The following is a 230,686-nucleotide window of genomic DNA, read 5'->3' on the forward strand; positions in this document are numbered from 1 at the left end:
GCTTGCATCCCGGGCCGAAGGCAGCGCAAGAAACCTGTGAAGTACGACAAGCGTCGTTACAAAAGACGGAACCGGATCGAGATCATGTTCGGCAGATTGAAGGACTGGCGACGTGTGGCAACCCGCTACGATAGATGCCCGAAAGTCTTCCTGTCAGCCATCGCACTCGCCGCACTCGTCATCTATTGGCTATGAGTCCTGAGCCTAGCAGCTGTTGCTTGGCTGTGACCCGCGATCTTCGCCGCCACGTATGGATGTACGTTTGCTCTGACGAGCCGACTAACAAAAATGCTTCGTAGATTCCGGATCGTGAGGTTGGTTAAATCGGCTTTGCGGCAGATTGATTTCCAGGCCACATGGATATCCACCAATTTTCGGCCCGTGGGTGACGGAAACACGTATCCGTCCCGGCGACCGCTTACCATCTGCCAATCCCTGAGTGCCGGCAAAAGCTCGTTTGAGATTGGCACTTCTCTTTCTGTGGAAGTCTTATTGTTCTCGCCACGGATAGTCAGCATCCGGTTCTCAAAGTCTAAATCCCGCCACTCAAGACTGGCGCATTCGCCCAAACGGAGGCCGCAGTAATAAAGGGTAAGGACCAAGGGTCGGGTGTATAAAGTGGCATCGTAGTTGTTCACCACGTCCAAAAAGCGGCTACGCTCGGCATCCGACAAGATACGCTGCTTGCCACCTTTAATGGTGGGAAGTGGTTTAAAACCGCGTAACGGATGGCGCTCAATCAAGTCAAGTTCCAGCGCGCGGGTCAAAACCGACGAAATGGAATTCACCGTTCGATTCACGGATACCGGCGTGACGCCTCGGCCAAGCATCTTCTGTCGAACGGCGTCTATGTCAGAGCGACTGATTTCGTCCAACGGCTTGTTCTTAAGGTGACCGAAGTTGGTTTTTATCCGGTTCACCTGGGACTTTGGGCATTTTAGATTGTTTTCACACCAACTCGCATAGGTGGTTGCCACAAATTCTCTCAACGTCGGAATCTGTTTTTTGACCGGCACCACACCTTCCAACTGATACCGGCTGAGCGCTGCTCTGGCCGTTGCCCTGGCCTCGGACATCGATACTACCGGCCAGCTACCAAGCTTGACCCGCTTTCCGCGCTTGAACTGACAATAGTGGGAGATGCTTCCGCTTGGCTGGACCCGGACCACATATCCGGTCACATCGGAATCACGGAGGTCTTTGATCTTCTCTGGAGGGTTCGCGGCATGGCGCTTTAACAGGGCATTACTGATATTCACCGGCATTTCGGCACTTCCTCACTATTCATTACTGTGGTGCTTTCGTATTGCCGAAAAAACACTACGAAAATCAGCGACACAATATACCCAGCAACAGGGAGGCGGCAACAAAGCTTTTAAAAACAACGCACTAGACGTTGTTCTAGATATACATCGGTAGATTTCTGTTGAATGAAGTGGTGCGGGTGGAGGGACTTGAACCCCCACGCCTTGCGGCGCCAGAACCTAAATCTGGTGCGTCTACCAATTTCGCCACACCCGCAACCATGCGCCTCGGCGCCGGAATGATGCGCTCATAACAAAGCTTCTGTCCGAGTGCGAGAGGTAAATTGAGCATTTGAGGAAGTTTTGTTGCTCAGATTTTGAGTGTAGGAATCTTTGAATTTGAGCCGCCAAAAGGCACTGATACTATGAGAAATCCTGCAGTGGGTCGTGGTTTTCGCATATGGTTGCAATGGTGGTCCCTGACCCTGTTCTTGCACGACTATGGGAATCCGATCGATTGACATGTTTTCTTCTTTTTTGCTGAGAACGGGCCCTGTGCGAAAATCGACAGGGATAGTTCGAAAGACGCGTTTACGTTGAGTGATGGCCTCTTATTTAGTCAAAAATGAATATTGGCGAAGCGATTGGGCGATAAAAATGAGACCTTTGACTTAAGGTCCAGTACCTGACTTTGCCGCTCGCGGTTCGTCACTAATTTTCCCTATAACAATATGCATTTTATAGCTTTTCCCGGCCATACGGGCCGCTCCCAAGGAAATAGCACTGAACGGCTGCTGTGAACTTTCTGTGCCCACAAGCTGTGATGTTTCCAGCGACGGTACTCGTATGGGTTGAGACATTCTTATGGGTGGGCCGCCATGAAGCCGCCACATTTCAACCGCCAAAAAATCTTATTCGCGTCAAAATAAGACCGCCTTGAAGGGTCTTCTTGTTTGATAGGAGTTAATGAGTCTTTTTCGCCACTTTGGCACCGGTACGAGTTTTCTGCTCAACTCCAGTACAAGGTTTTCTGCTGTGACCGATATGAACCCTACCGTTGCCGCCGAGCAAGAAGCTGTCTTCTTTGCTCGCGAGAGCTTTCTTGGCGAGCTCAAGACCCTGAACCGAGATCATCCGAATACCGGCTTTGGTATTTCTCTGCACACGCATTCCGGAGAACACTATCTGCTGGCCAATGCACGTATGCCTTTACCTGCCGTAAAATCCGAAGGTTTCCCGACCGGGCGCCGTGTTGCGCGACTTGAAAACGGCGACCGCTTCAGCTCGATTGAAGTGCTGGCGGATTCCAAAGCCTACGAAACCATTTCTCCGTGTGCCGAGGCCGAGATCCTCGGTAACGCACTGGATCTGATCGCACGTATCGACACTCTGACAAGCATCCCGTCTGGGCGCGTGTCACACGAACCCCAGATTGCTGCTACAGGAACCGGAGGTTAAGCATGGCGCGCAACGATCACCTTTTGTCTGTCGGCAACGAAGCATTGGCCCCGATGACCTCTGCCATGTCTTCACTGACGACGCAGATCGATCACTTGACTGAGGTGGCTGATGCGCGCTCCTCGGCACGGCTGGCCACCCTCAAGACGCGGATGGAAAACTTCACCGCCAGCATCACGATGGTGGGTCAGGTCAAGGCAGGCAAATCATCGATTGTGAACATACTGGCCGGGCGCCCTGCCCTGCTGCCGTCGGATGTCAACCCATGGACGTCTGTGGTCACGACCCTGAACATCAACACACGCCCGCCAGGCGATACTAAAGCCAAGTTCACATTCTTTGAGCAGGAAGAATGGGACAATCTGATGGTCGGCGGCGGTCGTCTGGGGGAACTGGCGAACCGGGCTGGCGCAGATGATGAAATGGACGACATCCGCCGTCAGATCGGTGAGATGAAAGCCAAATCCGAAGAACGCCTTGGCAAGCATTTTGACCTGATCCTCGGCCAAAGCCATCAATACGATCACTTCGATGAAGAACTGATCAAACGATATGTGTGCCTGGGCGACGAAGACGATCCGGATATCGACCCGAAAACCGGTCGCTTTGCTGATGTCACCAAGTCGGCTGAGCTGTATATGGATATCCCGCAATATCCGATCGCTCTCAAGCTTTGCGATACACCCGGCGTTAACGATACATTCATGGTGCGTGAACAGATCACGCTGCGCAGTTTGCGCGGTTCTGAGGTCTGTGTCGTGGTTCTGGCGGCAAGTCAGGCGCTGACCACGATGGATATGGCCCTGATGCGTATAATCGCGCAGTTCGAGAACCGTCAGATTGTCCTGTTCGTCAACCGCATCGACGAACTCTCGGATCCGGTCAATCAGGTGCCGGAAATCCGCGACCGCATTCAGGACACGCTGAAACAGAACAATATCGATACCAACACCAGCGTCGTCTTTGGCAGTGCTATCTGGGCCGAAGCAGCCCTGACCGGCAATCCGGATATTCTGACCGAAGAGTCGCGTGAAGCCCTGAATACCTTCTACCTGGCGGCCGGGTTTGGGGATCAGGCGGCTTCACTGGACAAAATCTGGGCACTGTCCGGCCTGCCCGATCTGCTTTTGGCTATCAACGAACGTATTGCCGAAGGGGCCGGGTCTCGACTGATGGACCGTGTGCGCCACCGGGCCCGAAACATCGCCAGCCAAATCCGCGCGACAGCGGTCGCCAAGAACCTGTCCGACGGCGAAGGCGTCGCTCGGGACCTAGACGGCGTGTCGCCCGAAGAGGCCATCAACACGATGTCGGCGGAATACGATAAGAAAGCTGCCGAGTTGACAAATGCGTTGCGCGACAAGGTGTTGGAGCGTCTGAACTCGGCCGAGGCCAGCTTTGTCAAACGCGCAACGGACTCTTTGATCGCGCATCTTGAGAAGAATGGCGAACAAGGCACCTGGCAGTATGACCCGGCGGGTCTGCGTACCCTGCAAAAGGCCGCCTATTTCAGCTTTGCCCGCGCTATGCGGAAAGACGCCGGGGCTCTTTATAACACAGCTGCTGCTGATGTTGAGGCGCTATATCATAAGATACTCGGCAACCACCTGGGTGAATTCAGCATAGAAGCGCCCATCGTGCCTCGCGTGCCTCCACCACTTGGCATTGGCCGGACGATTGCTCTGGACTTGCAAAGCACCTGGTGGCGGCGATGGTGGCAAAAGCGCAAGGGCTTTGAAGCATACGCTGCGGATTACACGCGCTTGATAGCGTCTGAGGCAAATTCGATCACCAAGGACATCGAAGAAAACCAAGTCGCAGCAGTGTTGGAAAATGTCCGCGCGATCCTGATGGATTTCATGCGCGAGCAGAAAGAAACCTTGCTGAGCATCTCGTCGACGGCTGATAAGAACGCAGGTCAGACTGCGGCGGCGATGGCGGATTTACAGCCCCAGAAATCCAAGGACGAGATTCTGGGTGACATCCTAAAAGATCTAAGCAACGAAGCGGCATAAGTAGAAAAATGGCAAAAGATACACAATCACGCTTTGTTTCACCGAAGGCATGGGAACGTATCGAGCAGTGGTCCCGCCGTAAACCGGTTTTCGCTCTGATGGGCGAATTCAGTGCCGGTAAGTCTACGTTGATGAATTTTCTGTTGCGAACGCAGACCTTGCCGACGCAGGTCACTGCAACACAACTGCCTCCGGTCTGGTTCAGCTGGGGTGATCGTGCACCCTATATCAAGCGTCATGATGGCTCTGTCGAAACTATAGAATTGGACGATCTAGAATCTGTTGGTGTCAATGACGCGCAGTTTATCCGCGTATTCCTTGAGGCCGATATCCTTGAGGCGGTGGATCTCATCGACACGCCCGGAATCTCGGATCCTAAAATCTCGACGGATGTCTGGCAGCGGGCCGTGGGTCAGGCGAATGGCGTTTTGTGGTGTACCCACGCGACCCAAGCCTGGCGCGAGACAGAGCGTGCAACATGGGTATCCCTGCCTGAACGTTTGCAGCACAATTCGCTGCTATTGGTCACCCGCGCGGATGCTCTGAATCTCAAGGACCGTCAAAAGGTTCTGCGCCGCGTGAACCGCGAGGCCGGGCATCTGTTCAATCGGTCTATTCTGTTTTCCGCTCGGGATGCAATTGTCGCGCGTGACAAGACCGGCGACGCAGAGATGTGGTCGCGCAGCGGTGGTGGCAAGATGATCGACAGTTTCCTGGAGATCACAGAGCAGATCATGGACAATCGTGCCGATCAACTGGCCCGGTATCAGATTGACAAAAGTCAGTCAGACGCCCCGAAAGTGCAGCCCATGCGCCCTGCACGCTCATCGGACAGTGACGCGCAGGTCGAAGCCGCGCCCTTGCGGTTGGTTAACCCGTTGGAAACAGACGCTCAGCCCGCGCAGAACGACACCGCGGTTGTCACCAGCTTTCCTGTTCGGCCTGCGCGCGTGGAGCGGCGCTCGGATGAGGCCGAACGCGTGCGGATCGACGCTGAAGAAGCTGAACGTATGCGGACCGAAATGGTCTCGGAGCCGGATCCCCTGCCCGAAGAGCCGGATACAAGCGATGATTTGCGCGCCTTCTTCAGGGACACGTCGAATGATCCTTTGGAGCTGACCAATGTGGCCGGCCTTGAGGATGCAATCGACGAATTCGAACTGTCAGACGAAGCGGATCTTGATGACGAGATTGATGATCTGTCGGAAGAGGTGGCTGACGTAGAGGTGATCGAGGCGCAAGCTGACGAGATTGACAATACCGATGATGTTCTGACTTCGCTTCACAGCACTTTGCGAGACGCCCCGGTCGACACAGATGTCTCGGGCGAAAAGGCCGAAGAGATCGACGAGCGCGAAGATCGCGGCATCGAGGTTTCGGTATCCTCTATCGCAGCTTTGATGGCGGCTCAGCCCAACATCACTGCTGAAGACTATGAACCGGAGCCCGAGAACAGTGGTTTGATCGAAGCGGCTCTGTCAGATCGGGTGGATGCAGTCGATTCAAATGTCGCGGCGCTGGGAGATCTGCCGGAAGTTGCCGTTGGATCCCCTTTGAGTGCAGCCGCAATGTGGCGGGAAGTAGCAAGTAGTGAAGACTTGCCTGAAGATGCAGATGGCTTAAAAAACGTGTTCAAGGCATTTTTGGCTGAGTTTGATCAGATCGCAATCGAACACAGCGCGAAGCAGACGAAGGAAGTACTGCAATCCATTCCAAAAGCAAAAGAAAGTAGTGCGGCGGAATGGCATGTGTTGTAGAGATCGTCGAATTAGGAAAATGGTCAAACCTATAGGGATAACAAATAGTTAGATGTCAATTCAGGAGGCATTGAGCACGGCAATCGAAAAGATACCCGACTGCGTTGCAGCCGGGTATGTCGATATGGAAACAGGGATGCTTCTGGGGAGTTGCGTCTCGGATCCGGAATGCGCGGAGTCTTTGGACATATTGGCAATCGCTGTGGCCAATCTTTTTCAAGGGCGCGGGGTTGCCGCGTTTGAAGCGCTAATGCGTCAGACTGGACGCGACGATGCGGAGAATACAGGGTTTGGTGAGATCGCTGTGTTCTCGAAAGATCGCCTAAACATTTTTTTGCGGACCAAGGAATATCCTGATCATGTGGTCTGCTATATCTGCCGCAACAGCGCAAATGTGGGATTGGCGCTGACAAAATCACATCTCAGCCTGGGGCCGGTTGCGGCCGCAGTCTGAACGGGACCAGAGGGGGTCACGGTATGATGGATACTGACATTCTGGGCATGCTTGAAGATATCGGGCGGTCTTCGGTGGCACGGTTGTCGCCAGCTGTGATGATTACGGGGGACTCCGCTGTGTCCCGGCGCTCGGCAATCCTGCGCGCCATTCGCGGTACGGTCCTGCCACGTCGGTTAGAGTTTACAGCCGCCAATGGGGCGTGTCTGGCACTTGAAGTGAACAGCTCGCGGGTCACGGACGTCTTTCAAGTGCCCGATGGGCCGACGCCGGATTTCGAAACCGAAACGCGTGACGCACTGGTTGAAAAGTTGGCGCAGCTGGTGTCAGACATCGCAAACGCCCCTGCCCCGCTTCAGCTGATGTCGGGTAAGCCGGATTCAGCTCTTGAGGCCGACGACGTGGGTTTGACGTTCAGCGAAATCGAAAACGCGTGCGCTGCCATAGATATATCCGCTGAACCGATTGTTTCGGTCGTGCCAGACATCGACGCTTCGGAAGAGGATGAACCGTCCACGGTTGAAGATAGCCCTGCCAACTTGGCCCAGAAGTTCTTTGATCATGCGGGCCGTTTCGCCACAGGCCGTATGTTGCTCGACGGGACAAGCAACGCCGCTTTGGCTTGCGAGGGTTCCTGTCAACCTTCCCAAGACTTGCATCCCGATCAGGAGGTTTTGGCACGTTTCGTGGCTGATCTTGCAGGTTGGGAGAATGATAGTCAGGAGGAGTTTGACAGCCCCCATCTCATTGTCATGCGGCCATCGGGCGGAAAGGGCGCGGGAATGGCGGTGCTGAGCGACAGCGATCAAATAGCGGTTGCTGTCCACGATGCGCGCAAGTTGGGGGCGGTCGTCAATCTGTGGACCTCTTTACAGGGGGTAGCTGAATGATTGCCTCCATAGCATTCAAATTTTCGATTAATTCAATCCGTTTTAGTGTGACCAAGGTAGTGAGTAATGAGTGATACACATCGCCGCGAGCTTATACGCATCGCAGAAGACATGAATGAAACCAGCAATGACGAAACGCGGCATTTCATTTCGCGCATCATCGGAGATCTGGGAAGTCTGAAGCCGTCAATCGCATTTGTAGGGCAGATCAAGGCAGGAAAATCACGTTTGATCAACGGGTTCACCGGGCAGGCTGAATACCTGCCGTCAGACGTTAACCCGTGGACCACCGTGATCACCGACATGCATTTCGGGCATCCCTCTGGTCGGACCGATGGGGCTGAATTTCATTTCTTCGACAATCACCAGTGGCAATCCCTGATCGCCGAAGGTGAAGAACTGCGCAACATGTTCCCCGATGACGAGGACAGCTATAAGCGCGAGATGATCGAAGAACAGGTCGAGGCCATGAAGACCCGGGCACGCCTGCGTCTGGGCGACAGCTATGAACAGCTGTTGGGACAACACCACGATCTTGATCAACTCAACTCGGACGATCTGGCGCGCTATGTATGCGCCGGAGATGATCCTGCCGAAGATGGCGGTGTCGATCCGGGCAGTGATCGTGGGCTTTACAGCGACATCACCCGCAAGGCTGAAGTCTATTTCGACATCGGACATTTCCCGTTCCCATTAACCGTCACGGACACGCCGGGGGTCAACGATCCGCTGTTGATCCGCGAAGAGATTTCGCGCCAATACCTCAAGGAATCCGATTTCTTCGTGGTGGTTCTGTCCGCGCATCAGGCGTTGTCACGCGCGGATCTCAAACTGTTCCGCCTGATGCAGGCGCTTGAGCTTGGTCAGATCGTTGTTTTCATCAACCGTGTCGATGAACTGGGTGGCGGGCCCGAAGACGCGACCAAAGTGCGTCTGGATGTTTTGGACGGTCTGGAGAAGGCGCTCGGTAATTCGGACATCGACGTTCTGATGGGCAGCGCTCAATGGGCTCATTATGCGCTGACCGGCGACGAAACCGGCGTGAACCATGACCATGTCCTGGCGTGGCTGCGAGCGCACCCGGAACAGATGCAGCAATACCTGAACGGCGTTGCCGAGATCAAACAAGGCCCCGGGCCGATCAGCCGTGAGGCCGTGTTGCGCTTTGCTGCAATGATCGCTTCGGGACTACCGGATTTGCGCCGTCATGTTACCAAAGCTCTGACGGACGGGCCTATTGACGAACACCTTCGGATGGCGTGGCAGCATCTTGACAGTTTCGCGCGAGGCGAGCTTGAGCGGTCCCAGGTTCATCTGCGGGCGCTGCAAGATGAAAACAATTCCGACGCACGTAGCGCAGATGACAGTGACAAGACCCTTGGTGAGTTGCGCAAACTGATTGCCGATAAGACACAAGACATTACCCGGGACATGGATGATGTCCTGTCCAATCTGCGCGGGGTAATGGATGATACAGTCGCTGAATCCGTCTCGGCCGTAGTACGTGGACCGAATGGTCAATCGCCTCTTCTGGCCAAAGGGGGTGCGACCGAACTGAACTTTACCCCCCTGCGGGAACACATGCGGGAACTAATGCAAGGCGCGTCGCAAGTGGTGCGCCAGCGTATGCTGAGCGAGCTCTATACCATCGATATGCAATGCAATGCGGCTTTGCGTGCATTGCCGGGTTGGCAAGAACCGGTCGATAGTCGCATGAACACCAGCGCTGTTCGTTGGTTCCGACCCGATACCACTGCGCTCACCCGTGGAATTACGGTCGAGTTGCGTGTAAACTGGCTATCGCGCCTGATCTCGCGCAACAGCGTTGTGACGCAGGCAGAACGGATGATCGTGCAAGAGTTCGAGCTGATCGGCGACGACCTGATCGACACGACACGCGACAACTTACTGGAACGGCTGAATACAGTTTTGGATCACTACGTGGCCCTGTTGGCGGGCCATTTCGAACATCGCTCTGGCGCGGGTGAATTGAATGCTCAGGCCGAAGCACAAACTGCATTCGACCGGGCGCGCCGCATTGCTATGGATCTTGAAAGTGTCTTTGGAACAGGCAGTGTGGACGAACGACTAGCAGAGGCTGCGGAATGATTGAATTTCCCGGAACCGAACAGGAAGTGCGCCAGCTGGAGCGTTTTCTGACCGCGACTGAAAAACTGTCATCGGATGCAAAGTTGGAGGACATGCGCGCACGGGCGCTGGCCCATGCCGAGCGGCTGTCCAACGCGGTCAATATCGGGTTTGCCGGGGAATTTGGCGCGGGCAAGTCGAGCCTGGCAAATATGCTGGCCGGTGCAGATATTCTGCCCACAGGCCCACAGCATCTGAAACTGCCGCTTGTGATCGTGGCTTATGCCGATGTGCCTGAGACGACCGTGGGCTGGTGGAACAAGGAACCCAAGACCTATTCCGGGATCGCGCTTGAAAAAGCGGCGGCGGATGATCCGGATTTCATCTCGGTGGGGATCAACACGCCTGCCCTTAAGGAAATCTCGCTGTTTGATCTTCCTGGGTCGGGTGCCTTGGACGATACGTATAAAAAAACTCTGGATCTGCTGAAGTTTGTCGACTGCGCCATCTGGTGCACAAACGGTACAAATGCATGGCGCGAGACTGAGCGCCACTTGTGGTCGAAGGTGCCGCCTGAACTTCGCGCGAACAGTCTGTTGGCTGTTACTCATGCCGACCTGCCGCCGGTACAAGGGTCACTGGACCGTGTTCTGGCACGTCTCAACAAGGAAAAAGATGGGATGTTCCGTGAGATTGTGCCGATTGGTACCCCGGTAGCGGTCAAAGCGATGGCTCAGGAGCCGGAACCTGACTTTGCTCTGTGGGAGACATGCGGCGGACAGAACCTTGCCGAACAAGTTCTGGATGCAGCGTCCAATCGGAGGCGCAGTGATCTGGATGCCGCTCGAAAGGATTTGCAGCAGGAGTTTCTGCCGTACCTCGAAGAGCTTGAGGGTCCCGAACCTGAACCGGCCGTTTCTGATACACCTGCGATGCACGCGACTCTGGGCTCGGCCCTGCCGCCATTGAACAATCCCATCCTCGAAGATTGGCTGGCCGCAATTGCCAGCATTTATGAAGACCTTCGCGAGTCGTCCAACATCGAACCCGCAGCATTCTTGCATAGCTGCCAGGAGATCGTGGAAGACTTCGCTGAACGGCTGGAACAAGGGGGTGAGATCGACCCCGACGCAGATTGGATTCCGGCGGAATTCGAGAAGGCAACGGACCTGTTGTTGCTGCTGCAATTTGAAAGTGGTGATGCGCCTTTGAATGACGCGATCAGCATTCTTGCGCAGCTGGGTGACAACCTTGCCTGGGCCGGCAGCACAGTTGCCGCAGCGCAATCCAAAACCGGCACTTAATAATTTCTCGTTAAGATTGAGCGCGACTCAGCGATTCGAAGGGCCGAGGAATCGGCCCTTTATTGTTTCGAATTCGTAGACCAACCACTGGATTTTGGGGTGTACGTTTTCACTGATACCGTCTTGTCGATCAATATATAGTATCATCACAACCGAAAAGCACAATATAAGCCAAAATCGAAAAAACGGTCCATAGTGAAGCCACGAGGCGGCCCCAATAAAGTCAAATTTGAACCGTCTAACCGTTCTCAAGTGTCCTGCGGTTGTTTTGGTTGTGAGTTCGTGGGCTGTCGGCCCTGTTTATTTAAGCCGCAAAAAACGAGTAAAACGGGCGGATTGAAATGAGCCACAACCAGGCTGTCGGTGCGACGCACGACGAACCAAAAATTGAAGGATTGCAACCTGGCGCGAAATTGTTGCGCGGGCAGTATGAAATCCTTCGCTTCCTAAGCAACGGTGGATTCGGAATTACCTACCTGGCGCGCGACAGCCTGGAGCGCGACGTAGTGATCAAGGAGTGTTTCCCCGGTGCCTTGTGTCGCCGAAACGGTGATTTGGTCGAGCCCAATGACCCGTCCTACAAGGAAGATCTGCGGGCTATCATTGATCTGTTCATTCAGGAAGCCCGCAATCACGCACGCCTTGTGCACCCCAACATCGTCGACGTGCATCAGGTGTTTGAAGACAACGACACCGCCTATATCGCGATGGATCTGATCCGTGGTTGCGATCTGCTCGATTACGTTGAAAACCCTGAAAACGACACGGGTCCGGACTTTATCGTGCAGGTCACGGAAAAGATGTTGTCGGCGGTTTCGTTCATTCACCAAAGCGGCATGTTGCACCGGGACATTTCACCGGACAATATTCTGATCGATGAGAACGGTGATCCGGTCCTGATCGACTTTGGCGCAGCGCGTGAACAGGCGGCCAACAAATCTGCGGCTCTGCTAACCCTGCGTGTCATCAAAGATGGTTACTCTCCGCACGAGTTTTATGTCCGGGGTGCGGAACAAGGACCGAGCAGCGATCTCTATGTTCTGGCAGCAACTCTTTACCACGCCATCAGTGGCGAACGCCCCGTAGACGGGCAGAGCCGTTTGAACGCCTTCAATAACGGGCAGGACGATCCCTATGCCCCGCTGACGGGACGTTTCGAGGGATACCCCGAAGGTTTCCTTGAAGCGATTGACAAGGCGATGGAGGTTCACGCCACAGACCGTTTGCAGACAGCGCTGGACTGGTTGCGCATGTTCCGTGGCCCGGGTGTGATGTTCGACACCTTCGCCTATCGTCCGGTTTCGGTGATCGTCGGTATGGACCGCAAGGACAAGGAACAAGAAAAAGCACGCGTCAAAGCTGAAAGCGAAAATGCCGAAGCGGTTGTGACGGCCCTTCTGGCTGGCAATGCAGATATCGTTGTTGGAAACGACGAACAGAAGAAGAAAGAAGAACTCGCCAAGATTGCGGCAAAGGAAGAAGCTCCTCTGGCTGTCGATACCGTTGTTCAAAGCGGCTCTGGTGGAAGCGGTAAATTGATCGCCGGAGCGGCCGTGGTCGCAGTTGCCTTAGCGGCAGGTGGGTTTTTCGTCATGTCAGGGGACAAGCCAGAAGAAAAGGCCGAGACCCCGGTTGAGCAATCCGCAGTGGATGTTCAAACAGCCGAAACGGAAGCACCCGTTGCGGAGGAGGCTTCCGCCACTGAAGCGCCTGAGGCCGTAGTGGTCTCGGATCCTGCCCCAGCGCAGGCAGAGCCTGTCGAGCAGGCACAAGAAGACGTTGTAGAGCCCGTTGCCGTGGAAACAACACCCACAACAGAAGAAACGTCGGCGGTTGTGACGCAGACGGCAGAAGCACCAGAAACCGAAGCGGAACCCACGGTGGTCGCAGACTCCGCAGTTCCTGCGGCCCAACAGGTGTCCTTTGCCCACTGGGATGTGGAAATTCCCTTCCAGACGTCTCAACGTCGCGGCTCGACGGGGCCGACAATTGCAATCACCGGGATAAACTCCAATCAGGATATGAGTGTGGTTGGCGAATGGGTACAGCGTGGAGCTGTAATCTTTACCCTCAACGGCAAACCTGTGCGCCAAGATGTATCCTTCGCTGCGCAAGTTCTTGACACTCTGAGCATTGATCCCGACGGCTATACCCGAGTGGCGGCCCGCTATCGTCCGCTTGGACAGACCCGGGCTCAGAATGGTCTGCTTGCCCTTCCGGTGATGCGGTCCGTGGGGTTGGAGAACGGCTATGCCTTCTCAGTGAGCAGTTCGGGTAACGAAAGTTGGCAGACAGAAGTCACGTCCGTTCCGGGAGATTACGCGGGCAGCTTGCAACAAGGCGATATCCTACTGAGTGAAAGCCAGACGGGAGCAAATCTGGACGGTTCAGACAGTCTTGACGCAATGCTGGTCGAGCTTGTCTCAGAAGGCCGTGCGGTCGCCCAGCTGACCGTCCTGCGAAATGGGGTCGAAACGAACGGAACCATGCCGCTTGCACAGGAGTAATCTGACCGGTTCGTTGTGATCTGCCAGTGTGTGTTTGCTGAGGGTGGCACCCAATTCTGCCACCCCGGCGGGAACCGGCCCGCCGCAGAATGTACCAGTTTCCTTGAGTATTCATCGAGTGTCTCTGTGCCGTGAGCGCGGGGATAAGTAGCAGCCCCTCGGCACAAGTTGTTCGTGCCGCCAAATTGAAGGTGTCGACACCATGTTTAAATACAAAAGCCCTCTGAGCCGGCTTCTCGAAGGTGCCGGCAAGACCAAAGAAGAAGATACGTCTGAAAAGGCGGAGGCGACAGAAATCGCCGCGTCTGAAGAACAAAAGCAAGAGCCGATAGCGGACTTCAACGCGCTGCGCGCTGCATTGGCCGGAGGGAACACGACATCCGAACCTTATGAAGAAACGGATGAGCTGATCCCGGAAGAGAAAATGCCAGAGTTCGATGAGGCTGAGGTCACTGAGGTGGAAGAGCCCGTTGAAGAGTCCATCTTTGCCGAAGCGCCCACCGACGAAGACGACGCGCCGACGCTGGACTCGGCAGTTGAAAACACGGCTGATCCGATTGAGGACGAACAGGTTATCACCCTGCACGTGGCTGACGAACCTGTCTCGGCCCCGGTAGAAGAAGCCACGGAACAGGTCGAACCTGAAGTTGCCGAGATGCAAGACACGGCAGCCGAGCCAGCGGTAGAAGCCGAGGTGGAAGACCTGCAGGTTCAAGAACCCGAACTGGTTGAAGAGATCGTTGAGCCTGTTGCTGAGACTGCCCAACCTGCCCCTGCTCCGGCAGAAGATCGCCGCTCACGCGTTAAGACAACCTTCCTGGGTTTCGAGCGGGCCGATACACATGTGCAAGACCTGATCGAAACCGCAGCCCCCGTGGCAAAAACGGAAACCGCGCAAAAGACTTTCCCCGTTGGCTGGCTGGTTGTCACTGCTGGTCCCGGACGGGGTGCTAGCGTCACACTGACCGAAGGTCTAATGCAGATCGGTCGCAACGATGACCAAGCTATTCAGCTGGATTTCGGCGACACCGGCATTTCACGTTCGAACCATGCTGTCATTGCCTACGACCCTGAAGATCGCAAATGTTATCTGGGTCATGGCGGCAAGGCCAACCTTGTGCGCCTCAATGGCAAACCCGTGCTCAGCACTGTTGCCCTGTCAAACGGTGACCTGATCCGTATCAGCGAATCCTCTCTTCGGTTCATGGCCTTCTGCGACGAAGGTTTTGATTGGCGGGATTCTTAATAGATGCTGGCGACCCCGGCATATGATGTTGCGCTGATCCTGAACCAGGGTCAGCGAGAGACGCAGGAAGACGCCATTGCTGCACGCATGTTTGATGCGTCCGCTGCGGGTTACGTCGTTATCGCGGACGGAATGGGTGGTCATGACGCAGGTGAGGTCGCGTCAGAAATGGTGGTCGCAGCCTGGCGTGACGCGCTTGAGGTCGAGCTTGAGGCCGAGACCCTGAATGAGAGATCCGCGATCGATGCGCTACCCCTGGCCGCGATGCAAGCCAATGCCGCGATCGCCGCTCATAACGAGGAACAGGGCGAGAGCTTCAATATGGGCGCGACCCTTTTGGGCATCCTGCTGCTGGGGCATCGCGTTTACTGGATATCGATCGGAGACAGCCCCCTTTACCTGTTCCGCGATGGGACGTTGTCTCAGGTAAACGAAGATCACTCGATGGCGCCCGTGATCGACGAAAAGCTGGCTGCCGGAGAGATCACGGAAGCTGAAGCCAAGCATATGGACCGAAACCAGCTGACCTCGGTCATCATTGGTGGTGGCATCCCCAAGGTGGATTGCCCGGAAGAGCCGTTGCTGGTGTCGCCGTCTGACATCCTGATCCTTGCCAGTGACGGATTGCAGTATCTTAGCGACAACGAAATTCAGTCAGTTCTGAAGGAACACGGGCAGGCTCTTGCTCAGGACATAGCCGAAGCTTTGCTTGCGGCGGCCCTGGCCAAAGGCGATCCGGATCAGGACAACCTATCCATCGCCGTCGCGAAACTCACAAGAAATTAAACAGGCTAAGCAACAGGACCCATGAGAAAAAATCTTATCATATCCAGCCTTGCCCTCGCAGCGGCCACCGGAGCTGCTTCGGCGCAAGAGGCGTGTTCAAGCTATGAAATTCAACGCGGCGATAGCCTGCGGGAGTTGGCAATCGAGGTTTATGCGACCGAAGATTTTCGCATTATTTTCGATGCGAACCGCGATGTCATCGGCTCTAACCCCAACATCATTCGTGTCGGCGATGTTCTGGAACTGCCCTGTCTCGAAGATGTCGGACGTGCTCCGGTGCTAGCCGATACCGAAGCAGAACGGCTGGCGGCTGAAATGGCGGCAGAGCTGGTGAAGGCCGCCGAGGAACGTGCCGAAAAGGCCGTTGCCGAAGCTGAAGCCCGCGTTGCGGCTGCGGAGGCCGAAGCAAAGAAGGCGAGTGAAGAGGCCGTTGTTGCAGCACGGGTTGCAGCGAAGGAAGAGATTGAGGCTGCCCGGTCGGAAGCCGCAGCTTTGATCCGGAACGCCGGAACGGGAGAACGCCCCGAAATTCGTGATCGTCAGTTGCTGCTGATCACTGGCAGTAACTACGCTCCGTTTACCGATGAATCGCTGCCGAACCGGGGTCTGTATACGCATCTGGTTGAGACAGCCATGTTTCGCGCCGCACCAGAGCAAGCCTACAAGATTCAGTTCGTGAACGACTGGTCATCGCATTTGGACTTGTTGATGCCGACACTGGCCTTTGACGGCACCTTCCCGTGGTCGCGCCCCAATTGTGAGGAAGCCGCGGCACTGTCGGAAAGCGACCGTAACCGGTGCGAAACCTACAACTTCTCAAACCCATTCTATGAGGTCGTGGACACGTTCTTTGCCCGTGAGGGATCAGGATACGAGCAGACGTTGACCTATGCCGACTTTGCCGGAACGACGATCTGCCGCCCGGAAGGCTGGTCACTGTCTCATATGGACGTGGTGAACCTATACGAGCCGGTTATCAAACTGCTACGCCCGACTTCGCCGGATGATTGCTTCCACGCCCTGATGGAGGGCACTGTCGATATCGTGGCAATCGAAGCGCATCTGGCGGTCGAAGCCATCGATCGGCTCGGATATCAACACCGGATTATCGAAAACCCCAACCTGGCGGCCATCAAGTCGCTTAACGTCATGACCCACAAAGATAATCCTGACGGGGAAGCAATCCTTGAGACGCTGAACCAGGGTCTGGCAATCATGCAGCAATCGGGCGAATGGCGAGACATCGTTTCAACCGCCCTGCGTCATCAAATGGAAAATGGATAAGGCCCCGATCTGGCCTGACAAACTAAAGTCTGGAGGAAGTGGACATGTTTAACGAGAAGATGAAGAAGGTAGCGCTTTCAGCAACCGCTATTACCGCTCTGAGCGCGGGTGCCGCTGCAGCACAGGAAGCTTGTACCAACTATACCGTACAAGACGGTGACACCATGGCGACAATTGCCATCGCGGCTTATGGAACGTCGAACTATCAGCCGATCTTCAACGCGAACCGGAACGAAATTACGAACCCCAACTCTCTCGAGCCGGGATTGGTTCTGGCCCTGCCTTGTGAAGACGGAAGCCTGCCGAATGGTCAGACCGCACAGGAAATCATCGCGGCTGAAGAACAACGCGCGGCCAGCGTCAAGCGTTCGAGCGTTTACCAGCCGCCAATCAAGCTGGTAACCGGCAACGGCTGGGCCCCTTTCGCGGACGAATCGCTGAACGGTGGCGGTGCGATTACACGCTTGGGCACCACAGCTCTGCAGCGTGGCGGAAACGCGCGGGATTATTCGGTCAGCTTTGTGGATGACTGGAATTCGCACCTGGAAACCCTTTTGCCGCTGGGCGCCTTTGACGTCTCCATGGCGTGGAACATGCCGGACTGCACCAATCGCACTTATGAATGGTCGTGGGAAACCGAAGTGCGCTGCACTCAGTTCGACTCGTCCGTACCAGTCTATGACATCGTGGTCGGCTTCTACACCATCCCCGAAAGCGACTTTGCTGGCGCAACAACCTTTGAAGAGCTGAAAGGCGCCACGATCTGCCGTATGGACGGTTGGTTTATCCACGATCTGGAGCAGGAAGGTCTGCACAACGGTGAAACCATGACGCTGATGCAGCCGATCACTGCGCGCGAGTGCCTTGATGCTGTCCTGACCGGCACTGCAGATGTTGCAACCTTTGAAGTTCAGTTGTTCTCGGACACAATGGTTGAAATGGGTCTGAATCAGAACGACCTGGTCGAGAACCCGTTCGTGACTTCGCTGTCTTCGCTGCGCTTTATCAGCCACCGCAGCAATCCGTTTGGCAAGCAATACCTGGCGATGCTGAACAAAGGCCTGAACGAAATGCGCGAATCCGGTGAATGGTATGCGGTCGTTTCCGACACGCTGCGCGAGCATAACGAGAAACTGATGGCAGCTTCGAACTGATCCCTCGGTTCAGCTGAAACTCTGGGGCCGGTGCTTGAACCGGCCCTTTTTTTGTTTGCTGAAGCAACAGTTCTCTCAGAATGACAAAATTTTGCCGTTTATCTGCTTCATAATGGTTGAATACGCGCTTCACTCTGAATCCGAAGCGCAATCATCTTTCCCTTGGTGGGACTTAGACAGCATGAGCCACGCATGATAGAAGGTGCATTGGATCTCAGGAAAAGGTCGACAACTCCGGTCAATAGGCCGGATTTGGACATCGCTGTTATTTTGCCCTGTTATAACGAGGCGGTTGCCATCGGCGAAACCGTCAAGCAATTCCGAGCGGCCCTGCCGGACGCGGTCATTTACGTCTTCGACAACAATTCCACGGATGAGTCTGTCAGAATAGCTGAAGAAGCGGGCGCCTTGGTCTTTTCCGAACCCTATCAAGGCAAAGGCAATGTGGTGCGAAGGATGTTTGCCGATGTGGATGCCGACGTCTACGTTATGGCCGACGGGGATGCGACCTATGACAGTTCAGCAGCACCAGAGTTGATCAACCTTCTCGTGTCACGGAATCTGGATATGGTTAACGGTGCGCGTGTGAATGACGAGATCGAAGCGTATCGGAGAGGCCACAAATTCGGAAACGCATTGTTCAGCGGCCTAGTGAAGTTTTTCTTTAAAAGCAAAATCGACGATCTGCTCTCGGGCTATCGCGTTTTCAGCAAACGTTTTGTCAAAAGTTTCCCTGCGGTTTCGAACGGATTTGAGATTGAAACCGAGCTCACGGTCCACGCAATGCAGATGCGTATGCCGATTGGTGAGGTCAAGACCCGGTACTTTTCACGATTGCCGGAGTCAAACTCCAAATTGGCCACATTCTCTGATGGATGGCGTATTCTCAAGATGATCGGCCTGCTGATCAAAGACGAAAAACCCGTTCCGTTTTTCTTGTCTTTGGCTTTGTTGGTCTTCCTGCCTTCCCTCTTCGTCTTTGTGTCCGTTTTCCGCGAGTTCCTGGAAACTGGGCTTGTTGAACGAATCCCGTCTTTGGTCGTCGCTGTGTCTGGATTCGTTGCCACGATGTTGTCGATTGTATGCGCACTCATCTTGCAATCTCTTGCCCTAGCGCGAAGAGAAGCGCGCCGCCTGTCTTACTTGCGATATGAAGGTGTGGCGGCTTCTGGTGTTGGCCGGACTATGTCATCCGCCGTGAAGGCCGAAAGACGCCGGTTCGGCTGAAAGACTGAGATTTTCAATCCCCGCGGATGAAAGCTGGCAATGTTCCGTCGCCGTCGAGTTAGGCGTGCGTTGTGCGCCATAACATGGGGCTACCATCAGAATTGGCGATCTCAAAAAAGCAAATGACCAGCACCCCAAATGCTGGTCATTTTCTGAGTGAGTGATATAGCCCGAGGGCCTCACCAGTGAAATTCCGTGTTACCACAGGATTACCTTGGCTTGCATTTAACCGCTATTGGGGGAATCCCGTAGGTTTGAGAAATTTCTCTTTAAGCTCAGAAAAAATGGAAAAATGTTGAGACAGGTTTCTTAGTTTGCTTGAATGAATTTGCAATTAGCCGCAACGATCCCTTTTGGAACCAACGCGCCGTCAACCAACACATACGCGACAAAAAAAGGGACCGCGCAATGCGTCGGTCCCTTCCAGATTTCCAGCGGGTGCAAAGTGACCCGATGTCCCGTTGACGATTATCCGATGATCGCGTTCAACGTTGCACTTGGGCGCATTACAGCAGCCGTTTTTGCGGGATCGGTGTGGTAGTACCCACCCAGATCCGCAGCAGCACCCTGAGCCGCAGCAAGCTCTGACAGGATTTGTTCTTCCTTGTCGGCCAGCTCTTTAGCCAGCGGAGCAAACTCAGCTGCCAGATCAGCATCATCAGATTGTGCCGCAAGCGCTTCGGCCCAGTAGCGTGCGAACCAGTAATGGCTGTCGCGGTTGTCGGGCTGACCCACTTTGCGGCTGGGTGAACGGTTGTTATCCAGAATGCCCTGAGTTGCTGCTTCGGCCGCAGCGCCAAGAACGCCGGCTTTCGCGTTGCCTTTGCCGTCAGCCAGGAAGTTCAGAGATTCCCCAAGTGCGCAGAACTCACCCATCGAGTCCCAACGCAGGTGGTTTTCCTCAACCAACTGCTGCACATGTTTCGGGGCCGAACCCCCTGCCCCGGTTTCAAACAGACCGCCGCCATTCATCAGTTTGACAATCGACAGCATCTTGGCCGAAGTGCCCAGTTCGAGGATCGGGAACAGGTCGGTCAGATAATCCCGCAGCACGTTGCCGGTGATCGCAATCGAGTCATTGCCTGCAGTGATGGTCTCCAGCGACTGACGGGTTGCTTCGCGCGGAGCCATGATCAGGAACTTGTCGGCAACGCCTGCGGCCTCAAGTGCCGGTTTGACGTATTTGATCAGTTCCACATCATGGGCGCGGTTTGCATCCAGCCAGAAGATCGCCTCGGACCCGGTCAGGCGCTGGCGGTCCATGGCCAGTTGGATCCAGTTCTCGATAGGTGCTTTCTTGACGGTGCAAGACCGCCAGATATCACCGGCCTCGACGTCGTGGCTGTGCAGTGTTTCCCCATTCGCAAGAACGATACGGATCGTACCATCAGCAGGGGCTTGGAAGGTGGTAGGGTGCGAACCGTATTCTTCGGCCTTCTGCGCCATCAGGCCCACGTTAGCGACAGCGCCAGCGGTGGCTGGGTCAAGCGCGCCGTTGGCTTTGAAGAATTTGATGGTTTCGTCATATACCGGGGCATAGCAGCGGTCAGGGATCACACAATTGGTGTCACCCTTGGCGCCTGTCTCATCCCAACCCTTGCCACCTGCGCGGATCACGGCGGGCATCGAAGCGTCGATGATCACGTCTGAGGGGACGTGCAGGTTGGTAATGCCACGATCCGAGTCGACCATGTACATCGAAGGACGATCACCTTTGATCGCATCGATGGCAGCCATGATATCCGCGTTGTCTTTCACACGGTCCAACAGGTCGCCCAGTCCCGAGTTCGGGTTCACACCCAGTGCGTCCAGTTCGGAACCGAACTTCTCGAATACTGGGGCCAGCCATGCTTTGACGGCATAGCCGAAGATGATCGGGTCGCTGACCTTCATCATCGTTGCCTTCATGTGCAACGAGAACATGGTGCCGTCTTTCTTGGTGTCCTCAATGGCGTCGGCCAGGAAAGAAGATAAAGCTTTGACCGACATGAAGGTCGCATCAGCCACGGTGCCTTCTTCCAGTGGCCAAGCGTCCTTCAAGACGGTTACGCTCCCGTCTTTACCGACAAACTCGATCTTTGCGTTACCTGCCTGAGCAGCGGTAATGGTCGCGGACTTCTCGTTGGCATAAAAGTCGTTGCTGGCCATGGACGACACTTTGGTTTTGCCGTCCGAAGCCCATTCACCCATCGAATGGGGGTTCTTCTGAGCATAGTTCTTTACGGCTCGGGCCGCGCGGCGATCGCTGTTGCCCTCGCGCAGAACCGGGTTCACAGCCGAACCCTTGAGCGCGTCATACCGCACCCGGACTGCTTGTTCTTCGTCTGTGGCGGGTTCTTCCGGGTAGGCAGGAATATCATAGCCCTGCGCCTGAAGCTCTTCGATCGCCGCAACCAGCTGCGGGACCGAAGCTGAGATATTGGGCAGCTTGATAACATTGGCGTCCGGAGTTTTCACCAGCTCACCCAATGCGGCCAGATCATCGGTGATGCGCTGCGCATCTGTCAGCTTCTCGGGGAAGGTTGCCAAAATTCGCCCGGCCAATGAAATATCCTTGGTGCCAACGTTGACGCCCGCGGCAGATGCGAACTTGCGGATGATGGGCAGGAACGAGGCGCTGGCCAGCTCGGGCGCTTCGTCTACAATGGTATACAATATGTCGAAGTTCGATTTATCTACCATATTCTTTTACCTTTTTTAAGCCTTTCGGGGCGTGCGTTCCAAGAGTTAAGGCCACATTTGCGCGGCGCAGCAGGGGCGTGATTACGATACCGCCCCTGGGTGACTCTGTTTTGACAGGGCTTCCCTTAAATCACGTTGGGCTGGGAATCAATCGTATCTAGACGCGCGTTTTGCCACGGGCAGGAGGTTTTGCTTCCATGTGGGAGGGATTAACCGGATTGTGGACCAAGGTTTGAAAAGCCCACTTTCTGTTCCAAGTGGTGGATATAGTCATCAATCGCTTTGTTGATATGTAGCGTCGATCCCGCACGGGCTTGCGGGTCAACGGGCACGCCGGCTCCCTCTATAATATCAAGAAGGAGTTTTGGGGAGTAGGGGCCACCTTTTTCCAGGAAAGTGAGGTATTCCGCACGGGCGAGATCTGCCGCACCCAAAGCTGCGAAGGTATGGCTTCGCCTTATCCACTCAGTACCTTGCCCATGGATTACGTATCCAAGTAAAAGATCAATCGTTTTTCTGACAGAACCTTTGTCTCTCCACTGAATTTTGTTCTCTGCTTTCGCATAGGCCTCGGCGTACTCAACCCCCTTTTTCTCATCGCCGATTTTCATGTGGATCAAGGCAAAAAGCAACAAGTCTGCTGATGGATTGGGCGCAATCGATATTCTTTTCTCGATCGCGTTCAAGGCTTTTTCCAGATCATAACCGTAGCGCAGTTCATATGTGACGCGCGCATCGTGTGCCCATGGTTGATTCGGCCATTTCGCTTCAGCTTGTGCCAGATGACGTTCAAACGCCTCGGGTGGCATCGTGTCATAAAGCAACGTCAAGTACCGGGTGCCGGCATCTTCAAAACTCGGATCAAGTTCCAGGACTTTTTCATAGCCTTCCAACGCAAGGGGAACTTCACCCCATGTTCGCATCTTCTTTGCCACGTTGAACAAAACATATGTGCTGTTGGGGCTGATCTTTTGTGCCCGTTCCAAATCGGCCCGGGCACCGTCCTTGTCCTCCAGCGCTTTCTTGGAATAGCCGCGCCAGACAAGTGTAACTGCATCTTCAGGGTTCAAGGACAGCGCGCGATCTGCGTCCTCGATGGCTTGCTGGTAATGCCTGTGACTATGCAAAGCCTGCGCCCGTTTGGCGTAGTAGTCCCGACGTGCCTCCAACGGCTCGTCATTCAGATCAAGCAGCGCAGTGCAAGCCGGGATAGCCATTTCCGATCCACAGCCCATTCCACAGGCCGCGCGCAGCTTGACGTATTCCCTTTCAGCTTTCGAAGGCGTGTTAAACGACAGTAAAAGTGCCGTGCAAACGACGATCAACGCGGCGAGGCGAGTGCCCATAGTACCCTAAAAACAAATGTGTTTCTACTATAGGTAGTTATTCTAGGGGGCAAAACAAGCGCCAATAATCTGTCAGACGCTGAACCGTTACCGAAATCTCTGCCCTGTTTCAGGGTCGAACACCATAGCGCGGTCGGGTTGGATCGAGATGCCAATCCTTTCGCCTGTTTTGCTGCGTTGTTCATCCCGTTCTTCAACAATTAGCTTGTCGCCATTTGGGGTGAGCAGATAGGAATAGGAAACACCCCCTAGCGCCTCGGTCAGGTCCACGGTGCAAGTATCCGCCGAGCGATCGATCTGGATATGCTCCGGGCGCATCCCCAAAGTCACCTTGCCCTGTCCGGCAGGAACCTCTTCAGAGACCGGCAGAGGTTGCGCCAGCACAGGATGAGTGATTTGGCCGTCGGCATAGTCGCAATCCAAAAAGTTCATTGCGGGTGAACCAATGAAACCTGCAACAAAACGGTTGTCGGGGTCGCGGTACAGATCCATCGGAGCCCCAACTTGTTCAATTCGGCCATCGCGAAGCACGACAATCTTGTCGGCCATAGTCATCGCTTCGACCTGATCATGGGTCACATAGATCATCGTCGCGCCGATTTCCTGATGTAGACGCGCGATCTCGACCCTCATTTCGACGCGCAATTCGGCGTCCAGGTTCGACAAAGGTTCGTCGAACAGAAAAACCTCGGGCCCGCGGACGATAGCACGGCCAATTGCAACCCGTTGCCGTTGCCCGCCCGACAGGGCCTTGGGTTTGCGTTTGAGGTAGGGATCAAGCTTCAGGATGTTCGATGCTTCCTGAACTTTCTGATCAATATCGGCTTTTGCAACACCGTTCATGCGCAGACCGAATCCCATGTTCTCGGCCACCGTCATGTGTGGGTAAAGCGCATAGGTCTGGAACACCATCGCAACACCACGCTTTGCCGGGTCCACATGCGTAACTTCCCGCGCGCCAATGTGGATCTCGCCTTCCGAGGTCTCTTCAAGCCCTGCAATCATGCGCAGCAAAGTGGATTTGCCACATCCAGAGGGGCCAACAAAGACGCAGAATTCGCCATCCTCGATCTGCAGATCGATCCCGTGAATGACCTGCGTCTGACCGTACCGCTTGATTGCCTGGTTCAGAGTTACTCCTGTCATGTCACTTGCATCCTGTCATCGCTAAGGTTTGGGCCTGTTTCGGGAAAGCGCCATGCCTGCGCCTCGGCCCCGATCTGTTCGGCCACGCGGCGGACACGCGGCACCCAGGCTTCGAGTTGTTTGAAGTTCATCCGTTCCGTCGAACCTGTCACGGAAATCGCACCCAGCATTCGACTGTTCGACGTCAGGACCGGGCAGGCGATACAGATGATTCCGGGCTCGTGCTCTTCATCATCGATAGCGAATCCCCGGCCGCGTATCCGATCAAGATCTTCGCGCAGCGCCTGTTCCGAGGTCAGGGTCCTTTCGGTGAAGCGGTGATAGCTTTGCTGAGAAATGACTCTATTCAGCGTCTCTTCCTCTAAATACGCCATCATCGCCTTGCCGACCCCGGTGCAGTAAGCGGGGCCAACCTTGCCAGCTTGTGAATACATCTCAATGGGCTGCGCAGCGTTGCGTTTTTCGACATACAGCACCTGACCTGAGTCGAGCTGTGCCAAATGCACGGTTTCACCCGTTTCCCGACTCAGCGCGTCCAGAAACGGGCGCGCGATTGGGGCCAGAGAGCTTTGTGTCCACGCGGCATGGGCAAGTCGGACAAGGCGCATCCCGGGGGCATAGGTCTGCCGGTCCGGGTCGTACGACAGCATTCCTTGATTCGTCAGGGATTGAAGGAATCGGTAGAGCGTTGCCTTTGGAAAGGCACTGCTGTCCAGCAGCTCCGAAAACCGCACAGGGCGCTGAAACGCCGCTACATGATCCAGCACATCACATGCTTTGCCTATGGTTCCATCACCTGACACGGGTGCGTGTTCTCCTCCAATTGCCGACCGCCATCCTTTCGATGGGTCTTGACAAGACTAACCGAGTCGATGTGTAGTTTTCAATATATAAAACTAGGTTTCAATATTTGGAACCGCACATGGGTGAAATAGGGAGGAGACCATGTATTCCACTTTCAAGCGCACAACAGCTGCGCTGGCGCTTGGTGTCGCGATGGCGGCACCTGCAGCTGCGGAACTGACCGGAGAGCTGCGCATTTTCCTGGACACATCAAACCCGGCGCCGCGTGCGACGATGGAAGCGATGATCGAGCGGTTTGCTGAACAGCATCCAGGGTTGGAAATCGAAACCACCGTGATCGACCGCGAAGCCTACAAAACGCAGATCCGCAATTTCCTGACGGCCGATACCCCGGACGTCGCCACATGGTACGCGGCCAACCGCATGAAGCCTTATGTTGAGGCTGGCCTGTTTGAGGATGTGTCGGACCTTTGGGCCGAACCGGAAATTGCCGACAATTTGGCCTCGACCAAAGGCGCGATGACCATCGACGGCAAGCAGTGGGGCGTGCCCTATACCTACTACCAGTGGGGCGTTTACTATCGCAAAGACATCTTTGATGAGCTTGGCCTGACTGAACCGACCACGTGGGAAGAAGAGCTGGCCAACTGCCAGAAGATCGTCGATTCAGGCCGCGCCTGCTATACCATCGGCACCAAGTTCCTGTGGACCGCCGGTGGCTGGTTCGACTACCTGAACATGCGCACCAACGGTTACGACTTCCACAATCAGCTCGCTAACGGCGAGATCAGCTGGGAAGATGACCGGGTCAAGCAGACCTTCGCCAACTGGAAACAGCTGATCGACATGGGCGCGTTCATCGACAACCACCAGACCTATAGCTGGCAAGAGGCCCTGCCCTTTATGGTCAACGGTGAAGCCGCCGCTTACCTTATGGGTAACTTCGCCGTTGCGCCGTTGCGTGATGCCGGGCTGACAGATGATCAACTGGACTTCTACCAGTTCGTTTCGATCAATCCCGATGTCGAACTGGCCGAAGACGCGCCAACAGATACGTTCCACATCCCGGCCAATGCGTCCAATAAAGAAGCAGCGCGTGAGTTCTTGCGCTTTGCGGTTTCGGCAGACGAGCAAACCGAGATCAACAATGGTGCAAACCTTGGTCAGCTGCCGGTGAACGCGCAGTCCGCGGTGGATGACGACAAGTTTCTGCAACAAGGGTTCCAGATGCTTTCATCCAACAGCCCGGGCGGTGTCGCCCAGTTCTGGGACCGCGACGCTCCGGCTGAAATGGCCAAAGCGTCGATGGAAGGCTTTCAGGAGTTCATGGTCAAGCCGGACAATGCCGACCGCATTCTGGCCAAGCTGGAACGAGCACGCCAGCGCATCTACGACAACTGATTTGGAATGGGCCGGGCTGGTGCCCGGCCTACGCCTTGCACAAACGTAGGCGGGCGGAAGCCCGCCTTCACCCCAACAGACCCGAGAGTCCCCATGACAGTTGCAGTAGACGTCCCCGAACAGGAAAGCTGGTTCCACCGCAACCAACAACGCATCGCGCCGTGGCTGTTTCTGGCCCCTGGGCTGCTATTCTTCATGGTCTACGTGATCATTCCGGTTTTCCAGTCTTTCAACCTGTCACTCTACGAATGGGATGGGCTGGGCGCGGCGGAATACGTCGGGTTCCGAAACTACGAGGACCTCTATTGGGAATGGGTTGATCGGGATGCTTTCTATATCTCGATGAAAAACAATCTGATCTGGCTGGTCATGTATTTGCTCGCGATTCCAGCGGGTCTGTTCATCGCGTTATTCCTGAACCAAACTGTTTGGGGCATTCGACTCTATAAATCATTGTTTTTCTTCCCGTTCGTGATCTCTCAGGTGGTCGTCGGTCTTGTGTTCACGTGGTTTTATGATCCGACTTTCGGCCTGCTGAACGAATTCCTCGACCTCTTTGGACTTGGCCCTCTCAATGTACTGGGGGATGAACGTTTCGTGACCTACGGTATCATCTTCGCCGGGCTCTGGCCGCAAACAGCCTATTGCATGATCCTGTATCTGACTGGCCTCAACGCCGTGGATCCGGAACAGATTGAGGCCGGGCGTCTGGATGGCGCAAAAAGCTGGAGAATGCTGTGGCATATAATCTTGCCGCAATTGCGTCCGGCCACCTTCATCGCCTTCGTTGTAACAATCATCGGCGCGTTGCGCAGCTTCGACCTGATCTCGATCATGACCCAGGGCGGACCTTTCGGATCATCTCGCGTGCTGGCCTATTACATGTTTGAAGTCGCCCTGTCCGAGTACGGATTCCGCATGGGCTACGGCGCTGCCATTGCGGTGATTCTGTTCCTGATCATGCTCTGCTTCATCGCCTACTTCCTGTGGTCGATGTACCGCGAAGAAAAGGGGCACTGAGATGTTTCCCAAACCTATCGAAAAACAACCGCGAGCAGCGCAGATTACCTATCAGGCGATGCTGCCACTGGCACTGTTGCTTTGGCTAGGTCCCTTGTTGGCGGTTGCCCTTTTCTCGGTCAAACCCGCCGCAGATTTCACCAACGCCAACTACTGGGGATTGCCGTCCAGCTTTGAGGGTGCGTTCAACTATGGACAGGTCTTCTTCAACTCGGACATGCCGCGCTATCTGTTGAATTCGTTCATGATCACCATCCCAACAGTGATCGGAGCTGTCGCGCTGAGCTGCATGACCGGCTTTGCTCTGGGAATCTACAAGTTCAAATCGAACCTCTGGATCTTCTTCATGTTTGTCGCGGGCAACTTCGTGCCCTTCCAGATCCTGATGGTGCCGGTACGCGATCTCACGCTTGAACTCGGTCTCTACAACACCAAAACCGGCCTTGTACTTTTCCACATTGCCTTCCAGACTGGGTTTTGCACCCTCTTCATGCGCAACTTCATCCGCGCCCTGCCGTTTGAACTGATCGAAGCCGCTCGGGTCGAGGGTATCAGCGAAATCCGTATCTTCTGGTATGTAGTCTTACCTTTGATGAAGCCGGCAATTGCCGCGCTTAGCGTACTGATCTTCACCTTTATCTGGAACGACTATTTCTGGGCCGTCGTGCTGACTCAGGGCGCGGAAAGCCAACCTGTCACCGCTGGTATCACCAGCTTTAACGCTCAGTTCAGGGCCGCCTATCAGCTCATGAGTGCGGGTTCCATCGTCGCGGCCTTACCGCCCGTTGCCATGTTCTTTCTGATGCAGAAACACTTTATCGCGGGCCTGACCCTCGGTGCTGTAAAGTAACGTCAAACCAAGAGTTTGTAAGATGACAAAGATCACCTTTATCGGGGCCGGTTCCACGATCTTCATGCAGAACATCGTGGGTGATGCCCTGCTGACCCCAGCATTGGCGAACAGTCAGTTTGCCCTGATGGATATTGATTCCGAGCGCCTTGCCGAAAGCGAAGCTGTGGCGCGCGCCATGATCCGATCGATCGGCACGGGTGCAACGGTTACAACCCATACCGACCGCCGTGCTGCGTTGGATGGCGCAGATTTTGTCATCACTGCCTTTCAGGTCGGGGGGTATGAACCTTGCACTGTCACGGATTTCGAAATTCCCAAGCAATATGGCTTGCGCCAGACCGTTGCCGATACGCTGGGCGTCGGTGGCATCATGCGCGGCTTGCGTACGGTTCCGGTGTTATGGGATGTAGCGCACGATATGATGCAGCTCTGCCCGAACGCGACGCTGCTTCAATATGTAAATCCGATGGCGATCAACACCTGGGCTCTGGCCGAGCGATTCCCCGGCCTAAAGCATGTTGGTTTGTGCCATTCGGTGCAAAACACGGTCGAAGAGCTGGCCCACGATCTGGACCTGCGCAAAGAGGACATCCGCTACAAGGTCGCGGGCGTCAATCACGTGGCCTTCTTCCTGAAGCTTGAACATCAGAACCGCGATCTCTACCCCGCTTTGCGGAGAGGCTATGCCAGTGGTCAAATCCCAAAACCGCCCCTGCTGATGCCGCGCTGCCCCAACAAAGTGCGTTACGAAGTCATGGACCATCTGGGCTATTTCTGTACCGAAAGCTCGGAACACCTGGCCGAATACGTCCCCTGGTTCATCAAGGACGGGCGTCAGGATCTGATCGAGCAGTTCTCCATCCCACTGGACGAGTACACGACACGCTGTGTCGAACAGATTGCCAACTGGAAAAAGCAAGCCAAAACGCTGACCGACGGTCGCGACATTGAAGTCGTCCGCAGCCACGAATTTGCCGCCGATCTGATGAACGCCATCGTCACGGATACCCCATATACAGCCTATGGTAACTTGCCGAACACAGGCCAAATTCCGCAACTTCCCTTGGGTGCAGCGGTCGAAACGCCTTGTCTGGTGGATAGCAATGGTGTGCAGCCTTCGGTTGTCGCCGACATACCGCCTCAACTGATTGCCCTGATGCGCACGCAGATCAACGTGCAGGAACTTACCGTTCGCGCTTTGGTCGATCAGAACCCGGAATATATATATCACGCAGCCATGATGGATCCGCACACTGCGGCCGAACTCGACCTGCGCCAGATCCGCAATCTGGTGAGCGACTTGCTAACGGCCCATGCCGACTGGCTGCCCGATTGGTGCCGCCCTGCTCGGGCCGCCTGATCTTCATCTTTTCAACAATACTCAATTCCAACCGCAGCCAAGAAAAGCCCCGCAAAAATGACAAAACGCCGCTCACAGCATTGGTACGGAAAACTCGACAAGGACGGGTTCATCCACCGGTCCTGGATGAAGAACCAGGGTTTCCCTGATCACGCTTTTGATGGGCGGCCGATCATTGGCATCTGCAATACGTGGTCGGAACTGACCCCTTGCAACTCGGGCCTGCGCGATCTGGCCGAAGGCGTCAAACGTGGTGTGTGGGAGGCAGGCGGCTTTCCGGTCGAATTCCCCGTCATGTCTTTGGGCGAGACGCAGATGAAGCCCACAGCGATGTTGTTCCGCAATTTGCTGGCGATGGATGTCGAGGAGTCAATCCGTGCCTATGGCATTGACGGCGTGGTCCTGCTGGGCGGTTGCGACAAGACCACGCCGGGGCAATTGATGGGCGCGGCCTCGGTCGACCTGCCTTCGATCGTTGTCAGTTCCGGCCCGATGCTGAACGGCAAATATCGTGGGCAGGATATCGGCTCGGGCACGGATGTGTGGAAATTCTCCGAGGCCGTCCGCGCCGGAGAGATGACGCTGCAGGATTTCATGAACGCTGAATCCGGTATGTCGCGCAGCGCCGGTGTTTGTATGACAATGGGCACCGCAAGCACAATGGCCTCACTTGTCGAGGCGATGGGTATGTCCTTGCCCACCAACGCCGCCTTACCTGCCGTTGACGCCCGCCGAATGGCACTGGCGCATCTGACCGGCAAACGGATTGTCGAGATGGTGGACGAGGACCTCAAACCCTCGGACATTCTGACCAAAGAGGCATTTGAGAATGCCATCCTGGCCAATGCTGCGGTGGGTGGCTCGACCAATGCCGTTGTTCACCTGTTGGCTTTGGCGGGCCGGGTGGGAGTTGATCTGACACTCAAGGATTTTGAGATCGGGTCGGAGATCCCCCTGCTGGTAAACTGTATGCCCTCGGGCAAATATCTGATGGAGGATTTCTGTTACGCGGGCGGTGTGCCGGTCGTGCTGAACGAGCTTAAACCCTTCCTTCGCCCGGCAATAACGGTGTTGAACAAAGACATATCGGCCCATTACGAAGGAGCCGAATGCTTCAATTCGGACGTTATCCGCCCCTTCAACGACCCAGTGAAATCCGCTGCTGGTTTGCGTGTGTTGCGCGGCAACTTAGCACCGGACGGAGCCATCGTTAAGCCTTCGGCGGCGACGGACGAACTGCTGGAAACCGAAGCCGAAGCATACGTTTTTGAGAATATCGAAGACCTGAAAGCCAATATCGACCGAGATGACTTGCCTGTCACACCCGATACCATTCTGGTTCTGAAAGGCTGTGGCCCCAAGGGTTATCCGGGAATGCCAGAAGTTGGCAACATGCCGATCCCGGCCAAGCTGGTGAAAGAGGGCGTGCGCGACATGATCCGTATCTCGGACGCGCGCATGTCGGGGACGGCTTATGGGACCGTCATCCTGCATGTCAGCCCCGAGGCGCAGGCAGGCGGCACGTTGGCTTTGGTCAAAACTGGTGACCGTATCCGCGTCTCTGCCAAAAAGGGCGAACTGGAACTTCTGGTGGATGAAAAAGAACTGGAAGCCCGTCGTGCTGCGTGGCAACCGGACGATCCTCACTACACCCGCGGATACGCGAAGCTTTACATTGACCATGTGCTGCAAGCCCATCGAGGCGCTGACCTTGATTTCCTAGTGGGCAAAGACACCCGCCTTGTAACCAGAGAGAGCCACTGATGGATCAAACAGCAACATTCCCTGACCTGAACGGGGCGTCTGTCTATATCACTGGTGGCGGCTCGGGCGTCGGCGCAGCACTAACCGATGGATTTATGGCTCAGGGGGGCAACGTGGCTTTCATCGGTCGCTCAGACGCCAGCGGGTTCGTCGAGGAGATGCGGGACAAGCATGGCCGCGCGCCGCTTTTCATGCAGGGTGACATGACCGACACCGAGTTGCTGCACGCCACCATGCGCCAAGCCGCCGAGGCGCATGGTCCCTTGCACGTATTGGTAAATAATGCGGCCAATGACCAACGACACGCATTGGACGAAACCACTCAAGAGTTCTGGGACTGGATGATAGAGGTCAACCTGAAAGCCTACTATTTCGCTTGTCAGGAAGCGGCCCGGCAAATGAAAGACGGGGGTGCGATCATCAATTTCAGTTCGATCAGCTACATGATGGGCAACGCGGGGTATCCGATCTACACAACGTCAAATGCTGGAATTACAGGCATGACGCGTTCATTAGCACGTGAGCTTGGTCCGCAGAACATCCGGGTGAACGCTCTGGCTCCCGGCTGGGTTCTGACGCAGAAACAACTGGACATGTGGGCAACGCCCGAAGATTTGGCTGCACATCTGGATCGGCAATGCCTGAAAGAACATCTGACACCCGAAGACATGATTGCGCCCACCTTGTTTCTGGCGTCTAAGGCCAGCCGCGCGATGACCGGTCAATGCATGGTCGTTGACGGTGGCGTTGTGGTTACGGGGTAACGTGATGAAGACAGACTGGATCGCTGTTGATTGGGGTACCTCCCATCTGCGGGCGTGGGCTATGCAAGGGCACACGGTGCTCGATCAGGCGCAGTCCGACGCCGGTATGGCACGTATCGGTCAGGATGGGTTCCAAGCCGCATTGTTGGGCCTGATTGAATCCTGGCTCGTAGATACCCAGGTGAACGTGATTGCTTGCGGTATGGTTGGGGCGCGGCAAGGTTGGGTCGAGGCACCCTATTGCGCTGTGCCGAGCCAACCGCTGCCAGCCGCGCCTATCCGTGTTCCCGGCACCGATCCACGTATCCGCGCCTTTGTGGTGCCGGGTCTGAAACAGGTGGCACCGCCGGACGTTATGCGCGGCGAAGAAACGCAGATCGCAGGATTTCTTGCCGCACATCAGAACTGGGATGGGGTGATCTGTTTGCCCGGAACACATACAAAATGGGTTCAGGTCAGCGCAGGCGAAGTTGTCAGCTTTCGGACGTTTATGACGGGAGAGATGTTTGACTTGTTATCCGGGCAATCGGTGCTGCGGCACTCGGTTTGCGAAGGTTGGGACGACAATGCCTTTGTGGACGCAGTTGCAGATACCTTGTCCAAGCCCGAACAACTTGCTGCACGTCTCTTCGGCCTGCGCGCGGCAGATTTGCTGCAGGGTCAGGACAAGGGCACCGCTCGGGCGCAGCTTTCGGGTTTGCTGATCGGTGCCGAGTTGGCCGCCACCCGGCCCTATTGGTTGGGACAACAGCTGGCTGTCATTGGCGCCGACGGTGTGTCGCAGATCTATGCCGCCGCGCTAAAGCAGCAAGGCGCATTCGCCGAAACTATAAACGCCACTGCGGCGACGCTGGCAGGGCTTGCTCTGGCTAAAGACAAGGTGAATTCATGAGCCGTCCTATCATCGCCATTCTGCGTGGACTAAACCCGACAGAGGCCGAAGCCGTTGGGCGCGCAATTCTTGACGCGGGGATTGACCGGATCGAAGTGCCGCTCAATTCACCCGACCCGCTGAACAGTATCGCCGTTTTGGCCAAGGCGTTTGGGGATCAGGCGCTGATTGGCGCGGGCACGGTTTTGTCCGTCGATCAGGTCGAAGCGGTCTCGGACGCCGGGGGCAAACTGATCGTATCGCCAAACTATGATGCCGACGTCATCGGACGCTCGGTCGCTCTGGGGATGCAAAGCTGGCCGGGTGTCTACACCCCGACCGAAGCTTTTGCGGCCCTAAAGGCTGGGGCCACAGGACTGAAGCTGTTTCCCGGTGTGATGGCAGGGCCGACCGGGCTGGCCGCTTTGCGCCCGGTTCTGCCTGATGGCGCGCTGGTCTTTGCCGTAGGTGGTGCAGGCCCTGAGAATTTCGATCAGTGGATCAAGGCCGGTGCAGACGGGTTCGGAATCGGATCGGCGCTTTTTCAACCTGGCATGGACGTAACCGAAATAGCAGATCGTGCCCACCGCGTCGTTGCGGCCTATGACAAGGCGACGGGATGAGCACTGTTTTTGACGACCGCCCGTGTGAGTTGGGCGAAGGGCCTTTGTGGCACCCCGAACGGCAACAGTTGTTTTGGTTCGACATCATCGGCAAACGTCTGATGACCCGTGATGGACAAGGGTCAATTAGCTGGGCATTTGACGAACATGTCTCTGCCGCAGGGTGGGTCGACCGAGATAGGCTGTTTCTGGCGTCAGAATCCGGGCTCTGGCGGTTTGATCTGACCACTGCGGACCGCAGCTTGATCGTCCCTTTAGAGCCAGACAATCCTGTGACCCGCTCCAATGATGGCCGCGCCGACCCTTGGGGTGGGTTCTGGATTGGAACGATGGGAAAGCAGGCCGAACCAGCGGCCGGATCGATCTATCGGTTCTGGAAAGGCGAGCTGAGGCGTCTGGTTGCGGATGTGACAATCTCGAACGCGATCTGTTTTGGACCGGATCGGTCCGTTGCCTACTTTTGCGATACCGTGACAGGGCAGGTTCGGTGTTGGAAGCTGAATGCAGAAACCGGGTGGCCTGAAGGGGATCATTCGGTCTTTTTGGATCTTAGGGATGAGGGGCTGAACCCTGACGGCGCTGTGGTTGATGCCGCTGGAAACATCTGGATTGCACAATGGGGTGCCAGCCGGGTTGCCTGTTACACACCTGATGGACAATTCCTGAGCGCCGTGTCTTTCGATGCGGCACACACGTCCTGCCCGGCCTTTGGTGGCAGTGACTTGAGCACGCTGTTCTGTACTACAGCGCGTCAGGGGTTGAGCGTCGGCGAAATCGAAGCGCAACCAAACAACGGAATGACCTTTGCCGCGCTGAATGTCGGGCGGGGTCAGGCAGAACACAAGGTCATCTTATGAAGCCGGAACTTGGCGTTTGCTATTATCCCGAGCACTGGCCCGAGGCGATGTGGGCAGCGGATGCCGCGCGCATGATCGCCACCGGCTTGACCTGGGTCCGTATCGGTGAGTTTGCGTGGAGCCGTATGGAACCACAGCCGGGTAATCTGCAGCTCGATTGGCTGGACCGCGCGATCGAAACACTTGGTTCCGCAGGATTGAAGGTCGTACTGGGCACGCCAACGGCAACGCCGCCGCGCTGGATGATCGACAAACACGCCGACATGTTGGCTGTGGATGAACATGGGCACCCGCGCAAGTTTGGATCGCGGCGGCATTATTGCTTTAGCCATAAAGGCTATATCGACGAATGCTCACGCATAGCCCGCATCATGGGAGAGCGGTATGGCCGCAATCCGCATGTGGCCGTTTGGCAGATCGACAACGAATACGGGTGCCACGACACAACGGTCAGCTACAGCGTCCCTTCCCTCCAAGCCTTTCGGCATTGGCTGGCGGATCAATACGGATCCGTCGAAGCGCTCAACACTGCATGGGGCAATGTGTTCTGGTCGATGGAATACGCCAGTTTTGATGAGATCGATCTGCCCAATCAAACCGTGACCGAACCGAACCCAGCCCACGTATTGGCGTTCCGGCGGTTCAGCTCGGATCAGGTTGTGGCGTTCAACAAGGCTCAGGTTAACGTCTTGAGGCAGTTGACTGATGCGCCACTGCTGCACAACTACATGGGTCGTGTTCTGAATTTCGATCACTTCGAGGTCGGCGCTGATCTGGATATTGCCACCTGGGACAGCTATCCGATTGGGTTTTTGTCGGACCGGCTGGAAGATGACGACGCGCATAAGATCGCCTTTCTTCAGCAGGGCGACCCGGATATGCAGGCGTTTCACCATGATCTGTACCGGGCAGTCGGATATGGACGATGGTGGGTGATGGAACAGCAACCCGGTCCCGTGAACTGGGCACCGTTCAATCCAGCCCCCCTGCCGGGAATGGTGCGCCTCTGGTCGCTTGAAGCTGTTGCCCATGGGGCTGAGGTGGTCAGCTATTTCCGCTGGCGTCAGGCCCCCTTCGCCCAAGAGCAGATGCACGCGGGCTTATTAACGTCGAATAACCGCCCCGCGCCTGCTTTGAACGAGGCACGTCAGACCGCTGACACACTGTCCGAGTTGGGTGAAGTTCTTCAGGTGCAAGCCAGAGTGGCCATTTTGTTTGATTATGCGTCGGACTGGGCATGGGCTGCTCAGCCGCAGGGGGCTGGGTTTGATTACTTTCGACTGGTCTTTTCCGCCTATCGCGCTTTGCGGCGCGCGGGGTTGTCGGTGGATATCGTATCGAAACATGACATTTCAGGACAATACGATCTGATCCTTGCGCCGGGCCTCGCGACAATCGACCAGGATTTGGAGCGCCGTCTGCAAGAGGCATGTAAGCTCGCGATCCTTGGCCCCCGCAGTGGAGCCATTACGCATGATTTCCAAATTCCCAATACGGGCCGTCCCGGGTTGGGCGCCTTGGACTGTGAGGTCGATCTGGTTGAAACGCTACCTCCGACGGTTGAACGACCCGTTCAAGGGGGTGGTGCGGCCCTGCATTGGGTGGATCGCCTGTCAGGATCGGCCGCCGATTTATTGAGCTTTGAAGACGGAACGCCTGCGCTTAAGGGAAATTCCGGGCTTTGGTATCTGGCAGGTTTCCCCGACGAGTCGCTCTGGGACCGGATCATACTGATGGCGGCAGAGCAAACAGGGTTGCGTGTGCAAACCATGCCGCCAGGGCTGCGGATGCGCGAGACTGCTGATCATGTTTTCCTGATCAACTATAACGCGGACCCGGTGATCTGGGACAGGAAAACCGTTCCGGGCTGCGATGTCGCCATCCTGAAACGCAATCCGCCCGGACAGATTTGATCCTGATCCGGGCGGATGCCTTGGCTATCAACCTACGACGCTACTCGTCGTTTTGCAGGCTGTTAGGGTCGAAGACGTTTCCGAACCCGCTGTTGTTCGACGGGGCTGGGTCTGCGTCGGACGAACCATCGTCGCTTTCGCCTTCGTCTCCACCTAGAGAGTTCGGGGCAAACACGTTTCCAAAACCACTGTTGTTTGAGGGCTTGGGCGTGGATTGCGCCCCACCCTGTTCAGCTTCTTCGGCTTCGCGCTGCTTGCGACGTTCTTCGCGCTGCTTGCGCAGTTCCTGAATGCGCTGTTCGGCCTCCAGTTGCTTCTGCTCGCGCACGTCGGCGATACACTGACCAGGATCGTAGGCCGTAGCAGTGCCGACAACCGTGATCGTTGCAATGGCAAATACGACCAGCAGAACCGCTGCCATGTTACCGGCAAAGAAGCTGGGCAGTTTGATCTTGCCTGCCAGTTCCTCAACCGTCGCGTTTTTGCGCGCCGCTGCCACCAGTTCCTGACGCTTGAGCTTCGCCTCGTTCAGCAAGGCAAAGAACACCGTCAGCGCAACGATGATGAATGCCAGCGCCGAGATCGCGGGTGTGATACCATAGCGGACCTTCTGGGCCAGCTCGATCGTCAGTGTTGGGTACTCACCAAAAGTGAAGGTGGTGGTGTTGTAGTTCTCGAACGATGCAAGGAACGCCAATACCGCCGCTGAGGCAATCGCCGGGCGCATGAACGGCAGCAGAATCTTGCGGAACGCCTGTGCATGCGTGGCGCCCAGATCCAAGGCTGCTTCTGTCAGAGCCATGTCATAGCGCTGCAATCGCGCCACCAGAACCAGCATGCAATAACTGGCGATAAAGGTGGACTGGCCGATCACCGTCAGGAAGATGCCGTTCGACAGGAAGCTATCCGCGCCCAGTCCCAGCATCCGGTTGATCCGATCCCAGAACACCAGCGTCGAGATACCCAAAACCACGCCCGGGATCAGGATCGGTGCGATGATGACCGTATAGTAGGTCGCGCGCAGTTTAGGCCAGATCTGCGTCAGCATCAGCGCACCTGCCAGCCCCATGGCCACGGACAAGACCACCGTACCGAGCCCGATGATCAGCGAGTTCTTGATACCGTTCAGGATACGCTGATCCTGAAACAGTTCACCAAACCACTGGAAGGTCAGACACTCCCAAGGGCTCATCCGTGGGAAACCCGACGAGTTGAACGCGGTGATCGACATGATCACAAGCGGTCCCAGCAGATACAGGAAGAAGAGCACCAGATAGACCCAGATGCTTATGCGGAGGAAGGAATTATTCATTTCCCGATATCCCCCATGTTCACCTTGAACATGCGCATCATGGCCAGCACGAACAGGATACAAGTGACCAGCAGAACGATCGCGTAGGCGGCACCTTGTGGCCAGTCATTGTTGTCGTTGAACTGTTGATAGATCAGCTGCGTGAACCACAGGCTCGACGGTCCGCCCAAAATCTGCGGCGCGGCCAACGCACCGGCGCTCAGCATGAACACCATGGTGCAGCCCGAACTGATGCCCGGTTTGGCATAAGGTATGACCACGCGCCAATGTATCCGCCACCACGGTGCGCCCAAGTCGCGGGCAGCCTCGATCTGGTTTTTGTCCAGACTTTCAATGACGTTATACATCGGGAAGATCATCAGCAGGATGTAGGCATAGCCCAGACCCGCATAGAGAGCGATATCGTTGCGGATGAAGTCGAACGGTGTATCCCATATCCCCAAGCCCATGAACAACGTATTCAGAACGCCGGTTTCACCGAAGATTATGCGAAGCGCAAAGGCGCGCAGGATTTCGTTGATCCAATAGGGAATGATCAGCATGATCGCAAAGATTCGGATATGGCTGCCTTCGGATTGTCCCAAGTAGTAGGCAATCGGATAGCAGATGATCAGGTTGAAAATCGTGACGCACACGGCCGCCACGAGGGTGCGGAAGAACACCCTCAGGTCGACTGTGTTATAGTCCTGACTGCCGCCCTCGGGGCCGTAGATCAAGTATTTATAGTTTTCCAGAGTATAGACGTCCTTGGGCCCGCCTATCTCTGGCGGTGGCAGGTTCGGACGGAACGAAAAGTCCAGCATCGACAACTGCGGCAGGATGATCAGGCCGATTGTCCAGAACAGGACCAGGCCCAGGATCGCCAACCCCATACCGGTACCGTTGCGATTGAAGAAATCTTTCAAAAACTGGGGCATGAGTTGGTCCCCTTATTCTGCGGCCAGTTCACCCGCCGGGACGATGACGGCGTTATGCGTCTCGTATTCCAACGTGATGTTCTGTCCGGTGTGATCGTCGAAAGACTGTCCGTGATTCGGGATCGACACTTTGATCTCTTTCCCACCTTCACCTTCGGTAAAGATGTTAAAGGCGTTGCCTTCGAACTCTTCGTGGTTGACACGCGCCGTGACGAAATGATCGCCTGAGGCGCCATCGGGTGCAATGGCAAAAGCTTCGGGGCGTACGAACATCATTGCGTCGTCGCCTTCCTTCATCTTGCCTTGATTGGTTGTCGAAATCCGCGCCACCAGATCGCCCGAGCGATTGGTCGCAATCAGAGCCTCATTGCCCATAACTTGTTTAACTTTGCCGCGAAACACGTTGTTTTCGCCCACAAAAGAGGCCGCAAAAGCCGTGTTGGGATCATTGTAGATGGTCTTGCCATTGGCAATCTGATCGATCACACCCGCGCGCATAACAGCGATATTGTCCGACATGGTCAACGCTTCGCCCTGGTCATGGGTGATATAAATGAATGTGATGCCGACGCGCTTTTGAATTTCACGTAGCTCGGTCCGCATGTGTTGGCGCAGTTTTAGGTCAAGTGCCGACAGCGGTTCATCCAGCAACAGAACGTCAGGCTCGGCGCACAAAGCACGGGCTATAGCAACACGTTGGCGCTGACCGCCTGACAATTCGCTGGGCAGTTTGTCGCCCTGCTCTGGCAGCGCGATCATGTCCAGAAGCTCATCAGCGCGCTTGCGGCGCTCGGCGCTGCTGGCACCTTTGATTTCCATCGAAAACGTGATGTTTTCCCAGACCTTCATCAACGGGAACAGCGCAAGGTTCTGAAAGATCAGTGCGGTGGGCCTCCTGTTTGGCCCAATACCTCGCATGTTTTTGCCGCCGATCAGAACGTTGCCTTCGCTGGGCTCAAGAAAACCTGAGACAGCCCTTAAGATGGTTGTTTTACCGCAGCCAGACGGTCCGAGGAACGAAAAGAAATCGCCCCCGTTTATGTTGACGTTTGCATCGCGCACGGCGACGAAGTCACCGAAACGGATCCACAGGTTTTCCAGATCGACTCCGACCCCTGCACTCATTTTTGGTATCTCCCCTGAGGCGCGTATTAGCACCGCACCACATAACTGTCCGTTACGCCGGAGCGGCGCACAGATGATTGCCCCCCGCAGATCGCGAAGGGCAAGGTTTCGAAACGCTTAAGCGCTCTTGAACTTGTTGACGAACTCGGTCCGTGTTTCAGCATACCAAGGTGCTTCGGCCGGCCACGGGTTAAGGTTGGCCAGCGAGTCGCCCGGATAGGCCTCGGCAAAGTTCTTTTTGTAGGTGTCGCCCGAATACTGGTCTGCACCTAGAACTGGCGAGTTATACCCGTGGCTGTCGATGGCAACACCGGCAGGCTTGGCCTGATAGGCGAAGTCGACGAAGGCGTAGATCTGGTCGATGTTCGCCGCGCCGCTCGGAATCGACATACCGTCAACCCAAGCCATCGCACCTTCGACGGGTGCCTGATAGTGCACCGGTTCACCAGCGGACTTAAGCGCCAGTGGCGGGCCGTCCCAGGTTTGACCAACAACAACACCTTCGTTCAGCAGACCGTTTTTCTGTGTGTCAGCGTCGTTCCAGATCAGCTTAATGCGATCCTTGCGCGCGACACACCAGTCAGTGATCTGGCCCCAAACCTTGCGCATGGTGTCTTCATCACCGTATGCGGCCCAGACCGAGCCCGGCTCCATTTCGCCTGCGCGTTCCATGTACAGACCTGCGCCCAGCATCATCGAATGCGCACGGCCCATTGTCTTGCCCGCGTTTGCTTCCGCCCAAACGTCGCCATAAGACGGCGCATCACCTTCCGGCAGCCACAAGTCGGTGCGGTATGCAATGCCCTCGGTGCCCCAGATATGCGGCAGCCAATGCGCACCTGATCCACCAAAGTCCCACGCGTCAGTGCCGATCTTTGCCATGGCAGGGTTCACCAGATCAATCGGAACCTTGTTCATGTCAAATGGCTGAAGCAGCTCCAGCGGTTCCCACTGCAAAGAGCGGTTGTTGGTTGGCGAAACGATGTCAAAACCCTGGCCCTTGGTGGCCTTCATCTTGTTGATGATTTCTTCGTTCGAACCGATGCCGGTGTAGTTTACCTTGATGCCGGTCAGAGTCTCGAACTCTTCGATGAAGCTGGGCGGAAGATAATCCGACCACATCAGAATGTTGATCTCACCCGACGATGCCAGCGCGCTTTTGCTGTAAAGCGGCGCCGCCAAAGCAGCAGCACCCGCGCCCTTTAGCACCGTGCGTCTGGAAAGAGTTGATTTATCAGTCATTAGTGTTCTCCCATGATGGACTGTTTTGTTTTTGTTTTTTATTTATAGGACTTTCTTTGTCAGTTCGGCAGTCCAAAAGTGACAGTTTCCAAAAACCTTAAGTCCAGTTCTTAGTAAGAGCCCATTCAGATAGTCTTTTTGGGTGGCCCATTTTCTTGCCAAACTGCTAAATCCCCAACATTTACAGGGTCAGTTCCTATCAAGAATGTACGATGATCCCCGGCAGGCAGAGATTTAGGAATGTCACCAAAATTAAACGCAAAATGCAATGTGTCGCGTCGGGCAATGCGCATGTCGGGGTCACACTCCAGAGTTTTCAACCCTGCCCAATCCAAAGCCTGTTTCAAAATGGACTGTAAAAACGTACCGCGCGGGAGCATGGCCAGATAAGTTGCGCGGTCCGATCTGACAATTGCAGGACTTCCATCGCGATAGCTGCTGTCAAAGCGTGCCAGGATGCCTTCCTTTGTTTCAACAATTTCGCGCCAACCTGTGAAAGTGTACCGCTGGCCGTTGGTCAGTTGCACGTACTCTTGTGCCAGAGCGGGCAGCGACTCGACGCGCGTGACACGTACTCCGGTCAGCGCAGCCAACGCGCCGGGCGCCAGATTATCGGGTGTGTGCATCTGTGGTGTTTTGCTGCCGGACCGAGCCCCAATCACAAGTTTCGCGCCCGAAGCTGTGAGTTTAGCGGCGAGATCTGTGCTCATAATCATGCTCTGGGGCAGAAGGATCAGCGCATAGCCGTCTGGATCATCTTCTGGGCCTAGGAAATCGACGTCTACGCCGAGTTGACGCAAGCTGGCATACCATTCGCGGAAAATGTGACTGTTCGGGAAATCATCATCATGAGGCAGGATGTCTGCCGCCCAGATCGAACTGTAATCCAGAAGCATCGCCACCTTGGCCTTTCGTCGCGCCGCAGGTGGCAAAGTTTCGCGATCCTTGACGATCTGTGCCAATTCAACGGCCGCTTGATCCAGGTTGTTATCCGAACGCAGCAAAGCCGAATGGTATTGTTCCTGTGCGTATTTTGCCTGCCGCCAGCGAAAAAACATCACCGCTTGTGCACCATGCGCATAAGCCGCCCAAGTCCAGAGCCGCACCATTCCCTCTGCCGGAGAAGGGTTCGAGGCCGCCCAGTCCACTGGACCCGGCTGCTGTTCTAGAATCCACATCCGTCCGCGTCCCTGACTGCGGTAGAGATCGCAGTGAAAGCCTTGGTAATCCGGTGCACCTGTCCGCAAATAGCGACGCTTTTCGTCGTCGGGCATGGTCGAGCCCATCAGGTTGCCCAGCGGGTAACTGTCAAAGCCAACAACATCCAAATCGGCGGCAACGGCGTGATGGTCGAACTCGAAACTGCCTGCCATGAAGTTGTGCGTGATGTCGCGACCCGGAGCATGGTTCCGCAGAATGTCGACCTGCGCCTTGTTGAATAGACGCACCCTGTCCGATGAATAGCGCATGAAGTCCAACGCATGTGTTGGGTTCGGGGACGCGACCAGACCGTTGGGCAGTTCGATCTGGTCAAATCCGGAATAAATCGATCCCCAGAACACAGTTCCCCACGCTTGGTTCAGTGCGTCGATTGTTCCGTATCGCTGTTCCAGCCAGTGTCGAAAGCCGCTGCGTGCTGCATCTGAATAGCTGAGCACCGTATCGTGATCGTTGTATTCATTGTCGATCTGCCACGCATGGACATGAGGGTTCTTCCCATATCTGCGGGCATACTCGGTGGCAATTCTTTGGGCCTCGGCCAGATAAATCTGGCTGGAAAAGCAATAATGTCTACGCGAGCCATATCCCCTGACCCGACCATCCGGTCCGACCGGCAGGATTTCAGGATGCTCATCGATCAGCCACTTTGGCGGGGCTGCCGTCGGAGTCGACATCATGATCTTTAGCCCGGCTTGCCCCAGAACCTCGATCACCTCATCCAGCCAATCCCAGTGGAATTGCCCGCGCGCGGGTTCGATCAAGCCCCAGGTGAATTCGGCAATGCGCACCCAATCCAGCCCCATCTCGACCATGCGTTTGGCGTCGTCGCGCCATTCGGACGGGTCCCATTGTTCAGGGTAATAGCAAACCCCCAACTCAAGCTTGCTCATCTGGTGTCCTTTGCGGCACGGCGTTCGATCCACTTCAGGAAGCTGGCGCAACCCAATGTAATCACGACATAAAGTATGGCCGCCGTATTGAAGGGGGCGAAAGGCAGGAAACTTGCTGCCTGAAACTCTCGCATCCTTTGGGTCATGTCACGGACGGACAGGATCGATAACAACGAGGTATCCTTGATCATTGCTATGAATTCGTTGCCCAAGGGGGGGGTCACGATCCGCAATGCTTGCGGCAAGACGATTAGCCGAGCAGTCTGCCATCGAGACAAGCCCAAAGAGCTGCCCGCCTCCAACTGCCCTTTGGGTATGGCTTCGATCCCGGATCGGAAGATTTCGGCCATATAGGCGGAATATCCGACCGAGATGGCGATGATGCCGCGCGTCATATTGGTCATGTCGATGCCGCCGCCTGTGGCGTCCTTGACCGCACCAGCCAGAGGCAGGCCGATATAAAGGATGATCACCAGCATCGGGATGCCGCGGATCGTATCTACAAAGAACTCTGCCCCGACCGCCAAGGGGTGCAGTTTGTGCTGTGCGCCACCAATGGTCAGCGTCAATAGCAAAAGGCCAAAGACTGCAAAGGCCAGCGCAGGATTGCGAAATTTGTCGGGCAAAAAGCTGGTTTGCCAGAGCACAGGATAGCCCTGCGTGTGCGCCTCAATTGGGACAAACGTGCCAGAGACGCTGTCGACGGTTTCGATTTGGTCAAGGGCCGAAGCGGCATCCGTCGCACTGCGGATGCGATATTGTTGTTCTCCGCCACCTTCGAATTCGCCGAAACGGATGATGTCAGCCTGCGCCTGTGGGGTACCGCGCACGATGGCAATTCGGGCTTCGGTGCTACCGACGAGGACATAATGCACCTGTGGCTGCATGAAAAAGAAGGCTGAGACGCCCAACAAGGCCAGGCTAATCGCGCCATACACCATCGTGGTGCGTGCCTTGGGTTTGAACGATTGCAACCCCACCCAGATCAGCCCGAGGATCGCTGCGAAGATATACGCAAAGATCGCGGCGCGGAATGTAATGGCAACGCCGGTGGCAAACTGCCAATGCGCCATGAACATCAAATAGAACAAAGTGGCTCCGGTCAGGACCTCAAACCCGATTTGAGCATAGCCGCGCGACGGGTTGTTCAGACGGCCGGATACCAAGCACAGTGCGATGACCACCGCGTAGATCACCAGCAGGATTTGCAGCCCGGTCTGAACCTGTACCACCACCTCTGGAAACAAAACCCAGGTTTGGTTGGACCGGTCAATAAGCGTTGATGTGTTTTCGTTGAGCGCATGAAAGAACACCGACTCGGCGAAGGGCATGAGAATCTGAGGTGCAACAACAGCAAGTATCGATAGCCCGACCGCCGCCGGAAACGCAGCCAATGCCGCCGCGCGCAACCAGGCTGGCGCCTGCGACTGGAAGCGCAAGTGGCGGGCGCAGAGATAGCCCAAAATCGCCGTCGTCAGGATCAGAAGGAACCCGACAAAAATCGGCACCGCGTTGTTGCCGATCCCCAGAATGGCGACCAGAGATCGCAAGTATTTGGACGAGGTGGCAAACAGATAAATGATGAACGGCGCTGCTGCGAGCAACACAAGGTTGCTCGGGCGGATCGAACTGAGGCGCGACATGGGGTTCTCCGCTGGTTCAAAGCCCCGGCGAAGTATTCCGCCGGGGCCGATTGAGTTTTATGGGATCAGTTGGTGCCCCAGTATTTGGCTTTCAGCTTATCCAGCGTACCGTTCTCCTGAATCTCGGCCAGCCCTGCGTTGATGGCATCAACGGTTGGGTCGCCCTCCTGAAAGACGATGCCCAGCGGGTCGGATTGCAGGCCGGTGATGCCAACGGTCAACTCGCCTGCAAACTCTTGCTCATAGGCCGACGCCGAGGTACCATCGATGATCACCCCCTGAACGTCCGCGTTTTGCAGGGCAAGAATGGCGGCTGAGAAGTTGTCGTAGAGGCTGACATTCTCGCGGCCTACCAGCTCTTCAGCGAGCTGTGCGTTGGTCGTGCCGGTCTGTGCGGCAAGCTTTTGGCCCCCGGCTTTAAAATCGTCCAGCGTCATGTCGGCATTGTCGACCTGGAGTAGGATGGCCTGGCTGACCACGATGTAGGGGTCCGAGAAATCCATGGTCTCTTCCCGCTCTGGCGTGATGGACACGCCTGAGATCACCAGATCAAACTCACCCTGTTGAAGCGCGGCAAAGATGCCGTCCCAAGCGGTGTTGACGAAGTTCGGAACGCAATTCACGCGCTCGCAAATCGCGTTCATGACGTCGACATCGAAACCCACAATTTCACCTGTTGCTTCATCAACGGTTTCCATCGGTGGATAAGTCGCATCCGTGCCGATCTTGAGGACGCGGCCCTCCAGATCGGCTGCAAAAGCGGCTGGCGCGGTCATCGCGGCAAGGGTTGCCGCGGCAAGTAGATGTTTGAACATACTTGGTTTCTCCTCTGTTGGTTTAGGTTATTCGCGCCCTACCGGACGCAGGCGTGTCAGGTTGCCGCTCGATCAATGTGGCCCTGATCTTCTTTTGAATCTCTTTCGGGTCGGCACCGCCCAGTGCTTTCAGCATGAATTCACCCAGCAGGCGGCTGGTTTCACCAATTGGCAGGTAATAGGTGCTGGGCGGAGGCACGAAATACTGGCTGAGTTTCAGGTCGTCGTTTGAAATGGCCACCACGTCCTGTCCCACTTTCACTCCTGTTTTGGCTGCAGCCGACAAGGCCCCAAGGGTCATCGCCTCGTTGGCGCAAATGATGGCGCTAGGCGGGTTTGGTGATTGCATAAGCGCGGTAAAGGCCAGTTGACCGGTTTTTGCGGTGGTCGGACCGGTGGCAATCAGCGCGGGGTCGAAGCTCAGCCCGCCCTCCGACAGAGCATCGGCATAGCCCTGGCGGCGTTGCTGCGCATAGATCAGTTCATCTGGTGGGTTGATCAACGCGATCCGGCGATGGCCAAGTCTGATCAATCGGGCCGTTGCTTCCAACGCCGCAGCCTGACTATCGAGGTCCACATAGGCGTGTGGCTGATCGCTGTCACTCATGCCGTATGTGACGAAGGGAAACCCCTCAACCTGCAAATATGCGATACGTGGGTCGTTCACACGGGTGCCCGAAAAGATCACGCCATCGGCCAACCCCTCTTGGACAATCGATCGTAGAGTATCTAGCGCGGCATCACCGTCGCTTATGCTGAAAACACTAAGCTGATAGCGCGACCCTTGAACCGCTTTTGAAACCCCGGCCAGAATGCGCGTGAATTCCACGCCTTCCCATTCCTCAGCGGCATCTTCCGACACGCTCACCAGCACCGCGATACGATACGATTTATTGGTGCGCAGCTTCAGCCCATCGAGGTTCACACGATAGCTCAGAGCAGCTGCAGCCTTGTGAATCTCGTCTCGTGTTTCTTGTTTAACTGATGGGGCGTCACGCAAGGCGTTCGAGACCGTTCCAACGGAGTATCCCGTCTTCCTGGCAATCGATTTGATCGTTGCCCGCGCCATCAGGTGACCCCGGTCAGGCGGTCGGTCAGGAACATCCGCCCCGTGTTCAACGTGCGCCTGCGATCTGAACTTTCGTCATGTTCGATAAACAGATCGGCGCACTTGCTGTCCGCGAGGGCCTTCAATGTAGCGTCCCAATCTACGACGCCCTCCCCCAGATCGCGCCAGCGCTCGTCACCTGTCCCACCTTTGGGATCTACGTCCTTTGCGTGGATCGACAGGATGCGATCCGCGTGGCGGGTGATTGCTGCTGCTGGGTCCAGGCCGATCGCTTGCAGCCAGCCGATGTCAGGCTGCCAATAGATATTCCTTTGCGCAAGTATTTGGTCCAAAGGCGTTTCACCAGAGCTACCCACCAAATCAAAATCGTGATTGTGATAGGCCAGACGGATGCCGTGTTCGCCCAGCCGATCTGCCCATTCGGCCAACCGGCCCGACACTGCCATCCATCCCCGGGCAGTGTCGGGCCGCGCCCGGGGCGCCAGCCAAGGCATGACGGCCACCTGGCATTCCAGAAGCCTCAGAACTTCGACAATCTCGTCGAAACGAGTGTCGAACTCTTCCCAGTCAAAATGTGCAGACCGAACGTTAAGACCTGATTGATGAATGGTGCCCGCCATCTGCTGCGGGCTTAGCTCGTGCAGACCAGTTGTTTCGATATCTGTAAATCCGCAAGCGGCAACAAGACGCAGCTGATCTGTCAGATCACCGCATTGCCGCACCGTATAGAGCTGGGCTGAAACTCTCATTCCCCACCATTGAAACGTTTCAATTATGGTGGATTACGAGCTGTAGCGTTGTCAAGCGTTGCGTTGAACGCCCCTTACTCTCACTTTCGCATCGAAAAACCGTTGTGGAACAAGTGTATTTTTTCCGGGGCTGCGGTCACGGAAACTGTCTGTCCACGCATGTTCTTTTGAACTCCGGGCAGTTTGGCAATCGGACCTTCAGCGTCCTCAGTTTTTTCAAAGTACAACAGTGTAACCTCGCCCAAAGCCTCGGTGAAATCGACCGTTCCGGTCAGGATCGCGGTATCGTCTGTCATGACAAAATCTTCGGGGCGCACCCCGATATTGACCTGCTTGCCCTGATCACTGTCTTCAGTCGGGACCGCAGAAATGGCGGTGCCGCCCGAGACAAGCTTTACAGTTGTTGTTGCCCCCGTCCCCATGATCGTGCCGGGAAGAAGGTTCATCGACGGCGAGCCAATGAATTGGGCCACAAACTCATTATCGGGCGTCTCATACAACTCAAGCGGCGAGCCAACCTGCGCGATACCTTTATCGGCCAGGACTACGATACGGCTGGCCAGTGTCATCGCCTCGACCTGATCGTGGGTGACGTAGATCATGGTGCTGTCCGGCATGGCCTCTTTCAGGCGCGCGATTTCGATCCGTGTTGCCACCCGAAGGGCGGCGTCAAGGTTCGACAGAGGTTCATCAAACAGATACACCTTTGGATCGCGCACAATTGCACGGCCAATGGCAACGCGTTGTCGCTGACCGCCGGACAACGCTTTGGGCAAACGGTCGAGAAAGGGTTCCAGTTGCAGAATCTGGGCGGCTCGCTCTACCGCGGCATCTATTTCACCCGCAGGCATCTTGGCGACTTTCAGGGCAAAGGCCATGTTCTCGCGCACGGTCATGTGGGGATACAAGGCGTAGCTTTGGAACACCATTGCAATGCCCCGTTGTGCGGGCGGAACATCGTTCATGACCTGCCCTTCGATCTCCAGCGTCCCTCCTGTGATCTTCTCCAACCCTGCGATCATCCGAAGCAAGGTGGACTTCCCACATCCGGAAGGACCGACAAAAACGATCAGTTCGCCCTGTTTAATGTCGAGATTGATGTTCTTCAGAACGTCAACAGGACCATAGGATTTCGCGACATCTGTTAGGTTGAGTTCAGACATGCCTTACCCCTTTTTCCGAACCATCAGGCAGAACTGCGAAGCCGTCAGAGTGATTGTATGTCCACCTTCAATGCCACCCAGTTCCTGACCAATGGTCTGCCAACTGCCGTCTGGAACCGTCACTTCGGTGGTGTCTGAACCGAGGTTGAACGCACAGAAAATTTCCTCGGAACTGTCTTCACGCAGGAAAGTCAAAACCGGGCCCATTTCATTCATTTCGGACAGACGACCTGATGATAGAGCCGGGTGTGCATGACGCAGCGCGATGGCACGGCGATAGTGGTTCAGCATCGATTGCGGGTCCGCCTCGGCCCGGTCTACTGCATGTTCGGCCTGCTGGGCGCTGACCGGTAGCCAGGGTTCTGCGGTGCTGAACCCCGATTGTTCATCCTGAACTGCCCAAACCATCGGTGTGCGGCAACCGTCGCGGCCTTTGAACTCGGGCCAGAACTCGATGCCATAGGGGTCTTGCAGCTTCTCAAACGGCACTTCTGCTTCGCGCAGGCCCAGTTCTTCGCCCTGATACAAACAGGCAGAGCCGCGCAGGCACATCATCAGAACCGCGTGCTGTCGGGTCGCCGCATCATCCAAATTCCAGCGTGAGGCGTGGCGTTGCACATCGTGGTTCGAAAACGCCCAACAGGGCCATGCATCACCCGCCTTGGTCTGTAACTGGTCAAAGACATGCTTTGTGTAACTGGCTGTCAGCGCACGTTTCTCGAGGAACTCGAACGCATAGCACATATGCATCCGCTTATCCCCCGAGGTGTATTCACCCATGATCTCGAGCCCACGCTGCGCATCGCCGACCTCTCCCAGACAAGCACGACCTTCGTATTCGTCCGTCAGCGCCCGCAGGCGTTCAAGGAATGGGATATTCTCGGGCTGGCTTTTCGAGAACAGGTGGTCCTGATGGTTGTAGGGGTTGACCGCAGGTGCGATCGAGGCATTCCGCTGATCCATCGGCAAGGCCGGGTTGTCGCGCAGTTCTTTGTCGTGGAAGTAAAAGTTGATGGTATCCAGCCGAAAGCCGTCGACGCCCAGATCCAGCCAGAACCGCGCCACGTCCAGCAACGCATCCTGAACATCCGGGCAATGGAAATTCAGATCCGGCTGCGATGTCAGGAAGTTATGCAGATAGTATTGCAGGCGTCGGGCATCCCATTGCCACGCCGAGCCGCCAAAGATCGAAAGCCAGTTGTTTGGTGGTGTTCCGTCCGACTTAGGATCTGCCCAGACATACCAGTCGGATTTCGGGTTTTCACGGCTGCTGCGGCTTTCGCTGAACCACGGGTGCTGGTCTGACGTGTGCGACAGAACCAGATCGATCATGATCTTCAATCCTTTGGCATGGGCCTGATCCAGAAGCTCTTTGAAGTCCTCGAGCGACCCAAACATGGGATCGACATCGCGATAATCGCTGACGTCGTAGCCGAAATCCTTCATTGGCGACTTGAAAAACGGTGAGATCCAGATCGCATCGACGCCCAGAGACGCAATATAGTCCAATCGCGCGGTGATGCCCTTCAGATCGCCGATTCCGTCGCCGTTGCTGTCTTTAAAGCTGCGCGGGTAGATCTGATAGATCACCCCTCCATGCCACCAATCCGAAGACGGTTTCGTTGCTTTGCTGCGTTCAAGGTTGTTGTGCACGTTCATTAGACGCCTCTATTTGACTGATCCGGCCAGAAGGCCCCGGACCAGGTATTTTTGCATTGCGAAAAAAACGACCAGCGGCACAAAGATCGAGACAAAGGCAGCGGTCGCAAGGATTTCCCAGTTACCGCCACGCGTACCCAAAAGCTCGACGATGCGGTTGGTCATCACGGTTGTCTGGCCTGTTGCGTCGATCAGGAAAACCTTGGCAACCAGAAGGTCGTTCCATGTCCACAGAAACTGGAAGATCGCGAACGACGCCAGCGCCGGGAAACTGAGTGGCAGGATCAACTTGGTGAAAATCTGGAATTCGGTGGCGCCGTCCACGCGGGCGTTCTCGATCAGATCACGCGGCAATCCGGCCATATAGTTGCGAAGAAGGTAAATCGCCAAGGGCATCCCGAACCCGGTATGTGCCAGCCAGACGCCCAGATAGCCTTTGCCGATCCCGATGTTCAGGTGAAACTTCAGCAAGGGAATCAAGGCTAGTTGCAGTGGAACCACCAAGAGGCCGACAACCGCCGCGATCAACAACGCGCGACCGGGAAAATCCATCCACGCCAGCGCATAGGCTGCAAAGGCGGCCACCAGAATGGGGATGATCGTCGCCGGGATGGTCACAGTTAGCGTGTTGAAAAAGGCCTTGGCCATACTGTCCGTACTGCTCTGATCCAGAAGAACTTTCTGGTAATTGCCCAAGGTGAACTCGGGCGGCAATTCGGCTGTCACAAAGATGCGCGCGCCGCGGTTCCCGGTGAACTCTTCGGTGTTTTCCATCCGGTAATTGCCAACCGCATCCACGGTGATCGTGCCGCCCTTCCGCAGTTCGGCCGTTTCGCCGGGTTCAAAGGCATCCACATCACGTGAGCTGATACCCCATCTGGAAATTTTAGCTTGCTCATCCACGCTGAACAGCGCGCCCTCAATCACATACACTCCGTTTTCAAGCACCTGTGTTTCAGGCGCAGCGCTGCGAAGCGTCAGGTTTTGCTCGGACGGAAACAGCGATCTCCACCATCCGCTGGATGAGATTTGATCTGCGGTTCGAAAGGATGATACCAGCAGACCCAAGGTTGGAATAACCCAAAGCACCACAAGAAAGATGACCGAAAGGTGTACAACCCATCTGAGCGCCGGTTTGGTTCCTGCAATATCGCTCATGGTTTACTCCATTTCCTTGCGCGCGTTGCGCACGTTCCAGACAAGAATCGGAGCAACCAGCAGCATGATCACCATGGCCGAGGCAGACCCGACGCCCCAGTCGTTGGCCCGGAAGAGCTTGTCGTACATGTAGTTGGCCAGCACCTGCGTCTCCCACTGGCCATTGGTCATGGCAAAGACGATGTCGAAGACCTTGAGCACGGTGATTGTGATCGTCGTCCAAACAACAAGGATTGTTGTCTTGATCTGGGGTACTTTGATCTTGAAGAAGATCTGAAACGGATTTGCGCCGTCCAGAATAGCGGCTTCGATGGTTTCTTCGGGAATGCCTCGCAATGCTGCAGAAAGGATGACCATCGCAAAACCGGTCTGAATCCAGACCAAAACGATCATCAGGAAAAAGCTGTTCCAGAACGGGACCGTCAGCCATGTTTGCGGCTCGGCCCCTCCGAAGAAGATGTAGAGCGCGTTCAGGATCCCGATCTGGTCCTGTTCTGCGGGGCGCGCATCATAGACCAGTTTCCAGATCACCGAGGCACCAACGAAAGATATCGCCATCGGCATGAAGATCAGAGACTTGGCGAAGTTGCCCCAACGGATGCGATCAGTCAGTTGCGCCACAAGAAGACCAAAACCCGTGGACATGGCGGGCACAACGATTAGCCAGAACATGTTGTTGCGCATGGCTTCCCAAAACTTCGGCTCTGCCACCATCTGAGAATAATTGTCCAAGCCGACCCATTTATATCCGCCGCCGGGCACGCGCTCCGTGAGTGACAGGCGCAGTGTTTCAACCACTGGATAGGCCAGATACAACCCCAGCGCAGCAAGCGCCGGGAACAGGAACAACCATGGGCGGATCATGTTGGCCCGGTTAATGTTGCGGCCCGCGTTTGGCCCACGCGGTGGGAACAGGACTGTGTCCAGAAACTGATTGGAGAGATAGAAATAGCCCACGCAACCCGACACGCCGATGGCGATCGTCAGCAGGCCTTGAAGTGCCGGTGTCATGGTGCGCTCATCCGTTTGGCAAGCGGGGCGATCATAAGATCGCCCCAGGCGTTGATCACTTGGCTGCATCCCAGGACGACTGGATTTCGCTGGCCACGGTGGCTGCATCTTTCGCACCCGACGAGTAATCGACCATCCCGGTCCAGAAGGTGCCCGCCCCGACCGTGCCGGGCATCAGGTCAGAGCCGTCAAAGCGGAATGTCGTTGCGTTGGTCAGGATTTCGCCCTGCCCGCGCTGGGTGTCATTTGAATAGTTTTCGGGGTTCGCACCCAGATGAGGTGTCAGGAAGCCGTCTTGCGCCATCATGATCTCATGCGCGAAGGGCGTCTTGAGGAACTCCATGAACGCTTCGGACGCAGGGTTCGGGTTGGTGACGGTGAACAGCGTCCCCGCCCCCAGTACCGGTGTTCCCAGATCCTTTTCGGCATAAGCCGGGAAATAGAAGAAATCCGCGTCTGCACCCAGTTCGGTTCCCTCAGGGAAATACGCAGGGATAAACGACGCCTGGCGGTGCATCATGCAGGCTGGCGGGCTGTCGAACAGACCTTTAGGACTGTCGCGGAAGTCGATCGCGGCAGTATCATTTGCGTTGCCTACGACATAATCGTCATTGCGAGTAAAGCTGCCATATTCTTCGATTGCAGCGATCACCTTTGGATCATCGAACTTCATCTCGTTCGATACCCATTGGTCATAAATTTCCGGGGGTTGGGTACGCAGCATCAGGTCTTCAACCCAGTCGGTTGCAGGCCATCCGGTTGCGCCACCCGAGGCCAGGCCAACGCAGAGCGGGGTTTCGCCATCTTCGACCATCTGATCCATCAGAGCTTTGAACTCTTCCATGGTCTGCGGCACTTCGTATCCGAAATCTTCAAAGTTCTCTGGTATGTACCAAACCAGAGATTTCACGTTCACGTTGAAGAAGAAGCCATAGAAACCGTCTGTTCCTTCGGCGTTTTCGAATGTCCCCAAGTCAACCCAGGACTGACCTGCAGCAAAGTTGTCTTTGATCCAGCCCGCCGACCCTTCTGCCAACGGTGTCAGATAACCTTGCTTTGCAAGATTTGCCGCAAGACCGGGTTGCGGGAACACCGTTAGGTTTGGTGCCGAACCTGCCGCAGCATCGATAAGGATTTGCTGTTCCAGCGAGTCTGAGCCCACATAGCTGGAACTTGCGCCGGTTGCTTTGTCAAAATACGCAACGAGGTTCTCAAAGGATTTCCCTTCACCCGCCAACCAAGGGCCGAAAATCGTCAGACTTTCACCGGATAGGTCCGTCGCATCGGCAAAGGCCTGAAACCCTTCCCAATCAAAACTGCCCTCCCCTACGGCGTGGATCAATTCACCCTCAGCCTGAACAGACCCAGCCATCAGGGCAAACATCGCCGCACCTGCGTAAAGCGAGTGTTTCATCTAATTCTCCTCCCAAGTTTTCACGCGCTTGCAGACTCAGTTTCAAAGCGCTTTGGATGCGATGTGTTATCCGCTAACAATTTCACTCTGTCAATGAATTGCTTTCTCGACCCAGCAGTATTAATAAATATTGCCATCGCAGCAAAACAAGTTGACGGGCACTTAAATTGCCCACACAACAAGTGTGAGTACGCAATTGAAGGCGCTTTGAATAGCATAATGAACCTAAAGCAGCTCTCGGAAATTTTAGGTCTTTCGCAAACAACGGTGAGCCGTGCGCTGAACGGCTTTCCCGAGGTCAGCGAAGGAACGCGCGTGCGTGTGCAAGCCGCCGCGCAAAAACATGGGTACAGACCCAACAGCAGGGCTAAGGGGCTGGCGACTGGTCGGTCCATGGTGATCGGACACGTGATTCCCAGTTCTTCGCAGCATGAAATGGTTAACCCCATCTTTGGAGATTTTGTCGCCGGAGCTTCAAAGAAATATGCCGAATACGGGTACGACATGATGTTCACCAACGCTGACGATACCTCGATCGAGGATGCCTATCGCAGCCTTTTTCAGCGTGGGGCCGTTGATGGCGTCGTGCTGCAAGGTCCTAAAGTGAACGAAGCTCGGATTGCAGTTCTTAAACGTATGAGCGTGCCGTTCATTGTGCATGGGCGTTCAACGGGCACGGATACGCCTTATGACTGGATAGATGTAAACAACAAAAGCTCGTTTTTGAGGGCGACGCGGTTTTTGATTGATCTTGGACATCGAAGGATTGCCCTTATCAACGGGTTGGAGGAGATGGATTTTGCACAGCGTAGACGCGCGGGGTATCTGGAGGCGCTAGAGCAAGCTGGTATAGCCGCTGACCCCGACCTGATGCGTAGCGCCGAGATGACCGAGGTTTTCGGACATCGGGAAACGCACGGCATGTTGCAACTTGATGATCCTCCGACAGCCATTCTGGCATCTTCCATGATATCCGCCATTGGGGTCAGGCGTGCGCTGGATGAAGCGGGGTTGAAGATGGGGCAGGATGTTTCTGTTATCGCCCATGATGACGACTTGTCTTATCTGAAGAACGGGCAAGACGTTCCAATTTTCACCGCAACACGCTCTTCCGTCCGGCAAGCGGGGGAAATGGCGGCTGAGATGCTGATTGAACGGATCAAATCCCCATCTGCTCCGACCAACACCAGACTGCTGGAGGCCGAACTGGTGGTCGGTCGCTCGACCGGCCCTGTCCCCAACAGGACGTCGATATGAAACACTCGCGCGCTGACTTTCCCAAAGATTTCCTTTTCGGAGTCGCTACCTCAGCTTATCAGATCGAAGGTCATGCACAGGGGGGTGCTGGGCAAACCCATTGGGATACGTTTGCCGCCACAACAGACAACGTGGTGCGCGGGGAAAACGGCGATCTGGCCTGTGACCATCTGCATCGGTTTGAGCAGGATTTCGATCTGGTGCGCGAGGCGGGGTTTGACTGTTATCGGTTTTCCACCAGTTGGGCACGCGTTATGCCCGAAGGTCGCGGGCAGATCAATCAGGCGGGCATGGACTACTACGACCGTCTCGCAGACGCGCTGTTGGCCCGCGGAATCCGACCTTGCGTGACGCTGTATCACTGGGAACTGCCTTCGGCTCTGGCGGATCTGGGCGGCTGGTGCAACCGTGACATTGCTGGATGGTTCGCTGACTTCACCGAGATCATCATGGGCCGCATCGGTGACAGGATGTACAGCGCGGCCCCGATCAACGAGCCATGGTGTGTCAGCTGGCTAAGCCATTTCGAGGGTCATCATGCCCCCGGGCTTCGCGATATTCGCGCCACGGCCCGCGCGATGCACCACGTGTTGCTGGCTCATGGACGGTCCATTCAGGCCATGCGCAGCCTTGGTATGAGCAACTTGGGCGCAGTGTTCAACCTGGAATGGGCGGAACCAGCAGATGACAGCGTCGCAGCGCAGCACGCAGCGGACCGGTATGATGCGATCTACAATTGGTTTTTTCTTGGCGGTGTTTTCAAGAAAGAATACCCTCAGCTGGTGCTGGATGGTTTAGAGCCGCACTTGCCGTCTGGATGGCACGATGATTTTGACACGATTGGCGCGCCGGTCGATTGGTGTGGATTGAACTACTACACGCGAAAGTTGATTGCCGCGAACGATGACGCATGGCCCAGTTTTACGGATGTTCCGGGTCCTTTGCCAAAAACGCAGATGGGTTGGGAAATCGACCCTTCTGCCCTGACCCGTTTTCTGGTTCGAACACAGAAGGACTATACGGGCGCGCTGCCAATCTATATCACCGAAAATGGTATGGCCAGCGCAGAGCGTGGGCAGGATAAGGACCGTATCGAATATCTCGACACGCATCTGGCAGCCGTGCAAAACGCTCTGGCGCAAGATGTTCCCGTGAAGGGCTATTTCGTCTGGTCTCTGCTGGATAACTATGAATGGGCCTTCGGGTACGAGAAAAGGTTTGGACTGGTGGACGTGGATTTTGAAACTCTGGAAAGAACCCCCAAAGCTTCGTTCATGGCACTGAAATCTGCCTTGTCCAATGGGCAGAACGTCTCTCAGCCGTTAGCGCAACCATTGGGTTCCGTGCATGAGCACTGGAACCTTGTTGCGGATATTGGTGGTACGAATACCCGTCTGGGGGTAGTGACAAATGGCGATTTGACAGGGCTGCGCAAGCATCCAACGGGAACTTTAAAAGATTTGCTGAACGCATTTCACGATCTGCGTGATGAAGTAGGTACAAATCCTCAGGCAGTTGTGGCTGCTGGCGCCGGTCCTGTTCGGAATGGCGTCATACGTTTGACAAATGCCAATCTGGATTTGTCCGAGACCGAACTGGCTCGGGCTACCGGTGCGGAACAAACGTTTGTCATCAACGACTTTACGGCTGCGGCATGGTCGGTCTCTGACGTGACACAGGATGATGTCTCGGTTCTGCAAGGAGAGGCAAATCCACCTATCGGCACGCGATTGGTGGTCGGTCCCGGAACGGGGCTCGGCGTCGGGGCGCTGCTGTATTCAGAAGGACATTATCATACAGTGTCCGGCGAAGGTGGTCACGTCGGCCTTTATCCCCGCCACCGCGACGAGGTTGAGATTTTTGAAGCCGCGCGTCGCATAGCGCCCGCGTGTTTCTTTGGAGACAGCCTCGCCCTGGAGGCGGAAATGTTCCTGAGCGGAACAGGCTTACCAATCTTGTATCAGGCCGTTGGAATGGCGGCAGGGCACGCTCAGATCCCGGCGCAAGCTGCAAAGAACATCTTGCAGGACGCGCGAGATGCTTCCGATCCTATCGCAGTGAAAACGGCGCAGATGTTCACCACTCATCTGGGTGCACTGATGGGCGATATGGCCGTCACCTTGATGCCTGCGGGCGGTGTGTTTCTTGTCGGTGGCGTTGCCGAGAAAAACCGCTGGCTATTTGGACAGGACTTCATGGAAGCCTTCAATGGAGGTGGGCGTTTCAGTGAACTGCGCCAGTCTTTGAACCTCTACGTTTCTGAGCAAGCTGAGTTTGGTATTATCGGGGCCAACAATTTCTGCAAGAACGCCCTGAAACGTTAGGCGAAAAACTTCTTCGACAAACCGGGAAAGGACCGTGGAATGATCTTGTGTTGCGGCGAGGCTCTGATCGACATGATTGCCGAGCCAACAGCTTCGGGGGCGCAAGGTTTCGTGCCGCACACCGGAGGTGCGATCCTGAACACCGCGGTGGCCATGGGGCGTTTGGGAGTGCCCGTTGGAATGCTGACCGGAATGTCCAGCGATATGTTTGGCCAGCAACTGACCGACGCGCTAAATGCAAGCCACGTAGATACATCGCACATGGTCGTCTCGGATAGACCCACAACGCTTGCCTTCGTACAGCTCACGGACGGGCACGCAACCTACAGTTTTGTCGATGAAAACACGGCCGGGCGCATGTTGCTTCCCGAAGATATGCCGGATCAGCTTCCGGCTGTCACAGCCTTGTATCTTGGGGGGATCAGCCTAGCGTGCGAGCCCTGTGCCGATGCCTACGCGTCATTGCTGAACCAGCACGGAGGCGATCGGGCAGTGATGCTGGACCCCAATATCCGTCCGGGTTTCATCGCAGATCAAACCCGGTATCGAACACGCCTGAACCGGATGATCGCCCAATCGGATATCGTCAAAGTATCGGACGAGGATCTGGACTGGATCATTCCCGGCAGTGAACCCGAGGCGGCAAAGGCCGCCTTGCTGTTGCAGACCGGACCGTCGGCCCTGATCGTGACCCGGGGCCGCGACGGCGCGAACGGATATTTGGCGGATGGGTCACAGGTATCCGTGCCAGTGAAACCGGTGCAGGTCGTCGATACAATCGGTGCCGGAGATACGTTCAATGCAGGCGTGTTGACCGAACTCCACCGAGCGGGTCATCTGACAAAACCGGGGGTGCGAAACCTGACCCCCGACGCTTTGCGCGCGGCAATGGCCTTGGGCGCCGAGGTTGCAGCTGTAACCGTTTCCCGTGCCGGGGCAGAGCCGCCTTGGGCACATGAGCTTTGATCATTGAGGTTAGCCAATGAAGCGATCCGAAATAAACCGCATCAAGTCTGAAGCGCAGACTTTCATCCAATCCTTCGGAGCAGTGTTGCCGCCTTTCGCATATTGGTCGCCCGAGCAGCTGCGCAGCCCTGAGGCGCAAACGATCCGAGGCCGGGGCTTGGGGTGGGACATTACCGATTACGCCCAAGGCCGGTTTGACGAGTTGGGCCTTTTTCTTTTTACCCTGCGCAATGGTGAAGTGAACGATTTGAAATCCGGTCGTGGGATGCTGTACGCAGAAAAGCTATTGATCTCGAAAGATAAACAGCTGTCCCCAATGCATCGTCACATCGTAAAGGCTGAAGACATCATCAACCGGGGTGGCGGCGATCTGGTGCTGGAGATTTACGCGTCAGACCCTGAGGGAGGCATCGACCGGGACACGCCTGTTACGGTGCCAAGCGATGCCTGCCCGTTTACCCTAAAACAAGGCGAGCATCTGCGCCTGAAACCGGGGCAAAGCGTGACCTTGATGCCAGGCGTCTGGCACGCTTTCTGGGCAGAACGCGGCGATTGCCTGATTGGCGAGGTTTCGACTGTGAATGACGACCGCACCGATAATGTGTTCGAAGACCCAATCCCGAGGTTCTCGAAAATCGAGGAAGATGCCGAACCGGATTTCCTTCTTGTTTCAGACTACTAAGGTTGATCCAGTTGAGCCTGTGCAAAAGGAATAGCGGGCACAACACTTGTTTTTCGTGCCAGCCCCAGTTTCCTACCGCTTGACAAGTCTTGCATTGCCGGACTAGCTGATCTCGATGGTTCCGCAAGGGATGAAAATGGGAATACGGTACGGCGCACCCCTGCGCCAAGTCCGTGACTGCCCCCGCAACTGTAAGCGGAGAGCGACGCCACTTCACCACTGACCTCGAGGGGTTGGGAAGGTTGGCCGAGCCTTGACCCGCAAGTCAGGAGACCTGCCATCGCATGTTAAACCAACCCGGGGCGGGGCGTCCTGGAAGGAGGCTCGATGGCGCGTTTGCGTGAAAACCCGGTATGGTCCCCCTGTCTGTGTCCGACAAAAGACGGAGACGGCAATGACCACCTATCCTGAGCATTTCGTTCTGATCTGTTCCACATGTCAAGGAACGATGACGGCGGAAGCCGTGCAAACCGCATTGGACGATCGGTTGCCAGACGGTTTTGAAACCCGGTTGATTGCCTGCATGGCAGGTTGTGAACGGGCCACGACCGTTGGTTTTCAGGCCACGGGAAAAGCGCAGTACCTGTTTGGCGATATTGAGACGGCCAACGATCTGACCGCTCTGGTTGAATTTGCAACCCAGTTTGGCGACAGCAAGGACGGCTGGACCAGCGCTTCGCATCGCCCCCCTGCCCTGTTTACCAAAACCTTGTCGCGGATGCCTGCCATGCCATCGCAGGGGGCTTCATGAGTTTCCTGGTTGTCGAAGATCTGGAGTACTATGCCCTGAATGGCGATGTGCTGCTTCAGGATGTGTCCTTCCGCCTCGACGAAGGCTCAATTCTCGCAATCGCTGGACCAAATGGTGCCGGAAAAACCACTCTGCTGAATTTGCTGTGCGGAATTGAAAGGCTGGTTCTGGGGGACGTTCGCGTCCGAAATCAAAGCCTCCGCACCCTTACCGCTCATGAACGTGCTCGAACCATTGCAGTGGTTGGCCAGCAGGAAATGCCAGATGCGCGATTGCGTCTGCGCGACTATGTTGCTCTGGGGCAAATCCCGATTAAAGCTGATCGATCGGCAGGAGAACATAAAGAGGATCTTGATCGGGTTCTGGCGACGGCCGGTCTGTTGCACCTTGCCGGAAAACCCATAGGCCAACTATCGGGAGGCGAACGCCAGCGGGCGCATATCGCGCGGGCGCTGGCACAAAACCCGTCTTTACTGTTTTTGGACGAACCGACAAACCATCTGGACCCGGATGCCAAGGGGCACATGCTGTCCCTGGTTGCCGAGTTGGGCGTAACGGTGGTCATGATCGTGCATGATCTGGTCATGATTCCGGAATTCGCCACCCATGTTGCGTTGATGAAATCCACACGCCTGACAGGGTTCGGACCTGTTAGCGACGTACTGACCCCCGACCGGGTGCGCGACACCTTTGGCGTGGATTACCTGTGCTTTCAGCATGAAGGCCGCATGATCCCTGCCTTGGATATCCGAAAAAGAAAACTGTCATCATAACAGGAGCTTACAATGATGCACAAACTCTGGCCCGTGGCTTTGTTCACCGGTCTGGCCAGCGGCGCGGCTGCAGATGCTATAACAGTGGACAATTGCGGTGAAACGTTGGTGTTTGAAACCGCACCGGAACGTCTTGTCGTGCATGACATGAACATGACAGACATGGCTTTCGCCCTTGGCCTGCAAGACCAGATCGTGGGCCTGACCGGCATCACCGGATGGTACAAGACAAGCCCTGATTTTGACGCGCAACGCGGCGAAATTCCTGAGCTTGCGCCCAAATACCCAACCATCGAAAACCTCGTCTCGGTCGAGCCGGACCTGTTCTTTGCAGGCTGGTATTATGGCATGAAGCCGGGTGGCGACGTGACCCCGGACACTTTGGAACCCTTCGGCATCAAGACCATGGTTCTGACCGAAAGCTGTATCCATTTGGACAAGGATCGCCCCACGGCCAGCATGGATCTGCTGTTCAACGACGTGTTGCGTCTTGGTCAGGTCATGCAGGTTGAAGACAAGGCCGAGGCACTGGTCGCGGGTTGGAAGGACCAACTGACCGCCATTGAAGCGAAAACTGTCGACTTGGCGAAAACGCGCGTCTTCCTCTTGGATGGGCCAGCTGATGCGCCTTTCACAGCCGGCAAATTCGCAATTCCCGACGCAATGATTGCAGCGGCCGGTGGCGAAAGCGTGACCCATGATCTGGAAACAAGCTGGGGCCGCACCTCGTGGGAGGCCGTGGCTGCCGCCAACCCTGAGTTCCTGGTATTGCTGGACTATCAGACCGGAAACGGTGCAGAAGATACGTTCCAGTTTCTGAAAGATCATCCAGTTATGTCACAAACCGATGCCGTCAAGAACGAACGCTGGATTGGCCTGCGTTACGAAGAACTGACACCTGGACCGGCGAACATTGAAGCCATTGAGAAGATGGCCAAAGCGATGCATCCGGAGATCAACTGATATGGCCCATTTGGGCCGTTCGATATTGCTGGGGGCGATCGTTTTGATCGCCCTTTTGCTGCTGTCCATCGTTTATGGAACGACGCAAATTCCGGTGCGCGACGTGATCTCGGCGATTGGCCTGGGTACGGGTCTTGTCGAAGGTGACATGTCCCCCATGCACCGGATCGTGTTTGACTTGCGCCTACCCCGAGCTTTGTTCGCTGCGGTGATTGGCGCGGGTCTTGGCGTTGTAGGTGTGGTTCTGCAAACCACTACGCGCAACGATCTGGCCGACCCTTTTCTGTTTGGCCTATCCTCGGGTGCGGCTGCGGGTGCGGTTCTGGTGATCACTGTCACCGGGGATGTACTGGGCATATGGACCTTACCTTTGGCCGCGTTTTGCGGGGGTCTGATCGCATCGGCTATCGTTCTGGCACTGGTCCAGGGTTTGCGCACAAGTGCGCCGGAAAAGCTGATTCTGGCCGGTTTAGCCGTCTCCTTTCTGTTTTCCGCAATCACGAACTACTTGATTTTCTCTGGCGACAATCGCGCGGCGCATTCGGTCATATTCTGGATGCTGGGTGGGTTGGGACTCGCCCGGTGGCAGACATTCCCCCTGGTCGTGATCGGCCTGGGATTGATCCTGAGCTACGCCCTTTATCGCAGCCGCTGGCTAGATGCGTTGCTGACCGGTGATTTCACAGCCTCTTCACTTGGTATCCCGGTTCAGGGTTTACGATTTCGCATGTTTTTTGTCGCCGCTTTGGCAACCGCCAGCTTTGTGTCCGTGGCCGGTGTCATCGGCTTTGTGGGCCTGATGGTGCCTCATATCGCGCGCGGCATTGCTGGTACGCTGCACCGGAATCTGTTGGTCACTTCAGCCATTGTGGGGGCGATCCTGCTGACGCTGTCGGATATTCTGTCGCGCCTCCTTCTGGCCCCGCAGGAACTGCCCGTAGGCATCGTGACAACGTCAATCGGCTCGCTTTTTGTATTCTTGTATCTGTTCAAATCGTCGCGCGGTGACTAAGCTCAGCCATTGGCCCAGCTATTTGTTTCGTGGGATAAAAGCTCTTGCACCAAAGGGTTCGGGAACCGGCGTTTGAATGTGATCGCGTGGAAGTTTTCCTTGATTTTCGGGTGCTCCTGCGCCTCGACCAGCCGACCCGAGTTCAACTCATCCTGAACCACGATCGGCGCCACCAGAGCCAGCCCGATATCTTCCCGCGCCAGCAGCCGCATCATGGCCATGTCGTCCACCTCAGCGGCCACCTGAGGGCGCACCGACATGCGGCTGGCCATGGCGTCAAACGCCGTGCGGACAGTGTTGTTCATTGTAGGCAGGATGAAAGGTTGTTCTTCCAAAAGGTCCCGTATGGGACGTGTCGGATCCAGACGATCCGGAGTGCCCACGATGCTTACCGGTTGTTCCGCCAGATGATGGGTGACAAAATTGGTCAAGCTGTCGCTTGCCGGTTCATGATTCATGAGGACCAGGTCGAAATTGAGCGTCTTTAGACCTTCCAGCAGCTCACTTGGGTTGCCAGACCTTAAGATGACCTCGACATCAACACGCGACAAAATGGGCCGCAAAAAGCGAATCTGAAAGTTCCGAGACAGGGTGGATTGCGCCCCTACTCTGAGGGCCTGCCGCGCATTCCCGGCATCTTGCAAGGTTGCCACAAGTTCCTGACCTGTCGCAAAAATCGCATCGGCATGGTCCAGAGCAATATGTCCGGCTTCGGTGAGGTGCAGCTTGCGACCTCTGCGTTCGAACAGTGGATGACCAAGGCGGTTTTCCAACTCCTTGATCTGCACGGACAACGCTGACTGGGACAGATTCAGACGCTGCGCCGTCCGTGTCAGGTTCCCGTCATGCGCGACGGCCCAGAAATATCGAAGGTGATGATAGTTCAGTGGCATATAGTTCTATCTAAGCGAACGATAATCATCAAACAATGTATTTTTCATATGCTGGGTCGCGACATATCTCGATCTGAACAAATCAAGTCAATGTCGAACGTCAAGGGACACATGAATGAGCTACCTGCTTCTTCCCCTCTTTAGTCCATTAATCCTGTTGGGATCTGCGTATTATTGCAGCCGACATCCGGGGGTCCGACCGCGTAATTTGCCTAAAGTCGCAGAATGGGCTGCCTTGGCCGCCTTTGCCGTGTCTGCTTTGGCGGTAACATTGTTGATTGCAAAAGGACCAGGAACCTCAGCGCTGATCGGGTTCTGGGGCATGGGATTGTCGGTCCAACTGGATGCCGTGAGCGCAACGATGCTGGTTCTGGTCAGCTTTATAGGCTGGATCGTGCTGCGCTATTCGGCGACTTACATGGATGGCGAGCCAAGACAGGGTGCCTTTACCGGTTGGATGTTGGTCGCCTTGGCATCTGTTCTGTTACTGGTCATGTCCGGCAACATCATCCAACTTCTTGGGGCTTGGATCGCGACAAGTTTGGCATTGCATCAACTGTTGTTGTTCTACCCCGAACGCACCACGGCACAACGCGCGGCACGAAAAAAGGCCGTTGTGGCGCGGATCAGCGAAGCCGCGCTAACGCTGGCTGTGGTCCTGTTGATCATTGGCTACGGCACGACCGATATCGCCACGATCCTTTCGTCAGCGCAGCCAACCGTGACAACAATTGTTGCTGCCCTGTTGATCGCGTTGGCGGCCGTGCTGGCGTCAGCTCAGTTTCCGGTCCACGGGTGGTTGACCGAGGTTATGGAAGCACCGACACCCGTGTCTGCTCTGCTGCACGCAGGAGTGATCAATGCGGGCGGGTTCTTGTTGATCCGTTTTGCCGACGTGATGCTTGTTGCACCGGGCATAATGGCCTTATTGGTCATGCTGGGCGGGTTCACCGCGCTGTTCGGCGGCTTGGTCATGCTGACACAGCCCGCGGTCAAGACATCTCTGGCGTGGTCCACAATCGCCCAGATGGCGTTCATGATCATGCAGTGCGGCCTTGCCCTGTTCCCGCTGGCGCTGCTGCATATCGTGGCGCACTCGCTTTATAAAGCCCACGCCTTCCTGAGCGCGGGTGAGGCCGTGCGCAACGTGGCCGCCATTCGCCGGCCGGGGCCGGTGGCTGTACCAAGTGCCCGCAACGTACTGCTGGCCTTTGCAACCGGCATTCTGATCTATGGCGCAGTGGCTTCGGTGTTCGGGATTGACGGGAAATCTGTTCAGGCCATTGCACTGGGCGTGATCCTGATCTTTGGTGTTGCCTATCTGCTCGCGCAGGGATTTGCGGATGCCGCCCCCGGTGCCCTGACCCGCCGCACCGTCATCTATGCCAGCGCAACCTCTGTCAGCTACTTCGTACTGCAAATCGCGGCGCAGCGCCTGACATCTGGCACCTTGCCACCCACACCTGCTGCGGGTCCGCTGGAATGGGCTCTGATTGTTCTCGCGCTCATCAGCTTTGGCGCCGTGGCGCTGGCGCAATCGACCTTCCCGCTTTGGGCCTCGCATCCGGCGGCGGCTGGTATCCGGGTGCATCTATCAAACGGTCTGTATGCAAATGCAATCTTTGACCGGCTGCTGGACGGATGGTCCACGCGCCGGACTGTATGAATGGGGGATCAGACAAGATTATGAAACACGAAAGCTATCCTGCTCCGCTTCTGGAACTTATCGCGATTGCAAATGACGCTGTACGTCAGATCCCCCCTCTGTTTCCGCTGGCTGCAAATGTCGCCGTGAATCCTTTCTTGGGTCAGACGGAAGACACCCTTGCTGTTACGGCTGCGCGCCTTGGCCGCGTTGCTGGTGTGCGCATCACTCCTGACAGGCAAGTCATGGCCGAAAAGCTGAAGACCGGCGAGATGGTTGAGGGTGATCTGGTCGAGGCGATATCTCATGTTGAAAGCCGTTTTGATCCCTCGGGGCTTGAAAATGTGACGGCTGCTTTGACGGACGATGCGGTGCCACTTGCCCCATTGCCGACGGTTGCAGAACTGGCAGCCGAAATATCCGGCATCGACTGGCCGGGGTTGATCGAAGAACGTATCGGTGCGTGGGCTGCCAGCCATTTTGACGAAGGTCAGGCCCTGTGGCAGCCTCGCCGTGTTGGCGGTGCATTCAGCGCGTGGCGCGAGTTCGCGTCGCGCGACTTGACGCCCGAAATCAACGGGTTGAAAAGATTTGGCGCATTTGTAGCAGCAACCAACCGTTCACAATGGCGCGCCATCGGGCGGGCGTCTGAAACGCTGGGCGTAACGCCTGAAGCGGCCGGAACTACCTTCCACCGGTTGTTGGTCACGCTTGGCGGTTGGGCTCAAAATGCGCGCTATCTGTTGTGGCAGGCCGAGCTGCAGGGTCAGACCGACACAACGACGGTCGAGTTGCTGGCCATTCGGATGGTGTTTGAAGAGGCCCTGTTCCACCAATACCGCGATCAGATTTCGGCGCGTTGGTCGGAAACCATCGCAATGCACGAAACCCCGATAACTCCGTCCCGGGACATGGTGATTGATGCCATTCTGCAGGATGCCGCTGAACGGGCTCAACAGCGCAAGTTGAGCGAAGCTTTGGACCGACGTCAACCAAGGGCAACCGAAGGCCGCCCAATAATACAAGCTGCGTTCTGCATCGACGTTCGGTCCGAGGTATTCCGCCGTGCGCTGGAAGCGCAGGATGCGGGCATCGAGACCATCGGCTTTGCCGGGTTCTTCGGGTTGGCCAGTGCGCACAAATGCGCAGGATCTGACGTGACCGAACTGCGGGGTCCAGTTCTGCTGAACCCCAATGTCACGTCCAAAGCGGCAGAAGACACATTATCTGATCTAGACCGTCGCTACACGGCCCGCGCGAAAAGAGCGTGGGGTCGGTTTAAACTGGCTGCTGTTTCGTCCTTTGCCTTTGTCGAGGCGACCGGCCCGATCTACGCGGGTAAATTGCTGCGGGACTCGCTGGCTGCCAATGGCAGGACAACCAGATTTGACCCCGCACCGAAACTGGATCCTTCGATGGATCTAGCCACGCGCATCAATACCGCCAAAGCCATTCTGGGCGCGATGTCGCTGACCAGCAATTTTGCGCGTATCGTGATGCTGGCTGGGCACGGCGCGGATGTTACCAACAATCCGCACGAAAGCGCGTTGCAATGCGGTGCCTGCGGTGGTCACGCGGGGGATGTCAGCGCCCGGCTTCTCGCCAGCCTTCTGAACGACAACCAGGTACGGAAGGGTTTGCAGGGCAAGGAGATCGACATCCCGTCAGACACCTTGTTCCTGCCAGCGTTGCACAACACGACGACGGATGGTGTTACCCTGTTTGATCAGGATCATCCTGCGGAATTGTGGGCGCCGCAGATCGCACAGCTGAAGATCTGGCTTGCCGAGGCCGGGCGTCTTGCTCGCGCCGAACGTGCGGCGCGGCTGCCTCGGGCCAGCGGCGGAAGTGATATTGCGCGCCGTGCCAACGACTGGGCCGAATTGCGCCCTGAATGGGGGTTGGCAGGCTGCCGTGCTTTCATCGCCGCTCCGCGCAGCCGGACTGACGGGACCGGTTTGGCCGGGCAGTCCTTCCTGCACAGTTATGACTGGCGCTCGGACGAAGGGTTTGGCGTGCTGGAATTGATCATGACCGCCCCGGTTGTCGTGGCCAGCTGGATCAGTTTGCAATATTATGGCTCGACCGTTGCGCCGGGGCTGTTCGGAGGTGGTAACAAACTGCTTCATAACGTGGTCGGCGGGATCGGCATTGTCGAGGGGAACGGAGGCGCTTTGCGCCCTGGGCTGCCCTGGCAATCGGTTCATGATGGTGAAACTTTCCAGCATGACCCTCTGCGACTGTCGGTTGTCATCGAAGCCCCGCGTGAGGCCATGAACGATATTCTGAAGCGCCACGCAAATGTAAAAGCGCTGTTTGACAACCGTTGGCTTCACCTGATCGCAATGGATGAAAACGGCGATCTGGCGTGGCGTTACACAGGTGGCCGAGAATGGAGCCCAATTGCAAAAACTGCAAGCTCTGAGCAGGCTATTGCAGCTGAATAGCTAATAATGAAAGGGCCCGGTACATGTTGCCGGGCCTTTGTTCATCAGACTATCCGTTGATCAACTCCAGAAGGTCAGCATGTAATTCCGGGGTCGCCGCAGACACGACCGCGCCATCTGACTCAAGCGTCAAAGTTCTGCCCTGCCAATCGGTAATTACGCCACCAGCTGCTGTGACAAGTGGTGCGACCGCCAAATAGTCGTAAGGTTGTAAATCATAATCCACTACAGCGTCCACATGCCCCGCAGCCAGCAGCGCGTGTGGGTAACAGTCATATGCAAACCGACGTGTCTGCCCGGCCTGCATCAAGCGGGTGAACAGGTCCGGATAATCGCGATGGATCTTGTCGCCTTCGTTCACGTAGAGGATCGACTGTTCCAAACGCTTTTGCTGCGAAGCCCGAATGGGTTTGCCGTTCAGTGTGGCCGCCTCCCCCACGCCCCCCACATACACCTCATTCAAAGCAGGCATTCCGACCAATCCCAACTGAGGCTGCCCCTCAACCAGATATGCCAAAAGGAACCCGAACAGAGGATGACCGGACAGAAACGACCTGGTTCCGTCGATCGGGTCGATGACCCACATGTGCCGGCCATCACCGGCTTGTTTCCCATGTTCTTCACCGAAGATTCCATGCGCGGGGAAATGTCGCTTCAGGTAGGCCCGAACCTCAGCTTCCACCGCTTTGTCGGCTTGCGTCACGGGGCTTTCATCCAGTTTGAATTCAACGCCCAGAGACCCACGGAAAAACCGCATCCCGGTCGTGGATGCGATATTCGCCATCTGAACGGCGTGTTCCTTAAGCGTATGAGTGTCGACCATTTCGACCCTTTCGAAAGGGGTCATCCGCGGGGTCACAGATGACAGGTTTTTTCAATAAAGGTGCGGGCACGCAGCGACTGGATCCCGCCGTTTGTAGCAGTCGGTGCATCATTCTATGACATTCATCAAACCATTTTCCCACCAGCAGAAAAACACCGTGTATGGCATGAAAAAACTCCGGCGTTGAACGTCGGTATCGCGGCAGCTTTTTCGTCTCAGATCTTAATACGCTCCATCCTTGGATCGTAAAGCGGCAGCAACGTCGCCTGGCATGGCACCCGCCGAGTGGCGACGTCCAATTCGTACTCTCCCGAAGTGACATATTCCGCATCAACCCCATCAGGGTTGCGGATATAGCCGTACCCGATGGATTTCCCGATTGTATAGCCATACCCACCAGAGGTCAGCCAACCAACGCGTTTGCCGTTCCGATAGATTGTTTCCCGCCCCAGCAAGACAATGTCCGGGTCAACTGTGAAACAGGCCAGCATCTTCTTGACGCCCTCGGCCTTTTGCTTCTCACACGCGGCGCGGCCTTTGAATTCCACATCCTTGCGCAACTTCACGGCCCAACCCAACCCGCTTTCGAAGGGCGTATGATCCGGCCCGATATCAGAACCCCAAGCGCGATAACCTTTCTCAAGCCGAAGCGATTCAATGGCACGGTAACCTGCGTTGACCAAGCCATGTGTCTTGCCTGCCTCCATCAGCACCGAATAGACGGTCTGCGCGTATTCGACCGGCAAGTGAAGCTCCCAACCAAGCTCGCCTACATAGGTCACGCGCAGTGCCTTGACCGGACACCCGGCGATACCGATGGTGCGGATCGTACCGAAATTGAACCCGTCATTGGACACGTCATCGCGTGTCACAGCTGCAAGAATGTCCCGCGCTTTTGGCCCCATCAGCGACAACACTGCGTTGGACGAGGTGATATCGAACAACTGACAGTTCAAACCCTTAGGAATATTGCGGCTGATCCAGTCGAAATCATGGGTGGCAAAACCGGTGCCGGTGACGATGTAGAACTCGTCATGCGCCACACGACCGACTGTCAGATCACATTCGATCCCGCCCTTGTCGTTCAGCATCTGGGTATAGACCAGCGCTCCGACCGGTTTGTCCACGTCATTGGCACAGATCCAGTTCATCGCAGCCAGCGCATCCGGACCCTTCAGCGCAAATTTGGCAAAGGACGTCTGGTCGAACAGCGCGGCCACTTCACGCGCCGCTTTGTGCTCACGACCCACGGCGTTGAACCAGTTCTGACGACCAAAGCTGTACTCGTCCTTGGGCGTCTCACCCAGCGAGGCATCCGCGTACCAGTTCGGGCGTTCCCAACCCAGCTTCTCACCAAAGCACGCGCCTTGCGATTTCAGCGTGTTGTAGAGCGGCGACTTGCGGCAGGGACGACCGGAGTCATGCTCCTCATACGGCCAACCCATCGTGTAATGCTTGCCATAAGCCTCGACCGTGCGGGTACGCACCCAATCGGTGTCGAAATGCGGGCGGCCAAAGCGGCGGATGTCGGCGGACCACAGGTCAAACGGAGGTTCTCCCTTATGTACCCATTCGGCCAGCGCCATGCCCGCACCGCCACCAGCGGCGATGCCGAATGCGTTGAAGCCCGCGCCGACAAAGAAATTGCTCAACTCGGGCGCTTCACCGATGATGAAGTTGCCATCCGGCGTAAAGCTCTCTGGCCCATTGGTCAGGGTTTTCACACCTGCATTCTCCAGCGCGGGAACACGACCCAGTGCCAGTTCCATCAACTGTTCAAAATGGTCAAAATTGCTATCCAGAAGCGTGTAGTGGAAGCCCTGCGGAATGCCCTTCGTGGCCCATGGAATCGGGTTCGATTCATAGCCGCCCATGACCAGCCCGCCAACTTCTTCCTTGTAATACGTCAGGCGATCCGGATCGCGCAGGGTTGGCAGGTTGGAGGGCACGTCAAACGGTTCAGTGACCATATACTGATGTTCCATAGGCACCAGCGGCACGTTCACGCCATAGCGACCAGCAAAGGTACGGGTCCACTGACCGGCGCAACAGATCACCTTTTCGCATTCGATCCGGCCATGTTCGGTGATGACCGCGCGGATTTTGCCGTTTTCGATCTCGATATCGGTGACTTTGGTATCCTCGAATATCCGAGCCCCAGCCATGCGCGCGCCTTTGGCCAACGCCTGCGTGATGTCCGATGGGTTGGCCTGACCATCCGTTGGCAGATAGGCCGCCCCGATAACGTCTGACACATCCATCAACGGCCACAGCTCCTGCGCCTCGGACGGCGTCAGCAATTGCATGTCCAGACCAAAGGAATGCGCAGTTGTGGCTTGCCGTTTCACCTCGGTCCAGCGTTCCTCGTTACAGGCCAAACGCAACCCGCCATTCATCTTCCAACCGGTGCCAAGGCCCGTTTCCTCTTCGATCTTGTTATACAGATCGACCGAATAACCCAGCAATTGCGTGATATTGGCGTTCGAACGCAACTGCCCCACCAAACCCGCGGCATGGAAGGTCGTGCCCGAGGTCAGTTTTTTACGCTCCAGCAGCACGGTATCGGTCCAACCCAGCTTGGCCAGATGATAAGCGGTTGAGCAGCCGATAATCCCGCCGCCGATAATGACGGCTTTGGCTGTTTTCGGAAGGTCGGTCATGTCTGTCCTCAGGTATTTTTGAACTCGGTAAGGGCCGCGCGGAACCGCGCGAAGTTTTCGGCTGTATAGGCTGCGTAGTCGAAATCGATGTCCGAGGTGATCTCGGACACCATGCTCCACATGGTTTCGCGCAGCAGCGAGGCGCATTTCATCGCCGTATAGCGATGGCGCAGGTCGTCGGTGACAGGGGCTTCAAAGTAAGTCTCAAGCACCCAATCTTCCTGTCCCGGTGTCAGGCCATTGTTCGAGGCCAGCCCACCCAGATCGAACAGCGGTGAATTGAACCCGGCATAGTCAAAATCGATGAGCCACAGGCGGTTGCCATCATCCAGAAAGTTGCCGCAGAGCAGGTCATTATGGCCGAACACTATGTCATAGGGTCCAGCCTCGGCTTCGAGCATGTTGCCTGTTTGAACCAATTCCGGGATCAGGCCCGCATGGGTGCTGCCGCGTTCGGTCAAAGTGGCGGCATAGTCGCGGATGACGTGGAACACCCAGAACACAAGCGACGGGCCGCGCAGGTGCTTGGGCACTTCGGTATGGCACGTCTTCATCAGTTCCAACACGCGGGGCAGCATGTCCGAGTGGCGCACATCCTCCTCTGTCAGGGTGCGGCTTTCGATGAACTCCAAAACGGTCAGACCGCCCGAGGCATGGACCACCGCCGGGGACAACCCGGCAGTATGTGCGGCCTTGTTGGCAGAAAGTTCATTGAACCGCATGACCTGATGCAAAGGAATATCGTCGCCGACCCGTACGACATACGATCCGCTATTGTCCGTTACCTTATAGTTCACATTGGTAATGCCGCCGGTCAGGGGTTCCGCCGTAATCTCGCCCTGCCAGATCGGCAGATTACGGATGCGGCTGATCAGATCGGATTGGCTCATGTTAACTCTCCAGTCCAAAGCGGATGCGGGCTTGACGCGCGCTGGCATTGATCAGGCGGTCGGCGATGATGGCGATGAAGGCGATGGCCAGACCGGCCACCAGCCCTCTGCCCGTGTCGGCCTTGGTTAGGGCGATATAGACCTCCTGGCCCAGATCACGGGTTCCGACGAGGGCGGTGATCACCAGCATCGAAAGGGCCAGCATAATGGTCTGGTTGATACCCAGCAGGATTTCCGGCAGCGCCATCGGCAGCCGGATATGACGCAACAGCTGCCTCCGGGTGCAGCCTGAAACCAGGCCGGCCTCGATCAGTTCCTCATTGACCGATCGCACTCCGTGGGCCGCATAGCGCACTGCCGGAGCCAGCGCGTATAGGACGATGGCGATCAGGGCGGTGAAGTCTCCGACCCGGAACAGCATCACCACAGGGATCAGATAGACAAAGCTGGGCAGTGTTTGCAGCGTGTCGATCAGCAGGTTGATGACTGCTCCGACGCGCTTGTTCAACGCGGCCAGCACGCCCAGAGGCACCCCGATCAGCGTGGCAAGGATCACCGAAGCCCCGCACAAATAGACTGTGACCATCGCTTTGGACCACAGGCCCGATACCAGGATCAATGAGGCCATACCGCCACACAGCAGCGCCAGTCGCCATCCGCCCGCGTGCCAACCCAACAAGGTCAGCATCGCAATGGCCCAAGGCCACGGAATGCCCAACAGAACCGTCTTGATCGGGATCATGAACCACGTGAGGAAGAAAACTTTGATTGCCTCGAACACATCGAAGTAATTGACGTTCAGATACTCGACCGTGTTGTCCCAGAACGCGCCCGTGGTGATGGTCTGGTTCTCAGGATATTCGAGCAATAGCGGAGAGAACTGCCCCAGCACCCATGTCACAACCAAAAGGATCAGTACCAGAACCGTCCGGCGATGGCGCGCGACCCACGAGCCCGGTTGGTCGTGATGTACCTGACCCATCCGTTCGGCAAAGGCCTGGCTCAGCCGGTCGACTGCAATGGCCAGAACCACAATGGCGATCCCGGCCTCAAACCCCGCACCAATGTCCAGACGGCGCAGCGCGGCGAGGACATCAAAGCCCAGCCCTCCGGCCCCGATCATCGAGGCGATGATAACCATGTTCAGCGTTAGCATGATCACCTGATTGACGCCTACCATCAGGCTATGGCTGGCTGATGGCACCAGCACGCGCCACATCAACTGACGCTGAGTTGTACCCGCCATGCGTCCGAAATCGAGGATCTCGGGATCCACGCCTTTCAGCGCCAGCGTGGTAATTCGTACCATGGGCGGCGTGGCATAGATGATCGTGGCAACCAGGGCCGAGATCGGGCCAAAGCCGAACATGAACAGGATTGGCACCAGATAGGCAAATATCGGGATCGTCTGCATCAGGTCCAGAATGGGCGAGATGATTTTCTCGAACAACGGATGGCGATAGGCGAGGATGCCCAACAGCAGCCCTCCGCCCGCGCCAATAGGCACCGCAATCAGGACCGAGGCCAGCGTCACCATCGCGCTGTCCCATTGCCCGAAAACCGCCAGATATATGAAACAGGCCCCGACCAGCGCGGCCAGCGCCCAATCGCGACAATACTGACCCAAGGCAACGACGGCGGTGATCACGACGATCCAGCTGATTGCAGGCAGGATGACCTGTGCATCGCTGCCCTGACCGCTGACAAACCCATCCGCCAACAGGGCCAGCACCAGATTATAAGGTTGTTCGATCGTCCACGCCACAGCGCGGGTGAGGTCCGTGAACGAGACCGGCCCAATGGCAGCATCCTCGATCAGCCATTTCATCGCCGAGGAGACATAGGTCTTGAACGGGATAACCCAGGCCGAAGGGAACTTGGTCAGCCAACGTGCATCCAGCGCCTTGCCCAGATCGCGGCCATAGTACCCAAGTACGATCGTGATCAGAACAAGGGCCAGAGCGATGGCCTGAGTTCTGTTCAGCCGAATCATGCCGTGTCCCCTTCCCCAAACAGCACACGCGCAACGGCTTTGCGGTCAATCGCGCCTACAGGCTGCCCCTCGGTATCAACCACAGGGATCGGCGCGTCAGCGGCGATGATACGTTCGGCTACGTCCGATACGCGAGTGGACTGAAGGATGGGCTCTCCTTCTCCATCAGCGCCAGGGGACATGACGCCGCTGACGGTCAGAACCTTCGAGCGGGGAATATGTTTTGTGAACTCAGTGACGTAATCGGTAGCCGGGTTCATCACCAGCTCTTCGGGAGTGGCGATCTGGATCACCTCGCCATCCTTCATGATGGCGATGCGGTCGGCCAGACGGACAGCTTCTTCAAAGTCATGCGTAATGAAGACAATGGTCTTGTGCAGTCGCTCCTGAAGACGCAGGAATTCGTCCTGCATCTCTCGCCGGATCAAAGGGTCCAGGGCAGAAAACGGTTCGTCCAGAAACCATATGTCAGGCTCTGTCACCAGCGACCGGGCAATGCCCACACGTTGCTGTTGCCCTCCCGAGAGTTCACGGGGATAGTAATCCTCGCGACCTTTCAGCCCAACCAGTTCCACCACTTCACGCGCTTTGGCATCAGCTTCGGCTTTGGGTACGGCCTGAATAGTCAGCGGGAACATAACGTTTTGCAAGACGGTCAAATGCGGCAGCAACGCAAAATGCTGGAACACCATGCCCATCTTGTGGCGACGAATTTCGATCAACTCTTTTTCGGTAGCGCGCAGCAGGTCGCTGCCATCGAACAAAACCTCTCCTCCGGTAGGTTCGATCAACCGTGACAGGCACCGGACCAGAGTGGATTTTCCGGAACCGGAAAGGCCCATGATCACAAAGATCTCACCTTCGGCAATTTCGATATTGGCGTTGCGCACAGCACCGATCACGCCTGCGCTACTTAGGTCTTCGACAGTTGGATCAGAGGTTTTTTGCAACAGCCGATCCGTATTCGCGCCGTAAAGCTTCCAGACGTTGCGGCAGGCCAGTTTTGTCTTGGGGGGCATCAGTGTGGTCCGGTAATTTAACGCAAAAGGGCCAGAGCGGTCCGAGAGAGCAAATGGCCCGCTCTGGCCAGTGGGTTATTCTGAGATCCAGCCCGACCAGCGGTCTTTGTTGGTCTCCATCCACTCTGCGACGACACTGTCAATTTCCACGCCCTCCAGATCGGCCTTGCCGACCATGGCGCTCATTTCGTCATTGTTGATGTTGTAGGCTTCGATGATGTCATAGGCACCGGGCCATTTTTCCTGCAGGCCGGACCAGGCGGCTTTCCAGATAGGCCCACGTGGTTTGCCGCAATCATAAGCCATGTTGGGGTTCACGCCGACGGATGGGTCGCTGTAGCATTCCGCGGAAAACGGCGGGAATTCAACAAATTGGCCATCGTATTTGGCCGGCGCCCAATGTGGGACGTAAACCCATAGAATAATTGGGTCCTGCCGCTGATAAGCTGACTCAAGCTCGGCAAACAAGGCTGCGTCAGTACCCGCATGTACCACCTCGAAATCCAGTTCCAGTGCTTCGACACGCTCTTCATCGAAGCCGCCCCAAGTAACCGGCCCGCCGACGTAACGCCCGTTGGGTGCGGTTTCAGCGGTTGAGAATTCTTCGGCGCAATCGCGCAGAGCTTCCCAGTTTGGCAGCCCCGGGCAACGCTCTTTCATGTAGCTGGGATACCACCACTCTTCGATCGCCATCAGACCGGTTTCCCCGACGTTGACAACATTTCCAGATGCCGTCGCCTCATCCAAGGCTTCCCGCCCGGTGGTTTCCCAGATTTCCATCGCCAGATGCAGGTCACCCGTTTTCAGTCCTGCGAATTGGGCGATGTAGTCGGCCTGCACGTATTCGACATTGTAGCCGGCTTCTTCAAGGATCGAACCCATGATCTTGGTATTGATCAACTGACCCGACCAGTCGTGCAGCGTAAGCTTGATAGGGTCAGTCGACTCCACAGCCCAAGCTGACGTGGCAGCTGCAAGTGCAAATGCCGTTAGTCCCAGTTTGCATTTCATAACACCTTCTCCCTGTCGTGATTTTTTTGATGAATCGGTGGTACTGGCTACAGACCATCACACTGTGGGGTTTTGTGTCAATAAAAACCAAGTAAAGCCACATAAATTTAAGGAAAAGTACATTTTCCGGGGTTAAAATTGGCTGAATGTTGCTTTATGTGGGTGTTGTGGTATCTCTGAACCTCCCGTATGACGGGTTTGTCAGAGCGGAAAACATGAACCTTAAGACCACCAACCAACGAGAAGAAGAGATCCTGCGTGCGCTGTTTCGCGCGGGTGGATCCTGTCGCGTGAGCGTTCTGGCGAATGAGTTGGGCGTGACCCTTGAAACCATTCGGCGCAATGTGCGCAATCTAGAAGAGCGCGGTATTGTTCGAAAAGTACATGGGGGTGTCCACCTTTTGGAGGACATCCTGGAGCCTTCACTGGAAAGCCGCCTGGACAAGAAAGTCGACGCAAAAGAGAAACTGGCCAAAGCAGTGGCCGAAGTCATCAGCGACGGGGACTCGGTCTTTCTGGATGTTGGTTCGACCACTGCCTATGTGGCTCAGGCGCTGTGTGATCATAGCAAATTATTTGTAGTGACAAATTCGGTTTTTGTTGCTCAGACTTTGGCATCCCGGAACAACAACAGGGTGTTCATGGCAGGCGGTGAGCTGCGTTCTCATGACGGCGGCGCGTTTGGTGTTGAAGCGCAAGACCTTATCAAACGCCTGAACGTCCGGTTCGCAGTTCTGTCGGTTGGGGCAGTCAATGCCGAGTCCGGCTTTATGCTGCATGACCTGCAAGAAGCCAATCTGGCGCATATCGCTGCTCAGAATGCGCAGGTTCGCATCGTGGTAGCTGACGGGGAAAAGCTGGGTAAGCGGGCACCGGTCACTCTGGACTCAGCCAGACAGATCAATCTGTTCTTCACGGATACCCAACCGTCAGAAGATATTCGCCAGATGCTGTTGGCAAACGAAATCGATCTCGTCGTCGCCGAATAGGCGCTTATTGTTTTTGGGCAATGATCCAAACTGGGTGATAGGTTAAAGACACCCCGTTGGCTGTTCCAAAGTTTTGCACATAGTCTTCTTCGAACCGGGCCAGAGTCGACTTGGTCCATGCCCCCTGCGCGCGCCCGTTTACACCGGTTCTGCGCAGGTATTTCAAAACGTCCCGCGGTGTTTCGAAATATGATGGCCGGATGCGTTCCCCAGCGGCCAGAACCCGCATTGGCCCTTCAATGGCCGCGACAAGATTGTCTGCCCCGCAAAGGCCCGGCGCGTGAGCTGTTGATCCGATGCTTAACAGTTCTTTGTATTGCTGGGGCCCAAATCCTGATATGGCCAGCCAACCACCCGGGGCCAGCGCATCGATCGCTTGCTGCAACAAACCGGTCGGGTCTTCCATCCATTGGATCATCGAGGCTGAAGCGATCAGATCAATCTGATCGGGCCATTGGACCGTGCGCACATCGCCTGCGATAAATGCGACGGCTTCGGCATCTGCCGTTGCTTGAGCTTGCGGTGCGATGTCGTTTAGAATGAGGTCGGGCAGGTCGAAATTTTGCCGCAGCATTCGGGTGAGATGCCCTGTGCCACACCCCATTTCAAACGTTGTGTGAAACTGGCCCGGTGCACCCACACGGCGCAGTTCAGAAACCAGTTTATCGGCAACCCACGCCTGTTGGCTGGCTGTGTCGTGATAGGTGTCAAAGCTTCTGCTAAAGCTGCGCTGGACCTTATCTGCCAATTGCGCCGTCATGACAGCCACTCCGCCCAGTTTTGCCCTGACCTGAAGGGTACATGGGGCCCTGTAACACGCTTGATCGAGGCCGAGGTCACCGCCCAGGCAGCCTCTTGCGCCTTCGTTGGAATGATACGGTCCCGCTCGGGTATCCACACCAAGTCAAAGTACGGGTCCGGGGCCGACCCGCGCTGGATCACCGCATGAAGCTCTTTTTGCGCCGCTGCGACGTCCAGATCTGGTGGTTCAACGGGCAACCCTGCGCGGCTGCAGAACTTGGCAAAGCTGGAGGTCGTCAGTTGATCCGCCGTGCTCCGAATCGTATCGGGTGCAATGCCCCGGTCCGGACACGCCGGATGCAGGGTGCCGCTGACGGCAACCAGCCGATCGGGGCGAAACTGTGTATGGGCCAGCCAATGCGCAGCAGATGCGACACCGAAGGAAAACGCGAGCATGTCGACGTAGTCGAACCGCCCCAGCTCGGGCAAAGGATCATCAAGCTGAGTAAAGTCATCAACAAGCAGGACAGACCCACCACCGGTCAGGTCCTGAAACGGTGCAGCACCCAGCGCCCAACCCCCGAATACAAGGGTCAGCTTGCCATCGTCTGATTGCGCCAGCCACCTGTGTCTCATTCCTGCCCCCCGGCCAGCGCGACCATCGCGCTTGTAACCTGGCTGAGCTCGTCAGGTGAGATGATGTAAGGGGGCATACAATAAATGTTGCGTGCAAAGGGGCGCAACCACACTCCGGTCTTTGGCGCCAGCCGATGGGCGACAGAAGGATCAACAGTATCCTTCATTTCAATAACGCCAATGGCACCAAGGACCCGGACATCCGCCACGCCAGGCAAACCGCGGGCTGGCTCCAGCTCTGTCCGCATCTGGTTTTCAATGGCAGCCACCTGGCGCTTCCAATTTCCCTCGGCCAGCAAGCTCAGGCTTGCTGAACCCGCGACACAGGCCAGAGGGTTGGCCATATAAGTCGGGCCGTGCATGAACACACCCGCCGCACTGTTGCCGATGCCATAAGCCACCCGCTCGCTGGTTACGGTTGCAGCGAACGAGATGTGCCCCCCGGTCAGAGCCTTACCCAAACACAGAATATCTGGCGTGACGTCAGCATGATCGATTGCAAACAGCTTGCCAGTTCGACCAAACCCGGTGGCGATTTCGTCGAAAATGATCAGCACATTATGCGCATCACACAACGCTCGCGCCGCGCGCAGCCATTGAGGGTGATAGAAATACATGCCACCTGTGCCCTGAACCACGGGCTCAAGGATCAAGGCCGCAAGTTGGTCGCCCTTTTCGGCAAGCAGCCGTTCCAGCGGCTCCAACCCGTTCTGGCCCGAATCTGCAGGCCATTCGTCACCCAACCGCACTTGGGGGCGCGGCAGGAAGTGCTGGATCGACAAGGCCCCACGGAACAGTCCGTGCATACCCGTGACTGGGTCGCAGACGCTCATCGCCTTCCATGTGTCGCCGTGATAGCCGCCCCGAATGGTGGCAAACTCGAACTTGTCGGTGCGGCCATGGGCCATTTGGTACTGCACCGCCATCTTCATCGACACCTCGACTGAGACCGAGCCACTGTCGCAGTAGAAAATGCGATCCAAACCTTCGGGCAGCATGTCGACCATCCTGCGTCCCAGATTTATGGCCGGGTGATGTGTCAGCCCCCCGAACATCACATGAGGCATCTTTTCCAGCTGGTCCTGCATCGCGGATGTGATTGCGGGATGTTTGTGGCCATGGATTGCACACCACCATGAGGACATGGCATCGATCATCTTCGCGCCGTCTTCCCGGTACAGAAAGACGCCTTCGGCCCGGTCGATCAGGTGCATCGCGCCGGGATTGGCCACGTTGGTATAGGGGTGCCACAGGTGGCGGGCGTCAAACTCCAGCGGGGTCACAGGAACCTCCGAATGGTGGCCATATCTATTTCTGAAAAGGCATCTTTCAGGGTCTGCTGTGTCAGTTCGTTTAGAACAGGAAGCCGTCCAAGGTGACGGGTATTGCTCATCTCAACGATGGTTTGCTCGACATCCGGCTCTGGCTCACCGACAAAGGCAACACCCACGACCTCACATCCCGCGCCGCGCAGGGCCATCAGAGACAATGTGGTGTGGTTGATCGTTCCAAGCGCCGTGCGAGCGACCAGTACAACCGGGGCCTGCCATTGGGCGATTAGGTCCAGGTAATAGCTTTGGCGGTTCAGCGGCACCATCAGGCCCCCTGCCCCCTCAACGACCAGCGGCCCGTCAACTTGGGGCAAAACAAGTCGCGACAGATCAATTTCAACGCCCATGTCTTCCGCAGACAGATGGGGTGAGGCAGGCATGTTCAGGCGATACGCCTCGGGCAAAACGTCCGCACCGGACAAGATACGGACGGTTTCGGTGTCTGTCGCATCCTCCAGACCCGACTGAACGGGCTTCCAATACCGGGCATTCAAAGCTGCGGTCAGGCCAGCGGAAAAAACGGTTTTTCCGACGCCCGTGTCCGTTCCGACAACGATAAGCGCGCTCATGCGGCCTCCGATTGATGGCTGGCGATGGTTGCAAACAAGGCCGAAATGTCCTGAAGGCTGACATTCCCGGTGATCGAGACGCGTAAGCGGGATGTTCCCTTGGGAACGGTGGGCGGTCGAATGCCCCGGATGTCAAATCCCTGCTGCTGCAAAGCAGAGGCCATCGCCATCGTTCGGGCTTCGTCCCCCAAAATGACAGGGATGATTTGGCTGCTCAGGGTCGAATCCGGCAGTCCTGTTTGCCGGGCCACGTGATGAGCATGATACAGACGTTCATGCGCAGCAGCGACCAATTGAGTGTTGGCCGCCAATTCCCGCAGAGCTGCCCGCACCAGAGCGGCGTTCAAGGGTGATGGCGCGGTTGCGAAGATAAAGGGCCGCGCTCGGTTGATCAGCGTATCGATCATCACGCGCGGACCGCAGATCAAACCGCCCGAAACGCCCAGACCCTTACCGCACGTGTGCAGGGTCAGAATATCCGTGTTCAGATCATGCGCCAGACCCTTGCCGCTTGCGCCAAAAACGCCTGTGGCGTGCGCCTCGTCTACGACCAGAATGGCGTCAGAGTCGCGCGTCAAGGACGCAAGGTCGTCCAGCGGGGCAAGATCGCCTTCCATGGAATAAACGCTTTCCACTGCAATCCAGATTTGGCCCGCGCCACCCGTTGCACGCCACTCGGCCAAAACCTTGCTCGCATCTTCAACGTCATTGTGGCGGAAGGCGCGCAGATCCGCGCGGCTGGAACGCATCCCTTCATGGGCGCTGGCATGGACCAGTGCGTCATAGAGCACCAGATCTCCGGCGGCAGGCAAGGTTGAAAAGATCGACTGATTGGCCTGGAACCCTCCACCCATGAAAAGCGCGGCTTCAGACCCGAAGAATGCGGCGGCTTCCTGTTCCAGTGCCTCATGCTCGGGGTGATTGCCGCGCAGCAAGCGCGAGCCCCCCGAACCAACCGGCACACCGCGCGCCAAGGCCGCCAGTGCTGCATCTTGCAACAGTTTTGATCCGGCCAAACCCAGATAATCGTTCGACGCAAAATCCAGCCCGCGCGCAGGGATCAAAGCCCGGCGACGGTGCCGGGCTTCAAGCGCATCAAGCATGGAGTTCAGCCGATCGACTGCTTTCATTCGGCAGCTTCCGTGCGATTATGTTCTTCAGCCGTTTCAGCCTGAAGCCCGAGCTTGGCAAACAGGATCGAGTCGGTGTCTTCTTCGGGGTTTTCTGCCGTCAGAAGTGTTTCACCGACAAAGATCGAGTTCGCACCGGCGAAGAAGCACATTGCCTGCATCTCGTCGCTCATGTCGCTGCGCCCGGCAGACAGGCGGACATAGGATTTGGGCATCAGAATACGGGCGGTTGCAATGATCCTCACAAAGTCGATGGGATCGATCGGTTCTGCTTCGGCCAGCGGTGTGTCCGCCTGCGGCATCAGCATGTTGATCGGCACAGAATCCGGCGGAGGGGTCATGTTCGCCAGGGTCAGCAACATGTCGATACGGTCGCCGGTATGTTCACCCATCCCCAGGATGCCACCCGAGCACACCTTTATACCTGCTTCCTGCACCCGGTTCATTGTGTCGATCCGATCCGAGAATGTACGGGTGGTGATCACTTCGGAATAATAACGCTCTGAGGTATCGATATTGTGGTTGTAATAGTCCAGCCCGGCGTCGCGCAGTTGGACGACCTGAGTGTCGTCCAGCATGCCCAGGGTCATGCAGGATTCCATGCCCATCGCTTTGACGCCTTCGACCATAGCAACCAGAGCAGGCATGTCGCGCGATTTGGGCTCTCGCCATGCGGCCCCCATGCAAAACCGGGTTGCGCCGCCATCCTTGGCCTTCTTGGCCTCAGACAGAACGCGCTGAACCTCGATCAGTTTCGACGCCGGGAGTGTTGATCCGTTGCGGGCCGATTGCGAGCAATAGGCGCAGTCCTCGGCACAGCCACCGGTTTTGATCGAAAGGAGTTTCGATGTCTGGACCTTATTGGGATCAAAGTTCTCTCGGTGCACGGTTTGTGCCCGAAACAGAAGATCCATCAAGGGAAGATCATGAACAGCTTGCGCAGACTTTCGGGTCCAGCCGGAATGAGGGATGATCATTTTATCTATAAAACTTCCTGCAGCTTGCGTTGCTGTGGATTTATTATTGATAAAACCGAATTGCGCAACCGTGTTGACGCAAACGAACCAAAATCAAGCGGAAATGCCGCGCCCTCAGAAGTCCAGCCCCAGATCGACTGTACGCGCGGAATGCGTCAGCGCACCCGACGAGATATAGTCCACGCCGGTTTCGGCGATGGACGCCACGCGCTCTAAGGTGACGCTGCCGCTGGCTTCGGTTTTCATCTGACCATCCACCATTGCAACAGCTTCGCGCAGCATGTCGTTGTTCATATTGTCCAACAACACGACAGAGGCACCGCCAACCTTGAGCACCTCTGCCAACTGGTCCAGACGGTCGACTTCAATCTCGACCGCCATCATGTGGCTGGCCTGGGCCTTGGCGGCCTCCAATACCTGAGGAACCCCACCCGCTGCAGCGATGTGATTGTCCTTGATCAGGATCGCGTCGGACAGGGAATAGCGGTGATTGAACCCACCGCCATGCAAAACGGCCTGCTTTTCTACGATACGCAGGCCAGGCGTGGTCTTGCGTGTGCAGGTTACTCGGGCTCTTGTGCCTTTGGTCTGCTCGCTAAATGCCGCAGTCATCGTTGCAATACCAGTCAGGCGACCGGCAAAGTTCAACGCGACCCGCTCACCCGACAGGATCGAGGCGGCAGATCCCTTGATTGTCATCAGCGTCTCACCCCGGCAGCAGCGCGCGCCGTCTTTGACCAGCACCTCGACCTCAAGCGTAGGGTCCACAAGTCGGAATGCGATTTCGGCGACCTGCATCCCGGACACAACAGCATCTTCGCGCGCGTTCAGCCGGGACGTATACGTGGTGTCCTGCGGGATCACTGTCCGGGTGGTAACATCGCCGTAACTTCCTAAATCCTCCATCAGCGCCGCGCGGATCACAGGTTCAAGGATCAGATCTGGCAGGGTTGCAAAAGTCATGTCAGTTCCTTGCAGGCTTCGGCCCGAATGCTCAGGGCCTCAGAGAGATACATCTTGGACCGCTCGCCGGGTCCATCACCGGTTTTCGGGAAGTCAGAGCGTTCATGCGCCCCGCGGCTTTCTTCGCGCTGCAAGGCAGCGGCGGCAATCAGCGTTGCGGTCGCGCACATATTTCTGAACGAGGGGCAATCGCCGTGGCGGGCCTCCAACTCGGCAATGGTTTGCAATGCACGGCTCAGCCCAGAACGTTCGCGGACGACGCCGACATCACGTGTCATGGTATTGCGCAACTCCTGAACCGCTTGCGCCGTATCGGGTGCGTTTCCCGGAGCAAACCGCAAGTCTATCGCGCTGACATTTGTACCTGCAGGCAGCGACCCTGCTATGCTTTCGGCACAGATGCGGGCAAAGACCAGCGCTTCGAGCAGCCCATTCGATGCCAGACGGTTGGCCCCGTGCAGACCCGTGGAAGACGCCTCACCACAGACCCACAACCCGTCCAGAGTCGCCCGACCATCCGTATCCGTGGCGATCCCGCCCATGTGATAATGGGCCGCCGGGGCGACTGGGATCGGGTCGTTGGCCGGGTCAATGCCGTTGCGCGCGCAAGAGGCTGCGACCGCAGGAAACAGCTCATGGATCCGTGTGCCCAAAGCATCGCGTGTGTCCAGCATGGGTCGATTGCCCGCCTGCACTTCAGCAAAGATCGCGCGCGCAACAACATCTCGCGGGGCCAGTTCGGCGTCTGGGTGAATGGCCTGCATGAACTGTTCGCCTCGCATGTTGACCAGAAACGCCCCTTCCCCACGCAGCGCTTCGGTGGCCAAGGGCGCTGGGTCCTCGCCCACGTCCATAGCTGTTGGATGGAACTGAACAAATTCAGCGTCAGCAATCAGTGCCCCGGCGCGTGCAGCCATGCCAATGACTTGCCCCCGGATTCGCTCTGGGTTAGTCGTCAGCGCGTATAGCCCGCCAGAGCCGCCGCCCGCCAGCAACACCGCTGGTCCATGTAATGTAACGGGCGCAGTGCCGGTCTGTGTTGCGTCTTGCAGCACAACCCCTGACACAATGCCCTCGTCCATGACCAAAGTCACGGCAAGGACGCCTTCTAATACCTGAACTGAAGGCGTCTCACGCACGCGCTCGATCAGGGCAGCCATAATCTCGCTGCCTGCCTGATCCCCTTGTACACGGACGACACGGGCGAAACTGTGTGCGGCCTCCCGCGAAAGAACGTAACCGCCATCTTCGGTACGGTCGAACGGCGTGCCGATCTCGGTCAGGTCAAGGATGTACTCGCGCGCTTCGCGGGTGACCAAGTCTGCCACATCAGGCTCGACGGTGCCTGCTCCTGCATTGACCGTGTCCAAAGCATGGCTTTCAGGGCTGTCGGCCAGGTCCATCGCCGCTGCAACCCCGCCCTGCGCCCAAACCGAACTTGCGCCTTCCCCCAACGGGTCGGGCGAGATCACCACCACAGGCCGCGGCGCCAGTTTCAGCGCTGCGTAAAGCGCACCGATTCCGGCCCCAACGATAATGACCCGATCCGTGGTGATGTCCGTCATTTCAGGTCAGATGCCGAGCTTGCGGGACAGATCGATCATGGCCTGAACGGATTTACGTGCCTTTTTCGCCACGTCTTCTGCAACCTCGACCTGACCATCCATCGTGTGCAGAGCGTAGAGGATCTTTTCCAGCGTGATCTTCTTCATGTACGGGCACATGTTGCAGGGGCCCACGAAATCGACCTCGGGCAGCTCATCCGCAATGTTCGACGCCATCGAACACTCGGTAATCAGCATCGCCTTTTCAGGCTTCTCGTTATGCACATAGTTGATGATGCCGCTGGTCGAACCGGAATAATCTGCCTCGGCCACAACATCCGGTGGACATTCGGGGTGGGCAATCAACCGCGTGCCGGGGTTCCATTCACGGAAATCGCGCAAATCCTGAGCCGTATATTGCTCGTGCACGATGCAGGACCCGGGCCAAAAAACCACGTTCTTGTTGCTTTGGTTTGCGACGTTTTGGGCAAGATACTGATCCGGCGTCATGATAACCGTGTCGCTTTCCATCGCGTTCACGATCTGAAGCGCGTTCGACGACGTGCAGCAAATATCCGATGCTGCTTTGACCTCGGCGGTTGTATTGACATATGTGACAACCGGCGCGCCGGGATATTTGGCGCGCATCTCATCAATCCCGTCCGCAGTGATCGATTCTGCCAGCGAACAGCCCGCCTCCATATCCGGCATCAAAACAGTCTTTTGCGGGCTCAGGATCTTCGATGTCTCAGCCATGAAATGCACACCGGCCTGGACGATCACATCCTCTTCGACTTCACTGGCCTTAATCGCCAGTTGCAGACTGTCTCCAACGAAATCGGACACACCGTGATAGATTTCGGGCGTCATGTAATTGTGCCCAAGGATCACGGCGTTACGCTCTTTCTTGAGCGCGTTGATGGCCCGCACATAGGGCGCGTAGATCGCCCAATCCGGGGGGCTGATCACACGATCCATGCGGGCAAACGTGTCTTTCATCTCATTGGCCAGCGTGGCCGATGGGGTGAGGTCGTAGACGTCCGAAATAACCGAGCGGACATGTGTAATATCGAGCAACGGGCGAGCCACCTTTGTCAGTTGTCGTTAGCCTTGCGGGCTGCTTAACGGCTTAGCCCTAGCCGAAAGACACCCGGTTCGAAACCGGAAATTTCAACGTTAGCGCTAAGCCACGCCGATAAATTAAAAGATGAATGAGCAAATCAGCCCAGAATACCCGGCAGACGCAGCCCATGCTCGCGTGCACAGGCCTTGGCATCCTCATACCCGGCATCCGCGTGACGCCACACCCCCGAGGCCGGGTCGTTCCAGAGAACCCGCTCCAGCCGCTTGGCCGCTTCGTCAGTGCCGTCGGCGCAAATGACAACACCTGCATGCTGAGAGAAGCCCATGCCAACGCCGCCGCCATGATGCAACGAAACCCATGTTGCACCGGAGGCGGTATTGACCAGAGCGTTCAACAAGGGCCAATCGCTGACAGCGTCAGAGCCGTCTTGCATCGCCTCGGTTTCACGGTTTGGCGAAGCGACGGAACCGCTGTCCAAGTGGTCTCGGCCGATGACTACGGGCGCTTTCAGCTCACCGTTGCGGACCATTTCGTTAAAAGCCAGACCAGCGCGGTGACGGTCACCCAATCCGATCCAGCAAATGCGGGCGGGCAGGCCTTGGAAGGCGATACGCTCCCGCGCCATATCCAGCCAATTGTGCAGATGGGTGTTCTCGGGGAACAGTTCCTTCATCTTGGCGTCCGTCTTGTAGATATCCTCGGGGTCACCCGACAGCGCACACCAGCGGAACGGGCCGATGCCACGGCAGAACAGAGGACGGATATAGGCAGGTACGAAGCCGGGGAAAGCGAAAGCGTTTTCCAGCCCCTCATCCTGAGCCACCTGACGGATGTTATTGCCGTAATCCAGCGTTGGAACATCGGCGTTCCAAAAGTCGACCATCGCGGCCACGTGTTGCTTCATTGAGGCGCGGGCCGCCTTTTCGACCGCTTTAGGATTGCTTTCCCGCTTGTCCTTCCACTGCGCCATGGTCCAGCCCAGCGGCAAATACCCGTTGACCGGATCATGGGCGCTGGTTTGGTCGGTAACGATGTCGGGGCGCATCCCGCCCGCTTGCATCCGCCGGTAGACCTCAGGGAAGATTTCGGCCGCATTGCCCAGCAGGCCGACCGATTTGGCTTCGCCCGCCTTGGTCCAACGGTCGATCATCTCAAGCGCTTCGTCCAGTGTCTCGGCCTTTTCGTCCAGGTATTTGGTACGCAGGCGGAAATCGATGCTGTCGGGGTTGCATTCCACCGCCAGACAGCAGGCCCCGGCGAAGACAGCCGCCAAAGGCTGCGCGCCACCCATGCCGCCCAAGCCACCGGTCAGGATCCATTTGCCGGTCAGGTCGCCGCCATAGTGTTGACGCCCGGCTTCGGCAAAGGTCTCATAGGTGCCCTGCACAATGCCCTGCGTGCCAATATAGATCCACGAGCCAGCGGTCATCTGGCCGTACATCATCAGACCCTTCTTATCGAGTTCGTTAAAGTGATCCCAATTGGCCCAATGCGGTACGAGGTTTGAGTTGGCGATCAGCACACGCGGCGCATCAGTATGGGTACGGACAATGGCCACCGGCTTGCCGGACTGCACAACCAGCGTTTCATCCTCTTCCAGATCCTTGAGGCTGGCGACAATGGTGTCGAAATCGTTCCACGTCCGCGCAGCGCGCCCGATGCCGCCATAGACCACCAGCTCATGCGGGTTTTCGGCTACGTCGGGGTGCAGGTTGTTCATCAGCATCCGCAGCGGCGCTTCGGTCATCCAGCTTTTGGCGTTCAACTCCGGTCCTGTGGGCGGATAGATGTCACGGGTGTTCTTGCGGGGGTCGGTCATCGGGGTCCTCCGGTGAGCTGAGGGGCCAGCGCGGCCAGGCTGTCGAGTATGGTTTTGAGATAAGAGCGCAGGCGATCGGCCTTGCCTGTATCAAAGGTCCAGGGTGCTGTCTCGGCGCTCAGATAGGTGGATTGTGCCAGTTCCATCTGGATTGCATGAAGGCCGTCAGCCGGACGGCCATAATGGCGTGTAGTCCAGCCGCCCTTGAAGCGGCCATTGAGCACGGTGCTGTAGCCCGCCGCTGTTTCGCAGATGTCCAGGACAGATTTCTCGACCCGCGCGCCACAGGTTGCGCCAAGATTGGTGCCAATGTTGAAGTCTGGCAGCACCCCGTCGAACAGGAACGGGATGTGGCTGCGGATCGAGTGGCAGTCATACAGAATGGCAAACCCATGCAGCGCCTTCACCCGCGTCAGTTCAGCCGAAAGAGCGGCGTGGTAAGGCACGTGGAAAGCTGCGCGCCGTGCGTTAATTTCGCCCCCGGACGGAAGCTGTGCCCAGATATCCTGTCCGTCAAAATCCGTCAGCGGCACCAGCGTCGTGGTGTTCTGGCCGGGATAGAGCGACACGCCGGACGGGTCGCGGTTGGCGTCGATCACATAGCGGTGGAAAGTGGCCCGAACCGTGGTGGCACCCGGCAGCAACCCGTCATAGAGTGTGTGGATGTGCCAGTCAGTGTCATCCAGTCCCCGGCCCCGGTCATTCAGCTGGGACGCGATCTCGGGTGGCACATAGGTGCCAGTATGCGGCAGGCCCAGGACGATGGGACTGTCGCCGCGGGTGATCTCAACCGCGTCGGTCACGTGCCAAGCTCCGGCATGTCGACGCCCGTGCCATGGGCAATCTCGCCGCTGGCGATCAAGGCTGACGCTGCTTCGATGTCCGGCGCGGTATAGCGGTCATCACCCAGGGGTGGCACGACCACGCGCAGCCGCGCCATCACGCCCTGCAAGACCTCGCTGGTGGGCAGCGGCGCGCGGAATTCGACCCCTTGCGTGGCACAGAGCAACTCGACACCCAGAATGCGCTCCAGATTTGTGACCATCTGCCCCAATCGACGCGCGCCATGTGCAGCCATGCTGACATGGTCTTCCTGATTAGCCGATGTGGGCGTGCTATCCGTCACGCAGGGGTTGGCCAGGTGCTTGTTCTCGCTCATCAGTGCTGCCGTTGTAACTTCGGCAATCATCAGCCCCGAGTTCAGCCCGGGATTGGGCGTCAGGAAGGGTGGCAGATCAAAGCTGAGCGCCGGGTCAACGATCAGGGCAATGCGGCGTTGGGCAATTGCCCCGATCTCGGCCAGCGCCAGCGCAATCATGTCGGCGGCAAAGCCCACCGGCTCCGCATGGAAGTTGCCGCCCGAGACGATCAGCCCGGCCTCGGGCAGAACAAGCGGGTTGTCGGTGGCGGCATTGGCTTCGATCTCGAGGGTCGTAGCCGCCTGCCGAAGCACATCCATCGCGGCACCAACAACCTGCGGCTGGCAGCGAATGCAATAGGGATCCTGCACCCGGGTATCGCCTTCGCGATGGCTTTCACGGATCACCGAGCCGGCCAGAATGGCACGCATGGTGGACCCTGCCTCGATTTGACCGCGATGGCCGCGCAGCGTATGGATTTCAGGCTGCAATGGCGCAGTCGAGCCCATGATGGCATCTGTGGTCAGTGCTGATGTGACCAGCGCACTCTGCGCGGCCTGCCATGCTCCGAACAGACCCGCCAGAGCAAATGCCGTCGAGAACTGGGTGCCGTTGATCAGCGCCAGACCTTCCTTGGGGCCCAGCTCGATGGGCGTCAGACCTGCCGACGCCAAGGCCTGATCGCCGGATTTTACAGTACCGCCGAACTCGGCTTCACCGGCCCCCATCATCACAGCGGCCATATGCGACAGCGGCGCCAGATCCCCTGAAGCCCCGACAGAGCCCTGCGCCGGGATCACCGGGGTCACACCCTTGTCCAGCATATCCTCCAGCAGGACGATCAGTTCCATCCGTACGCCGGATGCGCCGCGTCCGAGGCTGAGCAGCTTCAGCACCATCATCAGCCGCGCGATCGCGCGCGGAATTGCAGGACCCACGCCGCAACAATGAGACAGGATCAGGTTGCGTTGCAGGGTCGCGGTATCCTCAGCCGCGATCTTGACGCTGGCCAGTTTGCCAAAACCGGTGTTGACTCCGTAAACCGCCGCCTCACCCACGGCTGCATCGGCGATGCGCGCATGGGCGGCCTCGATACCGGGCCGGCAAGCCGGCTCCAGCCGCACCGGAGATTCTTCGCGGTAAACCTGTTCCAGCTGTGCCAGAGAGACTTCACCTGGAGTAAGCGTCAGGGTGGTCAAGTTGTGTCTCCAATAATGCGGGTGTGAAGCGGGTTAAAGCCAATGCGATAGGCCAGCTCGGCCGGATGGGTGACATTCCAGACAGCCAGATCGACGCGCAGGCCGGGGATAATGCCGCCACAATCCGTCAAGCCCAGTGCGCGGGCCGCATGGATGGTCACGCCCTGCAGTGCTTCTTCGGGCGTCATGCGGAACAGGGTGCACCCCATGTTCATGGTCAGCAGCAGCGAGGTCACAGGGGCCGACCCCGGGTTGCAATCGGTGGCCAGCGCCATCGGCACCTTATGCTGACGCAGCAAATCAATAGGCGGGGCTTGGGTCTCGCGCAGGGTATAAAAGGCTCCGGGCAGGATCACGCCCACAGTGCCAGCCTCGGCCATAGCCTTCACGCCATCTTCATCGAGGTATTCGATGTGATCCGCCGAAAGAGCGCCATAAGAGGCGGCAAGTTTTGCACCCCCCAGATTGGACAACTGCTCGGCATGGCATTTGATCGGCAAGCCAAGCTCTTTCGCCACGTCAAACAGCGGCACCAGCTGATCCGGCAGGAACGCGATCCCTTCGCAAAACGCATCAACCGCATCCACCAAACCTTCCCGGTGCGCCGCGCGCAGGGTTGGGATACAGACCTCGGCGATGTAAGCTTCGGGCCGGTCTTTGTACTCGATCGGAACCGCATGGGCGCCCAGAAAGCTGGTCACAACCCGCACCGGGCGATGATCGGCCAAGGCCCGAGCGGCGCGTAGCATGTTCAGCTCAGTTTCACGATCCAACCCGTATCCCGACTTGACCTCGATCACCGAGACACCTTCGGCCAGCATTGCATCCACACGGGGCAGCGCCTGTGCAATCAGATCGTCAACTTCAGCCTCTCGTGTGGCCTTCACCGTCGAGATGATCCCGCCGCCTGCCCTTGCAACCTCTTCATAGCTGGCTCCGTTCAGGCGCATCTCGAATTCTACGGCGCGGTGACCGCCATGCACAACATGGGTGTGGCAGTCAATCAGCGCAGGCGTCACCAGACGACCTTCGAAAGACGTGCGCGGCAACGCCGAATATGCGTCTGGAATGTCAGACTGACACCCAACCCAGACGATCCGCGCACCCTGTACGGCAATTGCCGCATCCTCGATCAATCCATATGCGCCTTCACCGGTCATGGTGGCGGCATGCAGATCGGTGAACAGCTGATCGCGAACTTGCATTCGAATCCCTCATTCCCGCAATTCTCTCTTTTCTCGTACATGGCCTTGTGTATTATGTCTATTCATAAAATTGGAGAATAGCGTGACGACCATTTTTGCGAACCGCGCCCTTTTGGCGACTGGCTGGGCCGAGAATCTGCGGCTTGAGATTGAAGGCGGGCTGATCGGGCGTCTGACGCCGAGTGCGATGGCGCAACCAGGCGACACGCAGGTCGACACTCTGCTGCCTGCGCTGGCCAACCTCCACAGCCATGCCTTCCAGCGCGCTATGACTGGCATGACCGAGTACCGCATGGCCGGACGTGACAGTTTCTGGACCTGGCGGGAATTGATGTATCGCTTCACCGCCCATCTCAGCCCCGAACAGGTGCAGGCCATTGCTGCGCTGGTCTATCTTGAGATGCAGGAGGCCGGGTATGCCTCGGTCGGAGAGTTCCACTACCTCCACCATCAGCCGGACGGGCAGCCCTATGATCGCCTCGCCGAGCTTTCAGACCGGATCATGAAAGCCGCAGCCGAGACCGGGATCGGCCTGACCCATCTTCCGGTGCTCTATTCCTATTCAGGCGTCGGGGAAAAACCCCTTGAGGCCGGGCAAGCCCGGTTCGGCAATGATGTGGACCGCTTCTGCGCGTTGGTCGAACAGGCGCGCGGCGCGCTTGGTGCCTTGCCAAACGACTGCCGCGTCGGCATCGCGCCGCATTCCCTGCGCGCCATCTCACCCGCCGATTTGGCAAGAGTTGTGGCCGCACAAGGCGATGGTCCGATCCATATCCATATCGCAGAACAACCCAAAGAAGTGACCGAGATTCAGGCTGGTCTGGGCGCGCGTCCGGTCAAGTGGCTGCTGGACAATGCGGCAGTCGACACCAAATGGTGCCTGATCCACGCCACCCACATGACCGAGGAGGAGACCCGCGCCATGGCCACCACCGGTGCCGTCGCGGGCTTGTGCCCTGTGACCGAGGCCAATCTGGGCGATGGACCTTTCAACGGCCCGACTTACCTGAGCGCGGGCGGAACCTTTGGTGTAGGTTCGGATTCGAACGTGCTGATTTCCCTGACCGAAGAACTGCGCACGCTGGAATATTCCCAACGCCTGCGCGATCTGTCCCGCAATGTGATGGTTGTCGGTGAAGGCTCGGTCGGACAGACCTTGTACACGGGCGCGGCCTTGGGCGGTGCGCAGGCTCTGGGCCGCGACGCCGGGGAGATCGCCCAAGGCAAGCTGGCCGATCTCGTCGCCATCAACAGTCAGGACCCGGCGCTTTGCACGCTGAGGTCGGACCAGTTGCTGGATGGTCTCGTTTTTGCTGCCAAAGACCATGTTGTCACCAACCTGTGGTCTGCAGGCCGCCATCAGGTGCAGAACGGCCGTCATGTGGATCGCGAACGGATCACGTCCAATTACCGGACTTTGATGACCGGGCTTCTGTCGGATCTTTAAGCGGGAACTTCCGCAAAGCGGACATGCAGCACTTTGGAGTCAGGAGCCGGAGCGAGCATCGCGGCGCCAGCCGTCCTAATCGCGTCCCCCGCCACCAGCCGCGTGCTGTCCGTCGAGACTGTCCCCGACACAACAAAGACAAATTCATCTTTCGCAACATAGAAAGCCTGCTTACCTGAATGAACATCCACAGTGACCGAGACGATCTGCGGGTCATAAATCACGTTGAACGCTCGGCATGGTCCGTCCAGCAGCCGCGCTGTCACGGCCAGCGCCCCGTCAAACCGAAGAGGTTCAAACGGACGTGCGCCGAGCACCTCATCCGCGCCATGCAAGGCCAGCCCGGGCCCTTCGATGATCGTGTGCACCCGCGCCAGCCCCGGAAAGAGCGAGAAGGGCCCTTCCCTTTCGATCTCGGCCACGCTGATGCGCCAAGCGACCTGACCCCCGACCCGTTTGGCCGCCAGTTCCCGGGTCACACCGCCGCCATTGGCCCAGCGGGTGGCTTTGCACGCGTCCACTCTCATCATCAGTCGGATCAATTTCTTTGCATATCTCTATTATTCTGGACATAATATGATTATGAGCGTCAAAAATACAGGGGCAGAGCGTGTCTGAACAAAAGAATGTCGGTTTCCAGGACATCCGCGACGAAGTGCTCAACCGCATTCAGACCCGCGTTTGGCCGCAGGGCAGTCTGCTGCCCACCGAAATCGAATTGGCCACAGAGTTTGGATGCGCGCGCGCCACTGTCAACCGCGCCCTGCGCGAACTGGCCGATCAGGGCATTGTCACCCGCAAACGCAAAGGGGGCACCCGTGTTGTCACCACACCGGTCAAACAGGCCAAACTGCCCATCACCGTGGTCCGCAAAACTATCGAAGAGATGAATGCCCAGTACCGCTATGCCCTCGTCAGTCGCACCGTGATCGACTGCCCTGCATGGCTGCAGGCCAAGCTCGGCCTGCCAGAGGCCGCAAAGATCGTACATCTGACTTGCATGCACCAGGCCGACAACCGACCTTTCCAGTTCGAAGAACGCTGGATCAATGTCGATGCAGTGCCACATGTGACGAACGAAGACTTTCTGACCACCGGCCCCAACGAATGGCTGCTGGCCGAAGTCCCGTTCTCAAACGCGGAAATTGCTTTCTCGGCCGTCCCAGCAACCGGCCCCCTGCAAGAGTTCCTATCCGTTCCGACAGGTACACCACTCTTTCAGCTCGAACGCACAACATGGTTCCAAAACAAACCCGTCACGTTTGTGCGCATGACGTTCCATCAAGGGTATCAAATGAGAACGACTTATTGAGGCCATGGAAGTGAATAGGTTTTGACGTTGGTGAAGAATTTCATCGCTTCGATCACGCCTTCCTTGACGCCATTGCCGCTGTCCTTGATCCCCCCGAAAGGTGACATTTCGATCCGAAAGCCGGGCTGTTCCCAAATGTTACAGGTGCCCACGTCCAACCCATTAATATAGGCGATAGCCCGGTTCAGATCGTTGGTGCACACACCCGACGACAGGCCAAACGCGGTGCTATTTGATATTTGCATAACCTCCGCGTCGTCATCCGGCACACGCACGATAGGAATGACAGGACCAAAAGTCTCTTCCATGACCAACTCGCTGCCGTGGGGCACTTTGTCGACAACGATCGGCGGCAGCAATGCGCCCTGCCGACCCGGATGGTACAGGATGTCCGCCCCCTGCTCTGCCGCTTTTAGCACGCGGTTCTCAAACAGCTCTGCGGCCTCGGCATGGATGACACAGCCCAACTCGGTCTCGAGGTCCTGAGGATCACCGAACCGGATGGCTTTGGCTTTCTCCAGCACCATGGGAACAAAACGATCCGCTACGCTGGCTTGAACCAGGATTCTCTTGATGGCGGTGCAGCGCTGACCCGAGTTCCCCGTGGCGCCAGCAACCGCAAGTGTCGCAGCGCGTTCCAGATCAGCGTCACCCAGATCATTCAGCACAATCAGGGGGTCATTCCCGCCCAACTCAAGCGCCTGTCGCTTGTAGCCTGCCTTTGAGGCGATGAGCTTGCCTACAGGGACGCCGCCGGTGAAAGTGATGATGTCGATATTGTCATTGGTGATCATTTCGTCGCCAATGTCCTTTGGCCAGCCGGTGACGACCTGGAACATCTCGGGCGGCAGGCCCGCCTCGTACAGAATGTCGGCCAATGTCAGTGCTGTCAGTGGTGTCAGTTCGGTTGGTTTGCAAACCATACAGTTATTGGTTGCAATCGAAGGCGCGATCTTGTGGCTAACCATGTTCAGGGGGTGGTTGAACGGAGTAATCGCACTGATCGCTGTGACAGGTTCACGCTTGGTGAAGATTTTTCGCGCTTTGCCATTTTGCGTCAGATCGCAGGAGAACACTTCTCCATCATCTTTCAGGGCTTCGGCGGCGGCGAACTGAAACACGTCTTGTGCGCGTTTGGTTTCATATACCGAATGCTGATGGCAAATGCCCAGCTCCAGTGTCAGCCATTTGGCCAGATAGTCGCGTCTTTCTCCTATCAACTCCCCTGCTCGTCGAAGAATCTGACTTCGCTCGTATCGGGTCAGGGTTGGGGTGTAGATTGCCGCAACCTCAAAAGCTTGCCGTACATGCTGGACAGTTCCCGCGGGAACGGTGCCGACCACCGCATTTGTATAGGGATAATGCACAGGAACAGTGTCTTCCGTGAACACAACCTGTCCACCGATGCGCATACCTTCGTGTCGGATTTCGGTTTCGGCCATGTCCCTGTTCCAATTTTTCGGCGGCCACAGCTACGCGTGGCCGACCATCCGGATATCAACGAAACAACCGATAGTGCTGCACTTTGCCTTGCGTCAATAGAATGTATGGATAGTCCCGCTCTATTTCGTGGAACCAAGTCTGTGGCTCTATAGGCAGCTACATTTTCTCGGGCACAGGTTCAGAATTGGTGGGTCGGAGTGGAGTCTCGTTTTCCGGCTGATAGGTGGGGATTACACCAACCGGCGGGTTTTCCAAGATGTAGGCTCCGATACGCGCTAGCATCGGCTTTCTGGGGCAGTTTGGACGAGTGGCTGCGCCAAGATCCCGCAGGTGCCCGGGGGCGTCAAATGGAATGAAACACAAAGGCCAGTTATCCCGTTTGAATTGTTCCGCTGCCAAAGCCGAGACAATGGTGCAATCGTCGGAATGGCAGAGATGACGGCAGATCGTCTCAAACCGCAATGCGGTCAGATCAAAGCGCTTGCTGATCCGGGTTGTCTCGTCTTGCTTGGGCAGCCGATCTTCGAGATCGTATCCGAAGCTATGTGGTAACCGGATGAAGTCATGTTTTGGCACCTCTTCAGGGGCGATGGAAGACAGTGTGCACAGGGGGTGCCCTTCGCGCAGAGCCAAAAACAAGGGTTCGGACCAGATCGAAGTGAAGTCCAAAGTCGCACTGTTGTTGATCTTGGCGACCAGCGCCATGTCCAGCGTGTGATCTTCGACCCTGCGCAACATGTTTTGTGGCAGGTCCTCAACCAGCGTGACTCGCATCTTGGGAAACAGAGTACTGAAGAGCGTGGAAAAATATCCGGTCAGATACGGGGCCAACGTAGGGGTCATGCCGATTGTCAGGGGGACGGCCTCGGGGTCGCGGAATTCAGTGGCCGTATCGCGGATTTCCTGCGCGTCGTTCAGAATGCGCCGCGCGATTTCCGCAACGCGGGTACCGTATAGTGTCGGGCGCACCTCATTATTGAGGCGCAGGAACAGATCGGTGCCCAATTCCTGCTCGAGCTTTTTGATCTGGTTCGACATGGCGGGCTGGGACACGTTGCAAGATGCTGCTGCCTGACTGAACTGGCCGTGTTTTGCGATGGCAAGTACATATTCCAGATCTCTGAGGTTCACGGGGCATCCATTCCTGAAGCAATTTCTTCCAGATAATCGTCTATCAAAATACGAACTGGCGACAGAATTCAGAAGACCACTGAGACGATTCCGGCCGGATTGCCGCTCACATCCGTTAACAAATCTGTCAAACCTCGAAATCGAATAGACTTGCAGCCAACCCAGCCTGGACGAAAACGCCGTGTTTGTTGCGACTTCGATGTTTCGTTCCTCACGAAGATCGTGAGTATTTGCGATGGTTATACACCCGATTTGGATCATGAATTTCAGATGCTGTGCGGGGCGGCCTAGTCCTTTGTTGCGTCGGCTGCCCGGAAAACGGGCCGCCAGCACGAACGCAACTTATTGACGGAGTGATCCATGCTGTCCCAATTTGCAGAAGGCCTGCGCGCCCGTCTCTTGACCACGTCGACCCTGGCACAAGAGACATCCCGCGATGGCCAAACCCTCATCAACAACTTCTTTCAATCCACGGTCGTTGACGACACGCCGGCCTTTGTTTTGGCGAATGATTTTTCGCGCCTGCTGAACTTTGGCGAGATTGTCACCAACAACGCCGTTGCCGCTGTTCAGGCACAGGGTCAGGATGTTGATATCTTCAACTTCCGCTCGGGTCAGATCGAAGCGAATAATGGTCCTGATGCCCTTGCAACTGGTGTTCAGGTCACCGGCAGCGCCTCGGTTCGCAACTTTGGCGAGATCGCGGGTGAGTTCAACGGTGTGCAATTTGCGGGCGCTGAAAGCTCAGGCAATCTGGACAACTTCCGCAGTGCCGTCATCTCTTCTGACAGTCGTGCGGTCGATATTCAGGGCCAGGGCGTCAATGTGCGCAACTTCGGCGATATCATCGGAACCGGCGACCAGCGCAACGGCACTATCTACACCAACTCGACTGCCGAGGATGTGTCGATCTCGAACTTCACCGGCGGTCTGATTGATGCGGGTGAAGGCAATCAGGGTGCTGGCATCTCGCTGCAAATTGGAGATGAGGTTGATGATCGCGTCGAAACCGACGTGTTTAATGGGTTTGGGGCGACCATTCAGGGTCGTGGTCAAGCGGCGTCGAACACATCACTGGCCGGTGACGGTATTCGTATCGATGACGGGGCTCAGGGCACTGTTCTTGAAACCGAGATTGTCAACAGCGGTCTGATCTCGACCGAAAGCAATCAGGGCACCGCAGCTGGCATCCGTATTGCCGATGGCGCAAATGCCGAAGGTGAAATCCTGAACACCTCGACCGGGGTGATCGAAGGCCCGCGCAACGGCCTGTATATCGGTGATGGTGAGCACGATCTGGATGTGCTGAACTTTGGCGCCATCCAGTCCGGCAGTCGCGCGGTGAATATCGACGGCTCGGGCGTCGATATCATCAATGGTGGCGACATTCTGGGCAAAGGTGACCAGCGCAATGGCACGATCTATGCCGACGACACGGCCCGTGACTATTCGATCAACAACCTTGCCACAGGCACGATTGATGCAGGTGAACACAACAACGGCGCGAGTATCTCGCTGTCGTTGGCCGAAGACGGAAATGGCGAGGTCGAGATTGAAAACGCCGGAACGATCGCCGGTCGCGGCAACGCGGGGGCGGCACTGGGTACTGCGGGTGACGGTATTCGCCTGGAAGGCGTGCGTCAGGAAGGTGGCTTTGCCCCTGCCTCGTTTACCGGCACCATTGCCAACAGTGGCACTGTCACATCGGAAGGAGCAAACGGTACTGTCGGTGCATTCCGTGCCGTGAACAACGTCAATTTCCAGGGACAGCTGGTCAACGAAGAAACCGGCGTTTTCGCGGGTGGTCAGAACGGCGTTTATTTCGGCACTGGCGACCATTCTGGCGGTTGGTTCCTGAACCAGGGTACCGTGACCTCGGACAGCCGCGCGCTCAACATTGACGGTATCGGGCTGTCGGTCGAAAACGACGGATACATCCTAGGCACCGGAAACCAGCGCAACGGTACCGTTTATGCAGATGGCACCGCGAACAACTATACCTTCACGAATACGGGTGTGGTGGACGCAGGCGAAGGCAACAACGGCTCGGCCGTGTCGCTGCAGACCGGCGGCGTATCGGGCGATGTGGTTTCGGCCGCTGTTCTGAACGAAGGCACGCTGCAAGGCCGCGGTGACGCTGCCGAGGGCAATCAGGTTGGCGATGGCCTGCGTCTGTTTACCAGTCAGGATGAGGCGTCCTTTGCCGGTGTTGTGGTCAACGAAGGTCTGATTGCTGGATCCGAGGACTCGGATGCCGCTGCCGGTATCCGCGTGGATGGTGGTCTGAACCTGCTGGGTGCAATCCTCAACGAGGGCGAGATCCGTGGCACCGTCAATGCCATTGACGCGTCGGATGCAGGCATAGTCACAATCATCAACGACGACGAAGGTGTGATCAACGGCGACGTTCTGCTGGGCGATGGCGATGACATATTTGTCGATCTGGGCACCACCAATGGCAACATTTACGGTGGAGCTGGCGATGATGTTCTGATCGCGGGCGAAACAGACAATGTTCTGACCGGTGGTCTGGGCAATGACTTCATCGACGGTGGCGACGGCATCGACACGGCCGACTTCTCGGATCTGGATGTCGCAGTCGAGGTTCGCCTGGATGCCAATGGCAACGGGACAGCCACACGAGACACCGGGTTCAGCGTATCGATCACGGATACGGCTGTCGCGGCACCTGATCAGTTTGGGGCAGACATCCCGGACGGTGCTTGGTTTGTTGAGGAAGCGGTTCAAGGCAACCTGTACTACAACATCCACACGGCAGAATTCCCGGCTGGTGAAATCCGTGGACAGTTGCTGGTTGATAGCGATGTGACGGAAGGCGGTATTCGCACTGTCACACTGAGCGGCGATCTGGATGCTACGCAGGAGCCGGGACCAACCTCGGACAGCGCAGCAACGGGTGACGCAACCGTTGTCATCACTCAAAACCTGGCAACCGGTGAAGTCACCTATTCCAGCGAACTGAACGTTGTGGGCCTGAACGAAGCTGACCTGAATACCCCGATCCCCGGTGTCGTTTCTGCCATCCATTTGCACAATGCACCTGCCGGACAAAACGGCCCGGTTGTCCAGGATACGCTTGTGGATGCTGGCGCTACTTTGGACGTGGATTCTGCGGGCGGCACCGGTGTCGTTGGTCAGGACGTCATCGATAACCAGATCGAAACCGACACTCTGCGGTCCATTGAAAACGTTATCGGTTCCGATGAGGGCGACGTGATCGTCGGCGGTAGCTCGACCAACGTATTGTATGGCGCAGGCGGAGAAGACGTGCTGAACGGTGAAGGCGGCGATGACGTCCTGATCGGTGGCGCAGGAGCGGATACGTTCCAGTTCGGTGCGAACTTTGGCAACGACACCGTCGAAGACTTCGAAGTTGGTCATGATCAACTGCAATTCAGTGATTTCGGACCAGACTTCGGTGCTCAGGTCAACGTGGCACAGGACGGCGATGATGCCGTGATCAGCTTCGGCGATGAAGGCACGGTCCGTTTGGTCGGCATCAACACAACCGATCTGAACGAAGACGATTTCGTCGCCTAAGCAAACAATTGGCGGGGCGGCCCAGGGTCGCCCCTCTTTTTCCAGTCGGAAAGGATCAACACGATGTTGCAGAAAACCAATCCCGTCAAAGCCGCCTGGGGGTCGCTGCGCAAAGGATTTGTCGCAGTTGCCTTCTTTAGCCTGTTTCTGAACCTGCTGATGCTGGCTGGACCGATCTATATGCTGCAGGTCTATGACCGTGTACTGACCAGTCAGAACGCTGATACGCTGATCGCCCTGTCGCTGCTGCTGGCGGGTGTCTTTGTGGTCATCGCCTGCCTTGACCTGATACGGATGCGCATTCTGAGCCGACTTGCCGCCCGGTTCGAGATGAACGTCGGCGCCCCTGTACTTGGGGCTGCCATGAAACGCAGGGTACAGGGTGAAGCTGGCGCGGGCGACAATCTGGTCGAGGACGTGAACGGATTTCGCGAGTTCCTCTCGGGCACAACCCTGACCGCTTTTTTCGACGCCCCGTGGATACCGATTTACCTGTTGGTTCTGTATGTTCTGCACCCCCTTCTTGGATTGCTCGGACTGGTCGGGGCTTTGACGCTGACCGCTATGGCGCTGATCAACAATGCCCGTGCACACAAGCCGATGCAGCAGGCAGCACAGGCGCGCGGCCGCTCGGATGCGCTGTTTCGAACCGGAGATACCAATGCCGAGCTGGTCCATGCGTTGGGCATGAAGTCCGATCTGGTTCGGCGCTGGACTGCTTTGCAGATCGAGGCACATCGCCAGAAGACCCGTGTCGCCGACCGGATCGCCAGTTTTTCGGTCATGTCCAAGACACTGCGCATGGGGCTGCAATCCGCAGCTCTTGGTCTTGGCGCGGCACTGGCCATCACAGGTGAAACCACAGCAGGCGTCATGATCGCGGCCACGATCGTGCTGGCCCGTGCTCTGGCCCCAATCGATCAGTTGATCGGGCAGTGGCGCACCTTTCTAGCCGCGCGTGGCTCATATGCCAAGATCACACAACTCACCGAAGATTTTTCGGAAACACCTGCCAATCTGCACCTGCCCCGTGCTTTTAAGTCTCTGGACGTGAGAATCGCGCAGGCGGGTCCGCCACGCGCGGTCAATGCCACCCTGCGTAGTATTGATTTCAGCCTGTCTGCCGGCGATGTGCTGGCGATCATCGGCCCCAGCGGTTCCGGCAAAACAACGCTAGGCAAGATGCTGGCCGGGATCTGGCACCCGCAACGCGGCGAGGTTTTGTTGGATGGCAGCCCGATGTCGAAATGGAACCATGAAGATCTGGGTGAGCAGATCGGCTATCTACCGCAGGACGTGGACCTGTTTGACGGCACGATCCGTGAAAACATCGGTCGCTTTGCAGTTGCCATCGACGACGCCGAGGTCCTGCGCGTTGCTCGCGAGGCCGGAGTGCATGAGCTGATCAGCAATTTGCCCGACGGGTATGAAACGCGCATCGGTCAGGGGTTTTTCCTGTCCGGCGGACAGCGGCAGCGCCTTGCCTTGGCCCGCGCTCTTTATGGTGATCCGTTTGTGCTGGTGCTGGATGAACCCAACTCGGACCTGGATGAGGATGGCGAAAAAGCCCTGCGCGACGCTATTCTAGCGGCTCAGGCCCGGGGATCGATCAGCATCGTTATGACCCATCGCCCTGCCACATTGCAGGCGGCCAACAAGGTCATGGTCATTCGCAACGGGTCACAAACCCAATTTGGCGACAAGGACGACGTGTTGAAGGTCAAGGCCCGCAACGTGCTGAAATCCGCGGCACAACGCGCAGCCTCCGGCAAACCTGCCCTGTCCCTTTCAGAAACCACCCGCATTCAAGGAGCCGCCCAATGACCCGGATCGTTCCCTTTACTTCGAGCAACTCCTTGCCAGACCTCTATGATGCGCAAGTTGTCGACATGACCGAAACCACACCCGGCATCCGGATGTATGTTCTGTTTGGTCTCTTCACCTTGCTGGCCTTTGTCAGCGGCAGCATCTACTGGGCTTTTGCGTCCCGGCTTGACGGTGCTGTTGTCGCGCCTGCGTCCTTTGTCGTCGAAGGCGATCGCAAAACAGTTGAGCATTTGGACGGCGGCATCGTCCGGTCCATTCTGGTCGCCGATGGTGAAGCCGTCGAGCAGGGGCAACCTCTGATCCGTCTCGATAGCACCGAGATCGACGTTGATCTCAGCGTGCTTGGCAGCCAGATCGGAGAGCTTTCCGTACGCCGCGCACGCCTAAACGCGCAGATGCAGGGGTTGGCTCAGTTTGGTGAAGCCGCGGCGTTCCAGAACTTTGAGGAAGATATGAACCGTCTGCATTGGTCCTCGGCCTTCCTAACGCAGAAACAACTGTTCGATGCGGAATACCGCGCCCGCGCGACTGAAGCAGAGATCAACGCGCAACGTATTTCGGCGCTGCGTGATCAAATCGATGGCCTGAATGAGCAACGGATCAGCACGCAGAACCAGATAGCAATCACACGGACAGAGTTGGAAAGCCTGCGGACCCTTCTAGACAAAGGCTTGGTTGCCGTCACGCGAGTGAGCTCACGGCAGATTGAGGTTGAACGGCTTTCGGGCGCTGATGCTTCGCTTCGGACACAGATTGCCCAGGCAGAAAACCAGGTCAGCGAGTTGCAATTGACAATGATCAGCCAGCAAAAGCTACGGGATGAAGTACTTGCCAGTGAGTTGGCCGTTGTCGATGCCCAGCTTGACCTCTTGCGCCCGCAGTTTTCCGGCGCCGTGGAACGCCGCAAACGGATCGAGATCCTTGCGCCAGCCAGCGGCCGTGTTGTGAACCTTGCCGCGTCGACCACAGGCGGGGTGATCAGACCCGGTGAACACATCATGGAAATCGTGCCTGCAGATCAAGCGCTGATTGTCGAAGCCCGTGTGAAACCAGGTGACATCGACAAGCTTAATATCGGTCAGGCCACACGTATCCGCCTGTCCGCTTTTGCCCAAGCCGATGTGCCCGAGGCCCAAGGTGCAATCTTTGATATCTCGGCTGACGCATTGGAGGACGAGCGGACGGGTGAGGCCTACTATGAAGCGCGGGTCAAACTGGATGAACAGCAATCCGAAGAGGTGGCGGCTTTGGAACTGGTGCCCGGTATGCCCGCAGACCTGTTCGTCACCACAGGCGAGCGTTCTGTGATCGCTTATCTGGCACAGCCCGTCAGCGAACGCTTGGCGCGAACTTTTATCGAGTAAAGAGTTTCACAAGACTTTTACCCGTAGGTTGATCAGTATCGAGTGTTTTGTTGAGTGAGCGATGGTCTGTGTCCCATTTCGGGGCACGGGCCATCACTTTTAAAAATTAGCACCCGTAACGGGCCAAGAACATGTCCACAGCCTGTGTCGCAACTTCGTCTATCTCACTCTGACTAAAGCTGTTCTGAATACCAAACGCCGCGCGGGTCCATATACGGACCTTACACAGTTCGGAAAACTGCTCGGCCGCGATTTGCACGTTTTCTATCGCCAGTTCCCCTTTGGCCACGGCCTTTTCCAGATACTCTACCATCTGCCGCTGGCCGTTTTTTGGCCCCGCCTCATAAAACGCGAGGCCAAGCTCGGGGAAACGGTCCCTCTCGGCCACACAGATCCGAAACACTTGCTGCGCGAATTCCGAGACCAGAAAAGCGGTCAGCTGCGTGGCCGCGATTTGCAGCACTTCGCGCGCCGGTTTGGTCTCATCGATCATCGAAATAATGCGCTCTGACATCAGGCGGCATTCCGTTTGCGCAACTTCCATGAACAGCAAGCGCTTGTCCGGGAAATAGCTGTACAGGGTCGCCTTCGACACACCGGCCGCGCGGGCTATGTCGTCCACGCTTGCACCTTCAAACCCATCTGCCATGAAAACCTCTCGGGCCCCGCGCAAAACTTGGTCGAACTTTCGGCCTGTGCGCAGGATGGTGGCAGTCTGAGTCATGTCTTCTCCGGGATCATTGATTGCGCCAGCTTATAAACCGCTCGGTTCAGATACAATGGTTTTCAACTTTTTTGAGAAAACCTTCCGATCCGTCGTTGGCGGTGACAGGGGCTTGCCGCGCGCGCAAACCGTGCTAGGAATTTGCCCATGGTCGATGTCTTTTTGCGCACACTTCCCTTTTTTGCAATCATCGGTCTGGGCTATTGGGCTGGACGCACACGGTTTTTCAGCGCTGAGGCAACTGCCTATCTGACCAAGTTTGTTTTCTACTTTGCGCTTTCGGCAATGTTGTTTCGGTTCGCGGCCACATTGCCCTTCGCCGAGATCTTCAATGCAGGCCTTATCCTTGGATATCTGATCGGTACGGTTGCGGTTTATGCTCTGGCGACATGTGTCGCATGGTTGCGGCGGCTGGATGTTCCGACAGGCGCAGTCGAGGCGCAATGCGCGGCCATCGGCAATGTCGGCTTTCTGGGCTTACCCATGCTCGCGCTTTTGTTCAGCGAAGCCGCCATCGGTCCGGTGATGATTGTTCTAACAGTTGATCTGGTCGTTTTTTCATCCCTCATCGTGATTTTGATTAATGGCGGGCGTGATGGCAGGCTGATGCCGGCCACGTTCAAACTGATTGGTCTGGGTCTGGTCAAAAACCCGATGATCGTGTCCATTTCGGCAGGGTTGCTCTGGTCATCTCTTGAGATCCCAGTTCCCGGACCTTTGTATGATTTCCTGACCATTCTAGGTGGCGCGGCCACGCCCGGCGCATTGTTCGCCATCGGGGCGTCTCTGGCGGGCAAATCGGCAGAACGCATCGAAATCGCAGCCTGGCTGAGTTTTTGTAAACTGGTGGTCCACCCGATCTGCGTTGCGGTTGCTCTGCTCTGGCTTGTGCCAATCGACATCTTCCCGGCCACGGTTGCCATTGCGGCAGCCGCCTTGCCGGTCGCCGGCAATGTGTACATGCTGGCCGCGCATTACGGGGTTGCTCCTCAGCGGGCCTCTGCCGCCATTCTGCTCTCGACTGTTTGCAGCATTTTGACAGTACCGCTTGCCATCGCATGGCTGAATGGTCTCTGACCTTCACCTTTTCGAAAAATACTCTCGCCGAAGGCTGTCGGACTTTACGCCGGGTCTTAGGATCGTTAGCCATATCGCGACTCTAATGTAAGGACCATGCCTGATGGAAACCCTCTCGGAAAACGCCTGTTTTGGCGGAGTGCAGGGCGTATACCGCCATGCCTCTTCGGCTTGCCAATGTGACATGACCTTTGGCCTTTTTCTTCCGGCCGAGGCGAAAGATGGTCCGGTTCCGATCCTGTGGTACCTCTCGGGCCTAACCTGCACCCATGAAAACGCCATGACCAAAGCCGGTGCTCAAGCCTGGGCCGCAGAACAAGGGATAGCCATCGTATTCCCTGATACGTCGCCGCGTGGCGAAGCGGTTGCGGACCACGAAGACTATGATCTGGGTCAGGGCGCAGGGTTTTATGTAAACGCGACGCAAAACCCATGGGCCCCGCATTTCCAGATGTGGGACTACACTGCTGAAGAACTGCCCGCCTTGCTGGTTGAAAACTTTGCAATCGACAGCGAACGCCAGGCTATCACCGGACATTCCATGGGTGGTCACGGAGCCCTGACGCTGGCGATGAACCTGCCCGGACGGTTCCGCTCAGTATCGGCCTTTGCACCGATTTCGAACCCGACAGGTGCAGATTGGGGCCGTAAGCAGCTTAGCGCCTATCTGGGCGGTGATGAGACCCTCTGGGCCAAGCATGATGCGTCTTTGCTAATGAAGGAAAAAGGGTTCGATGGCCCGATTCTGATCGACACCGGCGCCAATGACCAGTTCATGGACCTGCTGCGCCCCGAAGCACTGGCCCAAGCCATCGCCGAACGCCGTCAGCAGGCGACATATCGCTTTCAGCCGGGTTATGACCATTCGTACTTCTTCGTTTCCACCTTCATGGAGGACCACATCACGTTCCATGCTGAAGCACTGTACGGAGACTGAGGAATGAGCAAATACGATTACGACCTGATTATCATCGGGTCCGGCCCTTCGGGGCGATCCGCTGCCATTCAAGCCGGGAAACTGAAGCGTCGGGTATTGGTCATCGATCGCAAAGATCGGTTTGGCGGAGTGTCGGTCCATACTGGCACTATCCCATCCAAAACCCTGCGCGAGACGGTGCTGAACCTCTCGGGCTGGCGTGAGCGCAGCTTTTACGGCCGCTCATATCGGGTCAAAGATCAGATCCGCGCCGAAGATCTGAAGGCCCGTCTGCATATGACGCTCGACCACGAGGTCGACGTGTTGGAGCACCAGTTCAACCGCAACCATGTCGATACGCTGGATGGCCTGGCCAGGTTCATTGGGCCTCATGAGGTGGAAGTCGCCACCGATGCCGGTGAAACCACGCGGGTGACAGCTGCCAAGTTTCTGATCGCCACTGGGACCAAAACCTACCGCCCGGAATACGTACCATTCAACGGCAAGACCGTGGTCGACGGCGACGAATTTCTGGAAATGGCAGAGATTCCACGGTCACTGGTCGTTATTGGCGCGGGCGTCATTGGGGTCGAATATGCCACAATGTTTTCGGCCCTGGACGTGCGGGTGACATTGGTCGAACCGCGCGACACTTTCCTGGACTTCATCGACAGCCGTTTGATCCATGATTTTACCCATCAGATTCGGGAAAACGGCGTTGACCTGCGATTGGGTTCGGCTGTTGAGAAGATCGAAGATGCTGGCGAGCACGTGGAAGTGACACTGGAAAACGGTCGCCATCTTCGGGCCGAAATGCTTCTGTTCGCAGCCGGGCGCATGGGCGCGACGTCAAAACTCAATCTCGATTCCGTTGGGTTGGAAACAGACCACCGCAACCGGATCAAGGTCGATCGCAAGACCTATCAGACATCGGTGTCGCATATCTATGCGACCGGCGATGTCATCGGGCACCCCTCTCTGGCCTCGACCTCGCTGCAACAGGGACGTGTGGCCGCCTGTCATGCACTTGAAACACCCACGTTGCCGGAAAGCCCTTGGTATCCTTATGGCATCTATTCCGTGCCCGAGATTTCCACTTGCGGCATGTCCGAGGAAGAACTGCAGGAACGCGGTATCCCCTATGAGGTTGGTGTTGCCCGGTTCCGCGAAACATCACGCGGGCATATCATGGGGCTGGAGCACGGGATGCTGAAAATGCTGTTCTCGCTCAAAACCCGCCGGGTCTTGGGTGTGCAGATCGTTGGCGAAGGCGCGACCGAGTTGATCCACATCGCGCAGGCTGTGTTGAACCTTAAGGGCACTGTGGATTACTTCGTTCAGAACACGTTCAACTATCCAACTCTGGCCGAAGCTTACAAGATTGCCGGGCTGGATGCGTTCAATCGGATGCCGATCCCCGAAGAGTTCAAGGTGCGCAAACAGCCAGCCGAGCCCGCCAAGAAGGAGGCCAAGAAGGCGTGACCACGCTTTATGTCGATGGCGATGCCTGCCCCGTGAAGGCTGAGGCTGAACGGGTTGCAACACGGCACAAAGTGCCCTTGGCGCTGGTGTCCAATGGCGGGCTTCGTCCATCGGCCAATCCGCTGGTGCAGGTCATCATCGTCTCGGAAGGTGCTGATGAGGCCGACAAGTGGATCGCCGAGCGGTGCGGAACTGGGGATGTGGTTATAACATCCGACATCCCTCTGGCCGCCAAGTGTGTCGAGACAGGCGCGCGTGTTCTGCGCCCGAATGGTGAAGCCTTTACAGCGGCAAACATTGGTCAGCAGCTGGCGATGCGCGATTTGATGGCAGACCTGCGCGCGGCCAATCCACTTGGTGCGGGTGGTGGCGGACGACCGTTCAGCAAAGCGGATCGGTCCCGGTTTCTGGATGCTTTGGAACGGGAAATTCGCGCTGCCATGCGAGGTTAGCGTGACCTTCAACCGGTCAAAATACTGACGCCGAACTGGAAACGCCCGTTTACAAGTCCTGCGTAAGAACGCACCTTATGTTTGAATTCTGGTCAGACCATTCGAACACGGAGACTGCATTATGCAAGTACAGGGCACTCACTATCGATCGATTTGGTGGGACAAGTCGCGGGGTGAGGTTCGGATCATCGATCAACGCTGGCTACCGCATGATTTCCGGGTCGTGACCTTGAAAACGTTGGATGAGTTTGCAGCGGCAATTCGGGATATGTGGGTCAGGGGTGCGCCTCTGATTGGCGCAACGGTCGCTTTTGGCATAGCTGAACAGATGTCTCGTGACAGTTCCGAAGCCTCGTTTGATGCGGCATATGAAGTTCTGCACGCAACCCGCCCAACCGCAATCAACCTGCGTTGGGCTTTGGACAGATGCCGAGAGGCCCTGATGCCGCTGGCCGCGTCTGATCGCGCCGAACGCGCCTGGGCCTTGGCACAAGAAGTCGCGGATGAAGATGTCGAAATCAATGCTGCGATTGGTCGACACGGGTTGGAGCTGATCAAGGAGATCGCCGCGCGCAAACCCGCGGGTGAACCGGTACGGTTGTTGACCCATTGCAATGCGGGCTGGCTGGCAACCGTGGATTGGGGTACGGCCACAAGCCCGATGTATCACGCGCATGACGAGGGCATCCCCCTGCATGTTTGGGTGGATGAAACCCGGCCCCGCAATCAGGGTGCGTTGACCTCATGGGAATTGGGCGAGCATGGCATTCCCCATCGATACATCGTGGACAATGCCGGCGGCCACCTGATGCAGCACGGGCTGGTTGATCTGGTCATCACCGGCACGGACCGCACCACAGCACAAGGCGACGTGTGCAACAAGATCGGCACCTACCTCAAGGCTTTGGCAGCGCAAGACAATGGCGTGCCGTTTTATGTCGCCCTGCCCTCGCCCACAATTGACTGGACTGTACGTGACGGTGTGGCCGAAATCCCGATTGAGGAACGCGATGCACGGGAAGTGAGCCACGTCATGGGTGTCGATGACAGCGGGGAAATCGCGGATGTTTGTGTAACCCCAACAGGTACGGAAGCCGGCAATCCCGCTTTTGATGTTACACCGAACAGACTTGTGACCGGGCTGATCACAGAGCGTGGTGTGTGCGCTGCCTCAGCCGAAGGGCTGACAAACCTGTTTCCGGAAAAGGTTGGTTAACTTTTTGTTTAAGCCTGTACACGAACCTGCCGCAAACCCTTAGGGGCACGTGCGCTTAACTTGCTGAGATTGAGAATGATTGAAAACTGGTACAAGGCAGAAGAGGCCCAGAAATGGCGCGAACAGGCCGGGGCCGATCCGGCCGATCAGGAACTGGGTGAACGTGTCTACACCTCGCGGCTTATTGGTCAGAACCCCGATCTGTTGATGCATGGCGGCGGCAACACTTCGGTCAAGCTGGAGCGCCCGGATCTGTTTGGCACGCCGCAGCGTGTTCTTCATGTCAAAGGGTCGGGATGGGATCTGGACAGTATCGAGGCGCCGGGCTTGCCTGGGGTTTGGCTGGATCCACTGAAGGAACTGCGGGCGTTGGGTCATCTCTCTGATTTCCAGATGGTCAACGTTCAGCGTGCCAACCTGTTGGACTCCGGCTCTCCGAACCCGTCTGTCGAGACGTTGCTTCACGCGTTTCTGCCGCACAAATACGTGGACCACACACATGCGACCCCATTTCTGGTGTTGGCAAACCTGCCCAATGCCGAGGAAATCTGTCGTAAGATATTTGGCGACCGGCTGGGCATCGTGCCTTATATTATGCCGGGCTTCGGCTTGGCGAAGAAAGCGGCCGAAGTGTTCGACGCAAATCCAAATGTCGAAGGGCTTTTGCTGCTCAATCATGGGCATTTCACCTTTGGTGCCACGGCCCGGGAAAGCTATGACCGGATCGTTTCGCATACCAATGAGGTCGCTGCCTATTTCGGCATGAAAAAGCTGACGACGATCGGGCGGCGCGATCCCGCAACGAACCTTGACGCCCTGCCGATCCTGCGCGGGGTCATCGCCGAGGTCGCGGTCCGACGAGACGATGCTATGCCTGTCTTCGACTTGCGTAACGGACCGGAAGTCATGCAGTTCTTTGACCGGTCGGATCTTGAGGAGCTATCCCAGCGCGGCATGGCCTCGCCGGACCATGTGTTGCGCACAAAGGGATGCCCGCTTGTTCTGCGCGCGTCTGACCTTGCAGCCGGAAGGGCGCAGCTCAAGGCAAAAGTCGAAGCTTTCGCTGACGCTTATCGCGCCTATTTTGACCGGCAGGCACCACAGGTGGATGAACCCAAGACGTTGCTGACGCCAGATCCCAAACACGCGTGGATCGAAGGCGTCGGATTGTTGGGTATTGGTGCGAACGCCAAGGCCGCCTCAATCGCCGCTGACCTTGCAGAGCAGAATGTTCGTGTCCGTTCCGTGGGTGAAGACGCGGGCGGATTTTACCCGATCGGTGAAAAAGACCGTTTCGATTGCGAATACTGGTCGCTTGAGCAGGCAAAACTTGGCAAGAGCGCACCTCCGCCGTTGCAAGGCCGGATCGTGATGGTCACCGGCGGTGCGGGTGCAATTGGGCTGGCGACAGCCAAAGCCTTTGCACGCGCCGGGGCCAACATCCTTTTGGTGGATCGGGATGAGACAGCACTGGAAGAGGCCCGATCAGACCTGGGTTCCTGGCACGCAACATTTGCCTGCGATGTAACCGACAAGGATGCCCCAGACGCAGCAATGGCTGCTGCGGTCCATCGGTTTGGGGGTCTCGACATTCTTGTCTCCAACGCCGGGACTGCGACCTCGGGCGCGTTGCTGGAGCTTGGGGATGAAGAGTTTCGCCAAGCTTTCGAGCTGAACTTCTTTGCCCATAAGGCTTTTGCAACACGCGCCGCGCAGGTGATGCGGGCACAAGGCCGGGGTGGTCAGATCTTGTTCAACATCTCGAAACAGTCCATAAATCCAGGCCGCAATTTGGGCGCGTATGGTACGCCCAAAGCCGCCACCCTGTTCCTGATGCGCCAACTGACGCTTGAACTGGCCGAACATGGTGTTCGCGTCAACGGCATGAATGCCGACCGCATTCGATCCGGACTGTTGACGGACGGGTTCATTCAGGAACGCGCCGCAGCGCGCGGGGTGTCTGAAGAAACCTATATGTCTGGCAACCTGCTTGGCCGCGAAGTTGAGGCGCAGCATGTGGCAGATGCCTTCGTCGCCTTGGCGCTGATGGAGCGCACCACGGGACATGTTGTGACCGTTGACGGAGGCAACACCGAAGCCGAACTGCGATAGTGCCCAACAGCACTTGCATCGCTCCCTGACCTGCGGCTTGGAAACTGACCTCAGGCCGGGATGGCTGAGCGGTTTTCGCGGATGGGCAAATGCACGATTGCGCTGAACGCCCCGATTGCGACGCCAATCCACCAGACCATGCTGTAATCGCCAAACTGGTCATACATGCGACCGCCCAGCCAGACGCCCAGAAAGCTACCAAGCTGATGGCTGAAAAAGATAATGCCGTACAGCGTGCCCATATACCGCAAACCGTAAAGATGCGCCACAAGACCCGACGTTAGCGGCACAGTGGCCAGCCAGAGCGACCCCATCACCAGCGAGAACACGATGACCGAAAGCGGCGTGATCGGGAGCAAGAAAAACAACGCCGCAGCCAATGTTCGACCCGTATAAACGGCGGCCAACAGGTATTTCTTGGGAAAATGGTTCCCCGCCCATCCCGCCAGCAACGTGCCGCCGATATTGGCCAAACCGATCACCGAAATCGACACGGCCCCAAGCGCTGAGGTCGAGGTGATGCCGAGGGAATGCAAGACACCACCGGGCTGGATCGGGCCACACATCTCGGTCACAAAGGCCGGGAAATGGGCGGTGATGAACCCCAACTGATATCCGCAGCTGAAGAACCCCAGAAAAATCAAAGCATAAGAAGGATCGCGGAACGCCTTACCTAAAATCTCGCCCATGCTTTCTTGCAGTTCCGCCCTGTTGACGGGTTTCGGCGCGCGCATGAAAGGTAGGGCAAGCACAAGCGCCAGGATCGCAACCGCAAATATGATGAAAACCTGCTGCCAGGGCAGGAAGGTCATGAGCCATTCGGCGATGGGCGCGCCGAGAACCTGCCCGAAACTGCCTGCTGCTGTGACGATCGCAAGCGACATAGAGCGGTTTTCGTCAGAAGACGCGCGTCCAACTACGGCCAGGACAACACCAAACCCGGTACCAGCGATACCGAAACCGACCAGCCACGCATAAGTTTGGTGCTCGAAAGGCGTGACGGACCACGCTGAAAGCACCATACCGGCAGAATAGGTCAGAGTACCGATCACGATCGCCTTGCGATCACCCACCTTCTCAGCAATCGCGCCAAAGATCGGTTGTCCGATGCCCCACGCCAGGTTTTGGATGGCAATTGCCATTGAGAAATCAGTACGCAACCAACCAAACTCATCCGCAATTGGAATCTGGAACACGCCGAACGATGCACGCACGGCAAAACTGACAGTGATGACGATGCATCCGACGATCAGGATCGGATTCAGCAAGCGGGCGGATTGGGGCATCGGGACCTCGGGCGTTTCGCCCGAAGGACCGTATCGCTTTGGCGGGCGACGTCAATTCAGCAGATTTGCGGTCACGGATAAGCAAATTTGATGTGCCGCGAAAATTGGTTTCTTTTCAACGGGCGATAGGGCGTTTAAGGCTCAGAGTTATGACGGATCTGATATCGCTATACGAGGCCCGCGTCGCGGATGGAACCCTGACCCGCGATGACGCACAAGAGGCTGTTCTGCCTCAATTCGAACGTATCCGTGCGGCGCTGTCTGAGCCGGTCAAACGCGGTTTCTTTCGCAAGGCTCCTCCGCCGCCCAAAGGGTTGTATCTTTGGGGAGGGGTCGGACGCGGCAAATCGATGCTGATGGATATGTTTGTCGAAACGCTAAGCGAAATACCTGCACGGCGTGTCCATTTCCATGCGTTCATGCAGGAAATCCATGCTGGGATGCACAAGGCTCGGAAAGAGAATGTCGAGGATGCCCTGGCACCTGTGGCCAAAGATGTAGTCAAATCCGTCCGGTTACTGGCATTTGATGAGATGCAGATTACGGATATCACCGATGCAATGATTGTCGGACGTCTGTTCGACCTATTGCATGAGGGGGGCGTGGTGGTGGTAACGACCTCGAACCGGCACCCGGATGATCTTTATAAGGACGGTCTGAACAGGCAGCTGTTCCTGCCTTTCATTGCGCATATCAAAGAACAGCTTCGGGTTTGGGAACTGGTTTCGCCGACGGATTACCGCCAAAACCGGCTGGAAGGCGCGCCGGTTTATTTTGCGCCAATCGGCCCGGAAGCCCGGCAGAAAATCCGAGAGGTTTGGGTGGACCTTGCAGGCGGCCCTGCGGAACCGCTTGTTTTGCAAGTCAACGGCCGCGCCGTTGAACTGCCCGCATTTCGCAACGGGGTCGCACGGGCCTCGTTCTACGATCTGTGTGGACGGATGTTGGGACCTGCTGACTATCTGGCAATAGCCGACGCGGTGAAAGTGCTGGTGCTCGAAGACATCCCACGCTTGTCGCGGAACAACTTTAACGAAGCCAAGCGGTTCGTGACCCTTATCGACGCGCTTTATGAGTCCCGGGTACGCTTGATCTGTTCAGCAGCGGCCGAGCCCGAGATGCTGTATGTGGAAGGTGAAGGGACGTTCGAATTTGAACGCACCGCCTCACGCCTGCGGGAGATGCAGGATAAAGATTGGGGGACATAGGTAGGGGGCTTTGCCCCCGACATGCTGCGCGGGCTCCTATGGTGCACTTAGGGCCAGATGAAAGGGCGCGGCACGTGCCTAGCCGTTTTCGCGCAGGATATTGCCCGCAAGGTAGAGCGAACCGCAGATCAAAACGCGGGCTTGAGGGTCCTGGCTTATGATCGCCGCCAGCGCGTCTGAAACGCTGTTTGCAGTAGACGCTGGCAAGTCGACTTTTGCCGCCGCAGCCGCAGTTTCTTCTGCGCTGAGCGTAGCGGCCTCTCCCGGAATCGAAACGGCCGTCAGACTTGCAGCCTGCCCGGCCAGAGGTGCGAGATACCCGGTCACATCCTTTGTGTTGAGCATACCGCAGATCAAGTGCGTCGGTTTCTGAGGCAGCTTTGCCAGCACATCAGCCAGCGCAATACCCGCTGCCGCATTATGACCGCCATCCAGCCAAAGCTCGGCCTGTGGTGCCTGTTCGACCAACGGGCCGGTTTTCAGGCTTTGCATACGGGCCGGCCATTCGGCTTTGGTCACGGCTGCCTCATAGGCATCATCACCAATATCCAGATTGCGCAAAATCGCCAGGGCTGCGCCCGCGTTCTGAATTTGGTGTGCGCCCAGCAGGTTGGGCAGTGGAAGATCCCGCAGCCCGGTTTCGTCCTGATAGATCAAGCGACCGTTTTCTTCATACACATGCCAATGTTGACCATGGACCAACAAAGGCGCGCCCAGACGGGCGGCCGTGTATTCAATGACCTCAAGAGCTTCGTCCTGTTGGGGGCCGACGATGCAGGGCACGCCGGGTTTGATGATCCCGGCTTTTTCGGCGGCGATCTTGCCCAGAGTATCGCCCAGAAACTGCTCGTGGTCGATCGAAACTGGCGTGATTACAGTCACGGCTGGACTTTCGACCACGTTGGTGGCGTCCAGACGCCCGCCCAGGCCAACCTCAAGAAGAGTATAGTCCGCTTTTGCTCGGGCGAACGCCAACAAAGCGGCACAGGTGGTTATTTCGAAATAGGTGATGTTTTCACCGCCATTAGCGGCGTAACATTCGTCCAGAACAGCGGTCAGATCAGGTTCTGAAATCAGTTTTCCAGCAAGACGAATTCGCTCATGAAATCGCGCCAAGTGAGGCGAGGTATAAGCATGTACCGAGCGCCCTGCCCCCTCAAGCCCGGCGCGGATCATGGCCTGAGTCGAACCTTTGCCATTGGTACCGGCAATATGGATAACCGGAGGCAGCTTGAGCTGCGGATGATCCAGCGCAGCCAGAAGACGCCAGACGCGGTCCAAGGTCAGATCAATGATCTTGGGGTGCAACGCCATCATCCGATCAAGAATGGCGTCAGATGTTTGAGCGGTCATTTCTGGCTGGTCTCTTCGGCCGGTGCCTCAGCAGCTTCTTCGGGTGTTGGCGGGGGCAGATCGCCCATGATTGCCGGAGGTTGCTTCATCAGCATTCGGGTGATGGAAATTAGCTCATCACGCATTTTGGTACGCTTGGTGACACGGTCCAGCATACCGTGATCCAACAGATATTCGGCGCGCTGGAACCCTTCGGGCAGTTTTTCCCGAATCGTTTGTTCAATAACGCGGGGACCGGCAAAGCAGATCAAGGCGTTGGGTTCCGAGATATGGACGTCGCCCAGCATCGCGTAAGACGCTGTTACACCCCCGGTGGTGGGGTGTGTCAGAACGACGATATAGGGCAGTTTCGCCTCTTTCAGCATCTCAACCGCAACAGTGGTCCGCGGCATTTGCATCAGGCTGAGGATACCTTCCTGCATCCGTGCGCCGCCAGCAGCGGAAAACAGGATCAGTGGACGCTTGAGCTTTACTGCCTCTTGGGCGGCAGCAATGATCGCGTTGCCGACATACATGCCCATCGACCCGCCCATAAAGGAAAAATCCTGCGCAGCTGCGACAATCGGAGTGCGGCCAATTTCACCCAAAGCAACCAGCATCGCTTCTTTTTCGCCGGTCTTTTTCTGCGCCGCTTTCATACGGTCGGGATATTTCTTCTGATCGCGGAATTGCAGCGGGTCGTCCTTGGGGGCCGGAACGTCAACTTCTGAGAAGATACCACCATCGAACAGGTGCTTGAACCGGTCACGAGGTGTAATCGCCATGTGGTGGTCGCATTGGGTGCAGACATTCTGGTTCTCAGCCAGTTCGCGGTGGAACAGCATCGTTCCGCACTCGTCGCATTTATGCCAGAGGTTTTCTGGCACCTCGCGGCGCGAGAAGATCGAGTTGATCCGGGGACGGACGTAATTTGTGATCCAGTTCATGTCGGAACCTTGGCTTGTGCGGCGTTGACGTCAAATAAGACGCCACGCAAGGAAATGCAATCAGCGCCTGAGCGCAACCCGCGCAGCAAGCCAGCAAACAAACATCACCGCCAAATCCACCACTAACCAGGGGCGAAGCTGGTCTGCGTCGGATGTGTCAAAGGGCAACAGGAACAGGGACAACCCGCTGAGGCTGTCAGGAAGAGAGATGAACAGCAGGGCGATGAGGTTATTGAAGAAATGCAAGGCGATGGCAGGCCCCAGCGTTCCCGCGCGAGCAGTCAGATCAGATGTCAGGAGGCCAAAAGCAAGGGCCCATGCAGCGATCAAAAGCGCGTTGCTCCCGGCCATGTCCGGCGTGTAATGGCCTGCAGCAAACAGGACCGATGGCACGCCCATCCATATGACAGGCGACTTGAACCGGGCGGCAAGAGTTTGTTGGATATACCCCCGAAACAGAACTTCTTCGGCGCTGGTCTGAATTAAGACAGCAAGCGCGGCAACCGGGAACAACAGCATCCATGTTGCAAACGGCAGATTCTGGGTCAATTCATCGCCCAATCCGTACGGCGGAAGCAGAAATCCGATAGCGCCCAAGATCAGGAGTGATTTCAGCACTTTCAGAAATTGTGCCACGGCGAGGCGGCGGTCGCCGACGATGGACCACAATGCGCGATGCTGAAACCAACGCGCGGCAAGGGTCACACCAAGGGTTATGAACCCAAAGCTGCCCAACAGCAGAAGCAGCGCCATTGGCGAACTTCCCAGCAGAAGCTCCTGCGCCCACTGATCCGGGCCCATCCCTACGAGCACGGCGAAGAAGACCATGTTCAGAAGGCTGACCAGCACGCCGATCAACAGAAGACCCAACAGCAGACGCCAGATCTCGGGCCGCGCGCGTGCGGTCTCTGTAAGGTATGCGTGAGCGGAATATGCCTTAGGCATTCTTTAGGGGATCCTCTGCTTCATGAGATACTGAAGGCAACACATCTTCAGGATTTTGAACACCATTGATCCTGTTGGACAGCGTAGTCAGATATCCTGCGACAGTACGGAGTAGCTGTGTCGCCACAGATGCATCGCTTTCCACCACAGCACGCAGTTCCTCAGCTCCGATACGCAGGAAACGACAATCCTTGGTCGCGATCAGATCCAATTGACGATTCTCTCCGGTGATGATCGAAAGATCCCCAATAAGACGCCCTGGTTCGATGATTGAAATCGGGCGCTTTGTTCCGTCTTCGTTGAACCAATCCAACCGAGCCTCACCTGAAATGCACAGATAAGCGGCATCCGGGGCCTGCCCGCGAGAGAATATGACTTGTCCAGCGTTGACCTCATACCACTGGGCCGAGAACGCCAGGAGCCGCTGGTTTCGGCCGTCCAGCCCGGAAAACAATTCCGTGCCCGATAGAATTTCAAGCTTCCGGCTCAGATCGTCTGAGGTGCCGCCCGTATGCTCGAATTTGCTGCGGGAGACTCCGTCAATCCGGCCGTCCTTGATTTCGACAAACAGATCATAGGCTTCGGGATGGGCAAAATGATCCTCCATGAAGATCATGATCGAGTCGGGCAAAAGCTCTCGCAGTTTCAAGCGTGTACGCAACCGGCTTTCCGAATCGTGGCTGGCCAGCGCTTTGTCCAAAACCAGGATATCAGGTCGCTTGATCCCTGCGCGGGAAAACGCGGCGCGTTCTTGAAAGACGGTGGGCAAGTTGTTACCGCCAAGACCCGAAGGCAGATCATAGATGATGGCAGCGGCCCTGCGGCGCAGACCCGCTTCGTTCAGCGCATCAGCCACAACGTCTTCGATATCATCTGCATGTGCGCCAGCCATCAGAGATACACGACCATAGATTGCATTCTCCATGACCGTTAGACGGTGCACATAGAGCTCAGGCGTTACCGGCGTGAACAAACCATTCATCGCTCCACGCAGCCGTTCCGCCTGGCTTTTGCGGATCGCTAGGATTTTGTCTTTGTATTCTTCGGGGAAATCCGGGCCGATCTGCTCAGCAGTCAGAAGGAAGGGAACGGTCAGCAACAAGGCGCGGTCTTCCTGACTGAGCGCAATATCACCCTTGACCTTGCGCTGGTCTTCTATGTCGAGCAACCTATGAAACATGTCTTTCGATATACCCAGCCGCAGGAACAAGGGGTGATCCGCACCCTCCCGCCCGAATGTTTTGCCAAGCGTGTCCAGGACCGCGTTGGAAATGCTCAGGGCATCGTCCGCCAGATCATGCGCGTTGAGCATTTTCATGAACCGGGCATCCTCGACCAGAAAATCGGGTGAGATATCCCGTGACGGTGCCGCATAAAGCAGGTTTCCACCTAACGGAACCGCCGGGTTAAACAGATCCGGATCGAATCGGTAGACATATCGATCCAGACCCTTTGCTTTCAGACGTTCGGCTATCGTTTCTCGCAGATTGACCACTTCGCGTGCTAAAACTGGATGGACTTCGGGATCAAATTGCGTGCGCAGCGTTCGACGGAACATGAACTCGTCGATGCCCATGGCTTCGACCAGTTGGAACCACCAATCACGGATGTCTTCGATATCGTCCAGACCAGCCAAGCCGGGATCAATCCATTCATCCTCCAGCGAATCGGAGGGATTGCCCGACCGGACCGCTTCGATCTGCTTGCGGGTCGGAACCCGCATTGCCTCTGCCTCGCGTTTCGGATGTGTTCGCAGCGGCATCATCAGATTGTCACCCAGCGTTCCGTCAAACAGGTAAGGGCGAGAATAGGCATAGCCAATCCGTGCGGCAATCACGGCCTGATGCAGAGTATTCAGGCTGTGCCCCGCAACGATCACATCCCCCTGAACCGGTAGAATCTCTCGGGTCAGAAGCTGACCCAGAGCACTTCGTTCCGAGGCGTGAGAAGACTGGATGGCGACACGGGCCCCATGCGGGATGGTCAGATCCAGATCCTCCAGAATGGTTTTGCCGTCGCTATCTCTGACCGTCACATTGCGCAGCTCAATCGCCCCGTCCAGGCGCGGCATCGACTCGGGCTTTCCGGAAAACAGTTCTTCGGGGATCATCTGGTCGGGGGCAAACCGTTCTGTCACAACCTCCCACCGCAGTGACATGTCCTGGACCTGGTTGTAATAGGTCAACAGATCCTTCCAGGGGCCGCTCAAATCCTTGTACGCCCCTAGCGCCGCCACCAGAGCCCCCACCGTCACCTCGCCCGTGATCGCCAGATAGCCACCCACGGAATAGAACAGGAAGGGCGTCATCTGAGTGATCAGATTGTTGAGAAACTTCATAAAGAATTTTTTGTTGTAGATCTTGAACCGGATCTCGAACAATCTTCCCAAACGGTCGCTGAACTGAGCCAGTCGATACCGCCAGCCGCCATTGGTGCGCAGGTCGCTGATGCCCGCAGCACTTTCGCCGATTTCCGAGCTCAGACGCCGGACTTCCTGAATACGGTCTTTGTTCAGCAGGTTGATTTGTCGCTGCAATTTGGGAATCAGCCAAGCCTGCAGGGGGATGAGCGCAATACTGGCCAGCCCAAACCACACGCTTTGCATGAACAGGAACGTAACGATGGTCATCATTTGACCAAACTGGAACACCGGCTGAGCGATCGCATCGCCCATCAGGCCGCCCATCGGCTCGGCTTCGGACGTGATCATTGAAACCAGCTCACCCTGACTGGTGGTGGCAAAATAGGACTTTGGAAAGCGCATTGAACGTTCAATCAGCATGAAGCGCAACCGGCGCAACATGCGCTCGGCCAAAACGCCCTTCATCGTGTTGATGCGCATCTTCATTAGGCCGCTGGCGATCACTGTGCCAAGAAAGGCGACGCACAGTATCAACAAGTAATGAACCTGCGTTACCGTGATGCCCCAGATACTGACGGTGTCACCCGGAGCACCGATGGCATCGTTGATGATCTGCTTGGGCAGCTCCAATGACGCGTAGAGGAACGGAAATGACAGCACCGTCAGCAGCAATAATATCAACTGCTGTTTCTTCGAATACTTCCAAATAAAAGAAAATAAAGTGGGCTCCATGTCCTGGCCTTATCGATAGCTAAACGGATGTGTGGCTAAAACCGGGTGACCCATTTTGCAGGAACCCTGACGGTAAGCGGTGGTCCTGTCTAATGCAAGAATAGACAGGCACACACTCATCCACGGGCAGCTATCCTATTTGTTGGTGGCACCCAACCGGAAAACGAAAGGCAAAAGTAGCAATTATGTTATTGCGGGTTTGTTTCAGTAGCCATCTTGACTAAAGGGGCTCTGTATCGGACGACAAGGCCATGGGCAGGATTCTTGATCGCTATATTCACCGTAAGGCGTTGGACCGATGGCGACGGGCGGTTCAACATGCGCCGGGTGCAGCGCAGGCGGACTTACGGCTGCAAAGGGATGAAGCGCGATCATTGCGGGCCCATCTTGATCGGTTGATCCAATTGGCTGATGCACGCTTGCTCCGTCCCAAGATCGGGTCCAAGCAGTTTCCCAAACCTGTCGGCACAGATTGGAGTTGCAGACCCGATCTGTGGCGCGGCCCTTTGGCGCGACCGGGTGTGGCTTCGGCCCCGCGCAGGACAGATCTTGATGCGCAGGTCAAACTGTTTCATGACTGCCCCATCGCTGAGATCACCATACGCCAAACCCGAAATCGCGACACAGGCGATCTGGCTCCGTTCAGCCTGGCGGTTGAAGTGTTCAGCTTCGAAGGTTCTTTCCTTTCGGTGTCCGTCGATTTGCCGGCGGAAGCAGTGCTGAACCTAACGCGTGAACATCTGATAAGGATGCAGACCGTCATCGAATGCGAACGGCACACAGGTATGTTCGCCCGCCTCAACATTCAGCACGGCCCCAACTCCGAGCAGGTTCTACGGCAATTGCCCCCATCACAGGCCCCGAGCACGATTGATTTTGATCTTGCCCATCTTCCCCTGAACGAGCGCCGGATCGAGAAGATCTGGGTTGATTTGATTTTTGAATCTCCGACCATGAACCGGATGGTTATGCGGGACTTGACGTTCTGCCGTTTCCACCGTGCTGATTTGTGAAGCGACCCGACATGACACAAACAAAGCTGACCTTCATCCGGTTCGAAAACGGCATCTGGCAAGGCCAAATTCAGGCGGTGCAGGAACCTGCCGTAGAGGTGCTATATCAAGGCGAAACGCTGGAGAACGCCACTCTGTCACCGGCAGAAAACGGGTGGGTTCTGAGCATCAAGGTGCCTACCTCAGCACTGTCTGAAGGTGTCCACAGCTTTGTCATCGCAGATGCGTTCACTGCCGAACAGCTGGGAGATTTCACCATTATCGCAGGTGCGCCTGCAGCGGATGATCTGAGAGCCGAAGTTGCGCTGCTGCGCGCCGAGCTGGACATGCTGAAACGCGCAATCCGCCGGGCCTACCGTAACGGCGATTGAGCCGACCCAAGGCAAGTCTCTATCTTTTCAGCCAATTTCCGGGCATCATGGTCGAATTCAAAATGGATCGCGCCCGTCATGGACCGCAGCAGTATTGTTAAAGTCATCGCACTAATGGTGACGGGATTTGGTATCGGCATAGATTTTACCGGTGCTCTAATGCTGGTGCCTGCGATCGAAAACAGCTTTGATGCGGATATCACAAGCACCCAATGGGTCCTGAACATTTACGCCCTGTTTTTTGCCATGACCATGGTCGCCGGCGGGCGCCTGGGTGACATGTATGGCCATCGCAAGATGATGATCATCGGTCTTTGTATTTTCTTATTCTCGTCGGTCATGTGTTTTTTCTCGCCCAGCCTTGATTTTCTGATCCTGGCTCGCGCCCTGCAAGGCATTGGCGCAGGCTGCGTCTGGCCCTGCACATTGGCTTTTGGGGCAACCAAAGTGTCCCGACCTGAACATCGGGCCCTTATAATGGGTCTGATTTTGGCGGGTGTGACCATGGGCAATGTATTTGGCCCAATGATCAGCGGATTGGCCGTAAACTTTGGCGAATGGAGGTATTTCTTCCTGGCTAACGTCTTTTTTTCCTGCATTTCTATGGCCACCGCTCTGATCCTGATGGAACGCGAAACGCAGCATAAAACGGACGAACATCTCGACCTTGCTGGCATGGGTCTTTTGGCGTTTGCGGTTCTGTTTTTGCTTTACGGGCTGGATGTCGGCGCGGATTGGGGATGGACGTCAGTGCCATTATTGATGCTGTTTTTCATCAGCGCCGTACTGTTCCTTCTGTTCCCCAAGGTCGAGAAACGCGTTTCAGAACCACTGCTGTTACCGCAGATGATGCAAAACCGCCAGTTCACGATCACGCTTGGCCTGAATATGTTCAACGTCTCTGCCGCCTTTGTTGGATTGCTCTATTTCCCGCAATACATGCAAAAGGTTCTGGGCTGGTCGACGTTTGAGTCTGCGTTGGGTCTGGCCCCGCTTACGGTGTTGCTGGCGGTGGGATCGATTGTTTCAGGCACCCTTTACAACGATTTCGGGCCCAAACGGCTGCTGTTCTGGGGATATTTGATTGCGACAATCGGGGCTGCGACGGTTGTCTTGTTGCCAAGCGATCTGGGATATTTCCGCATTCTGCCAGGCATGGCGATGATCGGGCTGGGCGCGACCCTGACCGTTGGGCCATCCGGAACGGCTGCGGTCTGTGCAGTCAAGCCCGAGCGGGCCGGTCTGGTCGGCGGTCTGAGTTTCATGACGCATCTGGTGTACGGTGCCATTTCCGTCGCCTGCGCCACGGCTATCATGTATGTCGTCAGCCTGTCCAAACTGCGCGACGGTCTGCACGCCGCAGGTATCAAACTATCAGAGGCTGACCTGAGGGCGATCAACGGCGGAACGCTGGACACGCCTTCGGCACATGCGGTGATCAGCCGTTTGAACGCTGCTGACTTGGAGAAAGTTCAATCCGCACTGTCCGCTGCTTTTAACAGCGGCATGAGCACGGCGTTTGTCTTTTCCACTGCATCCGTATCGGTTGGTATTATGCTGGCGCTGCTGCTGGATGAAAAGAAACTGCACAAGATCGAAAGCTAGCGCATTTTCAGTCACTTTAGGATCTGGGTTTCGCGGCCTGACTATTTGCAGGCGCGCAACAAGCACCATGTTTTGCCTCAACGAAAAGGGGCCGCGGTAAGCGCGGCCCCGGTTGGGTTACTGAGACGGTCCGTTGGGATTGAATGCCGACAGACCTTTGAGGATGTCGATGGCATAGGCCAACTGGTAATCCTCTTCCCGCAGTTCAGCCGTGGCTTCGGCCTTGGCACGATCTTCTTCGATCTGGCGGATTTCATCCTCGCTGAGGCTGTCATTGTTCAGGCTACCACGCAGCTCGGCCTCGGACCGGGTAAAGCGGCTGTCCTCTTCTTCTTCAGCTTCGGGCTGCGGGCGTGGCTGTTCCACGATGATATCCGGGCTGACACCCAAGGCCTGAATTGAACGACCCGACGGTGTGTAATAGCGCGATGTTGTCAAACGCATGGCCCCATCACCGCGCAGCGGCATGACCGTCTGAACAGACCCCTTCCCGAAGCTTTTCGTGCCGACCACGATTGCACGGCGGTGATCCTGCAAGGCACCGGCGACAATTTCGGACGCCGAGGCCGAACCGCCATTGATCAGGACCACGATCGGCTTGCCTTCGGCCAAATCGCCGGGCGCGGCGTTAAACCGTTCTCCTTCTTCGGGATCGCGGCCACGGGTTGAAACAATTTCGCCTTCGTTCAGAAACGCATCCGAAACTTTGATCGCCTGCGTCAGCAGGCCGCCCGGGTTGTTGCGCAGGTCCAGAACAAAACCATTGACCTTGTCGATGCCGCCCGCTTCTTCGATCTGTTCCTGCAAACCTTCTTTCAGGTTCGGGAAGGTCTGATCATTGAACGTGGTCACACGCACAACCACGCTTGCGCCTTCGGTGCGTGCACGAACAGCCGTCAGCTTGATCGTGTCACGGATGATTGTAACGTCGAAAGGATCCGGCTCACCTTCGCGAACAACAGTGATAACAATCTCAGAGCCCACCGGACCACGCATCAGATCAACAGCCTTGTCCAGCGTCAGACCCAGAATGCTCTCTCCATCTACATGAGTGATAAAGTCCCCGGCCTCAATTCCGGCTGCGTCGGCAGGGGTGTCGTCAATCGGCGATACGACTTTGACAAAACCGTCCTCCTGCGTGACTTCGATGCCAAGTCCGCCAAACTCACCTCGTGTCTGCACGCGCATCTGCTCGGCATCGTCGGGCGAAAGATAGCTGGAATGCGGATCGAGAGAGGTCAACATGCCATCAATGGCTGCCTCGATCAGTTCTTCGGGTTCGACCTCTTCGACATATTGGGCGCGGATGCGTTCAAAAATGTCACCAAACAGATCCAGTTGCTCATAGACGCTGGCCTTGTTTTCAGCCTCCTGCGCCAGCAGGGGTCCTGCGATCTGGGTTGTTGCAAGAATACCTGCCACAGTTCCGGCCAGACCGGCCATCACAAATCTCTTCATACTCGTTTATCCATCCTTGTCGGTCCGAAACCATGATTCCGGGTCCACGGGGCTATTATCTTCTCTTACCTCTATATAGAGCGTTTCTGAGCGATCAGTTCCAGTGCCATCACCGCTTGTTGACAATATTGCGCCGATTTCGGGCGTTTCACCGGGCATCAAACCCACCGGAGTGCCCTCGGGGATCACCTGACCGGGGTGGCCGTAGACCTCTTGCAAGCCAGAAAACACGAAAAGCAGCCCCGGCTGCGGTTCCAAAATAACCAGATTCCCCAAATCCAATAGGGGGCCTCGATAACGGATCGTGGCCGCTGTGGGCGATGTGACCAGCGCACGAGGGCGGGTTCCCAGTACCAAACCCGCGCGTTTCACCCCGGCCGCATCCGTTTCACCAGCCTTGTGCAACATTACCCCCTGAACCGGTAAAGGGATTTGCCCTTTCTGACCCGAAACGTCAGCGTCGGTTTCGATGATCTCGCCTTCCGAGATTTCAGACAGTCCACTTGCAAACCCGTCCAGCGTTTCGGTCGAGGATATCAGAATGGCCGTGCGCACGGGGTCTTCGACAAATCGCCTTGGAAGATCCGTGCGATCGGCCACGGCCTCGCTCAGGCGGGAGCGCGCATCCTGCGCACCGGTAAGGCCCTCGGTCAGAGTTTCCGATGCGCTTTGCTGTAGCAGACGCAGCGTCTTTACTTCATTCAGATCATCTGCCAGGGCCTGCGCTTTGGCGTTCAAGCCAGGCGTGACCTCGGACAGCATCATACCAGCGCGCGCCGCCCCCAACGGGCCTGAAGGGTGCAACATCAAGACCGGAGGCGCCGTTGTCTCAATAGTTTGCAAAACGCCGAGCAACTGCCGAACGTCCTTTTCGCGTGCCCGCAACTCGGCGCTCAATTGTGCTTCACGGGTTGCGGCCTGACGCAACCCTTCCCGCATCGCGCCCAACCCCGCTTCATAGGCCTGGATCGTCTGGGTCAGCGCGCGCACCCGATCTCGGGCACTGTCAGCCTCAGTCAAAGACAGCGAGGCTTGCTCCAGCATCTTTGCCGCTTCCAGCGCTGCCTGAGATGAGCTGGTCTGGGCCAGAGCCGGAAATGCTGAAATCAGAGAAACCGCAAGGGCCAACAGCTTCATGACAAAAGGCTTTCCCCGGTCATTTCTGGTGGTTTTGGCAAGCCCATCAGTTCAAGCAGTGTGGGTGCCAGATCCGACAAACGCCCCTGCCGCAACTGCGCACCCTCAGGCCCGCCGACCAGCACCACCGGCACCGGGTTCAGTGTGTGGGCGGTATGCGGACCACCCGTTTTGGGATCAACCATCATTTCACAATTCCCGTGATCAGCAGTGACAATCATCGCACCGCCGGCCTTTTCCAGTGCGGCAACGACTTGCGCCAGACCTTGATCCACGGTCTCACAGGCCTTGATCGCCGCCTCTAGGTCGCCGGTATGGCCCACCATGTCAGGGTTGGCATAGTTCGTGACGATCAGGTCATACCCGTCTTCGATAGCCTCAATGAATTTGGCCGTGACCTCAGCGGCCGACATCTCGGGTTGCAGGTCATAGGTCGCGACCTTTGGCGATTTAGGCATAAAACGGGCTTCACCCTGCTCAGGCGTCTCTTTGCCGCCGTTCAGGAAGAAGGTTACATGCGGGTATTTCTCGGTTTCGGCCAACCGGAACTGGCGTAACCCCTGTTTGGCCACCCACTCCCCCAGAGTATTCACGATGGCCCGTTTTGGGAAAACCGTGGTCATATAGGCGTTGTGGCCGTCCGAATATTCGACCATGCCCAATAGCGCCGAGAGCTGGGGCCGCGACCCTGTATCAAAATCGGAAAATCCGGGCTCTCCAATGGCGCGCAGGATTTCCCGCGCCCTGTCAGCACGAAAATTGAGGCAGAAAAACCCGTCGCCGTCTCGAACGCCTTTGTATCCGTCAAGAACAGTCGGGGTGATGAACTCATCTGACTCTGACTGATTATAGGCATGATCGACCGCACCATGGGCGCTTTGCGCCGCCCTGCCCTGCCCCTTGATCATCGCGTCATAGGCTTCGCTGACACGTTCCCAGCGATTGTCCCGATCCATGACAAAATAGCGTCCGCCGACGGTCACAATTCGCGCGTTTTCAGGCAGGCGCTCTTCCAGTTCCGCAATATAGGACAGCGCCGATTTTGGCGCCACGTCCCGCCCATCGGTAACTGCATGCAGCGCAACCGGGACACCCGCATCGGTGATCGCGGTCGCTGCGGCGATGATATGGTTCAGATGCCCATGCACGCCTCCGTCCGAGATCAGCCCCATCAGATGCGCTGTACCGTCCGCCGCTTTCACATTGGCAATAAATGCCCGCAATGCTTCATTGTCAAAAAAAGACCCATCTTCGATGGCCAGATCAATCTGGCCCAAATCCATGGCGACAACGCGGCCTGCGCCGATATTGGTATGGCCGACCTCTGAATTGCCCATCTGTCCGCTGGGCAGACCTACGTCGGGTCCGTGGGTGATCAGAGTTGCATGAGGGCCATTGGCCATGATCGCATCAAATGTCGGCGTATGCGCCAGATATGGCGCGTTGGCTTTGGTGTCCGCGGACAGACCCCACCCATCGAGAATGCACAGGACAACAGGTTTGGGCGCGGCCATAGAAATTCTCCGATTACTGCTCGTGAGCCTCTTCTATCGTCTGCCCTTCGGCGGGTGAACCACCTTTGGGTCGGTGAAGAAGATTTAATCGACGCAGAGGCGTTATTCCTTGAGGTAGCTCTTGTAGGGGCGTGCCTTGCGATTGCGGTATTTCACCGTCAGATCCAGAGGCGCATCGTTTTCGTCATACACACCCAGGACAACGCCTCTGCCCCTGCTTTTGGTGCGCATGTCGATCAATTGCTGTTCTGATCGCGTGGTGCGCTGTGACGGTCGTCGTGCCCATGTGAACAGGTGATCATACATCTCGGCAATCACGTCTGCATGGTCCGCGCTGTCGCCCAGATCGTTCAGCTCTTGGGCATCGTTTTCCAGATCAAACAGGATCGGTCTGTGACCGCCTTCGCAATGGATCAATTTCCATTTTTTGTTGGCCACCATGAACATTACCGCATCCCGGACCGACGATCCTACAATATCAGCGATCGGTGAGCCCGAGTAATCGTATTCACAGATAACAAAGTCCCGGGGCAAAGTTCCTGCTTTTCCACGCAAAATGGGCAGCAAAGTGTGGCCTTCCAGGATATGTGTGGCCACGTCACCTCCTGCAATATCAACGAAGGTTGGAGCCAAATCGATGGACTCCACCAGCGCATCACAGACCGTGCCGCGTGTCGAATCTGCCTCGGGCGATGGGTCATAGATAATCAGCGGCATCTTGGTTGAAGCATCATGGAAGAACGTCTTCTCGCCCATCCAATGATCACCCAGAAAGTCACCATGATCCGAGGTCAGAACGATCATCGTGTCGTCCATCCGCCCGGTCTTTTCCATCCAGTCGAACAAACGTCCCATCTGGTCGTCAGCTTGTTTGATGAGACCCATATAGGCCGGAATCACAGCCTCGCGCACGTCCTGTCGTGAAAAGGTCTGACCAATCTTTGTGTCCATGAAAGCCTTCAGCACCGGATGCGCATTCTGACGCTCAACCTCGGATCGCACCACGGGCAGAACATGCTCTGGACCATACATCGAAGCATAAGGTTCAGGCACGATGTAAGGCCAATGCGGTTTAATAAAGCTCAGGTGGCAGCACCATGGCCCATCATGCGTTTCCATGAACTCGATGCCGCGGCCGGTCAGGTATGGCGTTTCACTGTCTTCCTCGGCGATATTGGCGGCTTCGGGTGCGTTCTTCAAAAACCAGCCGGACAAAACATTACCGTCGTCATCCAGCCCTGAATTGGCAAAGTCATGCCAGGGATTGTCGCTCTCATACCCTTTGGCCTTGAGATACTTGTTGTATTCCTTTGCGCCGTCCGGATCATAAAATCCGTCAGGCCCCTCGGGCAGCATACCGTCATCGCGTTCGAAAACGTCAAAGCCGCATTCGGCGACTCGGGCACCGATCAGACTGTCAGGCTCCAGCCCCAACCGCGCCATCCCTTCGGCATCCGCGCGCATATGGGTTTTTCCGATAAGCCAACACCCCATTCCCGCCTTGCGCAGGTGATCCCCCATCGTGATCTCGCCGACTTTCAACGGAATACCGTTCCAGGACGCCCCGTGCGAATGCACGTAGCGCCCGGTATAGGTCGACATGCGCGAACTGCCACAGATCGGTGACTGGATGTAGGCCCGATTAAACCGGACGCCTTTGGCTGCAAGGCGATCTATGTTGGGGGTATGCAGATGTGGATGCCCGTAACAGCTCAGGTAATCCCAGCGCAGCTGGTCGAACATGATGAACAGGATGTTTTTCGCCTTGGCCAACGCAATGCCCCCCAAACCTTACGGAGACCTAGTTAGCCATTTCAACCCGCAGAGCGAAGCAAAACTTCGCTTCAGGCCTGACGTTCCATCTGTTCCAGCATCTTCTTGGCGCGCTTGCATTGCAGTTGATCGCGCAACGGGCTGTCGGGGTCCACGTCTTTCTGGCAGACAACGCACTTATCAGCACCGGAAATTGCGTTCAGGCCGCCACAACTGCCTTTGATGGTCTTGCCCATCAGCATGACGCCAAGTGACATACCTACCATGACGAGGGCGAGAAGAAGGAAGGCCAGAATAAAAGTGCTCATTTCAGCTCCACCTGTCAGTTTGAGTTCAGCGCGTCTTTGAACGCGGTGCTATGCGCCGTAATATAGGCTTCATCGCCGCCTGTCACATCCCGTGAGATGAAATACACGGCAAGTTTATGCTCTTCTGCCAGTTTCAGGCCCTTTTCCTGACCCAAAGCCAGCATCGCGGTGGCCCAGGCATCCGCCATCATCGCGTTTTCAGCCAGAACGGTGACAGAGGTTGTCCGGTGCGTGATCGGGCGGCCAGTGGTTGGATCGATGATATGCGAATAGCGTACGCCGTCATGTTCGAAAAAATTCTTGTAATCGCCCGAACTGGCCATGCCGCGATCATTCAGCGACACGATCAACTGAATGGTCTGACTGCCCGTTTCCGGTTTTTCAATGCCGATCCGCCAGGCTTCGCCTTTTTCGTTCTGGCCTTGGGCGACAAGGTCTCCACCAATCTCAACAAGGTAATCCTCGATCCCTGCATCCCGCAAAGATTCAGCAACCGCATCAATGCCATAGCCCTTGGCAATGGCCGACAGGTTGATACCCACACTGGCATCAGATTTCGCGAGAGTACCGGCGTTAGTGTCGAGCGTCAGCAGTCGGCTTTGTCCAACGCCGCTGAGTGCGGTTTCGATTTCGGCGTCCGAGGGCACCGGATCTTCTGGCTTGCGGGGGCCAAATCCCCATAGCTCAATAAGTGGTCCCAGTGTTACGTCGAATGTGCCGCCGGATTTTTCGTGCACGTCGTTGGCGGCCGCGATGACCAAAGCGAACTCGTCCGAGACAGACATCGGATCTGTACTGGCCGATGCCGAAAACTCAGAGACTTCGGACTTCGGATCCCAATTGGACATCTTGGCATTGACCTCTGCCAAAGTCTTTTCAACAGAGATTGCCAGTTTGTTCTCGTCCAGATCGTCACCAATGGCGGTGACATTAAAGGTTGTCCCCATTGTTTCGCCCGACAGGCGGACAACTTCGGGTTCCTTGTCAAAGAGGCAACCGGAAAGAAGGGCAACAAAAGCCACTGAAGGCAAAAGACGCATGGGGCGAGCTCCGGGAAATTCTGTGCTCGGCATATGCCAGCGCCCTCTGCCAGAGTCAAATCCACATCACAGCTTCAAAGGTAGGAAACCCAGCAACAACAGGCCGATTCCTGCTGGCAACCCAAACAGCCACGCCCGCTTCCGCCATCCCGGCGCCTGCTGCTTCCAAACCATGCGAAAATTGTGACCACACACGACGACTGCAAAGAAGATCAGAACGGCCACAGGCGGGGTAAGATAGAGTTCACTCACTAGCTTAATCGTCCTTTGTTGACCGCAGATTTCGCGCATTCGAGCAATTGTACCCTATACAGGTCATTTAGCTGCGCTAAGGTGAAAGGGAAAGACATTGCAAGAACCATAAGGAGATTGCCCATGGCCCCAACCTCGTACCAGTCACCATCACGCGGCGACAAGACAGACAAGACGACCTACAGCCAATCGGCAGAATCGAACTTGTCACATTCGCAGACAACCGTGACCAAACTGCTTGAGGGAAAAGGGGACGCGGTATTTTCGGTGCGGCCAAACGATACGATTCATTCGGTGGTCAACACGCTCAAGGACAAGCGGATCGGTGCCGTTTTGGTCACGGACCAGAACGGTGCATTGCAGGGCATCCTGTCGGAACGCGACATCGTACGGCGCATGGCGGACACGCCGGGCCATACCTTGCCGCAAGCAGTCGAAGACCTGATGACCAAGGAGGTCAAGACCTGCACACCTGACGATCTGCTGAACGACGTTCTGAAGACAATGACTGAAGGGCGTTTCCGCCATATGCCCGTGCTGCGTGATGGCCATTTGTGTGGCGTCGTCACCATCGGAGATGTTGTGCATTTCCGCCTGAAAGAGCTGGAATATGAAGCCCTGCGGATGAAGCAGATGATCGTTGGCTAAGGTCAGGCGGTCGAAAGAAACCTGATGCCTCCGTCCTCGATTTCGGCAGCCGTAAGTCGGCCCGTTGCGAAAGCACCCGTGTCAATTGACAACACCTTGTTTCTGACAAGGGGGTGGTCGACGATGGTGTGGCCATGCACCACCCACAGGCCGTCTCTGCGCGCAGTTCTTGGGAACATGGGATGCCCCCAGAGGCAAATCTGACGGTCCTGAGCTTCGACAGTATTATGCGGATCCAAAGCTGCATGAACAAAAGCGACGTTACCGCTGGTCCAGATCAGGGGCCGCTCTGTCAGCCATTCAAGCAGATCCTGCCCCATCGCTTGCCGAAGGTCTTCGGCCAGTTCGTTGACGTGCTGGCTGTCTTCTGGGTCCCCAGTCGGTTTGAGCCCGAACGACGCCAGCGTGTGCATACCTCCGTTTCGAAACCAAAGCCTTGCATGGCGTTCTGGATCGTCCAAGAAGTGCAACAACATCTCTTCATGGTTACCAAGAAGGCAATGGACTTGCCGGTCTGACGCTTCGCTCAGATGGCATAGATGGTGCAACACTTGTGCGCTGTAAGGCCCCCGATCGATGTAGTCGCCAACAAAAACCAGAGGGCTTTGATCATCCAAGCGTGGCAATAGCGCATGCAGCAAGTCCAAACGGCCATGAATATCGCCCACCGCCGTCACTCGCGTAGTGGGGGCGATGTCGCAAGACACCGTATCGGTCGTTGGACGCGCCGTGCGGCTGAACCGCGATTTGATCCATTTCGTAACCATGCGCCCTGATCCCTACCCTTCTGAGCAAATGGCGGCAATGAACATCTGATTGAACAGGCAAAGTGTTGATCAACGCCCTCGTGTTGTCTGAAATGACCTTCGAAGCGTTCGAAAAACGTTGATCTCAGGCGCGAAACAAAGTCTTTCGGTCAACGATGATTTCGTTATGCGATCTGAGGGTTTTATGAAACGTGTTTTGATTACGGGCTCTGCGGGGTTCATTGGCTTCCATCTGGCCAAGCTACTTCTGGCAGACGGGTTTCGTGTGCATGGCTATGACGGGATGACCGACTATTATGATGTGACCCTGAAACAGCGCAGGCACCAGATCCTGTTGCAAACCCCCGGTTTCACCGCAACCGAGGATCGGCTGGAAAACTATGACCGGTTGGTGCAGGTGGCGGACGAATTCCAGCCCGATGTCATCGTTCACTTGGCGGCCCAGGCCGGTGTGCGGCACAGCCTCGAGTACCCCCGCAGCTATATCGAATCAAATGTCGTTGGCACGTTCAACGTAATGGAAATCGCGCGCCAGCATGAAGTCGGGCATCTGTTGATGGCTTCGACCTCGTCAATCTATGGCGCCAACGAAGAGATGCCATTTACCGAGACGGAAAAAGCGGACACGCAATTGACCATCTATTCCGCCACCAAAAAGGCGAATGAGGCGATGGGTCATTCATATGCGCATCTGTGGGATCTGCCGACTACGATGTTTCGGTTCTTTACGGTCTATGGTGCCTGGGGACGGCCCGATCTGGCCTATTTCAAATTTGTTGCCGCCATTCTCGACGGCCGTCCAATTGACATCTACAATCATGGCGACATGCATCGGGACTTCACCCATGTTGAAGATCTTGTGCGTGGGATAAGATTGCTGATCGATGTGCCCCCGGTCCGGCCTGCCAGTCGTGAAGACATTGAGGACGGCGACAGCCTGTCACCCGTCGCACCCTATCGCATCGTCAATATCGGCAACGGGGAGAAAGTGCGTCTGATGGACTTTATCGAAGCCATCGAAGAGGCCGTTGGGCAGAAAGCCGTCAAGAATTTCATGCCGATGCAGATGGGTGATGTTCATGCGACCTGGGCCGATAATCGCCTGCTGCAACGGTTGACCAATTATCGTCCACAGACCGACCTGAAAGACGGCATTGCCCAGTTCGTCGCCTGGTATCGGGACTATTACGGAAAATAGCGTTGGCTAACCGCTAAACGAAAAAAACCGGCGTTGGGTGCGCCGGTTTTTCTGTTTCTTACCCGCCGAAATCGTCGAGCATGATGTCTTCACGGTCCACACCCAGATCCAGCAGCATGTTGATAACCGACTGGTTCATGATTGGCGGGCCACACATGTAGAACTCGCAATCTTCCGGCGCAGGGTGGTTCTTGAGGTACTCATCGAACAACACGTTATGGATAAAGCCGGTGTAGCCCTTCCAATCGTCCTCGGGCTGCGCATCCGACAGGGCGACATGCCATTCGAAATTGTCGAATTCTTCGGCCAGTTGGTCGAAATCCTCGACAAAGAACATCTCTTTCCTGGACCGCGCACCGTACCAGAAGGTGATCTTGCGGTTGCGGTTCTCCAGGCGCTTGAGCTGGTCGAAGATATGGCTGCGCATGGGCGCCATACCCGCACCACCGCCAATAAACACCATCTCTTTCTCGGTTTCGCGGGCGAAGAACTCACCAAACGGACCCGAGATCGTGACCTTGTCGCCCGGCTTCAAGTTGAAGATATACGACGACATCTGACCTGGAGGGATGCCTTCCGAACCCGGAGGTGGCGAGGCCACACGGACGTTCAGCATGATCATGCCTTTTTCGTCCGGGTAGTTGGCCATCGAATAGGCACGTTCAATCGGTTCGTTAACGACAGACTCATACTGCCACAGATTGAAGCGATCCCAATCCTCGCGGTATTCCTCTTCCACGTCGAAGTCAGTGTAATTCAAGGCATGCGAAGGTGCCTCGATCTGGATGTAGCCACCGGCGCGGAAGTTCACGTCTTCGCCTTCGGGCAGGTCCAGCGTAAGTGCCTTGATGAAGGTTGCGACGTTCTCGTTCGAACGGACGGTGCATTCCCACTTCTTGACGCCAAAGACCTCTTCGGGAACCTCAATGTCCATGTCCTGCTTTACAGCGACCTGACAGGACAAGCGATCACCACACGAGGCTTCGCGCTTGGTGATGTGGCTTTCCTCGGTCGGCAGGATCGAACCGCCGCCCGCATGTACACGTACGCGACACTGGGCACAGGTGCCGCCACCGCCGCAAGCCGAAGGAACAAAAAGCTTCTCGGCCGCCAGCGTTTGCAGCAATTTGCCACCGGCGGGAACTGAAATGGTTTTCTCACCGTTGATGGTGATGTTCACGTTGCCTGTCGATACCAGCTTGGACCGGGCGGCCATGATAATGGCCACCAATGCCAGAACGATTACGGTGAAAAGGGCTACGCCTAAGGTAAAGGTTTCCATCGACGCCTCCTTACAGTTTCACGCCAGAGAAGGACATGAACGCCATAGCCATCAGACCTGCGGTGATGAAAGTGATGCCCAGACCTTGAAGACCGTCAGGAATATCCGAATATTTCAGCTTTTCGCGTACGCCCGCCATCGCGGTGATCGCCAGCGCCCAGCCAAATCCCGAAGATAGGCCATAGGTTGCAGCCTCGGCAAAGTTGTAGTCGCGTTCCACCATAAACAGCGAGCCACCAAGGATGGCGCAATTCACCGTGATCAGAGGCAGGAAGATTCCCAGCGCGTTGTAGAGCGGCGGGAAATACTTGTCCAAAACCATCTCGAGGATCTGCACCATCGCCGCGATAACCCCAATGTAAGAGATCAGGCCAAGAAATGTCAGGTCCACATCCGGGAACCCAGCCCATGCCAGCGCACCGGGTTTCAGCAGATAATTCAACAACAGATTGTTGGCAGGTACGGTAATGGCCTGCACGACCATGACCGAAATGCCCAATCCCAGCGCGGTCGAAATCTTCTTGGACACGGCGATGAAAGTACACATACCCAGGAAGAAGCTGAGCGCAAGGTTTTCGACAAAGATGGCCTTTACGGCCAGTGAAATCAGACCTTCCATCAGTGGGCCTCTACCTGCTGAATTTTGTATTCACGCTCTTCCACCTGGTTCGGCTTCCATGTGCGGAAGGCCCAGATGATCAGACCGATGATGAAGAACGCCGAGGGTGGCAGCAGAAGCATGCCGTTGGGCACGTACCAACCACCGTTGTTGACGGTCTCCAGAATGGTGACACCAAACAGCGAACCCGCACCAAACAGTTCACGAATAAAGCCGACCAACAGCAGGATCAGGCCATAGCCCATCCCATTGCCCATACCGTCGATAAAAGACGCAACCGGAGGGTTCTTCATTGCAAACGCTTCGGCGCGGCCCATCACGATACAGTTGGTGATGATCAGGCCGACAAAGACCGACAGGGTTTTCGAAATCTCAAACGCATAAGCCTTCAGGATCTGATCCACGAGGATCACCAGCGAGGCGATGATCACCATCTGAACGATGATCCTGATCGAGCCTGGGATCTGGTTGCGCAGGCATGAGATGAAGAAGGACGAGAAAGAGGTCACGAAGATCACCGCAAGCGCCATTACCATCGACACCTGCAGTGACGAAGTCACCGCCAGCGCCGAACAGATACCCAGCACCTGCAAAGTGATCGGGTTATTGTCGACAAGCGGGTCGACCAGCATCTCTTTTTTGGTCTGGGACATCAGAGCTCTCCTGCTTGCAGTTTGGCCAGAAACGGAGCGTAGCCCGCATCGCCCATCCAGAATTTCACCAGGTTATCGACACCAACCGAGGTCAGAGTAGCTCCTGCCAGAGCATCGATATAGAAGTCCGGTCCGGCAGCAGGCTGTGACTTGGCAACGGTGATCTGAAGATCCCCGTTGTCATCACGCAGCTTCTTGCCATTCCACAGCGCTTTCCAGCGTGGGTTGTCTACCTCGGCGCCAAGGCCCGGGGTTTCACCGTGCTGATAGAATTGCAGGCCGTAGATATCGTTGCCGTTGTTTTCCAATGCGATAAAGCCATAGAGCGTCGACCAAAGACCATAGCCGTGCAGCGGTAGGATCACCTTGTCCAAATCACCCGCATCGTCGCGCAGCAAATAGATCACGCGGTACTTCGACTTACGGCCAATGCCTGCCGGATCATCGTCCAGCGCCACGCTCAGTTCAGGATCGCTCGCGGCAGCGATGTCGTCGAATGTGGTCGGGTCGAACTGGTCATCGACGAAATTGCCGGTGGACAGCTCCAGCACATGCGGCTCGAAAGCGGCGAAGGCTTCGGTCACGTCGATGCCGGACTCGAACACGCCCGCCACTTGCAGAACGTTGACCTGCTTGTCCTTCAGACGGTTGGTTTCCTGAACCGGGCGCAAGCTGACAGCGGCGGCGGACACGACCATTGAGGCAACGAGGCAAACGGCAACGGCGACGAAGATCGTTTTGCCAACCGAATCCGGCGAGGCCGCCAGGAACTTGGCCAGTGCGCCTTTAGGTTCTGGGGATTGCGTATCAGACATGGCGACGCGCCCTCCGTTTGATGTTGGCTTGAACAACGAAATAGTCGATCAGCGGTGCAAAGACGTTGCCGAACAAGATGGCCAGCATCATACCTTCGGGGAAAGCCGGATTGATGACACGGATCATCACAACCATGACACCGATCAACGCACCATAGATATAGCGGCCGACGTTGGTATGGCTTGCCGAAACCGGTTCAGTCACCATGAAGGCGAGACCAAAGGCATAACCGCCCAGCACGATATGCCAGTACCATGGCATCGCGAACATCGGGTTCGTGTCCGATCCGACCAAGTTCAGCAGCAGTGTAAAGCCGATGGTTCCGGCCAGACAGCCCACTATCAGGCGATAGTTGGCGATCTTCGTCATCAGCAGGAAAGCCAAGCCGATCATACAGGCAAGCGTAGAAGTTTCACCAAAGCTGCCCTGAATCTGGCCAAAGAAAGCGCTCGACCAAGTGATGCCATCCGCTGCCAGCGCCTGAACGCCGTCCGCAGCCGAGACCGCCAGAGCTGTCGCGCCTGAGAACCCGTCAACAGGTGTCCAGACCGCATCACCCGACATCTGTGCGGGATAAGCAAAGTACAGGAAGGCGCGTCCAACCAGTGCCGGATTGAGGAAGTTCTTGCCTGTTCCACCAAACACTTCCTTACCGATCACGACGCCGAAAATGATCCCCAGTGCAACCTGCCACAGGGGCGTGGTTGCGGGCATGATCAGCGTGTAGAGCATTGATGTAACAAGGAAACCCTCGTTCACCTCGTGCCCGCGCACGGTCGCGAAGATGACCTCGAATATGCCGCCAGCCACAAGCGTGACTATATAGATCGGCAGGAAATACATCAGCCCGTGCATCACGTTCGCAAATATGCTGTCTGGGCTCAGCGAAATACCAAAGGTCTGCAGAATGGCGATCCGCCATCCTGTGGCCGAGTCAGGCCCAAGCGTGGCAATAGCCGAGTTGGCTTGGTAGCCGGTATTGTACATCCCCCACAGAATACATGGGATCGTTGCGATCACGACATAGGTCATGATCCGCTTCATATCCACGTAAGACCGTGCATGCGGGGCGACAGTGGTCACAGTTTTCGGAGTGTAGATAAAGCTTTCGACCATCTCGTAGATGGGGAAATACTTTTCGTACTTGCCGCCCTTGGTAAAGTTCGGCTCAATCCGATCGAAGAAGCTGCGCAAACCCATTTGGATCAGCCCTCCTTTTCAATCTTGTTCAGGCAGTCGCGCAGCGCCAGCCCGTATTCATATTTCGCCGGACAGGCAAAGCCTACAAGGCCCAGATCCTCTTCGTCCAGCTCCAGCGCACCCAGCGCCTGGGCGGTGTCGGTATCCATCACCAACAAGGCTCGCAGCAGCTGAGTGGGCAAGTAATCCTGCGGCATCAGTTCCTCGAACACACCGGTCGGCACCATCGCGCGACGCCCGCCGTTCAGGTTGGACGTGAACGCATACAGCTTCTTGGCGAATGCCGAACCCAAAACCGGCTGGACAGAATACTTTGACGGCATTGGACGAATCCAGCCCATTGGGATTTGGTCGGGATCTTCACGGATGATGCTGATCTGACGGGCGAACCGACCCAGATAGGCCGTCGGCCCATCTGCGTGTTGCCCTGACAGGATCGAGCCGGAAATAATGCGGGGTGTTCCGTCGACATTCACCTCATCACGGGTCAAATCATCGGTGGATGCACCCATGACTGTGCGGATCAAGCGTGGCTGACGTGCGCCCGGACCGGTCAGAGCAACCACGATGTTTGGGTCGTGGTGACCGGTCTGCATCAGACGGCCAATAGCAATGACGTCCTGATAGCCGATGGTCCAGACCTGCTTTTCGCCAGCAAGAGGTTCAAGAAAATGGATATGAGTACCGGCCAAACCCGATGGATGCGGGCCCGAGAAAGCTGCCGCCTCAACGCCAGGCACATCTGCTCCGGGGATCGCGTCACCTTCTTTCTGGCAGAGGTAGGTCTTACCGTCGGTCAGCTTACTGATCGCGGTCAGGCCAACAGTGAATGCCTCGGGTGCCTCAGAGACGACCACCGCGGCATCAGCGGCCAGTGGATCACTGTCCATGGCAGTGACAAAAATCGCGGTCGGTGCACTGCCCGGCTGGGGCATTTTCGAATAGGGCCGTGTGCGGAAAGCGGTCCACAAACCAGCGGCGCACAATTTGGCAGTCACGCCCTCGGCCGTATCCGCATCGCCGACGCCAGAGAAATCCATGCCTGGGTCATTTACGTCCGACACTTCAATCACGACGCTTTGCAGAACACGACGGGCACCCCGGTTAATGGCGACAACCTTGCCACTTACAGGCGCAACCATCAAAGCGTCTGGTGCATCCTTATGACAGAACAACGGAGCACCCCGCTGAACTTCATCGTCTTCCTGCACCAACATCTTTGGCTTCAGGCCGGCATAGTCGCCGCCCAAAACACCAACGGTCTTATATTCCGGCCCCGGATGGATGGTCTGGTCAGGAGCACCTTCAACTGGCAGATCCAACCCTTTTTTCAGTTTGAAAGTTTGCATGTTGCTACGTTCTTCCAAGCCTTTGTTGCTGCGCCTGTCTTGCCGACGCCCATTCGAGCCTATGCAATAACGCGGAAAATTTTACCATCTGTCGCAAATGCGTCAGAATGGGTCCAAAATCCGTTGGCGTAATTCCGATCACGGACCCTTTACGCGGGGACGCCCCTAAACGCAAACCTGTTACCGCCAAAACTTATCCTGAAACTGCATATTCCTGCGATACCCCGGTCAAATTAGCAGATATTGCGTTTCAAAAAAGCGTGTCGCACCTGCCCGTCTTCCGGTGTAAGCAACCGGAATGGAAAAAAACGCAGACCTCGATATCTTTCTGATCGCCACACCGGGCCTCGAAAATCCACTATGTGCCGAGGCACAATCCTGCGGTTTCGCCGAAGCAAAAGCTGTTCGAGGTGGTGTAACGTGCCGAGGATCCTGGTCCGAAGTTTGGCGTGCGAATCTGACATTGCGCGGGGCAAACAAGGTTCTTGTACGCCTGGGCAGCTTTCCGGCCGTGCATCTGGCTCAATTGGACAAGCGTGCGCGCAAGTTTCCGTGGGGTGATTTTTTACGCACCGACGTTCCGGTGAAGGTCGAGGCCACAAGCCGCAAGTCCAGAATCTACCATGCGGGTGCAGCCCGGCAGCGGATCGAACGCGCCATTTCCGAGGTTTTGGGGGCACCGATCTCGCCCGAGGCAGAACTAAGGGTCTTGCTGCGCATTGAAAAAGACATCTGCACACTGTCGATCGACAGTTCAGGTGAGCTTTTGCACAAGCGTGGTCACAAGGAAGCAATTGCCAAGGCCCCGATGCGTGAAACAATGGCTGCCATGTTCTTGCGAGAGTGCGGGTTTACAGGGGACGAGCCTGTGCTCGACCCGATGTGCGGATCAGGTACGTTTGTGATAGAAGCCGCCGAAATTGCACTTGGGTTGATGCCGGGCCGATCACGTCGCTTTGCGTTCGAAAACCTGGCCGAATTCGATCACGACCAGTGGCAAAAGATGCGTGAAAGCAACACTGCGCAAGAATGCTCTCTGACTTTCCACGGATCGGACAGAAACGCAGGTGCAGTGGGCGCCGCCGCAGCCAATGCCGAGCGGGCCGGGGTTGGCGCGATGACGCGTTTTCCGCAACGTTCGGTCAGCGACATTAAGCCACCTGAAGGTCCTGCCGGTTTGGTTATTGTGAACCCGCCTTATGGGGCACGCATAGGAGACGAAAAGCGGTTGCGCTCTGTCTATGGCACTCTGGGTAAGGTTTTGACCGGCCGTTTTCAGGGATGGCGCGTTGGAATAGTGACCAGCGCACCCGCATTGGCACGGGCCACTCGCCTTCCGTTGCTCCAACCCGGCCCGGTGGTAGATCACGGCGGCACAAAGATTCGCCTGTACAAAACGGATCCGCTTCGTTGACAACAGACAGCATTACGATCTTATCCATTGCCGTGTATAAGCCTCCACAATCACGCCTCAGAATCCTCTTGCGCATCCAGAACACCGGGTATAGATCACCCGCCACGGTCGGAGTGTAGCTCAGCCTGGTAGAGCACTGTCTTCGGGAGGCAGGGGTCGGAGGTTCGAATCCTCTCACTCCGACCAATAAAACAAGGCGCCCAATGGCGCCTTTTTTGTTTTCTGGGGATCGGCCGCAACGATATCCGCAACGTTTCGTTCGATAGATGTGCCCAGTTCGTTCACTACCGGCATCCACCAACTATCGAATTAGCGCTTCATATCTTCCAGTCCATTATTCCCGCTGCGTTCTTAAGGGCATCTGGGCTGTAGGACCGATAGACGTTTTCCAGGGTTTCGCGCGAGGTCGCAAAATAGGCCGTGGCGTCCTCCAGTGTCATGCCGTGCATGAACGCCCAGGTAACCGCTGTGTGCTTTAGGGTGTGCGGCGTCACATCCTTTAGACCGGCCCGCTGGACGGCCGCTCGAAAGGCCTTGTCGATCCGATCTATCGGCGCCCCGTTAAACGACACTACGTGGCTCCCCTCCTGGGCCCAAGTCTTCATCTCCGTGTGGAGCGTGCCAGGCATCTTGACCATTCCCTTGCGCTTCTTGGTCTCGGCCTCGGCCTTGCCAAGGAAATGGATCACCCCGCTGTCAAGATCGACCCAGCCGCTATCAAGGGAGGGCATCCACTTCAGCCGTGTGATCGCGGTCTTCCGACGTCCGGTGTATAGCGCGATCTTGATGAACCGCTGGACGTGAGAAGCAGAGGCTTCCAGCAGGCGCTGGATCTCCTCCTCGGTCAGCCAGCGGTCATTGGCGACTCCCTTCTCAGGCAGGGTTACGATCGGTGCATGGCTGATCCTGCGCGACGCCAGGGCGTATTTGACAGCGGCGTTCAGTGTGTTCATCTCGCGCCGGACGGTCCATGCGGCGCACCGCCTTCAGGCAGTATAGCCCCGGCACCTGTCGATGTCGATCTGGGACACCTTGAGGTCGCTCCAGTAGGGCGACAGTGCCTGTATCGTGTAGAGCAGGCGGTCCCTGTCGCGGACCATCTTTACCTTAGCCTCGCCGTAGTGCACCAAGATCTCGCCGACGGTGATCTCGCTCGGGTCGCGGACGCGATTATCTTGCCGCTTCTTACTGGCGATGTAATTGCTCAGGACTTCTTCCGCTGCCTCATGAAATCCATCACCAAAGCCTGTCCGGATCTGCTGTCCTCCGTCCAGGATGACCCAAGCGCCATCGTCTTTGCGTTGGAAGAGCCGGGCAGGTTTGCGCTTACGTGGCATGTCTTTGTGAACCTCTTCAATTCCTCGCGGGTCATGTAGTAGCGCTTGCCGAGGCGAACCGCGTGGATCTCGCCCTGGTGAATCATGGTCCGAACCGTTCTCAGGGTGATCGTGCGATGTAAGGCGGCCGCGAATTCCTCGATCGTGAGGAGTGCTTCGTCACTACTCATTACGTAACCGCCCGGAGGGTTGTATCCACAACCCAGATGCAAGGGTGGTATTCAGCCATCGAAGTTTCGGACACGGGCGCCAATTTCATGATCTGCGTACGCATTGCCGGGAGGTTCCTTTTTCGTGTGATCAATAAGCCTATAGCAAGCACAACGTCGGATGCGGCCTGTACGATGGGTTCAGACAGAGCGCTACCGGAGAACTTTCCTACTTGTTCGGCTTCGGCCGACACCATTGTTGCCTTGGCACCATAGGCAACTTTCTCGGAACCCGCCGGGTTTTCGCGAGACAGATAGCAAATACGCGTGCGCAGCTTACGGATCATGTCCTCGCCAAGGACGCTCGAAAGATACCCCAGCGCCCATTTCAGCGCGAGGCTCAGGGTTATCACCGCGCCCATAGCAACACCAAGCCACAGCAAGCCTCCGGCGCTTATGTTCTTTTCGGTCAGACCGTTCACGATTTCCTTCTGGTAGTTCAGTGGAAACGCCGCCAGGGCGGCAATGGCCAGCGACAGCAAGATGTTGACCACCTGACGATGTCCCGTAGTTCTCAAGATAGATTTATAAAATTCAATCACTCGATCCCCCAAAATCCAAGAGCACCTTTTCTTGAAGGTGCGGGTACAATGTTGTGACTACACCCTAACACTCAATCCAATCTGAATATAAATCCACCTATTCTTCGGACTAAACGACTACGCTTGAGACGCTCGGATTCAGGAGCAACCATTTGAGTGGAACACATATAGCGGGAATTGAGAGCGACCGCTGAGGTCCAATCCTGGAGAAGCGGAACTGCACTAAATAGACGAGAAATCTCGAGCACGATTTGGTGGATTGGCCGAATTTCAGGTTGACCAGAACCTGAGATTAGTACGAACGTCGGCTCTTGATCAGCTACAACGCAGCATCTGATTGCACTTTGTATGTCCGGAACGGACCGGGCGTGTAGCCTTAGATTGGAGGTACGGCACGTACGGTGACCAACTGTCTGGCCGCCACCCTTTCGCGATGTATCATATACAGCCCAGCACTGATGATGATGGCGATGCCAACCAGGCTAAGCGTGTTCGGGAAGTCGCTGAAGACAAGATATCCGAACAAGGTCGCGACCGGCAGCTCAAAATACTGCAGCGGTGCCAGCGTGACGGAAGGCGCAAAAGACAGCGCATAGGTCATCATCATGTGGCTCACCGTCGCGAAGAAGCCAGCGCCCAAAAGCCACAACAACGCGATATCTGTCGGCCAAACGGGATCAAACAAATCAGAGCCGGAACCTTGCGCAACAATTAGAGCTGGAATGCAAAACAGGCTGGCGATCAGGCCGGTGTGGAATTGCAGGGTCACTGGGTGCACCCGGCGCGACAATCCCCGGGTCACAAGAATGTAGAAAGCGAAGGCAACTGCCGTTCCAAGCGGAATAATGGCAACCGCGCCGAAAGCTGCGAAACTGGGCTGGATGACGAACAACACCCCGACAAACCCCACAAGCGCCGCGCCGACGCGACGCGGGCCGACATCTTCACCAAAATAGAACTTGCCGACCAACAAGACGATGAACGGGGCCACGAACACGATTGCCAGCGCATCGGCAAGGGGCATCACCCGGATCGCGGCAATGAAGCAAAATGTTGCGAACACCAACAGCAACGAGCGGAAAACCAGCACCATCACCTGACCTTTCGCCACGCGCAACGACAGTCCCATTGTCCAGATGAAAGGCGCCATCAAAGCGCATTGCACCACAAACCGCGCAGCCGTAATCTGCCCAACCGGCACACTGGTCGACGCGAGTTTCGCAGACACATCCAGCAAAGGAGCGGTTAGGCAAAACCCCAGCATCAGCGCAACGCCAACAAGGGTGCGATCCGGAGATTGAGGTATGGGTTCAGCAGAGGTCATCGTTTCATTTAGAGATGTCGCCAAATGCGTGTCTGTTCTCAATACGACGACAGGCAAAAGTCCCGCAATCCACGAGTTCGGGTTGAATTGGATATAGCGCTCGCGGCGAATGTTTCCTCTGACGGGCCGCACAGCCGCATCAGGTGGCCGGGTCAAGGGCAGCTAAGGGCCGTCCTCGCCGGTCCTTCCTGCCTAGCCCTCGCAGATGCTGCGCCGCCTCCGAGGTCCGGAACGAGCCCAAAGCGGAATTGCTTTGCCACGAACATTGGCAGCTAAAGAAACGCAAGTGACTAACTCCGCGGATATGAAGGTGACCGTTTGCTGAATGCGCGACAGGTATTTGAGCATTACCTTTTTAGTTGTGCGTGTATGCCTGTACCTGTGCTTTCTATTCATTAAGGCTTTTCAAAATCTGACGAATGGGCTGACAGAAGCAACCCACCGAGCTAACTTCATTGCAAAGAGGAGGGGTGAATGGGAAGACGTCTCACGACGGTATTGGCCGCCGACATTGTGGGGTATTCCGCGCTGATGGATCAGGACCGTACTGGCACAGTCGCTGCATTAAAGACCTTCCGCGAGGACACGTTTCTCCCGATCGTGGAAGATACCAATGGTTCACTGATCAAAAGCATGGGCGACGGCTGGATCGTCGAGTTTCAATCACCATCTGAAGCAGCAGCTTGCGCGATTGCAGTTCAGTCCGCCCACAAACCTGACCACATCAAACTGCGCATCGGGGTTCACACAGGGGAAGTGGTAACCGATGGCGATGACATTTTCGGCGACGGCATCAATGTTGCGGCGCGTCTGGAGGCTCTCGCGAAGCCGGGACAAGTGCTCTTTTCAGATATGTCACATAACAGCCTTGACCGTAACGATGCGGGATTATTCGACGGCGGAGAGCAAACCGAACTGAAAAACATCACGCGGCATGTTGGAATCTGGTGTTGGCCAAAGGGTACGAAAGCCAATCTCGCGATCAAAGCGGATGTGAGGCCGGGAATCGCAGTGCTCCCATTCGACAATATGTCGGGTGATCCGGAGCAGGAGTTCTTTGCCGATGGCATAACGGAAGACATCATAACTGAGCTATCTCGGTTTCGTTGGTTGATGGTCGTCGCACGAAACTCTTCTTTTGCTTATAAGGGGAAAAGCACGGACATCCGCGACGTGGGCCGCGACTTAGGGGTTCGGTATGTACTGGAAGGCTCCGTTCGGCGTTCCGGGCAGCGCGTCCGCATCACGGGACAGCTCATAGATACCGAAAATGGGAGCCATTTGTGGGCGGACCGCTTTGACGGTGTGCTCGACGACATCTTTGATCTTCAAGATCAAGTCACCGAAGACGTAGTTACAGCTATTGAACCATCGGTGCGGCACGCTGAAACAAATCGTGCGCGTGCAAAACCCACCAAGGACTTACAGGCATACGAGCTCTACCTCCGAGCTTTATCACATTTCCACTTGCTGACTGACCAAGACAACATAGAGGCAATACGACTGACAAAACTGGCTTTGGATCGAGATCCGGAATACGCCTCCGCAGCGGGCTTGCTAGCATGGCTTCATATCCAACGTCTTGTGCAAGGTTTGGAACCTGTAGATCAGGGACCCAAGTCAGCTGTCGCGGCCGCAGAGCAGGTGCTGCGGAGCGATCGCGCGGACGGCATTGCAAAGGCTTATGCCGCGCATTCAATCTCTATGCTGGCACAAGACCTGTCCCGCGCGCGGACAGCCTTTAAGGAAGCATTGTCGGAAAATCCCAACGCGGCGACGGTCCACATGCTCGCCGCTGCAAATCTTTATTTGCTGAATCGCCCTGACAAGGCGCTGGAACATGCAGTCCGGTCTGTCGAACTCAGCCCGGGTGATCCATTGCGGCACGCCGCTTTCATGGGACAGGGTGCCGCCTTGTTTCACTTGGGACGTTATGAGGAAGCCGCGCAGGCCTGTCGCGAAGCCTTGTCTGTGCGTGCAACCTTCCTGATGAGCCACCTGATGCTGATTGCCTCGCTCGCTGAGCTCGATGACATAGATGCGGCAAAAACAGCGGCTGTCAAATTGAACGAAATCGCTCCGAATGCGGCTTCGATAACCGAGACAACACGTTTACCATTATTCTCTATTCCAACCTGCGCTGATCGCTGGCGCAGCGGGTGGAAAAAAGCAGGGTTGCAAGTGTGAAGGCAAACGGCACCCCCCCGGTTCCGACAACCATGCATTCGGTAAAGGATATTTCGCCTTTGTCTTGAAAATCAGTCGCTGACCAAAACTCTGCCTGGCTGGCCCTCCTCATGGACACGGAACACCAAAATGGTTGCCCCTTCGTCCCCTGAGCGAGCGGTGTGCACTTTTTTCAACGGAACGACGCCTACGTCACCTGAAAAAGCTTCTTGTTCGCCTTCGCCGTCTAGGATGAGGGTGGCTTCGATCTAGGATCGACCAGCAGCAAGGTCGTGTTAAGGTTTCCTTACGAGGAAGGTTTAGGTGCTTACGCAGTTCCTGCACCAGGAGAACTACAATCCGACAATCACCCTTATTACTGGACCACTCAGCTTTGGGAGAGACCTAACGGCCACTTCAGCTTGTGTGCATCGACTGAGTCTGAAAGGCGAAACCACTTGAAAGTGGCATTCCTGAACAAGACCAAAAAAGAGACTTCAGGATTGGTTGCCGAAGAGGTCGACGTATCCGCATATCTTGCCTTGATGATACGTCATGCGTTGGGGTGGTTGTGGGAAAAACTGGGGCGTAGTCTCAGCGAAAAAAGCATCGGTTTGTCCGCGAACTTTGGATTTCCGACAGAATCTGGAGGTAGTTCACCGCAGTTAGAAAGATTTCAGAATTGCGTTGGTGCCGCTCTTAGGGTCGCACTTTCGGAGGCGCCAATTTGTAGAGCCGTCGTCGAAAGGGAGCTTGAAGATTCCAGCCTTTCAAATCGAAAAGTGAGCGTCCCGACCTTGATCGTTCCAGAGTTCATTGGCGCAGTCATGGGGTATTTTCATTCTGCCCAAAAACATAACGGCCAGTTCATGATCTGTGACTTTGGAGGTCTCACCATTGACGCTGTCAGCTTTGGTTTTTACCAGCGTGATGACGGTAGTTCGCTGGTGAAGATTTACGGGAGCGCGGTCAAACCGTTTGGGGCAGAAGTCGCAAGGATCGCTGTCAGCGAGGGAGTTCCGGCCAATAAGCTGGCAACAGCCATCGGCAGCTTTGTTTGCGATCCCCTCCGGGATTCTTACAAGAAGACGGGATACAATGCATCCGCATGGGGAGGAACGATGCCCCTGTTTGTCATTGGTGGAGGAAGACACTGCTCCGAATTCCAAGGAACGTTTTCAGAAGCGCAGAGGCTCATAAAGAATGCCGTGTTCAATACCACATTTGCCAAGCAAGACTTGGACTTGGATGAAGAGCTAGATGTGTCTCTGGCCAATGGGCGAAGTTGCGGTCGACTAATGGTTGCTTGGGGCCTATCCCATTCTGATCTGGACTTGCCCGAATGGATCACCCGAGGCGAGGTGATAGATGCTCCCAAACGGAAAAGAAGGAACGTCCAGGATTTCTTTATTGGCAACGAGCAAATGTAGGAACTCAGTCGACTACGAGTGAATTTTTTCGTCAGGAAAATAGGCCGAAACCTCCCTAGGAGCTTCCGAAGCCGAAGTATCCGCGGCGCCAGAATGCATCCCCCTTGAGTTCATCGTAAAACCCTAGGACTTCATTCGTCTGGTTCAAAGGTTTACATTTTGCTCTGAAAAACTGGTTTTCGGGTGAAATCTGTCAACTTAAGGTAAACTTAGTGTAAACCTTTGGCCTGATTTTGGGGTGTTTTGAGAGGTGAAAGGTTTACATTCCGTTGATCCCGGGAGGGTGGATGTAAACCTTTGTCAACCTTATGCAACCATTGAGGAGTGCGAGGAATCCACATTGCGAAGAGCAATTTGAAACGCACCTTCTCTTTTGTCTGTAATCCGGTAGCTATCAAGGAGACACTAAAAGAGAAAATTTGGCGAGCAATGATAACGAACGGTCAGGTGGACATTTCGCGCTTTCTTGAGCGCTGTGTATCGATTGACCTGGAAGTGGATCCTAAATCCGCTCGGATATTCGCATTGGCTGCCACAACGAACGATGACTCCCGACCAGCCCTCGTTGAAAAAAGCAGCTCCGCCTCAGCACTGTCGCAACTCGACACATATTGTAAAGGTTTCGACAGTGTCATCGGCCACAACATCTTGCACCACGACCTGCCCCACCTGGCCGCTGCTGCGCCCCGCTTTGCCGCCTTGGCAGAGGCACCAATCGACACACTCTGGCTCAATCCTTTGGCCTTCCCGCGCAACCCCTATCACCATTTAGTCAAACACTATCAAGACGGACGGTTGCAAACGGGTCATGTCAACGATCCCGAAAAGGATGCACGTCTGGTCTTCGAGGTTCTGCAAAACCAGATCGAGGCGTTCGCCAAGCTAAACACCACGACCCCAGATGCGCTGACAGCCTATCATTTCCTTGCCACACGCCCCCCACGCAGCGGAGGGTTTGACGCTCTTTTTACTGCTGTGCGATGCACTAGCAGACCCAATAAACAAGAAGCTTTTGACGCCGTTCGCCACCTTTTGGCTGGACAAGTCTGCTTGCATCGGCTCGAACAGACTCTTAGCCGGATGGAAAACCCGAACCTTGCCTGGCCTTTGGCCTATGCCTTGTCGTGGATTTCTGTTGCTGGCGGCGACAGCGTCATGCCTCCCTGGGTTCGCATGCAATTTCGCGAAGCTTCTCTGATTGTGCGTCACTTGCGAGAGGCTGCTTGTAACGATGACTCTTGCCAATGGTGTGTCGAACACAACGATCCTAAAAGGGCGCTAGATCGCTGGTTCGGCTTTCCGTCCTTCCGACCCGAACCCGTGGACGAATTCGGTCAACCCTTGCAGGAACGCATTGTAGCTGAGGCGATGGCAGGCAAAAGCGTTCTGGGCATCCTTCCAACCGGAACTGGCAAGTCAGTCTGCTATCAGATTCCAGCCCTTTCACGGTTCGACAAGACCGGTGCGCTAACCGTCGTTATCTCACCGCTAGTCGCACTCATGGCCGATCAGGTGCAGGGCCTGGCGAGAGCCAGTATATCTTCCGCCGTCACGATCAACGGCCTTCTGTCGCTGCCTGAACGTCACAACGCTCTGGACAAAGTGCGCATGGGTGATGCTGCGATCTTGATGATTTCACCCGAACAGCTTCGCAACAAGTCAGTTCGCAGCGCTCTGGCACAACGCGAAATTGGCCTTTGGGTGCTAGACGAAGCACATTGCATCTCAAAATGGGGCCATGATTTTAGGCCCGACTACCGCTACGTCAGCCGCTTCATCAAAGAAAACTCCGGCGATGCCCCCGCTCCGATACTTTGCCTTACCGCCACTGCCAAACCCGAGGTAGTGCGCGATATAAGAGAGCATTTCAAAACACGACTGGATCAGGATCTGATCCTGCTGGACGGTGGTGCGTCGCGCACGAACCTTTCTTTTTCGGTGCGTGAAACCCAGCGCGCGACGAAACTCGCAGATATTCTGAACGCGATCGAGCAGGGCTTGCCCGCCTCTGGCGTCTCCGGAGCCGTTGTCTATTGCGCGACCCGAGGTGCGACAGAACGCGTGGCCGAATTCCTGAAACAACAGGGTGTCAGCGCCGAACGTTTCCACGCTGGCCTACCTCCCGAAGAAAAGCACGAGATTCAAGAACAATTCCGGACCGGCGAATTGCGCGTGATTGCTGCGACCAACGCCTTTGGCATGGGCATCGACAAACCTGACATCCGCCTAGTAGTCCACGGCGACGTGCCAGGCTCGTTGGAGAACTACTTACAAGAGGCAGGACGCGCGGGACGCGACCGCGACCCCGCTAGCTGCGTGTTATTGTTCAACATAGAGGACGTTGAACGCCAATTCAGCCTTTCGGCCCGCTCCCGCCTTGCACGGCATGAAATAGGTGCCATCCTTAAAGCGCTACGTCGCTTGGATATGCGCACTCGAGACGAAGGTAAGATCGTCGCCACTCCGGGCGAGATCGTGAGAGAAGAAAAAGACTTTGAATTCCAGCGTGACAACAACACTGAAGACACGCGCGTAAAGACCGCCGTTGCTTGGCTGGAGGAAGCGAGTCTGTTGCGGCGTGAAGAAAACAGCGTGCAGGTCTTCCCCGCCTCCCTACTCGTGCGCGATGTGGATACCGCCGCCACCTTGTTGGATAAGGCAGACATCACGGGCGCTCGGCGCAAGCAACTGCTGGCGATAGTGCGCCATATCGTAAACACACCAGTGGGAGAAGGTGTTTCCACCGACGAATTAGCAGGAACTAGCGGGCTCTCCTCCGCTGAATTGCGCAAGGCGCTGACCGATCTGGAGGCGATTGGAATTGCCAGCGACGACACCAATATAACCATTTTTGTGCACTATGGCGTGACCGACGCATCGCAAGCCCGGCTGGATCGGGCAGCGCGACTAGAAGAAGACCTAATCGCCGTGATGCGCGAAATGGCCCCAGATGCCGATCAGGCTGAACCGATTCCGTTCAACCTTTCCATTGCCTGTCAGGAGTTGCAACAGCGCGGCCATGGCGAGGTGCGTCCGTATCTGGTGGAGACCCTTCTGCGCGGTATGGCACAGGATGGACGTGATACGGAGGGAGGGCGTGGCAACCTTTCTCTGCGTAAATCAGTGCGCGGTAGCATCCTTGTGCGACTTCAACAGTCTTGGCGCTTTGTCGCTCAAACCGCCGAGTTGCGCCATCAGGGCGCACAACGCCTGCTGGCGCATCTTCTGACCCTCGTGCCGAAAGGCACACACGGCAAGGACATTCAGGTCGAGACCACTCTGGGAGCGATGCTGTCCACGATTACCGGCGATACGCTTTTGCGCACCAGTATCAAAGACCCAAACCGCTTAATGGACCGATCACTTTTGTGGATGCATGAACAGCAGGTGGTTACGCTGGGACGCGGACTGTCCATCTTTCGCCCTGCCATAACGGTGCATCTTGGCTCCAAAGGAGGTGGTTTCACCGTCCAGCATTTCGCACCACTCGAGGAACACTATGACGAACAAACCATTCAAACCCATGTGATGGCAGCCTACGCGGAAAAAGGACTGGAAAACATTGAGACAGCGCAGCGCTTGTCCGACGACTATTTCGTGCTGGAGCAAGACGCCTTCATGCGCCGATGGATGCCGGGGCGCGGGACCGAATTCCGGCGTCAGGCCACTGGCGCCACCTATAAGGCAATTGTCGACAACCTGGGCAATCCGGTGCAGCAAAAAATTGTGCGTGACAACCGGGGACAAACCAACGTCCTTGTGCTGGCAGGACCAGGCTCGGGCAAAACACGAGTCCTGGTTCATCGCATCGCTTATCTGCTGCGCATCAAACGCGAGGATCCCCGCGGTATCCTCGTGCTGGCCTACAACCGTCACGCAGCCGCTGAAATACGTGAACGCCTTCGCCGGTTAGTTGGAGATGACTCAACCTTAGTAACCGTCTCAACGGTGCATTCACTGGCTATGCGCCTGGTCGGAGCTAGTTTCGCGGGCATTCAAACAGCCGACATCCCCGATTTCAAAGGTCTATTGCAAAAGGCTGCGGCACTGCTTCGGGGTGACGGTCTAAGCAAGCAAGAGGCCGAAGCGCTGCGTGAAACACTGATACAGGGGTATCGCTGGATTTTAGTGGATGAATATCAGGATATCGGTCCAGATGAATACGCGCTGATCGCTGCTGTGGCAGGGAGAACTCTGGATGATCCCGATCTGCGACTCAGTCTCTTTGCCGTGGGTGATGACGACCAGAACATTTATGCCTTCTCCGGTGCATCGATCCGCTACATCCGCCAGTTTGAACAGGACTACGCAGCAAAACCGGTTTTCTTAACCGAGAACTACCGCTCTACCGGTCATATCGTCGCCACCGCCAATGCCGTGATCGCTGGGGCAGCTGCGCGTATGAAACTTGGCCATGATATTGCCGTAGATCAGGCCCGGACGAAGGCTGACGCCGGTGGATCTCTGGCCAAATTGGATCCAGTAGCACAGGGCCGTGTGCAGATCCTTGAGTGCCCCGCTGGTAATGAAGAGCAAGCTATGGCCGCACTAGACGAGTTGATCCGCCTCTCTCGTCTCGACCCCGATTGGACATGGTCACGCGCCGCGATTATCTCGCGCGATTGGCGAAAGCTGATACCGGTGCGCGATTTTGCCGAAAACCTCGGAATACCGGTTGAAATGGCTAACGAAAACATACCTAGCCTATGGCGGATGCGCGAGATGCAGACGTTTGTCAAAGCCCTACGCGAGACACCCTCAAAGCTTTACTCGATCAATCAGTTGACCGAAGTGCTGAACACACTTTCGCATTCGCGCTGGACCGATCGTATTGGTGAAGGACTGGGCCTACTGGCACGCGAGGTTGGGTCGCGCAGCCTGCCCGTCCCAGACATAGTCGAATGGTTCGCGGAATGGTCCCGTGATAGCTGGGATGAACAAAGAGGGTTAAAGCTGCTGACGGCCCACCGCGCAAAAGGCCTGGAATTTGACGATGTAGTTATACTCGATGGCGGGTGGGAGCGGCCCTCGCGATCCGAAGATCAGGACGCACCCCGTCGACTGTTCTATGTCGCTATGACACGTGCCCGCCGCAGCCTTGTAGTAATGAGCAACGACAACCATGAATACCTACCAACAGGAGCACCTTCAGTTCTCACCCGTAGCGTGAAGCCTGACATGAACGCGTTGCCTGGTCCCCGTCGCTTTTTTCAGGCGGCTGAGGCGCGGATGGTTGATCTTTCCTATGCTGGACGCCTGCATCCAGGCCATTCTTCTCTGAGTGCAGTTAATGCGGCACGCGTCGGTGATGCAGTGTTATTGGTAAAGGACGGCGACCGCTGGTTGCTACACAATGAAAAAGGGCAAGTGCTGAGCCGGATGTCCAAATCCTTCGCACCACCGCCAAATACCAGGTTTGATCGGGGTGAAGTCGCCGCTATCCTTACATGGCGGAAGGAAGACTCAGGTGAAGCCTTCCAGCACACTCTCCGCCGCGATGCATGGGAGGTGGTTTTGCCAGAGCTCGTTTTCGTGTCCGTCAACTAGGACATCACTTACAATTTTTTTTGTTTCCAGAGGGATCCGACGAAGCCCAGCACTTCACCCATCCCCACCACAGTAATGCTACGCATTTTCATCAAGCTCTCCGAGGCTCGCATAAGCGCCGCAACAGCTGCACTCGCCGTAGGGTCGGCTCAGGATCACTTCCGTTGCTCACGTCCCGGAGGAACTGCAACCAGGCGCGCTCATTCAATGTCAGGTCGTCCTTCTGGTCATACATGGCACCTACCTCCCGAAGATGGTCTTGATCGCCGTCTCTGACCGGCGGGTCAACCGAGGATCGGCGTTGTTGGTGGCCTTGCGAATTGCTTTCAGCCAGCCAAGTTCATTGGACGTGACAGGTTCTCCGAACACCTCGACAACTGCCTCAGCTGCAGTCAGTCCGATCGATTGCTCAATTGCGAGGCGCATAAGGTAGGCAGCGTCGCATTCCAGAGCTTTCGCCAAAGCCGGGACGCGATCCAATGCCACCTTGGAACTACCTTGCTTGATCATCGTGATCATGTTCGGGCTGACGTATCCCACCTGCGCCGCGATCTCGGCTTGGCTCTTGGTCGGTTTCAGTTCGAGCACCCTCCGTTCGACATACTTCGCCATTCGGGAAGCTTCATACGGTTTTTTGGTCATCGCTATCCTCTTTGAAGTGATGCAGCACGTTCTGCATGTTTTCGTTATAGCGACGGTAAGAATGGGAAATTGAGGCGGGAAGAAATCAGTCAGCTAAAATCTTTAGCCAGTTGGGAACAACTCATTCTGACTCGATCTTTCTATTCGGGCGGAAAAACAGCTGTCATTTTTACTGTTCCATAGACAAAGCTGGTATCGATCGAGGCTATCCCACCGATTGGATGAATTCGGTGACGAATAAATTCCTCGTAGGCCTCGAGATCCGATACCAAAACCCGCAATTGGTAGTCCATTGCCCCGGTCAGCACGTGGCATTCAAGAACTTCATCGATCATCCGAACTCGTTTCTCGAAGTTCTGAACGTCCGTTTCGTTGTGTCGCTCCAATCTGATACGCACGAAGACGGTAATGGCCATCCCATACGCGGCAGCGTCAACGTCGGCGCTGTATCCCTTTATCACTCCTTTGGCTTCTAGGTTTTTGACCCGGCGCAAACACGGTGAGGGAGACAAGTTCACCTCATCGGCAAGATCCTGGTTCGTCATGCGCCCGTCACGCTGCAGCGCTCGTATAATCTGCCTGTCCTTGGCGTCCATTTCACCCTCATTCTTAGCAGAATCTGCCAATATAGATGCTCGGTTTGGTATAATTCGCAACCATTGGTCCAAAGTAAAGGCGCAAACTGGCTTCAACATGAATCAGGAGCTTGCAATGACTCGTTCAACCGGATTTGCCACCCGCGCCATTCACCATGCTTATAACCCTCTGGAAAATGACGGTGCGCTGACACCACCGCTGCATTTGACGTCCACGTTTACCTTTGAAACCGCAGAGGCTGGTGGAGAAATGTTCGCCGGTGAGCGTGAAGGTCATATCTACAGCCGTATTTCAAACCCCACATGCGACCTTCTTGAACAACGTATTGCAGTGCTTGAGGGAGCCGAGGCCGGTCTAGCTCTCTCAAGCGGAATGGGCGCGATTACGGCAGTGCTTTGGACCCTGCTGTCGCCAGGTGATGAAGTCATCGTGGACAAAACGCTCTATGGCTGCACTTTCGCCTTCATGCGTCACGGTTTGGCAAAATGGGGAGTCACGATCACGCACGTCGACATGACAGACCCTGAGAACCTGAAAACTGCCGTTTCTGACAAAACCCGCGTTGTCTATTTCGAAACTCCGGCCAATCCGAATATGCGCTTGGTGGACATCGCCGCGAGCGCCGAAATTGCGCATTCGGTCGGTGCAACGGTCGTCGTCGATAATACCTACGCTAGCCCGTATTTGACCCGCCCGATCGAGCACGGGGCAGATATCGTTCTGCACTCCGCCACCAAATACCTCGGTGGGCATGGCGATGTGGTTGCCGGTCTGGTTGTCGGGTCCGCCGAACAGATTGCTGAGATCCGCCTTGTTGGGATGAAGGACATGACCGGCGCGGTAATGGCCCCTTTCAACGCGATGCTGATCCTGCGTGGTCTGAAAACACTGAACCTGCGTCTGGATCGTCACTGCGCGTCCGCCAAAGTCGTCGCAGGTTTCCTCGAAGCACATCCCGCCGTCGGTGAGGTTTATTTCCCCGGTCTTGAGAGCTTCGCACAGCACGATGTAGCGAAGCGACAGATGTCCGAACCGGGCGCTATGATAGCGTTTGAAATCAAGTCCGGTCTGTCCGGTGGAATTGAATTCATGAACCGCCTGAATATGATCCAGCGTGCGGTGTCATTGGGCGACGCGGAAACACTGATCCAACACCCAGCCTCCATGACTCATTCGACGTATACCCCGGAAGAGCGGGCTGAGCATGGGATAAGCGATGGCCTGATCCGTCTGTCTGTCGGGCTAGAGGATGTCGAAGATATCCTTGCAGACCTAGAGCAGGCTTTGCCCTACCCTGCTCGCAGCGCCGCTTAAAACCGGAGACCACCATGCACATTGATCCCACCCAACTAAAGATCGTCGAACAGCGCCTGCTGTGGTTGTCTCATTGGATGATCCACCATGCCAACCATATCCGACCAAAGGTGGATGGGATCAAGATTGGTGGCCATCAGGCTTCGTCTGCGTCGATGGTATCGATCATGACTGCGCTCTACTTCTCAGCCTTACGCCCTGAGGACCGGGTTGCAGTAAAACCGCATGCGTCGCCGGTGTTTCATGCGATGCAGTATCTCATGGGTAATCAGACCCGCGAGAAAATGGAGAATTTCCGCGGATTTGGCGGTGTGCAAAGTTATCCCAGCCGGACCAAGGACATTGACGATGTTGATTTCTCGACCGGGTCTGTGGGTTTAGGTGTCGCGATCACCTCGTTTGCCTCGATCCTTCAAGACTACATCAAGGCCAAAAGCTGGGGTTCAGACGCGCCAATGGGTCGTATGGTAGCCTTGGTAGGCGATGCCGAACTGGATGAAGGCAACGTCTATGAGGCATTACAAGAAGGCTGGAAAAACGATTTACGAAACACGTGGTGGATCATCGATTACAACCGACAGTCGCTGGACGGTATCGTCAGAGAAGGACTGTTCGAACGGATCGAGAAAATCTTCGATGCATTCAGTTGGGATGTCGTTCGTGTGAAATTTGGTGTCTTGCAACGCGCTGCCTTCGACGAGCCCGGCGGAGACCGCCTGCGTGATTGGATAGACGCTTGCCCCAACCAGGATTACTCCGCTTTGACTTTCATGGGTGGTGCGAATTGGCGACAGCGTCTCATGGACGATCTGGGGGATCAGGGGGATGTGACCGCTCTGATCGATCGGCGAACGGATGCAGAGCTCGCAGCCCTTATGGAGAACCTCGGCGGCAACTGCGTCGAGACCATGGCCCAAACATTTGCCGACATCGATCATGATCGCCCAACATGCTTCCTGGCCTACACAGTCAAAGGATGGGGCACCCCAATTGCAGGCCACAAGGACAACCACGGCGGGCTGATGAACAATAGCCAGTTTGCCGCGTGGCAATCGCATATGGGTGTGCCAGAAGGCGAAGAATGGGAGCCACTTGCGACAGTGCAAGACCCAGACGCGCTCAAGGGTTTTCTGGCCAGCACCCCGTTCTTTGCCAAAGGTCCGCGCCGCTATTTTGATGACAAGCTGGATGTGCCGACAATCGGGATCGACACCAGTCGCGAAATCTCGACCCAGCTGGCGTTTGGCAAGATCCTTGACGATCTTTCAAAAGGCGACAGCCCATTGGCGGAGCGCATAGTGACGACCTCCCCAGATGTGACAGGCACAACAAGCCTTGGTCCTTGGGTGAACCGCCGCAAACTGTTCGCCCGATCCGAGCAAGCCGACGCCTTCATAGAACACCGGATCCCTTCGACGGCGAAATGGGAATTCACGCCGGACGGGCAGCATATCGAGCTTGGTATCGCCGAAATGAATCTCATGTTGCTTCTGGGAGCGGCGGGTCTGTCGCATTCGCTGTTCGGTAAGCGGCTGATCCCAATTGGCACCGTCTATGATCCATTCGTCAGTCGCGGCCTCGATGCGTTAAATTACGCCTGTTATCAGGACGCGCGTTTCATGCTGGTTGGCACACCCTCCGGCGTCACACTTGCACCAGAAGGTGGAGCACACCAGTCCGTTGGCACACCGCTCATCGGGATGAGCCAAGACGGATTGGCCGCTTTTGAACCCGCATTTGCCGACGAGCTGGCGGTGATTATGGAATGGGCCTTCGACTACCTGCAGCGCGATGGTGAAGGGCAGCCCGATGAGCGCACATGGCTGCGCGATGAAACCGGCGGGTCAATCTACCTGCGCCTGACCACCAACCCGATTGAACAGCCTGGAAGGCGTGTCAACGATGAGTTCCGCCAAGGTGCCATTGATGGGGCCTATTGGTTGCGAAAACCCGGACCCAATTGCGAAGTTGTAGTCGCCTATCAAGGAGCAGTCGCGCCGGAGGCAATCAAGGCTGCCGGTATGATTGGTGAAGGCCGTCGCGACATAGGGGTATTGGCCGTGACGTCCGCAGATCGCCTGAATGCCGGATGGACGGCAGCTCAACGAGCGCGTTCTCGCGGCAACCTAGCGGCGCGCTCTCACATCGAAACCCTGATGTCCGACCTTCCGCCGCACTGCAAGCTTGTCACCGTTATCGATGGTCATCCTGCTACTCTATCCTGGCTCGGGTCAGTGCTTGGACATCAGACAATCTCCATGGGCGTCGAGCATTTTGGTCAGACCGGAACAATCGGCGATCTGTATCGCCACCACTGCATTGACGCAGACGCTATCCTGGAGAAAGTGAATGGCCTGACCCATGGCAGAACTCTTCACCGTGCCTAAGTGGGCTGGATCTGGGCAATAATGCATAGAACAAACTAGCACTGAACATAGACCAAGATAACTAGCGGACCATGTAGACAGTGCTCTTAGGTTCAATGAACCTGCCGAACCTGAACTTGGCTGGTTTGATTGGCGATAACGCCTGAAAAACAGGGCTCCTTTGACTAAAAATCAATAACTTGGCCCTCTGCACCGGTCTTCGGGAGGCAGGGGTCGGAGGCTCGAATCCTCTCACTCCGACCAATAAAATCTGATGTCTAATGCAGAGATATTTTGCCTTTTGACCAATTCACTTACTGTTCCGCCACCTAAAGTTGCCTCTGGCACTCTGATTTGCTGCTATTTCAAGCCTTAAATTTGAACAAACGGCCCTGAGCGCACCTATAAGCGCCTACATCCCCAGTCGTAAGCAACGCAAGACCCCCGGCCAAATACGACAATCGCCGAGACAAGCGGCGCAACCGCATTGAGATCAGTTATGGCAGGCTCAAGGAATGGAGGTGCATGGCGACACGCTACGACATTTGTCCCAAGGTCCTTCAATCAGCCATCGCACGCACGGCAACTGTCACTTACTGGTCGTGAACCCTGAGCCTAGTCGTTTACCCAACTCTAAGATCAGAGTCATCGCCATGAGAAGAAAAGCGGTGCCGACAATCCACGCGACCGGGGTGGAGTACATATCAGCGATGGCTCCTGAGAAAACCAGACCCAGCGCTGCCCCCATTTGCTGGATCAACGATCTTAGAGACAGCATTGTGGACCGCTGGCGGTCTTGTACGCAGCTATGCAGAATGCTGCTGGCGGGCGTTTCACTTGCACCAAGGATTACAGAGTACAAGATGAATACAGCCGCAAAACCGATGATGCTGCCTTGTAGTGCCAATGCTATCTGTACACCTGTAAGGCAGGCGAAAATCGCTGCAAGCGTGGCGGCATGCTGGCGTTTAAAAATCCGACTTAGGCGTGGGGAAAGCGACGCGCCAAAGGCGATAGAAAAGAAATAGCTCGCGGTCAGTAGGCCAATGACAGTGTTGGCGTATCCGTCGGCTAACATTGGCTTGGCGTGGGTCGGCCAGATTATTTCAACAGGATTGGTCGCCATAAGGAAGAGCGCAAGCGCTGCCAAAAGTATCGAAAGTGTACGATGCCTTAAGGCTAGAAGGCCAGCGTCTTTGATCACCGATGGGACTTGCAAGAATCCCTGTTTAAGCGCGTTTGTGTTGAGTGGAGACGATGTTTCGACAATGGCAAACATGGTGTAAATGAACACCCCAAGCATCACACAAAAGCTTGCCGCGTAGGACACGTCATAGATGCTAAATCCAAGTCTCTCTGCCACCGAACCAAAAACGTCCGGCAAAAAACCTCCAATGACGGCCCCAATGGCTAGGCCCATAGCATTGGCCCATTGAGCTTTGGCGAGAGCGGGTTGAATGTCCACATTTGGCGCAGCCACTTTGAATTTTTCAACAAACCATGCATCGAGCGTGCCCGACCGAAGTGCGCGCCCAAACCCGATGAAGGCAAAAGAAAGAGCCAAGACGAAAAAATCGGTCGAGGATAGGAAAAGCGCCAGCGATATCAAGCTTGCGATCACTGCTGCCATAAACACCGGCTTGCGTCCAATGTTGTCGGCCAATCCACCAAACGGCAGTTCCATCGACATTGTGGTCAGCGAGTAGACACCGAAGAGAAGGGATATCTCAAAGAGGTCCATCCCTCGGTCCGTGAGTGCCAGCGCAACTACCGCCACTGTGAGGCCCATAGCAAAGCGATCTAGAAACTGTTGTATCTGAAACACCCGAACATGCCGACGCGCCGCATCCGTCAGTGAATTGAAAGAGAATTCTATTTCGTTCGTCATACTCGCAGCTTCGGTGCTGCCACCACCAAACACAATACCTTGGCGACGCTGGTGCTATCGTGCGCGTCAATGCAGTCATTCGAACAAGAGCAGATAAAGTTGGGAAAGTCCGCACTGCCGCTGGACGTCTAAGTCGCCGCATGGGTCCGGCCTCGGTCGAACTCTCCCTCCTGCGGCAACAAGTGACGACGCGATCCGCACCCGGGTGGGGGACGTGATCCGTGGTTACGATTGGCCTGGCCGCTACAATGGCCGTGTTCTGCGCAACACGTTCATTGAGATATGGCACTGACCGGAGAGCGCCTTGAAACTGGAAGCTGGCGCTGAAGCCCTGAAATGGGCCGCTGCTCAGTATGCTGGCGACCCAAATGTGGCGACCGCCTTTATCGGCGAGGGCATCGGTCTGATCAGTTCGGCGCTGGCTCGCTGCGCTCCGCGTCCCGGCAGGAGTGTGGTAATCGAGAAAAGGCAGGTTTTCCTATGCTGGAACAATCGGTGCCGCTCTCGATTGTTCCCGGACCCGCGTGCATCAGCAGGCAGGGTACAGACCAATCTTGTTCATATAGAGTTGTATTTCCTCTTGCCATTCTGCGAGGTGACGAGCCTAACTTGCGCTCAGTAAATCTGGGTTAATCCGCAATGGCCTCAATGCCGACCTTTGATGCAGAGCAAATGCGTTTGAGTTTGCGCTTCTCAACATGCAGATTCGGTTCTTTCCCAGCATTCCCATTCCAGACATACGAGCGAAGTAGAATTTGAGATGACCACTTCCGCAGGGCTGACCGCCGTCCATTTCGTAACATCGAACAGTTAGTTCGTCGATCAGCAGGATCTTACAGACCTTGGCAGTTATCTCTCAGATCGATTTTCGAATGGTAATGTCAACTGGCGATTTGTCGTAAGATGGGACAACCGCGCGCCTAAAACCTCTTCTGCCTTTAAGATTACTGACGCCGAAGCACGGGCGTCCTCACCTGCGTCATGGTGATGAAACTCAAGGCCGAGATGTTTCTTGAGGTTTGCCAGCCCGTGGCCACCGGCCCCCTTCAATGATGGCCATGCTTGACGGGCAATCGCGACACTATTCGTCCAATGCGACGTGATCATTGGCAGGCCATACCGGGCGCAAGCTGCCGTCATCGCCTTTTCATCAAACGTACTGTGTTGCACGAGGCTGTGCGTGTTCAGGATCTCGAACAAGGACGCATAGACCGTTGGGAATGTCCCAGTCCCCTTCACGGTTTCGGCGGAAATCCCGTGGAGCTCAGTATTGAAAGCCTCGAACGGTCCCTCTGGGTCAATCAGGACAGAATAGGTCTGCATAAGACCTGCGTCGCTGACAAAACAAAGCCCGATCTGACAGATGCCACTGATAGATCTTCCTGCCGTTTCGACGTCCAGTGCAATAAAGCGAAATGGACCGGCAGGCGGCGCATTAAGATGCCCGAATCTGTTCAACATGTTCACCGTTTGGGCACTCTACATCTGTCGGATTTCCTTACCCTTCGCTGCTAGATCAACAATTGGGATACCTACTTTTCGTGGATCAAGTTAGTCTTGGCAAGCCGTTCGCGATATCAAAGAAAGCAATCTGTCTGCATGACGCTTCACTCACGGCCCATTCCGGACATCCGCCACAGGGTCGGGCGCCACGCCCCAGCTTCACCAACCGGATGGGGTGGATGGCTCCTGCTCCAAGCGTCAGCACCGTACTGACGTCTCAAAACTATCGCTAGATCAAGCGGCCGTTGTCAGCAGGCATCTTTGCTGATGCATCGGACAGCTTCGAGCTCAAACCGGAAATTCTTATAGAGTTGGAAGCCGTACTGCTTTCTAAATCGCAATCAATGATAGAAAGTCTATTCCACGTTCGAAAGTCCACCAACTTGCGATAGCTGCACATCCGATTGCAATCGAAACTCTCAACGACATTTCAGGTTTCGGGCCTAGCCTCGCGAAGAAGTGCAGCAATGGCCAGATCACAAGAACGATAGCAAGCTGACCAACTTCGACGCCTACATTGAACGCCAGTAAGCTCTGCCAGATATTGGGCGACGTCACCTGAAGTATTTCATGTAAAACAAAACTGAAGCCCAAGCCGTGAAGAAGACCCATAAGCACCGTTACAACAAAGACCTTTTTGTTAGAGTTCTTTTCCTGCTCATTCCGCCTAACGGCCAGAAATGCCGCGTAGACGATGGACAAGGCAATCCCGGTTTCGACAAATGGCACAAACCAGGCTCCTGACGGCACATATCCAAAAAAACCAAGGGACAGAGTTACGCTATGGCCGACCGTAAAGCCGGTGACTCGCCACAGCAGTGCGCTTAATCCGGGGGCACCAATCACCAGACAGACGACAAATAGCACATGGTCGACGCCTTCCAGGATGTGTCGCAAGCCTTCCCAAACGAAAGTTACGATTCCTGAAAACCAGGACCTGGAAACCTGAACAGGATCTTCCATCAGGCCTCGGGTTCGAAAGACAAGCGGATCGCCAGATCCATAATCCAGAATGAGATTGGCGGTCATTTCCTGATCAGGCAGGCCTGGGTCCAAAGAACTGGAGATGGCATAGGAGGTAGGCGCACTTCCCAATTCATACCAGAGTGTGACATCCACAATAACGTCACCAACATAAACTGGCGGGTCATCCTGTATGGTCGTTCCAGCAGATACAGATTGCTGGGCTTCGCTCAGTGTCGCAAAACCCGGCTCCTCACCTACTTTGTGGATGGTCACGGATTCAACGTCGCCCTGAAGGCGCGTCCCTGAGATTTCTATGATCGTACCCGTTTCAGCGATGTGCCCAAGGCCAAGCAGGTTTTCAGCGATTTGTGAGGTATCGACAAAATGAACCACTTGACCATCCTCAAGGGTATTTGTCGTGAAAGGAGCTGCTTCAGGAAGGCCGTCCTCATCCTTTTTGCCGATTTTGTCCGCCACAAGATAGGGCATGGGCGTTCGCAAATGGATGCGCAGACCGTCTTTTGTGTGTTCTACATGAAAAATACGAACGTTAAGGTTCAGCAGAAAATGCGCCTGGCTTGCGACCGCGGCCAAGATCAAACTGGTCGTTATCCAAATCAACAACACCTTGTTCAGTCGGTTAAACATCCGGTGCGCGCGCCTCCATTACAGTGATACCCGTAAGCTTCCAAACGCCTCTTTCGGGACGGAACTCGACCCTTGCCCGATACTCCACCCGACGACGATGATCATGGCCCCAGTGACCCGCTCGGGCGTCTACAATCCACTTGGCAACCCCTTCGAAAGCACCGGTTATCTTAGTGTCACCTTCCACGATTGCGACATCGGTCACTTCGGCGATCTGCGCGCGGCTTCCGCCAGGCACACGAATGGCAAGGTTTGTTTCGAGTTCGGCAGCAACGTCTGCGAGGGCCGTGTTCCTGACAATTGGCTCTAGCGCTTTGCGACGTGCTTCTGGTGAGACCTCAAGCGCGGCCACATACGAGTTCGCCAAAAGTAGGGAAAAAGCTTCAGAAGCCATCTGTTCTCTGGATTGACCAGCTATTGGGTTTTGAAACGGCATTTGCATTTCGTGTCGAAGGGCGACCCCTGCAACTAAGCCGCCAGCAGACAGAAGGGCAAACCCGATCCGCCGGCGTGTCCGGGATGACAAAAGCGCGGCCATGCCTGCGCCAAGCGCCAGAACGACAGCCAGTGCGGTCCAGATCGGCAGAAAGACAACCCCCGCCACCTGTACCGGCGTAACTTCGGGGTCGACGTGGCGTTTCAAATGGTTGATCCAATCTACCTCTGGATCTTCCGGGGTGGCCCAGTCCAGGAAGGGACCGGCAACATCCGTCAACGTTACAGGCACATGCTGAATGGTATGGTCAAACATATCCCATGTGACGGACGCCTCTTTGGGCAATGCCGAAATCGGATAGGACAATATCAATCCTGCAAAAGTCGTATCGGTCAGAAGTGTTGGGGAGCCCTCGACAACCTGAACTCCTCCCTCGTTCAGCGTCAGAAATGCGCCCCGGACAGAGGCGGGCTGAACTTGCTCCCCCCCGATGGTAACTGGGTTACGGGTTTCGAACGCGTTCAGCGCGGCGTTGAGTATTGCTCCCTGCTGAGTTGGGTCCAACCAGGAGCCCGTGCTCAGGTCCGTGTCTATCCACGGCGCAAGTTCCCGCAGCCGGATAAGGACTTCGTGGCGAATTTCGCGTGGTGCCACGTACAGAAAAGACGTTATGCCGCTTTGAGCCGCCCGATTGAGATTCGCGTTGGTGAACGCGCTGAACCATGGATCGGACCAGTCAATCTCAAGTCGCGCATTACTGTCTAAGTAACTGAACCTTGTGACTGGGACGGCGCGATCAAAAACCATGAAACCGATTGATGTGGCGGGCTTATCCTCTTTGGGTGCCGGGGGGCGAAGGATCAGGGTCTCGGGGCGCGCGCCGTCAAAGCCAAAGAAAGCTTCGATGTAGATAACCTGCGGATTTCCAGGAGGGGCAGGAATTGTGCGCCCGGTAATTGGATCGGTTCTTCCTGCCAGCGGGGATGCACGGTCAACTCTCTCACGGTGCTCGGCAGTCATAAATTCGAAAGAAAGAGGTGAACCGTCGGTGCGGAAAACCGAAATGCTTTCAGCTTCGCTGCCAATCGCAGCTTTACGTGCGGCCGCTGTTGGGTGGAAATCCTGCAAAAGCTCGGCAGGCATAAATACCTCAAAGCTTTCAAAATCCTCGGGGTAGACTTCCAGCGTAAGACGGACGCCGTCGTTTTCCACCCGGAAGACTGCGATATTTCTAGCGACTTCCGCTCCGCTATACGGGATGACGTCACCTTTTGCAGAGCTGCCCATTATTATGGCAGTGAACAACATCAGAAGGCATCGGATTTGGATCAACAATTTGGCCAGCGTCCTTCGCGGCGTCATCCTAGGTACAGAAGCTGTGTCAATTCCGTCTTGTGCGGCTCATTAGCGAGCCGCGCCAAAACGTGTCACTTATTCAGTTTTGATCCGGCATAGGCGGTGGCGTGTAACCGTCCCATTTACCTGCTTGGACCTTGTCCGACGGTTCTTTTTCCTTTGAACGCTGTGCATTGATGTACTCGTCGCTTACTGCGGGCGGCAACGCATAGTCATCTACGCTCGCCTCGCGTACGACAATCTGGTCTTTGGTTACGTTGATCACCTGAAGATCACGTGCCAGAGTGAGCGGTCCATCGTAAGTCGACCGTACTCCTTCCAGAATCGCCTGATAGTTTTCCGGCGAAAGCACGGAGTGATATCCCAAAGCCATACGCGGTTCGACAGCAGACATTACCTTTCCGAATGCTGCAGGCTCAGAATGGACGCGCGTGGCGACATATGTTGCTTGCGTCATGTCCCAGCCAAAGTACGGTGCCAGCGCTTCTGGTGGCAGGAAAGCCTCGTGCGATGCGATATCTGCACCTTTGGCATACTCGACATACCACTTGTTTGGATAGGTATCTCCGCCGAAAACGTATTTCAGCCCATTCCACTCAAGGGAATAACTGACTGAACCGTCGAGGCTATGGATCGCAGGCCAGGAACGAATGGTGACGCCGTTGTCTTGATAAACGATCTCGTTTTCCTGCATGTAGTCGAATTCGGTGACTTCAAGCTTGGCGCCCTCATCCGGCAACGCACCCGTACGTGTGGCAAGGTCCCACGCATAGGCTTTTGACATACCCTCTACGTAGGCTTTGGTACCAAGCTCATCTTCTGATCCCGAAGGGCCAAAGATATGAAGCGGTGTGTACCGACCTGATAACCAGCCACCAACGTGCAGCCCCATAAAGTCCCCGACATGATCAACGTGCAGGTGGCTGAAGAAAACTTTGTCAATTTTCGAAAAGTCTGGGCGCAGCGAGAACAAGTTACCCGTTGATCCGGTGCCAACGTCGAACAGAAAAACGTCACCGTTGCCCAATTCCACATAAAACGAAATTGAGACGGCAGCCTTTGTCTGGTTTGGCATCCCTGTCCCTAACGCGGTTATCCGCATCTCGTCTTCGCCGAGAATTTCAGTATTGGGAAAATAGGAAGCTGGATAAACACCATCTTCGATGGGGGCGGCCGTTCGACCCGTGGGCAACATGTTCTGCGCTGTGGCGGTTCCTGCGACCGCAATCCCCATTGCAAAAAACAAGACCGTTGCGGAATTGAGCAAGCTATTCATAGTTCCCCTTCCATTCTGAAGTATTCATTCAGCACACAAATTCGTGAGCCCCCCATTCTCCGTAGACATCTCTACGGTAGGTCCATAGACTGGTCTATGTCAATAGAGGTGTCTATGGAAGCTGAGCCAAGGATAATTGAAAAACGGGAAAAAGCGTCACGGGAAGACTGGCTTCTTGCGACGCTGGACGTTCTGAGAGAGCGTGGAATCGAAGGTGTAAAAGTTGTTGCTATTGCACGCAGGCTTGGCCTGACGAGTGGGAGTTTTTACTGGCATTTTCGAAACCTAAAGGATCTTCTCGACTCGGTTCTGCTGTTTTGGGAAGACGCTCTGACTGGACATATTATTGAAGACGCAATTCAGTTCGAGGGACCGCCAGAAGAGCGGATAAGGCACTTAATGCATCAGGTTATCCGCGAAGACGCATCCAGGCCGGATGGAGCTATCGCGGTCTGGGCAAAATCCGATGCTGACGCCGCACAATGTTATAAGCGTGCTATGAAGCGGCGATTTGAGTTTTCTGCATGGTTATTCGAAGAGCGCGGTTTTGCGCCCCTTGATGCTGAGATTCGAGGCCGGATGATGGTCATGACCCTTATGGGTGAGACAACGAACAACCTGCATCTGCAAAAAGATTGGCCAGATGTAATTGATCGGCATTGGCGAGTTTTGGTGGGTAAATAGATTCCCGCCAATTGGGTTGAACAAACGCCATTTTCTATCAGTATTTCGCGATTGCCTCCGTACTGATTGAGGTATTGATTTTGTACACATTTGCGCCACACACAAGGCCCCTGCGCGATCGCTCCGAGCCCATCGACAGGTGTTCGATTTCGAGCTGAAGGTTTTTCGTAGTACCCTTATCGAAATCAGAAGATTTTGGGGGGACTACGTGTGCGATTGAATCTGATAACAACTCTCGGTCTGGCTTTTACTTCGATATGCTCCCCAGCGGCTTCTGACAGTTCGTCAGAATCACGAAAGTTCTATTATCCGAATACCGAACCACTTGGTGAAGCGGAGATGCGCGTTGTCTCGCTGGGCACCGGGACACCCAATTTTCGACACTCCCAAGCGTCTGCATCATGGTTGGTCGAACTTGGAAACGGTGACAAGTTTCTGTTCGACGTCGGGACTGGTTCGTTAGCAAATTTGGCCGCCTTGGAAATTCCGTACACGTTTCTCGACAAAGTGTTCATCAGCCATCTGCACGTGGATCATATCGGAGACCTGGATGCGCTTTTTGTCGGCGGATGGGTTTCCAACCGGACTGTACCTTTACGGGTCTGGGGGCCAAGTGGCTTGGAACCGGAGTATGGAACCACGGCGGCAATGGACGGACTTCAAAAAATGCTGGCGTGGGACGTCGCAGGTCGTCGCGGAAACATGCCCTCGGCAGGAGGGCATTTAAAAGTGACTGAGTTCGACTATTCGAAGACGCAGGTGGTTTATGAGAACGACGGTGTGATCATACGGTCCTGGCCCGCGATACACGGCATTGACGGCTCTGTGTCATACAGCTTGGAATGGAACGGGCTTAAGTTTGTCTATTCGGGTGACACCAACCCAAACAAATGGTTCGTAGAGAACGCCAAGGAGGCTGATCTCGTCATCCACGAATGTTACCTGACGGTACAACAGTTTATTGATAAAAAGAACTATGATCCCGAACGCGCCCGTTTGGTTGCAACGGTAATTCACACGCCACCGGATGCGTGCGGCAAGTTATTCTCGACAATCGAGCCGCGACACGCGATTGCCTATCATACATTTGCCGATTTCGATATCGCCCCAGATACAATCGCGGCAATTCGAATGACCTATGACGGGCCGCTCACTTTGGCTCAGGATATGCTCGTCTGGAACATATCGACCCAGTCCGTAACCGTTCGAGAGGTAATAGGATCAGACAATCCGTTGCCAGTTGACCCCCCGACAGCCGCCGGACCTCCTGACCCAAGCGAGCGAACAGAATTGTCAGAATGGCTCAATGCAGGCCGCCTCGACCTTAGCCAGGACTAACCGGCGAGAAACAAGTCTTGCCAGATTAGGTTTGAGAGATCGGAAAAGCCAAATACTTGAGGTGAAACCCTTTTGTTGGTGCTCGGAACGATTTCGCGTTGTCCGCTCCTCGATTGCCAGACCAGATCTCGGCGAAAGATCGGTTTGTATTCAGCCAGAGTCGGCTTGATTAAACCACCGGCCTTGGGAAACCTGCCGCGCCGCCGAATGATCGCTGCCACGAATACGAAGGTTTCTTTGCCTAGGCGATAGCTGCACCGGCAAAAGGCAGCAAAGTCCGCGACATGTGAACTCGGCCTCTTGTCCTTGCCGCGGCCCGCATGAAAGGCTGGTCTACTCGCTGCGCGGCGGCACCAAATCTATCGCCCACGCGACATTTCTGCGCTGCGAGCGCACGCAGTGAGAAAACGGAATTCACAGGTTGGGCTCGCAACCGACATTCGATTATTTCACTCTGACAATTGACGAGCACTTGGCGGCCAAAGTCGGCAATGAGCTGTACAGCGGCCTAATCCACCCGCAGCTACCGGGTCACTCGGCAATGACCGACTAGGGCTCTTTTGACACCTTCGCCGCCGCTTCGATGAAGGGCCGGTTTTTGTTTGGATCAGAGATGCTTGATGTTTGGGTCAAAATTGAATTACGTAATTTTCTTGTTTCCTGAAGTTTTGACAGCCAAATAAGTCAAAGGTTCGAGACGCTCCACAATAAGGGCACATAATCGATGCGCGTTGAATTTGGTGAATTCGCACAGATCCTGACCTATGACGATCTGCCGGATGCGGTTCTTGAAACGCTACGGCGTAGTTTTACCGATACAATGGGTGTTGCCGCGATTGGCTCAACAACCCCCTTGTCTGGCATCGTCAGACGCGTCGCTCCGATGATTTTTGGTGGGGGCAGTTCTGGCGCTGTCCCGATGCTGATGGATGGGCGCACCGTCAGCCCGGTGGGTGCCGCAATGGCTGGGGCCTTCACCATTGACAGTGTTGACGCGCATGACGGCACAACCCCATGTAAGGGCCATGCCGGATCAGCGGTTTTCCCGGCATTGGTTGCAATGGCGCAGGCGCAGGCCGAAAGCGGGCGGCCCCTTGATGGTAAACGATTTGCCGAAGCGCTGGCAGTTGCCTACGAGATCTCTTATCGGGCCGGTCTCGCGCAGCACGCAACCTGCGCAGATTATCACACGTCCGGCGCCTGGACCGCTGTTGGCGTTGCTGCAGCTGGCGCAAAGATGCTTGGCGGTGACGCCGAACACATACGTCATGCGGCAGGTATCGGCGAATACCATGGCCCGCGAAGCCAGATGATGCGTTGCATCGATCATCCATCGATGGTGCGCGATGGCGTTGGCTGGGGGGCTCCAAGCGGTGTGACCGCCGCCTATCTGGCGGTGGAAGGGTTTACCGGCGCGCCTGCTTTGACCTGCGAAGGCCCCGATGCAACTGCGTTTTGGGATGATCTGGGGCAAGGATGGCGCGTGGTCGATCACACGCATTACAAAGCCTATCCGTGCTGTCGCTGGGCACACCCGTCACTGGATGCGGTAAGCGACATCATGCGCGAAAATGCGTTGCACCACAGTCAGGTTACTGCCGTTGAAATTCGTACCTTCCATTATGCAACCCGGTTGGCAGGGCACGAGCCCAAATCCCAGGATGAATTTGCATATGCCGTCGCGTTTCCTGTGGCGGCGATGATCGTGCGCGGACAAGTTGGAGTGGATGAGCTGACTACAGACACGCTGAATGATCCCGAGATCTTGCGGATCAGCCGCGCAACCACGTTGATCGATGATGATGAGATGACCCGGATCAGCACGGACAAACGCTGGGCGCAGGTGACAGTGATCCTGAACGATGGCCGCCGAATTGAAGATGCTCCGCGCACGCCACGAGGAGATGCGGATCTGCCATTAAGCGACGTTCAGATTTCGGAGAAGTTCCACTTGCTGGCCGATCCCGTATTGGGCAAAGCCCGAGCGGACGAAATCGAAAATCTCTCGGGCAGTTTTGACAGCCTTACGGAATCAGAACTGACCCATCTTTTCACCCTTTGCACCAAGCAGGTGTAATCTCATTTCTGGCCATTCAATTTAAGTCAGAGAATCAGCTCATGAACGTAGTTGAGCAGAGAAGAGAATGGAGGTTTTGAGCCAACATTTTTTGACCGATTCCGCCTGAAAGTGCTTGAAACGGACCTTCACGCCGAAGCCGCAATTGCAATTGCAATTGACTTGGGCAAGGCAGGACTTTTGGGCGAGTAAAGCCCAACGACCCGCTGGAGAATTTCGTACATGTATCCAAAGAAAGCCTTGCTGTGAAAGGGACGCATGACCGCGCCCTAAAGCCCGATTATCTGAGACTCATTGCCCTCTTCGGCATTGTGATCATCAACGTCCAGTACATCGCATTTTCTGCATTGTACGGCTTCACTGAATCCGTCGGAGAGACCTTTGGCGATGAGGTAGTCCTTTGGCTTATCAATGGGTTGGCCCTACTTAAAACCTACGGCCTGTTTTCTTTTCTGTTTGGGGTTGGACTTGGGTTTCTGATGGGTTCCGCGGAACGTCGTGCCTTGCCTTTTTGGCCACCTGTATCGCAATCGGATGATCGGCCTATTACTCTTGGGGATCGCGCATGGTTGCTTGTTTTTTTCCGGCGACATCCTTGTGATCTATTCTATCACTGGCTCTGTCCTGTACTTTTTTCGCAACTGGGCGGCGACACGACTTGCAAAAGTTGGGGCTGCTTTGCTTATTCTTCAGTTGGTCGTCGGGCTCCCTTTGCTCTTTGCTCCATCCGAAACGCCTGCTGAGATCTTCCAGTACGAGGAAGAGGCCTTTGGTGAAGGGGGCTTCTTCGATGCTGTGATTTTCAGGAGTATCGGTTTTGCGTTCACGTTACCACTTTTCCTGATCATCCAAGGAATCTCTGCACTTGGTTGGTTTTGCCTTGGTCTGGCGTCAGTGAAGTCGGGCATGATTGACGATGCTTGCCACCGGCTTTGGCAGCGTGCGCGGCGGCTGTGCTTGCTACCGGGGTTGGGTCTCAGCTTGCTGGGGGCTGGTCTATGGCAGTGGGGCCCGGCCGCGACCGGGGCAACCCTGACTATCATTGCCGCACCCATAACAACCTTGGGATACCTCGGTGTGATCGCCTCGATTTCGCGGCCACCTGGGCCGGTCATGTCGCGCGCTCTTGCCGCTGGTGGATCAAGCCTGAGTATCTACCTCGGTCAATCAATTCTGTTGTCGAGCATCTTTTCAGCATACGGGTTGGACTTGTGGAGCGAAGTAAGCCGTGCAACTGCGTCGTCCATCGCAATTCTAGTCACGATCTTGCTGATTGTGGTCCTGACTGTCTGGCGAATTTGGTTCAAATTGGGCCCGATTGAATGGCTATTGCGACGGGTCACCTATGCAGGGACGAGCTCGCATTCATGACACATTGACGGCGAACGCAGACATTCATGCATCTTGCAGCATTGGTCACTTCGGGCTCTCAACTGACCTCGGGGCAAGCGCGGCATCATGCTGGCGGACCCATCTCGCTAAGTCGAGGACGGCCCTTGCTGCCCCCGACGCTGCAGTGCAGCTTCCCCAAGCGGACGTCCGTGCACAGCGCAGCATTTCCCATAATCGGATGGTGGCTCTGCGGACAATAAAGCTGTTTCACCAATCTGTAGGACGCGCACGCATAAGCCTTCCGATCCACCATCGCTCCAAAGTGACTCACCGTCTGTTGGAGATTCAACTGGGCGGTAGAACGATTGCACTGAATGCACTTATCGATCACTCTTTCCTTCGAAACAAAGGGATGCTGTTGATGGAGAAACACAAAAAGTTAACTCTTGATCCGAACGATTGGGAGGCCAGCCGCGCACTCGCGCACAGGATGGTTGATGAGGCCGTCGACCATCTAAAACAGGTGCGAGAGCGCCCTGTTTGGAGTTCCATGCCCGACAATGTCCATGCCACCTTCCAGTCTGGTTTGCCGGACCATCCCTCGTCTCTGGAACAGGTCTACGATGAATATCAGGCGACCGTGCGTGCGTATCCCATGGGCAATATCCATCCACGTTTCTGGGGTTGGTACATGGGTGCCAGCAATTTCACTGGTGCTTTGGGTGATTTTCTCGCGGCCGTAGAAGGCAGTAATCTTGGGGGTGGCAACACAGGTGCGGCGCAGGTCGAACAGCAAGTTATTGATTGGCTGAAAGAAATTGCGGGATTTCCCAAGAATACGAGTGGGACTCTGACCAGCAGTGGGTCAATGGCAAATCTTGTGGCGCATACTGTGATCCGCAATTTTACCGCCGGGTATGATGTGCGCCAGGATGGTATTGCCGCGCTGGATAAACCACTTAGGTTTTACGCCTCTGATCAGGTCCATAGCTGTCACCAGAAGGCGTTGGAGACGCTGGGCCTTGGCGCGAAAGCCCTGGTGGAAATTGTGAGCGATAACCGCCAAAGAATGCAGCTCGACGCGCTCGAATACGCGATCAGGCAAGATCGCGCGAATGGATTGCAACCTGCTTGCGTGATTGGAACGGCTGGAACGACAAACACCGGGGCGATTGATGACCTGACCGCGATTGCCGACCTGTGTGAGCGCGAGGGCCTGTGGTTCCACGTTGACGGATGCATCGGCGGTGTATTGCGCCTTGCCCCCGAGCACGCTCATCTGGTCGCCGGGATCGAACGTGCCGGTTCCGTTTCCATTGATCCCCACAAATGGCTGCACACACCCTTTGACGCTGGTGCTGTACTGATCAAGGATCCCGAAGCGCACTTCAAGACATTCGAGATGCACGGCCCCTACCTGCAACTCCAGGACCGCGGAATGATTGCCGGGAAGTTCCTTGCAGACTACGGCCTAGACCTTAGCCGTAGCTTTCGCGCGTTGAAAATCTGGATGGCTTTCAAGGAACAAGGGGCGGCAAAGTTCGGGCGTCTCATTGCGCAAGACATAGGCTTTGCACGTTATATGGCTGAACAGGTAGAGGCGCATCCGCGTCTGGAACTTGTCGCTCCTGTAGATCTCAACATTGTTTGTTTCCGGCATCTAGCGGCAGGTGAAGATGCAACCAAAGTACTCAATACCGAAATTATGCTTCGGATTCAGGAGCGCGGGCTCGCTATGCCTTCGGACACCACGGTGCAGGGCAAACATGGGCTTCGCTGCGCGTTCAACAATCACCGCACCCAACGCAAGGACATAGACCTGTTCCTCCGCGATGTGATTCTGATCGCGGAGGAAATTCTGTCGGAACAAACCGCCTAACGCTCTCATTGAAAGCTGTTAAGCATTTGCAAACGCCGTTTGCGGGATCACAGCTGACTTCAGAGCAAGCGCGGCATCTTGCTGGCAGACCTATCTCGCATCCGTTTGGGACGGCAGATTCGTATCTGATACTACGATTTCAATTGCGATCAGAGCTTTGCGACAATCCCTTGGTGACGACGGAAGAAATCAGCGGATTATTCGGACTGCACATGGCCAAGGATTTCGCTTTGTAGCAAAAGTCCTCGAACAGGCGATTGAGAAAAACCAATGGATGGAAGCCAAGGCAGATGTTCCAGAATAACATGATGATATCAGTTACTGCATGACGGACGACGGGGTAAGCCTTGCTTTTTCCATTACAGGTTCAGGTTTTCCCATTGTCAAAGTCGCGAACTGGCTCAGCCATGTGGAATACGACTGGGAAAGCCCTATTTACGCTCTCTTTCTAAAGTTCCTTACAGAAAACAGCGCTCTGTTGCGGTAAGACGAACCTGGCAATGGTTTATCTGATTGGGGCGTATAGGTCCGCTTTAACAGCTCAGCTCCGCCGCTCACCAGTTGCATCGGTTACCCGAGCCAACTGGCGCTTGGGGGTCCCGAAACAGATTTCGGATGAATTCCTACGCCCCCCTATCTCTTTGCAATTGGGTATCTTCGAACCAATCCTGCCGTTCAAATGTCGCTGGCGTTGCGACAAAGCGGCCCGTCAAAGCCTCCGCTTGCCGCAAGAGCAAAATCTGAACGAGTTTGAGTTGGAACTGTCCGGTCCAAGAAGAACCATTCAGGGAAACCGGCCTACGCTCCTCCTGTTCCATTTTCCCTTGGAGGCAGGTTTTTTCGGCTGGGTTGCGGCTGACCCGGCAATTGTGTTGTTCCTGGCAGCCCAGAAATACAAGCGCCAGAGAACCCAACGGCGAAGATGGGGGATTCCACCGACCTGTCACGACGCTGTTTAGGCGGGGACCACAGGGTGCATCCGATCATCTTTCTCGTAAATAGGCCCAGGATACATAACCCTTTAGACTACGCGCGCGATCCAGCGATACTCGGCACCAACGGGTGCCTCCGGTTTGTTCGCAACTGTGAACCCGTAAGGCGGTTCCATTTGGAAGCCCAACGATCACATTAAAGCCTGTTCCTGGTCCAGCACGCATCTTCAGCATGTCACCCTCTTCAACACCAAAAACCTCGTATCTTCCGAGAGGGGCCGCCGCTGTAGGCTCAGTATTCATAAAGAGCCCTAGAACAAAAGCCGCTAATGGGATGAAGATTGCACGACTCATCGGGTATTCCTGCTTGTTGCCTCAAACACCATCTTAACGAGCCAATTCAGCAAGAGGAACAATCCAAAGGCATAACTTTGCGAAGCCACCCTGGACCCGAGGCCGGGTCAGCCAAAACAGCGCTTCGCAAGGGCGAAACGGGACTTTGGTCTACTGATGCTCTTCCGGCACCCAATCTTCGGCTTTGTTGTTCCATAACCTGTTGGGATTGTCTTCGTCCATTCCCCGGATATGGAGCGTCCGCGCGCACGGCACAACGAATACTACCGGCTCCTTCGTAGGGGTGAGAGGAAAATACCTCTCGGAGCACCTGCACGGCCCTTGCTTCGTCTCTGCCCAGAAAGAAAGACAGTTCCACACAGGGCACCTCGACCGCATGTGATGTCGCCGCGTTGCGCCCGCTTCCCAGTGATCTGAATTGCTGGACCCCGGGCGTGGTCCGGAATGTAACGCAATCGTAGTCAACGTACTTGAGGGTATTCTCGACCAGGACCGCGTCAACGATCTTCTGTGCGTGGGTATCCGGCACCTGGACGATGATCCGCAGACCTGTTTCGACAACAAACCTACCGTTGACGAGATTGGGTAATGTCATGGTTACAGCCACACCGCATGCGCGATGATTTGAGGTCGACAGCGGTGGTCTTGTGGTTGGCGGCAGGTGATTTCATCGATACCAACTACGTTCCAAACTGGGCATGAGCAATCTAGCAGCGGTTATTGTGACAACACCGGAAACTTTCCAACAAAACCCTTGATGAGCGAAATCCGTCGCGCAATGATGGATTCCATGAAACCGATATGCATTTCCAATCCCATGGATCGCCGCGCCACTGGCTGTGATCTTGTGATCCCGGCCTGATCGCTGGGCCAAGGCCCTCTGGCATCCTGCTGTGACCACGGAAATTTCGGAAGATTTAATGACAACTCAAACGCTGCGCCTGGCTACTGATATTGGCGGCACCTTCACCGATACGGTTCTTGTTTCCGGCGAAGATACGATCCTCGCCTCGACCAAAACCCTGACCACTCATCAAAACCCCGCCGACGGCGCCATGGAAGGCGCGATGCGCGTGATGGCGCAATCCGGGCGCGTGTTGGGTGATGTGACCGGCTTTGTTCATGGTACGACTCTTGCAACCAATGCGCTGATTGAAAGGCGCGGCGCGGTCGTGGCGACAGTCACCACCGAAGGGTTCCGCGACATTCTGGAAATCGCCTATGAGCGGCGCTATTCGCAATATGACATCAATCTGGAAAAGCCCGATCTGCTGGTGCCACGCGAACGCGCGCTGACCGTGCGCGAGCGGATGGCCGCGGATGGCCGCGTTCTGATTGAACTCGAAGATGCGGCCATCGACGCGTTGCTGGATGACATCGACGCCAGCGGGGCCGAGGCCATTGCCATCTGCCTGATGCACGCTTATGCAAACCCCGTGCATGAACGAAAACTGCGCGATGTGCTGGTCACAGAACGCCCGGAACTGACCGTCTCAATCTCGTCTGAGGTCAGCCCAGAGGCACGCGAATTCGACCGGCTGTGCACCACTGTCGCCAATGCCTATATCCAGCCGCTGATGCAGACCTATCTGGCGCGGTTCGTCGATCGGTTCGAGGCCGAAGGCGTGACCTGCCCGATCCTGATGATGACCGCAGGGGGCGGCATGTGCACTGTGCGCACCGCCGCACGGTTCCCGGTCCGGCTGGTAGAATCCGGGCCCGCCGGGGGTGCCATTCTGGCCGCCCGCATTGCCGCGCGCGCCGAACTGGATCAGGTTCTGTCCTTTGACGTCGGCGGGACCACCGCCAAGCTGTGCCTGATCGACAAGGCCCGCCCGCAAACTTCGCGCCAGTTCGAAATTGCCCGCGCGGCGCGGTTCATCAAAGGATCGGGGATGCCGGTGCGCATCCCAGTGATCGAGATGATCGAGATCGGCGCGGGGGGCGGGTCCGTCGCCGGGGTCGACCGGCTGGGCCGTCTGACCGTGGGGCCGAAATCGGCGGGGTCCGAGCCCGGCCCCGTCGCCTTTATGCGTGGCGGCACCGATCCGACCGTCACCGACAGCGACATTACGCTGGGCTATATCGTTCCTGACACCTTTGCCGAGGGGCATATCAAGCTGGACCCCGAAAATGCGAAACAGGCGCTGAGCCAGGTGATCGGGTCGCGGCTCGAATTGGACGCAGTGGGGGCGGCTGACGGGGTTAGCCGCATCGTGGATGAAAGCATGGCCAGCGCGGGGCGGATGCACGCGGTGGAATCGGGCAAGGATCTGGGCCCGCGCACGATGATCGCCTTTGGCGGCAACGGGCCGCTGCACGCCAGCCGCGTGGCACGGTCCGCCGGTGTTGGCCGCATCGTGATCCCGCCCAACCCGGGCGTTGGGTCGGCTGTGGGTTTCCTGTTCGCGCCGGTCAGCTTCGAGATCGTCCGCTCGCGCTATTCCCTGCTGGACAACATGGAGATCAACGAGGTCAACGCCCTGTTCGACGCCATGATAACCGAGGCGCAGGAGGTGGTCACACTGGGCGCGGGCGATGCCCCTACGGAAACCCTGCGCACCGCCTTCATGCGCTATAACGGTCAGGGGCACGAGATCGAGATCACCCTGCCCGACCGCCCCCTGGCGACAGGGGACATCGCCCCGCTGACCGCCGCGTTCGAGGAAGAATACCGCAAGCAATTCTCGCGCCCGGTGCCGGGGATGCAGATCGAGATCCTGAACTGGGCGGTTCGCGTCGCCACAAGCGACAGTGCCGTACCGCCCCTGCCCGAGTCGCCCGCGCTGACGACGATCACCGCATCGGACACCCGCCCGATCATCTGCGATGTGGACGGGGCCTTAAAACAGGCCGCGTTTGTGGCGCGGGATGATCTGAAAGCCGGGGATCACCTGTGTGGCCCCGCGCTGATCCACGAGCCGCAAACCACAACGCTGGTTTCGGCCGATTTCTCGGCCCATGTGGATGCAATAGGAAACCTCGTCCTGGTTCAGGACCAGAAAGGAGGCGCATGATGACGACTGCCGATCTTTCTCCCGCCCGCCTTCAAGTGATGTGGAACCGCCTGCTGGCCGTGGTCGAGGAACAGGGCCAGACCCTGATCCGTGCCGCCTTTTCCCCCATCGTGCGTGAATGCGGCGATATCTCGGCCGGGATCTTCGACGTGAACGGCCGGATGCTGGCACAGGCCGTGACCGGAACGCCGGGCCATATCAACACCATGGCCGAGGCGGTACAGCACCTGCGCGAAGCCTTCCCGGTTCAGACCATGAAACCGGGCGACATCTATATGACCAACGATCCGTGGCTGGCCTCGGGGCATCTGAACGACTTCCTGCTGATGATGCCTGCGTTCAAGGATGGCAGGGTGGTGGGCTTCACCTCCTGCACCTCGCATCTGGTCGATCTGGGTGGTCTGGGCATGGGACCTGAAGGGTCCGACATCTATGACGAGGGGCTGCTGATCCCGCCCTGCAAACTGGTCGAGGAAGGCACCCCCAACGCGCTGCTGCTGGACATCATCCGCGCCAACAGCCGCGAGCCCATCGCCAACGAAGGCGACATCTATGCCCTGATCGCCTGCTGCGAGGCCGGGGTGAGCCGGCTGGTGGCGATGATGGACGAATTCGGCCTGAACGATCTGGAAGCGCTGGGGTCCTACATCATCGACACCTCGCGCCGCGGCACGCATGAGGCCATCGCCGAAGTGCCCGAAGGCGTCTACAGGAACGTTCTGAAGATGGACGGCTATGAGAACGAGCTGGAGTTGCATGCCACCCTGACCGTCACCAAGTCGGGGATGCATGTGGATTTCACCGGTACCTCGGGCTGTTCACGCAAGGGCATCAACGTGCCGCTGAACTATGCCACGGCCTATACCGTCTTCGCGCTACGCTGCATTGTAGGCTCGGACATCCCCAACAATGCCGGATCGCTGGAGCCGTTCACAGTGGACGGCCCCAAAGGCTGTATCTTGAACGCGCAGCGCCCGGCGCCGGTCGCGATGCGGCACACGCTGGGTCAGGTCACACCCGATCTGGTGCTGGGCTGCCTGCATCAGGCCCTGCCCGATCAGGTCCCGGCTGAAGGCGCAAGCTGCATGTTCGACCTGCCGATGCGACACGCGCCCGAGGTGGCCCGTGACGGCGGGCGGCAATTCGCGGTTGAACCTGTGCACAATGGCGGCACCGGCGCGCGGCCTCATGCGGATGGGTTGTCGGCCACCGCCTACCCTTCGGGTGTGTTCGGCAGTCAGGTCGAGATTACCGAAAGCGTCGCGCCCGTCACCATCTGGCGGCGCGAACTGCGCCCGGATTCCGGCGGTGCGGGCAAATATCGCGGCGGGCTGGGACAACGGATCGAGATGACCTCGTCCAACGATGCGCCCTTCATTGTCTTCCTGTCGGTCGAACGCCTGAAATTCCCCGCTCTTGGCCGCATGGGTGGCGAACCCGGCGCGCCCGGGCGCATCCGTTTGCGTGATGGAGATAGCGACATTCCGGGCAAGGGCGAGCTGCGGGTCGAAGGGGGTGATTACCTGATCTTCGACACCCCCGGCGGCGGCGGGTTCGGCAATCCAGCGGATCGCGATCCCGATGCGCTGTCGCTGGATATGAAACGCGGCCTGGTCAGCGCCGCTGGCGCCAAAATATACGGGGGTGACGCATGATCCGTCCGGTACCTTCCGTCGGGGCCATGGCCGCTTATGCGCTGGCTGATCTGGGCGGCGCGCAGACCGTTTCGCTGGCGCAAAACGAAAGCGCCTTTCCCGCCAGCCCGGCTGCTGTGGCTGCGGGACAAGCGGCGATGTCTGATCTGACACTCTATCCCGATCCAGAATGGCCCGAGTTGCGGACCGCGATTGCTGCGGCGCACGGGCTGGACCCTGCCCGTATTTTGTGCGGGGCCGGGTCGATGGAGCTGATCGGCTGTCTGATCCGCGCCTTTGCCGGTTCGGGTGATCAGGTGCTTGGGACACAATACGGCTATGCCTTTGTCGCCTCGGCCACGGCGCAGGCGCAGGCTGAATACACCGTCGCGTCCGAGGTCGATCTGACCGTTTCGATCGATGCGCTTCTGGCCGCTGTCACGCCCAAGACCCGCATCGTCTTTGTCTGCAACCCGGGCAATCCCACCGGCACGCTGATCGCGAATTCCGAGATCACCCGCCTGCGCGCCGCCCTGCCCCGCGATGTGCTGCTGGTGGTAGATCAGGCGTATGCCGAGTTTGCCGACCCCACCAACGACCCCGCCGAAATCTTCGCGCTGGCGGATCAGGGGGATACGGTGATCACGCGCACTTTCTCGAAAGCCTACGGGCTGGCCGGGGCGCGGGCCGGATGGGGGTATTTCCCTGGCCGGCTCGCAGGCGAGATACGCAAACTACTGAACCCAAACAATATCTCGATCGCCGCGCAGGCGGCAGCAGCAGCAGCGATGCGCGATCAGGTTCATATGCGTGATGTGGTGGTGCAGACGGCGGCGATCCGGGACCGGTTTGCGCAGAACTGCCGTGATCTGGGCCTGACAGTGCCCGAAAGCCACACCAATTTCGTGCTGATCCGCTTTGCCTCGGCCGCGCAGGCGCAGGCGGCAGATGTGGCGCTGCGGGCTGAACATCTGCTGATGCGCGGCATGGGCGGCTATGGCTTGTCCGATTGTCTGCGTGCCACCATCTGCCCCCCCGACGTGATGGACAGGGCGCACAACGTGCTGAAAGGAGTGTTGACATGACCGAGACACGCACCGCAGCCAGGATCGGTGTTCTGGTGCCGTTCACCAACACCAATCTGGAACCGGATATGGAGATGCTGCGCCCGCCAAACACCACCGTTCATTTCCAGCGCATGGGCGGCTATGACGTGGACGAGATTCCGGGCGCGAACCAGATGGCTGGTCTGGGCGCCTCGGATATCAGTCACGACCTGCGCATGATATCTGGGGTGCGACCGGACGTGGTGCTGTATGGTTGCACCTCGGCCACCTTGACCCATGGTCCGTCTTTCGACGCCGATCTGGCGCGGCAGATTGAATCCGGTTCCGGGGCACGGTCCCTGACCGCCGCCGGTTCACTGATCGCCGCCATCAAGGCGCTGGAGGTCACGAAGGTCGGATTTTCTTCTCCCTATCTGGGTGAGATCAATGCTCAGGCCATAGCGTTCATGGCTGAAAACGGTTTCGAAACCGTACACTGCGCCGATGTCGGCCGCGAACTGGGCAATTACGGTCAGGGAGAGCTGACACCCGACGAAGTTTTTGACCTGGCCTGTCAGGCTGACCACACCGACGCGCAGGTCATCGTTCTCAGTTGCACCGACATGCGCTCGGTCGAGGCCATCGAGCGGATCGAAACGGCGTTGGAAAAACCGGTCGTCACCTCGAACCAAGCGATGATATTCTGCCTGATGCAGGCCCTGAACCTGCCACGCCACGACGCACTGCCGGGCCGTCTGTTCGACAAACTGTAACAACACCGGAGCGAAGCGAATTGCCCCGCTTTCTTAGAATCTGTACCCATTTTTTTGGCTGCCACGATCTCAGCAGCGTGTTTCAAGCCACTGAGTTTCAGTTGGTGCAAACGAGCCATTTGTTCTGGCTGACTGAAAAGCAGATGGAACGTCTTCAGCCTTCCATCGGCTGATTGGCACCCGTCTGAATCACAGTGCTATGGCGAACACCGTTGTTCTTGGAGAAATTGCACTCAGCCAAGTTCGACCCGCCAGTCATGGCGGGTGAACCCTATGACCCATTCGCAAGTGGCAGCGTTGAACACCCCGTCCACCTCGCAACCGAAGATGTGTGACCTTATTCGACAATCAGCGGCGGCTGCATGGGCGGACCGGGTTCAAAGCGGAAACATCTGCGCGCGCAGTCCTGACGTCTTCCGTTGATCTGGATGACTTTCACACCAGCCTACGCCTGCTTCAACGAGATCTAGATCCAGGTGCCATACATATGGTGCTGCAGCAAGGGATGGCGGGATGAACGGGCCACTCAAGGTGCTCGGCCTTGGCGGTGACCACATTGGCCCCGAGGTCGTGGACAGCGGGTTGCAGGTGTTGCGTCAGGTTGCCCGACAATTCGACGTGGCGGTCGACATTGAGGAGGATCTTCTTGGAACCGCGTCGTGGGACGCGCATGGCAATGCACCTAACATTTCCGGGCAGGGGATCGCCAACCCACTAGGCGCGATCCTGTCGGTGGCGATGATGTTCGAGCATGGCTTAGGTCGGCCCGAGGCTGCTGATGCCATAGAGCGGGCTGTGGACAACTTTCTGAACGCAGGGTTGCTGCCACCGGACCTTGGGGGATCGGCCGATACGACGACTGTTACGCAAGCAGTCTTGCGCAACCTGAGGACCGACGAACCATGATTGGAACGGCGCATCTGGCCACCTTCATCGGTCCGGGAGCAGACAGATCCTGTCCAATCCCTGATTTCGTTGCGGCGATAGAAAGTTGTGCGGCCATACAATGCACGAAATGCTCAAACTGATAGTGACATTCGACAGCCGCGCAATTGCCCTACCCTTCGCCAATGCTCTTGGTAATCTGACGGCCTCGAAAAACATCCGATTCCCTATAAGCTTCAATTCAGCCGTTAGAGGCCACGCTTTCGTTGTGCATCCCTGACAAGAGCCGCGAGGCGGTAGAACCCGTGCGCCATTTTTGTGAACGGTGTCAGAACGAAAAACGTCAAAACAGATCCCAAGTGGATGGCTAATAGGGCTGGCATCAACGGCGTCGCGCCGAAGGCATAGAGAACAAGCCCGCTCAGCCCAACAAAACCAAGCAGCAATATAAAACCGATGTCTCCACTCCAGGCGGATTTGTCCCCAAGGTCTGTGTCCGATTTCTGTTTCAGCATAACCATGGCTCCGCATCCTACGGTCAACAGAATGCCGCCTGAAACCCCAAACAGTTTCGGCAGGGACCAAAACCCGTATGGTGCTTGCAAACCAAAGCCATAGTGCAGAATGGTCGCGACGGAAGTAGAGGCGAAACACAACAGGAAACCGTACATGATGGCCTGGTGGATGTGCCGCCGGGCCTGACTGAACCTGTCTTCATCCTCAAAGTTGCAGCCCTCTCCATGGCCTGCAGCCAGGTCCCTCATCGTTGCGGCGCGTTCAACAGCCACCTTAAGGTCTGCCAACTGAACGGGCGTTCCGCCAACCGCGTTCCAATAGCGCCTGAGGCCAATAGCGATACTGAAAAGCGGCAACAGGAAAGCGGGCGCAAAAATCGCGACCATCGCATTGTGGGACAGGACGGCGTAGAAACCTTCTCCTCCGCTGGATCCAATCGCGCGGATTGCCCAGAACAACGCGGCAAATCCAACCACAAGCGCCATGGCTATGGCCCCGCCATGGGTGTGAAACCGGCGCGCTAACGGCTGCGGCCAGGCGAAGCTTTCCCAACTGTCCCGCCGAACTTCGGCCAGTGCTTTGGGCAGGTTCAAATCGAACTCATGCGGTGCCGTGTACTGGCAGGCATAGTAACACCCGCGGCAGTTGTGGCAGAGATTGGCCAATTGCGTGATGTCACCATCTGAGAATGCGCGCTCCGAATGCAGCGAAGGGAAGACTGAGCAATAGCCTTCGCAATACCGGCATGCATTGCAGATCTCGGCCTGACGGCGGGCTTCCTGTATCAGATCAATTTGCATAAGCAGCGGCCTCACGTCCTGCGACGCGCCCAAAAACGGTTCCGATGGTCATGCCAAAACCGGCCAGATAACCCTGCCCCAGAATGGACCCGGCCATGGTTTCCCCTGCCGCCCAAAGGTTTTTGATCTTGCCGTCAGATGTTGAGCATTGCGCGTTGTCGTCAACTTTCAACCCCAGATAAGTGAAGGTCACGCCGGTGCGCAGCGAATAACCGTAAAAGGGCGGCTCATTAATCGGCCGGGCCCAGTTGGTCTTGGGCGGGCTCAATCCGGCGGTTGCGACCCCATCCAACTCAGTTGGATGAAACCCGGTGGTGTCACCGCAGGCCGCATTGAACTCGCTGACCGTTGCGGTCAGCTTGTCGGCAGGCAGTCCCATCATCTCTGCCAGTTCCTCCAACGTGTCCGCCTTGAGCGGCGGGAAAACGGATGGCATGAATAGGTTTAGCGACGTCGCATCAATGATCACATAGCCCACCTGATCCGGCTGTGCCGCCACCAGGCGGCCCCAGATCGCGTATCGCTTTGGCCAGACGTCCTCTCCCTCGTCATAAAATCGCTCTGCGTCTTTGTTCACGACGATAGAAAACGGCACGCAGTCCAGGCGGGTGACGATGCCGCCGTCGAATTTCGGCGCGCGTCCATCAATGGCCACGGCGTGGCACTGCGTGGGATCCCCAATGCTCTCAACGCCCTGTTTAAGAAGATCGGCCAGGACAACGCCCCGATTATACGGCGTGCCTCGGATCAGAAAGTTCTGCGCCGCAGGCCCCCAAGCGCGGGTAAGCCAGTCCGTGTCCCCCTGAAATCCGCCCGAGGCAACGATGACGGACTTTGGCGCTATGCGATGAGAGCGTCCTTCGTAGGTGTAGTCCACCCATTCAACTTGATCGCCATTTAACTCCAAATGCGTCACTGCGGCCTCATACAGCACGTCAACGCCTAGACCAGCCGCTGTCCTGTAAAACGCGTTCACCAGAGACTTGCCGCCGCCCATAAAGAAGGCATTTGTACGTGCCAAAGAAAGTGTCCCGGACAGGGACGGTTGAAAGCGAACCCCGCGCTCTTCCATCCACGGCAGGCATTCCTCTGACGTTCGTATGGCCAGTCGGGCCAGATGTTCGTCCGTTTTGCCATCAGTGACTTTCAAAAGGTCCGATAGATATTCATCTTCGCTGTAGGCGTCGACCAAGGGACCCAAAGGGCCCTGATGCATACAACGAAAGTTGCGTGTGTGGCGCGAGTTCCCCCCGCGATAGGGTTTTGGGGCTGTTTCAAGGATCAAAACACGGGCACCGGCCTCGGCTGCCGTCATCGCCGCACACAGAGCCGCGTTTCCTCCGCCAATCACGGCAATATCGTAAACTTCCGTTTGGGTTGCCATGTTCTGCCTGCCTACTGATTTTCGTCGATTGAGCGGTCGCGTTCCTGCAACGCACGAATCCGCATCCGTTGCGCAGCCTGAATATGCGCGCGCATTTCCGCTTCAGCCGCAGCACCATCGCGGGCTTTCAGCGCAACCATGATGTGTCGATGCTCAGCCACCGCCGCTTCGGATCGCTCGCTGTCCAACAATTGCGAAGGCCCTAAGATCAGCAACGCCTTTTGCAGAGACAGCATAGACTTGGCCAAAAACCGGTTTTTGGCGGCATCCAGGAGCGTTGCATGGAAAATCCTGTTGATCTGAGCCGCGTCGGGACCAGTGCCTGCCTCGGCAAGCCGGTCATTCAATATGTCCAACTCATCCAGTTCTATGTCTGACGCCGCACGTGCTGCCAGCCGGGCCGCAGTGCCCTCAAGCACCGCGCGCATTTCATACAGCTCCATTACCTCGGCGTAATCTAGACTGCGTACAGTCGCGCCCTGCCGCGGAACATGCGTGACCAGCCCGTCCGCTTCCAACTGTCGGATCGCTTCGCGCACAGGGGTCCGGCTGACACCCAGCCGCTGGGACAGTTCAATCTCACGCAGGCGATCGCCGGGCAGAAGCGTGCCATCGCGAACCTCGTCCAGAAGGCGTTGGTACGCAGAATTGCCTTGTGGGCCGGGCTGTATGGCGGCGTCTTGAATTGTCATCACAGGCTCTCTTGCTCTCTTGCGTCCTATTGCATACATTTGGATACATACTGAGTCAACGACGTCGGAACCTGCATCTTGCCTTCCCTCACGAACGCACCCTCTCTCATGGCCAAACGGGCCGTGACGTTCAGCCTGGCGGTTCTGGGCACGGGGGTGTTCTGGGCGCTGAACCTACCGCTGCCCTTCTTGTTCGGCCCGATGAGCGCATGCCTAATTGCGGCTCTGGCGCATGCCCCGATGGCGGGGTTCGGGCAGATTTCGGTAGCCGCGCGTACCATACTGGGCGTCGCAGTGGGGGCGTCGATTACACCCGCCCTATTTGCCCAGCTGCCAAAGATGGCCGCATCGATTCTGTTGGTCCCCTTCTTCATTCTGCTAATCGCACTGGTTGGCGTTCCGTTTTTCCGCAAGGTTTGGGGTTTCGACGCGAAAACCGCGTTCTACGCGGCAATGCCCGGCGGTCTTCAGGACATGATCATTTTCGGCACTGAGGCCGGCGCCAACCCGCGCACTCTGTCGCTGATACATGGAACACGCGTTCTGATCATCGTCACCCTCGCCCCAATAATCCTGACGGCGTTGTATGATGCAAATCTGACCAACCCGATCGGTCAGCCCGCCCGCGATCTTCCGATGCATGAATTGGCGCTGATGGTGATGGCAGCACTGGTCGGCTGGAAAGGGGGCGAACGCATTGGCCTGTTCGGCGCGTCCATACTGGGGCCCATGATCCTGACTGCTGCGCTTTCATTGGGAGATTTCATCCACTCCCGTCCCCCGCGCGAGGCCGTGCTGGCCGCTCAATTCTTCATTGGATGCGGAATTGGTGTGCAGTTTGTTGGCGTAACCTGGACTGAATTGCGCCGCGTTGTGGCAGCGGGTGTTTCGTATGTTGTCGTGCTTGCGATTCTGGCAGCGGCATTCACCGCCATAGTCACAAGCTTAGGACTGGGGCACCCCGTCGAAGCATTTCTGGCCTTTGCCCCCGGTGGTCAGGCCGAGATGACGATTCTGGCCATCGTATCGGGTGCTGATCTGGGCTTTGTAATCACCCACCATCTGACACGGATTGTGCTGGTCATCATCGGCGCACCCATTGCCGCCAACCTCATTTTGCGATGGACACGGTCCCGAGAGTGATCACACGAAATACATCATCAATCCGAGATTTGCGCCACGACGTCCGCGAGGACCTGTCTTGCGCAAATATGAAGCAACGGCTAAATGACGCCGCTTTTTAGTATCGCGTTTGCGGTTTCTTGCTCAAAATAGTGTGTGCAAACTTGGCAATGCTGAACTAGCTTTCTAAATGCGGCGATGCTTCCCTAAATGATGTGGATTGATAACAGTGAAACCTGAACACCGCTTAACTGCGCCCCCCCGTCACGAACTGCGCAACGTGCGGAATCAAGGCGTCGCCTTTCTGGCGCTGGCGTTCTTGTTCAGCATCTTCGTCAATCTGCTGATGCTGACCGGTCCCTTGTTCATGCTGCAGGTATATGACCGGGTTCTGGCTTCGCGCGCGGTGGAAACTCTGACTGCTTTGTTCTTGCTGGTCGCTCTGCTTTACGCGTTGATGGCCATGCTCGATTTTGCGCGAGGACGTATCGTTGCCCGATTTGGCGCGCGGTTTCAGTCCCAACTGGATGAACGGGTTTTTGAGGCCACGATGCGCCGCTCGCTTGTTCCGCAGGTCCGCTCGGCCCCGGCAACGGCTTTGCGTGATCTGGAGTCCATCCGAAACCTGTGCTCATCACCGGTTCTGCTGGCCGTCATGGACATACCATGGACGCCGGTCTTCTTAGGCGCGATTTTCCTGTTTCACCCTCTTTTGGGATGGTTGGCAGTGGCCAGTGGGGTTCTGCTTGTGGCAATTGCGCTGCTTAATCAGGCGATGACCAGCCGAAAAGTGGCCGAAGCCCAATCCGCTAGCGCGCGGGCCAACGCTTTTTCTGAACACGCCAGACAAGCGGCTGAGGTTGTACGGTCGCAGGGTATGCAAGCGGACGTGACCAAACGATGGCTGAACCAGCGTTCGGACGCTTTACGTCAGTCCATTGCCGCAAGCGATTGGACCGGTAGCTTTACGTCGCTGACCAAGTCGTTACGGCTGTTTTTTCAATCTGCCATGCTGGCCCTGGGCGCTTGGTTAGTTTTGCAAAACGAAATGACACCTGGCGCGATGATTGCAGGCTCAATCCTTTTGGGTCGCGCCCTTGCGCCCGTCGAACAGGCCGTTGGGCAATGGAGCCTCGTTGAACGTGCCAGAACGGCCTGGGTGTCGCTGAACCGGTTCCTCGACCTGATGCCACCGGAAGAAGAACGGATTCGCCTGCCTGTGCCCAAGGCGCAATTGGAAGCCAAATCTCTGACCGTGATTCCCCCTGGTACGTCGACACCGACGCTTCGAGGCGTAAACCTGAAGCTCGAGCCCGGCAAAGCACTGGGCGTCATCGGCAAAAGCGGGTCGGGAAAGACGACATTGGCCAAAGCGTTGCTGGGGCTATGGCGCCCCGCCGCAGGCGAGATCAGGCTGGGTGGCGCCACGTTGGATCAGTACGACCCCAATGATCTGGGTAGCCATATAGGTTATCTGCCGCAACAGGTGACACTGTTCAACGGAACCGTCGCTGAAAACATCGCCCGTATGTCTGAAAAGCCGGACTCCGAAGCCGTTGTGGCGGCGGCCAAGAAAGCCAACGCTCATGAATTGATCCTGTCACTGGAAAAGGGCTACGGCACGTTCCTTGAAGGCAATGACAGTCAACTATCCGGGGGTCAGAAACAGAGGATCGCTCTGGCCCGCGCCCTCTATGGCAACCCAGTTCTTCTGATATTGGACGAACCTAACTCTGCCTTGGACGCCGACGGCACAGAGGCGTTGAACGCGGCTGTAAGAGGTCTGAAGGAAGCGGGCAAATCCACGATCATCATGACGCACCGTCCACAGGCCATCTCGGAATGTGACGATCTGGCCGTGGTCGAAAAAGGACAGGTTGTGAGATTCGGCAGCCGGGACGAAGTCCTGGGCGCAATGGTCCAGAACGCAGGCGCGATTAAGCGCAAGCTCAGCCCTGTAGGTGAATAATGGCGAAGAAATCTACACAGAAACCAGCTCAGATCTGGAGCATGAAGATTCCTGCGCTGGTCGGGTTTGCAGCCCTTGTCATTCTGGTCGGCGGATTGGGCATCTGGTCTGTCAAAACGCGTTTGGCCGGAGCCATCGTGTCTTCGGGTGTGATCGAAGTGCAAAGCAATCGCCAGGTTGTGGAACATCTCGATGGTGGCGTGGTCGGCGAGATTTTCGTGCGCGACGGGGATGTTGTGTCATCGGGCGACATGCTGTTGCGTCTGGACGATACTTTCCTGTCCTCCGAACAGACGATTGTCGAGGCACAGCTTTTCGAACTGCTGGTGCGACGCGCTCGGCTGGAGGCGGAAAGGGATGGCCTGACATCCGCTGAGCTGGCCACACGGTTGAGTGAGGTTCAGACTGAGTATGAAATTGATGCCGACCTGATTTCAGGCCAACTGAACCTGTTCGAGGCCCGGCTTGAGACGCTGACCAGACAAGATGAACAGCTGCGCAAACAGTTGGTTCAGATCGAAAGCGAAATCGAAGGCACTCAGGCCCAGTTGGTCTCGCTGCGTCGTCAGGTCGAGTTGATTGAGGATGAACTGGAAGATCAGCAAAGCTTGTTGAAACGAGGTCTGACGCAAACCAGCCGGGTGCTTGCCCTACAACGGGAAGAGGCCAGCCTGACCGGTGAGATTGGCCGATTGGAAGCTGCTGTTGCGCGCCTGAAAGGGCAGATCGCGTCTACCGAGATTCAGATCGTCGAACTGACCGCAACCCGGAGAGAAGAAGCCATCACCACCTTGCGAGATGTACAGGCACAGATCGCGGAACTATCCGAACGCAGACTGTCTTTGACCGAACGCCTGACTCGCCTGGACATTCGATCACCAGTCAGTGGCACCGTGTACGGAAGTCAGGTGTTCGCCTTGCAGTCGGTCGTGCAACCGGGTGAACCGATGATGTATGTCGTTCCTCAGGACACGCCGTTGCTGGTTGCCGCACGTGTGGATGCGATCAATGTGGATCAATTGCATGTTGGTCAGCCGGTGGCCCTGCGCTTTCCCGCGTTCAATCAGCGCGAAACACCCGAGTTGGACGGGCAGGTCAACAATGTCTCGGCGGACACGTTCACCGACGAACAGTCCGGTTTAACCTTCTACCGTGCTGAAGTTGCCCTGAATGATGGGCAGTTGGAACGTCTCAATGGGCAGGAGCTTTTGCCCGGTATGCCGGTAGAGACGCTGATCAAAACTGACGAGCGCACGCCGTTGTCTTATCTGGTCAAACCGATGGCGGATTACTTCAATCGCGCTTTCCGAGAGTAAAGCCGGCGCGGTTATCTCTGGATCACCGCGCTTTCCCATTCCGTCAGAAACCGGCGGCGCTTCAACCTGTCCAGAAAGGTCAGCAGGGCCGGGTCGAGCCCAATCGCTTCCCGCTCCGCCCCTGCGTCGTAGAGCGCCAGCGGCGGAAGAGAAAAAACGCTTCCTGCAGGGCTTGAAACAAGATGCTGCACAAAGGTCGCCGCAGCATCAGGTTCTGGGGTGCCGTCCAGCACCAATGCCGTGCGCATCATGGTGGTCTGAAAATCAGATGGCAGGATGACCTCTAGCACGTCCTTGCCGCCAGCCCGGGCGGAGGCATAACTGCCTAAAACGTTGTACGCTACGGCGATCTCTCCGTTGACAAGATCGTCAATCATGTCGGCCGAGCAGCAGTACAGGCGAACATTCAACCCGCCCATGACCTCCATCAGACGCCAATAGGTTTCGGATGCGCGGGCATCCTGGGTGGCAAAAAGATAGCCCAGACCGGATTGCCGAATGTCATATGTCCCCACGCGCCCCAAGAATTCGTCCGGGCGCGCGCGCAGCATTTCAATAAGCTGCTGGCGAGTTTCGGGCATGGGGCCACCTTCAAAAGCGGCACGGTTGACCACAATTGTCGCGGGCTCGAACGTAAACGCAAACAAACTTTGGTGCCATTGCGCCCAAGACGGCAGCCTGACGTCATCAATTACCCGCCCAAAACCGTCATTTGCCAATTTTAGTTGCAGGTCCATTGCACTGGAAATGACGATATCAAAGTCGGCGGGCGCACTGCGAACGATCCGGTCGATGTCTGCTGTGCCCGTCACCATGTAATCTACCGAGATACCCGGGTTCTCCTCAAGAAACGCGGCAATCAGCGGCGCGAAAAGGAATGTATCCGTGCTTGAGATCACCCGCAGGCGGGTCTGACCTGCCTCAGCATTAAACACCTGTCTGTCTTCCCAGGCTTGTGCCAATACAACTGTTGGAAAGAAAAACAAAATCAGAGCGATAATGTAACGCATGCGCCGCCCCCTTGTCGGTTCTCTAGTTCCAGCGTGCCGCCATGGGCAGTTGCGACGTCCTGCACGATGGTCAGACCCAAGCCGGACCCGATGGTGCCGCTTGCGTTTTTTCCACGCTCGAAGCGGCGTGTCAGCGTATGGATTTCGTTTGGCGGGAACCCGGGTCCGCGGTCTTTGACACGGATCTGCTTAGTCGGGGCAGACGTTACCTCAATGCGGACAGAACTGTCAGAAGGTGCATATTTGAGTGCATTATCGATCATGTTACGCACCGCGTTCTGGATGAGAATAGGATCCCCGGAATAAAGAACCTCCGCATCGCCATCCAAGGATAGGGACAAGTCCTTCATTTCGGCAATCGGTGTCAAACGCTGCACCAAGTCTCGAACCAGAGCGACAAGGTCGATCTCTTCCCGCTCCAGGTGATCCGCGCGGAACGTGATCATCGCATGATCCAGCAACTGCCCCGCCGCCCGCGAGCTTTCGTCAATGGCCCGTACCATCGATCGCAACGCTTCGCGATTCTCTTCCTTCTCAACCCTTTGCAACGTTGTGTCAGCATAAGATCTGACTGTTGCCAGCGGGGTCCGCACGCGGTGCGCCGCCTCGGCGATGAAGTCTTCGGATTGGCTCAGAGACTGATCGAGCCGACCCATCAAAAAGTTCAGCGAGGCGACCAATGGTGCCATTTCGCGGGGCACGGGTTTTTTGAAGGGGCTCAGATCTTGCGGGCCCCGGCGGGTGACAGAGGTCGTCAGCCTGTTCAACTGCCCAATGGTCGAAGACGTCGCCCAAAAGGACAAGGCGGCGGCAAGGGCAAAGAACCCGATCCCAAGAACTGCCGCGTTGCGTGAGATCTGGTCCAGAGTTTCCGCCAGCGCATCTTGTGTTTGCCCCAGCACAATTTCGACTACGGTTTGTTTGTCCAATCCAACCAGCGTTCGGTTGGCATTGACCTGTCGGATGGTCTCACCTCGGACGTAGTTGGATTGAAAGCGCCACCGGCTGTCACTTTGCCCTGACGATGGCGACAGGTCTTCGTATCCAGACAGAAATTCCCCATCCTGATAAATCGCGTAAAAGACCCGGTCGTCTGACGGGGTGCTCAGCATTGCAAAGGCGGCGTATGGAATATCAACCTCAAGCTCACCCTCACGTAAGGCCGCTGCATCCAGAATAGAGGTCACGGAAGCGCCCAGAATATTGTCCTGCCCCTGTTGCGCGACCTGCGCGGCATAATTTCGGACCGCTACAAACAGAAGAAAGGCAAGTAGAGCAGCACCCCCGATGAGGGTTAGAACCAATCTGTTCCGCAGCGATCCTGACACATTGGGATCAAGAGGCATGATCCAGCCTGTATCCCAGTCCGCGAAGTGTTGTGATCTTCAAGTCAGACGGCTCCAGATGCTTGCGCAAGCGACCCACATAGACCTCAATCGCATTATCCGAGACCGTGTCGTCGTAAGAAAACAGCCGGTCTGTTAGCTTTTGCTTTGAAAAAACCTGTCCAGGTGCATTGATGAACAGTTCGAGCAGGCGCAGTTCACGGTTACGCAGGGAAAAGGTCTGATCCCCTACGGTCAGGTGGCCCGCCAGCGGGTCGAAGACGATGCCGCCGACCTCGATCTTCGTCGTCGTATTCCCGGATTTGCGGCGTAGTACGGCGCGACAGCGGGCCTCGAGTTCTGCGTGATCGAAAGGTTTGGTGACATAGTCGTCTGCCCCCAGATCCAGCGAACCGATTCGATCCGATACCTGACTGCGGGCCGTCAGCACAATGACGGGCGTGTCCCGATTGCCTGCGCGATGGCGTTTCAGAAAGTCGCGCCCATCCCCGTCGGGCAGCATGATGTCCAGCAGGATCAGGTCATAATCCTGAGTTTCCACAAAGCCGGTTGCATCGTCCAAATTTGCTGCGTGATCAATCACATGCCCGTCTAACCTCATGCGCGAACAAATCGCGCGTGCAAGGTCGTGACTGTCTTCAACTAGCAAGAACTTCATGAGGCTTTGGCACTATTTTTGCACGTGACAGGTTGATGTCAGGTTGATGTGTTTTTGTTCTGTCAATCTGAGCCGCGACGCGGCCGGTTGTCAAATGGGAGGACATCATGACGACATTCACACTGGGCCGCCGCGCCCTGATCGCAGCTGTGGCCGCAATCGGCCTAACGGGGCCGGCTCTGGCCGATGATCATCAGGTTGTGGACAGCATTCACTTTCTGATCCCCGGCGGTGCAGGCGGCGGCTGGGACGGTACTGCACGTGGTACTGGCGAAGCGCTGACAAACGCGGGTCTTGTGGGCACTGCGTCCTACGAAAACATGTCAGGTGGTGGTGGTGGCAAAGCCATTGGTTACCTGATCGAAAACGCTGACAGCAATCATGGTACGCTGATGGTGAACTCCACGCCGATCGTGATCCGTTCCCTGACCGGCGTATTCCCACATAACTTCCGCGACTTGACGCTGGTCTCGGGCACCATTGGTGATTATGCCGCGATCGTTGTGGGCAAAGACAGCCCCATCAACTCGATGGATGATCTGCTTGCCGCCTTTGACGCCGACCCGGGCGGAACAGCGATTGGCGGCGGCTCGGTGCCCGGCGGTATGGACCACTTGGTGGCCGCGATGGTGATGGAAGCGGCAGGCAAAGATGCGCTCGGCGTGAAATACATCCCCTATGACGCGGGCGGCAAAGCCATGGCAGCCCTGCTGTCGGGTGAGATTGCGGGGCTATCCACCGGTTTCTCGGAAGCGGTTGATCTGGCAAACGCGGGCGAAGTCAAAATCATCGGCGTGACGTCGGAAGAACGTGTTGATGCGGCTCCTGATGCCATGACCATGAAGGAACAGGGCATCGACACAACCTTCGTGAACTGGCGTGGTTTCTTTGCAGCCCCGGGTCTGCCCGAAGACAAGCTGGCCGCCTACCAGGCCGCGATTGCCAAGATGTACGACACTCCTGAATGGGAAGAGGTTCGCGCACGTAACGGTTGGGTGAACATCCACAATTCAGGCGACGACTTCCAGTCATTCCTGGAGCAGCAGGAACAGCAGATCGGCGATCTGATGAAAAAACTGGGCTTCCTTTAAAATCACGACGGGCAGAGCGGGTACCCGCTCTGCCATCCCCAACAACAAGAAAAAAGGAGGGGGTCTCATGGCGCTGGATCGCTGGATCGCGCTCGTTCTTCTGGGTGTGTGTTTAACATATGGCTACGCCGCTTGGTTCACGATGGACGGCAGCCTTCCCCCTTTCATGCAGAGAAACCCCATCTGGCCCAGTACTTTCCCAAAAGTGCTGTCGATTCTGGGAATCATCACCACCACGATCATTCTGCTGGGTTTCGAAAAGGCTGAACCCAAAGAAGCCGATATCGATTATCGGCGGTTGGGTGATTACCATCTTGACCAGGCGTTGATGCTGTTGGCCCTGATGGTGATCTACGCCCTCTGCCTGCGCCCCGTCGGGTTTCTGATCTCGACTTCGGCTTTCCTGATCCTGGGATCATTCATTCTGGGCGAGCGAAAATGGCACATTATGCTTCCCGTCGCTTTCATAGCAACAGGTGCCGTCTGGTATCTGGTTCAGGAAGTTCTTGGCATCTACATGCGTCCCTTGCCGGGCATTTTCGGAGGCTGACATGCTTGAAGGACTTCTGATCGGCCTGCAAACGGCTTTCTCAATTCAGAACCTGCTGATGGTCATCGCAGGATGTCTTATAGGTACATTCATCGGCATGCTCCCGGGCCTCGGTCCGATGTCGATCATCGCCATTATGATTCCTGTTGCTATTTCCATGGGCGATCCGTCCGCGGCATTGATCCTGCTAGCCGGGGTTTACTATGGTGCCATCTTTGGCGGCTCCACCTCTTCGATCCTTCTCAACGCGCCGGGGGTCGCGGGCACTGTGGCGTCCAGCTTTGACGGCTACCCGATGGCTCGCCAGGGGAAAGCAGGAAAAGCTTTGACCATCGCAGCAATCGCAAGTTTTGCAGGCGGTACAATTGGTGCCATTTTGCTGATGGTCTTCGCCCCTGCCCTGTCGTCCGTGGCATTGCTCTTTCACTCGGCAGAGTATTTCGCCCTGATGGTGGTTGGCTTATCGGCCATTGCAGCCTTTGCAGGAACGGGACAAGTTGCCAAAGCGGTCATTATGACGCTTCTCGGGCTGATCATGGCAACCGTGGGCGAAGGCGCGTTGTTCAACTTGCCGCGATTCACCATGGGTATCATGGACCTGCAGTCCGGGTTTGGGTTCATCACCTTGGCAATGGCCATGTTCGCCTTGCCCGAAGCGCTGTTTCTGGTCCTCAAACCAAAAGACCTTCAGGGAGATGATGGCGAGATCAAGGATCTGCGGATATCAGGCAGCGAAGCAAAGGCCATCGCACCTGTGATTGGTCGCCAATCGATACAAGGATTCTTCATCGGTGTCCTGCCCGGCGCAGGCGCTACGATTGCAAGTTTCCTAGGCTATGCGGTCGAACGCAACATTGCCCCGAAAGACGAACAGGAAGAATTCGGCAAAGGCTCAATCAAGGGTCTTGCGGCTCCTGAATCGGCAAACAACGCTGCCTGCACTGGGTCTTTCGTGCCGCTGCTGACGCTTGGCATTCCCGGCTCTGGTACAACGGCGATCTTGCTCGGGGCTCTGATTGCACTGAACGTGACACCGGGCCCGCGTCTGATGTTGGATGAGCCGCAGATTTTCTGGGCCGTGATCATGTCAATGTTCATCGGCAACCTCGTGCTGCTGATCCTTAACCTGCCCCTGATCCCATACATCGCCAAAGTTCTCTCGGTTCCGCGTAATTACCTGATCCCCTTCATTTTGTTCTTCACCCTGATGGGGGCCTATATCGGGCAGAACAATGCAACTGAGCTTTTGATACTTGTTGGCTTCGGCGTCTGCGCGACAGCGTTGAAATTCGCTGATTACCCACTGGCACCGTTGCTGATCGGCTTCATCCTTGGTGGCATGATGGAAGACAACTTTGCCCGCTCGATGCAGCTCTATGACGGCATCGCCTTCGTCTGGGAACGCCCGATGACTCTGGGTCTGCTGGTCATCGCGGCACTTCTGGTGCTTCTGCCCAGCTATCGCGCACGCCGTGCACGGGCGCGGGCGGCTGGGGTTGCAGAAGGTGACTGAACCGCTGGCAGGAATACGGGTGCTCGATCTGACAAATGTCCTTGCGGGTCCGTATTGCTGCTATCAACTGGCGCTGATGGGAGCTGAAGTGATCAAGGTCGAACGCCCTAGTGACGGCGACCTTGCCCGCGTTCTAGGCGCTGATCCCGACAGAAACAAAGCGGGCATGGGCATCAGCTTTCTGGCCCAAAACGCCGAAAAGAAATCTGTCACGCTCGACATGAAATCGGCAAAAGGCAGGGCGTTGCTGAAACGTCTTGTCCAAGCTGCTGATGTGCTGGTTGAAAATTTCCGACCCGGTGTAATGGATCGCCTTGGGCTTGGTTACAACGTCTTGCGAGAGGTCAATCCGAACCTGATTTACTGCGCCATAAGCGGGTTCGGTCAGGATGGCCCACGAAGGGGTGATCCGGCTTATGATCAGATCGTTCAGGGCATCAGTGGCGTGATGTCCATCACCGGGGCACCTGATACTGCACCCTATCGCGTTGGCTACCCTTTGGCGGATACGGTCGGCGGGATGACGGCCGCCTTTGCCGTTGCCGCTGCATTAAACGCAACCCCACGCGGAACCTATCTGGATGTTGCTATGTCCGAAGCGGTGATTTCAACGATGGGTTGGGTCGTGTCGAACTATCTGGTCGGCGGTGTCATGCCCGGAGCGCACGGAAACGAAAATACAACCTCTGCCCCCTCTGGCACCTTTGCGACGCGCGACAGCCCGATCAATATCGCCGCCAACCGAGATGAGCAGTGGCAGGCCCTGGCAAGCCATCTGGGACGGGACGATCTGCTAAGCAATCCCGCCTACGCAACCCGCGAAGACCGCAAACAGAACCGTCACACATTGCGCGAAGCGCTGGAGCAGACTCTTCGGACCAGAGCCGCAGCAGATTGGGTGCATGAACTCAATGCCATTGGAGTACCGACCGGTCAGGTTCTGACCGTGCCCCAGGCGCTTGCCGACGAACAGCTTTCCCGTCGCGGCCTAATCGGGTCTGTGCAGGTTCAGGGCGAAGTCATGAAGCTTGCGGGCAGCCCTGTCGTGATGGACGGCACGCGGCGCATGCCAAAGACCGCTCCACCCGAGCTTGGGGCCGACAATGCCTCAATTTGGACTGAAGTCGGTTTGTCCGGCGCAGAAATCGACACGTTGCGCAAGGAGGGGATCATATGAGCGATGTGTCCGATTGGTGGAAAACATCCATCATTGATATGGAACCCGGCCGGATCGATTTGCGCGGTGAACCGATCCAGAACTTGATCGGAAACCTCAGCTTCGCTGAAATGATCTGGTTCATGGTGCGCGGCGATCACCCTTCCGACGCGCAGGCCGGGTTGTTTGAGGCCGCATTGGTCGCCGCAGTAGACCATGGGCCTCAGGCACCTTCGATTGCTACAGCGCGCATGGCAGTAACCTGCGGCCTGCCCCTCAACAACGCGATGGCAAGCGCCGTGAACATGTTGGGGGACGTTCACGGCGGGGCTGGCGAGCAAGCCGTAACTCTTTTCCATTTCGTAACTGAACATCCCGGCAGTTTGGAACAGGCCCTGGACGACTGGATTAATAACGAGGGGAAAATATTGCCGGGCTTTGGCCACCGGTTCCATACCCCCACGGACCCTAGGGCCCCGCGTTTGATGGCGTTGGTGTCCGAAGCCGTGAAAAACGGTGCCTGCGACGGTCAGTTCATGCGGATTTGCCAAACGATCGAGGCGGAGTTGGCAAGGCGCAAAGGGAAGCCCGTTCCGATGAACATAGATGGCGCAACTGCTGTTATTTACGCCGAACTTGGCTTTGCGCCCCCGCTTGCACGCGGTCTGTTCTGCCTGTCCCGATCTGTCGGTATTTTGGCCCATGCGTGGGAACAGATGCAGCAAGGGGGTCGAAACAAGGGGCCGACCCCACCCGCCTACCGCTGGACATATAAGGCGACGTAAACCGCCCCTACGCGGTTTTCAAATGTGAGCGTTCGGCCAATAGATTCGACGCGGCGCGGGCAATCATCAGTTCTTCATTCGTCGGGATCGCCATGACCACCACGCGGGACAGATCAGTTGAGATGATCAGGTCATTATCCGCATTTGCATCCGGGTTCAGTTCTATCCCTAGCCACCCCATTCCAGAGCAAACCCGGTCGCGTACCAAACGCGAGTTTTCTCCGATTCCGCCAGTAAAAACCAAGGCATCGATGCCACCCAGAATAGCCGCCATCGCTCCTAGTTCGCGTCGAATACGAAAGGTGAAATAGCTGATCGCCTGGCGGCTTTCAGGCGTGTCCGCTTTTTCCAAGGTTCGCATATCATTCGATAGCCCGGAAAGGCCCAGCAAGCCCGACTTGCGGAACAGAAGGTCCGAGATTTCGTCAGCGCTGAGCCCTTCCTGTTCCATCAGGTACAGCACCACGCCTGGATCAAGCTGGCCGCAGCGTGATCCCATTGGCAGCCCGTCCAGAGCCGAAAACCCCATGGTGGAGCCCACGGACCGTCCGCCGATCATTGCACACATCGACGCGCCATTGCCCAGATGGGCAACCACCACGCGACCTTCGTGCAGCAACGGGGCCGTTTTTGCCATGTGGTCCGAGATGTATTCATAGCTGAGACCATGAAAGCCATAGCGACGGACGCCCTTGTCGTAATACTCGCGCGGCAGCGCAAATACGTCATTTTCCCACGGGTGATTGCGGTGAAAAGCTGTGTCGAAACAGGCAATTTGGGCGGCGTTCGGGAACCGTTCCATCGCCGCCTTCGCCCCGGCCAGATTGTGTGGTTGGTGCAATGGTGCAAAGGGTGAAAGCTTGTCCAGCGCTTCAATGGAGGTTTCGGTCAGCGGCAGCGGCGCATCGATATCCGGACCACCGTGGACAACACGATGCCCTACCGCAGTCACTTCGCTGTTGGGGAAAGAGCGCGCCAGCAGATTCAAAACCCAATCCAGGGCAGCGGCGTGATCGTGGATTTCGCCCGCCGTGCCACTGGCAAGAACACTGCCGTCGGATGACTTGGCCTTGACCAGCGGCTCGCCCTCGCCAATCCTCTCAACTGCCCCTGTGCAAACCATGATCGGATCGTCGTCGGTCAGCTCGAACAGACCAAATTTCATCGAAGACGATCCAGCGTTTAATGTCACGACATGTGTCATTCGGGTGCTCCGGAGTGCGAAAGGGTGAATGCATCATGCAAGGCCGCAACAGCACAGGACGCCAGCCGCGCCTTGTCGTCATCAGCCCGGCTGGTCAGAATGATGGGCGCCTTGGCCCCCATCACTACACCCGCACCTTCTGCATTGGCGATATAGGTCAGTTGCTTGGCCATCATGTTCCCGGCATCCAGATTGGGCACCACCAGAATATCGGTTTTACCTGCGACTTCCGATACAATCCCCTTGGATCGCGCGGCAGCAAGGCTGACGGCATTGTCCATGGCAAGAGGTCCGTCAACCAGCCCACCGGTGATCTGACCGCGTTCCGCCATTTTCGACAGCAGGGCCGCGTCGACCGAAGATCGAATGGAGGGATTGACGGTTTCGATGGCCGACAAAATACCCGCCCTCGGGTTTTCGATCCCCAGCGACAGGGCCAGATCTATTGCGTTTTGGACAATATCAATCTTGGTTTCCAGATCCGGCTCGATGTTGATCGCCGCGTCCGTCACCAACAGCGGTCTGGGTTGTCCGGGCACGTCCATGACAAAGACATGGGTAAACCGGCGTCCCGCGCGTAGGCCATTCTCGCGTCGCAGCGCAGCCTTGAGCAGTTCATCCGTGTGCAGATGCCCTTTCATCAACGCCTTGGCCCGGCCCGTAGAAACAAGATCAACCGCCGTATTTGCTGCGCTGAAATGATCGGTCTGCGGTATGATCTCAAACTTGTCCAGCGAAGCGCCGATTTCGGCCGCCGCGTTTGCGATCTTCGTAGGATCACCTATCAAAATGGGGGTAATGATCGTCTCGTGCGCGGCCAGCAGCGCCCCGCCCAAAGAATTCGGGTCTTCAGGGGCTACAACCGCCGTCGGCATGGGCGGCAGGGGGCGCACCTTATCCAGCATAGCGTCAAAGTGGCGATGGCGTTTGACCACAAGCCCGGGCAATTCCAGCTCGGCAAACGCCAATTCTTTGTCCGGCGCTATGACAATAGCCTGTCCACTGACGATCACTGCACCGTCGGACGGGCGTGTAACGACTGTATCAAAGACAACCTCGCGACCTGGCCGCTTTTCAGCAACCGTGACCTTGGATACCAATTCATCGCCAGCGTGCGCCCGTTCAACAAAGTCAAAGTTTTGCGATTTGTAGAGCGTCCCTGCCCCCGGCAGAACGTTCCCCAAGACGGCCGAGATCAGAGCCCCCACAAACATGGCTGGCGCAACCGCTTCGTTGGTATGGTCGCCGTCGCCATCTTCGCTAGCCAGATGAAGCGGATTGTGGTTGCCGGAATTGTTTGCGAACACATAGAAATCGTCGACCGAGCAAGTGCGAACTAGCTCGGCAGTATCGCCGACCTGAAGCTTGTCATAGGGCTTGTTGTGATACTGCATGAACTTTCGATTCTGTTTCGGTCCGTGTGGCGGGGCTGCGAACTCTCTTGCTGATACTCAGTTCAGCGCTCAATGAAAACAATGCAATAAGGCCGACCTTGTCGGTCGTCACATTATGTCCAGTATGCAACGGCTTCATGTCGATGCGCCCGGAAACTGTGCACATTGCAGATCAGGCGCGCCTCTTTCCGCCGCCGCCCTGTTTTCGCATCGTCAAGCCGATCCGTTTTCGGGGCACATCCACCTCGACAACGCGGACTTTCACAACCTGCCCGGTTTTGACGACGTCATGCGGGTCTTTGACAAAGCGGTCTGCCAACTGGCTGACATGAACCAGCCCGTCCTGGTGCACGCCCACATCCACAAATGCCCCGAACGCCGCCACGTTTGTCACGGTGCCTTCCAGAACCATGCCAGGCTTCAAATCGGTGATCTCTTCAATGCCATCCGCAAATGAGGCTGTGACGAAACTTGGCCGTGGATCGCGTCCGGGCTTTTCCAACTCGGCAAAGATATCCCGAACCGTTGGCAGACCGAAATCGTCGGTCACGAACTGTTCGGCCCGCAGCCCTTTTAACGCCCCGTCATGGCCCATGATGCGTCGAATATCGCGTCCACAAGTCGCCACAACGCGCCGGGCGACGTCATATGCTTCGGGGTGAACCGACGACGCGTCCAGCGGCTCTGCACCATCCCGGATACGCAGGAAACCGGCGCACTGTTCGAATGCACGTGGGCCCAGCCGGGCAACTGACAACAGATTTTTACGTGACTGGAACGGCCCATTCAGATCACGATGGGCAACAATGGCTTCGGCCTGTGCTGCTCCGAGACCAGAAACACGCGACAGCAACGGGGCAGAGGCGGTATTCAGATCGACGCCAACGGCGTTCACGACATCTTCAATCGCGGAATCAAGTGACTGTGAAAGCCGGTGTTGATCTACGTCGTGCTGATACTGTCCGACGCCAATTGATTTGGGTTCGATTTTGACCAGCTCCGCCAATGGATCCTGCAAACGCCGTGCGATGGATACTGCCCCGCGCAGCGAAACATCCAGATCGGGAAACTCTCGTGCCGCCATTTCAGAGGCGGAATAAACCGAGGCACCGGCTTCGGACACAACCACCTTTGTCGGCGCCTTCACGCTCTTTGGCAGCAAGGCCAGTGTGTCTGCAACCAACCGTTCGGTTTCACGGCTCGCAGTTCCGTTCCCGATGGCGATCAGTTCGATCTGGTGGGCCGAGATCAGATTGAGGAGTACCGCCTGCGCCCCGCGCACGTCGTTCTTAGGCTGAAATGGATAGAGCGTGTCGGTGGCCACCACCTTACCGGTTGCATCAACAACAGCCGCCTTCACACCAGTGCGGATACCTGGATCAAGACCCAATGCGGTCTTGGCCCCTGCCGGCGCTGCAAAGAGCAGATCCTTGAGGTTGCGCGAAAAGACCTGAATGGCCTCATCCTGCGCACGGCTGCGCAGATCCCCCATCAGGTCGACCATCATGGACAGCGAAAGCTTAACTCGCCACGTCCAGCCCGCAACTTTGCGCAGCCACGCATCCGCCGGTCCCTTCCCGCGCGTTTGCAGATGCGCGGCGACAATTGTTTCGGCACGTGCTGCACCGAATTCGGGTTCCGGAGCAATGTCCAGCGTGACAATGCCCTCTTTCGAAGCGCGCAGCATAGCCAACGCCCGATGCGAAGGAACATCAGCCCAAAGCTCGGAGTGGTCGAAGTAATCGCTGAACTTCGCGCCTTCCTTTTCCTTGCCTTCGATGACCTTGGCACTCAGCAGCGCCTCGCGTTGCATGAAAGCCCGCAGTTCCCCCAACAGACCCGCGTTTTCGGTCAACCGCTCAGTCAGGATATCCCGCGCCCCGTTTAGCGCATCGCGCTGTGTCGGCACGGGCTCGGACAGAAATGCCTCGGCCAGCGTTTCCGGTTCTGCATTGCGGTCAGCCAGAATGGCATCGGCCAAAGGCTCCAATCCGTTTTCCCGCGCAATCATCGCCTTGGTGCGCCGCTTTGGCTTGTAAGGCAGATAGATGTCTTCCAGTTGCGCCTTAGTCTCGGCCCGGGCAATCGATTTGCTCAGATCTTCGGTCAGCTTCCCCTGATCCCGGATCGAGTTCAGGATGGTTTCGCGCCGCGCCTCAAGCTCTCGCAGATAGGTCAGCCGCTCTGACAGCAAGCGCAACTGGGTATCGTCCAAACCTCCGGTAGCTTCTTTCCGGTAGCGGGCGACAAAAGGCACGGTTGCCCCATCATCCAACAGTTTGATCGCGGCACCGACCTGATCGGAACGCGCGTTGATCTCGGTGGCGATGGTGCGGGCGATACGGTCCAAAGGAACCTCCTGAAACGACAGTGGAAGGGTTTCTTAACCAGCCGTTTCAATGAGGGGAAGACCCTTGTCGTGATCATTGGGCATCTACCCGCTGAACCCCATGGTCAACCGCGGGATAACCCAGTGCAGGACGGCCTTAACCCCAGGGCATCAGACCGCCATAAGGCGCACGTGTGTTCACAGAATGTGCCATCTGGGCAAGAGTTGTCAGATCATAGACCGGCAGCTTCAACTCATCCTGAATGCGGTACGCATAGGGTGGCAGGTCGGTGCATTCCAGAACCACAGACCTGATGTCCGGCGCATCACGTTTCAGCTTGCGTACTGCGTCCAGAACTTCGGCTTCGATCACATCGGTATTCATGCGAGTGCGGGTGTTGCGCAGTATGACTTCCGCGAACTCTGTGGTGTGCTCCAATCCCTGCACGGCAACAGGTATTTCCCCTGCCCCAACGCCTTCGAAATGGCGTGATGTCAACGCAGTGGAATCGGCCGTGATCACGCCAACCGGCGCGCTGGCCCCGGACATGTGATAGGCCAGCGGCACCTGAATCAGGCTGGAGGCAAATACCGGCACCGACACAGCCGCTGCCAGCTCTTTCTGAAACAGCGCAAGAAACCCGCAGCTGCCCGTGATGGCGCGCACACCTTCGGCCTCTAGCCGTTGTGCGCCCTTGATGAATGGATCCAGCAATTCAGGGGTCGGGTTATTCAGCAGCGTCGGAACTGTGACACCATCTATCATCTCGTAGAGCACCGGAAAGGGCAGGCTCGAGGGGTTCTTGATATGACCCGGAGGTTTGGGGAAATAGCTTTCCAGACACAAAACCCCGATTGAGGCCCCGCAAATGTTCTGTCCGCCTTGGAAAATTGGCATGATATGGTGATCCTTTTTCGAAACTGCGCCTTGTTGAGGTCAGAACCGCGACAAGGCGAATGGGACCGTTGAGATATTCAGGCGTTGCCCCGACACCATATCAGCCAAAAGCTCTCCGGTTTTGGGGGCCATCATCAGACCGTAATGGGAATGGCCAAAAGCGCTGAACAAACCTTTACTGCCTTCAACCGGACCAATTGCAGGCAGGCTGTCAGGGAATGATGGGCGGCGGCCCATCCAAAACTGCGTGTCCGTGGTGTTGAGATCCGGCACCATCGCCCGCGCCTGTTCTGTCAAAAGCGCCTGTTTCCTCGGATCGGGTGGCGCATCGATGTTGGCAAATTCCGCTGTCCCTGCCACGCGCAAGCCGTCCTGCATCGAACTGGCAACCACCTTGGCATCCACATCCATGACAGAGTTTTCCAGGACCGTTGACGGAGTGGGAAACTGCACGTGGTATCCGCGTTCCGCGACCAAAGGCACCGAAAGGCCCAAAGGCTTTAGCAGCTCGGCTGACCAGACACCCGCTGCCATCACAACCGTATCGGCGTGAAGCGGGCCTTCAGGTGTCACCAGATGCCATAGGCCATCATCGGTGCGGTTCAGCTTGGTGACTTCGGTGCGCACGAATTCAGCACCCTGCCGGTGCGCTTTGTCGGCCAGCACCGAACCAAGCCGACCGGGTGAAGTAACCCGTGCCTGCCCTTTGATCAGGATCGCTGCTTTAAAATCCCTGGACAAAGCGGGTTCCATCCGACGTAGTTCTGCCCCGTCGATCCGTTCAAGTTGCCCGCCTTTTTCCTTCCGGATCGCATAACCCAGTGCTTTCAAGTCAGCCTGGTCTGATTGGCGAAACGCATGGATGTAGTTGGAATCAACAATCAGGTCTTCATGCCCGGTGTTTTGCAAATGCCTACGATAGAGCTCTATCGATGGGCGACAGAGCAGTTCCATTGCATCAGAGATGTTGCGCACGGATTTTTCATCTGACTTTCTCAGAAACCGCAGGCCCCAAGGCACCATACTGGGCCAGAATGACGCCTTGACAGACAAAGCACTATTTGGGTCCAGCAACATCTTGGGGATCGTTTTCCAGATACCGGGCACAGCCTGAGGGATCACCGACCAAGGTGAGACCACACCGGCATTGCCGAATGAAGTCTCCTGCCCAGGCTCTCCCCTGTCGATCAGCCGTACGGCGATGCCGCGGTCCTGCAGGGAGAGTGCACAGCAAAGGCCGACGATCCCCGCCCCAATGATTGTCACCTGTTCCGACATATCAGACCGTGGCTTGAGTGCGGCTACGGGCGATCAACTGGGTCACGATGACCGGTGACGCCACAGCCAGTGCGATCAGGTCCGCCGTTAGTGTCGGCGCGACAAAGATCACACCCGCTATCGCCATCAGGACGCGCGAAATCACGTTCATCGGTTGCAGCCAATAACCAACAACTGCTGCCGACAGTGCGATGACCCCCGCGATACAGCTGGCTGCGGTATAGGTGAATTCCCAGAAATCGAACCCGGTCGACGACACGAACAACAAAACCGGCGCATAGACAAAGGCCATTGGCGCGATGACTTTACCCAGCCCAAGGGTAAAGGCGGACAGCCCGGTTCGGAAGGGGTTCGAATTAGCGATGGCCGCCGCCGCATAGGCCGAGGTACAGACCGGTGGCGTGATCTCGGACACCACACCATAATACAGCACGAACAGGTGGCTGGCGATTGGCGGGACGCCAAGCTGGGCCAGCGCAGGCTGCGCAACCGACACCAGCATGATGTACAGTGCCGTGGTCGGAATACCCGCGCCCATCAGGATGCAAACGATGGCGATGAAGACCAACGAGATGAAGAGTTGCAGATCTTCCATGGCAAACAACTGGAAGCTGCCAAACGAGATCATGTTGTAGAGGTCAGCCGCGAGGTTGCCTGCGCCCTGCGTCACCATGAAGCCGATGCGGAAACCGATGCCTGTCGTGTTGATCACGCCAACCACGATGCCCACCGCAGCGGCGGCAGCCCCCACGGCCAGCGAGTATTTCACGCCCAGCTCTACTGCTTGCAGCATCTCTGGCACCTCAATCCGTTTTTGCGGATTCAGTGTAGCAATCACCGTTAGACCACAAAGAATCGCCGTCATGGTCAAGTCAAACCCGCCATTCGAGTATTTCCACAAGACAAAAGCCAGGAACGCTGCAGCATATACCAACGTCGGCGGTTGTTTGATCCGCGACATGCCCGCGATGACGGCCAGAGAAATACCGCAGAAAGCGGACATGAACGGCGTATAGCCGGTAAACAGCACCACCAGAAGACCGATCAAAGGCACGATATTGGCCCAACCTTCGGACCAGACAGCTTTGAGCTGCGGCAACTGTTCCTTCGTCAGACCTTTCAGGTTCAGCTTGCGCGCCATCAAGTGCACAACCGCAAAGACGCCGACATAGTGCAAGAGTGCCGGAAAGATCGCCGCAATCACGATGGTGGTGTAAGGCACCTCAAGGAACTCAGCCATGATGAAGGCTGCGGCTCCCATAATCGGAGGAGTGATCTGACCACCGGCCGAGGAGGCGGCTTCGACCCCTCCCGCAAAATGACCGGGGTATCCAAGGCGCTTCATGTTGGGAATTGTCAGCGCGCCGGTTGAAACGGTGTTGGCCACCGAAGAACCCGAGATCGTGCCGAAGAAGGCCGAGGATACCACCGACACCTTTGCCGGACCGCCTGTATAACGGCCCGCCAGAATCGTTGCATTGTCGATGAACAATTGCCCCAATCCGGTGCGCTGTGCGATCACGCCAAAGAGTACAAAGTGGAAGACGATGGTCGAAACGACCCAGAGGGTAACGCCATAAATGCCCTCCTGTGGGAAATACATCGACGACACGAAAGTTTTGAAGTTCACGCCCGGGTGCTGCAACAGCCCTGGGAAATACGGCCCAAACAGGGCGTAAGAGATAAAAACGCAGATGATCAGCGGCAGTACCCAACCCAGCGTACGGCGGGCAATGTCCAAAACCAAAAGAATGATGACGACACCCAGGAACACATCATAGGTGTTCGGGTTGCCCATGCGGAACGTCTGCTCCTCGATCCCCAGAAACGGAAGGCCGCGCCAGGCGAACCCTACATACAGCGCGGCGACAATACCAAGCGCCATGAACACCAGGTCGTAGACGGGAATGTTACCGATGCGGAACCGGCTGACCTTGAGCGCATAGAGGCTTTTCGATCCAACAATAGGGATGGTCGCGTAGACCAGAATGAACAGAAGGGCCAAATAGATGCCCATATGCCAATGGTCGGCAGGCAGGCCAAATCCGGCGGTAAAAAACTCGTAGAACGCAAAGATCAGGGCAACAACGCGCAGCACCTTACCGGCTGTCGGTGTGACTTCCCGAACAGCAGCGCCTTCGTCGAACTGTTCTTCGATGGCCGCCAATTCCTCGGCCGTCAGCTCATGGTCATCAAGTTTCTGGGTTTCGGACATGATGGCCCCCCGATTGCGCGTACCTTAAGAATTCGGTGCCCCAAAATCGGGGCACCGGAAGAAACGCTAAGTTGCGGTTTCGATTATTGCAGCAAGCCTGCTTCTTTGTAGAACTTCTCGGCACCCGGATGCAGCGGAACACCCAGTGCTTCAACACCGTTCAGCGCGGTATCAGGGGTGATCTGCTTGCCTTTGGCATGGCCATTGTCCAGCAGTTTGCGGGTGTTGTCGTTCCACATGGCCTTGGTCAACTGATAGACCAGATCTTCGGACAGGTCCGCGGAAACCACCAGCATCGCGCTGACAGCGGGCGTTTTGGTCGGCCCGTCGATGCCTTCATAGACACCACCCGGAATCTCCGACGGAATATAAGCCGGGATGATCTCGTTGATCTTGGCCAGGTCTTCGTCGCTGAAGGAATGCAGGTTCATGCCTTTGGTCGAGGATAGCTGCACCATCGCAGCAACCGGCCAACCTGCGGCATAGAAATAAGCATCCAGCTGACCGTCGGCCAGACGTTCGGCGCTTTGGCTGTTGTTCAACTCGGCTTCGTCCATGTTGTCACGGTTGACGCCCCAGGCATCCAGCATCTGCAGCACGGCCACCTGTGTGCCCGATCCGGCCTGCGCGATACCGACACGCTTGCCTTCCAGATCACCAAGGCTACCAATCGTCTGGCCCGCTGGCAGAACCAGATGCAGGTCCTCGGGGAACAGGTTTGCAACGATGCGCAGCTTGGGGTGTGGCTTACCTTCGAACTTGCCTTCGCCCAGATACATCGAGCGCGTGACGTCCGCCGCAGCCAGACCGGCTTCAAGCTCGCCGTTCTGCACGGCGGCGTTGTTGAAGACCGAAGCTGTCGTCGATTGTGCAATCGCGATCAGGCCCGGCACACCACACTGGCCGCCTTCTTCGCAGGGACGCGAGCCCGGAGGGGCCGAAATTCCGTTGGCAATGGTGCCGCCGATTGGGAAATACGTGCCACCTGCGCCGCCGGTGCCGATGCGGAAAAAGGTCGGGTCCTGTGCAAGTGCAGGTGCGGCCAGCGCCCCCGCCAACGCCAAACCCGTCAGGCATTTCATAAGTTTCATTCTAAGCTCCCAGTTTTAGATCTATGGATTCGGTGCGTCCGAACTCTGATCAGATCAGCCTAGGCAGAAAAATCATAAATACAAATTTGTTATATTTAATAAAACTAAAGTTTAGCTTATGAAATGGCTATGAACCTTATTCAATTAACCGTGTTTCGTGAAGTGATGGAGACAGGCTCCATCTCTCAAACCGCCAAGAAACTGAACCGGACACAACCGGCCATCAGCCTTGCGATCAAGAATCTGGAACGTAGTCTGGGTCTGACCCTTTTCGAACGCAAAGGGCGGCGCCTGATCCCTGTGCCCGAAGCGCACTACCTGCTGACTGAAACTGCTGGTGTGCTTGATCGATTATCCTCTATTGCAAGCACGATGCACGGGCTTCTCGAAGGGCATTCCGGCAGTTTGAATATTGCCGCCATGCCAGGCCCGTCGACCATCGCATTTCCGAATTTCATCAGTCGCTCAGTGGGCGGAAACCCTGACATTCGCATCACTCTATCGACACGCAGTTCACCGCAGATCATGGAACTGGCAGCGACACAGAATATTGACTTCGGGTTTGCGGATTTTGAGTATCCGGCTGGCAAGAAGCCCCAGTTTTCCGCAGAAGTCATCAGCGGCGATTGTTTCTGCGCGATGGATCGGGACAATCCCCTGGCACGTAAACAGGCCATTGCGATTTCGGATTTGGACGGAGTTCCCATGGGAGGGCTGCATGCGACGCATCCTTTCCAGAAAAAAGTGCGCCAAGCGTTTCAGTTAGCTTCCGCAACTTACACTCCCAACGTGACCTGTCAGTACTTTCTGCCCCTGCTTCCCTTTGTTGGTTCGGGCCAATGCTGCACGATTGTCGACCCGCTGACCGTCGCCACTGAAAGTGAGTTGAACATGTCAAACGGCCGGGTTCAGTTTCTGCCGCTCAAGGAACCGCTGAGATATGAGTATGCGATCCTGTCACCGGATCACCGCCCCCCTTCCCAATTGGCGATTAAAATCAAAGCAGGATGGAAGGCCGAAGTCTTGTCGATGTTGAACCAGACCGGAGCCAATCCCCGAACCGAGGTTGTCTAACCCAAACAAAGCCCAGCGGACTGAAGCCTTCGGCGCTCATATGCTTTTCGCAACGGACGCTTCCAGGGTCGTCCTCAACAATTGCGCGTCAATGGGTTTGTAAAGCAGCGGTAGATCAGCTTGCCTGCAGTTTTCCACCAGCTCCGGAGATCGATTGGCGGAAATGATACACCCCGGCAAAGCTCCAAATTCTTGGGTCAAGGCGACTATGGCTTCGATCCCCGTTTCATCATGGTTCAATTGGTAATCCGCGACAATAATGTCTGGGAGGATACCAATTTCTTGCAACAGGCGGCTCGCGCCATGTCCACTGTCTGCTTCCAGCACTTCAACGCCCCAGGACTCGATGGTCATGCTCAAGGCGCTGCGCAGGTTCTCATCGTTTTCGATCAACAGGGCGACGGTGCTGCAAGGCAGCTTGGGGTTGGACGTTAGACGCAAGGAAACGTCATGTGCGGCCACAGGCTTTGTTTTTGCCAACGGGATCTCGACCGAAAACCCTGTGCCCTTCCCCAATTCAGACCGCAGATGGATCGGGTGATGCAACAATCCGCAAGCCCTTTCGACAATCGCAAGGCCCAACCCCATGCCTTCAGCAGCGCTGGCATCTGAATGCAAACGCTGGAACTCCTGAAACACAGTGTCCCGCTGGTCCGGCGCGATTCCGATACCGGTGTCCCACACCTCAAGCGAGACAGATTTCTTGCGCCGCCTGACACCAACCAGAACCTTCCCAGCATCGGTGTAACGGATCGCGTTCGACAATAGATTCTGTAAGATACGCCTTAGATAGCTGGCATCACTTGTAACCGCGACGTCCGAGACAACAAAGCGCAAGTCCAGCCCTTTTGCCTGCGCGACCGGGCGAAACGCGTCCTCCATCTGAGAAAACAACTGACCCAATGGAACAGGAGACAAATGCACCCGGGCCCGCCCTGAATCCAGCTTCGAGATATCCAGTAATGCTTCGAGAATATGCTCAACACTGTTCAGCGCGCTTTCCGCTTTTGCGGCAACGGTCTGAGCGTCTTCCTTGTTCAACCCGCCGCCCAATGACGCGACATAGAGTTTTGCCGCAGACAAGGGCTGTAACAGATCGTGACTAGCAGCAGCCACAAAACGCGATTTTGAGGCGTTGGCACGCTCAGCCTCGTTCAACGCATCGGCAAGTTCCACTGTGCGCGACGCAACCCGCTGTTCCAGCAACTCTTTTGCTTCATACAAAGCTTCAGCAGATTTGCGCTCCGCTGTGACATCGGTGAATGAAATCACAAAACCCCGGTCCGGCATTTGTTGTGCAAAGACCGACAGGATCTTGGATCGCCCTCTGTGCATCTGAAACTGCAAAGGGCGGCGCGACGCTTTGCGACGCACCCAGTTCAACAAGTCTTCTTCGGTGATCCCTTCCTGAAAACTTATGTTTGCGCTGAGCCGGTTAGAAAGTGTGTCAAAGCGAGTTCCCATCTGAAACTGGGTGATCGGAATCGCCAGCAATTCGCTGGCCCGATTGTTCCAACCGATAAGGCGGTGTTTATTGTCGAATATGCAGACGCCTTGATCGATATGCTCAAGCGTGGCGCGGATCAGCCTCGCCTTGTCGTCCAGAATCCGGTCCCTCTCCTGCCGTTCGATCCGCATGATGTCGGTCACGTCCGTTTGCAGGATAACCGTCCCGCCATCCGGCGTGCGATGTTCTGACACTTGCGCCCAGCGATTGCCCGCAAGCCGGACGTTGAACACAACATGGTCGTCACTATGTCGATCAAGACGAGCTTTGGCCCACTCCTTCGGTGTTACCTCTTCGGGCAATGACAGGAATGAAGATTGGCTCAGCAACTCGACATATTCGGCAAATCCCAAGCCCGGGTTCAGTCGTTCTCGAATGTCGGGCATGTGCAATCCGAAACGGGTGTTGCAAAGCACCAGCTTTTCGTCTCGGTTGAACAGGGCAAACCCCTCCTGCACCGTTTCGATCGCATTGGCGAGATCGGCCCGCGCAGACTCGGTTTCCTGATTGGCCTGCGCCAAACGAGCGTTGGAATCGTTAAGAAGCTCAAGCGCCCGTTCCAGATCATCGGTCCGCGCCCGCACTTCCTGCTCAAGAACAGCGGCCCGTTGAAACTGTGCGTAAGCGGCCCCTGACGCATCGGTGGATTCTTCAACCCGCCGCATCAGCGCCTCGGCGATCCTGCGTAACTTCTCGTTCTGACGTTCTATGGAATCTGAGGGATCCGTGAGATGTTCGATCATGGGCTACTCTTTCTCAGGCGGATAAATCGCAACGCCTGTCAGAGTCTGGTTCACATGGATCGAATTGTATTGTTCGCCATAGGTCGAGAACCCGACCACGTGATTGTGCGCCAGAATGCTCGAAATTTCACGGGTCATCTGCTTTTCTTGCGCTTCCAATCGGCGCAGGATGCAATCGCAACCCAAAATCGTGTCAGGTTGTTGCTTTGCGGATAATACCCCGATTTCCTCTTGAAGGTGCTCGACCATGTCCCGTGGTTTGGCCAGTGTCAGAACCAAACCTTCGTCAATGGCCGAGAAAAACACCAAATCCCCGTTACCTGCCACTTGTTGAATTGCACGGACGTGGTGCTTCCCGCCGATTTGCACGACCACAGGATGCGCCGCAAAGGTGAAAGTCGTCAGTTGTTCGGGATCTTTTCCAAGAATACGGGCGTATTCACGCGCAGCGGGTTCGGCATTGATTTCCTGCACAATCCTTTTGGCCGGGTCCGCCTTGGTCACAACCATACGCCGTTCGGCCGGAAGAAGATGGTCGGTCTTGAACACTTTGATCGGACACCTGGTGCGGACCTGAGTCAGAATGGCCGCATTGGGCAGCGCCTGCCCCTCATGCAGCACATAGGTGCTGTCGAACCGAGCCCCATCCCCTGCCGACCCCCCGAACAACGGCACCGGTCCTAAACCCACGGCCAGTTCAGAAGTCAGCGCGTCCTCTTTGGTCGACAGCCCATCGATCATCAGAAATGTGAATTCATGGCTCCAATCAGGCGCGGTTGCCATCATGTCATGTCGGTTATGGATCATTTCATTGATGATGCTTTCCGCATCAAAGTCGCTGAGGTCAGAGACCAGAACCGTGCGCGTTTCAAAGTGGCTTTGCGGCAAGGCGATCGCGACGATCTTACCCTCGCAATAGCCATCATCCGCTAACTCTCCGGCGGTGGTGCAACCAACAACTGGTGTTGGATCGAAAACCTCTTGGGCTTCGGCAATGACGTCCGATGCATCCGCGTTTGGGCTAACGAAAAGTATGACAAGCGCAAATGGCCCGTCACCCAGGTTGTGCTTGAGCGTGCCCACAGCCTGCGCGCTGTCGTATTGAACAAAAGCCGTTTTGACGATGCCTGGCGTGCGGGCCTGGGCCTCTGCCCACCCGACTGCTTGGTCCATCGGGCCTCCTCCCTCAAAGCGCGACAATGGGGTGAGACTATGCCGCTTAGCCTTGGTCTTGCAAGACGCTGGCAAAGGACGCTTTCTTGGCGATCAAAACCGCCTGCGTGCGGCTTTGCACCCCCAGTTTCCGCATGATTGCAGTTACGTGCGCCTTTACCGTGGTTTCTGCAATCGACAGGTCAAAAGCGATCTGTTTGTTCAGTTTGCCTTCGCAGATCAGTTGCAGAATGCGCGACTGCTGATTTGTGAGCGTCGCCAGACGGTTGATCGCGTCGCTGTGCTCATCGTCGTTTTCCGCTTCGATCAATACACAGCCTTCGGGCACAAAAATGTCCCCGGATTGCACCGCCTCGATAGCCGAGCGGTAAATGTCGCGCTGGCTATGCTTGGGTACGTAACCCGAAGCCCCGGCCTGAATCACTTGGCTGACAACGCGACTGTCCGTCAGGGATGACACCACGATTACCGGTGCATTTGCAGCGGCCTTCAAGCGTACAAGCCCATCCAACCCGTCAACATCAGGCAAGTTCAAGTCCAGCATCACGGCATCCGGTTTCAGCCCATTGGCCAACAAATCCATTGCGCCTTCCATGCGGTCTGCAGTGTGGATTTCACCGATCTGGGCGACTGTTTGCAGCGTCATCGACAATGCGTCGCAAAACAAAGGATGATCGTCCACAATCAGAACATTCTTGAAATTGGTCCGTCGGGAGGAATCGGCAAGCATTTGGTATCGCCTTTTGAAATCGAGTTGGCTCCAGCCTAACCAATCCTAGCACTCAATGAAAACAGCCCCTACTGGGCGAAAGTCGTAGGCGACAAATTGATTGCCTGCGGCGCAATGGAACGGCAGAGTGGACGAAATTGGGTTTACGCGGGGCGACAACTACACCCAAGGTCTTATAGGCAGGGCGGCCAACACCGCGTAGCGTAACGAAAAATATTTGGAGACGCGAAATGGAACTCAGCGACAGCCGCGTCATTGCCGCGCCAAGATCCAAGGTCTGGGACGCGCTTTTGTCGGCAGAAGTTCTGAAGGATTGTGTGCCGGGATGTCAGGAAATGACCGGCTCGGTTGAAGACGGGTTCGAGGCGACGGTTGTGCAGAAAGTTGGACCCGTCAAAGCAACCTTCAAAGGGGTCGTCACCCTTTCCGATCTCGTGGCGCTTGAAAGAGTGAAGCTCTCGGGTGAAGGTAAGGGCGGAGCGGCAGGGTTCGCCAAAGGGTCTGCAGATGTCAGTTTGGCAGACGCCCCCGAAGGCACGCTGCTGACCTATAACGTCGACGCGCGTGTCGGTGGAAAGCTGGCGCAACTCGGAGGGCGAGTCATCGACGGCGTTGCCAGAAAACTGGCTGACCAGTTTTTTGAGAATTTTCAGAACGCGGTCGAACCTCAACCTGCGCCCGTGGCTGAAACTTCGGATGAGGGTGAGGGCACAGAAGAAAAGAAAGGTTGGTTCAAGCGCGTATTGGGCGATTGAACCATATGAATTCAGGGAGGAAAATTCATGAAGATTACCATGACCGTTAACGGCAAAGCCGTAAGCGGAGACGTCGAAGGCCGGACTTTGCTGTCCGGATTTCTGCGCGAACACCTGTCGTTGACCGGCACCCATGTCGGTTGTGACACCGCGCAATGCGGTGCCTGCGTGGTGCATGTAAATGGTGAGGCGGTGAAGTCTTGCAACATGTTGGCGGCTGAAGCCGACGGGGCCGACGTGGGCACAATCGAAGGTCAGGCGAATGCAGATGGGTCGTTAAACGCGATCCAGCAGGCGTTTCAGGATCATCACGGCCTTCAGTGCGGGTTCTGCACTCCGGGGATGGTGATGAGCGCAGCTGCGCTGCTGAAAGAGAACCCGCGCCCGACCGAGGCCGAAATCCGGAAATATCTGGAAGGTAATCTGTGCCGCTGCACCGGCTACCATAACATCGTCAAAGCGATCATGGCTGCATCCGGCCAGGACGTTTCCAGCATCGCCGCCGAGTGAGGCGGACAAGAGTTTTCGACGAAAATTCTTTTCCAGGGAGGAGAACAAGCAATGCCCAAAGACAGTGGCATCGGAGCCAGTTCCAAGCGGCGTGAGGACGTACGCTTTCTGACCGGAGCAGGTAATTACACCGACGACATAAACGTACATGGCCAGGCCTATGTGCATTTCCTTCGATCCGACATTGCGCATGGACGGATCAAATCAGTAGACACCTCAGCCGCCGAAGCCATGCCCGGTGTGGTCAAGGTATTCACCGGCAAGGATTTTGAAGGCGTGGGTGGGATGCCCTGCGGTTGGGAAGTGACCGACAAGCACGGCGCGCCCATGCAGGAACCGCCGCATCCCATTTTGGCGCAGGGCAAAGTCCGCCACGTAGGTGACCCGATTGCCGCGATTGTGGCCGACAGCCTTGAGCAGGCGCGTGACGCGGCCGAAGCTATCGATCTGGACATCGAAGAACTGCCCGCCGTGATCGACATGAAAGCCGCCGCGCAGGACGGAGCGACGCTTGTCCATGACGATCTGAAAAACAACATCTGCTATGACTGGCAGTTGGGCGAGACTGACGACGCCAAGGTCGATGAGGTCTTTGCCAATGCCGTGCATGTGACGACACTGGATCTGGTCAACAACCGTCTGGTCGCAAACCCGATGGAACCCCGTGTCGCCGTTGGTGAATACAAGCGCGGCACAGATGAGTATACGCTCTTCACCACGTCGCAAAACCCGCATGTGATCCGTCTGCTGATGTGCGCTTTTGTTCTGGGCCTGCCCGAACACAAGGTTCGCGTTGTGGCCCCGGATGTGGGCGGTGGATTTGGCACCAAAATCTTCCACTATGCGGAAGAGGCGTTCTGCACTTTCGCCGCGAAGGCTTGCGGCCGTCCGGTCAAGTGGACCTCCAGCCGGTCCGAGGCGTTCATGTCTGATGCGCATGGCCGTGACCATGTCAGCAAGATCGAACTGGCGCTGGATGCGGATAACAACTTCATCGGTCTGAGGACCAACACCTACGCCAATCTGGGTGCGTATCTGTCGACCTTCTCCAGCTCGGTGCCAACCTGGCTGCATGGGACGTTGATGGCGGGCAACTACAAGACCCCGGTCATTCAGGTGAATGTAAAGGCGATGTTCACCAATACCGTGCCAGTGGATGCCTATCGCGGTGCTGGCCGCCCCGAGGCGACCTTCCAACTTGAGCGTGTGGTGGATAAGGCCGCGCGAGAGTTGGGCCTCGATCCAATTGCACTGCGCCGTCAGAACTTTGTCACTCAGTTCCCCTATGACACACCGGTGGCGCTGACCTATGACACCGGGGATTACAACGGTACGATGGACAAGCTTGAGGCCGCCGCCGATCTGGCAGGCTTTGCCGCGCGGAAAGCGGAAAGCGAGGCCAACGGCAAGCTGCGGGGCTTGGGCATCAACTGCTACATCGAAGCGTGTGGCATTGCGCCTTCCAACATTGTTGGGATGCTTGGGGCCCGGGCGGGTCTTTATGATGCAGCCACTGTTCGCGTGAACGCAACTGGTTCAATCAGCGTCATGGTCGGCGCGCACAGCCATGGACAAGGGCATGAGACCGCCTTCCCGCAGGTTGTGGCCGACATGATCGGCATTGACGAGTCGATGATCGAGATTGTGCATGGGGACACCTCGAAAATCCCCTTTGGCATGGGCACCTATGGTTCGCGAAGTCTTGCAGTCTGTGGCTCGGCCATGGTCAAGGCGACCGAGAAGGTGATCGAGAAAGCCAAAAAGATCGCCGCGCACCTGTTAGAGGCGTCCGAGGCGGACATCGAGCTGAAAGACGGACAATTCAGCGTAGCAGGTACCGACAAATCGGTGGCTTGGGGCGATGTAACCCTGACGGCCTACGTGCCGCACAACTATCCGTTGGAAGTGGAGCCGGGGCTGGAAGAGACCGCGTTCTATGACCCGGCCAACTTCACCTTCCCGGCTGGCGCCTACGCCTGTGAGGTCGAGGTCGATCCGGACACCGGTCAGGTCAGCATCGAGAAGTTCACCGCCGCGGATGACTTCGGCAACATCATCAACCCGATGATTGTCGACGGTCAGGTGCATGGCGGTATTGGCCAGGGTATCGGTCAGGCCCTGCTTGAGAACTGCGCCTATGATGAGAACGGCCAACTGCTCAGCGCCTCTTACATGGACTATGCGATGCCGCGCGCGGATGATGTGCCGTTTTACGGTGTCGATCATTCCAGCCAGACGCCCTGTACGCACAATCCGCTGGGGGTGAAAGGCTGTGGCGAGGCCGGAGCGATTGGTTCACCGCCTGCGGTGGTCAATGCGGTTCTCGACGCACTGAATTCAGGCGGCAAAGCGGTGGATCACATCGACATGCCTGTAAGCCCGTCGCGCGTCTGGGCGGCGATGAACAGCTGAGGTGTTGGGGTGCGAGGGGCCAGCCCCTCGCGCTCCCTGAGATATTTATAGCCAGATGAAGGGCGGATCCGCGCCTTTCGGAAAGGAAGACGAAATGTACAGTTTCGATTTTGAAAAACCCTCGACCATCGCCGATGCAGTTGCTGCATTGGGGGCTGAGGACGCGCAGGCTTTGGGGGGCGGGCAGACCTTGATCCCGACACTGAAGCAGCGTCTTGCCGCACCCTCCAAGCTGGTGTCGATGAGCGGGATTGCTGAGATGCAGGGCGTCTGCGTTGAGGATGACGGGTCCCTCTCGATCGGAGGCGCAACGACGCACGCCACCGTTGCGCGTGAGGCCGCGGCGACGTATCCGGCCTTGGCGGCGCTTGCCGGACAGATCGGTGATCCGGCGGTGCGCAACCGTGGCACCATCGGTGGCTCTGTGGCCAACAATGATCCAGCCGCTTGTTATCCGGCAGGCGTTCTGGGGTCTGCGGCAACCATTGTGACCCATACGCGGCAGATTGCGGCGGATGCATTCTTTGAAGGCATGTTCACCACCGCGCTTGAGGAAGGTGAAATCATCACCTCGATCCGTTTCCCCGTGCCGCAGGCAGCGAGCTATCAAAAGTTCCTGCAACCCGCATCGCGTTTTGCGTTAGTCGGTGTTTACCTTGCCCGTTTCGCGGATGGCGTACGCGTGACTGTGACGGGTGCAAGTGAAGATGGTGTCTTCCGTTGGTCCGAGGCAGAAGAAGCCTTGAACAAGGAATTCCGCCCAGATGCCTTGATGGATCTTCGGATCAACCCGGCCAACATGATCGCCGATTTGCATGGTAGCAAAGCGTATCGCGCGCACCTTGTTTCGGTCATGACAAAACGTGCTGTTGAAGCTTGCATGTAAGGATTTTCCAAAGCCCGGAAAGCCTCGGTTAAAGCCGGGGCTTTTTCGTTCTGGACAGTGAAGTTGTCGCCTTTTTAGCGCCCAAAAAAGTCAGGCCGCCCATCACGGGCGGCCTGACCAGTTCTTCAGAAGGCATATGCCTATTCTGCAGCCTGAGTGCTTGTTGACCCGTGTTTGTCACGCTGGCTGTCACGGAACAGGGCCTTGGCCAGTGCAAGGCACATCAGACCCATCACCACAGTGAACGGCAGCGCGCCGATAATCATCGCATTGCGCAGCGCATCCATCGGATTGTTTTCACCCGCCGCCAGGATAAGCGCGCCGATCACAGCCGTAAGTATCACACCCCAAATAATGCGGTGCTTGATGCCAGTTTCCTGGCTGCCACCCGACATGATGGTGTTCATCACCAGAATGCCCGAGTCCGCCGAAGTGACCAGAAAGGTCAGGATCAGGATCACGCACATCACGTTCAGCATGGACAGCAGACCTCCGTCGATCATGTAGGACAGCGTCACGAACAGTTTGTTGGTGTTCGATGCGCCAATGATCGCACCTTCGGCAGCCCCGGCCAGTTCCAGGTCAATTGCTGTGCCGCCCAGAACAGTCATCCAAGCAAAACAGACCAAAGCAGGGGCAAAGACGCAGCCCAAGATGAACTCGCGCACCGAACGGCCTTTGGAGATTCGCGCCAGGAACAAGCCCACGAAGGGCGAGAACGCGATCCACCAGGCCCAGTAGAACGTGGTCCAACCTGCCTGCCAGCCGAACTGACGGCCTTGCTCACCTGCCGCGTAGGCTGCAGCCAGGGTCGCTTCGTCCAACTCTGCCGCAGCGCCTTCCAAACCGCCCTTGAAGCCGTCAAAGCTGCCCCATGCGTTGGTTGCACCCGCAACCAGGTCATCGGCATGAGCCTGAGCCTCAGCAGGCAAGGCTGCCGCATATGCTTCTGCCGACAGCGGGCCATAGGCGTTAAAGCTGAGCGACAGGAAGTGAAGGATATAATCGAACATCGCCGTGCCGTAGGTAGTCATGGCAAATACAAACGAGCCGAAAACGATGAATGTGCCCAGCAGGATAACCGACAAGACAAGGTTCAGGTTCGACAGGTACTTAACGCCGCGCCCAACACCTGACACAGCCGAAAGAATGGAGAGCGCCATGATCGCAACCAGACCCGAGATCAGACCCACCTTGCTGGGGGTCGGAACCTCTGCGCTCAAGTCCATGATCCAGCCCATACCAGTGATGGCATAGAGGCCGTCGATAAACTGGCTGACGCCATAGCCGATAGTGACGGACACGCCAAGAATCGTTGCAACAACGCCCAGAACGTCGACCACATGGCCGAAAAAGCCGTTGACGAAACGACCAAATAGAGGTGTCAGCGCCGAGCGGATCGTCAAAGGCATGTCGCGGGTGTAAGCGTAGTAGGCCAGCGACAGACCGGTCACCACATAGATCGCCCAAGCGTGGAACCCATAGTGCAAATAGGTGAAGCGATAAGCCGATTGCAGGGCCTCGGGCGTATTGCCTTCAACTGCGCCAGACACGACCTCGGGGTTCGATCCCCAGAGGCCCAGTGGTTCTGCTGTGGCGAAGACCATCAAGCCCACGCCCAGACCGGCACCAAACATCATGGAGAACCACGAGAAATTCGAAAACTCAGGCTTTTCACCGGGTGTTCCCATGATCCGACGTCCCGTCGAGGGGATGATCGCAACGATGGCCAGGAAAAAGAAAAACACGCCGACGATTATGACGTAAAAACTATTAAAGATTTCCAGCAACTTGCCGTTCAGACTGCCCAGCGTGCTGTTTGCATTTGCAGGGAAAACAAGTGCCCACAAAACCAAACCAACCATGATGGCCTTGCTGAATAGGGCGATGGGGACGCTATAGTTCTCATAGAAACCAGCATCCGCCGTTTGTATCTCAACATCCGTAAAGGGTTCGGGTATCGACATGTTGCGTGCTCCTCCTTGCATATGTCGGATTTCGTTCTTCGAAACTGGTGCTGTCAGCCCTCCCTGTCTCACGGCGCAATACTCTGCTTTATGCGCCAGAACACGTGTGGGACGTTGACAGCCTGGTCTTTGGAGGTCCTATGACGTCACGCTTTTTGCGTGGCCAACCGCTGATTTCCTCCCGGTTTTGCACCGCTTGCAGATTCTGCTGCATCCTGGAGGTAGAACGAAAAGGTGTTTAACCTGATCGCAACATCGCAAGATATGAGCGCTCATCTCCATTTGCAGAAACCTACTTCAGAGGTGAGGAGTGTTCACCTGAGAAACCGACCATTCTCTTACGCGAAGCGACCAACATATTCAGGGAACTGTTTGTTTGCGGCAGAGATCACCCGCCCGAAGCCAAAAAAACTGTGCGAAACTTGCGATTCAGCAGCGCTTCCGAACAAGGCACAACACCGACAGATCCCTGATTCATCTCACGTGACACGGGTCGAGCCAGCAAAAACGGAATTTAATTGAAAACTCTCGCAATTCACGTGAATATAAGTAAATCCAAAACTAAAAAAACTTGTTGGAATTCATGTCACGAAGACAATATAACTTGCCTCCACTCACATCATTATCGGCGTTTGAAGTTGCCGCGCGACATCTGAGCTTTAAGCAGGCTGCGGTTGAATTGTCGGTGACACCAGGAGCCATCAGCCACCAGATCAAAGCACTTGAATGCGATTTGGGCGCAGATCTTTTTGTCCGAAAGCACCGAAGTGTGGACTTGACCGAAGACGGCCATGATCTGCTGGAGGTGCTCGGGTCGTCTTTCAGGCGGATCTCGGCCGTTCTGGAGAAGATCCGCAATGGTGACTCTGAAAATCAGGTAACGGTCGGGTCAACAACCGCGGTCGCGGCATTGTGGTTGTCGCCGTCCGTCATCCGGTTCTGGCAAGAGTATCCGCATATCAAAGTGAACCAATTAGCTCAGGACCAACCACTCACGGATCGGCCGGACATAGACTTTTTCATTCGCTATGGCCAGCAGGCGAGCGCGAGCCTCACCTACACAAAACTGTACCGTGACACTCTGACTCCCGTTTGCAGTCCCGAGATGGCGCGAGATCTAAAAGGGGCCAGCCTCAATGATCTTGCAGAATGTCGTCTGATCAACCTTGAAGCCCAAGACAACAGCTGGACAAACTGGACGTCGTGGTTTCGCGACCTTGGATTTCAGGGCGATATCCCCGTGCAGTCGCGCGTCAACAGCTATGCACTAGCCCTGCAGATGGCGCGCAAGGGTGCGGGCCTGGCGCTGGGATGGAAACGCCTTGTTCGGCCTATGCTGTCCTCGGGCAAGCTTGCAGCACTTGACGCGTTCACTCTTCCCGCCCCTGAGAACTTTTTTCTTGTCGGTCGCCCTGATGATCAACTCTCGGATGGGGCGCGGGCCCTCAAGACATGGTTGCTTGCCGAACTGCCCGAAGCCCAGTCTTCATTGGAATAACGCTGGATTGAGCCCGACCACAACCGGCTTCGGGCACACACCAACGGGGAACCGTCTCCGCCAGTGTCAGAGGACCTTGTTCCTGAAACCACAATTTGCGCCGCGTTCCTTCCGAATTGCCTCGCAGATAAAGCCGGGTATGAAAGTCGTCTAACCGGCTGTCCTGAACGCCTTAGCCGTCGCTCTTACGCACGTTTGCCGCAAAACAGTATCCAATACCGTGAATGGTTTTGATAAAAGTCGGCTCACTCGGGTCGGGTTCGATTTTCTTGCGCAGGCGCAAGACATGCACGTCGATGGTCCGGTCCCCAACCACGGTTTCACGGCCGCGCGCCTTGTCCAGCAATTGATCGCGGGAAAACACGATATGCGGGTTGGTGACAAAAGCGTGCAGAACGTCAAATTCAGTTGTAGTCAGGGGCGTTTGCTGTCCACTGCTCTTGGCTGTCAACGTTCGCTCATGTGGGTTTAGCACCCAATCGCCAAACACAATCTGCGTGGCTTCGGATCCGTTTGCGGCAGTCGCTGCGTCCTCTGCCCGGCTTCGGCGCAGCACAGTTCGGATGCGCGCCAGAACCTCACGCGCCTCAAAGGGTTTGGTGATGTAATCATCGGCTCCGAACTCCAGGCCGACAACCCGGTCAAAGATCTCATCCCGGCCTGAGAGCACGATGATCGGAATATTCGACTGCATCCGCAATTCGCGCGTGATGTCAAATCCGTTACGACCAGGCAACCCGATATCCAGCAAGATCAAGTCTACGTTCGCCGTTTCCAGAACAACATCCATGGCGTTTCCATCCGCCACACAGGTCACGTCACATTCCTGCTTTTCAAGATAGCGTTGCAGGAAGGACGTGATTTGCGGGTCGTCATCAACGACAAGGATATGATCTTTGGCTGTCATCAATCTCTGGCGGCAGAATGAACTGGCTTATTAGTCTTGTATCCGCGCGCGCTTGAAACTGGCAAGCGCGCACAACGGTCATGCTGTGGCATTCAGACTGGCAGCAGGTCCAGAACGTGACCTTCAGGCAGTTCTTCAACCTCGGCCGGAATGATCGCCAGCCCTTCCGCCTGAGCTAGAAGAGCCACACGGCCGCTGTAAGACGGAGCCATCAGCCGCAACTTCGGGCGACCATCCGGGGTCGTGCCCTCGATCTGAACCGGGCGGTATTCCTGGCGGCCGGCACGGCGACGCAAAGGTTCTGCCAGAACCGCCGGGACTGTTACCTGCGGATTGTAATGCAATCCGGCGCGACGCGCCATCATTTGCGACCCGATGATCTGCCATGTCACATAGGCCGACACCGGGTTGCCCGGCAACCCTACATAAAGTGCGCGTCCATAGCGTCCGAACATGATGGGTTTGCCCGGTTTCATTGCAACTTTCATAACGTCCGTCTGACCACCGATCTCGGCAAACAGGCGTGGCATGTGGTCTTCATCACCAACGGATACACCACCGGTCGTAACGATCAGATCCGAGTTTTCACACGCTTCGCGCAGAACCTGTTCCAAAATGTCTGGATCGTCCTTGACCGGGCCGCTGTCAGTCAACTCAATCCACGGCTTTTGCAACAATGCAAGCAGCATGTAACGGTTGGAGTTATAGATCTGCCCTGGACCCAATGCCTCGCCCGGTTGGCGCAACTCGCTACCAGTGGAAAAAATTGTGACCTTCAGCTTGCGGTAGACTGCGACCTCACCATACCCGGCCGAGGCTAGCGCGGCGACCTCTCGCGGTCCGATCTCGCATCCACGCCGCAGGATCGGGGCGCCTGCGCGCAAATCTTCGCCTGCACGGCGAATATGCTGACCAGGTTTAGGGCGACGGCTGAATCGAATTCCGTCAAGGGTGACGTCGCAGTCTTCCTGCATCACAACCGCATCGAAGTCCGTGGGAACCGGCGCGCCGGTAAATATCCGCAGCGCACTTCCGGCAGGTGCATCATGCTCAGCGCTGTCCCCCGCCGCGATGCGACCGGCCACAGAGAGTTCGAACAGCGGGCCGTCGTTCAAATCAATTGTCCGTACTGCGTAGCCGTCCATCGCCGAATTGTCGAAGGCGGGCATTTCGACCTTGCTGGTACAATCCTCTGCCAATACCCGACCTATTGCCTGCGTCAGCTGCAAAGTCTCGCGGTCCGTAAGTGGATCAGCAATTGACAGGCCGCGCCGCAGAGCGTCATCCACAGTCAGATACATATGAGCGTGGCGGTCACAGGCGCATCCATCAGCCATTTTGGGCCTCCATATATGCAAACAGTTCTTCGAAACCGGCCTGTTCTGCCTCGCCCAGTTTGGGCAAATAGGTCCTGGCCTCTTCCAAATTCGAATTTGGATCGCCAACCACCAACAGCATCACCATGCCGTGGCGACCATGAACGCGACAGCGTATGCCGTAGACGCCTTCTTTCTCGAAGGTCAGGTCCAGCTCGGGCTTGCCACGAATTTCGAATACGCGCGCGCCGACGGGGATCATCCGAGGAATTGCTGTAACTGTATGCCGCCCGGTTGAGCCTTTGAAACGCACCGTGGCCCCGGCGGGAACCTGCAGGAATTTTGGCTCAAAACGGAAGGCATGTGCCGGAGTGTCAGCATTGAGGTCGATAATCTGATGCACCACAGCGACTTCGGGTACGTCCTCGGCCTGTACTGCGGGGGCAACAACCATCGTCCCCACAAGAAACGCTGCACACAATTTCAGCGAAATCCTCATCTGTCCCTCCGGGTTTAAGCCGCCCGAGATGGTTTCCCCAACAGGTCAGCCAATGCGCTGATCATCACCGGCCATTGCGCGCGGCGGTTCTCGTCGCGCAATCCAACCAGCAGTTCGCGCCCAATGGACACCACCGCAGAGGTACTGTCATTGACATAGGTCACGATTCGCTGCTCGGGATTGTCCAACAGGAAGGGCACGATGGCTGCTGCGGCCTGATCCGGGGCGACGCTCGACAACAGCCGCATTGCGGCCTGCCGCACCGGGGCTGAGATGTCATCCAGCAGGCTGCGCGCAACGTTCGGCTTTCCATCCCATTGGGTCAGGATCTGCATGGCGTCGATCCGGAATGCAGTATCCCCGGTTTTCAACATCAAGCGCAACTTGCCACGCAAAGCGTCCTGTGGCGGCAGATCGGTAGTTTGCAATAGTTCAAGAGCCTGAAGCGCAAGATTTGAATCAGTATGCGACACACCTGAAGCGATCAGATCAATCAATTGGTCATCGCTCAACTCGGACCCGTGGCGGGCCAGCGACACGGACAAAGCGGAAACAGCCTGTGCAGCAATATCCGCTTCGGGGTCTTTGGCGATCTGAGCCAGCATAATCTGCATTCCACGCACTTCACCCAGCAACCGGATGGCTGACATACGCGTTTCACGTTCCAGCGCTTCGGCATCGTCATCCAGCGCGACACGGCGGCGTTTTGGGTGACGGGTTGCCTTGGCCAACAGTGCCTGTTCGCGCGGGGTTAAGGGTTGAACATCGTCCTCTTCGGCCTCTTGCGTCATCTCGGCAGCGATGGCGTCATGACCAAGAATAGCCCCAAGGCTGGAGGTCGGGCCATTCTCGCCCCCTTCGGACACATCCAGGCCCGCCTCTTCCAGAGCGGCGAAATCCGTTTGTATTGCCTCTTCTTTTTGTTCCACGTCGACGGCCAATGGCATCGGGGCCAGCGCAAAAGACAAAAGCAGCTCCCGGCCCTGCTGCTGGTTCACATGCGGGCGATCTGTATCGGTGACAATCATTGCCAGCGACGCCATAGCCTTGAGCCGAACCGACCGGAAGGGTGAGCGACAGGCACGCTGCAACCACTCCGTCGCTTCGCGCAAAGGCGAGGAGGCAAGAGCGTCGACGATAGCCCATTGCAGGCGCTCACCCTTGAGGTCGTCGGCGTTGATCGAGAACACAGCGTTCAAGCGGTCGGACACAAGCTCGGGGGCCAAGGCGGCCAACAGACCAAGTGCTTGAGCAGACACTTCGGGCTGTTGACCGGTCGCAAGGAAGTCCAGTACCTGCCAGCGCAAGTCGTCCTGATCCTCGATAGGCTGGCTGCGGTTCAGCCGCTCGATCAGAGCCAATTGAACTTTCGCCCCGGGGTCGCGCATCATCCGATCCAAAAGCTCGGGCTCCGAAAGACCGGACTGCCCCAGAGCTGCTATGCGGATCTCTTCCACCGCGTCGTTCAGCGCCCGCTCGACAAGTGCGGGGTCGTTCGGCATCAGCGCCTCATAGGCGATCAGACGAATTTCACCCTCCTTGTCGGAAAGCGCCTTGCGCAAAATCGCTTCGGCCTCGGCCCCGCCAATCGTGGCCAGCGTCCGCAGCGCACGGTGCCGCAGACGACGGTTCGAGGATTGGGTGAATACGCCCAATGTCGGGACCGAGGGTTCCCCGATCCAGCCCAAAGCTTCGCAGGCCACATCGCCCAACTCTTGCCCGTCTTCGTCCATCAGGGCCATGACGATGGGCTCAATCGCCGCAGCGTCACCCATCTGACCCAGCGCTTTGATTGCGGCAATCTGCGTGTCGAGCCAGTCATCCCACTCGTCCTGATGCAACTCGTCCTCGTCCCACGTCATCTCATCCCCGCGACCGGTCACGAGAGTGCGCAGATAGGGGGTGGCATCCTCGGCTTTCAACGTGGCCAATGAGGTCACGCAGGCAAGTTTCACCTCGCCACAGGGATCGTGGATCAGGTTTTCAAGCAACTGCGGCGCGGCCTCTTTTACACCCAAAACACCAAGCGCCTGCGCGGCGTCCTGTCGGACGTCTTCGTCGTCGTCCAGCAATGCCTCAACCAGTGCCGAATTGTCTCCCGCACCAATTGCAGTCAGGGCCTGAACGGCGCGCAAGCGGATCACGTCAAAGTCGGATTTTGCGTATTCGGAAAACAGGCTGGTGGCCTCGTCACGCAGGGAAGTATCGGAATGGATGTTCATATCGGATCTGCCATGTTTGTGGTTGGCGGGTTGGGTGAAAGTGGAAGGCAGATTTCCCAACCGATACCTGCCTTCCATGTGAACCGGGGGACCGGTTCAGAGCCCCTTCTGCAGTGGGGCCCGTCCCGAGGGGCGGCATGGCGTCCGCCCCTCGGAAAGTTGTCATCAGGCGATGTCGCGCGGCGCGAAGGACATCGTGCGGAACGAAGTCTTGTAGGGGCTCGGCCCAAGCTTGCGAACCTTGGCAACGCCCATCTTGTAGTTGTAGTTGCCACTGATCCAGTCGACGATCCGGCCCTCAAGCGCGTTGGCGGGCTGCTGCATGTGCAGGAAGTCCATGTAAACCACGCTTTTCTTGATGGCAGGCGTAACCATCGCCACGGCGGTGATCGCCGCTTTGGTCAGCTCGATATGCCCGTTCTCCATTAGTTTCGAGAACTGGAAGTCATCACCTTCCACACCCAGCAGCGTGTGTTTGTTGCCCGGAACGCGTTCCGAATAGACCATCACATAGTCGCCGCTTTCGATGCCGCGTTCGGCCGCATCGTCGGGGTGAATTTCGACCCAATTTTCCGGCCAGCGCTGCACGATATATGGGCGGCGACGATCGTCGAAACCGGACTGCCAGCGTTCGTTGATCCGTCCAGATGTGGCCCAAAGCTCGCCTTCGTCCTTGTTCGGGCTGAGCCATTCCCAATAGTCCGAGAACAGACCCCAAGGCGATTTCTGGATGTTACACTTGCCGGTCTGGCTGTTGAAATGCGTCAGCTTCTTGTTGAACACATCCGCGCCAGCAGCACCAGTATCGGGCAGTTTGCGGGTTGTGTCGTGCAAGCGCTTGGTCTCAATCAGCGTGACTCCGTCAGCATCCAGCATGACCGGGCACTGCACACCGTCGGTGCCGAATTCACGGACCTTGGCATGCAGGGTTTTGCCTTCGGCCTTGGCCAGACGATGGACCGCGTGGAAATCCTTGCGCGACCCGCGGGTAAAGCGCACGGCCTCCTCCGCGACCTCATTCGAGTTCTGCCAATCGAACCCGTCAAAGCCCATCCGCGTGGCGAGTTGGGCGATGATCCACCAATCCGGTTTCGCCGAACCGGGCGCATCATAGAACTTCTGGTACAGGCGCAGGCGGCGTTCACCGTTGGCCCGCAGGAAGTCCTCTTCGCCCCAGGTTGCGGCTGGGAACACAATGTCGGCGTAACGGTTGCCGATCGGGTCTTGCAGGTAGATGTCCTGATTGATCACCACCATGCCGCCGCTGTCGGCGCGGGCCTTTAGCGTGTCGATCATCTCTTGTTTGTCGAAAGAGGCGATCTGGTGCGGGTTGCGGACGGTCAGTTCCTCAAACTTGTCGGCCAACTGCTGCGATCCACACATGGACTGAATCCAGGTGGTGCCGATCACGTGGGCCATACGGGTATGTCCCGCGATCAGATACCGGTCGGTATCCATGGCGCGACGACGGCGACCCGGCAGCTTCTCGGGCGATTTGTTGCGCGGGTATTTCCCGCCCTTGACGCCGCCCCGTTGGTGGCCACCGGCCCGGCCAATGACCTGGCCCGGACGCCCACCACAGCCGCAGATGATACCCAAAGCCGAGATCGCCTGCGTGTTACCGGTGTTGTTGGACCAATAAAACCCTTTTTCGATCATGATCGAAGTTTTCGGGCGCGTGCCGTCATCCTTGGGTTTGGCAAGCCATTCAGCAGCCGTATAGATCTTCTGCACGTCGATCTCGGCTGTGGCCGCAGCAGCCTCAGGCGCGAATTCGTCCTGCGCCAGCAGCCACTCTTTCCAGTCCTCGAAACCCTTGGTCTGGAACTTGCCCCAGGTCGTGCGCCACTGCCATGGCGTATTCCGGGTGCCCTGGCCAAAGCCAGAAGAGCTTTCCCACTTGTTGTTGACCCACTTCTTGATCCAGTCGCTGTCTTCCCAGCCATTTTCCACAATGACGCGGGCAATGGCGTTAACGACCAGAAGGTCAGTACCGGGCAAAACGTCGATATGCAGACCACCCATCTTTTCCGCATGGGCCACACCGGCAGAGCGGCGCGGGATCAGATAGATTTCCTTCTGACCGTTCTGCATCCCCTTCATCATCCACTGGGTATAGAGGATGGTCTTGGTCTCATATGGGTCGGTGCCGCAAACCAGAAGGGTTTCCGCGTCACGCCAGTCCTCATAGGAGGGGCCGAAATTATCAAAGCCCGCATCCCGGAAACCGGGGGTCGAGGTCACATCGGACGGTGTGTCGTGGAAGGTGAAGTTGGCGGTGTTGATATGGCGCAGCGCGTATTTCGAGATCGCATAGGTGTTCTCGATATACTGATAGCTAAAGGTCTTTACGCCATAGGCATTGGTGCCATGTTTGGCGATGACATGGTTGCCCACCTCAGCCGCCACATCCAGCGCCAGATCCCACGGAACCGGCATCAAGGTGCCATAAATCCGCATCAGCGGCGTTTTCAGACGGTCGCGTGTGGGCGTCTGCGGGTTATAGCATTTCTGCGCGATACACCCGCCCCGCAAGGAGCTGTCGCCGTCGGTGTTGACAGTTTTGTTGTCCTTGTCGGGGATAATCACGACGTGGTGCGGCTGGCCTTTGTGCAGCACGATATTGTGCTGGTTCGGGGCCACCCATGCGCCCAGCGGTGCGACAGGGAAATCCTCGCCAAAGGCGTTTTCATCCGCGCCGGGCCCACCGGATTTGGCCGTCACGGGCCAGCGGTAGACTTTGTAACCACAGGCCACGATGCAATAGTCGCAGGCGGTCGAGATGACCTCGGCGCCCTTGGGCGGCAGCGGGACGTTGGTTTCGGGTACGTAATACGGGGTTGCCATGATTCCGTTTCCCTTTATGCAATGAGGTTGTCGTAGCGGCCGTAGATCAGGCCAAACATGCCGACGGCGTAGATATCGTCACCATCGAGTTCCAGAAGGACTTGCGGCAGCGACTGATACGCCTGACCGGAGACCAGAATGCCGTGCCGAGTCACGTCGTAGGTCGACAGGTGCAGCGGGCATGGGCCCAGCACCTTATGTTCCCCCTTGTACGTGTCGTAAAGCGATCCGCCCTGATGCGTACACGTCAGGTTGAACGCCACCACGTCCTTTTGCGGGCCGATGCCACCCCCACTTTCCACGCCGGTCTTGACCAGAATCGAGTCCGAATAATCGCCCTCATCTGGGTAGTAGAATTCGACCGGAACATCCTGTTCCAACTCAGAGAGTTTGCCGATCAGTTTGCGCGGATAGGTGGACACAAGGGCAGGAACCTGTTCGGCCTGACCGTGGCGGGTGGGCATGGCCACCATCACGGCAAAGGTTGTGGCGCCCGAGGCGAACAGGAATTGGCGGCGGTTCACGGTGCAGGCTTTCTTGGCTTCACCCGAACAACTGCATCCGGTTGCGTTATGATCAGTCATGACGCTTACTCCTCTGCTGCAACCGCGGGAAGCGGCTGATAATCCGGCAGGTCGGGTTCTTCGATCAGAAGTTCCTCGCCGGACAGGGATTTCAGGAAGGCCACCAGATCCGTCTTTTCTTGATCATTCAGACCAAGGGGTTGGATCAGCTGGGATTTATTCGCTGAGAATTCGTTCTCGCCGCCGCCTTGGTTGTAGAATTCGACCACATCCTCAAGCGTCTCCAGCATGCCGTTGTGCATGTAGGGTTCGGTATAAAGGGTGTAGCGCAGGCTTGGCGTGCGGAACTTGCCCTTGTCGGCCTTTT

Annotated in this window: 182 protein-coding genes, 2 tRNA genes, 3 pseudogenes and 1 riboswitch (1 of these 188 cut by a window edge); of the genes and pseudogenes, 87 read left to right on the forward strand and 100 right to left on the reverse strand. The window is 56.5% G+C overall.

Annotated features, from left to right (window positions below; genetic code table 11):
- On the forward strand, positions 1–195 hold a 195-nt coding region (locus AC2FJZ_RS03935), incomplete at its 5' end, for a transposase (protein ID WP_496776132.1).
- On the opposite strand, the gene AC2FJZ_RS03940 is transcribed toward AC2FJZ_RS03935, so the two are convergent.
- Together AC2FJZ_RS03940 and AC2FJZ_RS03945 are read right to left on the reverse strand one after the other, a co-directional pair.
- Complete coding sequence (locus AC2FJZ_RS03940; protein WP_496776133.1) at positions 183–1,265, reverse strand: tyrosine-type recombinase/integrase; 1,083 nt, start codon at positions 1,263–1,265, stop codon at positions 183–185. The genes AC2FJZ_RS03935 and AC2FJZ_RS03940 overlap by 13 nt on opposite strands.
- Positions 1,266–1,436: 171 nt before the next feature.
- A tRNA-Leu gene (locus tag AC2FJZ_RS03945) sits at positions 1,437–1,521 on the reverse strand.
- A gap of 767 nt (positions 1,522–2,288) precedes the next feature.
- Between AC2FJZ_RS03945 and AC2FJZ_RS03950 the strand changes: the two genes are divergently transcribed.
- The 13 genes from AC2FJZ_RS03950 (at position 2,289) to AC2FJZ_RS04010 (ending at position 19,414) form a co-directional block, all read left to right on the forward strand.
- Positions 2,289–2,702 carry a hypothetical protein gene (locus tag AC2FJZ_RS03950; RefSeq protein WP_496776134.1) on the forward strand — a complete coding sequence of 138 codons (414 nt, stop codon included), beginning with the start codon at positions 2,289–2,291 and terminating at the stop codon, positions 2,700–2,702.
- 2 nt (positions 2,703–2,704) lie between these two features.
- Positions 2,705–4,717 carry a dynamin family protein gene (locus AC2FJZ_RS03955; RefSeq protein WP_496776135.1) on the forward strand — a complete coding sequence of 671 codons (2,013 nt, stop codon included), beginning with the start codon at positions 2,705–2,707 and terminating at the stop codon, positions 4,715–4,717.
- 8 nt (positions 4,718–4,725) lie between these two features.
- Complete coding sequence (locus AC2FJZ_RS03960; protein WP_496776136.1) at positions 4,726–6,474, forward strand: dynamin family protein; 1,749 nt, start codon at positions 4,726–4,728, stop codon at positions 6,472–6,474.
- Positions 6,475–6,526: 52 nt separating this feature from the next.
- Positions 6,527–6,928 carry a hypothetical protein gene (locus AC2FJZ_RS03965; RefSeq protein ID WP_050603913.1) on the forward strand — a complete coding sequence of 134 codons (402 nt, stop codon included), beginning with the start codon at positions 6,527–6,529 and terminating at the stop codon, positions 6,926–6,928.
- Between the two features lie 23 nt (positions 6,929–6,951).
- Positions 6,952–7,818: a hypothetical protein gene (locus AC2FJZ_RS03970; RefSeq protein ID WP_496776137.1), complete on the forward strand. Its 867-nt coding sequence runs from the start codon at positions 6,952–6,954 to the stop codon at positions 7,816–7,818.
- A 66-nt stretch (positions 7,819–7,884) separates the two neighbouring features.
- On the forward strand, positions 7,885–9,927 hold the full coding sequence (locus tag AC2FJZ_RS03975; RefSeq protein ID WP_496776138.1) for a dynamin family protein: 2,043 nt from the start codon (positions 7,885–7,887) through the stop codon (positions 9,925–9,927).
- Positions 9,924–11,210 (forward strand): dynamin family protein, encoded by a 1,287-nt coding sequence (locus AC2FJZ_RS03980; RefSeq protein ID WP_496668006.1) that lies wholly within the window; start codon positions 9,924–9,926, stop codon positions 11,208–11,210. Before AC2FJZ_RS03975 ends, AC2FJZ_RS03980 begins: the two co-directional genes overlap by 4 nt.
- Positions 11,211–11,551: 341 nt before the next feature.
- A complete protein-coding gene (locus tag AC2FJZ_RS03985) occupies positions 11,552–13,717 on the forward strand; it encodes a serine/threonine protein kinase (protein ID WP_496776139.1) in 2,166 nt (721 codons plus the stop codon).
- Between the two features lie 202 nt (positions 13,718–13,919).
- Complete coding sequence (locus AC2FJZ_RS03990; protein ID WP_496776140.1) at positions 13,920–14,963, forward strand: FHA domain-containing protein; 1,044 nt, start codon at positions 13,920–13,922, stop codon at positions 14,961–14,963.
- A 3-nt stretch (positions 14,964–14,966) separates the two neighbouring features.
- Positions 14,967–15,749, forward strand: a complete 783-nt coding sequence (locus tag AC2FJZ_RS03995) for a PP2C family protein-serine/threonine phosphatase (RefSeq protein ID WP_496776141.1) — start codon at positions 14,967–14,969, stop codon at positions 15,747–15,749.
- A 21-nt stretch (positions 15,750–15,770) separates the two neighbouring features.
- Positions 15,771–17,033, forward strand: a complete 1,263-nt coding sequence (locus tag AC2FJZ_RS04000; RefSeq protein ID WP_496776142.1) for a type 2 periplasmic-binding domain-containing protein — start codon at positions 15,771–15,773, stop codon at positions 17,031–17,033.
- 44 nt (positions 17,034–17,077) lie between these two features.
- A complete protein-coding gene (locus tag AC2FJZ_RS04005; protein ID WP_496776143.1) occupies positions 17,078–18,187 on the forward strand; it encodes a LysM peptidoglycan-binding domain-containing protein in 1,110 nt (369 codons plus the stop codon).
- A 192-nt stretch (positions 18,188–18,379) separates the two neighbouring features.
- Positions 18,380–19,414 (forward strand): glycosyltransferase family 2 protein, encoded by a 1,035-nt coding sequence (locus AC2FJZ_RS04010; RefSeq protein ID WP_496776144.1) that lies wholly within the window; start codon positions 18,380–18,382, stop codon positions 19,412–19,414.
- Positions 19,415–19,882: 468 nt separating this feature from the next.
- On the opposite strand, the gene AC2FJZ_RS04015 is transcribed toward AC2FJZ_RS04010, so the two are convergent.
- The 4 genes from AC2FJZ_RS04015 to AC2FJZ_RS04030 form a co-directional block, all read right to left on the reverse strand.
- Positions 19,883–22,096: an NADP-dependent isocitrate dehydrogenase gene (locus tag AC2FJZ_RS04015; RefSeq protein WP_496776145.1), complete on the reverse strand. Its 2,214-nt coding sequence runs from the start codon at positions 22,094–22,096 to the stop codon at positions 19,883–19,885.
- Positions 22,097–22,305: 209 nt separating this feature from the next.
- Positions 22,306–23,265, reverse strand: a complete 960-nt coding sequence (locus tag AC2FJZ_RS04020) for a tetratricopeptide repeat protein (RefSeq protein WP_496776146.1) — start codon at positions 23,263–23,265, stop codon at positions 22,306–22,308.
- Positions 23,266–23,529: 264 nt separating this feature from the next.
- On the reverse strand, positions 23,530–24,588 hold the full coding sequence (locus AC2FJZ_RS04025) for an ABC transporter ATP-binding protein (protein ID WP_496776147.1): 1,059 nt from the start codon (positions 24,586–24,588) through the stop codon (positions 23,530–23,532).
- Entirely contained in the window at positions 24,585–25,391 is an 807-nt protein-coding gene (locus AC2FJZ_RS04030; protein ID WP_496776148.1) for an IclR family transcriptional regulator, read from the reverse strand. The genes AC2FJZ_RS04025 and AC2FJZ_RS04030 overlap by 4 nt, the downstream gene beginning before the upstream one ends.
- 142 nt (positions 25,392–25,533) lie before the next feature.
- Here AC2FJZ_RS04030 and AC2FJZ_RS04035 point away from each other — a divergent pair, with 142 nt between their 5' ends.
- The 10 genes from AC2FJZ_RS04035 (at position 25,534) to AC2FJZ_RS04080 (ending at position 36,818) form a co-directional block, all read left to right on the forward strand.
- Positions 25,534–26,793 carry an ABC transporter substrate-binding protein gene (locus AC2FJZ_RS04035; protein ID WP_496668016.1) on the forward strand — a complete coding sequence of 420 codons (1,260 nt, stop codon included), beginning with the start codon at positions 25,534–25,536 and terminating at the stop codon, positions 26,791–26,793.
- Between the two features lie 93 nt (positions 26,794–26,886).
- Complete coding sequence (locus tag AC2FJZ_RS04040) at positions 26,887–27,813, forward strand: carbohydrate ABC transporter permease (protein WP_496668017.1); 927 nt, start codon at positions 26,887–26,889, stop codon at positions 27,811–27,813.
- Between the two features lies 1 nt (position 27,814).
- The gene (locus AC2FJZ_RS04045) at positions 27,815–28,663 is read left to right on the forward strand and encodes a carbohydrate ABC transporter permease (protein WP_050603898.1); all 849 of its coding nucleotides are present in this window, start codon (positions 27,815–27,817) and stop codon (positions 28,661–28,663) included.
- Positions 28,664–28,685: 22 nt separating this feature from the next.
- Complete coding sequence (locus tag AC2FJZ_RS04050) at positions 28,686–30,026, forward strand: alpha-glucosidase/alpha-galactosidase (RefSeq protein ID WP_496776149.1); 1,341 nt, start codon at positions 28,686–28,688, stop codon at positions 30,024–30,026.
- A gap of 57 nt (positions 30,027–30,083) precedes the next feature.
- Positions 30,084–31,790 carry an IlvD/Edd family dehydratase gene (locus AC2FJZ_RS04055; protein ID WP_496776150.1) on the forward strand — a complete coding sequence of 569 codons (1,707 nt, stop codon included), beginning with the start codon at positions 30,084–30,086 and terminating at the stop codon, positions 31,788–31,790.
- On the forward strand, positions 31,790–32,554 hold the full coding sequence (locus AC2FJZ_RS04060; protein WP_496668020.1) for an SDR family NAD(P)-dependent oxidoreductase: 765 nt from the start codon (positions 31,790–31,792) through the stop codon (positions 32,552–32,554). Before AC2FJZ_RS04055 ends, AC2FJZ_RS04060 begins: the two co-directional genes overlap by 1 nt.
- 4 nt (positions 32,555–32,558) lie before the next feature.
- Entirely contained in the window at positions 32,559–33,446 is an 888-nt protein-coding gene (locus AC2FJZ_RS04065) for a 2-dehydro-3-deoxygalactonokinase (protein ID WP_496776151.1), read from the forward strand.
- Positions 33,443–34,048, forward strand: coding sequence for a 2-dehydro-3-deoxy-6-phosphogalactonate aldolase (locus tag AC2FJZ_RS04070; RefSeq protein WP_496668022.1), 606 nt, complete (start codon positions 33,443–33,445; stop codon positions 34,046–34,048). Before AC2FJZ_RS04065 ends, AC2FJZ_RS04070 begins: the two co-directional genes overlap by 4 nt.
- The gene (locus tag AC2FJZ_RS04075) at positions 34,045–34,905 is read left to right on the forward strand and encodes an SMP-30/gluconolactonase/LRE family protein (protein WP_496668023.1); all 861 of its coding nucleotides are present in this window, start codon (positions 34,045–34,047) and stop codon (positions 34,903–34,905) included. Before AC2FJZ_RS04070 ends, AC2FJZ_RS04075 begins: the two co-directional genes overlap by 4 nt.
- Positions 34,902–36,818, forward strand: coding sequence for a beta-galactosidase (locus tag AC2FJZ_RS04080; protein WP_496668024.1), 1,917 nt, complete (start codon positions 34,902–34,904; stop codon positions 36,816–36,818). Before AC2FJZ_RS04075 ends, AC2FJZ_RS04080 begins: the two co-directional genes overlap by 4 nt.
- 40 nt (positions 36,819–36,858) lie before the next feature.
- Here the strand turns inward: AC2FJZ_RS04080 and AC2FJZ_RS04085 are convergent, their stop codons facing one another.
- The 14 genes from AC2FJZ_RS04085 to AC2FJZ_RS04150 form a co-directional block, all read right to left on the reverse strand.
- Positions 36,859–38,130 (reverse strand): ABC transporter permease, encoded by a 1,272-nt coding sequence (locus AC2FJZ_RS04085; RefSeq protein ID WP_496668025.1) that lies wholly within the window; start codon positions 38,128–38,130, stop codon positions 36,859–36,861.
- On the reverse strand, positions 38,127–39,047 hold the full coding sequence (locus AC2FJZ_RS04090) for an ABC transporter permease (protein ID WP_496776152.1): 921 nt from the start codon (positions 39,045–39,047) through the stop codon (positions 38,127–38,129). The genes AC2FJZ_RS04085 and AC2FJZ_RS04090 overlap by 4 nt, the downstream gene beginning before the upstream one ends.
- A 12-nt stretch (positions 39,048–39,059) precedes the next feature.
- Complete coding sequence (locus AC2FJZ_RS04095; RefSeq protein WP_496668027.1) at positions 39,060–40,172, reverse strand: ABC transporter ATP-binding protein; 1,113 nt, start codon at positions 40,170–40,172, stop codon at positions 39,060–39,062.
- Positions 40,173–40,289: 117 nt separating this feature from the next.
- Entirely contained in the window at positions 40,290–41,414 is a 1,125-nt protein-coding gene (locus AC2FJZ_RS04100; RefSeq protein WP_050603887.1) for an extracellular solute-binding protein, read from the reverse strand.
- Positions 41,415–41,539: 125 nt separating this feature from the next.
- Positions 41,540–43,525: a beta-galactosidase gene (locus AC2FJZ_RS04105; RefSeq protein WP_496776153.1), complete on the reverse strand. Its 1,986-nt coding sequence runs from the start codon at positions 43,523–43,525 to the stop codon at positions 41,540–41,542.
- Entirely contained in the window at positions 43,522–45,168 is a 1,647-nt protein-coding gene (locus AC2FJZ_RS04110) for an amino acid ABC transporter permease (protein ID WP_496776154.1), read from the reverse strand. Before AC2FJZ_RS04110 ends, AC2FJZ_RS04105 begins: the two co-directional genes overlap by 4 nt.
- Before the next feature lie 65 nt (positions 45,169–45,233).
- Positions 45,234–45,983 (reverse strand): basic amino acid ABC transporter substrate-binding protein, encoded by a 750-nt coding sequence (locus AC2FJZ_RS04115; protein ID WP_050603884.1) that lies wholly within the window; start codon positions 45,981–45,983, stop codon positions 45,234–45,236.
- Between the two features lie 22 nt (positions 45,984–46,005).
- Positions 46,006–47,052: a LacI family transcriptional regulator gene (locus tag AC2FJZ_RS04120; RefSeq protein ID WP_496776155.1), complete on the reverse strand. Its 1,047-nt coding sequence runs from the start codon at positions 47,050–47,052 to the stop codon at positions 46,006–46,008.
- Positions 47,052–47,801, reverse strand: coding sequence for a sugar phosphate isomerase/epimerase family protein (locus tag AC2FJZ_RS04125; RefSeq protein ID WP_496776156.1), 750 nt, complete (start codon positions 47,799–47,801; stop codon positions 47,052–47,054). Before AC2FJZ_RS04125 ends, AC2FJZ_RS04120 begins: the two co-directional genes overlap by 1 nt.
- Positions 47,802–47,881: 80 nt before the next feature.
- On the reverse strand, positions 47,882–48,964 hold the full coding sequence (locus AC2FJZ_RS04130; protein WP_496776157.1) for an ABC transporter ATP-binding protein: 1,083 nt from the start codon (positions 48,962–48,964) through the stop codon (positions 47,882–47,884).
- Positions 48,965–48,967: 3 nt separating this feature from the next.
- The gene (locus tag AC2FJZ_RS04135) at positions 48,968–50,623 is read right to left on the reverse strand and encodes an alpha-amylase family glycosyl hydrolase (protein ID WP_496776158.1); all 1,656 of its coding nucleotides are present in this window, start codon (positions 50,621–50,623) and stop codon (positions 48,968–48,970) included.
- A 9-nt stretch (positions 50,624–50,632) separates the two neighbouring features.
- Positions 50,633–51,781, reverse strand: coding sequence for a carbohydrate ABC transporter permease (locus AC2FJZ_RS04140; protein ID WP_496776159.1), 1,149 nt, complete (start codon positions 51,779–51,781; stop codon positions 50,633–50,635).
- A 3-nt stretch (positions 51,782–51,784) separates the two neighbouring features.
- The gene (locus AC2FJZ_RS04145) at positions 51,785–52,792 is read right to left on the reverse strand and encodes a carbohydrate ABC transporter permease (protein ID WP_050603878.1); all 1,008 of its coding nucleotides are present in this window, start codon (positions 52,790–52,792) and stop codon (positions 51,785–51,787) included.
- Positions 52,793–52,847: 55 nt separating this feature from the next.
- Complete coding sequence (locus tag AC2FJZ_RS04150) at positions 52,848–54,206, reverse strand: ABC transporter substrate-binding protein (RefSeq protein WP_496776160.1); 1,359 nt, start codon at positions 54,204–54,206, stop codon at positions 52,848–52,850.
- 219 nt (positions 54,207–54,425) lie between these two features.
- Between AC2FJZ_RS04150 and AC2FJZ_RS04155 the strand changes: the two genes are divergently transcribed.
- The 9 genes and pseudogenes from AC2FJZ_RS04155 (at position 54,426) to AC2FJZ_RS04195 (ending at position 62,934) form a co-directional block, all read left to right on the forward strand.
- Complete coding sequence (locus AC2FJZ_RS04155) at positions 54,426–55,463, forward strand: LacI family DNA-binding transcriptional regulator (RefSeq protein ID WP_496776161.1); 1,038 nt, start codon at positions 54,426–54,428, stop codon at positions 55,461–55,463.
- Positions 55,460–56,761, forward strand: a pseudogene (locus AC2FJZ_RS04160) (GH1 family beta-glucosidase); the annotation flags it as partial. The gene AC2FJZ_RS04155 and the pseudogene AC2FJZ_RS04160, both read left to right, overlap by 4 nt.
- Positions 56,738–57,787, forward strand: a complete 1,050-nt coding sequence (locus AC2FJZ_RS04165) for a glucokinase (protein WP_496776300.1) — start codon at positions 56,738–56,740, stop codon at positions 57,785–57,787. The pseudogene AC2FJZ_RS04160 and the gene AC2FJZ_RS04165, both read left to right, overlap by 24 nt.
- A 39-nt stretch (positions 57,788–57,826) precedes the next feature.
- The gene (locus tag AC2FJZ_RS04170; protein WP_496776162.1) at positions 57,827–58,753 is read left to right on the forward strand and encodes a carbohydrate kinase family protein; all 927 of its coding nucleotides are present in this window, start codon (positions 57,827–57,829) and stop codon (positions 58,751–58,753) included.
- A gap of 16 nt (positions 58,754–58,769) precedes the next feature.
- Positions 58,770–59,435, forward strand: a complete 666-nt coding sequence (locus AC2FJZ_RS04175; protein WP_496776163.1) for a D-lyxose/D-mannose family sugar isomerase — start codon at positions 58,770–58,772, stop codon at positions 59,433–59,435.
- Positions 59,436–59,534: 99 nt separating this feature from the next.
- A riboswitch (cobalamin riboswitch) is annotated at positions 59,535–59,731 on the forward strand.
- A 98-nt stretch (positions 59,732–59,829) separates the two neighbouring features.
- On the forward strand, positions 59,830–60,186 hold the full coding sequence (locus AC2FJZ_RS04180; protein ID WP_496776164.1) for a DUF1636 family protein: 357 nt from the start codon (positions 59,830–59,832) through the stop codon (positions 60,184–60,186).
- Positions 60,183–60,959 (forward strand): ABC transporter ATP-binding protein, encoded by a 777-nt coding sequence (locus AC2FJZ_RS04185; protein WP_496776165.1) that lies wholly within the window; start codon positions 60,183–60,185, stop codon positions 60,957–60,959. Before AC2FJZ_RS04180 ends, AC2FJZ_RS04185 begins: the two co-directional genes overlap by 4 nt.
- Positions 60,960–60,971: 12 nt before the next feature.
- Positions 60,972–61,922: an ABC transporter substrate-binding protein gene (locus AC2FJZ_RS04190; RefSeq protein ID WP_496776166.1), complete on the forward strand. Its 951-nt coding sequence runs from the start codon at positions 60,972–60,974 to the stop codon at positions 61,920–61,922.
- A 1-nt stretch (position 61,923) separates the two neighbouring features.
- Complete coding sequence (locus AC2FJZ_RS04195; RefSeq protein WP_496776167.1) at positions 61,924–62,934, forward strand: FecCD family ABC transporter permease; 1,011 nt, start codon at positions 61,924–61,926, stop codon at positions 62,932–62,934.
- Positions 62,935–62,936: 2 nt separating this feature from the next.
- Here AC2FJZ_RS04195 and AC2FJZ_RS04200 read toward each other — a convergent pair whose 3' ends face one another.
- The gene (locus AC2FJZ_RS04200; protein WP_496776168.1) at positions 62,937–63,827 is read right to left on the reverse strand and encodes a LysR family transcriptional regulator; all 891 of its coding nucleotides are present in this window, start codon (positions 63,825–63,827) and stop codon (positions 62,937–62,939) included.
- A 115-nt stretch (positions 63,828–63,942) separates the two neighbouring features.
- Between AC2FJZ_RS04200 and AC2FJZ_RS04205 the strand changes: the two genes are divergently transcribed.
- Together AC2FJZ_RS04205 and AC2FJZ_RS04210 are read left to right on the forward strand one after the other, a co-directional pair.
- Positions 63,943–65,493, forward strand: coding sequence for a proton-conducting transporter transmembrane domain-containing protein (locus AC2FJZ_RS04205; RefSeq protein ID WP_496776169.1), 1,551 nt, complete (start codon positions 63,943–63,945; stop codon positions 65,491–65,493).
- Positions 65,494–65,513: 20 nt separating this feature from the next.
- Entirely contained in the window at positions 65,514–67,919 is a 2,406-nt protein-coding gene (locus tag AC2FJZ_RS04210) for a YbcC family protein (RefSeq protein WP_496776170.1), read from the forward strand.
- A gap of 49 nt (positions 67,920–67,968) precedes the next feature.
- On the opposite strand, the gene AC2FJZ_RS04215 is transcribed toward AC2FJZ_RS04210, so the two are convergent.
- The 6 genes from AC2FJZ_RS04215 to AC2FJZ_RS04240 all read right to left on the reverse strand — a co-directional run bounded on the left by AC2FJZ_RS04215 (position 67,969) and on the right by AC2FJZ_RS04240 (position 76,315).
- On the reverse strand, positions 67,969–68,766 hold the full coding sequence (locus tag AC2FJZ_RS04215) for an inositol monophosphatase family protein (protein ID WP_496776171.1): 798 nt from the start codon (positions 68,764–68,766) through the stop codon (positions 67,969–67,971).
- Positions 68,767–68,957: 191 nt separating this feature from the next.
- Positions 68,958–71,402: a GcvT family protein gene (locus AC2FJZ_RS04220; protein ID WP_496776172.1), complete on the reverse strand. Its 2,445-nt coding sequence runs from the start codon at positions 71,400–71,402 to the stop codon at positions 68,958–68,960.
- A gap of 8 nt (positions 71,403–71,410) precedes the next feature.
- A complete protein-coding gene (locus AC2FJZ_RS04225) occupies positions 71,411–72,292 on the reverse strand; it encodes a phosphotransferase (RefSeq protein WP_496776173.1) in 882 nt (293 codons plus the stop codon).
- 1 nt (position 72,293) lies between these two features.
- Positions 72,294–74,285 (reverse strand): ABC transporter permease, encoded by a 1,992-nt coding sequence (locus AC2FJZ_RS04230; RefSeq protein ID WP_496776174.1) that lies wholly within the window; start codon positions 74,283–74,285, stop codon positions 72,294–72,296.
- A complete protein-coding gene (locus AC2FJZ_RS04235) occupies positions 74,282–75,304 on the reverse strand; it encodes a quaternary amine ABC transporter ATP-binding protein (protein ID WP_496776175.1) in 1,023 nt (340 codons plus the stop codon). The genes AC2FJZ_RS04230 and AC2FJZ_RS04235 overlap by 4 nt, the downstream gene beginning before the upstream one ends.
- A 75-nt stretch (positions 75,305–75,379) precedes the next feature.
- A complete protein-coding gene (locus tag AC2FJZ_RS04240; RefSeq protein ID WP_496776176.1) occupies positions 75,380–76,315 on the reverse strand; it encodes an ABC transporter substrate-binding protein in 936 nt (311 codons plus the stop codon).
- Positions 76,316–76,530: 215 nt separating this feature from the next.
- On the opposite strand from AC2FJZ_RS04240, the gene AC2FJZ_RS04245 reads away from it, so the two are divergent.
- Positions 76,531–77,304, forward strand: a complete 774-nt coding sequence (locus AC2FJZ_RS04245; RefSeq protein ID WP_496668053.1) for a DeoR/GlpR family DNA-binding transcription regulator — start codon at positions 76,531–76,533, stop codon at positions 77,302–77,304.
- A gap of 4 nt (positions 77,305–77,308) precedes the next feature.
- Here AC2FJZ_RS04245 and AC2FJZ_RS04250 read toward each other — a convergent pair whose 3' ends face one another.
- The 13 genes from AC2FJZ_RS04250 to hutI form a co-directional block, all read right to left on the reverse strand.
- Positions 77,309–78,064 (reverse strand): methyltransferase domain-containing protein, encoded by a 756-nt coding sequence (locus AC2FJZ_RS04250; protein WP_496776177.1) that lies wholly within the window; start codon positions 78,062–78,064, stop codon positions 77,309–77,311.
- Positions 78,061–78,681, reverse strand: coding sequence for a pimeloyl-ACP methyl esterase BioG family protein (locus AC2FJZ_RS04255; protein WP_496776178.1), 621 nt, complete (start codon positions 78,679–78,681; stop codon positions 78,061–78,063). The genes AC2FJZ_RS04250 and AC2FJZ_RS04255 overlap by 4 nt, the downstream gene beginning before the upstream one ends.
- Complete coding sequence (gene bioA, locus AC2FJZ_RS04260; RefSeq protein ID WP_496776179.1) at positions 78,678–79,964, reverse strand: adenosylmethionine--8-amino-7-oxononanoate transaminase; 1,287 nt, start codon at positions 79,962–79,964, stop codon at positions 78,678–78,680. Before bioA ends, AC2FJZ_RS04255 begins: the two co-directional genes overlap by 4 nt.
- On the reverse strand, positions 79,961–80,581 hold the full coding sequence (gene bioD, locus AC2FJZ_RS04265; RefSeq protein WP_496668057.1) for a dethiobiotin synthase: 621 nt from the start codon (positions 80,579–80,581) through the stop codon (positions 79,961–79,963). Before bioD ends, bioA begins: the two co-directional genes overlap by 4 nt.
- Positions 80,578–81,711, reverse strand: a complete 1,134-nt coding sequence (locus AC2FJZ_RS04270; protein WP_496776180.1) for an 8-amino-7-oxononanoate synthase — start codon at positions 81,709–81,711, stop codon at positions 80,578–80,580. Before AC2FJZ_RS04270 ends, bioD begins: the two co-directional genes overlap by 4 nt.
- Positions 81,708–82,688, reverse strand: a complete 981-nt coding sequence (bioB, locus tag AC2FJZ_RS04275; RefSeq protein ID WP_496776181.1) for a biotin synthase BioB — start codon at positions 82,686–82,688, stop codon at positions 81,708–81,710. Before bioB ends, AC2FJZ_RS04270 begins: the two co-directional genes overlap by 4 nt.
- A gap of 114 nt (positions 82,689–82,802) precedes the next feature.
- Positions 82,803–83,651, reverse strand: a complete 849-nt coding sequence (gene nadC / locus AC2FJZ_RS04280; protein ID WP_496776182.1) for a carboxylating nicotinate-nucleotide diphosphorylase — start codon at positions 83,649–83,651, stop codon at positions 82,803–82,805.
- Entirely contained in the window at positions 83,648–85,216 is a 1,569-nt protein-coding gene (locus tag AC2FJZ_RS04285) for an L-aspartate oxidase (protein WP_496776183.1), read from the reverse strand. Before AC2FJZ_RS04285 ends, nadC begins: the two co-directional genes overlap by 4 nt.
- Before the next feature lie 6 nt (positions 85,217–85,222).
- Positions 85,223–86,272: a quinolinate synthase NadA gene (gene nadA, locus AC2FJZ_RS04290; protein ID WP_496776184.1), complete on the reverse strand. Its 1,050-nt coding sequence runs from the start codon at positions 86,270–86,272 to the stop codon at positions 85,223–85,225.
- Between the two features lie 143 nt (positions 86,273–86,415).
- Complete coding sequence (hutU, locus tag AC2FJZ_RS04295; RefSeq protein WP_496776185.1) at positions 86,416–88,098, reverse strand: urocanate hydratase; 1,683 nt, start codon at positions 88,096–88,098, stop codon at positions 86,416–86,418.
- The gene (hutG, locus tag AC2FJZ_RS04300; RefSeq protein ID WP_496776186.1) at positions 88,095–88,901 is read right to left on the reverse strand and encodes an N-formylglutamate deformylase; all 807 of its coding nucleotides are present in this window, start codon (positions 88,899–88,901) and stop codon (positions 88,095–88,097) included. The genes hutU and hutG overlap by 4 nt, the downstream gene beginning before the upstream one ends.
- Positions 88,898–90,436, reverse strand: coding sequence for a histidine ammonia-lyase (gene hutH / locus AC2FJZ_RS04305; protein ID WP_496776187.1), 1,539 nt, complete (start codon positions 90,434–90,436; stop codon positions 88,898–88,900). Before hutH ends, hutG begins: the two co-directional genes overlap by 4 nt.
- On the reverse strand, positions 90,433–91,641 hold the full coding sequence (hutI, locus tag AC2FJZ_RS04310; protein WP_496776188.1) for an imidazolonepropionase: 1,209 nt from the start codon (positions 91,639–91,641) through the stop codon (positions 90,433–90,435). The genes hutH and hutI overlap by 4 nt, the downstream gene beginning before the upstream one ends.
- Before the next feature lie 82 nt (positions 91,642–91,723).
- Here hutI and AC2FJZ_RS04315 point away from each other — a divergent pair, with 82 nt between their 5' ends.
- Complete coding sequence (locus tag AC2FJZ_RS04315; RefSeq protein ID WP_496776189.1) at positions 91,724–93,088, forward strand: formimidoylglutamate deiminase; 1,365 nt, start codon at positions 91,724–91,726, stop codon at positions 93,086–93,088.
- Here the strand turns inward: AC2FJZ_RS04315 and AC2FJZ_RS04320 are convergent.
- On the reverse strand, positions 93,085–93,618 hold the full coding sequence (locus AC2FJZ_RS04320) for a HutD/Ves family protein (protein WP_496776190.1): 534 nt from the start codon (positions 93,616–93,618) through the stop codon (positions 93,085–93,087). The genes AC2FJZ_RS04315 and AC2FJZ_RS04320 overlap by 4 nt on opposite strands.
- Before the next feature lie 80 nt (positions 93,619–93,698).
- Here AC2FJZ_RS04320 and hutC point away from each other — a divergent pair, with 80 nt between their 5' ends.
- Complete coding sequence (gene hutC, locus AC2FJZ_RS04325; RefSeq protein ID WP_496776191.1) at positions 93,699–94,400, forward strand: histidine utilization transcriptional repressor HutC; 702 nt, start codon at positions 93,699–93,701, stop codon at positions 94,398–94,400.
- Here the strand turns inward: hutC and phnY are convergent.
- Both phnY and AC2FJZ_RS04335 read right to left on the reverse strand, forming a co-directional pair.
- Positions 94,394–95,842: a phosphonoacetaldehyde dehydrogenase gene (gene phnY, locus AC2FJZ_RS04330; protein ID WP_496776192.1), complete on the reverse strand. Its 1,449-nt coding sequence runs from the start codon at positions 95,840–95,842 to the stop codon at positions 94,394–94,396. The two genes, hutC and phnY, sit on opposite strands and share 7 nt — an antisense overlap.
- Positions 95,843–95,999: 157 nt before the next feature.
- Positions 96,000–96,974, reverse strand: coding sequence for a LysR family transcriptional regulator (locus AC2FJZ_RS04335; protein ID WP_496776193.1), 975 nt, complete (start codon positions 96,972–96,974; stop codon positions 96,000–96,002).
- Positions 96,975–97,334: 360 nt separating this feature from the next.
- Here AC2FJZ_RS04335 and AC2FJZ_RS04340 point away from each other — a divergent pair, with 360 nt between their 5' ends.
- From AC2FJZ_RS04340 to AC2FJZ_RS04350, 3 genes are all read left to right on the forward strand, one after another.
- Positions 97,335–100,535 (forward strand): beta strand repeat-containing protein, encoded by a 3,201-nt coding sequence (locus AC2FJZ_RS04340; protein ID WP_496776194.1) that lies wholly within the window; start codon positions 97,335–97,337, stop codon positions 100,533–100,535.
- Between the two features lie 63 nt (positions 100,536–100,598).
- Positions 100,599–102,359, forward strand: coding sequence for a type I secretion system permease/ATPase (locus tag AC2FJZ_RS04345; protein ID WP_496776195.1), 1,761 nt, complete (start codon positions 100,599–100,601; stop codon positions 102,357–102,359).
- Positions 102,356–103,726, forward strand: coding sequence for an HlyD family type I secretion periplasmic adaptor subunit (locus AC2FJZ_RS04350; RefSeq protein ID WP_496776196.1), 1,371 nt, complete (start codon positions 102,356–102,358; stop codon positions 103,724–103,726). The genes AC2FJZ_RS04345 and AC2FJZ_RS04350 overlap by 4 nt, the downstream gene beginning before the upstream one ends.
- Positions 103,727–103,832: 106 nt before the next feature.
- Here AC2FJZ_RS04350 and AC2FJZ_RS04355 read toward each other — a convergent pair whose 3' ends face one another.
- Positions 103,833–104,450 carry a TetR/AcrR family transcriptional regulator gene (locus tag AC2FJZ_RS04355; protein WP_496668075.1) on the reverse strand — a complete coding sequence of 206 codons (618 nt, stop codon included), beginning with the start codon at positions 104,448–104,450 and terminating at the stop codon, positions 103,833–103,835.
- Between the two features lie 147 nt (positions 104,451–104,597).
- Here AC2FJZ_RS04355 and AC2FJZ_RS04360 point away from each other — a divergent pair, with 147 nt between their 5' ends.
- From AC2FJZ_RS04360 to AC2FJZ_RS04385, 6 genes are all read left to right on the forward strand, one after another.
- Positions 104,598–105,527: an AEC family transporter gene (locus tag AC2FJZ_RS04360; RefSeq protein WP_496776197.1), complete on the forward strand. Its 930-nt coding sequence runs from the start codon at positions 104,598–104,600 to the stop codon at positions 105,525–105,527.
- 103 nt (positions 105,528–105,630) lie between these two features.
- On the forward strand, positions 105,631–106,464 hold the full coding sequence (gene fghA / locus AC2FJZ_RS04365; RefSeq protein WP_496668077.1) for an S-formylglutathione hydrolase: 834 nt from the start codon (positions 105,631–105,633) through the stop codon (positions 106,462–106,464).
- 3 nt (positions 106,465–106,467) lie between these two features.
- Positions 106,468–107,925, forward strand: coding sequence for a Si-specific NAD(P)(+) transhydrogenase (sthA, locus tag AC2FJZ_RS04370; protein ID WP_496668078.1), 1,458 nt, complete (start codon positions 106,468–106,470; stop codon positions 107,923–107,925).
- Positions 107,922–108,377, forward strand: a complete 456-nt coding sequence (locus AC2FJZ_RS04375) for a YaiI/YqxD family protein (RefSeq protein ID WP_496668079.1) — start codon at positions 107,922–107,924, stop codon at positions 108,375–108,377. Before sthA ends, AC2FJZ_RS04375 begins: the two co-directional genes overlap by 4 nt.
- A gap of 121 nt (positions 108,378–108,498) precedes the next feature.
- The gene (gene mtnA, locus AC2FJZ_RS04380) at positions 108,499–109,593 is read left to right on the forward strand and encodes an S-methyl-5-thioribose-1-phosphate isomerase (protein ID WP_496776198.1); all 1,095 of its coding nucleotides are present in this window, start codon (positions 108,499–108,501) and stop codon (positions 109,591–109,593) included.
- Between the two features lie 75 nt (positions 109,594–109,668).
- The gene (locus tag AC2FJZ_RS04385; protein WP_496776199.1) at positions 109,669–111,705 is read left to right on the forward strand and encodes a bifunctional aldolase/short-chain dehydrogenase; all 2,037 of its coding nucleotides are present in this window, start codon (positions 109,669–109,671) and stop codon (positions 111,703–111,705) included.
- A 50-nt stretch (positions 111,706–111,755) separates the two neighbouring features.
- Here AC2FJZ_RS04385 and AC2FJZ_RS04390 read toward each other — a convergent pair whose 3' ends face one another.
- Positions 111,756–112,991 (reverse strand): MFS transporter, encoded by a 1,236-nt coding sequence (locus AC2FJZ_RS04390; protein WP_496776200.1) that lies wholly within the window; start codon positions 112,989–112,991, stop codon positions 111,756–111,758.
- A 149-nt stretch (positions 112,992–113,140) separates the two neighbouring features.
- On the opposite strand from AC2FJZ_RS04390, the gene zapE reads away from it, so the two are divergent.
- Complete coding sequence (gene zapE / locus AC2FJZ_RS04395; protein WP_496776201.1) at positions 113,141–114,199, forward strand: cell division protein ZapE; 1,059 nt, start codon at positions 113,141–113,143, stop codon at positions 114,197–114,199.
- A 78-nt stretch (positions 114,200–114,277) separates the two neighbouring features.
- Here zapE and AC2FJZ_RS04400 read toward each other — a convergent pair whose 3' ends face one another.
- From AC2FJZ_RS04400 to AC2FJZ_RS04415, 4 genes are read right to left on the reverse strand one after another with little or no spacing between them, the layout of a single operon-like run.
- The gene (locus AC2FJZ_RS04400) at positions 114,278–115,552 is read right to left on the reverse strand and encodes a bifunctional folylpolyglutamate synthase/dihydrofolate synthase (protein ID WP_496776202.1); all 1,275 of its coding nucleotides are present in this window, start codon (positions 115,550–115,552) and stop codon (positions 114,278–114,280) included.
- Complete coding sequence (gene accD / locus AC2FJZ_RS04405) at positions 115,549–116,478, reverse strand: acetyl-CoA carboxylase, carboxyltransferase subunit beta (protein WP_050603831.1); 930 nt, start codon at positions 116,476–116,478, stop codon at positions 115,549–115,551. Before accD ends, AC2FJZ_RS04400 begins: the two co-directional genes overlap by 4 nt.
- Before the next feature lie 60 nt (positions 116,479–116,538).
- Positions 116,539–117,423: a CPBP family intramembrane glutamic endopeptidase gene (locus AC2FJZ_RS04410; protein WP_496776203.1), complete on the reverse strand. Its 885-nt coding sequence runs from the start codon at positions 117,421–117,423 to the stop codon at positions 116,539–116,541.
- On the reverse strand, positions 117,416–120,517 hold the full coding sequence (locus tag AC2FJZ_RS04415; protein WP_496776204.1) for an ABC transporter transmembrane domain-containing protein: 3,102 nt from the start codon (positions 120,515–120,517) through the stop codon (positions 117,416–117,418). Before AC2FJZ_RS04415 ends, AC2FJZ_RS04410 begins: the two co-directional genes overlap by 8 nt.
- Positions 120,518–120,768: 251 nt before the next feature.
- Here AC2FJZ_RS04415 and AC2FJZ_RS04420 point away from each other — a divergent pair, with 251 nt between their 5' ends.
- The 3 genes from AC2FJZ_RS04420 to AC2FJZ_RS04430 all read left to right on the forward strand — a co-directional run bounded on the left by AC2FJZ_RS04420 (position 120,769) and on the right by AC2FJZ_RS04430 (position 123,506).
- Positions 120,769–121,530 carry a DUF6478 family protein gene (locus AC2FJZ_RS04420; protein ID WP_496776205.1) on the forward strand — a complete coding sequence of 254 codons (762 nt, stop codon included), beginning with the start codon at positions 120,769–120,771 and terminating at the stop codon, positions 121,528–121,530.
- A gap of 11 nt (positions 121,531–121,541) precedes the next feature.
- Complete coding sequence (locus AC2FJZ_RS04425) at positions 121,542–121,901, forward strand: hypothetical protein (protein ID WP_050603827.1); 360 nt, start codon at positions 121,542–121,544, stop codon at positions 121,899–121,901.
- 78 nt (positions 121,902–121,979) lie between these two features.
- Positions 121,980–123,506 carry an MFS transporter gene (locus AC2FJZ_RS04430; protein WP_496776206.1) on the forward strand — a complete coding sequence of 509 codons (1,527 nt, stop codon included), beginning with the start codon at positions 121,980–121,982 and terminating at the stop codon, positions 123,504–123,506.
- Between the two features lie 117 nt (positions 123,507–123,623).
- Here the strand turns inward: AC2FJZ_RS04430 and AC2FJZ_RS04435 are convergent, their stop codons facing one another.
- The 7 genes from AC2FJZ_RS04435 to AC2FJZ_RS04465 all read right to left on the reverse strand — a co-directional run bounded on the left by AC2FJZ_RS04435 (position 123,624) and on the right by AC2FJZ_RS04465 (position 130,988).
- Entirely contained in the window at positions 123,624–124,964 is a 1,341-nt protein-coding gene (locus AC2FJZ_RS04435) for a S41 family peptidase (protein ID WP_050603825.1), read from the reverse strand.
- Between the two features lie 6 nt (positions 124,965–124,970).
- Complete coding sequence (locus tag AC2FJZ_RS04440; protein ID WP_496776207.1) at positions 124,971–126,101, reverse strand: murein hydrolase activator EnvC family protein; 1,131 nt, start codon at positions 126,099–126,101, stop codon at positions 124,971–124,973.
- Positions 126,098–127,615 (reverse strand): 2,3-bisphosphoglycerate-independent phosphoglycerate mutase, encoded by a 1,518-nt coding sequence (gene gpmI, locus AC2FJZ_RS04445; protein WP_496776208.1) that lies wholly within the window; start codon positions 127,613–127,615, stop codon positions 126,098–126,100. Before gpmI ends, AC2FJZ_RS04440 begins: the two co-directional genes overlap by 4 nt.
- Positions 127,616–127,717: 102 nt before the next feature.
- Positions 127,718–129,388 (reverse strand): sulfatase-like hydrolase/transferase, encoded by a 1,671-nt coding sequence (locus tag AC2FJZ_RS04450; protein WP_496776209.1) that lies wholly within the window; start codon positions 129,386–129,388, stop codon positions 127,718–127,720.
- A 71-nt stretch (positions 129,389–129,459) separates the two neighbouring features.
- Positions 129,460–129,696: a (Na+)-NQR maturation NqrM gene (gene nqrM, locus AC2FJZ_RS04455; RefSeq protein WP_050603822.1), complete on the reverse strand. Its 237-nt coding sequence runs from the start codon at positions 129,694–129,696 to the stop codon at positions 129,460–129,462.
- A 14-nt stretch (positions 129,697–129,710) separates the two neighbouring features.
- Positions 129,711–130,736, reverse strand: a complete 1,026-nt coding sequence (locus AC2FJZ_RS04460) for an FAD:protein FMN transferase (protein ID WP_496668094.1) — start codon at positions 130,734–130,736, stop codon at positions 129,711–129,713.
- Between the two features lie 66 nt (positions 130,737–130,802).
- Complete coding sequence (locus AC2FJZ_RS04465) at positions 130,803–130,988, reverse strand: hypothetical protein (protein ID WP_050603938.1); 186 nt, start codon at positions 130,986–130,988, stop codon at positions 130,803–130,805.
- Between the two features lie 123 nt (positions 130,989–131,111).
- Between AC2FJZ_RS04465 and AC2FJZ_RS04470 the strand changes: the two genes are divergently transcribed.
- A complete protein-coding gene (locus tag AC2FJZ_RS04470) occupies positions 131,112–131,636 on the forward strand; it encodes a CBS domain-containing protein (protein WP_496776210.1) in 525 nt (174 codons plus the stop codon).
- Positions 131,637–131,638: 2 nt separating this feature from the next.
- Here the strand turns inward: AC2FJZ_RS04470 and AC2FJZ_RS04475 are convergent, their stop codons facing one another.
- The gene (locus AC2FJZ_RS04475; RefSeq protein WP_496776211.1) at positions 131,639–132,403 is read right to left on the reverse strand and encodes a metallophosphoesterase family protein; all 765 of its coding nucleotides are present in this window, start codon (positions 132,401–132,403) and stop codon (positions 131,639–131,641) included.
- A gap of 184 nt (positions 132,404–132,587) precedes the next feature.
- Here AC2FJZ_RS04475 and AC2FJZ_RS04480 point away from each other — a divergent pair, with 184 nt between their 5' ends.
- Positions 132,588–133,601, forward strand: a complete 1,014-nt coding sequence (locus AC2FJZ_RS04480; protein ID WP_496776212.1) for an NAD-dependent epimerase/dehydratase family protein — start codon at positions 132,588–132,590, stop codon at positions 133,599–133,601.
- Positions 133,602–133,659: 58 nt separating this feature from the next.
- Here AC2FJZ_RS04480 and nqrF read toward each other — a convergent pair whose 3' ends face one another.
- Genes nqrF through AC2FJZ_RS04510 form a run of 6 tightly spaced genes read right to left on the reverse strand, consistent with a single transcriptional unit; the run spans position 133,660 to position 139,520 of the window.
- The gene (gene nqrF, locus AC2FJZ_RS04485; protein WP_496776213.1) at positions 133,660–134,883 is read right to left on the reverse strand and encodes an NADH:ubiquinone reductase (Na(+)-transporting) subunit F; all 1,224 of its coding nucleotides are present in this window, start codon (positions 134,881–134,883) and stop codon (positions 133,660–133,662) included.
- Positions 134,884–134,893: 10 nt separating this feature from the next.
- On the reverse strand, positions 134,894–135,502 hold the full coding sequence (gene nqrE, locus AC2FJZ_RS04490) for an NADH:ubiquinone reductase (Na(+)-transporting) subunit E (protein WP_050603817.1): 609 nt from the start codon (positions 135,500–135,502) through the stop codon (positions 134,894–134,896).
- On the reverse strand, positions 135,502–136,155 hold the full coding sequence (locus AC2FJZ_RS04495; protein WP_152460184.1) for an NADH:ubiquinone reductase (Na(+)-transporting) subunit D: 654 nt from the start codon (positions 136,153–136,155) through the stop codon (positions 135,502–135,504). Before AC2FJZ_RS04495 ends, nqrE begins: the two co-directional genes overlap by 1 nt.
- Positions 136,155–136,970 (reverse strand): Na(+)-translocating NADH-quinone reductase subunit C, encoded by an 816-nt coding sequence (locus tag AC2FJZ_RS04500; RefSeq protein ID WP_496776214.1) that lies wholly within the window; start codon positions 136,968–136,970, stop codon positions 136,155–136,157. Before AC2FJZ_RS04500 ends, AC2FJZ_RS04495 begins: the two co-directional genes overlap by 1 nt.
- A complete protein-coding gene (locus tag AC2FJZ_RS04505; protein ID WP_496668103.1) occupies positions 136,963–138,171 on the reverse strand; it encodes an NADH:ubiquinone reductase (Na(+)-transporting) subunit B in 1,209 nt (402 codons plus the stop codon). The genes AC2FJZ_RS04500 and AC2FJZ_RS04505 overlap by 8 nt, the downstream gene beginning before the upstream one ends.
- 5 nt (positions 138,172–138,176) lie before the next feature.
- Positions 138,177–139,520, reverse strand: coding sequence for a Na(+)-translocating NADH-quinone reductase subunit A (locus AC2FJZ_RS04510; protein ID WP_496776215.1), 1,344 nt, complete (start codon positions 139,518–139,520; stop codon positions 138,177–138,179).
- A gap of 298 nt (positions 139,521–139,818) precedes the next feature.
- On the opposite strand from AC2FJZ_RS04510, the gene AC2FJZ_RS04515 reads away from it, so the two are divergent.
- Both AC2FJZ_RS04515 and AC2FJZ_RS04520 read left to right on the forward strand, forming a co-directional pair.
- Positions 139,819–140,934: a THUMP domain-containing class I SAM-dependent RNA methyltransferase gene (locus tag AC2FJZ_RS04515; protein ID WP_496668107.1), complete on the forward strand. Its 1,116-nt coding sequence runs from the start codon at positions 139,819–139,821 to the stop codon at positions 140,932–140,934.
- Between the two features lie 109 nt (positions 140,935–141,043).
- Positions 141,044–141,120, forward strand: a tRNA-Pro gene (locus AC2FJZ_RS04520).
- 131 nt (positions 141,121–141,251) lie between these two features.
- On the opposite strand, the gene AC2FJZ_RS04525 is transcribed toward AC2FJZ_RS04520, so the two are convergent.
- The 5 genes and pseudogenes from AC2FJZ_RS04525 to AC2FJZ_RS04545 form a co-directional block, all read right to left on the reverse strand.
- Positions 141,252–141,887, reverse strand: a complete 636-nt coding sequence (locus AC2FJZ_RS04525) for a site-specific integrase (protein ID WP_496776216.1) — start codon at positions 141,885–141,887, stop codon at positions 141,252–141,254.
- Positions 141,888–141,920: 33 nt separating this feature from the next.
- The gene (locus AC2FJZ_RS04530; protein WP_496776304.1) at positions 141,921–142,271 is read right to left on the reverse strand and encodes a hypothetical protein; all 351 of its coding nucleotides are present in this window, start codon (positions 142,269–142,271) and stop codon (positions 141,921–141,923) included.
- Between the two features lie 14 nt (positions 142,272–142,285).
- Positions 142,286–142,441, reverse strand: a pseudogene (locus AC2FJZ_RS04535) (helix-turn-helix domain-containing protein); the annotation flags it as partial.
- The gene (locus tag AC2FJZ_RS04540; RefSeq protein ID WP_496776217.1) at positions 142,441–142,974 is read right to left on the reverse strand and encodes a hypothetical protein; all 534 of its coding nucleotides are present in this window, start codon (positions 142,972–142,974) and stop codon (positions 142,441–142,443) included. The gene AC2FJZ_RS04540 and the pseudogene AC2FJZ_RS04535, both read right to left, overlap by 1 nt.
- Before the next feature lie 424 nt (positions 142,975–143,398).
- Positions 143,399–144,346: a DMT family transporter gene (locus AC2FJZ_RS04545; RefSeq protein WP_496776218.1), complete on the reverse strand. Its 948-nt coding sequence runs from the start codon at positions 144,344–144,346 to the stop codon at positions 143,399–143,401.
- Positions 144,347–144,844: 498 nt separating this feature from the next.
- Between AC2FJZ_RS04545 and AC2FJZ_RS04550 the strand changes: the two genes are divergently transcribed.
- The 3 genes from AC2FJZ_RS04550 to AC2FJZ_RS04560 all read left to right on the forward strand — a co-directional run bounded on the left by AC2FJZ_RS04550 (position 144,845) and on the right by AC2FJZ_RS04560 (position 153,489).
- Positions 144,845–146,533, forward strand: a complete 1,689-nt coding sequence (locus AC2FJZ_RS04550) for an adenylate/guanylate cyclase domain-containing protein (RefSeq protein ID WP_050602995.1) — start codon at positions 144,845–144,847, stop codon at positions 146,531–146,533.
- A gap of 437 nt (positions 146,534–146,970) precedes the next feature.
- Entirely contained in the window at positions 146,971–147,942 is a 972-nt protein-coding gene (locus AC2FJZ_RS04555; RefSeq protein ID WP_496668131.1) for a hypothetical protein, read from the forward strand.
- 525 nt (positions 147,943–148,467) lie between these two features.
- On the forward strand, positions 148,468–153,489 hold the full coding sequence (locus AC2FJZ_RS04560) for a RecQ family ATP-dependent DNA helicase (protein ID WP_496776219.1): 5,022 nt from the start codon (positions 148,468–148,470) through the stop codon (positions 153,487–153,489).
- Between the two features lie 240 nt (positions 153,490–153,729).
- On the opposite strand, the gene AC2FJZ_RS04565 is transcribed toward AC2FJZ_RS04560, so the two are convergent.
- On the reverse strand, positions 153,730–154,131 hold the full coding sequence (locus AC2FJZ_RS04565; protein ID WP_496668143.1) for a helix-turn-helix domain-containing protein: 402 nt from the start codon (positions 154,129–154,131) through the stop codon (positions 153,730–153,732).
- A 140-nt stretch (positions 154,132–154,271) separates the two neighbouring features.
- The gene (locus AC2FJZ_RS04570) at positions 154,272–154,727 is read right to left on the reverse strand and encodes an Lrp/AsnC family transcriptional regulator (RefSeq protein WP_496776220.1); all 456 of its coding nucleotides are present in this window, start codon (positions 154,725–154,727) and stop codon (positions 154,272–154,274) included.
- Between the two features lie 115 nt (positions 154,728–154,842).
- Here AC2FJZ_RS04570 and AC2FJZ_RS04575 point away from each other — a divergent pair, with 115 nt between their 5' ends.
- The 3 genes and pseudogenes from AC2FJZ_RS04575 to AC2FJZ_RS04585 form a co-directional block, all read left to right on the forward strand.
- The gene (locus AC2FJZ_RS04575; protein WP_496776221.1) at positions 154,843–156,042 is read left to right on the forward strand and encodes a methionine gamma-lyase; all 1,200 of its coding nucleotides are present in this window, start codon (positions 154,843–154,845) and stop codon (positions 156,040–156,042) included.
- A 14-nt stretch (positions 156,043–156,056) separates the two neighbouring features.
- Positions 156,057–158,429: a thiamine pyrophosphate-binding protein gene (locus AC2FJZ_RS04580; RefSeq protein ID WP_496776222.1), complete on the forward strand. Its 2,373-nt coding sequence runs from the start codon at positions 156,057–156,059 to the stop codon at positions 158,427–158,429.
- Between the two features lie 395 nt (positions 158,430–158,824).
- Positions 158,825–159,014 (forward strand): annotated as a pseudogene (locus tag AC2FJZ_RS04585) (transposase); the annotation flags it as partial.
- Here AC2FJZ_RS04585 and AC2FJZ_RS04590 read toward each other — a convergent pair.
- The 5 genes from AC2FJZ_RS04590 to gntH (AC2FJZ_RS04610) form a co-directional block, all read right to left on the reverse strand.
- The gene (locus tag AC2FJZ_RS04590) at positions 158,998–160,296 is read right to left on the reverse strand and encodes an MFS transporter (protein ID WP_496776223.1); all 1,299 of its coding nucleotides are present in this window, start codon (positions 160,294–160,296) and stop codon (positions 158,998–159,000) included. The pseudogene AC2FJZ_RS04585 and the gene AC2FJZ_RS04590 sit on opposite strands and share 17 nt — an antisense overlap.
- A gap of 849 nt (positions 160,297–161,145) precedes the next feature.
- Positions 161,146–161,757, reverse strand: a complete 612-nt coding sequence (locus tag AC2FJZ_RS04595; RefSeq protein ID WP_496668155.1) for an exonuclease domain-containing protein — start codon at positions 161,755–161,757, stop codon at positions 161,146–161,148.
- Between the two features lie 372 nt (positions 161,758–162,129).
- Positions 162,130–163,413, reverse strand: coding sequence for a HupE/UreJ family protein (locus AC2FJZ_RS04600; protein ID WP_496776224.1), 1,284 nt, complete (start codon positions 163,411–163,413; stop codon positions 162,130–162,132).
- On the reverse strand, positions 163,406–165,061 hold the full coding sequence (locus AC2FJZ_RS04605) for an MHYT domain-containing protein (protein ID WP_496776225.1): 1,656 nt from the start codon (positions 165,059–165,061) through the stop codon (positions 163,406–163,408). Before AC2FJZ_RS04605 ends, AC2FJZ_RS04600 begins: the two co-directional genes overlap by 8 nt.
- 223 nt (positions 165,062–165,284) lie before the next feature.
- Positions 165,285–166,481 carry a guanitoxin biosynthesis MBL fold metallo-hydrolase GntH gene (gene gntH, locus AC2FJZ_RS04610; RefSeq protein ID WP_496776226.1) on the reverse strand — a complete coding sequence of 399 codons (1,197 nt, stop codon included), beginning with the start codon at positions 166,479–166,481 and terminating at the stop codon, positions 165,285–165,287.
- Positions 166,482–166,595: 114 nt separating this feature from the next.
- Between gntH (AC2FJZ_RS04610) and AC2FJZ_RS04615 the strand changes: the two genes are divergently transcribed.
- From AC2FJZ_RS04615 to AC2FJZ_RS04645, 7 genes are all read left to right on the forward strand, one after another.
- Positions 166,596–167,165, forward strand: a complete 570-nt coding sequence (locus AC2FJZ_RS04615; RefSeq protein ID WP_496776227.1) for a TetR/AcrR family transcriptional regulator — start codon at positions 166,596–166,598, stop codon at positions 167,163–167,165.
- 210 nt (positions 167,166–167,375) lie between these two features.
- Positions 167,376–168,503 (forward strand): guanitoxin biosynthesis MBL fold metallo-hydrolase GntH, encoded by a 1,128-nt coding sequence (gene gntH, locus AC2FJZ_RS04620; RefSeq protein ID WP_496776228.1) that lies wholly within the window; start codon positions 167,376–167,378, stop codon positions 168,501–168,503.
- A 724-nt stretch (positions 168,504–169,227) separates the two neighbouring features.
- The gene (locus AC2FJZ_RS04625; protein ID WP_496776229.1) at positions 169,228–170,580 is read left to right on the forward strand and encodes an MmgE/PrpD family protein; all 1,353 of its coding nucleotides are present in this window, start codon (positions 169,228–169,230) and stop codon (positions 170,578–170,580) included.
- 245 nt (positions 170,581–170,825) lie between these two features.
- Positions 170,826–171,323, forward strand: a complete 498-nt coding sequence (locus AC2FJZ_RS04630) for a hypothetical protein (RefSeq protein WP_496776230.1) — start codon at positions 170,826–170,828, stop codon at positions 171,321–171,323.
- Positions 171,324–171,486: 163 nt separating this feature from the next.
- Entirely contained in the window at positions 171,487–171,951 is a 465-nt protein-coding gene (locus AC2FJZ_RS04635; RefSeq protein ID WP_496776231.1) for a DUF418 domain-containing protein, read from the forward strand.
- 373 nt (positions 171,952–172,324) lie between these two features.
- Positions 172,325–173,791 carry a pyridoxal phosphate-dependent decarboxylase family protein gene (locus AC2FJZ_RS04640; RefSeq protein WP_496776232.1) on the forward strand — a complete coding sequence of 489 codons (1,467 nt, stop codon included), beginning with the start codon at positions 172,325–172,327 and terminating at the stop codon, positions 173,789–173,791.
- A 46-nt stretch (positions 173,792–173,837) separates the two neighbouring features.
- The gene (locus tag AC2FJZ_RS04645) at positions 173,838–174,095 is read left to right on the forward strand and encodes a winged helix-turn-helix domain-containing protein (protein ID WP_496776301.1); all 258 of its coding nucleotides are present in this window, start codon (positions 173,838–173,840) and stop codon (positions 174,093–174,095) included.
- A 679-nt stretch (positions 174,096–174,774) separates the two neighbouring features.
- Here AC2FJZ_RS04645 and AC2FJZ_RS04650 read toward each other — a convergent pair.
- A complete protein-coding gene (locus AC2FJZ_RS04650) occupies positions 174,775–175,026 on the reverse strand; it encodes an SH3 domain-containing protein (protein ID WP_496776302.1) in 252 nt (83 codons plus the stop codon).
- 971 nt (positions 175,027–175,997) lie between these two features.
- On the opposite strand from AC2FJZ_RS04650, the gene AC2FJZ_RS04655 reads away from it, so the two are divergent.
- The 5 genes from AC2FJZ_RS04655 (at position 175,998) to AC2FJZ_RS04675 (ending at position 182,453) form a co-directional block, all read left to right on the forward strand.
- Positions 175,998–178,094 (forward strand): hydantoinase/oxoprolinase family protein, encoded by a 2,097-nt coding sequence (locus AC2FJZ_RS04655; protein ID WP_496776233.1) that lies wholly within the window; start codon positions 175,998–176,000, stop codon positions 178,092–178,094.
- The gene (locus AC2FJZ_RS04660; RefSeq protein WP_496776234.1) at positions 178,094–179,749 is read left to right on the forward strand and encodes a hydantoinase B/oxoprolinase family protein; all 1,656 of its coding nucleotides are present in this window, start codon (positions 178,094–178,096) and stop codon (positions 179,747–179,749) included. Before AC2FJZ_RS04655 ends, AC2FJZ_RS04660 begins: the two co-directional genes overlap by 1 nt.
- Positions 179,746–180,813: a pyridoxal phosphate-dependent aminotransferase gene (locus tag AC2FJZ_RS04665; protein ID WP_496776235.1), complete on the forward strand. Its 1,068-nt coding sequence runs from the start codon at positions 179,746–179,748 to the stop codon at positions 180,811–180,813. The genes AC2FJZ_RS04660 and AC2FJZ_RS04665 overlap by 4 nt, the downstream gene beginning before the upstream one ends.
- The gene (locus AC2FJZ_RS04670) at positions 180,810–181,547 is read left to right on the forward strand and encodes a maleate cis-trans isomerase family protein (protein ID WP_496668178.1); all 738 of its coding nucleotides are present in this window, start codon (positions 180,810–180,812) and stop codon (positions 181,545–181,547) included. Before AC2FJZ_RS04665 ends, AC2FJZ_RS04670 begins: the two co-directional genes overlap by 4 nt.
- A gap of 513 nt (positions 181,548–182,060) precedes the next feature.
- Positions 182,061–182,453 (forward strand): isocitrate/isopropylmalate family dehydrogenase, encoded by a 393-nt coding sequence (locus AC2FJZ_RS04675; protein WP_496776236.1) that lies wholly within the window; start codon positions 182,061–182,063, stop codon positions 182,451–182,453.
- Positions 182,454–182,680: 227 nt separating this feature from the next.
- On the opposite strand, the gene tcuB is transcribed toward AC2FJZ_RS04675, so the two are convergent.
- The 3 genes from tcuB to AC2FJZ_RS04690 are packed head-to-tail and all read right to left on the reverse strand — an operon-like array spanning position 182,681 to position 185,824.
- On the reverse strand, positions 182,681–183,748 hold the full coding sequence (gene tcuB, locus AC2FJZ_RS04680; protein ID WP_496776237.1) for a tricarballylate utilization 4Fe-4S protein TcuB: 1,068 nt from the start codon (positions 183,746–183,748) through the stop codon (positions 182,681–182,683).
- Entirely contained in the window at positions 183,738–185,132 is a 1,395-nt protein-coding gene (gene tcuA / locus AC2FJZ_RS04685) for an FAD-dependent tricarballylate dehydrogenase TcuA (RefSeq protein ID WP_496668186.1), read from the reverse strand. Before tcuA ends, tcuB begins: the two co-directional genes overlap by 11 nt.
- Before the next feature lie 11 nt (positions 185,133–185,143).
- Entirely contained in the window at positions 185,144–185,824 is a 681-nt protein-coding gene (locus AC2FJZ_RS04690) for a GntR family transcriptional regulator (RefSeq protein ID WP_496776238.1), read from the reverse strand.
- 108 nt (positions 185,825–185,932) lie between these two features.
- On the opposite strand from AC2FJZ_RS04690, the gene AC2FJZ_RS04695 reads away from it, so the two are divergent.
- From AC2FJZ_RS04695 to AC2FJZ_RS04705, 3 genes are all read left to right on the forward strand, one after another.
- Positions 185,933–186,967, forward strand: a complete 1,035-nt coding sequence (locus AC2FJZ_RS04695; protein WP_050603786.1) for an AbrB family transcriptional regulator — start codon at positions 185,933–185,935, stop codon at positions 186,965–186,967.
- A gap of 208 nt (positions 186,968–187,175) precedes the next feature.
- Positions 187,176–188,915: a type I secretion system permease/ATPase gene (locus AC2FJZ_RS04700; protein ID WP_496776239.1), complete on the forward strand. Its 1,740-nt coding sequence runs from the start codon at positions 187,176–187,178 to the stop codon at positions 188,913–188,915.
- Positions 188,916–188,956: 41 nt separating this feature from the next.
- On the forward strand, positions 188,957–190,231 hold the full coding sequence (locus AC2FJZ_RS04705; protein ID WP_496776240.1) for an HlyD family type I secretion periplasmic adaptor subunit: 1,275 nt from the start codon (positions 188,957–188,959) through the stop codon (positions 190,229–190,231).
- A gap of 11 nt (positions 190,232–190,242) precedes the next feature.
- Here AC2FJZ_RS04705 and AC2FJZ_RS04710 read toward each other — a convergent pair whose 3' ends face one another.
- Genes AC2FJZ_RS04710 through AC2FJZ_RS04720 form a run of 3 tightly spaced genes read right to left on the reverse strand, consistent with a single transcriptional unit; the run spans position 190,243 to position 193,245 of the window.
- Positions 190,243–191,241 carry an ABC transporter substrate-binding protein gene (locus tag AC2FJZ_RS04710; protein WP_496668196.1) on the reverse strand — a complete coding sequence of 333 codons (999 nt, stop codon included), beginning with the start codon at positions 191,239–191,241 and terminating at the stop codon, positions 190,243–190,245.
- Positions 191,220–192,587 carry a sensor histidine kinase gene (locus tag AC2FJZ_RS04715; protein WP_496776241.1) on the reverse strand — a complete coding sequence of 456 codons (1,368 nt, stop codon included), beginning with the start codon at positions 192,585–192,587 and terminating at the stop codon, positions 191,220–191,222. Before AC2FJZ_RS04715 ends, AC2FJZ_RS04710 begins: the two co-directional genes overlap by 22 nt.
- Positions 192,577–193,245 (reverse strand): response regulator transcription factor, encoded by a 669-nt coding sequence (locus AC2FJZ_RS04720; RefSeq protein ID WP_050603782.1) that lies wholly within the window; start codon positions 193,243–193,245, stop codon positions 192,577–192,579. Before AC2FJZ_RS04720 ends, AC2FJZ_RS04715 begins: the two co-directional genes overlap by 11 nt.
- 107 nt (positions 193,246–193,352) lie before the next feature.
- Between AC2FJZ_RS04720 and AC2FJZ_RS04725 the strand changes: the two genes are divergently transcribed.
- The 5 genes from AC2FJZ_RS04725 to AC2FJZ_RS04745 all read left to right on the forward strand — a co-directional run bounded on the left by AC2FJZ_RS04725 (position 193,353) and on the right by AC2FJZ_RS04745 (position 198,340).
- Positions 193,353–194,336, forward strand: a complete 984-nt coding sequence (locus AC2FJZ_RS04725; protein WP_050603781.1) for a Bug family tripartite tricarboxylate transporter substrate binding protein — start codon at positions 193,353–193,355, stop codon at positions 194,334–194,336.
- Between the two features lie 67 nt (positions 194,337–194,403).
- A complete protein-coding gene (locus AC2FJZ_RS04730; RefSeq protein WP_496668202.1) occupies positions 194,404–194,886 on the forward strand; it encodes a tripartite tricarboxylate transporter TctB family protein in 483 nt (160 codons plus the stop codon).
- Position 194,887: 1 nt separating this feature from the next.
- On the forward strand, positions 194,888–196,399 hold the full coding sequence (locus AC2FJZ_RS04735; RefSeq protein ID WP_496668204.1) for a tripartite tricarboxylate transporter permease: 1,512 nt from the start codon (positions 194,888–194,890) through the stop codon (positions 196,397–196,399).
- Positions 196,392–197,576, forward strand: coding sequence for a CaiB/BaiF CoA transferase family protein (locus AC2FJZ_RS04740; RefSeq protein WP_496776242.1), 1,185 nt, complete (start codon positions 196,392–196,394; stop codon positions 197,574–197,576). The genes AC2FJZ_RS04735 and AC2FJZ_RS04740 overlap by 8 nt, the downstream gene beginning before the upstream one ends.
- Positions 197,573–198,340 (forward strand): citryl-CoA lyase, encoded by a 768-nt coding sequence (locus tag AC2FJZ_RS04745; RefSeq protein WP_496776243.1) that lies wholly within the window; start codon positions 197,573–197,575, stop codon positions 198,338–198,340. Before AC2FJZ_RS04740 ends, AC2FJZ_RS04745 begins: the two co-directional genes overlap by 4 nt.
- A gap of 7 nt (positions 198,341–198,347) precedes the next feature.
- On the opposite strand, the gene AC2FJZ_RS04750 is transcribed toward AC2FJZ_RS04745, so the two are convergent.
- The 7 genes from AC2FJZ_RS04750 to AC2FJZ_RS04780 all read right to left on the reverse strand — a co-directional run bounded on the left by AC2FJZ_RS04750 (position 198,348) and on the right by AC2FJZ_RS04780 (position 208,749).
- Positions 198,348–199,544: an acetate/propionate family kinase gene (locus tag AC2FJZ_RS04750; protein WP_496776244.1), complete on the reverse strand. Its 1,197-nt coding sequence runs from the start codon at positions 199,542–199,544 to the stop codon at positions 198,348–198,350.
- A complete protein-coding gene (locus tag AC2FJZ_RS04755) occupies positions 199,541–200,938 on the reverse strand; it encodes a bifunctional enoyl-CoA hydratase/phosphate acetyltransferase (RefSeq protein ID WP_496776245.1) in 1,398 nt (465 codons plus the stop codon). The genes AC2FJZ_RS04750 and AC2FJZ_RS04755 overlap by 4 nt, the downstream gene beginning before the upstream one ends.
- 172 nt (positions 200,939–201,110) lie before the next feature.
- A complete protein-coding gene (locus AC2FJZ_RS04760; protein WP_496776246.1) occupies positions 201,111–203,288 on the reverse strand; it encodes a Tex family protein in 2,178 nt (725 codons plus the stop codon).
- A 136-nt stretch (positions 203,289–203,424) separates the two neighbouring features.
- The gene (locus AC2FJZ_RS04765) at positions 203,425–204,165 is read right to left on the reverse strand and encodes an aspartate/glutamate racemase family protein (RefSeq protein ID WP_496776247.1); all 741 of its coding nucleotides are present in this window, start codon (positions 204,163–204,165) and stop codon (positions 203,425–203,427) included.
- A gap of 39 nt (positions 204,166–204,204) precedes the next feature.
- The gene (locus tag AC2FJZ_RS04770; protein ID WP_496776248.1) at positions 204,205–205,443 is read right to left on the reverse strand and encodes an NAD(P)/FAD-dependent oxidoreductase; all 1,239 of its coding nucleotides are present in this window, start codon (positions 205,441–205,443) and stop codon (positions 204,205–204,207) included.
- 1 nt (position 205,444) lies between these two features.
- Complete coding sequence (locus AC2FJZ_RS04775) at positions 205,445–207,658, reverse strand: TRAP transporter permease (protein ID WP_496776249.1); 2,214 nt, start codon at positions 207,656–207,658, stop codon at positions 205,445–205,447.
- 83 nt (positions 207,659–207,741) lie between these two features.
- Positions 207,742–208,749, reverse strand: coding sequence for a TAXI family TRAP transporter solute-binding subunit (locus AC2FJZ_RS04780; RefSeq protein WP_496776250.1), 1,008 nt, complete (start codon positions 208,747–208,749; stop codon positions 207,742–207,744).
- 129 nt (positions 208,750–208,878) lie between these two features.
- On the opposite strand from AC2FJZ_RS04780, the gene AC2FJZ_RS04785 reads away from it, so the two are divergent.
- Positions 208,879–209,823: a LysR family transcriptional regulator gene (locus AC2FJZ_RS04785; protein WP_496776251.1), complete on the forward strand. Its 945-nt coding sequence runs from the start codon at positions 208,879–208,881 to the stop codon at positions 209,821–209,823.
- A gap of 36 nt (positions 209,824–209,859) precedes the next feature.
- Here AC2FJZ_RS04785 and AC2FJZ_RS04790 read toward each other — a convergent pair whose 3' ends face one another.
- Genes AC2FJZ_RS04790 through AC2FJZ_RS04800 form a run of 3 tightly spaced genes read right to left on the reverse strand, consistent with a single transcriptional unit; the run spans position 209,860 to position 213,976 of the window.
- Positions 209,860–212,073, reverse strand: coding sequence for a hybrid sensor histidine kinase/response regulator (locus AC2FJZ_RS04790; protein ID WP_496776252.1), 2,214 nt, complete (start codon positions 212,071–212,073; stop codon positions 209,860–209,862).
- Between the two features lie 3 nt (positions 212,074–212,076).
- Entirely contained in the window at positions 212,077–213,246 is a 1,170-nt protein-coding gene (locus AC2FJZ_RS04795) for an FIST N-terminal domain-containing protein (RefSeq protein WP_496776253.1), read from the reverse strand.
- Positions 213,247–213,292: 46 nt separating this feature from the next.
- A complete protein-coding gene (locus tag AC2FJZ_RS04800) occupies positions 213,293–213,976 on the reverse strand; it encodes a response regulator (RefSeq protein ID WP_496668226.1) in 684 nt (227 codons plus the stop codon).
- A gap of 230 nt (positions 213,977–214,206) precedes the next feature.
- Between AC2FJZ_RS04800 and AC2FJZ_RS04805 the strand changes: the two genes are divergently transcribed.
- The 4 genes from AC2FJZ_RS04805 (at position 214,207) to AC2FJZ_RS04820 (ending at position 218,539) form a co-directional block, all read left to right on the forward strand.
- Complete coding sequence (locus AC2FJZ_RS04805; RefSeq protein WP_496776254.1) at positions 214,207–214,731, forward strand: SRPBCC family protein; 525 nt, start codon at positions 214,207–214,209, stop codon at positions 214,729–214,731.
- 27 nt (positions 214,732–214,758) lie between these two features.
- Complete coding sequence (locus AC2FJZ_RS04810) at positions 214,759–215,241, forward strand: (2Fe-2S)-binding protein (protein WP_496668230.1); 483 nt, start codon at positions 214,759–214,761, stop codon at positions 215,239–215,241.
- Between the two features lie 51 nt (positions 215,242–215,292).
- Complete coding sequence (locus AC2FJZ_RS04815; RefSeq protein ID WP_496776255.1) at positions 215,293–217,653, forward strand: xanthine dehydrogenase family protein molybdopterin-binding subunit; 2,361 nt, start codon at positions 215,293–215,295, stop codon at positions 217,651–217,653.
- 94 nt (positions 217,654–217,747) lie between these two features.
- Positions 217,748–218,539 carry an FAD binding domain-containing protein gene (locus AC2FJZ_RS04820; RefSeq protein WP_496776256.1) on the forward strand — a complete coding sequence of 264 codons (792 nt, stop codon included), beginning with the start codon at positions 217,748–217,750 and terminating at the stop codon, positions 218,537–218,539.
- A gap of 140 nt (positions 218,540–218,679) precedes the next feature.
- Here the strand turns inward: AC2FJZ_RS04820 and AC2FJZ_RS04825 are convergent, their stop codons facing one another.
- A complete protein-coding gene (locus AC2FJZ_RS04825; RefSeq protein ID WP_496776257.1) occupies positions 218,680–220,506 on the reverse strand; it encodes a BCCT family transporter in 1,827 nt (608 codons plus the stop codon).
- Positions 220,507–221,110: 604 nt separating this feature from the next.
- Here AC2FJZ_RS04825 and AC2FJZ_RS04830 point away from each other — a divergent pair.
- The gene (locus AC2FJZ_RS04830; protein WP_496668238.1) at positions 221,111–222,004 is read left to right on the forward strand and encodes a LysR substrate-binding domain-containing protein; all 894 of its coding nucleotides are present in this window, start codon (positions 221,111–221,113) and stop codon (positions 222,002–222,004) included.
- Positions 222,005–222,176: 172 nt separating this feature from the next.
- Here the strand turns inward: AC2FJZ_RS04830 and AC2FJZ_RS04835 are convergent, their stop codons facing one another.
- From AC2FJZ_RS04835 to AC2FJZ_RS04865, 7 genes are all read right to left on the reverse strand, one after another.
- Positions 222,177–222,911, reverse strand: a complete 735-nt coding sequence (locus tag AC2FJZ_RS04835) for a response regulator (RefSeq protein ID WP_496776258.1) — start codon at positions 222,909–222,911, stop codon at positions 222,177–222,179.
- Between the two features lie 92 nt (positions 222,912–223,003).
- Positions 223,004–224,248, reverse strand: a complete 1,245-nt coding sequence (locus AC2FJZ_RS04840) for a molybdopterin molybdotransferase MoeA (RefSeq protein WP_496776259.1) — start codon at positions 224,246–224,248, stop codon at positions 223,004–223,006.
- Positions 224,241–224,726, reverse strand: coding sequence for a plastocyanin/azurin family copper-binding protein (locus tag AC2FJZ_RS04845; protein WP_496776260.1), 486 nt, complete (start codon positions 224,724–224,726; stop codon positions 224,241–224,243). Before AC2FJZ_RS04845 ends, AC2FJZ_RS04840 begins: the two co-directional genes overlap by 8 nt.
- 14 nt (positions 224,727–224,740) lie before the next feature.
- A complete protein-coding gene (locus AC2FJZ_RS04850; RefSeq protein ID WP_496776261.1) occupies positions 224,741–226,948 on the reverse strand; it encodes a HEAT repeat domain-containing protein in 2,208 nt (735 codons plus the stop codon).
- 165 nt (positions 226,949–227,113) lie between these two features.
- Entirely contained in the window at positions 227,114–229,795 is a 2,682-nt protein-coding gene (locus AC2FJZ_RS04855) for an arsenate reductase (azurin) large subunit (RefSeq protein WP_496668248.1), read from the reverse strand.
- Between the two features lie 14 nt (positions 229,796–229,809).
- The gene (locus tag AC2FJZ_RS04860; protein ID WP_298850044.1) at positions 229,810–230,379 is read right to left on the reverse strand and encodes an arsenate reductase (azurin) small subunit; all 570 of its coding nucleotides are present in this window, start codon (positions 230,377–230,379) and stop codon (positions 229,810–229,812) included.
- 5 nt (positions 230,380–230,384) lie between these two features.
- A protein-coding gene (locus AC2FJZ_RS04865; RefSeq protein WP_496668252.1) for a cytochrome-c peroxidase crosses the window boundary here: on the reverse strand, positions 230,385–230,686 show its final stretch. Its footprint extends 886 nt past the window's final position; only the last 302 of its 1,188 coding nucleotides appear in the window; the start codon falls outside the window, past its right edge — the gene reads right to left on this strand; its stop codon occupies positions 230,385–230,387.

The organism is Ruegeria sp. CDSA079 (assembly GCF_059612245.1).

What these genes read in the sequence shown, in the direction of transcription:
- AC2FJZ_RS04815 (WP_496776255.1), top strand. Translation starts at nt 215,293, where the DNA reads ATGCCCAAAGACAGTGGCATCGGAGCCAGTTCCAAGCGGCGTGAGGAC.
- AC2FJZ_RS04655 (WP_496776233.1), top strand. Translation starts at nt 175,998, where the DNA reads ATGACAACTCAAACGCTGCGCCTGGCTACTGATATTGGCGGCACCTTC.
- AC2FJZ_RS04115 (WP_050603884.1), bottom strand. Translation starts at nt 45,983, where the DNA reads ATGTTCAAACATCTACTTGCCGCGGCAACCCTTGCCGCGATGACCGCG.
- AC2FJZ_RS04425 (WP_050603827.1), top strand. Translation starts at nt 121,542, where the DNA reads ATGACACAAACAAAGCTGACCTTCATCCGGTTCGAAAACGGCATCTGG.
- AC2FJZ_RS04345 (WP_496776195.1), top strand. Translation starts at nt 100,599, where the DNA reads ATGTTGCAGAAAACCAATCCCGTCAAAGCCGCCTGGGGGTCGCTGCGC.
- AC2FJZ_RS04040 (WP_496668017.1), top strand. Translation starts at nt 26,887, where the DNA reads ATGACAGTTGCAGTAGACGTCCCCGAACAGGAAAGCTGGTTCCACCGC.
- nqrE (WP_050603817.1), bottom strand. Translation starts at nt 135,502, where the DNA reads ATGGAAGGTCTGATTTCACTGGCCGTAAAGGCCATCTTTGTCGAAAAC.
- AC2FJZ_RS04075 (WP_496668023.1), top strand. Translation starts at nt 34,045, where the DNA reads ATGAGCACTGTTTTTGACGACCGCCCGTGTGAGTTGGGCGAAGGGCCT.
- AC2FJZ_RS04475 (WP_496776211.1), bottom strand. Translation starts at nt 132,403, where the DNA reads ATGGTTACGAAATGGATCAAATCGCGGTTCAGCCGCACGGCGCGTCCA.
- gpmI (WP_496776208.1), bottom strand. Translation starts at nt 127,615, where the DNA reads ATGGCCGCGCCCAAACCTGTTGTCCTGTGCATTCTCGATGGGTGGGGT.
- AC2FJZ_RS03970 (WP_496776137.1), top strand. Translation starts at nt 6,952, where the DNA reads ATGATGGATACTGACATTCTGGGCATGCTTGAAGATATCGGGCGGTCT.
- AC2FJZ_RS03965 (WP_050603913.1), top strand. Translation starts at nt 6,527, where the DNA reads ATGTCAATTCAGGAGGCATTGAGCACGGCAATCGAAAAGATACCCGAC.
- AC2FJZ_RS04690 (WP_496776238.1), bottom strand. Translation starts at nt 185,824, where the DNA reads ATGACAATTCAAGACGCCGCCATACAGCCCGGCCCACAAGGCAATTCT.
- AC2FJZ_RS04255 (WP_496776178.1), bottom strand. Translation starts at nt 78,681, where the DNA reads ATGAGACACAGGTGGCTGGCGCAATCAGACGATGGCAAGCTGACCCTT.
- AC2FJZ_RS04215 (WP_496776171.1), bottom strand. Translation starts at nt 68,766, where the DNA reads ATGACCCCTTTCGAAAGGGTCGAAATGGTCGACACTCATACGCTTAAG.
- AC2FJZ_RS04800 (WP_496668226.1), bottom strand. Translation starts at nt 213,976, where the DNA reads ATGCTTGCCGATTCCTCCCGACGGACCAATTTCAAGAATGTTCTGATT.
- AC2FJZ_RS04510 (WP_496776215.1), bottom strand. Translation starts at nt 139,520, where the DNA reads ATGCAAACTTTCAAACTGAAAAAAGGGTTGGATCTGCCAGTTGAAGGT.
- nqrM (WP_050603822.1), bottom strand. Translation starts at nt 129,696, where the DNA reads ATGAGCACTTTTATTCTGGCCTTCCTTCTTCTCGCCCTCGTCATGGTA.
- AC2FJZ_RS04340 (WP_496776194.1), top strand. Translation starts at nt 97,335, where the DNA reads ATGCTGTCCCAATTTGCAGAAGGCCTGCGCGCCCGTCTCTTGACCACG.
- AC2FJZ_RS04000 (WP_496776142.1), top strand. Translation starts at nt 15,771, where the DNA reads ATGAGAAAAAATCTTATCATATCCAGCCTTGCCCTCGCAGCGGCCACC.
- AC2FJZ_RS04785 (WP_496776251.1), top strand. Translation starts at nt 208,879, where the DNA reads ATGAACCTTATTCAATTAACCGTGTTTCGTGAAGTGATGGAGACAGGC.
- AC2FJZ_RS03955 (WP_496776135.1), top strand. Translation starts at nt 2,705, where the DNA reads ATGGCGCGCAACGATCACCTTTTGTCTGTCGGCAACGAAGCATTGGCC.
- AC2FJZ_RS03950 (WP_496776134.1), top strand. Translation starts at nt 2,289, where the DNA reads ATGAACCCTACCGTTGCCGCCGAGCAAGAAGCTGTCTTCTTTGCTCGC.
- AC2FJZ_RS04105 (WP_496776153.1), bottom strand. Translation starts at nt 43,525, where the DNA reads ATGAGCAAGCTTGAGTTGGGGGTTTGCTATTACCCTGAACAATGGGAC.
- AC2FJZ_RS04220 (WP_496776172.1), bottom strand. Translation starts at nt 71,402, where the DNA reads ATGACCGACCTTCCGAAAACAGCCAAAGCCGTCATTATCGGCGGCGGG.
- AC2FJZ_RS03960 (WP_496776136.1), top strand. Translation starts at nt 4,726, where the DNA reads ATGGCAAAAGATACACAATCACGCTTTGTTTCACCGAAGGCATGGGAA.
- AC2FJZ_RS04720 (WP_050603782.1), bottom strand. Translation starts at nt 193,245, where the DNA reads ATGAAGTTCTTGCTAGTTGAAGACAGTCACGACCTTGCACGCGCGATT.
- AC2FJZ_RS04025 (WP_496776147.1), bottom strand. Translation starts at nt 24,588, where the DNA reads ATGACAGGAGTAACTCTGAACCAGGCAATCAAGCGGTACGGTCAGACG.
- AC2FJZ_RS04825 (WP_496776257.1), bottom strand. Translation starts at nt 220,506, where the DNA reads ATGTCGATACCCGAACCCTTTACGGATGTTGAGATACAAACGGCGGAT.
- AC2FJZ_RS04570 (WP_496776220.1), bottom strand. Translation starts at nt 154,727, where the DNA reads ATGGACGCCAAGGACAGGCAGATTATACGAGCGCTGCAGCGTGACGGG.
- AC2FJZ_RS04060 (WP_496668020.1), top strand. Translation starts at nt 31,790, where the DNA reads ATGGATCAAACAGCAACATTCCCTGACCTGAACGGGGCGTCTGTCTAT.
- AC2FJZ_RS04855 (WP_496668248.1), bottom strand. Translation starts at nt 229,795, where the DNA reads ATGGCAACCCCGTATTACGTACCCGAAACCAACGTCCCGCTGCCGCCC.
- AC2FJZ_RS04735 (WP_496668204.1), top strand. Translation starts at nt 194,888, where the DNA reads ATGCTTGAAGGACTTCTGATCGGCCTGCAAACGGCTTTCTCAATTCAG.
- AC2FJZ_RS04575 (WP_496776221.1), top strand. Translation starts at nt 154,843, where the DNA reads ATGACTCGTTCAACCGGATTTGCCACCCGCGCCATTCACCATGCTTAT.
- AC2FJZ_RS04045 (WP_050603898.1), top strand. Translation starts at nt 27,815, where the DNA reads ATGTTTCCCAAACCTATCGAAAAACAACCGCGAGCAGCGCAGATTACC.
- AC2FJZ_RS04110 (WP_496776154.1), bottom strand. Translation starts at nt 45,168, where the DNA reads ATGTCGCGCCTCAGTTCGATCCGCCCGAGCAACCTTGTGTTGCTCGCA.
- AC2FJZ_RS04590 (WP_496776223.1), bottom strand. Translation starts at nt 160,296, where the DNA reads ATGACGAACGAAATAGAATTCTCTTTCAATTCACTGACGGATGCGGCG.
- AC2FJZ_RS04240 (WP_496776176.1), bottom strand. Translation starts at nt 76,315, where the DNA reads ATGAAATGCAAACTGGGACTAACGGCATTTGCACTTGCAGCTGCCACG.
- tcuB (WP_496776237.1), bottom strand. Translation starts at nt 183,748, where the DNA reads ATGCAAATTGATCTGATACAGGAAGCCCGCCGTCAGGCCGAGATCTGC.
- AC2FJZ_RS04755 (WP_496776245.1), bottom strand. Translation starts at nt 200,938, where the DNA reads ATGCAGTATCACAACAAGCCCTATGACAAGCTTCAGGTCGGCGATACT.
- AC2FJZ_RS04640 (WP_496776232.1), top strand. Translation starts at nt 172,325, where the DNA reads ATGCTGTTGATGGAGAAACACAAAAAGTTAACTCTTGATCCGAACGAT.
- AC2FJZ_RS03940 (WP_496776133.1), bottom strand. Translation starts at nt 1,265, where the DNA reads ATGCCGGTGAATATCAGTAATGCCCTGTTAAAGCGCCATGCCGCGAAC.
- AC2FJZ_RS04100 (WP_050603887.1), bottom strand. Translation starts at nt 41,414, where the DNA reads ATGACTGATAAATCAACTCTTTCCAGACGCACGGTGCTAAAGGGCGCG.
- AC2FJZ_RS04210 (WP_496776170.1), top strand. Translation starts at nt 65,514, where the DNA reads ATGAAACACGAAAGCTATCCTGCTCCGCTTCTGGAACTTATCGCGATT.
- AC2FJZ_RS04175 (WP_496776163.1), top strand. Translation starts at nt 58,770, where the DNA reads ATGAAGCGATCCGAAATAAACCGCATCAAGTCTGAAGCGCAGACTTTC.
- sthA (WP_496668078.1), top strand. Translation starts at nt 106,468, where the DNA reads ATGAGCAAATACGATTACGACCTGATTATCATCGGGTCCGGCCCTTCG.
- AC2FJZ_RS04010 (WP_496776144.1), top strand. Translation starts at nt 18,380, where the DNA reads ATGATAGAAGGTGCATTGGATCTCAGGAAAAGGTCGACAACTCCGGTC.
- AC2FJZ_RS04065 (WP_496776151.1), top strand. Translation starts at nt 32,559, where the DNA reads ATGAAGACAGACTGGATCGCTGTTGATTGGGGTACCTCCCATCTGCGG.
- gntH (WP_496776226.1), bottom strand. Translation starts at nt 166,481, where the DNA reads ATGAATAGCTTGCTCAATTCCGCAACGGTCTTGTTTTTTGCAATGGGG.
- AC2FJZ_RS04430 (WP_496776206.1), top strand. Translation starts at nt 121,980, where the DNA reads ATGGACCGCAGCAGTATTGTTAAAGTCATCGCACTAATGGTGACGGGA.
- AC2FJZ_RS04795 (WP_496776253.1), bottom strand. Translation starts at nt 213,246, where the DNA reads ATGGACCAAGCAGTCGGGTGGGCAGAGGCCCAGGCCCGCACGCCAGGC.
- AC2FJZ_RS04070 (WP_496668022.1), top strand. Translation starts at nt 33,443, where the DNA reads ATGAGCCGTCCTATCATCGCCATTCTGCGTGGACTAAACCCGACAGAG.
- AC2FJZ_RS04400 (WP_496776202.1), bottom strand. Translation starts at nt 115,552, where the DNA reads ATGACCGCTCAAACATCTGACGCCATTCTTGATCGGATGATGGCGTTG.
- AC2FJZ_RS04145 (WP_050603878.1), bottom strand. Translation starts at nt 52,792, where the DNA reads ATGACACCGGCACTTCAAGGCCTGCTGACGATCGCCATCGGCGTGTCG.
- bioD (WP_496668057.1), bottom strand. Translation starts at nt 80,581, where the DNA reads ATGAGCGCGCTTATCGTTGTCGGAACGGACACGGGCGTCGGAAAAACC.
- fghA (WP_496668077.1), top strand. Translation starts at nt 105,631, where the DNA reads ATGGAAACCCTCTCGGAAAACGCCTGTTTTGGCGGAGTGCAGGGCGTA.
- mtnA (WP_496776198.1), top strand. Translation starts at nt 108,499, where the DNA reads ATGCAAGTACAGGGCACTCACTATCGATCGATTTGGTGGGACAAGTCG.
- AC2FJZ_RS04750 (WP_496776244.1), bottom strand. Translation starts at nt 199,544, where the DNA reads ATGACACATGTCGTGACATTAAACGCTGGATCGTCTTCGATGAAATTT.
- AC2FJZ_RS04710 (WP_496668196.1), bottom strand. Translation starts at nt 191,241, where the DNA reads ATGCGTTACATTATCGCTCTGATTTTGTTTTTCTTTCCAACAGTTGTA.
- AC2FJZ_RS03975 (WP_496776138.1), top strand. Translation starts at nt 7,885, where the DNA reads ATGAGTGATACACATCGCCGCGAGCTTATACGCATCGCAGAAGACATG.
- AC2FJZ_RS04695 (WP_050603786.1), top strand. Translation starts at nt 185,933, where the DNA reads ATGGCCAAACGGGCCGTGACGTTCAGCCTGGCGGTTCTGGGCACGGGG.
- AC2FJZ_RS04190 (WP_496776166.1), top strand. Translation starts at nt 60,972, where the DNA reads ATGATGCACAAACTCTGGCCCGTGGCTTTGTTCACCGGTCTGGCCAGC.
- AC2FJZ_RS04130 (WP_496776157.1), bottom strand. Translation starts at nt 48,964, where the DNA reads ATGTCTGAACTCAACCTAACAGATGTCGCGAAATCCTATGGTCCTGTT.
- AC2FJZ_RS04055 (WP_496776150.1), top strand. Translation starts at nt 30,084, where the DNA reads ATGACAAAACGCCGCTCACAGCATTGGTACGGAAAACTCGACAAGGAC.
- AC2FJZ_RS04135 (WP_496776158.1), bottom strand. Translation starts at nt 50,623, where the DNA reads ATGAACGTGCACAACAACCTTGAACGCAGCAAAGCAACGAAACCGTCT.
- AC2FJZ_RS03995 (WP_496776141.1), top strand. Translation starts at nt 14,967, where the DNA reads ATGCTGGCGACCCCGGCATATGATGTTGCGCTGATCCTGAACCAGGGT.
- AC2FJZ_RS04715 (WP_496776241.1), bottom strand. Translation starts at nt 192,587, where the DNA reads ATGCCTCTTGATCCCAATGTGTCAGGATCGCTGCGGAACAGATTGGTT.
- zapE (WP_496776201.1), top strand. Translation starts at nt 113,141, where the DNA reads ATGACGGATCTGATATCGCTATACGAGGCCCGCGTCGCGGATGGAACC.
- AC2FJZ_RS04015 (WP_496776145.1), bottom strand. Translation starts at nt 22,096, where the DNA reads ATGGTAGATAAATCGAACTTCGACATATTGTATACCATTGTAGACGAA.
- AC2FJZ_RS04270 (WP_496776180.1), bottom strand. Translation starts at nt 81,711, where the DNA reads ATGAAAGCAGTCGATCGGCTGAACTCCATGCTTGATGCGCTTGAAGCC.
- AC2FJZ_RS04820 (WP_496776256.1), top strand. Translation starts at nt 217,748, where the DNA reads ATGTACAGTTTCGATTTTGAAAAACCCTCGACCATCGCCGATGCAGTT.
- AC2FJZ_RS04080 (WP_496668024.1), top strand. Translation starts at nt 34,902, where the DNA reads ATGAAGCCGGAACTTGGCGTTTGCTATTATCCCGAGCACTGGCCCGAG.
- AC2FJZ_RS04635 (WP_496776231.1), top strand. Translation starts at nt 171,487, where the DNA reads ATGATTGACGATGCTTGCCACCGGCTTTGGCAGCGTGCGCGGCGGCTG.
- tcuA (WP_496668186.1), bottom strand. Translation starts at nt 185,132, where the DNA reads ATGGCAACCCAAACGGAAGTTTACGATATTGCCGTGATTGGCGGAGGA.
- AC2FJZ_RS04205 (WP_496776169.1), top strand. Translation starts at nt 63,943, where the DNA reads ATGAGCTACCTGCTTCTTCCCCTCTTTAGTCCATTAATCCTGTTGGGA.
- AC2FJZ_RS04525 (WP_496776216.1), bottom strand. Translation starts at nt 141,887, where the DNA reads ATGAACACACTGAACGCCGCTGTCAAATACGCCCTGGCGTCGCGCAGG.
- AC2FJZ_RS04665 (WP_496776235.1), top strand. Translation starts at nt 179,746, where the DNA reads ATGATCCGTCCGGTACCTTCCGTCGGGGCCATGGCCGCTTATGCGCTG.
- AC2FJZ_RS04320 (WP_496776190.1), bottom strand. Translation starts at nt 93,618, where the DNA reads ATGATGAGAGTGGACGCGTGCAAAGCCACCCGCTGGGCCAATGGCGGC.
- AC2FJZ_RS04120 (WP_496776155.1), bottom strand. Translation starts at nt 47,052, where the DNA reads ATGGCGCGGGCAACGATCAAATCGATTGCCAGGAAGACGGGATACTCC.
- phnY (WP_496776192.1), bottom strand. Translation starts at nt 95,842, where the DNA reads ATGGCCGAAACCGAAATCCGACACGAAGGTATGCGCATCGGTGGACAG.
- AC2FJZ_RS04460 (WP_496668094.1), bottom strand. Translation starts at nt 130,736, where the DNA reads ATGCGTCTTTTGCCTTCAGTGGCTTTTGTTGCCCTTCTTTCCGGTTGC.
- AC2FJZ_RS04650 (WP_496776302.1), bottom strand. Translation starts at nt 175,026, where the DNA reads ATGAATACTGAGCCTACAGCGGCGGCCCCTCTCGGAAGATACGAGGTT.
- AC2FJZ_RS04745 (WP_496776243.1), top strand. Translation starts at nt 197,573, where the DNA reads ATGAGCGATGTGTCCGATTGGTGGAAAACATCCATCATTGATATGGAA.
- AC2FJZ_RS04500 (WP_496776214.1), bottom strand. Translation starts at nt 136,970, where the DNA reads ATGTCTGATACGCAATCCCCAGAACCTAAAGGCGCACTGGCCAAGTTC.
- AC2FJZ_RS04415 (WP_496776204.1), bottom strand. Translation starts at nt 120,517, where the DNA reads ATGGAGCCCACTTTATTTTCTTTTATTTGGAAGTATTCGAAGAAACAG.
- AC2FJZ_RS04195 (WP_496776167.1), top strand. Translation starts at nt 61,924, where the DNA reads ATGGCCCATTTGGGCCGTTCGATATTGCTGGGGGCGATCGTTTTGATC.
- AC2FJZ_RS04085 (WP_496668025.1), bottom strand. Translation starts at nt 38,130, where the DNA reads ATGAATAATTCCTTCCTCCGCATAAGCATCTGGGTCTATCTGGTGCTC.
- AC2FJZ_RS04125 (WP_496776156.1), bottom strand. Translation starts at nt 47,801, where the DNA reads ATGAGAGTTTCAGCCCAGCTCTATACGGTGCGGCAATGCGGTGATCTG.
- AC2FJZ_RS04440 (WP_496776207.1), bottom strand. Translation starts at nt 126,101, where the DNA reads ATGAAGCTGTTGGCCCTTGCGGTTTCTCTGATTTCAGCATTTCCGGCT.
- AC2FJZ_RS04225 (WP_496776173.1), bottom strand. Translation starts at nt 72,292, where the DNA reads ATGAGCCAATCCGATCTGATCAGCCGCATCCGTAATCTGCCGATCTGG.
- AC2FJZ_RS04775 (WP_496776249.1), bottom strand. Translation starts at nt 207,658, where the DNA reads ATGTCCGAAACCCAGAAACTTGATGACCATGAGCTGACGGCCGAGGAA.
- AC2FJZ_RS04660 (WP_496776234.1), top strand. Translation starts at nt 178,094, where the DNA reads ATGACGACTGCCGATCTTTCTCCCGCCCGCCTTCAAGTGATGTGGAAC.
- AC2FJZ_RS04165 (WP_496776300.1), top strand. Translation starts at nt 56,738, where the DNA reads ATGGCACTGAAATCTGCCTTGTCCAATGGGCAGAACGTCTCTCAGCCG.
- AC2FJZ_RS04840 (WP_496776259.1), bottom strand. Translation starts at nt 224,248, where the DNA reads ATGGCTGATGGATGCGCCTGTGACCGCCACGCTCATATGTATCTGACT.
- AC2FJZ_RS04090 (WP_496776152.1), bottom strand. Translation starts at nt 39,047, where the DNA reads ATGCCCCAGTTTTTGAAAGATTTCTTCAATCGCAACGGTACCGGTATG.
- AC2FJZ_RS04480 (WP_496776212.1), top strand. Translation starts at nt 132,588, where the DNA reads ATGAAACGTGTTTTGATTACGGGCTCTGCGGGGTTCATTGGCTTCCAT.
- AC2FJZ_RS04705 (WP_496776240.1), top strand. Translation starts at nt 188,957, where the DNA reads ATGAAGATTCCTGCGCTGGTCGGGTTTGCAGCCCTTGTCATTCTGGTC.
- AC2FJZ_RS04235 (WP_496776175.1), bottom strand. Translation starts at nt 75,304, where the DNA reads ATGCCCCCCAAGACAAAACTGGCCTGCCGCAACGTCTGGAAGCTTTAC.
- AC2FJZ_RS04770 (WP_496776248.1), bottom strand. Translation starts at nt 205,443, where the DNA reads ATGTCGGAACAGGTGACAATCATTGGGGCGGGGATCGTCGGCCTTTGC.
- AC2FJZ_RS04050 (WP_496776149.1), top strand. Translation starts at nt 28,686, where the DNA reads ATGACAAAGATCACCTTTATCGGGGCCGGTTCCACGATCTTCATGCAG.
- AC2FJZ_RS04140 (WP_496776159.1), bottom strand. Translation starts at nt 51,781, where the DNA reads ATGAGCGATATTGCAGGAACCAAACCGGCGCTCAGATGGGTTGTACAC.
- AC2FJZ_RS04250 (WP_496776177.1), bottom strand. Translation starts at nt 78,064, where the DNA reads ATGACGGCGCAATTGGCAGATAAGGTCCAGCGCAGCTTTAGCAGAAGC.
- bioB (WP_496776181.1), bottom strand. Translation starts at nt 82,688, where the DNA reads ATGATCATCCCTCATTCCGGCTGGACCCGAAAGTCTGCGCAAGCTGTT.
- AC2FJZ_RS04565 (WP_496668143.1), bottom strand. Translation starts at nt 154,131, where the DNA reads ATGACCAAAAAACCGTATGAAGCTTCCCGAATGGCGAAGTATGTCGAA.
- AC2FJZ_RS04850 (WP_496776261.1), bottom strand. Translation starts at nt 226,948, where the DNA reads ATGAACATCCATTCCGATACTTCCCTGCGTGACGAGGCCACCAGCCTG.
- AC2FJZ_RS04835 (WP_496776258.1), bottom strand. Translation starts at nt 222,911, where the DNA reads ATGACAGCCAAAGATCATATCCTTGTCGTTGATGACGACCCGCAAATC.
- AC2FJZ_RS04170 (WP_496776162.1), top strand. Translation starts at nt 57,827, where the DNA reads ATGATCTTGTGTTGCGGCGAGGCTCTGATCGACATGATTGCCGAGCCA.
- AC2FJZ_RS04360 (WP_496776197.1), top strand. Translation starts at nt 104,598, where the DNA reads ATGGTCGATGTCTTTTTGCGCACACTTCCCTTTTTTGCAATCATCGGT.
- accD (WP_050603831.1), bottom strand. Translation starts at nt 116,478, where the DNA reads ATGAACTGGATCACAAATTACGTCCGTCCCCGGATCAACTCGATCTTC.
- AC2FJZ_RS04515 (WP_496668107.1), top strand. Translation starts at nt 139,819, where the DNA reads ATGGAAAAAAACGCAGACCTCGATATCTTTCTGATCGCCACACCGGGC.
- AC2FJZ_RS04530 (WP_496776304.1), bottom strand. Translation starts at nt 142,271, where the DNA reads ATGCCACGTAAGCGCAAACCTGCCCGGCTCTTCCAACGCAAAGACGAT.
- AC2FJZ_RS04790 (WP_496776252.1), bottom strand. Translation starts at nt 212,073, where the DNA reads ATGATCGAACATCTCACGGATCCCTCAGATTCCATAGAACGTCAGAAC.
- hutI (WP_496776188.1), bottom strand. Translation starts at nt 91,641, where the DNA reads ATGCAAGTTCGCGATCAGCTGTTCACCGATCTGCATGCCGCCACCATG.
- hutU (WP_496776185.1), bottom strand. Translation starts at nt 88,098, where the DNA reads ATGACCGACCCCCGCAAGAACACCCGTGACATCTATCCGCCCACAGGA.
- AC2FJZ_RS04765 (WP_496776247.1), bottom strand. Translation starts at nt 204,165, where the DNA reads ATGCCAATTTTCCAAGGCGGACAGAACATTTGCGGGGCCTCAATCGGG.
- AC2FJZ_RS04860 (WP_298850044.1), bottom strand. Translation starts at nt 230,379, where the DNA reads ATGACTGATCATAACGCAACCGGATGCAGTTGTTCGGGTGAAGCCAAG.
- AC2FJZ_RS03990 (WP_496776140.1), top strand. Translation starts at nt 13,920, where the DNA reads ATGTTTAAATACAAAAGCCCTCTGAGCCGGCTTCTCGAAGGTGCCGGC.
- AC2FJZ_RS04245 (WP_496668053.1), top strand. Translation starts at nt 76,531, where the DNA reads ATGAACCTTAAGACCACCAACCAACGAGAAGAAGAGATCCTGCGTGCG.
- AC2FJZ_RS04155 (WP_496776161.1), top strand. Translation starts at nt 54,426, where the DNA reads ATGAACCTAAAGCAGCTCTCGGAAATTTTAGGTCTTTCGCAAACAACG.
- AC2FJZ_RS04185 (WP_496776165.1), top strand. Translation starts at nt 60,183, where the DNA reads ATGAGTTTCCTGGTTGTCGAAGATCTGGAGTACTATGCCCTGAATGGC.
- AC2FJZ_RS04725 (WP_050603781.1), top strand. Translation starts at nt 193,353, where the DNA reads ATGACGACATTCACACTGGGCCGCCGCGCCCTGATCGCAGCTGTGGCC.
- AC2FJZ_RS04390 (WP_496776200.1), bottom strand. Translation starts at nt 112,991, where the DNA reads ATGCCCCAATCCGCCCGCTTGCTGAATCCGATCCTGATCGTCGGATGC.
- AC2FJZ_RS04615 (WP_496776227.1), top strand. Translation starts at nt 166,596, where the DNA reads ATGGAAGCTGAGCCAAGGATAATTGAAAAACGGGAAAAAGCGTCACGG.
- AC2FJZ_RS04495 (WP_152460184.1), bottom strand. Translation starts at nt 136,155, where the DNA reads ATGTCCCAGACCAAAAAAGAGATGCTGGTCGACCCGCTTGTCGACAAT.
- AC2FJZ_RS04180 (WP_496776164.1), top strand. Translation starts at nt 59,830, where the DNA reads ATGACCACCTATCCTGAGCATTTCGTTCTGATCTGTTCCACATGTCAA.
- nqrF (WP_496776213.1), bottom strand. Translation starts at nt 134,883, where the DNA reads ATGGAAACCTTTACCTTAGGCGTAGCCCTTTTCACCGTAATCGTTCTG.
- AC2FJZ_RS04625 (WP_496776229.1), top strand. Translation starts at nt 169,228, where the DNA reads ATGCGCGTTGAATTTGGTGAATTCGCACAGATCCTGACCTATGACGAT.
- AC2FJZ_RS04675 (WP_496776236.1), top strand. Translation starts at nt 182,061, where the DNA reads ATGAACGGGCCACTCAAGGTGCTCGGCCTTGGCGGTGACCACATTGGC.
- AC2FJZ_RS04845 (WP_496776260.1), bottom strand. Translation starts at nt 224,726, where the DNA reads ATGAGGATTTCGCTGAAATTGTGTGCAGCGTTTCTTGTGGGGACGATG.
- AC2FJZ_RS04435 (WP_050603825.1), bottom strand. Translation starts at nt 124,964, where the DNA reads ATGAAGAGATTTGTGATGGCCGGTCTGGCCGGAACTGTGGCAGGTATT.
- AC2FJZ_RS04150 (WP_496776160.1), bottom strand. Translation starts at nt 54,206, where the DNA reads ATGAAACACTCGCTTTACGCAGGTGCGGCGATGTTTGCCCTGATGGCT.
- AC2FJZ_RS04670 (WP_496668178.1), top strand. Translation starts at nt 180,810, where the DNA reads ATGACCGAGACACGCACCGCAGCCAGGATCGGTGTTCTGGTGCCGTTC.
- AC2FJZ_RS04470 (WP_496776210.1), top strand. Translation starts at nt 131,112, where the DNA reads ATGGCCCCAACCTCGTACCAGTCACCATCACGCGGCGACAAGACAGAC.
- AC2FJZ_RS04420 (WP_496776205.1), top strand. Translation starts at nt 120,769, where the DNA reads ATGGGCAGGATTCTTGATCGCTATATTCACCGTAAGGCGTTGGACCGA.
- AC2FJZ_RS04200 (WP_496776168.1), bottom strand. Translation starts at nt 63,827, where the DNA reads ATGCCACTGAACTATCATCACCTTCGATATTTCTGGGCCGTCGCGCAT.
- AC2FJZ_RS04410 (WP_496776203.1), bottom strand. Translation starts at nt 117,423, where the DNA reads ATGCCTAAGGCATATTCCGCTCACGCATACCTTACAGAGACCGCACGC.
- AC2FJZ_RS04805 (WP_496776254.1), top strand. Translation starts at nt 214,207, where the DNA reads ATGGAACTCAGCGACAGCCGCGTCATTGCCGCGCCAAGATCCAAGGTC.
- AC2FJZ_RS04505 (WP_496668103.1), bottom strand. Translation starts at nt 138,171, where the DNA reads ATGGGTTTGCGCAGCTTCTTCGATCGGATTGAGCCGAACTTTACCAAG.
- AC2FJZ_RS04035 (WP_496668016.1), top strand. Translation starts at nt 25,534, where the DNA reads ATGTATTCCACTTTCAAGCGCACAACAGCTGCGCTGGCGCTTGGTGTC.
- AC2FJZ_RS04095 (WP_496668027.1), bottom strand. Translation starts at nt 40,172, where the DNA reads ATGAGTGCAGGGGTCGGAGTCGATCTGGAAAACCTGTGGATCCGTTTC.
- AC2FJZ_RS04385 (WP_496776199.1), top strand. Translation starts at nt 109,669, where the DNA reads ATGATTGAAAACTGGTACAAGGCAGAAGAGGCCCAGAAATGGCGCGAA.
- AC2FJZ_RS04285 (WP_496776183.1), bottom strand. Translation starts at nt 85,216, where the DNA reads ATGACGGACATCACCACGGATCGGGTCATTATCGTTGGGGCCGGAATC.
- AC2FJZ_RS04780 (WP_496776250.1), bottom strand. Translation starts at nt 208,749, where the DNA reads ATGAAACTTATGAAATGCCTGACGGGTTTGGCGTTGGCGGGGGCGCTG.
- AC2FJZ_RS04580 (WP_496776222.1), top strand. Translation starts at nt 156,057, where the DNA reads ATGCACATTGATCCCACCCAACTAAAGATCGTCGAACAGCGCCTGCTG.
- AC2FJZ_RS04545 (WP_496776218.1), bottom strand. Translation starts at nt 144,346, where the DNA reads ATGACCTCTGCTGAACCCATACCTCAATCTCCGGATCGCACCCTTGTT.
- AC2FJZ_RS04595 (WP_496668155.1), bottom strand. Translation starts at nt 161,757, where the DNA reads ATGTTGAACAGATTCGGGCATCTTAATGCGCCGCCTGCCGGTCCATTT.
- AC2FJZ_RS04600 (WP_496776224.1), bottom strand. Translation starts at nt 163,413, where the DNA reads ATGTTTAACCGACTGAACAAGGTGTTGTTGATTTGGATAACGACCAGT.
- AC2FJZ_RS04350 (WP_496776196.1), top strand. Translation starts at nt 102,356, where the DNA reads ATGACCCGGATCGTTCCCTTTACTTCGAGCAACTCCTTGCCAGACCTC.
- AC2FJZ_RS03985 (WP_496776139.1), top strand. Translation starts at nt 11,552, where the DNA reads ATGAGCCACAACCAGGCTGTCGGTGCGACGCACGACGAACCAAAAATT.
- AC2FJZ_RS04810 (WP_496668230.1), top strand. Translation starts at nt 214,759, where the DNA reads ATGAAGATTACCATGACCGTTAACGGCAAAGCCGTAAGCGGAGACGTC.
- AC2FJZ_RS04355 (WP_496668075.1), bottom strand. Translation starts at nt 104,450, where the DNA reads ATGACTCAGACTGCCACCATCCTGCGCACAGGCCGAAAGTTCGACCAA.
- AC2FJZ_RS03980 (WP_496668006.1), top strand. Translation starts at nt 9,924, where the DNA reads ATGATTGAATTTCCCGGAACCGAACAGGAAGTGCGCCAGCTGGAGCGT.
- nadC (WP_496776182.1), bottom strand. Translation starts at nt 83,651, where the DNA reads ATGACTTTTGCAACCCTGCCAGATCTGATCCTTGAACCTGTGATCCGC.
- AC2FJZ_RS04230 (WP_496776174.1), bottom strand. Translation starts at nt 74,285, where the DNA reads ATGATTCGGCTGAACAGAACTCAGGCCATCGCTCTGGCCCTTGTTCTG.
- AC2FJZ_RS04005 (WP_496776143.1), top strand. Translation starts at nt 17,078, where the DNA reads ATGTTTAACGAGAAGATGAAGAAGGTAGCGCTTTCAGCAACCGCTATT.
- AC2FJZ_RS04730 (WP_496668202.1), top strand. Translation starts at nt 194,404, where the DNA reads ATGGCGCTGGATCGCTGGATCGCGCTCGTTCTTCTGGGTGTGTGTTTA.